Source organism: Sphingomonas japonica, assembly GCF_006346325.1.
GTDB classification, from domain to species: Bacteria; Pseudomonadota; Alphaproteobacteria; order Sphingomonadales; family Sphingomonadaceae; genus Sphingomonas; species Sphingomonas japonica.
Genome location: NZ_VDYR01000001.1, coordinates 1,947,501 through 2,173,935 on the forward strand (window position 1 = coordinate 1,947,501; position 226,435 = coordinate 2,173,935).

The window sequence follows — 226,435 nt, forward strand, 5'->3', positions numbered from 1 at the left end:
GATGTGGCCCAGCTTCGATTTTCGCGGCGCCGGCAATATCGCGAAGTTCGGCGGGTTGATGGCGGCGGGCCAGATTTTCTGGTTCCTGCAGAGCCAGGCCGACGTGCTGATCGCCGGGCGCAGCCTCGATCCGCACTGGCTCGGCATCTATACCACCAGCCTGTTCCTGACGCAGATCTTCGTCGCTAAGTTCGTGCCACCGCTCAACGACGTCGCCTTTTCCGCCTATTCGCGCATCCAGTCGGACGAAGGCGCAGTCGCCGGCGCCTTTGCCAAATCGGCGCGAATCATCCTGCTCGCGGCCATGCCCTTCTATTGCGGGCTTGCCGCCACCGCCGAGCCGGTGGTCGGAGTGGTGCTGGGTGAGAAGTGGCTCGAGGCGGTGCCGTTCGTGCGCCTGCTTGCGCTCGCCATGCCGTTCATGACGCTGCAGATCCTGTTCGCGCCCGCCGCCAACGCCCGCGGCTATCCAGGCGTCAGTCTGCGCACCAACGCGATCGGCGCGGCGATCCTGCCGATCTCCTTTGTCGTCGGCATCCAGTGGGGCATCACCGGGCTCGCGCTGGCGTGGGTCGCGGCATATCCGCTGTATTGCGCGATCACGGCGCAGCGCACGCTGCCGCTGATCGGGCTGGGCGGCGGCGACCTGCTCCGCGCGATCGCCCCGCCGATCCTCGCGGCCCTGGCGATGGCGCTGGTGGTCACGCTGGTCGATCGCGCGCTGCCCGCGATGGGGGATTTCGAGCGGCTGCTGATCCTCGTTCCCACCGGCGCCGCCGTGTATCTGGCGTGGCTCGCGCTGTTCGCGCGCCAACTGTTGGCGGAATGCATCGGCCTGGTACGAAAGCGCGCAGTTTGAAGGCAAGCGGTACCGGGTCGGTGCCGTCATCCGCGCGGGCGGATCGAATCACGCCTGCTGGATATAGTCCCTCAGCGAATTCGCCTCCGCCTCGATGCGGTCGATGCGATATTTGACGAGGTCGCCGATCGACACGAAGCCGACCAGCGTGCCGCCATCGACCACCGGCAGATGGCGGATGCGCCGCTTGGTCATCAGCCCCAATGCGCCGAGCACGCCTTCGCCAGGCGCGACCGTGATCGCCGGAGCGGTCATCAGCTCGGATACCGGCTTGTCGAGGGCGTCCGGCCCGACGCGCTCGAGGCAATAGACCAGGTCGCGTTCGGAAAAGATGCCGACCACCGCCGCGCCGTCCATCACCGGCACCGCCCCGATCCGCCGCTCCGCCAGTAGCTTGACCGCCTCGCGCGTCGACACGCCGGCGTCGATCGAGATCACCTCGTGCCCCTTGCCGCTCAAGATCGCGCCGATCGTCATCGATTGTCTCCTTCGTACGGGACAAGGACTCTTGGCTTGAGAGTTTCACGAAACAGCCCCACTTGCAACGCATGCCCGATGAGCGCTTCCCCCTCGACGACCCGGCCTATGCCAAATTCGCATGGGGACGCTTCAAGCGGCTGCTTGGCTGGATGGGGCTGGTATCGCTGATATGCGGCGCGATCGCGGTATGGCTGCTCCAGCGCTACACCGGCATCCTGCCGCTGCACATGGGCATCGCCTCGTTTCTCGGCGTGACCCTTACCGTGTTCCTCGCCGCCGCGCTGATGGGATTGATCTTCCTGAGTTCGGGCAGCGGCCATGACGAGCAGGTCGACCGCTTCAATCACGATCCGGACGTCGATACCGATCGCTGAGCCGATAGGTCAGCACCCGCGTGCCGTTGGCCGGCACCGCGGTGCGCCACAGCCAGCGCCCTTCCTCGCGCGCCAGCTTGGTCGACACGCCATCGACATCGATTCCGTCGCCTGCCGCGATCCGCGCTTCATAGGCGATCGGCCGGGGATTGGCGTTGGTCACCGTCACCCGGATCGTCTCGCGCCAGCCCGGCTCGCCGATCCGCTCCGCTCGCGCCGACACGCCGGGGGTCGGCTCCAGGACGATCTCGACCTCTTCGCCAATCGCCTTGTCGGCGAGCGAACCCTCCCCGATCAGGATCGGACGCGCGCCGCCGTCGAACACCTGCACCTGCCCCGACGGAATCGGCAGCCCCAGTCCGCTGCGCTCGCGATTGTCGCCGCGCAGCAGCAGGACCGGCGCGCTCGCCCGGTCGCCGGTCACATCGCTGCGATACACCGGCTCGAGCGCAACGCGCGTGCGATCGAGCAGCCCGACCTGTTTCTGCGCCCTGGCGGCGACCGTCACCGGCATCGGCACGCGATAGAGCTTCAAATCGCCTAGCTGCTCCTGCGCCACCATCCGCGCGCCGGTCACGACGATTTCGGCATCGGCGGCACGCGCCATCATCGGCGCGGGTGCATACATCGCCGGCGGAGGGGGAGGCGGCGGCGGTGGGGGCGGTGCGGTCAGATTCCAGCAGCGCGCATAGAGCGGCTGCGCCTGTGCGATCCGCCCTGCCTGCCGCGCCTCCGGATCGCGCTGTACCTTGCCCGCCACCAGCTGCGTCCCGGCATCGACATGGCTCGTCACATCCGCGCTGACCAATGTCACCCAGGCGAACCAGTCGGCGCCCCGCCCGTCGGGCCGCATCGTCACGACGTGGTTGGCTTGCCAGTCGAACCCGCCCGCCAGATACGACAAGGTCAGCTGCGCCGCGCCGCCAGCCTGGCTGTCCACCGTCACCGACAGCACCGGCTTGGCGCTCAGCCCGGCGGGTATCGCGTCGTAGATCAGGCTCTCGCCCAGCCCCGAACATTGCACCGCCTCGACGCCTTGCTCGGTTTCGAGCACCAGCCCGCCCTCGGCGCCCGAGCGGATCACCCCCTGCCCGCTCGACACCGCACCGCTGGCGGGATCGGTGCGCCGGATCAGCACACGCCGCCCGGTCGACCGGTCGAACAGCGCGCGTGGGCTCAGCAGGTCGGCATCGAGATTCTTCTCGGCGACGCCCGGCACCCCGGACAGGATCGCGCTTTCGGGTAGGATGCCGCCCGATACCCCCTCGAACCGGATCGTCGCGGGTCCGGCCGGAAGCGTCACGCGGCGGGTCTCCGTGATCAGTGCAAAGCCGGAGGGAAACCGCCGGCTGATCGCACGGTCTGCGGGCCGGTCGGGATCGCGGTACAGCGTCACCGACACCGCTTCGGGTGCCGCCGAGGTCACCAGCGCCTGCGCCATCACCGGCGCGCCGCAGCACCACAGCCACATCGCCGCGAGGAACCGCGCCGCGCGCACGTCCCTTAGTACCGCGTGTCGAAACTGGCCGTCAGGACGCTCTCGCCATTGGCGGGCACGGTCACTTGCCACACCCGTTCATCGGCATTGCGCTGCGTCCCGGGCTGGCTTTCCATCGGCACACGCGTGTCGCGCCAGTAATTGTCGAGCCCCGCCTGCACCACCTCGACCGTCACCGCGCGCGGCGACGCATTGGTCAGCACATAGCGCATGTCGGTGCGCCAATAGGTCAGCGATCGTTCCTCGGTCACGGTACGAGTCTCGCCCGACGAATCGCTGATGCGATAACGATAGGTGCGCAGCCATTCGTCGCTGGCGATGCGCGCGCGATTGGCGACGATCGGCTGCACCTTGATATCGAACGCCTCGCCGGTCTTGAGCGCGAGCTGCGATCCCATCGGCGTATGACCGATGCCGTTCTCGCCGATGAATTGCGGCTGCCCGGCGGCATCGCGCATATAGACGCGCACCGTTCCCGCGGGCAGCGCGTCGCCGAGCCCGCCGTCGCGCGACGAGGAGAAGCTCAGCACCGAATCGGCGCTCACCGCCTGATCCTCGCCGCGCATCCAGTCGTTGCGAAAGCGATAGCCGCGCTTTGCGGGCACGCCGCTGACGTCGAGGAAGCTCACCTGTTTCTGCTGGTTCGCCGCAATCGTCGTGCGATCGGCGAGTGGATAGAGATAATAGTCGCCCAGCCGCGCGCGATCGGCGGTCTCGGTACCCGCGACGCTGCCCGGTGCGATGCCCCGCCCGGGCGGGCGCGGTCGGCCGCCACCGCTTTCCTGCGAAGGCTGCCCCGCGACCAGCAGCGTGTCGGCATCGGCAAAGCGCGTCGCGCCCGAATTGTTGAGCGTGATCCACCCCTGCACGTCGATCGCGCCGCTGGCCTCGTCGAACAGCGCGACATAGTCGGCGCGCCAGCTCAGCCCGTTGGTCAGATAGGCCAACGTCACCGGCCGCGTGCCGCCGCGCTCCGCATCGAGCGTCACCGAGAGGGTCGGGCGCGCCCGCAAATTGGGCGGCACGCCCGGAAAGATCACCCGCACCGGCAGGCCATCGTCGCGCAGCACCTCGATCCGCCCGCCGATCTCGAGCACCACGCCCTGATTATACGCCAGCACCTTCGCCTGCTCGCGCGTCTCGGCACCGGTGCCGGGATTGGTGCGCACCAGCGTTACCGTCTGCCCGACCGCCTTTTCGAGCAGGGCATTGGGAGACAGCAGGTCGTAGTCGAAATTCTGCTCGACGATGGTGACACCGTCGGCGGTCAGCCGCACCGTTTCGGGCCGGATATTTTCCGACACGTCGGGAAATTCCTGGACGGCGACCCCCGCGGGAAGCGCTAGCCGCCGCGTATCCTGGATCAGCGCGGTCCCGCCCGAATAGATCGTCACCGCAACATCCCCCTGCGCCGACGGCGTCGGCGCGGTCTGGGCATGGGCAGCTACGGGCAGTGCCAATGCCAGCAGACCCGACAGATATCGCATTGCCCACCCCCTTCGAACGTGTCCCGCCTGTCACCAGCCTAGCATCTGCGCCACAAACGAAAAGGCCGACCTCGCGTGGTGGCGAGACCGGCCTTTCGATTTGCGACGAGCCGCCAGCGCCTATTCGGCGGCGGCGTCCTCGACAGCGACGCGGCGTCGGCGCTTGGGCTTCTCCTCGGCCGGGGCATCGCTCACCAGCGATGGCGGCAGGATGTTGGCATCGAAGCCCGACCCGCCATCCTCCGCCTGCACCGCGACCGGTTGCGCATCGCGCCGCGGCCGCCCGCGACGACGAACCGGCGCTTCGTCGGAAGCGTTGCCGGCAGTGTCCGGTTGCTCCGCCGCGACGGCATGGCCATTGCCGCGTCCGTTGGCGTGATCCTGACGCGGCTCGCGGTCCTGGCGCGGTTCGCGCTGGCGGTCCTGACGCGGCTCGCGGCCGGTCTGATCGCGATCGCCGTCCTCGCTACCTCGGCCGGCACGGCCAGTGTAGTCGCGGTTGCCGTTGTCACGATTCTGTCTGTCGCGATTCTGGCCATCACGATTCTGCCCGTCGCGGTTCTGCTCGTCGCGGTTCTGATTGTCGCGGCTGTTATATTCGCGATTGCCATTGTCGCGGTTGTCGCGGTTGTCGCGATTGCCCTGGTCGCGGTCGCCGCGCAATTGCTGCTGCGGCGCATTGTCCTGGTCGTCGTCATATTCGCCATCGTCGTCCATGTCCGAAGGCTGGCGCTTGTTCTGCTCCTCGAAGCGCGACCGGCTGTCGTTAAGCACGCGGAAATAATGGTCGGCGAACTGGTGATAATATTCGGCGTTGACGCGGTCACCCTGGCGCTGCGCATCGCTGGCGAGATTCTTGTACTTTTCGAGCAGCTGCGCGGCGTTGCCGCGGGCGCGATTGTCGATGCGGTTGCCATTGTCGCGACCGCCGGAATTGCCTTGCGAGCGCTGCTGCTGCCCGCCGCGGCCGCGACGGCGACCGACCTGACGATTGTTCATCAAGGGTTCTTCATCCTGTCCTGGTAAGCCTGTCGGTCGATCACTCGATCCCGGATTGCATGTTGCACCGCGCGCGCCCCGGTCGGACCCCAAATCGGGCTTCCCGGTAGCTGTCGCCTGCCACGGCCGCCGATCAGGCGGCACACATGACGTGGGTTCGGGCCGGCGCCCTCAAATCAACGACTTGGTTGAATGTGCCTGCCCCGCAACCGTTCTTAGCGGGTGCGATGCGGTTCTCCAAGCCTAAATATGTGTCGAGGCATCGATGCGTTCAAGGGCGACGATCGCCCGCGGATTGCCGCCAAGGTCACGGCGCAGCGTCGGCACCAGCCCGGCCTTCGCCACCAGTGCGGCGACCGCATCGCCCTGGCTGGATCCGATCTCGACAATGGCGGCGCCGCCCGGCGCGATCAGCCGCGGCAGGTCGGGCACGATCGCCCGATAGGCGTCGAGCCCGTCACTCCCCGCGAACAGCGCCTCGCCCGGTTCGTGGTCGCGCACCTCGGCCATCAGCGCCTCGGCGGTGCCGATATAGGGCGGGTTGGCGAGCACCAGATCGAATCGCGCGTCAATCCCCCGCGCCCAGTCTCCCAAGGCGAACCGCGCGCGCGCCGCCATTCCCAACCGCTCCGCATTGTCGCGCGCCATTGCCAGCGCGGCCGGCGAACGATCGATTCCCAGTCCCTGCGCATGCGGCCATTGGTCGAGCGCGGCGAGCAGCAAGGTTCCCGGCCCGGTGCCGAGATCGAGGATCGTCGTCGGGCCACGCTCCCCGAACTGCGCCACCGCCGCCTCGATCAGCGTCTCGCTGTCGGCCCGCGGGATCAGCACGCCGGGGCCGACGGCTAGGTCGATCGTCCAGAAGCTGCGCGTCTTGGTGATGTAGGCGACCGGCTCGCACTTCAGCCGCCGCGCGACCAGATCGGGAAACCCGCCGGGCTCGGGATCGCCCAGCTGTGCCAGGATCATCCGTTCGCGCGTGCAGCCCAGCGCATGCGCCATCAGCAATTCCGCGTCGAGGCGCGGCGTCGCGCTGACCGGATCGAACGCGCGCGCGGCCCGTGCCAGCGCGGCGCGCACATCAGCCATCCAGCGTCGCCAGCCGCTCGGCCTCGTCCTCGGCGATCAGCGCGCCAACCAGTTCGTCGAGTTCGCCCTGCAATATCTCGGGCAGGCGGTGCAGCGTCAGGTTGATGCGATGGTCGGTCACCCGCCCCTGCGGAAAGTTGTAGGTGCGGATGCGCTCCGAGCGGTCGCCCGATCCGACCATCGACTTGCGCGCGCCCGCGCGCTCGCTGTCGGCACGCTCGCGCTCCGCCTCGTAGAGCCGCGTGCGCAGCACTTTCAGCGCCTTGGCCTTGTTCTTGTGCTGCGACTTCTCGTCCTGCTGGATCACCACCAGCCCGGTCGGGACATGCGTGATCCGCACCGCCGAATCGGTGGTGTTGACGTGCTGCCCGCCTGCCCCCGACGCGCGATAGACGTCAATGCGCAGGTCCTGGTCGGCGATCTCGATATCGACTTCCTCCGCCTCGGGCAGCACCGCCACGGTCGCTGCCGAAGTATGAATGCGCCCGCCGCTTTCGGTGACCGGCACGCGCTGGACGCGGTGGACACCGCTTTCGAACTTCATCCGCGCGAACACGCCGGTGCCGGTGACGCTGGCGATCACTTCCTTGTATCCGCCGGCTTCCGACGCGCTGGCGGAAATCAGCTCGACCTTCCACCCGCGATTGTCGGCATAGCGCTGGTACATCCGCATCAGGTCGCCTGCGAACAATGCTGCCTCGTCCCCGCCGGTCCCGGCGCGGATCTCCAGCATCGCAGGCCGCGCATCGGCGGCATCGCGCGGCAGCAGCGCCAGCGCCAGCGCGCGCTCCGCCGCCTCGAGCGCAGCCTTGTTCTCCTGCAATTCCTCCGAAGCCATCTCGCGCAGTTCGTCGTCGCCGTCGCGCGTCATCGCGTCGAGCGACACCCCCTCCGCACGCAACCGCCGCACCCGCCCCGCCGCCTGCGCCACCGGTTCGAGCTCGGCATATTCCTTCGATACAGCAACGAAGCGCTCACCCGGCAAGTCGCCGGTCGCCATCATCGCCTGCAGTTCATCGCGCCGCGCCTCGATCTGCGCGATCCGGTCGGGGGGGATGCGGGTCATTCCAGACCGCGCAAGATCGAGCTAACCGGACTGGTATCGAGCAACGTCTCGATGTGGCCCTTCGCGAGCCTACCTGCCCGAAGCCAACGCAGACTGTGGCCGCCATCGACCCCCAACGAGAGTGTGAGCTGAGGAGACTGCTTGAGCGCACGGTCGTAACGCTTCCTCGGGCTACCCGACGCAAACAACTCGGCAGCAACACCAATCCTGCGAAACGCCGCCAACAACCGCGCGGCGACATATTCTCGGTCGGGGTGCTCGGCTATGATAGCCAAATCCGGCGCATCGGCAGCCACCTCCCCGCACAACATCGCCAACCGCTCGATCCCCGCCGCCCAGCCGACCCCGGGCGTCGCCGGCCCGCCCAGGCTCTCGACCAGCCCGTCATAGCGGCCGCCTGCCAGCACCGTGCCCTGCGCCCCCAGCCGGTCGGTGACGAATTCGAACGCGGTGTGGCGGTAGTAATCGAGCCCGCGCACCAGCCGCGCGTTGCGCTCCCACGCGACCCCCGCCGCATCGAGCCCGCTCGTCACCGCAGCGAAAAAATCGCGCGCCTCGCTCGTCAGGAATGCGTCGATATCCGGCGCGCTGTCCGCGATCGGGCGGTCGCGCGGGTCCTTGCTGTCGAGGATACGCAAGGGATTGGTCTCGAGCCGCTTGAGGCTGTCCTCCGACAGATCGCCGCGCGCACCCTGAAAATGCTCGATCAGCGCCGCACGCCACGCATCGCGCGTCGCCGCATCGCCCAGCGTGTTGAGCTGCAGCGTAACCCCGTCGGAAATGCCCAGCTCGCGGAGCAGCTGGTCGGCCAGCGTCAGCAATTCGACCTCGGCGGCAGGCTCCCCCGCGCCCAGCACTTCGGCGTCGATCTGGTGGAATTGGCGATACCGCCCCTTTTGCGGACGTTCATAGCGGAACGTCGGTCCATGCGTGACCAGCTTCAATGGCGCATATTGCCGCCACCCTTCCGTCAGGTACGCCCGCGCGATCCCGGCGGTGAATTCCGGCCGCAATGTCAGCGAATCGCCGCCGCGATCCTCGAACGAATACATCTCCTTCGACACCACGTCGGTGGTCTCGCCCAGCGAGCGCGCGAACACCGCCGTCGCCTCGAACACCGGCATCTCGACACGCTGGAACCCATACAGCCGCCGAACGCGATCGAACGTGTCGACGACGTGCTGGAACCGGCGCTGGTCGTCGCCGAAAATGTCCTGGGTGCCGCGTACGCGGCCGGGGGTTTCGATACGGGCCATAAGTCGCGGCTATCTAGGGAAGCGACGAACCGAACGCCAGTGCGGGCTTGCACCCGCCTCGCGCCGACAGTATCGGGGCAGCAGCGCGGGTATAGTACAATGGTAGTACAGCAGCCTTCCAAGCTGAATACGCGGGTTCGATTCCCGCTACCCGCTCCAGCCCGCCATCCGCCAATGTCCGTTCAGGGCGATGCAAACCGCCGAAAATCGTAGAATTTTCGCATGGCCAGGCTGGCCTCATCTTGATCGGCAGTCCATGTTAGCGATACCCTGCCACCCTGCCCGGGGGCAATGATCGTATAGTGACGAGGGGATGGCTATGGCGGGACCACCGATATTCACCGTAGCGGCGGTCATCCTTGCGCTGGGGCCGGGGCAGGATTCGAAAGACGCCGCGCGCGCGATCGCCGGGGAGCCGGCAGTCGCGGCGCAGCGGTTGGTGCTCGTCGATCTACCTGCGCCGACGGGCGAGGCAGTTCCGTTGTTTGACGGGCGCAGTCTGGCAGGCTGGAACGCCTGGCTGGGCTATGCCGACCCCTCGATCACCTATCACGCCGAGCCCGGGGCGACGCCGATCGGAACCGGACGCGATACCCGCGGAGACTTTGCGGTCAAGGATGTCGATGGTGGCCCGGCGATCTGGGTGAAGGGAGAGACCTGGGGCAGCCTGGTCCACCATGCCGACCTTCGCGACTATCATCTCCGGTTGCAGTTCAAATGGGGTTCCAGAACCTGGGCCCCTCGCCAAAAGCTGCCGCGGAACAACGGTCTGCTCTACCACAGCCATGGGACACCGGGCGAAGTGTTCGGCACGTGGCGGCCATCGTCCGAGTTCGAGATCATGACCGGATCGACGGGAATGATCGTCGCGGTCGGCGGCAAGGTGCGGGGCCGCACCAATGTGACGTTCGACCCGTCCCTGATCGCGCCGCATCTGCGCTTTCGCACCGCGGGTCGCGAAATCGACATCGTCAATGGCAGCCCGACGTGGAATGTGGAGGCCGCAACCGATGCCGAGCACGCGGTCGGCGCGTGGAACACGCTCGACCTGTATGTCGTCGGCGACCGCGCGGTACACGTCGTCAATGGGATACCGGTCGCAGAGGTGCGCGACCTGGCGACGATTGCTGCCGACGGGACCCGCCAGCCGCTGACGCACGGAAAGATCCAGCTTCAATCCGAAGGAGCCGAAACCTGGTTTCGCGCGATCACGGTCGAGCCGATCGAAACCTTGCCCAGAATTGTCGTCGCCAGGGATTAGACGCCTGTCGCCAAAGGGCGGGCATTGCCCGGGTCTGGCAGCTTCGTAGCTTTCGCAGGCTGCGGCGGCACGCGAACGCATCCTCCGCGCCTGCCTGCCGAACCTGGACAAATCGGTCGGGAGTGCTTGCCTTCTGCCGTTCGACCATGGATGTTAGCGCAAACATCACCGGGAGAGGTTTGTGGGATTGCGCCGGAACATCCGTAGATTTGCCCTTTGCGCCTGCGCGAGCGGCGCGATCGTGCAGCCGCTGTTCGCGCAGGATCGTGCAGCCCCCGCATTGCGGCTCGGCGATGGCGACATCTATCGTGCCCCCGGGGTCGACTGGCTGGTGTTCAGCAACTGGTATGACGGACTGTTCGCGGACGCCAAGATCAGCGGCGTCGAACTCATCCAGCAGGGCGAGCGTATCGCCACCAACGGGGATGTGCGGCTGTCGCCCACCCCCGGACAATGGGATGCGATCGGGCGGCTGGTCGAGCGCCGCGTCGATTCCGAAACCGGCCTGATCGAGGCGGAGCTGGAATATCCCGGCTACGGATTCCGCTATCTCGTCCGCTCCCGACCCACCCGAACCGGGTTGCAGGTGACGGTCAGCCTGCCGGAGGAACTGCCCGATGCGCTGGTCGGCCGTGCCGGATTCAACCTGGAATTCCTGCCCTCGGCCTATTTTCGCGAAGCGTTTCTGGTCGACGGCAAACCGGGCGGCTTTCCGCTATATCCCGCCAGCGACATGCGGCTCACGCCCGAACGCAATGCCGCAAGCGGGCGCAGCGAAGGCCCGGGCGCGGAGCCGCTTGCGATGGCGCAGGGAAGCCGGTTCGTGCTCGCGCCGTCCAACCCGGCGCGCCGGGTCAGCATCACGTCGGACGTGCCGCTCGCGCTGTTCGACGGCCGCAACCAGGCGCAGAATGGCTGGTTCGTGCTGCGATCGTTGCTCCCGGCCGGCAAGACCGGCGAGGTACTGACCTGGACCCTCGATGCCAACAGCGTGCCCGATTGGCTGCGCCCGCCGGTGATCGGCCATTCGCAGCTGGGCTATGCCCCGGCCGAGGCGAAGGTCGCGACCGTTGAGTTGGACCGCAACGATACCGACGATACCGCGATCCGGCTGATCAGGATCGGTGAAGACGGAAGCGAAACCGTCGCGCTCGAAGGAAACGGCAAGCGCTGGGGCAACTATCTGCGCTATCGCTATCGCCGGTTCGATTTCAGCCAGGTTCGCGAACCCGGCGTGTACATCCTCGAAACTGGAGAGACCCGCACCGCCCCGTTCCGCATCGCCGACGACCTGTATGCCAGCGCCTGGCATCCGACGCTCGACGTCTATTTCCCCGTGGCGATGGACCATATGTTCGTGAACGAGGCGTATCGGGTCTGGCATGGCGATCCGCACCGCGACGACGCGCTTCAGGCGCCGATCGATCACGAGCATATCGACCTGTACCGACAGGGTCCGACCACCGACACCCGCTTCGCGCCGGGCGAGCATATCCCGGGGCTGAATGTCGGCGGCTGGCTCGACGCCGGCGACTTCGACATCCGCACGCAGACGCAATATGCCGTGGTGCGCCAGATGGTGCAGGCCTGGGAGGATTTTTGTCTCACTCGCGACGCTACCGCAATCGACCAGACGCGGCGGCACGTCGAAATCCATGTTCCGGACGGCGAGCCGGACCTGCTGCAGCAGATCCGGCACGGGACCATCCAGTTGCTGGCGCAGTTCGACGCGGTCGGCCATGCCATCCATGGCATCGTCGAGCCCGACGTCGCGCAATATACCCATCTGGGCGACGCCGTGACCAAGACAGACGGCATGGTGCATGATCCGCGACTGCGCCCCGGCGAGGTAAAGGACGGGCGCAGCGGCACTCCGGATGATCGCTGGGCGTTCACCAGCAAATCATCGGCGCTGAACTATGGGTCGATCGCCGCGCTGGCAGCGGCCGCGCGCGCGCTGGACGGTTTCGACGACGCGCTCGCGGCACGCTGCCTGGAGACGGCCGAGCGGATCTGGGCACAGGAGCAGGGCCAGGCTCCCGATCTTTTCCGCCATGGCAACACTACCGGCGGCCCGCTCGAATCCGAGCGCTTCACCGCTGCGGTCGAGCTTCTGCAGACCACGCGCAAACCGGAATATATCGCGGCGGTGCAGCGCGAATGGCCTGCCATCGCCGCGAGTTTTGCGCGCGATGCCGATGTCGCCGCGCGAGCGTTGCCGCTGATGCCGCCCGACTATCGCGCGGGCATGGTGCAGGCCGTCCGGCGCTGGGTGAAGGAGACCGATGCCGCGGCGGCGGCCAATCCCTATGGCGTGCCGATCACCACCGGCGGGTGGGCAGGGAGCGGCACGGTCCTCGATTACGGCAACACCAGCTTCGTTCTCCACCGCGCTTTCCCCGACATCGTCAAACCCGACGCAGTATTTCGCGCCCTGGCGTTCCTCCACGGCAACCATCCCGGTTCCGATGTTTCGTTCGTGTCGGGCGTGGGGACGCGGTCCAAGGAAGTTGCCTATGGCAATAACCGGGCGGACTTCAGCTTCATCGCCGGGGGCGTCGTGCCGGGCGTCTTGATCGTGAAGCCCGATTTTCCCGAAAACAAGGAGGATTGGCCGTTCCTTTGGGGACAGAACGAATATGTCGTGAACACGGGCGCGGCGTATATCCATCTCGCCAACGCCGCCGATGCTTTGGTCCGCCAGGAGGTCGATCCCGCACGGTGAACCTGTGATCATCGTCGGCATGATCTGCACCGTGACGCGGCTCTCGCTGCTGGCGAAGAGGGCGGGCACGCGCAAGACGCGTCGCGCTTATGCTCGGCCGGCTTGGCGATAATAAGGCGTGCTATTTCACCGAATAGCTCTAGCAAGTCTGAGCACCTAACGTAGGTTATGGGCTAGAGGCGCCGGGACCCCGATAGGATCGGATCGCGACCGCTGTGATGCCCACCGCGTCGGACGGATCAGGGGTCCATGAATGCGGGTCGCGATTATCGCCCATCTCAAGCACGCGATCGCTGAGCCGTTCGCCGGCGGGCTCGAAATGCACACCCATCTGCTTGCCCAGTCGCTGAACAGCCGCGGCCACGACGTCACGCTGTTCGCCTCGACGCGGTCCGATCCGACGCTTGGCCTGGAAGCCATTTGTGACGAAACGACGCTGTCGCACGTCGGCACCGCAGAGGCGCAAGATGTGATGTTCTTCCGCGAACATCACGCCTATCTGACGCTGATGGGCGAGTTGCGGCGACGCGATTTCGACCTCATCCACAACAACTCGCTGCACTACCTGCCGGTGGCGATGGCCGACACGATCGATACGCCGATGGTGACGACGCTCCACACGCCGCCTTTCTGCTGGCTGGAAAGCGGCATCCGCCTGTGTCGATCTCAGGCAATGCGGTTCGTCGCGGTTTCAGAGACGATCCGCGGGCTGTGGTCGCCGATCACGCCGATCGATCGTGTCATCGCCAATGGCGTGGACCTATCGCAATTCCCGTTCAATGCCGAACCGGCGGCATCGCCCTATCTGGTCTGGTATGGCCGGATCGTTCCTGAAAAGGGCCTGCATCTGGCGATCGCCGCGGCGCAGGTGATGGAGATGCCGCTGCGCTTTGCGGGCCCGATCTCGGATCCCGTCTATTTCTCGGACCAAATTCTGCCGATGCTGGGAACGGATGTGGAGCATGTCGGCCATCTCGACCATGCCGCACTGGCGACGCTGATCGGCGGAGCGCGCGCGTTCCTGTGCACGCCGCGCTGGGAGGAGCCCTATGGCCTCGTAGTCGCGGAAGCGTTGGCATGCGGAACCCCGGTCGCGGCGTTCGCGCGCGGCGCCATCCCGTCCTTGCTCAATAGTCGTTCGGGAGTGTTGGCCACCCCCGACGATGCCGTAGCGCTGGCCCGGGCTGCACAATCGGCGATGGCGCTCGATCGGCGCGAGTGTCGTGCCCGCGCCGAGGCGATCTGCGATGCGCGGGTCATGGTCGACGGCTACGAGGCGCTGTATGCCGAGATGATCGCCGCCAACGACGGTGCGCGATCGCCGCTTGGCGAGGCGGCCCTGCCCGACGCGGCGGCGGCGTGACGGCCGATCGGTTCTGCATCTGTGTCCCGGCGCGCAACGAAGCCGAACGCCTGCCTCGCTTGCTGGACGCTCTGGCCGCTCAGAACGGGGTCGGTGTCGTTCCGGTGGCGTTGTGCATCAACAACAGCGACGACGGCAGCGTTGCCGCTGCCGAGACCGCGGCCCGGCGTCATGCGGGCCGGCTGGAGATTGCGATCGACGATTGCCGGTTGCCGCGTCGGTCGGCGCATGTCGGCACCGCGCGCGGTCGGGCGATGGACATAGGCGCGACCCTCGTCGGGAACCGCGGCGTGTTGATTTCGACCGACGCCGATTGCCGTCCCCCACCCGGCTGGATCGCCGCCAACCTGGCCGCGATCGACCGCGGCGCCGATCTGGTCGGCGGAAAAATGCTGATCGACGAAAGCGAGCCGCTCGATCCGACAGTCCGGGCATGGCGGGCCATGCTGGATCGCTATTGGGCGCAGGTGCGGGCGATCGAGGATCGCATCGATCTGCAATCGCATGATCCTTCCCCGCGCCACGGCGATCATGGCGGCGCCAGCCTGGCGATCCGAGTCGCGACCTACCGCGCGGCGGGCGGAGTGCCGCCGCTCGCATCTGGCGAGGATCGCGCGCTGGTCGCCACTGCGGTTGTCGCCGGGGGACGGCTGGTGCATCCGATCGACGTGTGGACGCGCGTCTCCCCGCGCGCGATCGGGCGCGCCACCGGCGGAATGGCCAGCGCGATGGCGGAATTCCAGGACCTGCTGCGGGTGGGGCGCGAGCCGTGTGTACCCGCTTTCGATCACTGGCAGCAGCGCGCCGAATGGCGCCTCGGCCAGCGCACCGGCGGCGCCGATCCCGGTGAGGTGGTGCGGCGTGAGGCGGCGCTCCCCCCCATGCCGTGCGACCTGCCGCTATCGGCGGTTTCGTGACCGCGGCGCGGCCGATCGGCTATTATGTCCATCATCACGGCGCCGGGCATCGCACCCGCGCCGCAGCGATTGCACGTGCCGCGGGCGGGCGGGTGACGCTGATCGGGACGGGCCTTGCGGGGAAGGTAAGCGACCTGGCGTATCTCGAACTTCCCGACGATCGGCTCGAGCCCGGCTTCACCGGCGCCGACGGAGCAGCGAACCGTCCCGAGTCACTGCATTACGCGCCGGTCGATCATGACGGCGTTCGGCGGCGCGTAGCGGGCACGGCGCAGTGGATCGTCGAGAATGCTCCGGCGCTGATGGTGATCGACGTGTCGGTGGAAATGGCGATGCTGGCGCGGCTGGCGTCGGTGCCAACGGTCGTGGTCCGGCTGGCGGGTCTGCGCACCGATCCGGCGCACCGCGACGCGTTTCGCGGTGCCACAGCGCTGCTGTGCCCGTTTGACGAGCAGCTGGAGGACCCGGCCACGCCGGCCGACATCGTCGCCAGGACGCGATATTTTTCGGGCCTGATCGATCGGCCGCATCCGGCGACGGCGCAGCCCGGCATGGTGACCGTCGTATTGGGGGCGGGCGGAAACGATGTGGAAGGCGCGGTTTGGGCCGCGGCAGCGCGGTCGGCACCAGACATGGAGTGGCACGTGCTGGGCGCAGCAGATGCGCTGCCCGGCGCACCGCCGAATCTGACCTGGCATGGCTGGGTCGCCAACGCGCCCGATCGCATGGCCAGATCGGAAGTGGTGATCGTTACCGCCGGCAACGGCGCGGTGGGAACCGTGCTTGCAACCGGACGCCCGTTGATCTGCATCCCCCAGGATCGCCCGTTCGGCGAGCAGCGATCGACCGCCGCCGCGCTGGTGCGCGCCGGCGGCGCCGTCCAGTGCGACAATCCTGCGACCGCAGATTGGCCCGCGCTGATCGAGCGCGCGCGCGCGCTGGATCCGGGGGCGGCACGCGCACTCGACGATCCGTCGGGGCCCGAACGCGCGGCGCGATGGTTGGTCAAGCTGGCCGATCGTGGAGGACGGAGTTGATGCTGCCGATCGCCGAGGACCCGTTGGTGCGCGCACTTGCCGAACACGGTGCCGGATACGACGCCGAACCCGCCTATCCCGCAGATTGCATGGCGTTGCTGGAGCGTGCCGGGTTGCATCGGCGCTACGCCCCTGTGACTGTCGGTGGGGAGTCCTTCGCCGACGAGCATTCGCGCTACGCGGCACTGCGCGACGATTTGCGCCGCGTGGGTCGCGGCGACCTGAGTACCGGGCGGTTGTACGAAGGGCATGTCAACGCGTTGCTGCTCTTCGAATGGTATGCCAGCGCTGTGCAGCTCGAATGGCTGGCCGGCGCGCTCGATCGCGGCGCGGTGTTTGGGGTGTGGGCCACCGAAGCTCCGCCCGGGGTCGGCATCGTACCAGACGCAGCGGGCTACCGCATGACGGGGGCAAAGCGCTTTGCGTCGGGCGCAGGCGGGATCGACTATGCCGTCGTAACCGCCAGGCCGCCTTCGGGAGAGCGCCGCGCGGTCGTGGTCGCCGCAGGCGATGCGACGCGAACCGACGCCAGCGGCTGGCGGGTGCGGGGAATGCGCGCGAGCATGAGCGGCGAATATGACCTGTCGGACATGGTGGTGGGGGAGGATGCGCTGCTCGGCGCACCCGGCGCCTATGACCTGGAACCGCGCTTCACTGCCGGGGCGTGGCGCTTCACCGCCGTACAGCTTGGCGGGATCGAGGCGCTGCTCGCCGAAGTACGTGCCGGCATGAGCGACGCCGCGCGCGCCGATCCGCTCTCACGGGCCGCGTTCGGGGCAGCGGTGGTGGCGACGCGCACTGCGTTTCTATGGGTGCGAGAGGCAGCAGAGCATGCCTCTCGCAACAGCGACGACGCGATCGCGATGGCGCGGATGGCGCGCGGTGTCGTCGAACGCGCCGGGCTCGACGTGATGGAACATGCCGCGCGGCTGATCGGAACGCGCAGCGCATTCGACGGTGGACGCATCGACCGGATCACCCGCGACCTCAGCCTGTATCTGCGCCAGGCCGGGCCGGATCACGCGCGCGATGCTGCCGTCGTCGATTGGCTGGTCCGCGATCGCTTCGGACCCGAGCAGGCACTGTGGTGACGCGGGCGATCCCGCTGGCGCGCAGCCGCCATGCCCGTGCCTTCTGGTGCGTGCTCGCACCGCATCCCGATGACGAGACGATCGGCACCGGAGCGTTGATCGCGCAGACTGCGAAGGCCGGGCGGCTGGGCGCAGTCGTGTATCTGACGGATGGCTCCGGGTCGCATCCCACCGAAAATACGGGTGCGCGTCGGGCGCTCGTCCAGTGCCGTGCGCGTGAAGCGTCGCTTGCGCTGCGGCGCCTTGCCGGGCCCCGCGCACTGCGGCCAGTGTTCCTGGGCTGGTGCGACGGGAATCCGTTTGCCGTCGGTTCGGGCGAGTTTCGCGCCACTGCCCGACAGCTGTCGAGCGTACTGCGCCGGTTGCAGATCGACGCGATCGCGATCCCGGCGATCGACGAAACGCATTGCGACCATGTCGCGGCGCACCGGCTGGCACGCGCGGCGCTGGCGATCGCGCGCCGCCGCATCGCACCATTTGCCTATCGCGTTTGGGGCGGCGCAATGCCGCGTACGATGCGACCGGCGCTCGTCACGCGGCCAATGCCGGTGGCGCGGCGGCGGCATGCCCTGCAGGCGCATCGCAGCCAGACCAGCGCCGCCATGGGGCCGGGGTTCAGGGTTCCGCCGCAGTTGATGCGACAGCGCGATCGCGATCGCCTCTATCCGGTCGGGAGGCGAAATGCACGCTGACGCCAGCCTCGGCGCGTCCTATTTCAACGGCATATTCGCAAGCAGCGACGATCCCTGGTCGCTCGCGACCAGCGCCTATGAAGACGCCAAGTTCGCCCGGACCATCGCTGCGCTTGGCGGCCGCCGCGCAGCCCGCGCGATCGAGATCGGCTGCGCGCATGGCGTGCTTACACAGCGGATTGCACCCCTGTGCGACGCGCTGCTGGCGATCGACATCAGCGCGCGCGCCGTCGAGCTGGCGCGCAAGCGCTGCGGTGCGTTACCCCAGGTTCGTTTCGCGGTTGCCGGCTTTCCGGCGGATGCACCCCCAGTCACGTCCTTCGATCTGGCGATCTTGTCCGAGGTCGTCTATTACTGGAGCGACGCCGATATCGACGCCGCCGGTGAATGGCTGGCCGAGCATGTCGTCCCCGGCGGGCGGATCCTTCTGGTCCATTATACGGGCGAGACGAACTATCCGCAGACCGGCGACGGCGCGGTCACGGCGCTTGCCGACACGCTCGGCGAAAAGGTCGCGGTCGTTCATTCGGAGCGAGCAGAGCGCTATCGGCTCGATCTGTGGCTACGACGATGATCGGCCCAAGCGTCCTCACGCTGGTCAAGAACCGGGCGGCGCACCTGGCGCAGCTGGTGGAAGGCCTGCGGCGGTCGTCCTGTGTCCCGGGCGAGCTGATCGTCGTCGATATGAGCGACGATCCTGTCACAATAGCGAGCGCCGACTTTCCGGTGCGCATCGTGCGACTGGATGCCGCAGGCCTGCCCCTGGCGCAGGCGCGCAATCTCGCTGCGCGCGAAGCGACTGGCGATCACCTGATATTCCTCGACGTCGATTGCATCCCGATGCGCGACTGTATCGGCCGCCTGCACGACGTGCTCGCCACCGACAATGCGCTTTTGTGCGCCGATGTCCGCTATCTCGGTCCGCACGAAGCGCGGGGCGACTGGGACGAGGCCGCCTTGCTCGCCGCCGGTCGCCCGCATCCGGTGCGCGACTTTCCCGCAACCGGCCTGCGGCACGAGCCGAATGCCGGCCTGTTCTGGTCGCTCGCCTTTGCGATCCGGCGCTCGACCTTCGCGTCGATCGGCGGTTTTGACGAAGGCTTTACCGGTTATGGCGGCGAGGACACCGATTTTGGATATCGCGCGGTCGCACGCGGCGTACCGCTGCTGTTCGTCGGCGGCGCCACAGCGTGTCACCAGTGGCACGAAAGCGAAGACCCCCCGCTGCGCCATCTCGACGATATCGTGCGCAATGCGCGGTACTTCCAAGCCATCCACGGCTGGTGGCCGATGGAAGGATGGCTGGCCGCGTTCGAGCGAATGGGACTGATCGAGCGCAGCGAACATTCGATCGAGCGCAGAAAAGCCTAGCCGGTGCCGTGCTCGTCCGCGACGGCCAACCCGCTCACGGCGGAATACAGGGTCGCCGGGGTTCGCGGTGGCGAACTATCAGGCATGAGATGACCAAAGCCCTTCCCATGACGCCTGCTCGAAGTAAGCTGTGCCGAGAACGGGCAACACCGGGGAGACACGCGATGAGGCACTTACGAAATTGCAGGAAGGTGGGCGCTCTCGTCGGCGTTCTCGGGATTATCGGTTCCAGCGCTGCCGCGGCACAGGAAGTGCCCATCGTTCAGCCGGGCGCCCCCGGGCAGAATGGTCGCGCACTCAGCGCCGGAGAGGCGAGCCGGATCGCCGATACCCGCTACTCCCCCGACGATATCGCGTTCATGCGTGGCATGATCCAGCATCACCAGCAGGCGGTCGACATGGTCGCGCTGGTGCAGAGCCGGACCAATACGCCCGACGTGGTCGCCGTGGCGGATCGCATCCGCGCATCGCAGGCCGACGAGATCGTTTTCATGCGCGAATGGCTTCAGGATCACGGCGACGCCGTGCCGACGCCGACCGGTGTTGACGATCATTCTGCGCATGCCGGCCACGCGATGAACAGTCCGGGATCCGCCTCCGCGCACGCAATGATGCCGGGAATGGCGACGCCGCAGCAGATGGCCGAACTGGCGGCCGCGCGCGGGACCGACTTCGACAGGCTGTTCCTCACGCGCATGATCGCGCATCACGAAGGCGCGATCGCCATGGTGCGCGATCTGCTGGCACAGCCCGGCTCCGCCTATGATCCGGCGCTGTTCGAGTTCACCAGCGACGTGCGCAACGAACAGCAGGCCGAGATTAACCGCATGGGCGCGATGCTGGCGGGGCTGTCCGGCGATCCGCGGACGCAGCTGGCGGCAGGGCTTGCCAAGCCGGGCGTGGCGGCCTGGAACATGCGCCTCGTCAAATCGCTGCCCAAGCCGCCGGGGTTCTTCGATCCTGCCAACCCCGGTGGCCTCGCTCCACCCATTCCCGCGCAGGCGAATGCGCAAGCCGCGGCGCAGCGCGGCGAGAATGATGGCGAGGACAACACCCAGTTTGGCGAGCGCTCGTCGCTGCTCAGCTTCTGGAACACCGATATGGCGTTTTCGGGCGATATGCTGGTGACGGGCAATTATCACGGCTTCAACGTCTATCGGCTGGGGACGGACGGAATTCCCTCGCTCGTCAGCTCGGTGGTCTGTCCCGGCGGACAGGGAGACGTCTCGATTGCCGGCGACCTGCTGCTGATGTCGGTCGAACAGACGCGCGGTCGTGTCGATTGCGGGCTGCAAGGCGTTCAGGGCGAGGCCAGCCCCGAACGCTTCCGCGGGCTGCGCATCTTCGACCTGTCCAATCCCGCCCGGCCGGTCCAGGTCGGGCAGGTCCAGACCTGTCGCGGCAGCCACACCCATTCGATCGTCTCTGCCGACGATCGCAGGATCATCGTCTATAATTCCGGCACAGCGGGCGTGCGCGATGGTGCGGAGCTAGCCGGGTGCGTCGGCGACGTGCCCGGCGACCAGCGCACCGCGCTGTTCAGCATCGACGTGATCGAAATCCCGGTTGCTGACCCGTCGCGTGCGCGGATCGTCAATCGACCGCGCGTCTTTGCCGATGAGGGCACCGGCCAGATCGCCGGGCTGTGGCGGGGCGGCGATCACGGCGCGGGTACGCAGGAAACCAATCGCACCGACCAGTGCCACGACATCACCGTGTTCCCGTCGAAGAAGATCGCGGCCGGCGCGTGTTCGGGCAACGGCATCCTGCTCGACATTTCCGATCCGCTACGGCCCAAGCGCATCGATGCGGTGAGCGATCCCGGCTTCGCCTATTGGCATTCGGCGACTTTCAACAATGATGGCACCAAGGTCATCTTCACCGACGAATGGGGCGGCGGCGCCCGCCCACGGTGCCGGACCTACGATCCCAAGGGCTATGGCGCGGACGCGATCTACGACATCGTCGATCGCAAGTTCGTCCGGCGCGGCACGTACAAGCTGCCCGCGCCGCAGGGCGAAATGGAGAACTGCGTCGCGCATAACGGGTCGATCCTACCGGTGCCCGGCCGCGACATCCTGGTACAGGCCTGGTATCAGGGCGGCATTTCGGTGGTCGATTTCACGGACAGCGAGAGCCCGCGCGAGATCGCCTATTTCGATCGCGGACCGATCGATGCCAAGCAACTGGTGCTCGGTGGTTTCTGGTCGGCATATTGGTATCGCGGGCATATCTACGGAACGGAGATCACGCGCGGGCTCGACGTGCTGGCGCTCGAGCCCAGCGAGGCGCTGACCGCTTCGCAGATCGCCGCAGCCGGTGCGGCGCGCTATCCCGGCGGCGTGTTCAATCCGCAGACGCAGCAACCTGTTACCTGGCCCAGCGACGTGCTCGCAGCCGCCCGGTCACCGCGCGAGTAAGGAGCACCAGCGCCCTGTCTGGACTCCGGCAGCTTACCAGCCGCGGCTGCCGGGGCCGCCCTTGAACGGCCCCGCCACGGCCGAGGTGATCCAGCCGCCATAGAAGCCGCCGGGTTGCGGGACCACGGTCTCGCCATCGACGGTGCAACGGTCGAAGGGTGCCGCATAGAAGGCGACATGATCGCGCAGGATCGCAAATCCCGCTGTGGGGCTGGCATAGCTCCACCCGGCCCGCTCCAACACGTCACTGCCGACAATCACGTCCCAGTACGTCGCCGCGCCTTTCCATTCGCAAAAGGAACTTCCCTCGGCGCGGCGCAGCACGCCCGGCGCGATATCGCTGCGCGGGATGTAGTAGCTGGGCGGATGGCTGGTTTCGAGCGTGCGGATGCTGGAAGTGGTATCGGCGACGGTAACGCCGCGATGGACGATGACGATCCGCGCGGCACTCGGCTCGGCGATGGCGGGACGCGGATAATCCCAGACGCTCTCCTGCCCGGGCCCAACGGGGTCAGGACGCGGCCTCATGCCACCGACCTGCCGGCGATCAACCGCTGCAATCCAGGCCGCAGCCGCAGGAACAGGCGATAGCCGCGCTCGAGCAGAAAGAGCACGGGCCGATGCCTTGCCAGCAGCCCCAGCGGGCGCAGGATCGGGATCGCACGCCACATCGCGGCAAAAGCGGCGGCGCCGGACAGAAGTACCCCGTCCTCGCTTGCATGGAAGCGCGACAGCAGTTCCGCGCGATCGGCGGGACAGGAAGTCGTCGCATCCGAGGCATCGACGAATTCGATCCGCCCCGCCTTGTCGAGCTGCCGCATCAGCGCGATCTCGCGTCGGCACAGCGGGCACGTGCCATCGTGCCAGACGGTGATCATGTCCATTCGGGCGATATGGGCATCGCTGCGCGAAATCGCACTATCCGAAGTACGCCCGGTCGAACTCAGCGCGCGGGCGAAGCCGCGCCGTACTGGTCGAGAAACGCCTGATGGCTCGGCATGGTGGCGACGGCGCTGGCGATATTGCGCTTCAGGTCGCCGAGCGCTTGGCGCCGCTGATCGCGCGACATCAGCCGCGCCATCGGATGATGCGTCTTGGGCTCAAGTCCCTGCCCCAGCATCACCTGCACCCAGCTGTCCACGCGAAACAGGTCGTGCGCATCCTGATATGCCTGTGCGCTCTCTTCGAACAGGGCGATACGCTGTGCCAGCGTGTCCGGGATCGCCATCTCTCGGCAGCGGCTCCAGAAAGGCGAATCGGATCGCCGGTTGAGATGATAATGCAGGATTATGAAATCGCGGATGCCTTCGAGCTCGCGCTGCGACTGCTCATTGTAGCGATCGACAAGCGCCTCGTTGATCCCGTCGAACGGGAATAGTTTGACCAGACGCATGATGCCGATCATGATCAAATGGATGCTGGTCGATTCCAGCGGCTCGACAAAACCACTCGAAAGGCCAAAGGCGACGCAGTTGCGGTTCCACGCCTTGCTCCGGCGTCCGGTGCGGAAGCGAATCACGCGCGGGTCGGTCAACATCGCACCGTCGACACGCTCGGCCAGCATCGCCGCCGCCTCGTCGTCCGACACGAACTCGCTGGCGAAGACCAGGCCGTTGCCGACGCGGTGCCGCAATGGAATCTGCCACTGCCAGCCGGCGCGGTGGGCGGCCGCGCGGGTATAGGGACGGGCGTCAGTGGTGGCTTGCGTCTGCACCGCGATCGCGCTGTCGGTCGACAGCCAATGCGTCCAGTCCTCATACCCCGTCTCGAGCGCGCCTTCGATCAGCAGTCCGCGAAAGCCGGTGCAGTCGATGAACAGGTCGCCCTCGATCACCTGCCCGGATTGCAGCGCCAGCCCGGTAATGAACCCGCTCTCTGCCGCCTGGCGGACGTCGGCGATGCGGCCTTCGATCCGCTTGACCCCCGCGGCCTCGGCCACGCCGCGAAGAAAGCCCGCATAGGCGCTGGCGTCGAGATGATAGGCGTAGTTGATCGTCGCCTTGTCCGACGTGGCGAACCGCCCCGCCTCCGCCGCTTGCAGTTCGAAGCAATAGTCGCCCAGCGCGCTGCCATCGCCTTCGTCGCGCGCGCGCAACCAGATGTGATGGAAATCCGCCATCCAGGTCGACCGGCCGAGCACGCCGAACGAATGAAAATAGCGTTCGCCGACCGCGCCCCAATCCTCAAAGGCGATGCCCAGCTTGAAGCTGGCGTTGGTCGCCTGCATGAACGCGCGCTCGTCGATGCCCAGCAGCCGGTGGAAGGTGCGCGCAGTCGGGATCGTCGATTCGCCGACGCCGATCGTTCCGATCTCGTCCGATTCGACCAGCGTCACGTCGATCAACTGGCCAAGCAGCCTGCCAAGCGCCGCCGCGACCAGCCATCCGGCCGTACCCCCGCCGGCGATGACGACGCGCTGTTTGGGACGATCGGCGTTCACCGGTTGATCTTCTGCAAGATGCGCGCGCGCAGGCGGCGTGCCTCTGCGCCGTCCAGCGGTGCTAGCGACCCGTGCGCCGCCGCGGGCAGATGCGCGGTCGCCTGTTCGGGATCGGCGAACAGATAATGGTCGAACAGCGCCCGCCATCCTGCCCTTTCATGGTCCGGCCGTCCGCGCAGCGACAGCAGTCCGTGCAGCAAGGTCGTCATCGGCGTGTCCACGAACGGAGGGGCGGCGTTCCACCAGTAGTTGATCATGGCGTTGAACGGATCGAGCGCTTCGACCTGATGCCACCACAAGGCGGGATAGATCAGCGCATCGCCCGGCTCCAGCTCTGCCACCTCGCCCACTTCGAGTGCCTGTGCGAAGCGCGGATGGCGCACCAAGTCCGGATCGTCGAAATCGACCATCGAGACCATCTGTCCGGCCGGGGTCAGATCGAACGGACCGGGATAGAGGTTCGCCACCTGATCCGGCGGAAACAGCGTGAACCGCCGGCGCCCGACCAGCGTGACGGCGATGTTGTTCGACATGTCAAAATGCGCCGACGCGATCGTGCGGTTGCCGATCCAGATGCTGACCAGCGGCGGATGATCGATCAGCTGCCGGTCTCCAAAGGGCAGCGCCGCTTCGGCGCGCAGTCCGGGAAGATACTGGTCGATATCTGTCGAGCCCAGATAGATCGAGGGGGCGTCGGCGCTGCCGATCCCGGCAAGCAGCCGGTCGAGATAGTCCGATAGCGATCCGCGCTCACGAACAAAGTTCAGCTCTGTGCAATCGCCGATGTAGCCAAAGCGCCCGCCGATGCCCGGCTCGCCGACGAACGCCGTCACGGGACGTCCGCCATCGAACCGCTTGAGCCAGGCAATCGCCAGTTCGGGACCGGCTTGCCCTACAGCGACCAGCGGCAGATGCCGTGCAATGCCGCGCAGGATCGCCGGTCGGCCGCTTTCGATCAGTTCTGCAACGGGCAGCGTCGTTGCATCGGTTCCGTCGATCACACGCGTGCGGCGGGTGACTGCGGCGGGCATCGTGGTCAAGCGCCCTCGTCCAGGCGCGATCGCTTCGCCTGGATCAGCTGCTGGATATTGCCGAGCGACGCCGCCGCGAGCGTGGCGAGCCGCAGCTCGCCCGACCGGTGCAGCTTTTCCAGTATCTCACCGCCGAGCGCGGCGAGCGCTTCGACATCGACGACCTCTACGTCGGGAATTGTGAAGCGGCGGTCTTCGGTCACGTCGACGGTCAACGTGACCGGGGTGAGCAGCCCGGCCCGGTCGAGCCCGGCATAGCTCGACCCCGCCTGCTGCATGCCGTGATACAACAGCCGCAACACGCCGGAGACATGGTCGAGATACGGCGCATTGCCGCCATGCTCCAGGAACAGCGGCAAGCCGTCTTCCGCACCCACGCGCGGATCGTCGAGATCGACATGGATCATCGGCTCGCCCGGCATTCCGTCATCGCCTTCGCGCGCCTGGCCGATGGCAAAGGGTCCTCGCCGGTGGCTGGCCGGGACGTAGCGGCTGATCCAGCGATCATCCGCGAGATACAGATTCTCCCGTGAATCGAGGCCGAGCAGGGCATAGGCCTGGATCCCCGCCTCGCGCCGGCGGAACACGATCGCGAATTCGCGCTGCACTTCCTCGAACTCGACGGGAAATATCGGCGCCTGGTTGGCGGCATCGCCGAATGCTGCGCCCGCCAGCGGCTTCACGCGCAGCTGCGCGTGATCGACATTGTTGATCTGAACCTGATTCATCCGTGTCCGGCCTTGTTCCGTCCCGGGTCTAGCAGCACGTGGTCCGCCGATGAAAGAAAAAGGCCGCTGCATCGCATGCGGCGGCCTTTCTCCCCCCTTTTCCTCAGGCGTCGGCGCGTCCACGCCGCGCCATGTCGTCAGAAGCGATAGCGCGCGCCGAGATAGAAGCGCGGTTTCAACTCCTGCACATAGACGAGGTTGGTCTCGGTGCGGGCATATTGACGGAACGGTTCGCTGGTCAGATTGACCGCCTCGATCGACACGGCGAAACTGTCGCTGATGTCATAGCTGATATTGGCATCGAGCGTTCCGAACGTGTCGGTGAACAGCGGGTTGCGGTTGCCGCCCTGGTTGGTGCCCGACAGATATTTGTCGCGCCAGTTATAAGAGATCCGCGCCGACAAGCCGTTCTTGTCATAGATGCCGGTCAGGTTTGCACTGTCGCCGAGCCCGGTCAGCGCAAACACGTTGACGTTGGGGTCGGCATAGGGATCCACGTTCACGTCGCCGCTCACCATCGTGTACGACGCCGCCAGCCCGAAGCCGCTTTGGCCGAAGAAGTGCGTCCACGCCATTTCGAAGCCGTGGATATTGCCTTCGCGATTGTTGACCGGGCCGGAAATGGCGAAGTCGAACAGCGGGTCGTTTTCGTCTGGAGTGATATCCACCGCGGTGGCGAGGTTGTTGTAGAATGCGGTCCCGAGCTCGCCGGTGGCAGGGTCGATCCCGGCCTGGAACGCCGCCGACGCCGCGCCCTGATCGCCGCCATTCTGCACCAACAGCGCCGTGTAGGCGAACAGGTTGATGTCGCTCAGCGGAAGCCCATTGGTCGTCAGATAGTCGAGCGCGATGCCCGAGCGCGAGCCTGGAGCCCCCGATCCCGGATCGCGCAGACCGAACAGGTTGCCGTTGGTGACCTGCGTTCCGATGAAGTTACGGACATTCTTGTTGAAGAAGCCGATCGAGACGAAGCTCGAAGGCTTGTAATACCACTCCACCGAGACGTCGAAATTGTCCGATACCAGCGGCAGCAGCCCTGGGTCGCGAACATTGGCACCGGCCGCGGCCGCACCGAGCGCGGTCGGTCGGTTGGGCGCGCCTGCCGTCGCGGATGCGAACAGGTTTCCATAGTCGGCGCGTGCCAGCGTCCGGCTGAACGACGTGCGCGCGACCACGTCGTCGAGCACCTCGATGTTGAAATCGAGCGACGGCAACAGATTGTCGTATTCCGCTTTCTGGGTGATCGCATCACCGGCAGGCCCGCCCGCAACATAGAAGTCGTTGTCCGACGCCCAGTTGATCGACACCGGCACCGATTGCAGCGACACCGAGTTCACCCGGGTCTGTTCGTAGCGGACGCCGATCAGCGCATTCGCGCGACGTCCGGCAATGTCGCCGCCCCAGGCCAGCTGGCCATATACCGCCCAGGTCTTTTCGCTGACGGTATCGTCGTTCGAACCTTGCAGCGCGGTGTTCCGGCCCGGCACGTTCTCGTAGAAGGGCGAGAAGATGTTGAGCAGGTCGTTCGCATTTGCACGGAACGCCACCAGCGCCGAATCAGTCGAACCCGGATCATAGCGGTCGAATTTGCAGGTCAGGCAATAGGTCGACACGAGGTCGCCGGCCATCTGCTCGACGATGCCGGTGTCGCCAATGCCCCAATCGCCCAGCAGCTGCTGCGTGTTGGAACCGGCCGTCCGCATCCTCGCATCGACATAGTCGCCGCCGAAGTTGAAGCTGCTGTCGCCGCCCAGATCCCATTCGAAATCGGCACCGAACTGGTTGATCCGGGCTTCCTGCTCCTGGTTGATGACGCGAGCAATCTGCGTTCCCAGATCGCCGAGGTCGAGAACGCCATTGCAGTTGCCGCCGCGCCCGCCATTGGTCGCACTGCAATCGTCGATCGTTTCCGACTGCTGCGGAAAGCCGCTCGAGAAGTCGACCCGGTGACTGTCGCGGACCGGCGCACCGATCGCGAAGGTGACCGCGGACGACCCATTGGGGTTGTCGCCGACCGTCGTCGATTTCGAATGGTTGGCGTCGAGCGTCAGCGACAGCGCGTCGGCGAACTGCCAGCGGACATTGCCGCCGATCGAATACAGCTCGGTATCGGTGGCGAAGCTCTGTTGTTCATACCCCTTATCGGCGACCACCGATTCCGCCAGGATGATCGCGGTCTGCATCTGGTCGTTGTCGTCGAAGGTGACGTCGGTGAAGGGGCGCTGGAACCAGTTGGTCTGCTCGCTGCGCTGGTCGCGCAGCTTGTTGCGCGCATAGAGACCGTCGATCGTGAACTCGAGGGTTTCGGTCGGCTTGAACTGGATCACCGCCTGGCTGTTCAGCCTCTCGCGGCGATTCTCCGAGAACTGATACCGGCTGTCGTTCGGGATCTGCACATAGGGCGTCGTCGGCGTGTTGGTGATGTTGGTCGTCGGCGTGATGTACGTGCCGCCGGTGTTCAGGAAATCGGCCAGCGGCACGATGTTCCAATAGTTCGGGTTGGACTGGACAGACGCCGATTCGCGCAGCTGATAGCTGCCGAATACCGATACGCCGAACGTCTCGCTGGCGTTCTTCCAGTTGAGCAGACCAGACAATTCGGGAGTGATCTTGCTGACATCGCTTTCGGCGTCCTCGATCGAGCTGTCGTAGAGCGCCTTGGCGCCGATCGAACCCGAGAAACCGTCCTCACCCGCATCGAGGGGCCGACGCGTCACGACGTTGATCGCCGCGCCGATACCGCCCGAGGGGATGTTGGCGCGTCCCGTCTTGTAGACTTCCAGCCGCGACACGCCTTCCGACGCCAGATTCTGAAAATCGAACGAACGGCCGGTGCCCGCGGCGAACGCATTGCCGGTGCTGAGATCGATGGTGGTCGATGGCAGCTGGCGTCCGTTCAGAGTCACCAGGTTGAAGCCGCCACTGAAGCCGCGGACGGCGACCTGCGAGCCCTCGCCATTGGATCGGGTGATCGACACGCCGGTTACGCGCTGCAACGATTCGGCGAGGTTGGTGTCGGGGAACTTGCCGATATCCTCGGCGGAAATGGCATCAACCACACCGGCCGAGCTGCGCTTGATCTCGATCGCCTCGTCCAGCGCGGCGCGGATGCCGGTTACGACGATGTCTTCGCCAAACCCTTCGTCCTGGGCAGGAGGCGTCTGCGCACCGGTCGGATCGGCCTGCGCCACCGCCGGGTCGGGTTCGGTCTGGGCGAATGCGGTGCTAGGAATTGCGAGGTACGCAGCGACCGCGATCACGGATGCGGAACGCACGAGCACCGAACGGTGCAGCAAGATTGCCATTGATATCCCCTCCTGGCCGACCTCTTTATCGAGGCTTCAGCAACCGTTACGCCCGTTGCGGGACGCCGACTGTCTGGTAACGCTATCACCACCATCATGCTTGTCAAGTGTGCTGGCGTCGATTTGCCAAGGCGATCCGCGCAGTCGGCGCGGTTACGCGACCGACTGCGAAACTGCGGATCGGCATCCCGCTGGTCGACGACCTCAGCCGCACAGTGGCACGTGCCAGACCCACCCTCCGCGGTTGACGAGCGATTTACTCAGACTAATGATGTCGCAAAAGGCGTGTGGTCGGGAGAGTGATGATGAAAAGCGCGCTGGTTGCATCGCTTGTGATGATAGCGGTAACTTCGGCGCCGCCGGTCCGAGCACAGTCGGTTCAAGCGCGCGCGCAGGGCGCTAACCCCCTGATCCGGGACAAATTCACCGCAGATCCCGCGCCGCTGGTCGTCGGCGACCGGCTCTACCTCTATGTCGGTCATGACGAGGCGCAGCGCGACGAGATGTTCACGATGCGCGAATGGCTGGTCTATTCGACCAGCGACATGCGGTCCTGGACCGACCATGGCCCGATCCTGAACGTGGCGGACTTCAAATGGGCCAAGAAGGACGCCTGGGCGTCGCAGGCGATTGAGAAGGACGGCAAGTTCTGGTTCTACGCGGCCGTCGAGCATGACGACACCCATCCCGGCAAGGCGATCGCAGTTGCCGTGGCTGATTCCCCGACCGGGCCGTTCGTCGATGCCAAGGGGTCGGCGCTGATCACCAATCAGATGACGCCGAAGGGCACGCATAGCTGGGAGGATATCGACCCCACCGTCTTCACCGACGATGACGGCGCCAGCTGGATCGCGTGGGGCAACCGCAAGTGTTACATCGCCAGGCTCAAGCCCAACATGATCGAGATCGACGGTCCGATCACCGAGATCACACCGCCGCATTTCGAGGAGGGACCCTGGCTGCACAAGCGCGGCGCCCTCTATTACCTGACCTATGCCTCGCTCGACCGATCGAAGCACCGCGACGAGAAGATTTCTTATGCGACCGCGTCGTCGATTCAGGGGCCGTGGACCTATCGCGGCGAACTTACTGGCTCCGGCAGATACAGCTTCACCATCCATCCCGGCATCGCGCAATTCAAGGGGGACTGGTATCTGTTCCTCCACAATGCCGCGCTGTCGATCGGCGACCTCAATGGTGCGATCGGGCGGCGCGCGGTCACCGTCGAGCATCTCGCATACAACCCCGACGGCACGATGAAGCCGGTGGTCCAGACGGATGCCGGCATATCGGTTCCCCCCGCTGAGCCGCAGCATGCCCCCACACCCCCTTCCGGAGATTGATCCGATGCGCACCCAGACGCCACCATTCGGGTTGAGTTGGCTAAAGCCGCTGGCGATATGGCTGGCGGGAATGGCGGCCCTCGTCGGCGCAACTGCCGGCCCCGCCCTGGCGCAGGACGATCGGATGACCCCGATCGCCATTCCGGCTCAGCAAGACGCGATCCCGCTCGCCACCGGGCCACTGCCGGGAGCGACCGCGCCGGAAGCATGGCACAGCCAATATGGCAGCGTCTTCGCACGCAATGTCACCACCGCCACGCTCACGCCGTTCCTTCCCGACGCGGCCAAGGCGACCGGGGCGGCGGTGATCGTCGCGCCCGGCGGGGGATTCCGCTCGCTGTCGATGGAGAATGAAGGATGGGACGTCGCGCGTGCGCTGGCAGCGCGGGGCGTGGCGGCCTTTGTTCTCAAATATCGCCTGAACCAGACTCCGCAGGACCTGACCGCGTTCGCGACGTCGATGCGCGAGATGGTGTCGCGCGGCCCGCCGCGACGGTCGGACCCGCGTGCCGCTTTTGGCGAACTTGCCCCGCAGATCGCCGATGCCCGCGCCGCGTTCGCGCTGGTTCGCTCGCGCGCAGGCGAATGGCGCGTCGATCGCGACCGGATCGGCATGGTTGGATTTTCGGCCGGAGCGATGCTGACCATGGCGACCGCACTTGCGGGAGAGGATGCCAAGCCCGCCTTTATCGGCAACGTCTATGGCCCACTGGCCCCCGTAACGGTGCCCGCCGATGCGCCGCCGCTGTTCGTGGCGCTCGCTGCCGACGATCCCTTGTTCGGCAATAGCGGCTACGGGCTGATAGAAAGCTGGACGAAGGCGAAACGTCCGGTCGAGTTCCACCTGTACGAGCAAGGCGGACACGGATTCGGGATGTATCCGAAGGAAACCACCAGCACCGGCTGGTTCGATGCCTTCGCCCGGTGGCTGGCCATGCATGGCTATATGAGCGCGAAATAGCCGGCTCGGGATTCGGAAATCTGGCTGGGGCGGCAGGATTCGAACCTACGAATGGCGGCATCAAAAGCCGCTGCCTTACCACTTGGCGACGCCCCAGCATGATCGGCGAAGGGCGCTTATAGCCGCCTTGCGCGGTGATGGAAGAGGCAGATCGCCGTCGTCAGTCGACGCGCTCGACCCAGCCGTGCGGATCGGGCGCCTCGCCGCGCTGGATCGCGACCAGGCGGTCGCGCAGCGCCGAGGTGACGTCGCCGGGCCCGCCATTGCCGATGCGGAAATCGAGGTCGCGGCCGCGCACTGCGCCAACCGGCGTCACCACCGCGGCGGTGCCGCATGCCAGCGTCTCGCGCAGGTGCCCGCTCGCGGCATCGGCCTGCCATTCGTCGATGGCATAGGCACGCTCCTCGACCTGCAATCCCATGTCGGCGGCCAGCGTCAGGATCGAATCGCGCGTGATACCGGGCAGGATGGTACCGGTCAGCGGCGGCGTGACGATCCGGTTGTCGTCGAACACAAAAAACAGGTTCATGCCGCCAAGTTCCTCGACATAGCGGCACTCGCGCGCGTCGAGGAACACGACCTGGTCGCAGCCTTCGGCGATGCTCTCGGCCTGCGCGATCAGGCTGGCGGCATAGTTGCCGCCACATTTGGCGGCGCCGGTGCCGCCCGGCGCGGCGCGGCTATAATCCTGCGAGACCCAGATGCTGATCGCCGGCGCGCCACCCTTGAAATAGGGTCCTGCCGGCGATGCGATGACCAGATAATGATATTCCGTCGCCGGCTTGACGCCCAGGAACACCTCGCTCGCATACATGAACGGGCGAAGGTACAGCGCGCTCCCGGCCGCGGGTGGAATCCAGTCTCGATCCGCACGCACCAGCGCGCGCACCGACTCGAGGAACAGCGCGTCGGGCAATTCGGCCATGGCCATACGCTTTGCCGATGCACGGAACCGTGCGGCATTGGCGGCGGGACGGAACAGCGCGGCGCTGCCATCGGGGGTTCGGTACGCCTTCATCCCCTCGAATATCTGCTGTGCGTAATGCAGGCCCGATGTCGCGGGATCGAGCAACACAGGACCGCGCGGCATCACCCGCGCGTCGTACCAGCCCTGTCCCGCGCGATAGCGGATCGACACCATGTGATCGGTGAACGACTTGCCGAAACCGGGGTCGGCAAGGATTGCCGCGCGCGCGGCGGGATCGACCGGGGACGGGTTCGCTTCGACGGCGAATGGCTCGATCGGATCGGTCATCTTGCTCCCCTCCACGGCACTCCACGCGCAGTATCGGCGGGTGGTGCGGTTGCGCAGGACTAGGTCCGGTGGCAGAATAGGTCAACATGGCTGGCCAACCCGGACCTGATCCGCATCGCACCGAACCGCCGCGCACGGCATCGCCGCTGTTCCTGCGGGAACCCGAAATCCGCCGCGGGGTCGAACTGCTCTATTTCGGCTACAGCCACTTGACGCGGTCGGTCGACGCCAGCCTAGCCGAAGCCGGGCTTGGCCGGGCGCACCACCGTTCGCTCTATTTCATCGCCCGCCAGCCCGGCCTCACGGTCAGCCAGTTGCTGGCGCTGCTCGCGATCACCAAGCAATCGCTGGGACGGGTGCTGAGCGACCTCACCGAACGGGGCCTCGTCGAAATGCGCCCGGGCGAGCGCGATCGACGCCAGCGCCTGTTGCGGCTCACCCCTGAAGGCGCCGCGCTGGAGACCCAATTGTTCGAGATGCTGCGAGAACGGATGTCGAGCGCCTACTCCACTGCGGGGCAAGGCGCGGTCGGCGGTTTCTGGGCAGTCCTCGACGGGCTGATCCCCCCCGACGAGCGCCCCCGGATCGAGGCGCTCGGTCAGTAGGCGCGATCAGGCGACCTTGAAGCCTTCCTTGTTGACCGCACTGGTCAATGCCTTGTTCTTGGCTTCCGACAATTGCGCGCGCAGCGCCGGGAACAGCACCGTCTCCTCCTCGGTCATATGTTCCTCGATATCGGCGCGGAACTTGCGCACCTTCGCCAGATAATCGGGCGAGTCATTTGGCATGTTCTCCAACTCGTAGAGATACTGCTTGACGTAGCCATGCTCCTTGTTGAGCTCGTCGGCCTGCTCGATCTTGCCCGCCTCGCGCAGCGCGGGATAGATCACATTCTCTTCCTCGATCGCGTGCTTGGCCAAGGCGTGCTTCAGTTGCGCGAGCAGGATCGCGCGTTTGGTGGTGTTGCGCGCCTCGGTCGCTTCGAGCGCGTCGAAGATCTTGAGCGTCGCCTTGTGCTCGGCGGCAAGCGCGTCCGCCCAGTCGCCTGCCAGCATGCTAGGCGCCTGCACCGCCGCCTTGCGGCCGAGCATCGCCAGCATGCCGAGCGCCACGCCGGCGGTTGCGGCGCCGGCGATCAGGCCGAGATTGCTGTGCTGGTCATCCTTCGACACGAACTTGCCTTCGTCGTCGCGGGGCGGGGTGGTCGTGCTGGTCGACATGACTGCTCTCCTGTTGATCCGATTGGCTTGCAACGAGCGATCGGAAGGAGCGTTCCGGTCAGCCCCGGGCGGTGGCTGCCATCTCGACGTTACGGTCGCGCGCCGCGACCAGCGTGGCCTCCAGCAACCGCTCGAGCGCATTGTCCGCGTCGAGCACGTTCAATCCGGCGCGCGTCGAGCCTCCCTTGCTGGCGACGCGGTCGGCCAGCTCCGCGGGCGACACCTGCGCATCCGCGGCCAGGCGCGCGGCACCGTCGGTCGTCGCGACCGCGAGCCGCAGCGCAAGCTCGGCAGGCAGTCCCAGGCTATGCGCCGCGCCGGCCAGCGCATCGATGAAGCGATAGACGAACCCCGGTCCGCTTCCGGCCAGGGCGGTGACGAGATCGAACAAGGCCACATCATCGATCCATTCGACCAGGCCGAGCGGTGCCATCAATTCCGTCACCCGTTCGCGCGCCGCCGCGTCGGCGCTGGGGCTGCTCAAGGCCACCACGCCGCTGCCCAGCCGCACGGGCAGGTTGGGCATCGCCCGCACGATCGCGGTGGCATCGAAGCGCTCGGCCAGCGCGGCCTCCTCGACGCCCGCCAGGATCGACACCAGCAGTGGCAGCCGTCCGCGTCCGTCGAGCATCGGCGCAACCGCGTCGATCTGGTACGGCTTCACCGCCAATAGGAGGATATCGGGAAGCGGACCTTGCGGGAGCGCTGTCTCCACGCGAACGCCCTTGGGAACTTCAGCCGAGCTGCGAACGATGACCGTCACGTCGCCGGGGTCGAGCGCGCCAGCCCCGATCCAGCGCGCGAGCATCGCGCCGCCCATATTGCCACAACCGATCTGCCAAAGGCGGATCACGCTTCTCCCTGCGTCTCGATCAAGGCGGCGGCGATCGCGTCCTTGGGCGACTTGCCCCCCCACAGCACGAACTGGAATACCGGATAGAAGCGCTCGCATTCGTCGATCGCCGATTCGATCAGCAATTCGGCTTGCGCGAGCGACATCGTCGCTTCCTCGTCGCTGTCGATCATCGCAGCGTGGCGGTATAGGAGGATGCCGCTCGACGACCAAAGTTCGAAATGGCCGATCCACAATTGCTCGTTGACCAGCCCGATCGTCTCGTAGATCGCCGCGCGCCGTTCGTCGGCGACGCGAACATCGGGAAAGGCGAGAAACTGGAGGACGCTGTCGTCATCGCGCCAGATCGCGCGCAGTTCATATTCCGCCCAGCTGCCCTTGACCTTGGCGACGATCTCATCGTCGTCGCGGCTGTGGGTCCAGCCATGCGCGGCGTAATATTCCTCGAGCATATCGATCGGCGCGGCATCGTCGCGCTCGTCTTCGGCTTCATCGAGCATGGCATCGTCCTTTGCGGGGCAGTGCTGCCAGGCCCTTGGGTGCCGATGCCGGGACGACGTCGCAAGGCCCCGGCCGCGCAGACGACGAGAAAGCTGTGGAAAACACGGTAACCAAGAAGTTTACTGGCCCGCATTTCCTTTGAGCGTAGCTATCTCGGCCTTGAGCGCCTCGACCTCGTCGCGCGCGGCGGCCGCCATTGCCTTGACCGCCTCGAACTCGTCGCGGCTGACGAATTCCAGTCCGCCGATCCACTCGCGCGCACGCTCGCGCGCGGCGCTCTCGCCCTCGCGCGCCATCCCGGCGATCGTGCCGGCGGCGCCGTTCACGAATTTGGCCAGGTCGTCAAAGAGGCGGTTCTCGGTCTGCATGAGCGTCCTTTCGTCAAAGCTCGATTTGGGTGGACGACGCCTTGGGCACAAGGGCCTGTGCATTCGGGTTCATGCGGTGGATCGACCAGTTGAGCACGCCGGCAAAGCTGATCCAGACCAGATACGGCACCATCAGCCAAGCCGCGAGCGGACGGATACGGCCGAACGCCAGCGTCGTGGCGATCGCCGCCACGTCCATCGCGACGATGATCAGAAACGCGGCGAATACCGCCTGTGCGCCGAAAAAGGTCGGCGACCAGATCAGGTTGAGCGCGAGCTGGACGACGAACAACGTGATCGCCAGCCCGCGCCCGCGCGATCCGCGGGCATTGAGGATCACCGCGATCGCCAGCCCCATCAACAGATATAGCAGCGTCCAGGCGACGGGAAACAGCCAGCCCGGCGGAGTGATCGCAGGCTTGGCAAGCGCGACATACCACGGATTGTCCGACCCGCTCGGCACCAGCCGGGCTGAAACCAGTCCAAGCATCAGCACCGCCGGCACCGTCACGGCCGCCCAGCGGAACAACGACATGCGCAACTGGCCTTGGGACGCGATCTCGTTCACGAAGCTTCCTCTTCCCGCAACGTCTCGTCTTACGCGACACACTTCGTCGCACGCTCCATGCCGCGCGGGCCGAATAACGCAAGTCAATCCGTATCGGCTCGCTTGCGCGCAGCCACCAGGAATTCGCGATTGCCTTCGGGGCCGGTGATCGGACTTTCGGTGATGCCATCGACATCCCATCCGCTTGACTGAAGCCATTCGGATGCCGTCGCACAGACCCGGCGATGCACCTCGGCATCGCGGACCACTCCGCCCTTGCCGACCTCGCCGCGCTCCGCCTCGAACTGCGGCTTGATCAGCGCGACCAGCCGTCCCCCGGCCCGGACGAAGCCGAGCGGCACCGCCAGCACCTTGGCAAGCGCGATGAAGCTGGTATCGCACACCACCCAGTCGACCGGCTCGGCAATATGCGCTGGGGTCAGGATGCGGGCGCTGGTCTGTTCATGGACGATGACGCGCGCGTCCTGCCGCAGCTTCCATGCCAGCTGATTGGTGCCCGAATCGACCGCGTACACACGCGCCGCGCCGCGCGACAGCAGCACGTCGGTAAATCCACCGGTCGACGATCCGACGTCGATCGCGACGGCTCCTGCAGGATCGAGCACGAAATGATCGAGCGCATGCGCCAGCTTGATGCCGCCGCGCGAAACCCAGGGATGATCGCGGCCGCGCACGTCGAGTTCGGTGTCGTCCGGGACCGTCTGTCCCGGCTTGTCGATCTTGCGCGTCCCGGCGAACACCAGCCCGGCCATGATCAGCGCCTGAGCGCGCGTCCGGCTTTCGACGAGCCCGCGATCGACGAGCAACTGATCGACGCGAACTTTGGCCATGCCACGCCCATGCCGCGTCGTTCACTCTGCCGCAAGCGAGCTTCGCTTGAACGCCAAAGCCATTGCCTACTAAATTAGTAGGAATATAGCGATGGATGGGTGACGGCGCGGTCGTCGGCGTCCCCTAGAGCGACCGGAGACCGCGCCGCGCCTAGCACCAAGGAGATGGGTCATGGGCAATTTCTCTGACATCGATCCCGGTAACCCGGTGGTCTTGACCGTGCCGGGGCTCGGCGGATCCGGTCCGGCGCACTGGCAAAGCCTGTGGGAAGAGACGCGGCCCGATACCGCGCGAGTCGAACTGGGAATGTGGAACGCGCCGCACCGCAATGCCTGGGTTACAAAGCTCGATCAGGCGATTCGCGCCGCCGGTCGGCCCGTGGTCCTCGCCGCGCATTCGCTGGGGTGCCTCGCGGTCGCGTGGTGGGCGGAACTGGCCAGCCAGCCTTTCGGCTTTCCGGTCGCCGGCGCATTGCTTGTCGCACCCGCCGATGTCGATCGCGCCGATGCCCATCCCGACCTTTGCGCCTTCGCCCCCGCGCCTCGCAAGCTGTTGCCATTTCCGTCGATCCTGGTCGCGAGCAGCGACGATCCGTGGATCGACCTCTCCCGCGCCGATCAGCTCGCCGCGCAGTGGGGCAGCCACTTTGTCGATGCGGGACCGCAGGGACATCTCAACGCTACCAGCGGCATTGGCTGGTGGAGCGAGGGTCAGGCCTTGCTCGACCGAGTGATCGACAGCGCCGCGGTCGGCAAGGCCACGCGCTGGCGCTCGCGCGGCGACCATGCGCTGCTTGCGGTCAGCGCCACCGACGCGGCGCAGGCGCATTATCTGGGTTCTGACCGCTTCAGCTAGCCGCCGCGGCGGAGCGGGTCAGCGATCGAACGCGTCGTCCTGCCCGCTCAGCGCCCCGGCAAGCCGGGCCTCGTGCGCGACGACGGCAGCCGACCAGCGCGCGATTGTGCGGCGCGCATGCCGCCATGGCGAGCGCGCGCCGCCTGCCCGATCGGACGCGATGCGCAGCGACGGCTGCCGCTCCGTCAGCACGCTGCCGCCCCAATCTTCGGCCAGCGCCGCAAGGCGGCGGTCCTGGTCCGGCCGCGCGGCGCCTCCGACAAGGATAGCGGGAAATGGCAAGCGCAGCCGCGGCGACGCGAAGCGCTCCTGCTCGGCGTCGCTCGCATCTTCGGGCGCGAACAGCACCGCACCGGCCACGCGCGCTACCGACTGGCTCGGCGAAAGCCGCGCCCACCACGCTGCCGCGAGGCAGCCGACGCCCGAAGCGACCAGCAGGACAGCGCGATCCGCCTGCGCCACAGCCTGGTCGAGATGCACGCCCAGCATGTTGCGCGCCGCGGTGCCCTCGCCCTGAAAATCGATATGACGATCGCCGCGTGCGGGCCAGCCGAACGCCGTCTGCCAGGCGGGCGCATCGCCGCGGCACCCGCCGATCGTCACGATCGCATGCTCCGATCCGCGAAACAGTGCGAGGTCCATGGCTATCCTCCAGCGGTCACGTGACCGGATCCGGAGCATATCCCCATTCAATCACTATGCAATAGCGATGCGCCACTGCGCCCGTCCACCGCGACCGCCGGCCCGCCCCTGTCGGACGGCATTCCAACGATGCGAAGAAAAAATGGTGCTGCCGGTGAGGATTGAACTCACGACCTCAGCCTTACCAAGGATGCGCTCTACCACTGAGCTACGGCAGCACTCGCCGCTACCGTTTCCGGGCGGGAGGGGCCTATGTGCAGGGGGAGCCCCGATTGTCAAGCAGATGCGCGGCGCAGTAAGGTGCGCGGATGGAGACCAGCGAACAACGTGCCGAGCGCTTGGCCAAGGCGCTGCGCGACAATCTTCGCCGCCGCAAGGCGCAGGCCCGCGCCGCGCAGGGCGAGCCCGTGCCAGCCCCCACGCGCGACGACTGACCCGATCATAGCGGCGCGCATTTCGCTTCTAACCAGGCCCGATCGTCGGCGCCCAGCTCTGGCGCGATGCGGCGCAGCGTTTCGGCATGATAGGCATTCAACCATTCGCGCTCGTCGGCGGTGAGCAAGTCCGGCTCGATCAGATCGCGCTCGATCGGCACGAAGGTGAGTGTCTCGAACCCCAGCATCGGCTGTTCGGCGCCGTCGATCCGGCGCTGCTCGACCAGGATCAGGTTCTCGATGCGAATGCCGTATTCGCCTGCCTTGTAATAGCCCGGCTCGTTCGACAGGAACATGCCGGCGCGCAGCGGTTCGGTCGGGCCCCCGCCGGGATAATTGGGTGCGGCGATGCGCTGCGGCCCCTCGTGCACCGACAGGAACGCGCCGACGCCATGGCCGGTGCCGTGCGGGTAATCGAGCCCGATCTCCCACAAGGGCTGCCGCGCCAGCACGTCGATCTGTCCGCCCACCGTGCCCTCGGGAAACACGACGCGGCTGATCGCAATCATGCCCTTGAGCACGCGGGTGAAGCGGTTGCGCATCTCGTCGGTCGGCGGCCCGACCGGGACGACGCGGGTGATGTCGGTGGTGCCGTCGACATATTGCCCGCCCGAATCGATCAGGAACAACCCCGGCTCGATCGGGGCATTCGATTCCTCGGTGACATGGTAATGCGGGATCGCGCCGTGCGCGCCGGCGCCGGAAATGCTGTCGAACGACAGATCCTTGAGCGCGCCGGTGGCCTTGCGGAATTCCTCCAGCTTCGCCGCCGCCGATAGCTCGGTCTGCCCCCCCTTGGGCGCTTCGCCCTCGATCCAGCGCAGGAACCGCACCATCGCCGCCCCGTCGCGCACCTGTGCGGCGCGGTGGCCGGCGATCTCGACATCGTTCTTGATCGCCTTGGCCAGCAGCGCCGGGTCGCGCACTCCGATCACCTTGGCCCCGCCCGCCTCGAGCGCGTCGAAGATCGCCGCAACCGCGCCGCCGGGGTCAGCCGCGACCCGCTTGCCCGCGAATTGCCCCAAGGCACCGGCGAAAGCGGTGCGGTCGTGGACGCGCACCGCGTTGCCGAGATGCTGGCGGACGGCATCGGTCAGCTTCTTGGGCGCGACGAACAGATCGGCGGTGGCATCGGCGTGAAGGATCGCGCAGGCGAGCGCGACCGGGGTTCGCGGCACGTCGGCACCGCGGACGTTGAACGCCCATGCGATCGAATCGAGCGCGGTCAGCACCACCGCGTCGGCGCGGCGCTCGCTCAGCCATTCGGCGATATCGCCGCGCTTTTCCGCCGCCGACTTGCCGGCCACCGCGTCCGGCTGGACGGCGAGCGTCGCGGCGGACGGCACAGGACGGTCGCGCCATATCGCATCGATCGGATTGACATCGACGGCGACGAGCTCGGCCCCGCGCTCGGCAAGCGCCTTGCGCGCTTCGTCGACCCAGGCGCGGCTGTGCAGCCAGGGATCATAGCCGATCCGACCACCATCGGGCGCATGCTGTCCAAGCCAATCGGTGAGGCTGGTCTGCGGCACCGCGACATAGCGCCAGTGCGCGGCATCGACCTGTTCGCGCACCTGCAGCGTATAGCGCCCGTCGGTAAAGATCGCCGCCTGCTCGGGCAGCACCACCGCGTTGCCGGCCGAGCCCTGGAAACCGGTCAGCCAGCCGAGCCGCTGGGCATAGTCGCCGACATATTCCGACAGATGCTCGTCGGTGAGCGGCACGACGAAGCCGTCGAGCTGCTGCGCCGCAAGCTGGGTGCGCAGGGCGGCAAGGCGGTCGGCATGGGTCGACATGAATACTCCTTCGATTCGGCCCCGACGCCGCCGCCGGTCCGGGGCGAAGTCGAGAATGTTGAGACATGCTGTCACCTTCGGCGGCACCTCAGGATCGGTGCGGGCGTGGCTGTCGTCTCGGTCGCGATCGACCTAATCATACCCGATCCCGTTACGCCAGTCGCCGACGCTGCTCGACTTGGCGCGAAGCAAGGCGCTAGGGATGCGGGCATGACGCTTCCCCCTCCCCCCGTTGCCGCCGCTCGTCCCCATTCTATCACCCACCACGGCGTCACCATCGACGACCCTTATGCCTGGCTGAAGGACGCGGGCTATCCCAAGGTCGAGCATGCCGAGATCCTCGACTATCTCAAGGCCGAGAACGCCTATTACGAAGCGGTGATGGCGCCGCATGCGGCGCTGACCGATACCTTGTTCAAGGAGATGCGCGGGCGCATCAAGGAGGACGAATCGACGGTCCCGCAGAAGGATGGCGACTGGCTGTACTGGACCGCATTCGAGACCGGCGGCGAATATCGCAAATGGTGGCGGCGGCCGGTCGGTGCGGAACCGGGCGAGGCCGACGAACTGATCCTCGACGAGCCGGCGCTGGCGGAGGGAAAAGAATATTTCTCGCTCGGCGCGCTCTCGGTGAGCCCGGACGGCCGGCTGCTTGCCTTTGCCTATGACGACACCGGATCGGAACGGTTCGAGGGACATGTCAAGGACCTGACCACCGGCGAACTGCTCTCGGACGTGGTGCCGGGCATACTGTCGGAAATGGTGTGGACGCAGGATTCGGGCGGCTTCCTCTATTGCCCCGCCAATGACCAGTGGCGCACCGACCGCGCCTGCTGGCACAAACTGGGTACCGCCACAGTCGACGATGCGGTGCTCTACCGCGAGGCCGACGAAGGCTTCCGCGTGACGGTCGGCGAGACGCAGTCGCGGCGGTTCCTGGTGATCGCGACGGGCGACCACGTCACCAGCGAAGTCTATCTGCTCCCCGCCGGCGACCCCGCCGCCGGCCCGTTGCTGGTCGCGCCGCGCCGGGTCGGGCGCGAATATGATGTCGACGAGCATGACGGCACCTTGTTCATCCACACCAACGACATGCATCCCAATTTCCGGCTGGTGACCGCGCCGGTCGAGGCGCCGGGCGACTGGACCGAACTGATCGGGCCCTCTCCAGACTTCTACATGACCGGGATCGTCACCTTTGCCGATTTCTTCGTGGTCGAGGGGCGCGACCGCGGGCTCGATCAGATCTGGCTGCACCGCTATGACGGCCGCGCGCCGACGCTGATCCCCTTTCCCGAAGCGAGCTATGTCGCGGGCGTCGGCGACAATCCCGAATATGCGATCGATACGCTCAGGCTCGGCTATGAATCGATGGTTACACCGGGAACCGTGTACGACTATGACGTGACGAGCGGCGCGCTCACCACGCTCAAGGTCCAGGAAATCCCCAGCGGCTACGACCCCGCCGGATACGCCACCGAGCGGCTCGAGATTACCGCGCGCGACGGGACGCAGGTGCCGTGCTCGATCGTGTATCCCGCCGGCTTCCCACGCGATGGCTCGGGCAAGCTCTATCTCTATGCCTATGGCGCTTATGGCTATGCGGTGCCGCCGGGCTTCTCGACCAGCCGCATGTCGTTCCTCGACCGCGGCGTCGCGTTCGCGATCGCGCATATCCGCGGCGGCGATGACTTGGGCCAGCAATGGTATCTCGACGGCAAGCTCGACAAGCGCGCCAACACGTTCAACGATTTTGTCGACGTCGCCAGGGGGCTGATCGAGCGCGGTTTCACCTCGGCGGGCAACATCGCCATCGCCGGGCGCTCGGCAGGCGGCGAGCTGATGGGGGCGGTGGTCAATTCGGATCCCGAGCTGTGGCGGGTCGCGGTGATCGACGTGCCCTTCGTCGACGTGCTCAATACCATGCTCGACGACAGCCTGCCGCTGACGCCGGGCGAGTGGCCCGAATGGGGCAATCCTATCACCGATCCGGCGGCGTTCGAGCTGATCCGATCCTATTCGCCGTATGACAATGTAAAGGCGCAGGATTATCCGGCCCTGTACATCTCGGGCGGGCTCAACGATCCGCGCGTGACCTATTGGGAGCCGGCGAAGTTCGCAGCGAAGCTGCGCGCGATGAAGACCGACGATCACGTGCTGGTGCTCAAGACCAACATGGGCGCCGGACATGGCGGCAAATCGGGCCGCTGGACGTCGCTTAAGGAATCCGCCGAGGAAATGGCATTCGTGCTGTGGCAACTGGGGATGGCGGAGTAGCGCTTGGCCCCTGGACCGGGATTGTGGGCATCGTACGAAAAAGGGCGGCGGGATCGCTCCCGCCGCCGTCTCGTTCAGCTCCGGATGCGCTTAGAAGTGCGCGATCAGGCCCGCCATCGGGCGGAAGCTGTTGAAATCGCCGAACGTGTTCGCCTCGAGACGCAGCCGTACGCCGCTGTTGCCGGTAACGCCGCCCAGGCCGATGTCCTTCGGGCCGACTTCCATGCCGATACCATAGGTGATGTCATGGAAATCCGGGCTGTCCTCGCCGAGGCGGTCGAAATTGACCCACTGATAGCCGACCTTGCCATAGAACATGCCGCTGTCACCGGTGCGGATGCCGAAACGGCCGGCCGCGCCATACTGCCAGTCGATGTCGCCTTCGACACCCTTGGCAGCATTACCCTCGGCACCGACGAACACGGGGCCGAGCGGCACGTTGATGCCGGCGACGCCCTGCACCAGCGTGCCCTTCAGGTTTTCGTTGGGGAAGCGGGGGATGCCGGCCTCGGTATTTTCGCTGTCGAAGAACTCGTACCCACCCATCACGCCGACGTAAGGCTCGATGCCGAACGCGGGGGTGCCATCGGGCGCAGTCGCGCCATCGACCGGTGCAGCCGTTTCATAGCTGTCCTGCGCAAAGGCGACGGAGGGTGCGGCCACGGCGATAGCCGCCGCGGCGAGAAGACCATAACGCATGGGATTACCTCGTTTGTTGAAACTGGTGGCGGCCGTGGCCGCCGGCTGGAGCGCTGGCGTTCAGCGATCCGGTGGGAGCATAAAGCTCGGACCGGCGGCTTGGTTGCGCCGCAGCGCAACAAATCTGTCATCAATTACCCCCTGTTGCCCCCGTGCAACGGTTTATGAACGCTGGATAAACAACTTCGCTGCATTGCGGCATAAACATGGCGGCGCTGCCCAATACCGGCCACTTTGTGGTACGACCTAGCGCGCGCCATACGCTAGCCGGATCGATCGAACGCACTTTCGCCGCCGGCCGCTCCCGACTATGTACGCCCGCTATGACCTTGCTCGCCCCGCCCCTGCCCCGTGTGTCGCGGCGCGTGACGTCCCATCGGCGGCAGGGGCTGATCGGCATGACGCTGGCGGCGGCAATCTGCGGCGGTTGGCTGGCGGTGCACCTCCTGGCGATGTTCTTGGTGACGGTTTCGTTGGCGACCCTTCCGCTGGTGGTCGCGCTGGCCGTGCTCCAGACCTGGCTGTCGGTCGGGATGTTCATCGTTGCGCACGATGCGATGCACGGATCGCTGGCGCCCGGCCATCCGCAGGTCAACGCGCGTGTCGGCGCATTGCTGCTGATGCTGTATGCCGGGTTTGGCTGGGCGCGGATGCGCGACGCCCATTTCGAGCATCACCGCCATTCGGGAAGCGCACGCGATCCCGATTTCGACGCCGCGCATCCGCGCAGCCCGGCGCGCTGGTACTGGACGTTCCTGATGCGCTATTTCGGGTGGCAATCGACGCTGTACGTGACGGTCGTGGTGCAATTCTATTGGTGGGTGGCGGGCGTGCCGCTCGCCAATCTGCTGCTGCTCTATGCGCTGCCCGCGATCCTGTCGTCGATCCAGCTCTTCTATTTCGGCACCTATCGGCCGCACGCCCATGACGACACGGGGTTCGCCGACCGGCACAATGCGCGCAGCGAAGCCTTCGGGCCGCTGGTGAGCCTCGCCACCTGTTTCCATTTCGGCTATCATCACGAACACCATGTGAGCCCCAACGTGCCGTGGTGGGCGCTTCCCGCGGTTCGCCGCGCGGCGCTTCGGGACGGAGCCCTGCAATGACTGCGTTCGAGAAGATCGCCACCGTCGTCGCCGCCATCGCCTTCATGGAATTCTTCGCCTGGAGCGTGCACAAATACGTCATGCACGGCTGGGGCTGGGGCTGGCATCGCGACCATCACGAACCGCACGACCACGCGCTCGAGCGCAACGACCTGTACGCGGTGGTGTTCGCCGGCATCGTCATGACGATGTTCGCAGCGAGCTATGCGTGGCCCGACGCGGGATGGTCCTATCCCCTGCACTGGATCGCGGTCGGCATCACGCTGTACGGGGCGATCTACGCCTTCATCCATGACGGCCTCGTCCACCAGCGCTTCTTTCGCTGGGTACCAAAGCGCGGCTATGCCAAGCGGCTGGTGCAGGCGCACAAGCTCCACCACGCGACGATCGGCAAGGAAGGCGGCGTGAGCTTCGGCTTCATCCTTGCGCCCGATCCGCAGCGGCTGAAGGCGGAGCTCAAACGCCAGAAGACCGCGGGCATCGCGGTGGTGCGACCGGCGGCGGTGGACTGACGCGCGAAGCGGCTATTTCACCGCCAGCGCCCGGTCGAGGAACGCGGCGCTGTCCTCCAGCACCGGTCCCTTGCCCCGGAACGGCTTCGACAGCGCCATGACGACTTCTTCATGGCTAAGGTCGGGATAGTCGCGCAGTTCGACCGGTGCGCCAAGCGACTTGAGCTTCGCCGCGAGGTTCACCGAATTGCGCTTGCGCACGACGGTATCGGCATCGCTCGTCACCAGCAGCAGCGGTGGCGAATCGGCGCGGGCGAAGCTGATCGGCTGCGTCGCGAGCGGGTCGGGCGCCTGTGCCATCGCGTCGATCGCGCGCGGCGAATCGAAGGGATAGAAATCATACGGCCCGCTCAGGCCGACCCCGGCCTTGATCGTGTCCGGTCCCAGCCCCTCGGAAGCCAGATAGCTGCGGTCGAGGGCGAGCATCGCCACCGTATATGCGCCCGCCGAATGCCCCATCAGTGCGATCCGGCCGGGGTCGCCGCCAAATTGCGCCACGCGGTCATGCGTCCATTTCACCGCCTGCGCGCCATCGACGACGAACGCGGGAAAGTGGACGTCGGGTACCTTGCGATAGTCGGGCACCACCACGACGAACCCGCGTTCCGCCAGCGCGCGTGCGGCAAAGCCATACTCGGCGCGCTTTCCCGAAACCCAGCCGCCGCCATAGAAGAATATCACCACCGGGCGCGGGCCTTCCGCGGTCGCCTCCGGCCGCCAGACGTCGAGCCGCTGGCCGTGGTCGCCGAACGCGACCGCTTCGGCAATACGCGTGACGCCGCTGCCGCTTCCCGACAGCTGATCATAGCGGTTGAGCAGTCCGGGCGGCGAACAGGCCGACGCCAGAAGGACGAGCAGCGCCGAGGCTGCCCTGCGGATCAAGCCACGTACCGCGCGGTGGTCTTGGCGGCGATCTCGTCGGCGGTGACGCCCGGTGCCATCTCGATCAGCCGGAACGGGTTGTCGTGATCGGCGCGCTGGAAAACCGCCAGGTCGGTGACGATCATGTCGACGACATTGCGCCCGGTCAGCGGCAGCGTGCATTCGGGAATGAACTTGGGCTCGCCGTGCTTGGACGTATGCTCCATCACAACGATGATCTTCTTGACCCCGGCGACGAGGTCCATCGCGCCGCCCATCCCCTTGATCATCTTGCCCGGGATCATCCAGTTGGCGATGTCGCCATTCTCGGCGACTTCCATCGCGCCGAGCACGGTCAGGTCGATATGCCCACCGCGGATCATCGCGAAACTGTCGGCGCTGGAGAAATACGCCGATTGCGGCAGCTCGCTGATCGTCTGCTTGCCGGCGTTGATCAGGTCGGGATCTTCCTCGCCTGCCAGCGGAAACGGACCGATGCCAAGCATCCCGTTTTCCGATTGCAGCGTCACCTCGACGCCATCGGGAATATGATTGGCCACCAGCGTCGGAATGCCGATGCCGAGATTGACGTAGAAGCCGTCGCGCAATTCACGCGCCGCGCGCGCCGCCATCTCGTCGCGGGTCCATGCCATCGTCACTGTCCTCCGGCCGGATCGGCCCATCGCTTGTCGGCGGGAAATACGTCGTCATACCCGCCCTGCAGGCCGGTTCCGTAAACGGGATTGGGCAGCATGAACCAGCCTTGCCCCCATAGAATTTCAAGCTCTCGCCCCTGGATCGCGGCGCGGCGGGCAGCAAGTCCGGTGCCCGGAGCATTGAACAGATCGCTGAAGTCGCCGAGCTGGTCGCCGACCATCGCAATGACGCAATATTTGTCGGCGATCCGCGCGCGGCGCGCGTCCTTGCCGCTGCCGGGGCCCGCATCCCCCTTGAGCCACAGCGTATCGAGGTGCACTGGCGTGCCCAGCCCGGCGCCTGCGATCGCCGCCGCGGTCTGGCTTGCGTTGGCGTTTGAGCGGTTCGAATTGAACACCACCGCGATGTCGGCTCGGCGCGCTACCGCGATTGCTTCCAGCGCGCCCGGAACCGGCGCGACCCCGCGCGTTCCGGTCTTTTCCCAGCGATCCCAGCGCAGCGGATCATAGCCGGTGCCGCGCCGCGCCTCGTCCTGTTCATAGCCCAGGTTGAGCAACGCGGTTTCATCGACGTCGAGCACCAGCGCCAGCGGCTTGTCGCCGCACGGCACGAAACGCGGGGCGGCGAGCGTCGAACCCGGCGCCAACACCACCGACGGCACATCATGGCCGATCTCGCGGTCGCTGCTCCGCGCGATCAGGAAATTGGCGAGCGCCATGTACGATTGCAGGCTGAGCGCGGCCGCCTCCCCCGATCCGTAGAGGTATTGCATGCCCGGCGGCACGGTCGGCTCGGGCGGAGGCCCGGCGGCGATCGCGGCATCGAGTGCAGCCTTTGGCACCAGCCGCGGCGCATTGGCCGGGGGTTCGCGGTCGCCATCGCCCAGAAAACGCTTGCCCGCGATCGCGCTGCCCGCAAGCGCGGGCACGGCCGCGGCGACGCATCCCTGCAGGGCAAACGCGGCGCAGGCCAGCGGGACGAGCCGGAGCAGCGTCACGCCGCGGCCGGTTCGCGCACGGTGCGGAACTCGATCTTCTTGTCGTACGGGCTGCCGACGATCATTCGCTTCACATAGATGCCGGGCAAATGGATTGTGTCCGGGTCGAGCGATCCGACCGGCACCACTTCCTCCACCTCGGCGACGCAGATGTCGGCGGCGGTCGCCATCGGCTGATTGAAATTGCGCGCGGTCTTGCGAAAGATCAGGTTCCCCGCCTCATCCGCCTTCCACCCCTTGATGATCGACAAGTCGGCGCGAATGCCGCGCTCGAGGATATACTCCTCCCCGTCGAAGACCTTCACTTCCTTTCCCTCGGCGACCTGGGTGCCAACGCCGGTCTTGGTGTAGAAGCCGGGAATGCCCGCGCCGCCTGCCCGGCAGCGCTCGGCGAGCGTCCCTTGCGGACAGAATTCGACCTCCAGCTCGCCCGCCAGATACTGCCGCTCGAACTCCTTGTTCTCGCCGACGTACGACGAGATCATCTTTCTGACCTGGCGCGACCGCAGCAACTTGCCGAGCCCTTCATTGTCGATCCCGGCATTGTTGCTGGCGATCGTCAGGTCACGGACGCCCGACGCCTGGATCGCGTCGATCAGCCGCTCGGGGATGCCGCACAGTCCGAAGCCGCCAGCACACAGCGTCATGCCGTCGCGCAGCAGGCCCTCGAGCGCGGCCTCGGCAGTGGGATAGAGCTTGTTCATCGCGGCGATTCTCCGTTCGTGCCGGCACTACCGGGCGGCGGGTTGGCGGGTCAAGTTGGGTGCCCATGCTCGACTCCGCGCACCGCGACGCTAAGGCGAGGGCAAGGAGACTCTCGCATGACCAAGCGCAATGGCGGCCGCATCCTCGTCGACAATCTGGTGGCGCAGGGGTGCGACCGCATCTTCCAGGTGCCTGGCGAGAGCTTCCTCGCGGTACTCGACGCACTGACCGACACGCCAGCGATCGACGTGGTGACGTGCCGGCAGGAGGGCGGCGTGACCTTCATGGCATCGGCGGACGGCAAGCTGACGCAGCGGCCGGGCGTCGCCTTCGTCACGCGCGGTCCGGGGGCGACCAATGCGTCGATCGGCGTTCATGTCGCGATGCAGGACTCGCTGCCGATGATCCTGTTCATCGGCGACATCGACCGCGGCACCCGCCACCGCGAGGCGTTTCAGGAAATCGATTTCGAGGCGATGTATGCCCCCATCGCCAAATGGGCGGCGCGGATCGACGACGCGGCGCGTATCCCCGAATATGTCGCGCGCGCCTATGCCACAGCGATGAACGGGCGGCCGGGGCCGGTGGTGCTGGCGCTGCCCGAGGACATGCTGCTCGACACGGTCGAGGCAGTCGACCGCCCGCGGATCGAGAAGGTTCGGCAGGCCCCCGACGCCGAAGCGATGGCGCGGCTGGTCGAGATGCTCGGCACGGCGATGAACCCGATCGCGATCGTCGGCGGCGCGGGCTGGTGCGGCGGCACCGCGACGGCGTTTGCGCAGGCGGCCGAGCGGATCGGGATGCCGGTCGCCGCCGCGTTCCGACAGCAGGATTCGGTGCCGAACACCATGCCGGTCTATGCGGGCAATCTCGGCTACGGCCCCTGCCCCACCTTGCCCAAGCGCGTGAAGGAGGCCGACCTGCTGCTGGTGATCGGCGCGCGGATGGGCGAGGCCACCACCGACGGCTACACGCTGGTGACGCCCGAGCATCCCGGACAAAAGCTGATCCACGTCCATCCCGACCCGGAGGAGCTGGAGCGCGTCTATCGCACCGACCTCGCGATCTGCGCCGACATGCGCAGTTTCGCCAGCGCGCTGGGTGCGCTGCCCGGCCTGCCGCGCTTCGAGACGGGCGCCGACGTCCATGCCGAATGGCTCGGCTGGTCCGATCCGCAGCCGCGCGAAGGCGTCGCCATGGACCTGGGACCCTGCGTCGCGGCGATGCGCGAGATGCTGCCGGCGGACACGATCATCTGCAACGGCGCGGGCAATTTCTCGGCGTGGTGGCACCGCTACTGGCGCTATGCCGGACCGTGTTCGCAGCTGGCGCCGACCGCCGGAGCGATGGGCTACGGCGTTCCGGCCGCTGTGGCCGCCGCCCTGCGCGAACCGGGGCGGATGGTGGCGGCGATGGCGGGCGACGGCGATTTCCTGATGAACGGACAGGAGCTAGCGACCGCCGTCCAGCATGGCGCGCAGCTGATCGTCGTCATCGTCGACAATTCGGGCTACGGCACGATCCGGATGCATCAGGAACGCGAGTTTCCGGGGCGGGTGAGTGCGACGCGACTGAGCAATCCAGACTTTGCGGCGCTGGCCAAGGCCTATGGCTGCTGGTCCGAAGCGGTGACGGCGACCGCCGAGTTCGCGCCTGCGCTCGAGCGGGCGATGGGCCAGCCGGGGGTGCGCGTGCTGCATGTGAAGACCGATATCGAGGTCATCAATCCCGGCACGACGATCAGCGCGATCCGGAGCCGGTAACGCCTACAACCCCACCAGATTGTTGAGGTTGATGATCGGCAGCAGGATCGCCAGGACCATCATCAGCACCAGCCCGCCCATCAGCAGCAGCACCATCGGTTCGACCAGCGCCACGAGGGTCGCGACCTGCGCATCGAGCTCGCGTTCGAGTTCGCCCGCCGCGCGGCCGAGCGCGGGCGCCAGCTTGCCCGATTGCTCGCCCGAGGCGACGATCGCGACCAGCATCGTCGGAAACACGCCCGATTCGGTCATCGCCGCGCGCAAGGAAACGCCTTCGCGCACGCGCACGCCGACCTGGAACGCCTTTTGCCGGACATGCAGGTTGGGCGTCACCGCCGCCGCCGCCTGCAGCGCCTCGACCAGCGGCACCGCGCTTTCGACCAAGGTCGCGAGGCTGCCGGCGAAGCGCGAGGCGTTGAACTGTTTGGAAAAGCGCCGGAACGGCAGCCGCTCGTTGAAATTGCGGTGGATGCGCAGGCGATTGGCGGGCTTCTGCGACCAGCGATTGAACACGATATAGCCGACCAGCATCGCCAGCAGCAGGTACAGCCCGTAATTCTGGAGAAACGCGCTGATCGCGATCAGCGCGCGGGTCAGGAACGGCAGTTCGGCGCCGCGCGACACGAACACGCGGACGATGTCGGGGACGACATAGACCATCAGCAGCACCATCATGCCGACCGACACCACCGCCAGCAGCGCAGGATACATCAGCGCCAGCTGCAGCTTCTGGCCATTGGCCTGCCGCGTCTCGACGAAATTGGCGAGGTGGTTGAGCACGTGGGTGAGCTTGCCCGACTGTTCCCCGGCCGCGACCGACGCGCGGTAGAACTCGGGGAATGCCTTGGGATGCAGCGCCAGTGCCGAAGCAAAGCTGCGCCCGTCGAGGATCGAACCGCGCACGTCGGTCATCAGCGCCGATACGGCGGGTGCTTCGGACTGCGCCGCGACCAGCCGCAACGCTTCCTCGACCGGAATGTCGGAGCCGACCAGCGTCGCGATCTGGCGCGTCACCGTCGACAATTGCCGGGCCGAGATGCGGTTGCGCCGAAAGCCGGGCAGCTTGATCGTGCCGATCGATGCGGTCTTGTCGGCAGCGACCTCGACCGACAGCGGCAGCAGCGCCTGTTCGCGCAGCGCCGCGCGCGCGGCGGCAGGCGACGATGCCTCGATCATCCCCTTCTTCTGCGCACCGCTGCGATCCGCAGCGCGATAGGCGAACGCAGTCATCTTGGATTCCTGCCGTTTGCGGGGGTGAAGTGGACAAAGTGGAGACTAACCATCGCAATTTCCCACGGCGGGCAAAGCGGGGCGTGCAAGCAGTCCGGGGTGAAGGATGCAGAGCAGATCATCGCCTGAGCCTAAGCACAAAAGCAGGGGTGTAGGACAGCGCCGAGTGCGGCGCGCTTGCCGATCGCGCCGGTTGCCGCGAAGCTGTCGGTGATGCCGCCCCCTTCCCCTCACCCCGCCGCGCCCAGGCGCGTGCTGGTGCTCGGCGCGACCGGCACGATCGGGCGTGCGGTGGTGCAAGCGCTGGTCGCGCGCGGGGATGCGGTCGTGGCGGTGGTGCGGCCCGGCGCTGTGTTCGATCCGCACCAGGCACAAGGAGCCATCATCCGCGTCGCCGACGTCACCGATCCCCAATCGCTGGCGCGCGACGGCATCGCCGGCGAGGCGTTCGACGCGGTGATCTCGTGTCTCGCCTCGCGCAGCGGTGCGCCCGGTGACGCCTGGGCGATCGACCATGACGCGCAGCAGGTCGTGCTGGCGGCAGCCAAGGCAGCGGGAATTCCCCATTTCGTCCTGTTGTCGGCGATCTGCGTCCAGAAGCCGCGGCTCGCCTTCCAGCACGCGAAGCTGGCGTTCGAGGCGTCGCTGATCGCTTCGGGGCTGCGCTGGTCAATCGTGCGCCCGACCGCCTATTTCAAATCGCTTTCGGGGCAGGTCGCCCGGGTAGCGGCGGGCAAGCCGTATCTGCTGTTCGGCGACGGGTCGCTTACTGCGTGCAAGCCGATCAGCGACCGCGACTGCGCGGATTTCCTTGCCGATTGCCTGATCGACCCGGCGCGCTGGAACCGGGTGCTGCCGATCGGCGGCCCCGGTCCGGCAACGACGCCGCGCGAGCAGGGCGAGGCGCTGTTCGCGCTGCTCGGCACGCCGCCGAGGTTCCGCCGGGTGCCGGTTGAGCTGCTCGATATGATCGGCGCCGCGCTGGAGACGCTGGGGCGCATCGTTCCCAGCCTCTCCGCCAAGGCCGAACTTGCGCGAATCGGACGCTATTACGCGACCGAGTCGATGCTGGTGCTCGATCCGGACACCGGTCGTTACGATGCCGGCGCGACGCCGGAGACGGGATCTGAAACGCTTGCCGACTATCATGCGGCGCTGCTGCGCGGCACGGAACATGCCGAACGCGGCGCGCATGCGGTATTCAAAGATAGTATCACCTGAGACCAGGTTGGCGGCAGCGCCTTATCGCGCTAGAACGCCCACAACGAAACAGAACGTCGCAAGGAGTTCCCATGTCCCCGTTGATCCGTACCGGCGCGCTGCTCGCGTCGGTCTCGCTGCTCGCCGCCTGTGCCACGACCGACCGGATGAGCGCCGCAGCGCCGGCCGGTGCCGCGGTCGCGCCGGTGGCGCCCGCCGCCGCGCAGGGACCGCAGATCGGCAGCTTCGGCTTCGACGTCGCCGGCATGGACCGGTCGATCGCCGCGGGCGACGATTTCTACGGCCACGCCAATGGCACCTGGGCACGCAACACCGCGATCCCGGCGGACAAGTCGAACTACGGCATGTTCACCGTGCTCGACGACCTGTCGACCAAGCGCACGCGCGACCTGCTCGACGCCGCGCAGGCCGGGGGCCAAACGAAGATCGGCACAGCCTATGCCAGCTATCTCGACACCGCCGCGATCGATACCAAGGGTCTGGCGCCGATCGAGCCGTGGCTGGGCAAGATCAAGGCGCTGACCGGCAAGGCCGGTTATCCCGCGCTGCTGGCCGAGGCCGACCGCATGGGCGTGTCGGTCCCGATCGGCAGCTATGTCGGACAGGACGACAAGGATCCCGAAACCTATATCCTGAGCATATCGCAATCCGGCCTGGGGATGCCCGATCGCGATTATTACCTGTCGGACGACGCCAAGCTGACCGAGGCGCGTACCGCATATCTTGCGCACCTGACGCAGATGCTGACGCTGGCCGGCGAGGACAACGCGGCGGCGCGCGCCAAGGCGGTGCTCGATTTCGAGACCGGCATCGCCCGCGCCCACTGGACCCGGATCGAAAGCCGCGACAGCGACAAGACCTATAACAAGATGACGGTGGCCGAGCTCGCAAAGGCTGCGCCCGGGTTCGACTTCGCCAGCTATTTCCAGGGCATCGGCACCCCGGTGGATACGCTGATCGTCGCGCAGCCCAGTGCCATCGCGGGTGAAGCAAAGCTGATCGCGAGCGCCCCGATCGGCGTACTGCGCGACCAGTTGATCGTGCGCAGCCTGGAGGATTTCTCCGACGTGCTGCCGACGCCGATCGACAAGGCGGTATTCGCGTTCGAGGGTACGGTGCTGTCGGGCACACCCGAGCAGGAGGAGCGCTGGAAGCGCGCGGTCGGCTTTACCAGCCGTGCGCTGGCCGACGAGGTCAGCCAGATCTACGTCGCCGAATATTTCCCGCCCGAGACGAAGGCCGCGGCCGACACGTTGGTCAAGAACGTGATCGCGGCGATGGACCGGCGCATCGACCAGCTCGACTGGATGGCGCCCGCGACCAAGGCGCTGGCGCATCAGAAGCTCGCAGCCTTCACGCCCAAGATCGGCTATCCCGATCGCTGGCGCGACTATTCGGACCTCGACATCGTCGCGGGCGACGCGTTCGGCAACAAGGTGCGCGCCAACCAATGGGCGCATCAGTGGAATATCGGCCATCTCGGCAAGCCGCTGCAGCGCTGGGAATGGGGCATGACGCCGATGACGGTCAACGCCTATGCCAATTTCGGCATGGTCGAGATCGTATTCCCGGCCGCGATCCTTCAGCCGCCCTTCTTCGACCCCGCCGCCGACCCGGCAGTCAATTACGGCGGCATCGGCGCGGTGATCGGGCATGAGCTCAGCCATCATTTCGACGACCAGGGCGCGAAGTATAATCGCGAAGGCCGCCTGACCGACTGGTGGACGCCCGCCGATGTCGCCGCGTTCAAGGCGCGCACCGATGCGCTGATCGCGCAGTACGATGCCTATGAGCCGCTGCCGGGAATGAAGGTAAAGGGCGCGCTGACGCTTGGCGAGAATGTCGCCGACCTGGCCGGGCTGACCGTGGCGCACGACGCCTATATGGCGTCGCTGGGCGGCAAGCCGGCGCCCGAGATCGACGGCTTTTCCGGCGACCAGCGCTTTTACCTGGGCTGGGCGCAGGTCTGGCGGCGCAACTATCGCGAGGCGAACCTGCGCCAGCGCCTGCTGACCGATCCGCATTCGCCGTCGGAGCAGCGCGCATGGGTCGTGCGCAACCTCGACCCCTGGTACCCCGCCTTCGATCCGGCGCCCACGGACAAGCTGTACCTTGCCCCCGAGCGCCGGGTCCGCATCTGGTGATGCGGACGCTTGGCCGCGCCTACAGCTCCCAGCCGGGGCGATAGGTGCGGTCGAGGAAGCGGTTGGCGTCGTCGACGTTGGTGACGCGGCCCGCCGCGCCGTCATAGTCGATCGGCTGCCCGGCGCGTAGCGCGACCATGCCGAGGATCATCGTCTCGTTGAGCGGCACCGCCACTTCGAACGGCGACGAGGCCGCTTCCTCGCCCTTGATCGCGCGGATCCAGTTGAGTTCGTGACCCGCAAGCCCGCCGGCGATGCGCGGCAGCGATTGCGGCACGGCGGCGGCGCGCTCGGCCGCGCCGTCGCCGATCAGCACCGGCTTCTCGCCATAGGTGTTGTGCATCAGCATGCCGCGATCGCCGATATAGAGCACGCCGCCCTCCGCGCTCATCGTCACCCCGGGCGGGAGGCCGCGCGGCGTCGGCGGCATCAGCCCGGCGTCGAACCACGTCATGCGCAGCGGCCCGCCCGGCGCATTGGCGAAGTCGTAATAGGTGGTGCTGGCGAGCGGATAGCTGGTCAGCTCGTCAGGGCCTTGATCGTCCCACGGATTGGTGTCGCCGCCCCACGCGCTGTGGCGCGTCTCGATCCGGGTCGGCAGGCCGGGCTGCAGCGCCCAGACCGGAAAATCGATGAGGTGCGCGCCCATGTCGCCGAGCGCGCCGACCCCGAACGGCAGCCAGCCGCGCCAGTTGAAATGCGCGTAATCGGGGTGATAGCCCCAATCGACCGCCGCCGGGCCGCGCCATACGTCCCATTCGAGGCTGGCGGGCTTGGCCTGCGCCGCCGGACGCGCGACGCCCTGCGGCCAGACCGGGCGGTTAGTCCACACCTGCACTTCGCGCACGCGGCCGATCGCGCCGCCGCGAATGATCTCGACCACGCGACGGCCGTCGTCGCCGGAATGGCCCTGATTGCCCATCTGGGTGACGAGCTTGGGATTGCGGCGGGCGAGGTCGAGCAGCACGCGCCCCTCGCGCACCGTGTAGGTTAGCGGCTTTTGCACATAGACGTGGATGCCGCGCTCCATCGCCATTTTCGCCGCGACCGCATGATGATGGTCGGGGGTGGCGATGACGACCGCGTCGATGTCCTTGCGCGCATCGAACATGCGGCGATAGTCGGCATGCTTGTCGGCGCGGTCATATGCGGCCTTGAGCGCGGCGCGATCGGCGATCGCCGCGCCCTCCCCGTCGACGAACGATTCGGCGACATGGGCAAGGTCGGGATCGGCGAGCGCGACGATGTTCTGGCCGACCAGCCGGTTCATGTTGCTGGCGCCCATCCCGCCCGCGCCGATCACCGCGACGTTGACCTTGTCGCTCGGCGCCAGCGCGCGGGCGAAGGCGTTGCCCGGCAGCGCCAGCCCCGCCGTCGTCGCCGCCGCCGCGCCCAGCCAGCCGCGCCGGGTGATCCCCGCATCGTGCGTATATCCAGTCACCCGCATCCCCTTTTTGTTTGGTTTCACTTGGCAATGTGCGCGATCGGGGGCGGCGATGGCAACCCGCGGGCTATGCTTCGTCGCGGACCACCCGCGCCACTTCCTCGACCGTGGTGACGCCGGCCCGCACCTTGGCGACGCCGTCGTCGAGCAGGCTGGGATTGTCGCCGCCGCGCGCCGCGCGCTCGAGTTCGGCTTCCGACGCGCCGTCGTGGATCATCGCCTGGAACCGGTCGTCGACGGCGATGACCTCGTACAGTCCGGCGCGGCCCTTGTAGCCTTCGTCATGACACGCCTCGCACCCGGCCGCGCGCCACACCGGCTCGCCCGCATCGATGGCGTTGCCGAGCAGCAGCGCGTCGGCGTCGCTGGCCGGAACCTGCTGCCGGCACAGCGGGCACAGGCGCCGCACCAGCCGCTGCGCGCACAGCCCGACCACCATCGGCGCGAGCAAATAGCGCTCGACTCCCATGTCGATCAGGCGCGTCACCGACCCCACGGCAGAATTGGTGTGGAGTGTCGACAGCACGAAATGCCCGGTCATCGCCGAGCGGACGGCAGTGGTCGCGGTTTCCTGATCGCGGATCTCGCCGACCATGATGACGTCGGGGTCCTGGCGCAGGATGGCGCGCAAGCCCCGCGCGAAGGTCATGTCGGTGCGCGGGTTGACCTGCGTCTGCGCGATGCCGGCGAGCTCATACTCGATCGGATCCTCAACCGTCATCACGTTGCGCTTGCGATCGTTCAGCCGGGTGAGCGCGGTGTAGAGCGTCGTCGTCTTGCCCGATCCGGTCGGCCCGGTGACGAGCAGGATGCCGTGCGGCCGTTCGAGCAGGCGGGTGAACACGCCGCGATCGCGGTCGCTCATGCCCAGCGCGCCGAGATCGAGCGTCATCGACCCGCGTTCGAGCAGGCGCATCACCACCCGCTCGCCATGCTGGGTCGGGATCGTCGAGACGCGCGCATCGACGTCGTGCCCGCCGATGCGCAGTGTGACGCGCCCGTCCTGCGGCACGCGCTTCTCGGCGATGTCGAGCTTGGCCATCACCTTGATACGACTGACCAGCAAGGGCGCGAGCGCGCGCTGCGGCTCGACGATGTCGCGCAGCACACCGTCGATGCGGAAGCGGATGACGAGGCGTTTTTCCTGCGTCTCGACATGGACGTCGGACGCGCCTTCCTTGATCGCTTCGAGCAGCAGCGCGTTGATCAGGCGGATGACCGGCGAATCGTCGCGATTGTCGAGCAGATCGTCGACCGCCGCTGCCGAATCGGCAAGCGCGGCAAGATCGGTCTCGGTCATCTCGAAATCGGCGGCCTGCGCGGCGCGGTCGCCATAGGATGCGGCGAGCGCGGCGTCGAACTCGGCGTCCTCGACCATGGCAAAGCCGATGCCCGGGGCGATGCGCTGGACCTCGAGCAGCGCATCGAGCGCGGCGTCACGGCGGTGGACGCACACGCCGTCGCGCAGCACCACGCCGCTCTTGCGCGCAAAGGCATAGGGCAGATTGCCCGGCGCGGCAGGCAGGTCGTCGACGAGCAGCAGCGTATCGGTCACGGTGCGAAATCCACTTGCGCGGCGACCCGGCCGGGTTCGGCGCGGCGCGTGATCTGGACCCGGACGGGGGCGAGGCTGCTCGATCCGGCGACGTCGGCGATCCAGTTGACCACCGAATCATAGCTGCCGTCGGCCACTACCGCGCGCACCCCGCCCGCATCGGGCGTCGTGGTGGCGGTCAGCCCGAAGCCGTTCGCCGCCTGCAGCACGATCGCCTCGGGCGCGCCGGTGCGCCGTGCGGCCTGCGGTGCGATCGTGCCGACCGCGCGCAGCCGGGCGTTGAGCCCTTCGAAGGTGCGGATGTCGGCGATCGCCTGCGCGCGCGCCGCCTGCAGCGGCTTGATGACGCCGAACACCAGCACGGCGATCGCCAGCAAGGTCGCCAGCACGCTCACCAGCACGCGCTCGCGGCCCGACAGCCCGCTCCACCAGCGGTCGAGGCGCAGCAAGGTGGCTTCGATACCGCTGCGTTCGATGACGCGCACGATCTTCATGGCGTGCCCCCCGCAGTCAGGCGGATCGATCCGTCGGGCGCCTCGACGACACGCGCGGCGATCCGCGCCGCCTGCATCGCGCCGGTGATGCGCCCCGCCGCGCCAGGCTGGAGCGGATCGATATCGACGACCAGCGCGCTGCCCTCGAACGCCATCGAGCGGATGGCGATGCTGCTCGCGAGCGGCGCGAGCGCGCCCGACACCTGCGTCAGCAGCGGCACGAACGGGCTGGCGCGCGTCGGTTCGGGCAGCAGATCGACGACGCGCTCGGCAAGCCCCTCGCGATCGGTCGACGCGCCGGGCGACGCGGTCGCCAGCAGCACGCGCGTCTCATAGGCGCGGCGCTCGGCGATGGTGTGCAGCATCCAGGTGTCGGCGGCGGCGATCGCCGAATGCGCCAGCGCGCCGATGCCGAGGATCCAGGCGAGCCGCCGGCCATGATGCGGAAGCGCGGCGCGGCGACGGGCATAGAGACCCTGGCGCAGGTCGATGGCCGGCGCGGCGACGCGCTCGGCAATCGGGGCCAGCGGGGTGTCGGCGATGCTCGCGTCGATGGCGGCGGGCAGCGGTACGCCGTGCGCGATGACCTGCGGCCTGCCTGCCGCTTCCCAGGCCGCTGGCAGGAGCTCGACCGGCGTCGCGAAGCCGGTGCCGTCGCCGCTGCGCACGAGCGCCCGGTCGCCATCGGATGCCACCGTCCACACCCCTTCGGCCGGGCGCGGCAGCGCCAACGCATCGGGGACAAACGCCGCCTGCCCGAGCCCGGCGGCGTCGGCGAGGGCGGTCCAGCGCGCCATCGCGTCGTGGCGGACGATCCCGACCAGGAACCGCTTGGGCGCGAGTTCGGCACCAAGCGCGAGATGGACGACGTCGAGCGGATCGGCGATGCGATCCTCGATCGCGAACGGCAGCGCCGCGATCCGCTTGGCCCGGCTGTTGAGCGGCAGGTCGACGGCGAGCGTACGCACCGCTTCCGACGGGACGAGGATGGTTGCGGGTCCCCCGGCTTCGTTTATGATGAGCGTGTTAGCGGCAAGCGTCCACACGCCCCCCGCACGGTCATCGCCGACGGCTGCCGACGCTGGTGCGGTTGCGGTCATGCTCATTCGGGACGTACTCGGGTTTGTAACATTGCTTTCACGGACGGCACGCATGGGGCGGGAATGCGCATAGTTTCACAACAGTTCAATGACACCGTGGCAGCACGGCTCCCCACTCGCAAGCGCGCCGACGTACCGGGCGGCGAACAAGGGCTGACGCTGGTCGAGATGATCGTCGTGCTGGCGATCATCGCGCTGGTCGCGGCGCTGATCGTGCCGAATGTCATCGGCCGCCCCGACGAGGCGCGCGTGACGGTGGCGAACACCGACATCCGCACGATCTCCGCCGCGCTCAAGATGTACCGGCTCGACAATGGCAGCTATCCGACGACGCAGCAGGGGCTGGCGGCCTTGTCGCAAAAGCCGTCGACCCCGCCGGTTCCGGCCAACTGGTCGAGCGAAGGCTATCTGGGCGACGTCCCGGTCGACCCGTGGGGCAACCCCTATGCCTATTCGTCGGACAGCAACAGTTTCGAGCTGAAATCGCTCGGCAAGGACGGGCAGCCGGGCGGCACCGAGCTCGACGCCGACCTGACCGGCAAACGCGAATAGGCCCGTGCGGGGGGCCGTGCCTTTGCGTCGCCAGGCCGGCTTCACGCTGGTCGAGATGCTGATCGTCCTCGCGATTATCGGCGTCGCGGCAGGCGCGGTGACGCTCGGCATCGGCTCGGCGACGCGTGCACCGTCTGCCGAAAGCGAGGCGCGGCGGCTGTCGCAGCGCTTGCAGGCCGCCGCTGACGACGCGATGCTCGGCGACCGCATGATCGCCTTCATGGCCGACGAGGGCGGATACGGCTTTGCCCAACGCGCCGGCGCCGGATGGCAGGTCATGGCGGGCGAGGCGATGGGCTATCACCGGCTGCCCGGCGGCATGGTGATGACGCTCGACCAGCGCCCGCCGGTGGTGATGGGCGTCGAAGGCGTCGCGCGGCCGATGCTGGCGGCGATCGAGGCGGGCGAACAGCGCTGGCTGGTGCGCTATGACGGGCTGACGGCGACGGTCCTGCCGGGGGCTGCGGACGCTGCGGAGCCTTCGGCGTGAGCACCCGCCCGTCCCCGTTCGAAGCGGATGCCCCCCGGGACCAATCCGGCTTTTCGCTGATCGAGGCGCTGGTCGCGCTGGCGATCCTGGCGATCGCCGCGGTCGGCCTGGTGCGCGCCACCGAATCGCACATCGATTCGACCCGCGCGATGGAAAGCCGTGCGATCGCGATGTGGGTGGCGGAAAATAGGCTTGCCGAACTCGAGGTCGAACCCGGCGCCGACGGCCCGCGCGAGGTGGCGATGCTGGGGCGGCAATGGCGCGTCGACGTCGATCGCCGCGGTACCGAAGACCCGGAAATCGAGCGCGTGCGGATCGAGGTATCCGAACCCGGCGGCGCATCGGCGCTTGCCGCGCTCGATGGATTCCTCGACGGACGGCGCGGATGATGCAGTTGTTCGACCTCACCCCGCGCCAGGCGAGTCGCGGCCTCGACATCCTGACCGGTGCGGTGGTCGTCAGCATCGCGTTCGCGCTGGCCGGGCTGACCTGGCGAATCGCCGGGCACGCCGGGTCGGGCGCGGTGCTGGTGCCGCCCGGCAGCCTGCGCCCCGTCGCAGCGCGCCCCGACCTCGCCCCCGCGCTGGCGCTGGCGCCGTTCGGCAAGGCCGCGCTCAGCGAAGCGGCGCAGCCGACCGGGCTGGCGCTGGTGCTACAGGGGATCATCCTCGCCAATCCCGCAACGCTGTCGGTCGCCTATATCGCGCAGGACGGCGAGGCGCCGGTCGCCTATGCCGTCGGCGCGCAGGTGGCGGGCGCGACGATCGAGACGATCCAGCGCGACCGCGTGCTGATCAACAATGGCGGGCGCATCGAATCGCTTGCCGCGCCCGATCCGTTCGCCGATCCCAACGCGCCTGCGCCCGCCGTCGCCGCCGCGCCGGTCGCTAGCCAGCCCGCGGTCGCGCCGCAGAACAATCCGCCGCCCTCTGCGCAATCGATCATCGCGCGACTCGACGCCAGCCCGACGCGCGGCGGCTATGCGATCGGCGAGAATGCACCTCCGGGGCTGCAGCCGGGCGACGTCATCCAGTCGGTCAACGGCGCCGCGCTGAACGACGCAGCCGGCGCGCAGGCCGCGTTCGAGGCGGCGTCGCGCAGCGGTTCGGCCCGCATCCAGATCCTGCGCAACGGCGAGTCGCAGTCGCTTACCCTTCCTACCCGCTAGGACGCCCCATCGTGATCCACCGCTTCCGTTCCACGATCCTCGCCGCCGCGCTCGCCGCGACCGCGCTCCAGCCGGTGCTCGGGCAAGCTGCACCGCAGGCGAGCGACATCGTCGTCAACATGCGCGGGGTAGAGATCGCCACCGTCGCCGAACAGATTTCGCGGCTGACCGGCCGCACGCTGATCCTCGACCCCAGCGTCAAGGGCGTCGTCACGGTCACTTCGGCGACGCCGCTCAGCGCCAACGGGGTTTGGGAACTGTTCCAGTCGGTGCTGCGCGCCAACGGCTTTGCCGCGGTCCAGTCGGGCCGCGCGTGGCGGATCGTGCCGCAGGCCAATGCCGTTCGCGACGGCGGCGTGCGCCGGTCGGGATCGGGGCAGGAACTGGTGACGCGGATGATCCGCCTTTCCAACGTGCCCGCCGCCGAGGCCGCGCGGATCGCCCGGCCGTTGGTCGCGACGTTCGGTTCGGTCGAGCCGCTCGAGGCGCCCAATGCGATCGTCGTCACCGATTATGCCGACAATGTCCGGCGTATCGAAAGCCTGATGCAGTCGATCGACGGCGGCGGCGGATCGGCGTTCGCGACGATCCCGCTGCGCAACGGCAATGCCGCCGAAGTCGCCGCGGCGATCGCGCAGGTGATGGGCGATGGCGAGGCGGGTGGATCGCGGGTCGCGCCCGACGTCCGCTCCAACACCGTCATCGTGCGCGGATCACCGGCGTCGGTCGCAGAAGCGCGCCGCATCGCCAGCGCGCTCGACCAGCCGGGCGGGCAGACGCCGATCACGCGGGTGTTCCGCCTCAACTATGCCGATGCCGAGGCGGTGACCGAAGTGCTGCGCGGCGTGCTCGGCACCGAGGCGGAGGCGACCAATCCCGTGGCGCGCAGCCTGTCGTCGGTCGGCGGCAGCCGGTCGGGACTCACCAACCGCAACACCAGCCCGACCCAGGCGCTGTCGGGGCTGATCTCATCCAACCAGGATCGTAACGCCAGCGGTGCGATGGGGGCGCTGGCCGGGGCAGCGGGCGGCGGCGGCGGGGTCGGCAGCTCGACCGCGTCGGTCGGAACCTCCGAACCGGCCGCGACGCCGCAGGGTTTCTCGACCCCCGACCTCACCGTCCAGCCAGCGCCCGACATCAACGCGATCGTCGTGCGCGGCACGCCGTCGGCCGTGAACGGGCTCGACACGCTCATCGCCGACCTCGACGTGCGGCGGCCGCAGGTGCTGATCGAAGCGGCGATCGCCGAGATCACCGGCGACGATGCCGAACAGCTCGCGGTCCAGCTCGGCACGGCGGCCGCGACGCTCAGCGACGTGCAGGGCGCGGGCACGTCGTTCGCCGGTCAGGGCCGCGCCAGCCTCAGCGAAATTCTTGGTCTGCTGAACGTCCCGGCCGCTGCACTGCTTGGTCAGGGTTTCACCGGCAACGTCGCGATCGGCGACGATTTCTCGATCCTGGTCCAGGCGCTGAGCCAGTCGACCAAGGCGAACCTGCTATCGACGCCGCAGATCACGACGCTCGACAACAAGATCGGCGAGATCGTCGTGGCGCAGGAAGTGCCGTTCATCACCGGATCGATCCTGACCGACAATGCCGACGTCACCCCCTATACCTCGGTCGAGCGCCGCGACGTCGGCATCACGCTGCGCGTGCTGCCGCGGATCAACGCGGGAGACACGATCCGGCTCGAGGTCGGGCAGGAAGCGTCGTCGATCGCCAATACCCAGCTCAACAGCGCGACCGACATCATCACCAACCGCCGCGCGGTCAACACCACGGTGCTCGCCGACAATGGCCGCACCATCGTACTGGGCGGGCTGACCTCGGACGATCAGCAGACGGTGCGCAGCCAGGTGCCGATCCTCGGCGACATCCCTATCGTCGGCGAGCTGTTCAAGTCGCGCCAGGAAAGCCGCACCAAGCGGACCTTGTTCATCTTCCTCAAGCCGACGATCATCCGCACCAGCGAGGATGCGGCCGAGGCGACGGCGGCGCGCTACAACCGGCTACGCGGCGCGGAGATCGAGAACGACCAGAAGGGCAGCCTGCTGCTTAATCCGCCACGGCCCCGGCTGACGCTGGAGATCGACGGCATCTACTGAGGCGCGCCGGCGTCGTCGCCAGCCGGCAGCGGAACACGCACGCGCGCGTTGCCGCGGGTGAAATAGGCGGCGTCGATCGCCAGGCTCTGCAGCGTCCAGCCATCGACCGCCTCGCCGGGCTTGAGCGTGCGCGTCTCGCCCAGGCTGGTGTGCACCAGCGCGACGGCATCGGCGTCGATGCGGCCGACGATCCCTGCCAGCGCCGGTGCATCGGCGGGCGCATCCTCGACCGCGAGCGCGGCGGGGGCGAACAGCGCGCGGCGAAACGCGGCGTCGCCGGGCGGCGGCGCGGGCGGCAGCGCGAGCGGCGCGACCTCGGCCTGCGGAGCGATGCGGGTCGCATGCGGCAGCGTCAGCCAGCCGCACACCAGCACCGACGCCAGCGCCGCCGCGATCAGCGCGAGGCGCTCGGCGCGGGTCAGCGCCACGCCGCCACCACCGATCCCGACAGCCGGACATTGGCCTGATCGATCGCCGCGATCTCCCAGTCGAAGAATGCCGCGACCGGGCGCGCGCGCGCCAGCGCATCGGCATAGGCGATCACTGCTTTCTCCGAACCCGACACCGCGATCTCGACCGCGACCGTGCCGGTACCCGGGGGCGGCAGCGTCGCCGCGCGTTCAACCAGCAGGCCGCCTTGCGTCGCCGCCATCCGCAAGCGCCGTTGCAGCATCGCCGCGGCGGTGGCGGGGTCGCGAGCCGGGATTGCACTGCCCTTGGCCAGCGTCGGCAGCGGCGGCGATGCTGTGGCTTCGAGCGCCAACGCCGTGGCCAGCGTCCCGCGGTCGGCGGCGGCGCGGGTTGCCGTGTCGAGCGCGGACGGCATGGCCCAGGCGGCGGCAGCGGCTCCGGCGATCGCCGCGATCCAGATCGGGCGCAGCGCCATCAGCGCGCTTGTGCCAATGCGACGACGATCACGCCATCGCCCTGCCGCTGACCGGTCTCTCGCAAGACCCCCAGCAGGACATCGCGGCGCAGCGCGGCGCGCAGACGATCGGGGTCGCTGGTCGCGATCTCCGCATAAAGCGCGCCCTGCCGCTGCCCGACCCGCGCGATCCGCGAGTCGACGGGAAGCACCGCCGCAAGCCGGCTCAGCACCACCACGGGGGCCGGCCGCTCGAAGGCGGCGGCGAGGACGGCCCGCCCCATGCGAATGCGCGCCGTGGCGATCTCGGCGGGGGTCCGGCGGGCCCGCGCCTCTGCGGCGCCGTCCTGCGCCCGGGCGATGGTGATGCGGTTGATGGCAATGCTGGCGAGCGGGCCGGCCACCAGCACTGCGAACAGCAAAGCCGCCTTGATCCAGTCGCCGCGCGCGGCGGGGGCGGATACCCTAGGCCGATCACGGCGCAGCTGGCCCAGCCGATCGAACAGGCTGGGAGGCGCCGGCGCGGGCAGCAGACCGGGGTCGGGTTTGGGATCGGATCGCGCGTCCATTGAGGCGCGCTGTACCGCCATCGGCATTGCCGCGACAAGGACGGCACGCAGCCGCCGCGCGCGAACCGCAATGCGGCAGCTGTCACGATATCGCCATCGCCGCGTCGCACAGCCGTAACGCGATTGGCATCAATCTGTAGCTGCACGTCGGCAAGACAACGGACGCAATTTATGGCGGACCGGCTTGCGGGGGATGACGAATGCACGACCTGATTGATAGCGCAATGGCATATACCGATGGCGATGTGGACACCAACCGCACGCTGAGCACGAGCCTGAACGCGCTCGTCCAGGCGCGGTACTCACGCCGCGACACGCTGCGCAGTGGCGCTTCGGCGGCAGCGCTGGCGGTATTCGGGGGGTCGATGCTGGCGGCGTGCGACGATTCCGAAAACGGCTCCGCCGACAGCGCGCCGCCGGTCGTCGAAGCCGGATCGAGCGGCGAGACCAGCTCGGGACGCCTGGTCACGTTGACCGGCACCGCCACCGACGACGGCGGGGTCGCGGCACAAAGCTTCACCCAGACCGGCGGTGAGCCGGTGGTGACGCTGTCCGGTGCCAATACCGGCACCGCGACGTTCATCGCGCCCGCGGTCGAGGAACCGACCGACTTCACCTTCCGCTACGTCGCGTCCGACGACGACCTGCAAACGAGCGAGGCGACCATCACCGTCACGGTGAACCCGCCCGCGCTGGGCTTCGCCGCGGTCGCCAAGAACCGCAACGACATCGTCACCGTTCCCGAAGGCTATGCCGCGACGGTCCTCTATCGCCTTGGCGATCCGCTGACCGCCGACACGCCCGACTATGCCAATGACGGCACCGACACCGATTTCGCGAACCGCGCCGGAGACCATAACGACGCGCTGCACTATTACGGGCTGACCGCCGACGGCAGCGGCCGCGACGACAGCAACAGCGGCCGCGGGCTGCTGGTGATGAACCACGAGAATCTCAACATCCAGTATCTCCACCCCAATGGCCCGACCACCCCGGGCGGCGTCCGTCCCGAAGGCGAGGCGATCAAGGAGATCGAGGCGCACGGCCTGAGCATCGTTGAGGTCGCCGCCGGCGACGACGGCTGGGCATATGACCAGGCGAGCGGGTGGAATCGCCGCATCACGCCGAACACCCCGATGGTGTTCAACGGACCGGCGCGCGGATCGGCGCTGCTGCGCACTGCCTATTCGGCGAACGGAGCCGGCGGTCGCGGCACGATCAACAATTGCGCCAACGGCATCACCGCCTGGGGCACCAACCTGACGTGCGAGGAGAATTGGGCCGGCTATTTCGCGCGTCCGTCGTCGGACAACGCCGCGCGCACCGCCAAGGAGGTGACCGCGCTCGGCCGCTATGGCGTCGGCAGCGCGACCGGCAATTACGGCTGGGCGAGCGTCACCGCGTCCGATCCGTCGAACACGCTGTTCCGTCGCTGGAACGCCACCGCCAGCGGTGCCAGCGCTGCCGAGGATTTCCGCAACGAGCCCAATAACTTTGGCTGGGTCGTCGAGATCGATCCGTTCGACCCCGAATCGACACCGCGCAAGCGCACCGCGCTGGGTCGCATGGGGCACGAGGGCGCCTGGCCGTCGCTATTCGTCGATGGCGTGCGACCAGCCTGGTATATGGGCGACGACAGCCGCCGCGAATATCTCTACAAGTTCGTGTCGGCGACACCGTGGGACATGACCGATGCACAGGCGACCAACCGTCTGGCGATCGGCGACAAGTATCTCGACGACGGAACGCTGTACGTCGCCAGGTTCGACGAGGACGGCAGCGGCGAATGGCTGCCGCTGGTGTTCGGGACCGCCCCGCTGACCGGGGCCAACGCCGCCTATCCCTTCGCCGATCAGGCCGATGTGCTGATCCACGCCCGCCTCGCCGCCGACGCGATCGGCGCGACGCCGATGGATCGTCCCGAATGGACCGCCACCAATCCCGCCACCGGCGAGATGTACCTCACCCTGACCAACAACAACGCCGCGGGCCGCCCGGTCGATGGAACCAACGCCGCCAATCCCCGGCATTACAACGACCCCAAGGCCGGTAGCGATCAATATGGCAATCCCAACGGCCATATCCTGCGCCTGCGTGAAGCCGGCGATTCGTCGGAGGCGACGCGTTTCGCATGGGACATCTATGCCTTCGGTGCGGGCCGGGACCTCAATCCGACCAACATCAACCTGTCGAGCCTCGACGCTACCAACGATTTCTCGTCGCCCGACGGATTGTGGTTCGGTCGGCCGCAGAACGCGTCGGGCCAGGTCACGCCGGTGCTGTGGATCCAGACCGACGACGGTGCCTATACCGACGTCACCAACTGCATGATGCTGGCGGCGATGCCGGGCACGGTCGGCGACGGCGGCGCACGCACCGTCACCAACATGAATGCGGCCGGCGAAACCGCACAGCAGCGCACGTTCATCGGGGCCGCACCGGGCGCCTCGATGCGGCGATTCCTGGTGGGACCGATCGAATGCGAGATCACCGGCGTCGATTCGACCCCGGACGGCCGCACGCTGTTCGTCAACATCCAGCACCCCGGCGAAGGCGGCGAGGCCAACGCGCCGACCAGCAACTGGCCGGCCAGTCAGGACGGCTCCCCGCCCTCGACCACCCGTCCGCGATCGGCGACGGTCGTCGTCACCAAGAACGATGGCGGCGTCGTCGCCTTGTGATCGACCGGCGGGATCGCGCGCAACCGAGCGCGATCCCGCCGCTTGCCGCTAGCGCCGCTGCGCGCAGGCGATCCCTGCCGCGTCGATCGCGGTGGCAGCGCCACTGAGCGCGTAGACGTCGGCAAAGGCGCGGCCGCTTTGCGCCAGCGTCTCTATGCTCATGCTGCGGCCCGATCGCATCGCCGCGACGATCGCGCGGTCGGTGGCGGCGTCAGGCGACCAGGCGTCGACGCTGCCCGCAATCAGCCGGAAGCGACGCTCGCCGATCGACAGAGTGACGCGGGCTCCGGCGTTGCGTTCACGGCTCAGCCTGACGTGCAGCTGGTTGCCAAGCCCCGCCCCCGGCCAGCTGCCGATGCTGGCGAAGGGCGCCTGCGTGGCGCCGCGCCCGGTGCGGACCGGCTGCGAGATCGCATAGCAGCGCCGCGGCGAGCGATCGCGAAACGCGCCCCAGCGATCGTAGACGCCGATCGCGTCCCGCGCGCCCGCCGCCTGCGGCACGGCGGCAGCCAGCGCGAGCAGCGCGGCGATCATGCCGGTGCGCGGCCGGCGCCGTGGTGGAGGACGCGCTCGCGGCCATCCTCGACCGCGACGATCGATCCCTGTGCCAGCCCCGGCGCGAACGGTGCGCCGAGCGACGGCTCGACCGGCAGCCCGGTCATCACCCCGCGCAGCACCCGGCTCGACATGCCGTGCATCACAACCAGCCGGTCGCGGGAATCCTCCTGCGTGTCCGTCAGCCAGCCCGTCACCCGCTCGGCGATTGCCGCATAGTCCTCGCCTTCGGGCGCGACCCGCATCGCCCCGGTCGCCGAATCGAATACCGCGCCGACCTCGGCGATCAGGTCGGCATGATAGCGTCCGCCCCAGCGCCCGGTGCCGATCTCTACAAGCCGGGCGTCGGTACGCGCGACGTGCCAGTCGAGCTCGAGATGCTCGGCGATCACCGCCAGCGTCTGCAGCGCGCGCCCGGTCGGCGAAGCCCATAGAGTGAGCGCGGGTCGCGGCCCGAGCTCGGCGCGCAGCGCCTGCCCGATCGCGTCCGCCTGGGCAAAGCCGGCGCGGGTCAGCGGGGTGTGGAGATGGTCGCCTTGGACCCGCCGCGCGGCGTTGAACACGGTCTCGCCATGCCGCGCGATGAAATCCCTGCCCTGCCGCGCGATTGTTTGCATGGCTCGCCTTTTCAAGCCCCTGTGGCGCAAAAGCAACGGATTTCCGCGTTTATCTGAGGTTCATGCAACTTGTCCCGCGCTGCACCATTTAGCGGGTCCACCCGAATGAACGGGTCCGTTCAGTTAAGGAGTTTCGTATGCGTTACACGCTTGCCGCCGCCCTGGTCGCTTCGACCGCGTTCGCCGCGCCCGCTTTCGCGCAGGACATCAACCCCACCTTCACCGGTCCGCGCATCGCCATCCTGGGCGGGTACGACACCATCACCCCGGGCAGCACCGAGGATGCCGACAATGACAATAATGACCAGTCGGTCGACGGCTTCCTCTATGGCGTAGAGGCCGGCTACGACATCGCGCTGGGCGGCGCCGTGGTCGGCGCCGAGGTCGAGTTGAACGATTCGACCGGCAAGGTCGAGAACGACAACGGCGATTCGGAAAATTTCGGGTTTGGCCGCGTCGCACCGGGCCGTGACCTGTATCTCGGTGTCCGCGCTGGCGTGCTCGCGACGCCATCGACGCTGGTCTATGCCAAGGGCGGCTACACCAACGCCCGCCTCGACGTGATCGGCGGGCTCGGCAACGACGAGCGCGATCAGAATTACGAGCTCGACGGCTGGCGCCTGGGCGCGGGCCTCGAACAGGCGATCGGCACCAACAGCTTTGCGAAGATCGAATATCGCTATTCGAACTACGAAAGCGCCAATTTCGAGTATCTCGACGGCGAAGTGACCAATGATTTCGACATCGATACTGATCGGCACTCGATCGTCGCAGGCGTCGGCATCCGATTCTGACGTCGGCGGACGGCGTTTCCGACGCTCGCGTCAGGACACCGTTAACCACTACCCCGTAATCGGGGTCGGCAAGGGTCGGGGCAGCTTGCCCCGGCCCTTTTTCGCGTTACAGATAAGCGCCACCGGTGTGCTTACTGGCGCGACGGGAATCAGGTTTTTGGGGCGGCCGCAGCGTGGTCACGGCCCGGGGGTAGGACGCAATGAAGGCTACGATCGAACGCGCGACGCTGCTGAAGGGGCTGAGCCACGTCCAGTCGGTGGTCGAGCGCCGCAACACCATTCCGATCCTGTCGAACGTGCTGATCGAGGCGCAGGCCAGCGGCGCGATTCGGCTGATGGCGACCGACCTCGATCTCCAGATCGACGAGACCATCGCCGCCGCGGTCGATCAGCCTGGCGCGACGACGGTGTCGGCGCACACGCTGTTCGACATCGCGCGCAAGCTACCCGAAGGCGCGCAGGTCGAGCTTTCCGCGGCGGAGAACCGGCTGACCATCGTCGCCGGACGTGCGCGCTTCTCGCTCGGCACGCTGCCGCGCGACGATTTCCCGGTGATCGCCGAGGGCGAGCTGCCGACGGTGTTCGAACTGCCGGCCGAGACGCTGAAGGCGATCGTCGACAAGACCCGCTTCGCGATCTCGACCGAAGAGACGCGCTATTATCTCAACGGCATCTTCCTTCACGTCGCCGAGGACGGCCCGGGCAATTCCCCGGTGCTCAAGGCGGCGGCGACCGACGGCCATCGGCTTGCGCGCATCACCATGCCGCGCCCGGCCGGCGCCGAAGCGATGCCCGACGTCATCGTGCCCCGCAAATGCGTCGCCGAACTGCGCAAGCTGCTCGACGAGATCGACGGATCGGTCGGCGTGTCGCTGTCGGGCAGCAAGATCCGCTTCGACCTGGGCCAGGCGATCCTGACGTCGAAGCTGATCGACGGCACCTTTCCCGATTATTCGCGCGTCATCCCGAGCGGCAACGACAAGCTGCTGAAGCTCGATCCCAAAAGCTTCATGGCCGGGGTCGATCGCGTCTCGACGATCGCCACCGAAAAGACCCGCGCGGTCAAGATGGCGCTCGACCGCGACAAGATCACCCTGTCGGTGACGTCGCCGGAGAACGGCACCGCGGCCGAGGAAGTCCCCGGCGACTATGCGGCGATGCCGTTCGAGATCGGCTTCAACAGCCGCTACCTGATGGACATTCTCGGCCAGATCGAAGGCGACAGCGTCGAGGTCCACCTCGCCGACGCCGCCGCGCCGACGCTGATCCGCGAAAATGACAGCTCGCCGGCGCTGTACGTGCTGATGCCGATGCGGGTGTGACGCCGGCGGCGTTCCGCGCCGAACAGCGCGGCGTCGCGCGGAAGATGGCCGCGGCGCTCGCCATCACCGTCACAATCCTGTCCGCCGCATTGGTGTGGCCCTGGTCTGCGGCCGAGCGGATCGATCGCGCCTCGGCCGCGGCGATCGCTGCGCTTTTCATTGTCGCATGGCTTGCCGCGGCTATTGGCGATGTCGCACGCCAGCGCTTCTTTTCGGCCACGGACATAGCCGGCAGCGGGTCGGGCGCAGCCGATGGCGCGATCCGCGGTGGCATCGCCATCCTACAGAACACCCTGGAGCAGGTCACTCTGGCGATCCCGGTATATCTGGCGATCGCCGTCCTGCTGCCACATCCGGGACCAGTGCTGGCCGCGCTCGTCGCACTTTTCTGCATGGGACGCCTGCTGTTCTGGCGCGGCTGTCCGCGCGGCGCCTCCGCGCGGGCCTTCGGCTTCGCTCTGACCTTCTATCCCACGGTGGCCGGTCTCGGCATCGCCCTGTTCGTCGGCATCGCCCACCTGGGATAGCGGCGTCCCAATCGCGTCACCCCGCGTGCTTGGCGATCCACGCTTCCAGCACCGGCGCGATCTTCGTGCGCCATTTGGAGCCGTTGAAGATGCCGTAATGGCCGACACCCTCGGCCATCAGGTACCGCTTGTCGGCATCCGCCAGCTTCGTCGCCAGCGTCAGCGCCGCGCGGGTCTGGCCGAGCCCCGAAATATCGTCGCGCTCGCCCTCGATCGCCAGCAGCGCGGTGTCGGTGATCGCCGCCGGATCGACCGGGCGTCCGCGATGCGTCATCGTGCCATTGGGCAGCGCATGCGTCTGGAACACCAGATCGACGGTCTGGAGGTAGAATTCGGCGGTCATGTCGCACACCGCGCGATACTCGTCGTAGAAATCCTTGGTCGCATCGGCGCTGTCGCCATCGCCGCCGACGAGGTGCTTGAACATCTCGTAATGCGAGATCATGTGGCTGCCCAAATTCATCGACATGAACCCGGCAAGCTGCAGGAAGCCCGGATAGACGCGGCGGCCGGCGCCGGCATAGGTCATCGGCACGGTCGCGACGACATTCTGTTCGAACCAGGCGTGCGGGCGTTCGGTTGCCAGCGTGTTGACCGCAGTCGGTGCTTCGCGCGTGTCGATCGGTCCGCCCATCATCGTCAGCGTGCGCGGGCGATTGGGGTGCTCGTCCGCGTTCATCAGCGCGACCGCGGCATAGCAGGGCACCGATGGCTGGCATACCGCGAGCATGTGACTGCGCGCGTCGCCCTCGGCTCCCATCGCCGCGAGAAAGGCGATGACATAGTCGATATAGTCGTCGAGGTCGAAACGTCCTTCGGACACCGGCACCAGCTTGGCGTCGCGCCAGTCGGTGATGTAGACATCGGCGAACGGCAGCATGCGCTCGACCGTGCCGCGCAGCAGCGTCGCATAATGGCCCGACATCGGCGCGACGATCAGCAGCTTGGGACCACCCTCGACTCCGTCGCGAACGAAATGCTTGAGCTGGCCGAACGGCTTGCGCAGCACGATCTCTTCCGAAACCGCGACGCTCCTGCCGTCCACTATCGTCGTATCGAGCCCGAAGGCGGGTTTGCCGCGCGGTGCAGCGGCATGCGCGAATACCTCGAGCGCCGATCCGAGCACCGGCCCGCCGCCGAAATACGCGAACGGATTGGCAGGATTGCTCAACAGCCCCGCCCCGACATTGGCGAGCGCACTGGCACCCGCCAGCATCGAGCGCTGCAATTCATAGGCATTGTAGAGCATGTAGATCTCCCCTGCCGCTCGATCATCAAACGACAGCATTTGTCCGATCTATAGCGTAGCGCTGCTGCGGTGCAACGCCGAGCCGTGCCGATGCGACGACCGGATGCACAGGCGGTTCCCAATCGGGGCGGTTGCGGCTAGTCCCGAACCATCATGGCCGATGCACCCAGCGCCCCCCTGCCCCCGCCAGCCCCGCCCGCCCCGCCCAAGCGCCGGTTGAGCAATCTCACCATCGTATGGGGCTATACGTCGCGTTATCCGTTGCAGCTGGCCGCGGCGATCCTGGCACTGCTGTGCGCGGCGGGAGCGACCTTGTGGATCCCGCGCACCTTCCAGCAGGTCGTCGACAACGGCTTTGGCGGCGACGGCGACGCCGCGGCGATCGCGCCCTATTTCCAGGGGCTGCTGATCGTCGTGGTGATCCTGTCGCTGGCGACGGCGGCGCGCTTCTATTTCGTGTCGTGGCTCGGCGAGCGCACGGTGGCGGACATGCGCGCGGCAGTGCACCGCAACCTGCTGCGCCTGTCGCCGCAATGGTTCGAGGAGAACCGCCCTTCCGAGATCGCCTCGCGCCTCACCGCCGACACCGCGGTGGTCGAACAGATCGTCGGGACGACGGTGTCGGTGGCGCTCAGGAACCTGCTGATCGGCGTCGGCGGGGTGATCTATCTGTTCACGCTCGCGCCCAAGCTGGCGGCGCTGCTGATCCTGGGCATCCCGCTGATCATCGCGCCGATCATCTGGCTGGGCGGCAAGGTGCGGCGATTCTCTCGCACCAGCCAGGACCGCATCGCCGATATCGGCACGATCGCCAGCGAGACACTGGGCGCGATGAAGATCGTCCAGGCGTTCGGGCAGGAACGGCGTGAGGCGGATCGCTTCGCCGGTGCGGTCGATCGAGGATTCGCTGCAGCCAAGCTGCGCTTCGGCACGCGCGCGGTGATGACGGCGCTGGTCATCTTCGTGCTGTTCGGCGCGGTCACGCTGATCATGTGGGACGCGGTGTCCGACGTCGCCGCCGGGCGCGTCACCGGCGGATCGATCACCGCGTTCGTCATCACCGCCGGGCTCGTCACCGGCGCATTCGGCGCGCTCACCGAAGTCTATGGCGATCTGTTGCGCGCATCGGGCGCGGCCGCGAGGCTCGCCGAACTGCTCGCGCAGGAGCCGCAGATCGCCGCGCCCGCCAATCCGGTCGCGCTGCCGCAGCCGCCGCGCGGGGAAGTGGCGTTCGACCATGTCACCTTCCGCTATCCTACCCGCACCGAACATGCCGCGCTCCACGACTTCTCGCTCGACGTCGCGGCGGGCGACACCGTCGCCGTGGTCGGGCCGTCGGGGGCGGGCAAATCGACGCTGTTCCAGCTCGTCCAGCGCTTCTACGATCCCGAGGCCGGCGAGATCCGCGTCGATGGCGTGCCGCTACCCGCCGCCGATCCGGCGGAAATCCGCAAGCGCATCGCGATCGTGCCGCAGGAAACCGTGATCTTCGCCGCGACGGCGCGCGACAATCTGCGCTATGGCCGCTGGGACGCGAGCGATGCCGAATTGTGGCACGCCGCCGACGCCGCCAACGCCAGCGAGTTTCTGCGCGCGCTGCCGCAGGGGCTCGACACCTTCCTTGGCGAGGACGGCGCGCGGCTGTCGGGCGGGCAGCGGCAACGCGTCGCCATCGCGCGCGCGCTGCTGCGCGACGCACCGATCCTGCTGCTCGACGAAGCGACCTCGGCGCTCGATGCCGAAAGCGAGCGGCTGGTTCAGGACGCGCTCGACCGGCTGATGGCGAACCGCACGACGCTGGTGATCGCGCACCGCCTGGCCACAGTGCGCGCCGCCGGGCGCATCGTCGTGATGGATGCAGGGCGCATCGTCGAGGTCGGCACGCATGGCGACCTGATCGCCCGCGGCGGGCTCTATGCGCGGCTCGCCAGCCTGCAGTTCAGCGAAGCGGCGTGACGGGCGCGCCAAACTAAAAATTGGTGGGTACAGGCGTCTCGATGCCCATATGGGCGGCACTGCGAACCACAAGAAAGGTTGATCGTGACGGTCGAGACATCCCAGTCACTCGAAGAAATCGCCGAGGCGAAGGGCATGTTCGCGCCGCGCGTAACCTGGGTCCATCACTGGACTCCCGGGCTGTTCAGCTTTCGTGTCGAACGTCCGCAAAGCTTCCGCTTCACCTCGGGCGAGTTCGTGATGATCGGCCTTGCCCAGCCCGACGGCAAGCCGCTGCTGCGTGCCTATTCGATCGTCAGCCCGGCATGGGAGGAACATCTCGAATTCTTCTCGGTCAAGGTGCCCGACGGCCCGCTGACCTCGCGCCTCCAGCATCTCAAGGTCGGTGACCGGGTGCTGATCGGGCGCAAGACTACCGGGACGCTGGTCACCGACGCATTGAAGCCTGCCAAGCATTTGATGATGATCGGCACCGGCACCGGGCTTGCCCCGTTCCTGTCGATCCTGCGCGACCCCGAGACGCATGAGCGCTTCGAGAACATCGTCATCGCGCATACCGTGCGCCAGCGCGAAGAGCTTGCCTACCACGATTTCCTGTACGAGGAGATCAAGACCGACGAGATTTTCGGCGAGCTGCTGCGCGATCGATTCACCTACTATCCGACGGTGACGCGCGGCGAATTCCACACCCGCGGGCGCATCACCGACCGGTTGCGCGACGGGCTGTTCCGCGCCGATCTGGGCCTCAGCATCGACGATCGCCCCGACACGCGCTGGATGATCTGCGGGTCGATGGCGTTCAACAAGGAGATGATCGAGATCCTCGAGGGCTGGGGCATGGACGAAGGCACGCGCAGCAACCCCGGCGAGTTCGCGGTCGAACGCGCGTTCGTCGGATGACGACGCTCGTTACCGGGGCGGCCGGGTTCATCGGCATGGCAACCGCCGATGCGCTGCTCGCGCGCGGCGACGCCGTGATCGGGATCGACAATCTCAACAGCTATTATGATCCGGCGCTCAAGCATGCGCGCGTGGCGCAGTTGAGCGAGCGTCACGGCGATCGGTTCCGGTTTGTCGAGCTGGACTTCGCCGACCGGGCGGCGTTGGAGGCCGAACTGGGCGGAGCGGAGTTTGACCGCATCGTCCATCTCGGCGCGCAGGCCGGAGTGCGCTATTCGATCGAGAACCCGCACGCCTATGTCCAGTCGAACCTGGTCGGGCACGTCAACATGCTCGAACTGGCGCGGTCGCGCAGCACCAGCCACTTCGTCTATGCGTCGTCGTCGTCGGTCTGTGGCGGCAACACCAGCCTGCCGTTCCGGGTCGAGGACCGCACCGACCGCCCGGTGTCGCTCTATGCCGCGACCAAGCGCTGCGACGAACTGCTCAGCGAGAGCTATGCACACCTCTACCGCTTTCCGCAGTCCGGGTTGCGGTTCTTCACCGTCTACGGTCCCTGGGGCCGCCCCGATATGGCGCTGTGGATTTTCACCAGGGCGATTTTGGCGGGTCAGCCGATCCCGGTGTTCAACAATGGCGAGATGGAGCGCGACTTCACCTATATCGACGACATCGTCGCCGGTGTCGTCGCCGCGCACGACACGCCTCCCGCCGACGACGGCGCTGAAAAGGCGGGCGGAAGCACTGGCCCCCACGCGCTCTACAATATCGGCAACAATCGGTCCGAGCCGCTGGGCCGCGTGATCGAGCTGCTTGAGCAGGCGATCGGCAAGCCCGCCATCCGCGACTATCAGCCGATGCAGCCCGGCGACGTTCCGCGCACCTTTGCCGATATCGACGCGATCCAGCGCGATTTGGGCTATGCCCCGACCACCGGCATCGATGTCGGCATCCCGCGTTTCGTCGACTGGTATCGACGCTATCACGGCGTCTGACCGCCGCAACCGAAAGCCTGTCATGCGCGAAGCCGTCATCGTCTCCACTGCCCGCACACCGGTCGCCCGCGCGTTCAAGGGGGCGTTCAACGATACCGATGCGCCCCAGCTTGCCGCGCACGCGATCAATGCCGCGATCGAGCGCGCCGGGATCGATCCGGTACGGATCGACGATCTTGCGCTGGGGGCCGGGTCGCAATGGGGCACGCAGGGCGCCAATGTCGCGCGCACTGCGGTGTTCGCCGCGGGGCTGCCGCTCGGCGTGGCCGCGACCAGCATCGACCGCAAATGCGCGTCGGGCCTGACCGCGATCGCCTATGCCGCGCGCGGCATCATCGCGGGCGACATGGATGTCGCGGTGGCGGGCGGGGTGGAATCGATCTCGCTGACCCGCAACGCCCACACGCCGACGTTCCGTGCGCAGCCACAGGTCGTCACCGACCAGGTGCCGCACGCCTATATGGCGATGATCGAGACTGCCGAGATCGTCGCCGACCGCTACGGCATCTCGCGCGGGGCGCAGGACGCGCTGGCGATGCAGAGCCACCAGCGCGCCGCCGCCGCGACCGCCGAGGGACGGTTCGCTGACGAGATGGTGCCGATCACGGTCCGCAAGAACCTGATCGCCAAGGATGGCAGCATCGCTGGCCAGGAGGAGGTCACGCTTGCGAGCGACGAAGGCATCCGCGCCGACACGACGCTGGAAGCGCTGGCTAACCTGAAGCCGGTGTGGAAAGACGGTCAGGTCGTGCGCGAAGGCCGTTTCGTGACCGCCGGCAATGCCAGCCAGCTATCCGACGGCGCTTCGGCGCAGGTGCTGATGGACCGCGCCACCGCGCAGGCGGAAGGCCGCCCGATCCTCGGCATCTTCCGCGGCTTCCAGTCGGCGGGCTGCGCACCCGAGGAAATGGGCATTGGCCCGGTGTTCGCGATCCCCAAGCTGCTTGAGCGCGCCGGGCTGGCGGTCGGCGACATCGGGCTGTGGGAAATCAACGAGGCGTTCGCCAGCCAGCTGCTCTATTGCCGCGACCGGCTCGGCATCCCCGACGATCGCCTCAACGTCGACGGCGGCGGCATCGCCATCGGCCATCCGTTCGGCATGACGGGCAGCCGCCTGGTCGGGCACGCGCTGATCGAGGCGAGGCGCCGCGGCGAGCGTTATGCGGTGGTGTCGATGTGCGTCGCGGGCGGCATGGGCGCGGCAGGGCTGTTCGAGGTGGTGGGATAGGTTCGGATCGTCAGATCATGGCGTCATGACGATCGGCGCGATGCTGCCGTCGTCGCGATACTCCACGCGATCGATCGCCACCTGCCGCTGGCCACGATACGGCCCCTCGCCCGCCACATCTTCCCAGCGGTGATAGGCGATCGACCAGCTGCCGTCGGCGTTCTCGAAGAATGCGTGGTGCCCCGGCCCCTTGTACCGCCCGGCACTTGCCAGGATTTCACCGCGATAGGTCCACGGTCCCGTCGCACCCGGCGCGGTCGAATAGGCGACCGAGTAATTGCCGCGGTTGTAGGACCCGTGGCTGTAGCTGAGATAGTAGAGGTCGCCGCGTCGATGCAGGAACGGCGCTTCGGTGAATCGCTCGGGCTGCTCGATCGCTACCTCGCGGGCCAGCGTCAGCAGGTCGGGCGCGAGCTCGAACATGCGCAGCCGCGCGCCCGCGCTGCCGCCCGCGAGCAGATAGGTCTTGCCCAAGGCCGGATCGGCGAACACCATCGGGTCGATCGCCTCGAACCCGTTACCCCCGGTCAGCAGCGGGCGTCCGCTGTCGATATAGGGGCCGTCGATCCGGTCCGATGTCGCAACGCCGATCCGGCTCGGCGTCGGGTTTTGCGGCCCGACCGAATAGAACAGATAATAGCGCCCGTTCGCCCTGAACGCATGCGGCGCCCACAGGAAATGCTCGGGCGCGCCGTCCGCGATCCATGCGATGTCCGACATCCGGATCAGTGGCGCGCTGCGTCGCCAGCCATCGGCGGTGCGCGCCCAGCCGTAGAGCCGGTCGCCGCCGCCGGTCGGGAACAGCCAGGTCTGCCCGTCTTCGATCAGTACCGAGGGATCGGCCCCGGCGAACAGCGGATTGGTGCGCTGCCCACGCCCCGCATCGACGCATCCGGCGAGCAGCGGCGCGGCCAGCACCGCCGCTGCCCAGCCCGGCCTCATCGGGCGGCGCGCTCCGCATTGGCTTCGCTGGTCATGCGCTTGATCATGTCGACTTCGGCCTGGCGATAGGCGGTGCCGTCGCTGCGCAGGACGTCGTGGAACCAGATCGTCGGCTCGTCATAGGTATAGGGCTTTTTCCAGCTGTCCCACGGGAAGCGGGTCTGCGACTTGCCGTCGACAAAGCCCCAGTTGAACATCGCGATGTTGTATTTGCGGCCCAGCGGCAGCGACCCGTCGAACGTCGATCCGTTGCCGCGCGCCATATATTCGGTGCACAGCACGGGGCGGCCATAGCTCAGCATCTGCTTGGCGCGGCGCTCGAACTGTTCGGGCCAGTTATAGTCGTGGAAGCTGTTGACGTCGCTGCGGCTGACCTGGATCTTCTCGACCGCGTCGAGGCTGTCGCGCTTGTCCCATGTCTCGCCGATCCAGAGGCCACTGGTCAGCGGCTGGGTCGGATCGACGCTCTGTGCCCAGTCGAACACCTGCCCGAGCAGCCCGGCGACCAGCGCGGTCTTGTTCGGCGTCGGCTTGTAATTACCGCCGCCGCCATTGTTGGGCTCGTTCCACACGTCCCAGGCAAGGATGCGGTCGTCGTCGGCGAAGCTGCCGACCACGTCCTTCACATAGGCTTCGAGCTTGTCATACTGGCTCTTGTCCGCCAGCCGTGCCGCGCCCGGCGCCTGCATCCAGCCCGAATTATGGACCCCCGGGATCGGCGGACGCTGCGGCCCCGCTACCGGATCGGGATCCCAGCAGCTGTCGAACAGCACGAACATCGGCTTGATATTGTGCCGCGCCGCGATCTCGAGGAAGGTGTTCATCCGCTGCTTGAGGCCCGCCGCGTCGTTCTCCCACAGCATGTTGTGGAGATAGACGCGCATCGTGTTCATGCCCATCTTCGCCGCCCAGCCGAGCTCCTGATCGATCTGCTCGGGATTGAAGGTATCGGCCTGCCACATCGCGAACTGGTTGATCGCGTCGCGATTATTGTAGTTGGCGCCGACCAGCCACGGCTGTTCGCCATACCAGGCCTTGGCCTGCGCCGGGGTCCAGATGTCACGCGCCTGCGCGGGCTGGGCGGCAAGCGCGGCGACGGCCGTACCGGCAATCAGGAAGATGCGGTTCATCGAAATCTCTCCGTGGGTCAGCGGGGGCGCTGCGACGCGATCTGGCCGGTCGACAGGCGATAGGTCATGGTATTGCGATAGGTCTGGCCCGGATCGAGCCGCGCCGATCCGAACGCCGGCTGGTTGACCGTGTCGGGAAAGCCCTGCGGTTCGAGCACGATCGCATCGCCGCCGCGGTACAGCCGTCCCGACTTGCCGGTGACGGTGCCGTCGAGGAAATTGCCCGAATAGAATTGCACCCCCGGCTGGTTCGACCATAATTCGAACCCGCGCCCCGAAACCGGATCGTGCACCGCCGCCATGCGGTGCTGGTCCTGCGTCACCGCCGTGCCCACCACCCAATTATGGTCGTAGCCGCGGCCATAGGCGATCTGGACGTCGCGCGCGTCGCGAACGCGTTCGTTGATGACGCGCGGACTGCGGAAGTCGAACACCGTGCCCGCGACCGGGCGCAATTCGCCGGTCGGGATCAGCGTCGCGTCGACGGGCGTATAGCGATCGGCATCGATGGTCAGGATATGCCCCATCGCGCCGGTGCTGCTGCCCTCGCCGCTCAGGTTCCAATAGGCGTGGTTCGACAGGTTGACGACGGTCGGGCGATCGGTGGTCGCGCGATAGTCGATGGTCAGCGCGTTGTTCTCGTCCAGCGAATAGGTGGCATCGACGGTCAGCGTGCCGGGATAGCCCTGATCGCCATCGCGGCTGACATAGCGCAGCGTCACCGACGCGGTATCGCCTGACTTTACCGACACGATTTCCCACAGCACCTTGTCGAAGCCGGCAATGCCGCCGTGCAGCGAATTGGGGCCGTCATTGACCGGGGTGCGGTACTCCCTGCCGTCGAGCGTGAAGCGCCCCTGCGCGATGCGGTTGGCAACGCGGCCGACCGTGGCGCCGAAATATTCGGGCTGTTTCAGATATCCGGCCATGTCGTTGTGGCCGAGCATGACGTCGGCGACACGCCCGTCGCGATCCGGCATCCGCAGCGCCTGCAGCGTCGCGCCCCATGCGATCACCGTCGCGCTGACCCCCGCCTTGTTGGTCAGCGTCACCGCGCCGACTGCCCTGCCGTCCGCGGTCGTGCCGAACTTTGACCGTTTGGCGTCGGTCGCCAGCGCCGGTGTCGCCGCCATCAGCGCCGCCGCCAGCAGTAGCGGCCATCGTGCATCGAGCATCTTTCCTTCTCCCTGTTCCGGCTCGAACGGCCGTGTTGAATCATCGCCCGACCGGGGATGGGACACCCTAGCCCAACCCGTGGCGCGATGAAAAGCTGATAAGTATTATAAATCGCTTGATCCCCCCCGGCGCCTTGCCGTAAAAGATGGCGCGCCCTCGCCAGAAGGGCAATCAGGATGATGGGGAGGAACAACATGCAAAGTCGGACACTGGCACTCGCGTCGAGCGCGATCGCGCTGGTATTCATCGGCGCCGCGCAGGCCGCCGCCCAGACTGCGCCGCCACAATCGACTGCGCAGGACCCCGCGACGCAAGAAACCGCAGCCGAGATCGGCTCCGAGGAGATCGTCGTCACCGGCCTTCGCCGCAGCCTTGAATCGGCGCAGGCGATCAAGCGCAATTCGGACGGCATCGTCGATGCGATCGTCGCCGAGGATATCGGCAAGCTGCCCGACATCACCGCGTCCGCCGCGCTCGCGCGCGTCACCGGCGTCCAGGTCAACCGCGGTGCCGGCGAAGCGGCGCAGGTCCAGATTCGCGGCCTGCCCGACATCTCGACCACCTATAACGGGCGTGAGATCTTCACTGCCGAGAACCGTTTCGTCGCGATCCAGGATTTCCCGGCCGGCGCGGTCGCCGCGCTCGAAGTCTACAAGTCGGGCACCGCCAACCTGATCGAAGGCGGCATCGGCGGCCAGGTCAATGTCCGTTCGCGCCGTCCGTTCGATTTCGACGGGTTCGAGCTGTCGGGCTCACTCAACGGCGTCCATTTCGAACAGAGCCAGGCGCTCGACTGGAACGGCAACCTGCTGATCTCGAACCGCTGGGAAACCGGGATCGGCGAGATCGGCATCCTCGTCAACGGCGCGATGACCAATATCGATTTTCTCGACGCCACGCGCGAGAATGATCGCTTCGTCAGCCCCGAACCCAATAACGACATCGCCACGGGCGATTTCCGCCGCCCCAACGGCCAGGGCATCTTCTACGGCAGCGGCAATCGCTGGCGGCCGTCGGTCAACGCGGCGATCCAGTGGAAGCCGGCCCCGAACTTCGAAATCTATGTCGACGGGCTGTTCCAGGGCTATCGCGCCGAGGATCGCAACCACTGGCTGTTCGTCCCCACCTTCGGCGCGACCGAATTCAGCAACGTCGTGCTGCGCGACGACGGCAGCAATTCGCTGCAAAGCGCCACGGTGACCAATGCCGCCGCCCCCGATGGCTACGACGCGTTCAGCAAGCAGCGCACCGACACCTATCAGATCGCCGGTGGCGCGATCTGGACCGCCGACCGGCTGAAGCTGTCCGCCGATATCGCCTATACCGATTCGACCTATACGCAGCGCAACGCCAATATCGATTACCTGTTCACCAGCTCGCCGGTGCGCAACGTCGTGTTCGAAAGCAGTCAGGGCGAAGGCGGCGGCACGTTCGACTTCCTCGACTTCAATGCTGCCGACCCGAACAATTATCAGTTGCGCGGGCTGTTCGACACCAATTTCCAGGCGACCGGGCAGGATATCCAGGCACGGTTCGACGCCGAATACGATACCGGCATCGACGTCCTGTCGCGCATCCAGATCGGCTTTCGCTACAATGATCGCGACGCCAGCCGCCGCAATGGCCAGCGCTATGCGGGCCTCGCCCAGCTCGGCATCCTGTATCGCGACTTGCCGGTGGACATCGCCCTCATCCCGCGCGGGTTCCGCTATGATCAACTGCAGCCCGACACGCTGTTCGCGGGGCCGACCTTCGACAGCGTGTTCGCCAATCTCGCAGCGCTGCGGACGATCGCGCAGCGCGGCGGTGACCAGGCGGCGATCGATTTTGCCAATACCGGCGATCCGGCGTTCAACCCCCTCGAGACCTTCACTGCCAACGAGCGCGCCTATGCGGGGTATGCGCAGGTCAAATACGCGTTCGATCTTGGCTTGCCGGTCGATGGCCTGATCGGCGTGCGCGTCGTCAAGACCGAGACGACGCTCAACGGCACCTCTCGCGACGATGCCACCGGCGTATTCTCGCCCGTGACGCAGCAATCGGAATATACCGATTATCTGCCCAATGCGAGCCTGCGCGCCGAGCTGACCGATGGATTGCAGCTTCGCCTGGCATACACCCAGACACGGACGCGGCCGAACTTCATCGACCTCAATCCATCGACCACCTTCGGCACCATTCCAAGTTCGTGCACCCCCGATCCGGCCAATCCCGAGGCTACGGGTCCGGATGCACCGGGCTGCAACATCTTCAATTCGAGCGGCAATCCCGACCTCCAGCCGCTCCAGTCGAACAATTACGACATCTCGCTCGAATGGTATTTCTCGCGCACCGGGTCGCTCACGGGCGGACTGTTCCGCCGCGACGTCAGCAACTTCATCTTCCGCAACTCGGTGACCGAGGAAATCCCCAACGCGCCCAATGTCATCACCAACCTGCCGACCAACGGCGGCGACGGGCGGCTGCAGGGCGCCGAAGTCGCGTTCACCTCATTCCTCGATTTCGACAGCCTGCCGCAATGGGCGCAGGGCTTCGGCGTCCAGGCGAATTACACCTATATCGACGCCACGACCGAGCTTGCTCCCGGCTTCCAGGATCGCCTGCCGGGACAGCAGCCTTTCCCCGGCGTATCAGAGCATAGCTACAATCTGGTCGGCCTATACGAACGCCCGCAATTCTCGGCGCGCCTGGCGTATAACTGGCGGTCGGAGTTCGTCATCGAGTATCAGGACCTGCAACAGGGCTTCCTGTCGCCGCTGACGCAGCAGGCGCTCGGCACGCTCGATTTCTCGGCGTCGGTGACGCCGATCGAGAATATCACGATCGCGTTCGACATGCTCAACATCCTCGCCGATCCGGTCAAGACCGACCGCGTCTACAACGCGGCTGGCGACGCCTATAACTTCCAGACCCGCTATATCGAGCGCGTCTATTCGCTGGGCGTACGCTTCCGCTTCTGATCCCCGGACGCCATTTCACAAAGGCGTCGGGCCGCACCGGGAATCCGGTGCGGCCCTTTTTTGGCGCTACTTTGACGCATGATCGTACCTCAACCCGTTCGTGTCGAGCGAAGTCGAGACACCCTACCGAGCGAAGCCGAGGCGCTTGCGGCGTTCTCGTTACGCTCGAACAAATCCCTCGACTTGGCTCGGGACGAACGGGGATGGGTAAAGCTGCTAAACCCCACTCAGCCCGCGACCAGCGCCTTGAGCGGCACACTGCTGTCCGCCAGCGCCGCCGGATCGGCACGCACCCGCCCCGTCACCAGCGCCCGCCCCTGTGCGAAGTCGCGGACCGCATTGACGCAATCAAGCGCGATCACCTGTCCGCCGCGCAGATACACGACGCTGAACGACCGCGTCTGCGGATCGCCGCGCACGATCGCCGCGTCGTGGCCGACCGACAGTCCTACCGTCTGCAGCTTGAGGTCATATTGGTTCGACCAGAACCACGGCACCGCGTCATAGGGCTCGGGTGTGCCGGTCAGCGCCTTGGCGACGGTTGCGGCCATGTCGGTGGCATTCTGCACCGATTCGAGCCGGATCGTCGCACCGTCCGCAAAGCCATTGGCATGCGCCGCGCAATCGCCGATCGCCCAGATGTCGGGCAGGTCGGTGCGGCACAGCGCGTCTACCAGCACGCCATTGGCTGTGCGTGCGCCGGCCGCGGCCAACGGCTCGATCTCCGGCACGATGCCGATGCCGACGATCACGCAGTCGGTGGCGACCGCTTCGCCATCGCTCAGCCGCACCGCCGCGACCTGGCCGCTTGTACCTTCGAGGCGATCGACCGTGCTTCCCAGGCGCAGATCGACGCCGCGCGCTCTATGCTCGACTTCGTAGAAGCGCGACAGTGCGGATCCCGCAACCCGCGCCAGCACGCGGTCCTCGGCTTCGAACAGCGTCACCTGCCTGCCCAGCCCGGTCAGCACCGCCGCCGCCTCGAGCCCGATATATCCGCCGCCGATCACCGCCACCCGCGCGACATCGGGAAGCTCGGCGAGCAGCGCATCGACATCGCCGCGCGACCGCACTGCGTGGACGCCGGCCAGGTCGTGCCCGGCACAGCTCAAACGCCGCGCCCGCCCGCCGCCGGCCCAGATCAGCGCTCCATAGCCGATGCTGTCTCCGTCGGCGGTCGTCACCCGGTGCGCCGCAGCATCGACCGCGACGACCCGCACCCCGCCGACGATCGCGATCCCGCGCTCTTGCCAGAACGCAGCCGGGCGGATCAGGATGCGCTCGAACGGCTTGTCACCCGCCAGATAGTCCTTGGACAGCGGCGGGCGCTCATAGGGCAGTTCGGGATCGTCGCCGACCAGCGCGATCGACCCCGCAAAGCCGCGTTGGCGTAGGCCGATCGCCGCCTGCGCGCCGCCATGTCCGGTGCCGATAATGACGACGTCGAAATGCGCTTCCGTCACGCGATCGCCGGCAGCTGGTCCAGATAGGTGTCGAGCGTTATCGGATAGTCGCGCACGCGCACGCCGGTGGCGTTGTAGATCGCATTGGCGACTGCCGCGCCGATCCCGCAGATACCGAGTTCGCCGACGCCCTTGGCCTTCATCGGCGACGACATCGGATCGGTCTCTGGCAGGAAAATGACTTCCTGGTGCGGGATGTCGGCATGGACCGGCACTTCGTACCCGGCCAGATCATGGTTGACGAAGAAACCGAAGCGCTTGTCGACGACCAGATGCTCCATCATCGCCGCGCCGGCGCCCATCACCATCCCGCCGATCACCTGGCTGCGCGCCGATTTCGGGTTGAGGATGCGCCCAGCCGCGCATACCGCCAGCATCCGGCGGATACGCGCCTCGCCGGTGAAGCGGTTGACCGCCGCCTCGACGAAATGCGCGCCGAACGTCGATTGCTGCGCCTTTTGCGCCAGGTCGCCGAACTCGATCTTGTCCTCGACCGCGATCTCGCCGCCCTGCGCCGCCTGCGCCAGCGGCACGCTGCGCCCGCCCGCCACGACATTGCCGCCGACGAAATCAGCGGTGGCGGGGTCGAGCCCGAGCCGCTGCGCCACCGTCTCGCGCAGCTTCACGCACGCCGCATAGACGCCGGCGGTCGAGCTGTTGGCGCCCCACTGCCCGCCCGATCCGGCCGATGCCGGAAACGACGAGTCGCCCAGCCTGACCACCACCTGTTCGAGCGGCACCCCCAGCATCTCCGCCGCGGTCTGCGCGACGATGGTATAGGTGCCGGTGCCGATATCGGTCATGTCGGTTTCGACCGTGACCACGCCCTGCGGGCTCAGCCGCACCCGCGCGCCCGAATCCATGACGATGTTGTTGCGGAACGCCGAGGCGACGCCCATGCCGACATACCAGTCGCCATCGCGGGTCGCGCGCGGTGCCTGGCGCTTGCTCCAGCCGAAGCGATCGGCGCCGACGCGGAGGCATTCGACCAATTGCCGCTGCGAGAACGGCCGCTCGGGCTTCATCGGATCGACCTGGGTGTCGTTCCTGATGCGCAATTCGATCGGGTCCATCTCGAGCTGTTCGGCGAGCTCGTCCATCGCGATTTCGAGCGCCATCAATCCGGGAGCCTCGCCCGGCGCGCGCATCGCATTGCCCTCGGGCAGGTCGAGTACCGCCAGCCTGAGCGCGGTCATGCGGTTGGCCCCGGCATAGAGCAAAGGCGTCTGCGCGGTCGCGACTTCGGGTCCGCCACCGGGCAGATCGCCCGACCAGCTTTCGTGCCCGATCGCGGTCAGCGTGCCGTCGCGGTCGGCACCCAGCCGGATGCGCTGGATCGTCGCCGGGCGATGCGTGGTGTTGTTGATCGACATCGGCCGGGTCAGCGCGACCTTGACCGGGCGCTTGGCGGCGCGTGCGCCCAGCGCCGCCAGTAACGCATCGGCGCGCACGAACAGCTTGCCGCCGAAACCGCCGCCGACATAGGGCGCGATCAGCCGCACCTTGTCCTTGGGGATGCCGAGCGTCTTGGCGACGTCGCCCTTGCCCCAGTCGATCATCTGGTTGGCGGTCCACAAGGTCAGCTCGTCGCCGTTCCACGCCGCGGTCGAGGCATGCGGCTCCATCATCGCATGCGCCTGGTCGGGCGTCGAATAGCGCTGATCGAGCTTGACCGGAGCGCGCTCGAACGCTGCGGCGAAATCGCCCAACCGGGTGTCGGCATTGCCGTCGCCCGACGGCATCTTGGCGCCGTCCATCGCCTCGGCGAGATCGAACCTGCCCTGCCCGCGCGCATAGTCGACGCGGACCAGCCCGGCCGCCGCCCGCGCCTGCTCGAAGGTTTCGGCGACGACGACCGCGACTGCCTGATGATAATGCTCGACGTCCGGTCCGGCGAGCAGCTTCGCGGTGTTGAAGCTGCCCTTGGTCAGCTTGCCTGCATTCTCGGCGGTAACGATGGCGAGCACGCCCGGGGCAGCTTCGGCCGCCCTGGTATCGATCGCGGTGATCCGCCCCTTGGCGATCGCCGCGCCGATGACATGGCCATAGGCGGGGTTGGTCACCGCATCGTGCCGCTCATAGGCATAAGGCGCGGTGCCGGTGGTCTTGGCCGGACCGTCTATGCGATTGGTGGCCTTGCCGACCACGGTCATGCGGTCGATCGGATTGGGGCCTGCGGGCGTGTCGAACTTCATGGCCTCAACTCCGCGCCTGCGCCAGCACCGCACCGAGCGTGCGCTCGGTAAGGGACAGCTTGAAACGATTATCCTGCGTCGGCTTCGCTCCCGCCAGCAGCCCTGCAGCGACCGGCTTGGCACCGCGCGGCAGTTCGGCCTCGGCCGCTTCGACCCGCCACGGCTTCGGACCGATCCCGCCGACCGCGACCCGCCCCGATCCGTCGCGCCGGATCACCGCAGCGACCGACACCAGCGCGAAGGCATAGGACGCGCGGTCGCGCACCTTGTGATAGAAATGCTCGCCGCCGATCGGCTTGGGCAAGGTGACCGCGGTGATCAGCTCGCCCGCTTCCAGATTGGTGTCGAGTTGCGGCGTGTTGCCCGGCAGACGGTGGAAATCGGCGATCGCGATCAACCGCGCGCTGCCGTCGGGCCGCACCGTCTCCACGTTCGCGTCGAGCAGCCGCAGCGCGACGTTCATGTCGCTGGGATTGGTCGCGATGCAGGCGTCGCTCATCCCGACCACGCCCAGCTGGCGGCTGAACCCGCCGATCGCGGCGCAGCCCGACCCCGGCTTGCGCTTGTTGCAAGCCTGGTTGGTGTCGTAGAAATACGGGCAGCGGGTGCGTTGCAGCAAGTTGCCCGCGGTCGTCGCCTTGTTGCGCAACTGTCCCGACGCCCCGGCGAGCAGCGCGCGCGACAATACGCCGTAATCGCGGCGCACGCGCTTGTCGGCGGCAAGATCGGTATTGCGGACCAGCGCCCCGATCCGCAGCCCGCCCTTGTCAGTCTTTTCGATCGCGTCGAGGCCCAGGCCATTGACGTCGATCAGCTGCGCCGGCGTCTCGATCTCCAGCTTCATCAGGTCGAGCAGGTTGGTGCCGCCCGCGATGAACTTGGCCCCTTGCGTCCGCGCCGCGGCGGCGGCCGCCTCGGCGGGGGTAGCGGCGCGGGTATAGCTGAACGGCCTCATGCCCCTGTCCCCTCGACTTCGCCCCTGGCCACGTTGGTCATCGCCTCGAGAATGTTCGAATAGGCGCCGCAGCGGCAGATATTGCCGCTCATCCGCTCGCGCATCTCGTCATTGGTGATCTGCGGCCGCTTGTCGAGGTCGCCGCTGACATGGCTGGGAATCCCCGCCTTGATCTCGTCGAGCACCGCCACCGCCGAACAGATCTGCCCCGGCGTGCAATAGCCGCACTGATAGCCGTCGGCCGCCACGAACGCCGCCTGCATCGGGTGAAGATTGTCCGGCGTGCCCAGCCCTTCGATCGTCGTCACCGCGTCGCCGTCGTGCATCACCGCCAGCGTCAGGCAGCTGTTGATGCGCCGTCCATCGACGATCACCGTGCACGCGCCGCACTGGCCGTGATCGCAACCCTTCTTGGTACCGGTGAGGTTCAGATGCTCGCGCAGCGCATCAAGCAGCGTCGTGCGCGTGTCGAGATCGAGCGCCTGTGCGCGGCCATTGACGTTCAGCGTCACCTTGGCCGACATCGGCTGCAACTGCGCCGCGACGGCGGCCGGCTGGCCCTGCGCGGCAGGAATTGCGGTGACGGCAACCGATGCCGTCCCGCCGACGAGCACAGCCCGCCGCGAAACTTCCAGCTCATCGATGGGCATCGCTACGGTCTCCTGCTGCTTGATCCGGTGCTGCGCATCCACGTCAGAACATCTGCGGGCACCGGTGTTGTGTACGCGAATGCGTCGCGCCGGTCGAGCGCGATCGACGCGGGCCGCGGCTTGCATCGCGGACCAACTTGCGCCGCCGGTTCGGTCGAACCATGGTGCCGGAATGGATTTCATGAAGTGGCTCAATTCGCTCGGCGACTTGCTCTACGAAGTGATGAGCTGGCTCGTTTTCTATCCGGTGACCTTGGCGCGCACGATCCTGCATCCCATCGCGACGATGAACTACGCTGACCGAGAACTTCGCGATGCCGAGGACGAACAGTTCAGCGACACGCTAAACCCTCCCTTGTTCCTGATCCTGTCGCTGCTGCTCACGCAAGCGATCGACTCGGTTCTGGGCGGCAACACCAATCCGATCATCGCCAGTTCGCGCGGCCTTGCCGCCCTGATCGACGACGACACGACGTTGCTGATGCTCCGGCTGATCCTGTTTTCGATGTTCCCGCTGATGATGGCCACGCGGCTGCTGCGCGCCAGAAGAGAACGGTTGACGCGAGAGCATCTCAAGGCTCCCTTCTATGCACAATGCTACGCCTGCGCCCCTTTCGCCCTGTTCCTGGGGATCGGCGTGTCGCTGGGCCATGCCGAGTTGCCGGCAGCGCGTACGGGGGGAGCGATGCTCGCGGGTATATGCATTGTGGCCTATCTGGGAGTTCAGGCGCGCTGGTTTGGGCATCATCTTCAGCAAGGGCTGGGCCGCGGACTGCTCAACGCGGTCGCCGGCTTCGTGCAGGCCACGGTGCTGTCGATCGCCATTGGCTTGATGTTCGTCAACGGCTGACCGCCCTTTTGCCCGTCAATCCCTGCCGGATGCCAAGTGAAGCGCGCGATAACTCGCGCTGTCCTACACCCCTCCGATTGTGCCACAGGATTTCGATGCCGACTCTCCTTTCCCGTCCCGGTTCCCGCCCTTGCCGTCGCCTGTCGAGCTTGGCGGCCTGCGCCGTGCACGAAGCGATGGCAGGCCTCAACTTTCTCCACTTCACTTTGGTTCTGGCATGAACGATCCGCACCAGACCGACGTGCTCGTCATCGGGTCGGGCGCAGCCGGGCTTACCGCCGCGCTCAACCTTGCCAGCCGGTTTCGCGTCACCGTGCTGGCCAAGGGCGGGCTGGGCGAAGGATCGACAGCGTGGGCGCAGGGCGGCATCGCGGCGGTGCTCGAACCCGGGGACACGTTCGACAACCATGTCGAGGATACGATGGTCGCCGGCGCCGGCCTCAACGACCGTGCCACCGTCGAGTTCGTGGTCGAGCGCGCACCGGCCGCGATCGCGCGGCTCGCCGAACTCGGCGTACCGTTCAACGTCGCCGAGAATGGCGCCGACGGCTGGCATCTGACGCGCGAGGGCGGACATTCGCATCGCCGCATCGTCCATGTCGACGACGCCACCGGCTGGGCGGTTCAAGAAGCGCTGATCAACGCCGCGCGCGCCAATCCCAACATCACCCTGGTCCCCGACATGGTCGCGATCGACCTTGCCACCAGCCGCCACGAGGCGCGCTATTCGGGTGCCGGCGATGTGTGGGGCGTCTATGCCGTCAACAAGGCGACCGGGCATGTCGAGCTGTTCACCGCGCGCGCGACGATCCTGGCGACCGGCGGTGCGGGGCGGACCTATCAATTCTCGACCGCGCCGCGCGGGGCGACCGGCGACGGCATCGCCATGGCGTGGCGCGCGGGGTGCCGCGTGTCGAACATGGAATTCATGCAGTTCCATCCGACCTGCCTGTTCAACCTCGAGGTCAAGAACTTCCTGATCACCGAGGCGGTGCGCGGCGAGGGCGGGCGGTTGATCAACCCGGTCACCGCCAAGCGCTTCATGACCTATTACGACCCCGAGCGGCTCGAACTCGCTCCGCGCGACGTGGTGGCGCGGGCGATCGATGCGGAGATCAAGCGGTTCGGGCTCGACTACGTCCACCTCGACATCAGCCACCAGCCGCCCGAATTCGTCGCGCAGCATTTCCCGACGATTCATGCCAAGCTGCTGGGGCTCGGCATCGACATGACCACCGACCCGATCCCGGTGGTGCCGGCGCAGCATTATACCTGCGGCGGCGTGGTGGTCGATCGCGACGGGCGCACCGACCTGCCCGGCCTGTACGCCGCAGGCGAAGTCAGCCAGTCGGGGCTGCACGGCGCCAACCGCCTGGCGTCGAATTCGCTGCTCGAATGCTTCGTCTATGGCGAGGCGGCGGCGCGGCACATCGCCGAGCATTGGGCCGAGCTGAGCGCTCCGCCGCCGATCCGGCCATGGGACGAAAGCCGCGTCGCCGACAGCGACGAGGAAGTCGTCATCAAGCAGAACTGGACCGAAATCCGCCGCTTCATGTGGAATTATGTCGGCATCGTCCGCTCGACCAAAAGACTGGAACGCGCGCAGCACCGCATCCGCATGCTGAACGAGGAGGTCAACGACTATTACGGCCATTTCCGCGTCACGCCCGACCTGATCGAATTGCGTAACCTGTTGCAATCGGCGGAGCTGATCGTGCGCAGCGCGCTGCATCGCAAGGAAAGCCGCGGGCTCCACTATACGATCGACTATCCCGAGACGCTGGCGGAGGCACACGACACGATACTGGTGCCGTGACGCGGGATTTTGCCGCGCAACTCCATCGAATTGCTGAGGTTTCAACCGTTCATCGCTGCTAAGCCAGCGTTCATCGCACCGTCCGGAATGGGTCATTGCGCGTTCACGGCTGCTCCCGTCATGGTCGCATCGGGTCATGGGGCAAGGATTTCTGCGAGTGGAGCGCTTTACGAGGCTGCAACGGGCAATGATGCTGGCCGGGCTGGCGCCGCTCGGCGTCGTCGGTTGCGTTCCGGCGGCGCAGCAGCCCGCGCCGCGGCTGAGCGCGGCGCTTCCGGCACCCACCTATCGCGTTGCCGTTCCCGTCCCGCCGCCGCCCCCACCGCCGCCCCGCGCGCTTGCGCCGACCGCGCTGGTCACGACGATCAACGGCTTGGCAGACGCGTTCGGCGGCCGGGTCGGCATCGCGGTCAAGAGCATCGACGACGACTGGATGGTCGCCAAGAACGGCGAACTGGCGCTGCCCCAGCAAAGCGTGAGCAAATTGTGGGTGGCGATGACCACGCTCGACGCGCTCGACAAGGGACGTATCAGCCTCGACCAGTCGGTCACGATAACGCGCAGCGATCTGACGCTGTTTCATCAGCCGATCGCCGCATTGGTCAAGGACGGCGGCTATACCACCACGGTGCGCGACCTGCTCCAGCGCGCGATGACGCGCAGCGACAACACCGCCAACGACCGGCTACTCAAGCTGGTCGGCGGTCCCGCTAGCGTCAATGCCTTCATCGCCGACCGCAACCTGGGCAATATCAAGTTCGGGCCGGGCGAGCGGCTGCTCCAGGCCGGGACCGCCGGGCTGCAGTGGAAGCAGGACATGGCGATGGGCCGTGCGTTCGAAGCGGCGCGTGCGCGCCTGCCGCGCGATGTGCGCCGCGCGGCGTTCGACGGCTATGTCGCCAACCCGCCCGACGGCGCCGGTGCCGCGGCGATCGCCAATGCGCTTGCCCGGTTGCAGCGCGGCGACCTGTTGTCCCCTGCCTCGACACGCTGGCTGATCTCGACGATGGAATCGTCGAAGACCGGTCGTGCCCGGTTGAAGGCGGGAACGCCCGCCGGCTGGTCGCTGGGGCATAAGACCGGCACCGGTCAGGATTTCTTCGGTCGCACCGCAGGCTTCAACGACATCGGCATCCTGACCGCGCCCAACGGCAAGAGCTACGCGATCGCGGTGCTGATCGGCGATACCAGCCGCCCGGTTCCGCAGCGCCAGGAACTGATTCAGAACGTCGCGGCGGCGGTGGCGGCGAACCACCGCTGACGTTTCCAGTCTCGCAAGGCCGGGCACGCGCTGCTATCCGCATGCCATGCCCCATCTCTACCTCGTCGACGGCTCCGGCTATATCTTTCGCGCCTATCACCGGCTGCCGCCGCTGACCAACGTCCATGGCGAGCCGGTCGGCGCGGTCTATGGCTACACTACCATGTTGTGGAAGCTGGCGGACGAGGTCCACAAGGCCGACGGCCCGACCCACATGGCGGTGATCCTCGACAAGTCGTCGAAAACCTTCCGCAATGACCTGTACGACCAGTACAAGGCGCATCGTCCCCCGCCGCCCGAGGACCTCGTCCCGCAATTCCCGATGATCCGCGACGCGACGCGGGCGTTCAGCCTGCCGTGTATTGAGGAGGAGGGCTGGGAAGCCGACGACCTGATCGCTAGCTATGCCAAAGCGGCGCTGGCGCAGGGCTGGTCGGTGACGATCGTGTCGTCGGACAAGGACCTGATGCAGCTGATCGAGCCGGGGCTCGACCTCTACGACACGATGAACAATCGGCGCTTGTCCGACGAGCATGTCGTCGAGAAGTTCGGAGTGCCGCCCAAGCTGCTCGGCGACGTGCTCGCGCTGATGGGCGACAGCGTCGATAACGTGCCCGGCGTTCCGGGTGTCGGTCCCAAGACCGCGGCGAAACTGATCCAGGAGCATGGCTCGCTGGAAGCCGTGCTGGCCGCAGCGCCCGAGATGAAGAAGGGCAAGCTCAGGGACAATCTGATCGAACATGCGCCGATGGCCAGGCTGTCGCGCGAACTGGTGACGCTGGCGTGCGACGTCGGATTGCCCGACCCGCTCGACGACCTCGAATTGAAGGGCATTCCGGACGCGCCGTTGCGGGCGTTCCTCGAACATCATGGCTTCCGTTCGCTGCTCGCCAAGCTGTCCGCGGTCGCCGATGCGCCGGCACCGCAATCCAGCGCCCCGGTGCCCCCGGACAACGATCCTGCGTGCGATCGCGACGCCTATGAGACGGTCGTCGACGAGGCCGCGCTCGAAGGCTGGATGATCGCAGCAAAGCACCAGGGCTGGGTGGCGATCGATACCGAGACCACCGGGCTCGACGCCACCCGCGCCGAACTGGTCGGCGTCAGCCTCGCGCTGCATCCCAACCTCGCCTGCTATATCCCGCTGGGGCATGGCGGCAGCGACATGTTCGCGGAACGGCCGGTGCAGCTCGATCGCGCGCTGGTGCTGGCGAAGCTGAAAGAACTGCTCGAGGACGAAAGCGTGCTCAAGATCGGGCACAACCTGAAATACGACCTGATCGTGCTGCAGCGCTGCGGGATCAGCCTTGCCCCCTATGACGATACCATCGTGATGAGCTTCGACCTCGATGCGGGCCTGCACGGGCACGGTATGGACGAGCTGGCGGCGACGCACCTGGCGCACAGCTGCATCGCGTACAAGGACGTCGTCGGCACCGGCAAGAAGCAGCTCGGCTTCCAGGAAATCGACCTCAAGACCGCGACCCGCTACGCCGCGGAGGATGCCGACGTCACGCTTCGGCTATGGCGGCGGTTCAAGCCGCGGCTGGCCTATGAGGGCGCGACGCGCGTGTACGAGATGGTCGATCGAGCGCTGGTCCGCGTCATCGCCGATATGGAAATCGCCGGGGTCAAGGTCGATTCCGCGCGGCTGGCGCAATTGTCCGAAGAGTTTTCGGGCCGGATCGCCGCGCTCGAGACCGAGATCCACGGCATCGTCGGCACGAAGTTCACTATCGGCAGCCCCAAGCAATTGGGCGACATCCTGTTCGAGCAGCTGAAGATCAAGGGCGGACGCAAAGGCAAGTCGGGGGTCTATTCGACCGACGTCAACGAACTCGAACGCATTGCCGCCGACAAGGATTCACCGGGTGCGGTAATCGCTGCAAAGGTGCTCGACTGGCGGCAACTGTCGAAGCTGAAATCGACCTATACCGACGCGCTGCAGGCGCAGATCAACCCGGCGACCGGCCGCGTCCACACCTCGTACAGCCTGACCGGCGCGCAGACCGGGCGGCTGTCGTCTACCGACCCCAATCTCCAGAACATCCCGATCCGCACCGAAGTCGGCCGCCAGATCCGCGATGCGTTCGTCGCCGAGCCGGGCAACGTCATCCTGGCCGCCGATTATTCGCAGATCGAACTGCGCCTCGCCGCGCACATCGCCGACGTGCCCCAGCTCCGCGAGGCGTTCGAGCGCGGTGACGACATCCATTCGATGACCGCCAACGAACTGTTCGGCGAGGTCAATCGCGACACTCGCGGCCGCGCCAAGACGATCAACTTCGCTATCCTATACGGCATCAGCCGCTGGGGCCTTGCCGGGCGGCTCGACGTGTCGGCGGACGAAGCGCAGGCGATGATCGACCGCTATTTCGAGCGCTTCCCGGGGATCAACCGCTACATCGCCGAAACGACGCAGAGCGTGCGCGAAAAGCAGTTCACCACCACCTTGTTCGGTCGCAAGACGCATTTCCCGCGGATCGCGTCGAAGGTGCAGCACGAACGCCAGGGCGCTGAACGCGCCGCGATCAACGCGCCGATCCAGGGCACCAGCGCCGACATCATCAAGCGCGCGATGGCGCGGATGGGACCGGCGCTGGCCGAGGCGGGGCTGCCGAATGTCCGCATGCTGATGCAGGTGCATGACGAGCTGGTGTTCGAATTGCCCGAGACCGATGTCGCGGCGGCACGGCCGGTGATCGAACGCGTGATGGCCACCGCGGCCGAACCCGCGGTCACGCTTAGCGTGCCGTTGGGCGTCGAAATCGGGGTGGGACCGAGTTGGGGCGCGGCGCATTGACGGTGCCCGCTGCCCCGCCGGGGCTGCTCGAAATCTACATCCCGATCCTGCTCGGCTTCGGGCTGCTGACGCTGATGGTCGCGTGGACGCCGATGTTCCTGCGACGAATGCCGCTGTCGCTGCCGATCCTGTGCGTCGGCATCGGCGCCGGGATCTTCTCGCTCGATCGGTTCGCGCCCTATGCGCTGCATCCGCTCGAGGGGCCGCAGCTGGTCGAGCGGGCCGCGGAGCTGATCGTGATCGTGTCGCTGATGGGCGCGGGGCTCAAGATCGATCGTGCGTTCAATTGGGCCAACTGGTCGATGACGGCGCGGCTGCTGGGCGTGGCGATGCCGATCAGCATCCTTGCCTTCTGGTGGACGGGGCAAGCGCTGCTCGGCTTGGGCGCCGCGACCGCACTGCTGCTTGCGGCGTCGCTGGCGCCGACCGACCCGGTGCTGGCGTCCGACGTGCAGATCGAGGACCCGCATTCGAGCGAGGACGACGAGGCGCGCTTTGCGCTGACGTCCGAAGCCGGTCTCAACGATTCGTTCGCCTTTCCCTTCGTCCACCTCGCAATCCTGGCGGCGGCGGGCGGATGGGGGATCGGCGTGTGGCAGGAATGGGCGCTCGATCCGGTGCTGATGCGGCTGTCGATCGGCGCGGCCGTGGGGATCGCCGGAGGATGGGCGGTCGGCCACCTGATCTATGCCCTGCCGACCGAGAACAAGCTGTCGCATACCGGTGACGGTTTCGTGGCGCTGGGCGTGACGCTGGCGATCTATGCCGGCACCGAATTGCTCCACGGCTATGGCTTCCTTGCCGTGTTCCTCGCCGGGCTGATGCTGCGCCGCGCGTCGCGCAACCACGATTTCAACGACCGCATGCACGATTTCGCCGACGAGACCGAACGGCTGCTGATGATGGTGCTGCTGTTCATGTTCGGCGGGATGCTGACCGCGGGCGGGCTGTTCGCGCTGGTCGGGTGGGAGGAAGCCGCGTTCGCCGCCATCGCGATCTTCGTGATCCGGCCGCTGGCAGGGTGGATCGCGCTCATGGGTGTTGCCCGTCCGCCACTCGAACGCTTCGTCGTCGCCTTCTTCGGCATTCGGGGGCTGGGGTCGATCTATTATCTGGCCTATGGCCTCAACCACGCGAGCTTCGAGCAACCGAACCGCGTGTGGGGGGCAGCAGGGCTGGTGATACTCGTTTCGATCCTGTTGCACGGGATTTCCGTGACGCCGATCATGCGGCGGCTCGACCGGCAACGCGACATCGCCCGGGAATGACGCAGCGCGTTGCCCCGACCGACGACATCGCGGCGCTTGCCAAGGGCGGTCGGACCAACATTCTGGGCTTTGCGCTGCGGCTTGCCGCACGGCTGCCGTTCCTGTTCATCGCCGGGCGCGTCTATGGCGCGGCGATCGTCGGCCGCTTCGCGCTGGCGGTGCTGGTCGTCGAACTCGCCGCGTTGCTCGCGACCCTGGGGCTCAAGCGCGGGCTGGCGCAGGCATTGTCGCAGACCGACCGCGACCATGCCCATGTCGTGTGGGACGCATTGCTGCTGGCGTTCGTGATGGCGCTGATCGCCAGCGGCGTGCTGTTCGCGTTTCCGCAGATCATGTACCCCAACAGCCAGGTGATCGGGCTGGAACGGCTGCTGCCGCTGGTGGTGGTGGCAGTGGCGTGGTCCGACGTGACGCTGGCGGCGCTGGCCTATCGCCTCAACGTCAAGGCTGCGGTGACCGCGCGGGCGGTGATCGAGCCGTGGACGATCTCGATCGCGGCCTGGGCCTTGTCGTACATCTCGGCGCGCGATGGCCTGATCATCGCCTATGTGCTGTCGATGATCGCCGCGCTGGTGGCGTCGATGATCCCGTTCCTCAAAAGCTATGGCCTGCCGCGCGGCTGGTCGCCGCGCCTGCCGGAAATGGCCGCGCTGGCGCGGCGCAACGCTCCGCTTGCCGGTGCAGACGCGATCGAATGGGGCACGCGCAATGTCGATCGCTTCATCCTAGGCCTGCTGTTCGCGCCGAGCGTGGTCGGTATCTATTACATGGCGCAGCAGGTCGCGTCGCTGCCGCAGCGATTGAAGACCAGCTTCGACCCGGTGCTCGGCCCGGTCATCACCCATAGTCTCGCGATCGGCGACAAGGCGGCGGTGGCACGACAGGTCCGCCAGGTGGGATTCTGGATCATGGCGGCGCAGGCGGCGCTGGCGCTGATCGGTGGTATTCCGGCCGAGGGCGTGATGGGCGTGGTCGGCCCCGCATTCGTGGCGGGCGCGGGCGCCTTGTGCTTCCTGCTGATCGCCGAAGTGCTGGCAGCCAACGGCGCGGTTGCAGAATCCGCGCTGGTCTATGTCGCGCGGCACCGCAACCTGATGATCTCGCTGACCATCCTGGGCATCCAGATCGCGCTGAGCTTCGCGCTGGTGTTCGGCATGCGGCAACTGGGCTGGCCGCCGACATGGCAGGCAGCGGGGCCGGCGATCGCTCTGGCGGCGTCGCTGGCGCTGGGCTCGATCGTCAAGTCACTGCTGCTCGCGCGCCTTTTGGGCGCGCCGGTTTCGAGCTGGCGCTGGCCGTTCGTGTGGGCGGTGCTGGCGACGGCGCTGGTCGGCTGGGGTTTCACCAGCCTGCCCGATCGCCTGGAATGGGCCGAACTGCTGATCGGCATTCCGGTGATGCTGGCGGTGTACAGCTTCATCCTGTGGCGCTGGGCGTTCAAGGACGAGGACCGCGCGCTGTTCCGCAAAAGCCCGCCCGGCGCGGCGACGGAACTTGGCTCCGGCGACGCCGACCGGTCCGGGTAGCGGCTCCCTGCCGAAGCGTACCGCCGAACGGCGGATCGGGTCAGGAAGGTGGCAGGTTCATCTGCTTCAGCACAGTCGAGAGATGCGCGAGCGCTTCCGGCGTGGGCCCGGGATATGGGCCGGGAGTCGGCTGATCGCCGATATATCCCATGTCGGCCTTGCCTTCGGGAAGACTGTAGAACCCCAGCACGAACAGCGTGCGCAACTTGTCCATGAACGCGACCGGCTGCACCATGGCGGCCGCCGGTTCGGCGACGGTCAGCGCGTCGAGCAGCGCGCCGCGCTGCGTGGGCCGGATGGCATCGAACGCGGCGGCGTGCAGCGCGGTGCTTTGCCGGTCGAGCCAGGTCAGCCCGCTGATCACGATGACCCTGTCCGCCTGCTGCGTCGGATAGGGCGCGCTGATCCATTCGTCGATGAACGCGCCGACGCCGAGCGCACCCGCACCCGGCGAGCGATCATCGGCCGGAAGGATCAGGTCGCCCAACAGGTCGATCGTCGCCCTTTGTGCCTTGCTGAGGGTCAGCGGCCACGGGACCGTCGGCATGGTCAGGTCGGGATCGCGGCCATAGCCCTTGGTCGGCGGCAGTGCGGGCGGCGCATCGGGCCAGTCCGCGACGTCGAACGGGGGCGCAACACCGGTCCCCGCCGCCATCGCCGGCGGCGCCAGCCTGGCAAGCGGCAGCGCCGCCGCGGCGATCATCCATTGCAGCGTCTCGCGGCGCGACAGGCTCATGCAAAGGCTCCTGACTTGAAGCGGGCGGCAAGCCGCTCCGACGCGCGCAGCGCGAGCGCGAGAATGGTAAGCGTCGGGTTCTTGTGTGCGCCGGAGGCGAAGATCGAGCCGTCGATCAGCATCAGATTGTCGACGTCCCAGCTCTGGCCATAGCTGTCCACCACCGACGACCGCGCGTCGGCGCCCATCCGCGCGGTGCCGAGTTCATGGATGATCTCCCCTCCCGCGGTCATGATCTCCTCGGGTGGCAGGTCGCGATCGAGGATCGTGCCGTTCATCCGCTTGAACACGGCATGCGCGGTGCGGCGTCCGTGTGCGACCTGGTTGATCTCGTGCTGAGAGAATTTGAACGCGAAGCGCAACACCGGAATGCCGAAACGATCCTTCACCGACGGGTCGATCTCGCAATAAGTGTCCTTGTTGGGGATCATCTCGCCGCGCAGCGTCAGCCCGATGGTCGCGCCGGATGCGCTGCGCACCGCCTGCTTGAGCCCGGCGCCCCATGTCCGCGGCAGCGCGGCGGCGGGCGGGATGCCGAACCGGCCGCCGATCTCGAAATGATAGCCGCGCGCGAAATCGAGTTCGCCGCGCTTCTGCTGCTCGTACAGCCAGAACGGGATGTAGATGTGCTGGCCACCGATGCCGTCCTCATTGTAGCGGGGCCGGTCGGCGAGCGCGGGGATATAGGCGCTGAACGAAGCACCCGTCGAATCGGTGAGATTGCGTCCAAGCTGGCCGGACGAATTGGCGAGACCGCGCGGCTGGCCCTCGCCGCCCGAATTGAGCAGCAACCGCGTCGTCTCGCCGGTCCCCGCCGCCAGCATCACCGCGCGCGCCCGTACCTGATGGCGCCTGCCGGTCTTGCGGTCGACATATTCGACCCCGGCGGCGCGGCCCCTGCCCGCCCCCGTGCCCGCCATCGTGACGCGCGCGACCATCGCGTCGGTCACTACCGTCAGCTTGCCGGTGGCCTTTGCCATCGGCAGGAACGAGGTGGTCGTCTGGAACATCGCGCCGATCGTGCAGCCGCGCGTGCACGGCGTCGCGTTGAAGCACGCGCTGCGCGGCGCGACATCGTCGGGCATGTCGCGCGTCAGCACGGCGGTATGCGCGGGCCGTACGGGAATGCCCAGGCTTTCGGCAGTCGCCTTGATCAGCATTTCCGTGATGCGGGGCTTGGGCGGCGGCATCAGGCACCCGGGGGGTGAATCGGGATGGTTCTCCAGCTCGATGCGCCCGCCGTTGACGCCGATCATCTTCTCGACCCGATCGTAGAATGGCGCGACGTCGTCATAGCCGATCGGCCAATCCACCCCCAGCCCGTCGCGCGAGAAGGGCTTGAAGTCGTACGCGCCCCAGCGCGGAACATGCCGTCCCCAGTGGTTGGTCCGCCCGCCGAGCATGCGCGGGCGATACCAATAGAATTGGGTCCCCTCCTGCATCGTATAGGGCTCGCCCTCGACTTCCCATCCGCCATCGACGGTCGCGTCGAAATAGCCGAACGGCTTGTCCGGCGTGCCCGACCCGCGCAGCGGCGCGTCGCTTTCGGGCGCGTACATGTTGACCTCCGCCTGCGGATCGTAATCGCGCCCCGCCTCCAGCATCAGGCAGCGCAAGCCAGCCTTGGTCAGGCTGTACGCCGCCATGCCCCCAGCCGCGCCCGAGCCGACGATGATGACGTCGGCGGTGACCTGTGCGGGATCGATCGCGGCCTGTGTCATTGCGCTCGTGCCCCGGCGGCGTCGCCCGCCGCGTCGAGACGGCGGATCTTGATGTTGCGGAATTCGACCGGATCGCCGTGATCCTGCAGCCCGATCACGCCGCTGGAAAAGGTTGCGAACAACGGCATATCGGCGAACTTGGACGCCGCCACCCGCTTGCGCCACTCGGCGTTGCCGAACGCGACATCGGCGGTCGGTGTCCCGTTCAGCCACTGCCGGATGCGGTCCGGCTCGACGCGAAGCCGCGCATGGTTCCAGGTGCCGGCCGGACGCGCCGCACCCGGCGGCGGGACCGTCATGTCATAGAGCGCACCGGCGCGATGCGACGGGATTTTGCCGTCGGGATGTCCGGCGTCGTCCAGCACCTGCATCTCGATGCCGGTCTCGTAAATGTTGGTGGTGCCCGGCGCCTTGCGGGCAAGATAGAACACACCGCTGTTGCCGCCGGCCTCGACCTTCCAGTCGAGCGTCAGTTCGAACGCGCCATAGCTGTCGGCGGTGACCAGATCGGTCCCGCTCATCTGGCCGTCATTCTTGGTCATCACCAGCGTGCCGTCGCGCACCAGCCACGATGCGGGCGCAGGTCCGCCGCCAAAGGCCTGCCAGCCGGAAAGGTCGCGGCCGTTGAACAGCAGCTGCCACCCTTGCGCGCGTTCCGCAGCGGTCAGCGTGTTCGGCGGAGTACCTTGAGGACCAGCCAGCGCCGGAAGTGTCGCCAGCGCCACCAGACCGAGGCCCGCACTCACCAATTTACGCATCGTGTCTCTCCCATCATTCATCCGCTGTGGCTGGGCGGTAATGTTGCAATAGCATTGCCGTGTCGTGCTTCAATGCTGCCCCCGGCCCTTGCTTGCGGTGAGCGGTCGCGGCGCCACCCCCTCGTTCGTCACCTTGACCGGACGGATGCTGCCGTCCGCGTCGAACACCATCCGCTCGAGCGCCAGCTGCCGATGCTCGCCCTTGTCGGTGTCAAGCGGCCGCCGATGATAGGCCATGTACCATTCGTCGGTGCCGGGCACGTTGACCACCGAATGATGCCCCGCCCCACGCGCGATCCCAAAGTCCTGGGCGAGAAGTTCTCCCATCGGCTTGAACGGCCCGACCGGGCCGGGCCCCATCGCATAGGCGACTCCGTAATCCGGTCCGGTCCAGCCGCCTTCCGACCACATCAGGTAATAGATGCCGTTCCGCTCGATCATGAACGAGCCTTCGACATAGCCCGGCGGCGTGATCTCCTTGAACAGCGTTCCGTCCTCGTGCGGCACGACCGACGTGAGATCTTCACTGAGCCGCACGACGTTGCAGTGCTTCCAGCCGCCATAATAGAGATAGACTTGCCCGTCCTTGTCCTGGAACGCGAACGGATCGATCGGCTGCGCACCGTTGTGGAACTTGTCGATCAGCGGCTTGCCGAGCGCGTCCTTGAACGGCCCGCCAGGCGTATCGCTGACCGCCAGGCCGATGCCGCCTGCCTCCGCGTCACTCTGGATGTCGTTGGCGCTGAAGAACATGTAGTATTTGCCGTTCGCCGCTATCACCGATGGCGCCCAGACCGCGAACCCCGCCCAGGAGACGTTCTCGACGTCGAGGACGTGCTCGTGCTTCGTCCAGGTGACCAGGTCGGGCGATGAAAACGCATTGAAGAAGGTCTGGATGCCGTAGGACGGCCGCAGCATGCGCTGCTTGCGAAGCACCTGCTGCTGGGGCGTGAAGCGTGCCGAGACATCCGGCGTTTCCGCATGATCGGAATAGGTCGGATAGATCCAGTAGCGTCCTTCAAAAACGTGAATTTCCGGATCGGCATACCAGCCGGGGACGATCGGGTTCGAAGCGATGGCCCAGCTCGAAGCAAGAAGCACCGGCGCCGCCAGCATCGCCATCCATGTCCGGCGCGTCATCGCAATCTCCTGATAGTTTCACCCCGGGGGATTTTTCGTCCTCAGGGCGCTTCGGCGCGCGTCGCCCGCGCGGAGGCGGTCAGTACCAGTTCGGCAGCGAGCAGCGCGCCTGCCTGATCCTGTGCAACCGACGTCCCCTCGACCAGATCGTTGACGAATTGAGGACCGAAGGGGAGCGGCACGTTCGAGCAGTCGATATAGCGCGTGCCCTTTCGATCCGCGACGAACAGGTGGTTTCCGCCCGGCCGCCCCTCAATATCGACATATTTGCGAAGCTCGATATAGCCGTCGGTGCCCAGGATGAAGAGGCGGCCGTCGCCCCAGGTCGGCAGTCCGTCCGGGGTGAACCAGTCGACCCGGACATAGCCGGTGCCGCCGTCGCCGGTCATCATCACATCGCCGAAATCCTCGAACTGCGGATGCTGCGGCGTCGCGAAGTTGCCGGTTTGCGACGCGATCACCTTGGCAGTCTTGCTGCCCGTCAGATAGACGAACTGATCGGCCTGATGGCTGCCGACATCGGTCAGGATGCCGCCGTTGCGCGCCGGGTCCCAGAACCAGTCGGGGCGCGACGCAGCCGCGACGCGATGCGGGGCTAGGTTGATGGTCTGGACGACCTTGCCGATCGCGCCATCATGGACCAGTTGGCCGGCCATCACCGCGGCGGGTACCTCCAGTCGTTCGGAATACATGATCCCGTATTTGCGACCCGTCTCCGCGATCGCGCGTCGCACGTCGGCAAGCTGCTGCAGCGTCACCACGGCGGCCTTGTCGCTGAGATAGTCCTTGCCCGCCCGCATGACGCGGATGCCGAGCGGCGCGCGCAGCACCGGGATGGCGGCACTGCACACCAGCTTGATCGCCTTGTTGGCAAGGATCTCCTCTTCGCCGCGCGCCAGCGGCACGCCGGGATAGCGCTTCTGGAAATTCGCGATCTGCCGGGGATCGGTGGCATGAAAGGCGGTGAGAACCCCGCCGCCACGGATCACCGCATCGGTGATGCCATAGATATGGTTGTGATCGAGCCCGATGACTGCGAACGGCACGCGATATTTGGCTTCGGGCGCGGGCCGGGCCTTTGCGCCCTCGGTCGGCGCGTCGCCGCGCGTGGTCGATTGCGCGAGCGCATCGGCGGCAAAGCCGGTCAGTCCGGCGGCAAGGCCAATGCCGAGCAACGTGCGGCGGTCGGTATCCGTCATGATGGTGCGCCTTCCTGGATGGCGACCAGCGAGGCCGGCCATGGCTTCGCTTCGCCGCTGATCATCGCCTCTTCGCCGAGCAGCGATGCGACGCTGGCATGATAGGCCTGGGCCAACAGCCCGGGTAGCGGCCTGCCCGAGCGGACCGCTTCTGCGAATCCCTCGAACTGCAGCATCGTCTCGCTATACTCGCCCCAGCCGAGCGGTTCGCCCGGCGTCGTCACCGGCAGTTCGGGAAACCAGGTCGCGCCACCGATCGGAATCGCACGTTTCTGCCCGCGCTTCACATCGGCCTGCATGCGCTGGAGCGCCAGCGTCTTTGGCGGCACTTCCATGAAGATACGGCCAAGCTCGGGCTCGATCGTGCCCTTGCTGCCCTGAATCTGCTCCTCGCAACCATAGCGGGCATTGTTGAGCAGCGACGTGTAAATGACTTTGCGGCCGCCGCTATATTCATAGATCAACGCGACATGGTCGTAGACTTCGCGGCCATCCTTCCAGAAGCAGATGCTGCCCGATCCCATCACGCGGGTCGGCACGGCGTCCAGGAACCAGTTGCCGACCTGAAGCTGGTGGGTGGCAAGCTCGGTCATCAGTCCGGCCGAGCTGTCGCGATACAGCCGCCAGTTGATCTGCCGGTCGCTGACCCCCTCCGGCACGGGACGCCGCCAGCTGTTGTTGCGATGCCAGCTCGCGCGAATCTGGGTGATCGTGCCTATCTCGCCCGCCTTCACCCGCTTGAGCGCGTTGAGATAGGTGGGATGGAACATCCGCTGGTGGCCGATCTGCAGCACCTTGCCGCTGTCCCGCGCCTGGCGCACCATCGTCCCGCAATCCGCGATCGTGCGCGCCATCGCCTTTTCGCACCAGACATGCAGCCCGGCGGCGAAGCCGTCCGCGGTGTGGCGCGCATGCACATGGAGCGGGGTGGCGATCACGAGCGCGTCGATCCCGCCGGCGTCGATCATCGCGCGATGATCGGCAAAGGCGCGCACCCCTGCGTCGACCAGGGCGCGGCCCTTGGCAAGGTTCGCCGCGTAATTGTCGCAGATCGACACGACCGCGCAGTTGCGCGTCTTGGCGATGTTCTGGATCAGCGCGCGCCCGCGATCGCCGGTGCCGATCACGCCCAGCCGTACCCGATCGCTCGTCTCTAGCTGCGCGGCGCCGGCAGCCGAAACCGCCCAGGGCGCGGCGCTGGCGACGCCGATCGCAGCTGTGGCCTTGAGCACCCGATCGATGAAGGATCGGCGCGTCAGGTCGAAATCATGGTCAGTCATCAACACGATATCCTGGAGAGATGGACGGGCATCGCCGCTTCGTCGGCGAAATCGAACAGGAAGCGGCGTGCCGAACCGTCGGCCAGCAACCGGCGTGCATCGTCCTTATCGGCAACCAGCAAGCCGGTGCTGATCATCTCGGCACGCGCGCCAAGCTGGTCTATCGCGATCGCGGTGCGCGGGATCGAGGCGATTGCCCCGTCGCCGGGGCGGATCATTGCCGAACGTTCGGGCGCGGCGGTGCCGGCGCCGACAGTCGACGAGATGGACAGTGCCTCATCGACGAGCTCGAGCTCTATCAGCACGGTGTCGGGATCGAGGGGGTGCGGGACCGCGAACGGCCATGCCCCGCCAAGGGGATGTTCGCCGATCACCGCGATCGAGCTTTCGCCTGCCGACAGCAATGCCGATACGACGCCCGCATCGCGCAGCACCGCGCATGCGCGATCCAGCGCAAAGCCCTTGCCGAAACCGCCGAAGTCCAGCGCGACCGGGTGTGAGGCGGACACATGCGTGCCATCGCGGTCCGACGCGATCGCGCTCCACCGCGCCGAAGTCTCTTGGGCATCGGCGACGGGGTCGAACCATCCATGCGTCAGCATATGGCCGTCCGCGATCTGGAGCAGCGCGTCGGAAAGTTCGCGATTGGTGACGACCGCCGATCCCCCCGCGCGCAGGCACTCGTTGAGCGCGGTCGTCGGGGACGGGCGGTGGATGGTCAGCGCATCGTCGACCGCCTCGATCGCCCGGCGCGCCGCACCCAGCAGCTTATCGTCCGCGGCGCCGAATACATGCAGTTCCACCCGCGTGCCCATCGCCGCGAAGCGTTCGATCCGTGTCGTGATCGGTGCGACGGTCAGGCGTTGAGCTCCCAGCCCGGTTCATAGTCGACCGACCACAGCTTCATCGCCTCGGCGCCTGCCGGCCTGCCGGTGGCCGGATCGACGGTCAGCGAAGCATCGGTGCGGTACGCGATGTTGCCAAGGTGGCACAGCGCCGTGCTGATATGCCCCTCGCGGATCGGCGACGCGAGCGTGTTGGCCTTGCCGCGAATGACATCGACGAAGTTGGCGGCGTGATAGACATCGAGCGCACCTTCGCCGACCGTCCCGGTGGTTTCCGATTCCGCAGCCGCCTTCACCTCGCGCAGCATCTTGCCCGCAAGGTCGTACTGTTCGAAGCCGTTGCGATCGACGATCGCCGATCCCTTCGTTCCGAGCAGCAACACGCCGCGGCCGCGGCCGTAGCGCAGCATGCCGTTGCAGCTGTTGCCGTCCCAGCGGATCGTGCGGTCGCCATCATAGAGGAGATCGAGGGCAAGCGTGTCGTACATTTCCCAATCGTCGTCCCGGTAGAATTGCCGCGAGCCGCGCGCCGCCACCGTTTTCGGGAATTCGAGGCCCATCAGCCACCGCGCGACGTCGAGCTCGTGCATCGCATTGTTGCACAGTTCGCCGGTGCCGTATTTCCAGAACCAGTGCCAGTTATAGTGCACCAGGTTCGAACGATAGGGCCCGCGCGGGCGGGGTCCCTGCCACAGATCCCAATCGAGGGTTGCGGGGGGCGCAACCTCCTTCCCGTTGCCGATCGACTTACGATTATTGGCATACCAAGTCTGCGCTTCGTAGATATCGCCGAGTTCGCCGGCCTTGATCAGCTGGCCGAGCTGCTGCGTTTCCGGGCTCGAGCGTTGCTGGTTGCCGACCTGCAACTGCCGCCCGGTGCGCCGCTGCGCCGCGATCAGCGCCTCTCCTTCGGAAGGCGCCATGCCGATAGGCTTTTCCAGATAGACATGCCGGCCGGCATTCATCGCATCGATGCCCAGCTTGGCATGCGAATGATCGGGAGTGGCGACGGTGACGATATCGACATCGCGGCTGTCGAGCAGTCGGCGATAGTCGGCCGGCGTCTTGGGGGTCGGATTTCCCTTGGCCGCGAACTCGCCTGCGCGTTTGGCCAACACCGCCGAATCGACATCCACCAGATGCGTGACCGCGACGTTGGGCAATTTGGTGAAGGCGCTCATATGCGCTTGGCCGCGCCCGTTGACGCCGACCACCGCGACCCGCAGGCGATCGTTCGCACCCTTGATCTGCGCATAGCTTCGCGCGCTCATCGCCACACCGAGCGTCGCGCCGGCTCCCTTGATCATCGTTCGGCGGTCCATCGGTCCTGTCCCTTTCACAGTTCGCGCAGCTTGATCGAGCGGAAATCGACCCGGTTGCCGTGATCCTGAAGCAGGATCGGACCCTGCTCCCACTCGCCGAACTTCGGCCATTTCGCATATTTGCTTTGCGCGACCAGCGCACGGAACTCCGGCGATCCGCGTTCATATTCCACCACCTTGAAGCCGTTGAGCCAGTGCTCGACATGCCTGCCGCGCACGATGATGACGGCGCGATTCCATTCGCCCGGTGGATTGACGCGCTTGCCCGGGCTGTCCGGGTCGGACAGGTTGCGCGCCGTAATCAGGTCGTAGAGCGAGCCGACGGTGCGGTTGCCGTCGCGGCCCATCTTGGCATCGGGATGCCGCTCGTCGTCGAGCAGCTGATATTCGAGCCCGATCGCCGAGCCGTCCCCTTTCAGCAGGTCGGGATCGACGAAATATTTGATGCCGCTATTGGCGCCGGGGGTCAGCCGGAAATCGACCGACAATTCGAAATCGCGATAGTCGCGCGTGGTGACGATGTCGCCGCCATTGGTCGCTTCGCCGCCGTCCGAAGGCTCTACCGTCAACAGGCCGCCCGTGACCGACCAGCCCTTGGTAGGAAAGCCGGCTGACTTGGCGCTTTTCCAGCCATTGGTGGTGGCGCCGTCCCACAGCAGTTTCCAGCCTGCGCGCTGTTCGCCGGGCGAGAGGCGGTTGGTGAGCCAGCCCCGCTGCTCCAGCGCCGTCTCAGGCATGGCATGGCGCGCCGGCGAATCGGTGATCACCCGCACGCGGCGGAACCGCACTTCGGGACCGCGCGCCGCTTCGGCGTCCGGAATGGCATGGACCTGAAACGCGACGAAGCCGCGGGCATCGACATCGTCGACGACATCGGTCGCGGGTACGCCGTTGATCCACGTGCGCAGCCGATTGCCGATCGCCTCGATCCGATAGTGGTTCCAGTCGCCCGAGCGGAAGGCGCGGCGCGCAGCTTCGTTACGGCCGAGCGTATAGAGCCATTGTCGCCGCTGCTCGTCATACAGCCCGCCGCTCCAGCCGCGCTTCGACGGGTCGATCTCTGCCTGATAGCCGTGGACCACGCCATCGCGATAGTCCGGTCGGCTCTGTCCGCGTACCATCACGCCGGAATTGAGCGCGGGATCGGTCCTGGCGTCGAACTCCATGATATAGTCGCCATATTGCGCGTCGGACACCAGCCAGCTGTTGGTCTTGCCCGGTGCCGCGCGGCCGACCAGTTCGCCATTCTCGATCGCATAGGTCGCCTTGCCGCCGGTCGCGTGCCACCCTGCCAACCCTGCGCGCGGAGTGATGTCGCGCCACGGTGCTTGCGATGGGGTGTGCATGGCGGGACCCGCAAATGACAGGGCCGAAGAGGTAGACGCGACCGCCACCGCAGCCAGAAGTGCAATCCTGCGGACCATGTCGGTTCCCCTCAACCCGTTCCCGCGAGAGGAGAATCGACGCGGTCGATGCGATGGACACATCTTGGCGTTCCCGCTATTTTTTCGCCAACGGCATGGTTCTGCCGAACGCTCTCCTATGCCGACCCTAGGTTCTGGTCGGACCACTTGCAATAGCATTGTCAGACATTTGTTCTTCTTTGAACATGACAAAGCATGGCCGGGGGCTTGACGGCATGGGCGGCGATGCGAAGTAGACAGGGCGCCGCATCGGTGGTGGCACGGGCGACCTGGCCCGACAATCGGACGAGGAATGCAATGCGGGCAGCGGAGCGCGGCGGAAAACTCTATCGCAGGATCGTGCAGGAGATCGTCGCCGATATCGCCAGCGGCGTGTTCCCCGTAGGATCGCGCCTGCCCGCCGAGCGCGACCTGACGGAGCGGTTCAAGGTCAGCCGGCCGACGATCCGCGAGGCCATGATCGCGCTCGAGATGCAGGGCATGGTCGAGGCGCGCAAGGGATCGGGAGTATTCGTCCTGGCGTCGTCGAGCGGCGACATGGACCGCGAACTCGATATCGGCGCATTCGAGATCACCGAGGCGCGGCGGTTGCTGGAAGGCGAAGTCGCAGCGGTCGCGGCGACCGAGATCGACGAGCCGCAACTGGCGGAATTGCGCAGTTTGCTGGCGCAGATGGACCAGGACGACGACGTCGCGGCCGAAGAGGCTGATCGACGCTTCCACATCGCCATCGCCGAGGCGACGGGCAATGCCGTGATCATCTCCGCGGTCACCGATTTCTGGGACATGCGCTTTCGCTCTCCGCTCGCGCGCGCGGTACTGCTGAAGGCGGGCAGCCTCGGCACCGAAAGCCGCATGATCGAGCATGGCCGCATCCTCAGCGCGCTGGAGGCGCGGTCGCCGATCGATGCCCGCAACGCCATGCGCGATCATCTCGCCCGGCTGATCGATCACCTGCTCGACGTGACCGAAACCGAAGCGGTCGAGCGCGCCCGCGCCGAAACCAACCAGCGCCGGCGCGCGCTTGCCCGGCGATCCGTCTGACACGCGCGCGCCGGGTCGCCTGAGCCTCACGGCGGAGTGACCGCCACTTCCTGGACCGGCAGCGCCCGAACAGCGGAGACGGCTGAGCGCGCTTCTGGTCATGCCAATAGACAAAGTTGTCAGGCACTATTGTCAGACGTTACCAGATGGTGGTAGCGGAAGGACAAGGCGGGGCATCAAGCCACCGCCAATGCGCCGGGTGCCGTCAACGAGCGAGCCCGGCCATAGGAGGGGAGACGACATCATGGCTCAGGCCAGCCCGAACACGCGTCGATTGCTTTTCACGACCAGCCTTGCGGCACTGATGGTCGCATCTCCCGCTTTCGGTCAGACCGGAACGCAGACCGATCCCGCCGACCAGCAGCCTGTCCCGCCCCCTGCCGACGACAGCGAGTCGCAGGGCGCGGATATCATCGTCACCGGCTTTCGCGCATCGCTGAACAGCGCGCTCAACCAGAAGCGCAACGAAACCGCCGCGATCGACAGCATCGTCGCCGAGGACATCGGCAAATTCCCCGATTCGAACCTTGCCGAATCGATGCAGCGCATCCCGGGCGTAGCGCTGTCGCGCGGCGACGGCGGCGAAGGTCGCAACATCTCGGTTCGCGGCCTCGGCGCACAATTCACCCGCGTGCGCATCAACGGGATGGAAGGCGTGTCACAGGTCAGCGGTACCGACATCCGCGGCGGCGTCGCGGGGGGACGATCGTTCGATTTCGTGACCTTCCCGACCGAAATCTTCTCGTCGCTGTCGGTGCGCAAGACGACCTCGGCCGATGTGGAGGAAGGCTCGCTCGGCGCGACGGTGGACCTGCGCGCGCCAAAGCCGTTCGATACGACCAAGGACTTCAGCATCTCGGCCACCGCACGCGGCATCTACAACGACATCAGCAAGCAGGCCGATCCGCGGCTGTCCGCGCTGATATCGAAGAAGTTCGGCGACACCTTCGGCGTGCTCGGCAGCATCGCCTATTCGCGAAGGCACATCGAGGAATATGCCTATTCCGCGGTCGACATCCTGCCGACCTATGTCGCGGGCCAGGCTCAGTCGGTGACGTTGCCGGGGCAGACCACCCCGACCAGCATCATCTTCCCGTTCTGCACCCCCGTCGGATACACCTACCAGGGCGTGCCGGTGACCAGCCCTGCGCCCGGTTTCGCCAACAGCGGCAATCCGGTCGGTGCCGATGCCAATAACTGCAGCACCGGAAACCCGCGCACCAGCACCCAGGAGGCCTATGACTATATCATGAGCCGCACCGGCGTATCGGGACGGCCGGGGGGCGGAGTTTTCCTCCCGCGACTGCCGCGACCGGCCAAGTCGAGCCAGGACCAGGAGCGCCTGGCCGGAACGCTGACGCTGCAATGGAAGCCCAGCGACCGCACCGACATCTCGCTCGACGGCCTGTACGCCCGGTTCAAGGTCGACCGGCTCGACACCTATCTCGACGCGCGCTCGATGGGTCGTACCGCTTCGAACAACGGCCAGCCGATGATGTCGATCAAGGATATCGAGGTCGACGACAACGGATCGCTGATCTACGGACTTTGGGACGGCGTCGACCTGCGATCGGAAATGCAGGACGAGCAGTTCACCTCGACCTTCCGCCAGGTGAACCTCAATATCGACCATCGCTTCAGCGATACGTTCCGCGTGTACGGCATGGCCGGGCTGTCGGACTCGATCCTTCAGGTCAACCGGCTGCAGGTGGCGATGGATTCCAACGACACCGACGATTTCTCGATCGATTTCCGCGACAATCCCGATATCCCGACGCTGGGCTACGGCGTCGACCTGACCGACCCGTCGATCTTCTCCTATGGACCACCGCTTCCCGACGGGAACCAGCGCGGTCAGATCTCCAGCTTCGACCGTCGCAATTCGATCCTCAGCCAGACGTTCGAACTGAATACCGAATGGGAAGCGGCACCGGGCTTCATCGTGGTCGCCGGAGGGCAGTATCGTACCGGCGAATATACCCAGCGCACGCGCGACCTGATCCCCAGCCAGCGGTTGCCGCTGACATTGCCGGCCGGCGTTTCGCTGAGCGACCTGACGTTCGTCACCACCGGCGTCTCCGACAATTTCGGCGGGGCCATGCAGGACTTTGCCGCGATCGATCCCGACAAGTTCCGCGAAGCGGTCGGCTTCGACGCCAATTATCAATATTGCGGCATCGAATGCGGCAGCGGCTATGGCCGCGTCGACGAGACCTACAAGTCGGGCTATCTGATGGTGAAGTTCGACACCGAACAGACCCTTCCGCTCGCAATCCGCGGCGATGCCGGCGTCCGCTACGTCCATACCGACCTGCAGACCGAAGGCACGATCCCCAACGCCGCGCCGGCCGGATCGGAATTTCCCACGGTCGGCATCATCTCGACCGTGGATCGTACCTACGAAGACTGGCTTCCCTCGGCGAATGTCGCGATCGATCTGACGCCGAACCTGATCGCACGCCTTGCCGCAGCTCGGGTCATGTCGCGTCCGGCCTATAGCCAGCTCATTCCCAGCGGCAGCGCCAACATCGCGATCCGCACCGGATCGTTCAGCAACCCGTTTCTCGACCCGATCCGGGCCAACACCTTCGATGCGGCGCTTGAATGGTATTTCGCACCCGGCTCGCTGATCTCGATCGCGTATTTCCACAAGGACATCGAAACCTATATCCAGAACACCACCCAGCTGGTGCCGTTCCGCGATCTCGGGCTGCCCGACACCTTGCTGCTCGACAGCAACGCGACCCCGGACGAGCTGTTCAACGTGTCGCGCAGCAACAACACGCCGGGTGGTCCGCTGCGCGGTTTCGAGGTCAACGTGCAGTTGCCGTTTACCTTCCTGCCTGGCTTCCTCAGCAACTTTGGCGCGCTTGGGAACTTCACGCGGGTGCGGTCGGACATCGACTATATCCTGCAAACCGATCCGGTCAGCGGCGCGCCGACCCTGACGCGCACCGCACCGCTGGTGGGCCTGTCGCCGGAAACGGCCAGCGGAACGCTTTATTACGAAGACGAGCGCTTCAGCATCCGCTCGACCGTCAATTACCGCGCGGGCTTCCTCACCGGCATTCCCGGCCCGACCGACAGCGATGCCAACGGCAATGCCAGCTCGGTGTTCATCGATGCGTCGGCTTCGTACAATCTGACCGAGAACATCAAGCTGATCGCCGAAGTGTCGAACATCACCAACGAGACCAATCGGCTGTACACCGACACGGTGCGGCAGGACCCGCTTTACACCGCATATTTCGGACGTACCTACGCTCTGGCAGTCAATTTCCAGTTCTGAATGTTGCCCCCCGCCGTGGGTGTCGATGCCCCCTTCCCCGATCGACACCCACGGCCCCCACGAACGATCGATCGAGGTGCGCTTCCCCGTGTTGATGACTCAGACGATGCGCTGGTTCGGTCCCGACGATCCGGTATCCCTGCGCGGCATCCGGCAGGCGGGCGCGAGCGAGGTCGTAACGGCACTGCACGAAGTCGCGAACGGCAAGGCGTGGGCGCGCGAGGCGATCGCGGCACGCAAGGCGGAGATCGAAAGCGCGGGGCTCGGCTGGAACGTGGTCGAGAGCCTGCCCGTCCACGAAGCGATCAAGACCCGCGGTCCTGACTGGCACCAGTTGATCGATCGGTACCTGGAAAGTGTCGCCAATCTGGCGGCATGCGGCATCCGCACCATCACCTACAATTTCATGCCCGTGCTCGACTGGACGCGCACCGATCTCGAATGGGCGATGCCCGACGGAGCATTAGCGCTGCGCTTCGAGCTCGAGGCCGTGGCGGCGTACGATCTGCACATTCTGCGTCGCCCCGGTGCCGAGCGCGATTATGCGCCGGCCCTGCTCGACCGCGCCGAGCGCCGCTTCCACGCGATGTCGCAGCAACAGCGCCATCAGCTCGAACGCACGATCATCGCCGGACTGCCGGGCAGCGAGGAGACGTTCACCACCGAACGCTTTCGCGACGCGCTGGCACAATATGACGATGTCGATGCCGCCACGCTGCGCGCCAACCACATCGCCTTCCTCGACGCGGTGTGCCCGGTGGCGGACGAGCTTGGCGTGCAATTGGTAGTCCACCCCGACGATCCGCCGTTTCCGCTGTTCGGCCTACCGCGCGTCGTGAGTACCGAGCAGGACATGACCGATCTGTTCGAGCGCGTGCCCAACCAATCGAACGGGCTGTGCTTTTGCGCAGGATCGTTCGGCGTCCGTGCCGACAACGACCTGGCCGGAATGATCGACCGGCTCGGCGACCGGATCGGCTTCCTCCACCTGCGCTCCGTACAGCAAGAGGCCGATGGCGACTTTCACGAAGCCGCCCATCTTGAAGGCAGCGCGAACATGGTACGGCTGGTCGCCGCGATCCATCGCCTGCAGCAGCGCGAAGGCCGTTCGATCCCGATGCGTCCCGATCATGGCCATCAGATGATGGACGACCTGTCGAAGCGGTCGCTGCCCGGCTATTCGCTGATCGGCCGGATGCGCGGCCTTGCCGAATTGCGCGGACTGGAACGCGGGATCGCGCACGCCGCCGGTGGCCCGGCTTGACCGAGATCGGCGTCACCGACGGGGCCACGGGCAGGCGTCTGGCCGGTACCAATGCAGTTTGGGGAGCGTGAGCGTGGATGAGACCGACAAGGCGGCGCCGCGCGCCGGCGGCAATGTGCGCTGGATCATCTGCGCGCTGCTATTCTTCGCCACGACGATCAACTATATCGACCGGCAGATCATCGGCATCCTGAAACCCACGTTGCAGGACGAACTCGGCTGGTCCGAGATCGATTACGGCATGATCGTATTCTGGTTCCAGGCGGCCTATGCGATCGGGCTGCTGGCCTGCGGGCCGGTCATCGACCGCATCGGATCCAAGCTCGGCTACGCCGCCGCGGTGACGCTGTGGAGCTTCGCGGCGATGGCGCATGCGCTGGTCCGCGCCCCGGGCGGGTTCGCGATGGCGCGCTTTGCCTTGGGGCTGGGCGAGGCCGCGAACTTCCCGACCGCGATCAAGTCGGTCGCCGAATGGTTTCCCAAGAAGGAACGCGCGCTTGCCGCCGGCATCCTCAACGCCGGCGCCAATGTCGGTGCGATCGCGACGCCGATCCTGGTGCCCATCATCACCATCCACTATGGCTGGCGGGCGGCGTTCATCGTCACCGGCGGACTGGGATTCCTGTGGCTTGCCGCGTGGCTTCTCTTTTACCGCTCGCCGGCGAAGCACCCTCGCGTATCGCCGCAGGAACTGGCCTATATCAATTCGGACGTCGCCGCCGAGGACACCGCGCCGACAATCCCGTGGCGCAAGCTGTTTCGATACCGCGGAACCTGGGCATTCGTCGTCGCCAAGTTCCTGACCGATCCGGTGTGGTATCTGTTCCTGTTCTGGCTGCCGGATTTCTTCGCCAAACGGCACGGCCTCGACCTGATGAGCTTCGGTCCGCCGCTGATCGCGGTGTATCTGATGGCGGATGTCGGCAGCATCGGCGGCGGCTGGCTGTCATCGGCGCTGATCAAGCGCGGGTATGGCGTCAATGCCGGGCGCAAGCTGGCGCTGCTGGCATGCGCGGTTGCAGTCATGCCGATCTTCTTTGCCAGCGCGGTGTCGAGCCTGATCGCCGCGGTCGCGATCATCGGCGTCGCCGCCGCTGCGCACCAGGGCTGGTCGTCGAACCTCTACACGATGGTCTCGGATACGTTTCCGCGCAGTTCGGTGGCGTCGGTGATGGGCATCGGCGGCGCGGCCGGCGCGGTCGGCGGGATGATCATGGCCGCCTATGTCGGGCAGGTGCTCGAAACCGTGGGCAGCTATTGGCCGGTATTCCTGTGGGCGGGAAGCGCCTACATCGTCGCGCTGGGGCTGGTGCACCTGCTCGTGCCCTATCTGGACACGGCGGTCGCCGCCGATGGCCGGGACGTGTGACCTCCCAACCGGAGTTACCAGCTTGCCGTCGGAGAGGATTTCTGGCGGACCGATGCTATTGCGACGGCCTGTGCCGCCCTGCATAAGAGGCGGCAGTTCCGATTGCGACGGATCTGCCGGTGCACCAGCGATGGGATCGACGATCCCTAATCAATGGCCTCCGCGGATCGTCGAATTCTTCTTATATAGGGATCCGCCAATGCGTTTGCTCGCCTGCTGCCTCTGGATGTCGATGATCGCAGCCACGGCGGTCGCGCAACAGCGGCCCGCAGTGACGGCAGCCGACTATACCCGCGCGACGCGTCAACTGAGTCCGTGGACAGCACCGCTGGTCGACCATGCGGTGCGAAACGCACATTGGATAGATGCCCGGCGCTTCTGGTACGTGGATATCAGCCACGGGGTGCCGACCATCATCATGGGCGACGCGGCCAAGGGAACGAAGGCGCCCGCTTTCGAAACGGCAGCGTTGCTCACGTCGCTGAACGCCGCCGGGCTCAAGGAGCGGGACGCGACGAAGCTGCGCTTCGAGAAGCTGGAGCCGGATCCCGCCAACAGCAGCGCGAGCGTGTCTGTAGGCGGGGAGCGGTTTCAATGCGCGCTCGCCCAGCCCTATGGGTGCCGGAAACTGGCTGCGCCGCACGCCGGGCAGCCATCCTCCCCGGCGCAAGGCCCGCAAGCGGCCGCGATTCCCTCCCCGGACGGCAAGCGCGCTGTGTTCCTGCGCGATTGGAATTTGTGGGTGCGGGACGTGAGCACCGGGATGGAGCGGCAGCTGACGACCGATGGCGTAAAGGATTTCGGCTACGCGACGGATAATGCGGGTTGGAAGCATTCGGATCAGGCGATCGTGATCTGGTCACCCGACTCAAGGAAAGTCGCGACGTTCCAGCAGGATCAGCGCGCGGTGGCCGACTTCACGACCACGACGACGCAGGTCGGCCATTCGGTGACGGATACGTGGAAATATCCGTTCGTCGGTGACAAGGAGATCATCCAGATCCAGCGCGTCATCGTCGATGTGGACGACGGCCAGGTCGTCCGCTTGAAGATGCCACCGGAACCGCATCGCTCTTCGCTGTGCGACGATGTAGTGTGCGGCGAAGGTCCACAGGACATGCAATGGGCGAAGGACAGCGGGACGCTTGCGTTCGTGTCCACCTCGCGCGACCACAAGGTGGAAACGGTGCGTATCGCCGATGCGACCACCGGGGCGGTGCGCGACGTTTTCGCAGAGACCGTGCCGACATGGTTCGACAGCGGATATAATGACGAGGGCATCAACTGGCGCTATCTGTCGGAGCGCGGCGAGATCCTGTGGTGGTCGCAGCGCGACGACTGGGGCCATTATTACCTGTACAGCGCCGATACCGGCAAGCTCTTGCGCCAGGTGACCCGCGGCAAGTGGAACGTCGACCACCCGGTCCACATTGACGAGCGCAGCGGGAACATGCTGGTTGCCGGGGTCGGGCGAGAGCCCGGCGTGGACCCATATTATCGCAGCATCTACGCAATCAACCTGAACGGCGGCACTCCCAGGCTGCTGACGCCCGAGCCGCAGGATCATATCGCGGTGCCGTCGAGCGACGGAAGCTATTTCGTCGACATCTACTCGACGCCGCAAGAGCCCCAGACCGCGGTGCTGCGGCGTTCGGACGGCACGGTGGTCCAAGCGCTGGCAAAGGGCGATCTGACGCGATTGCGGGCGACAGGCTGGCAGGCACCGGAGAACATCGCCGTCGCGTGCAGCGACGGCAAGACGCTGTGCCACGGTTTGCTCTTCAAGCCGGCGAGGCTGGATCCGCGGCAACGATATCCGGTGATCGACTATATCTATCCCGGGCCATTCATCGGTACGATTTCCTCCCGGCAGTTCTCCGCATCACGGGGTGACGCGGGTGCGCTGGCCGAGCTGGGCTTCGCAGTCGTTCATATCGACGGCATGGGAACGCCGCGACGGTCCAAGGCCTTTCAGGACCATTATTTTCGCGACATGGGCAGGCAGGCGGTGCCCGATCAGGTCACCGGGATAAAGGATCTGGCCACGCGATATGCCTGGATGGACACCGATCGTGTCGGCATCTGGGGGCATTCGGGCGGCGGCAATGCGACTGCGGCAGCGATGTTCCGCTATCCCGATTTCTTCAAGGTGGGGATCGCCGAGAGCGGAAATCACGATAACCGCAACTATGAGGACGATTATTACGAGAAATATCTCGGCCTGCTGGAAACCGACGGCAAGACGACGAACTACGATCTCCAGGCCAATCAGGATTTCGCAAAGAATCTGAAAGGCAAGCTACTGCTGGCTCACGGGATCCTGGATGACAATGTCCCGGTTTCATCGACCTTGCTGGTCGTCGATGCGCTGCAAAAGGCGAACAAGGATTTCGATCTTGTCCTGTTTCCGCGAGCACGCCACGGCTATGGCGACATGGGCAGCTACATGATGCGGCGTCGTTGGGACTATTTCGTCGAGAACCTGATGGGAGCGACGCCGCCGAAGGAGTTCGAAATCGCGGGGCCGGCGGCCACGATGTGATTGTCGGTGGGGTTCTGGCCGACGGCTCCTATCTCTCCAGCACGCCGAAACGCCACACCGTCATGCTCTCGAAGCGTTCGTCGGGGCGAAGCACGGTCGACGGGAACGCCGGGTGGTTCGGGCTGTCCGCGAAATGCTGCGTTTCGAGTGCGACGCCCGCACGCTTGATTAGTGGCCCGGCGCTCCCCGCCTCGCTGCCGTCCATATGCTCGGCGGTATAGACCTGAATGCTCGGTTCGGTGGTTTCGATCGTCAACATCCTGCCGCTGACGGGGTCGGTCAGCACCGCAACACCGCGGGGTGCTTCGGTCACCCCGCCGCGCAACACCCATCCGTGGTCATAGCCGGAAAGCGGTTTGATCGCTCGGTCGGTGACGTCGATGCGCGCGCCGATCGCCTGTGGGTCGCGAAAATCGAATGGAGTTCCCGAAACCCCAGCCAGCGCGCCGGTCGGAATGCCGCCGTCACGCGTCACCACCATCTGGTCCGCGGCGATGCGGAGCACATGATCCTCGATGGTCCCCGACCCCGCCCCGGCCAGGTTGAAATAGGCATGGTTCGTCAGGTTCACGACCGTCGGCGCGTCGGTGGTCGCGCTGATTTCGGTGGTGAGTGCATCGTCGTCGGACAGCCGATAGACGACCGTGATCGTCAGCCGTCCCGGAAAGCCTTGAGCGCCCGCCGGCGAAACGTGGCGCAGCACCGCGCCCACTCCGCGCTGGTCGGAAAATTCGCGCACGCTCCAGATTGCACGGTCGGGCCCCTGCCCGCCCCCGCCATGGAGCGCGTTCGGACCATTGTTGGGCTCGAGCGCGACGGTCCGCCCGCCGAGCGGAAAGCGAGCGTCGGCGATCCGTCCGGCATAGCGTCCGACGATCGAGCCGAACCAATTGCCCTGGCTGCCGCGGCGATAGTCGCTTTCGCGCGGGTAGCTCAGCACCACGTTCGCGTTGCTGCCCTCGCGGTCGGGGACTTCGACCGCGGTCACCGTGGCACCATAGTTCAGGAAGCGCACCCGCGTGCCGTTCGCGTTCTGCAGCACATATTCGCGAATGGCGGGATCGTCATCGACGATGCCGCCCGCGACCTGCGCATGGGCGGCGGAGGCTACCATCGGGGCGACGACCGCCCACGGAATGACACGGAGCGTCCTCACCGCTTCGCGCCCGCATATTTGCGATCGGCCGCGAGCGCGAGGAACATGAAGTTCGTTGCTCCGCCGCCCATGACATACTCGCCCTGTTGCCAGAAATATGGCCAGGTCTTGAGCTCCGGCAAATCCGGTCGCACCAGGTTCGTACCCGAAATCACCCCGCCGGGAATATAGGACCAGTCGGCGCGGTTGACCCCATAGGCGACCAATGCCGACTCCGCGCCTACCCCGCTGACGAAACTCGCGCGGTTCTCTCCCGGATGCGCGCCGAGCACGAAGTTCAGCGCGCTGAGCCAACTGCCTTCGTCGGTCGCATCGGGCCAGCCCTTGTCGAAGAACCATTGCTGCACTCCGCGCTCCTGGATGTCCCAGCCGGCGCCCCAGATCTTGGGCACATAGGGGATGCCATAGGGGCTGTCGGTCTTCGCGCTCGCCTGCACCGAACGCTGATAGGCCGCCACCGCGGCATCGACCCTGTCGCGCATCGCCGCAGAGAGATCGCCGCGGATCGACGCCAGCATCCACGCGGTTTCGCCCGGCTTGGCAACGATGGCGTCGGTCAGATCGGCCAAGGCGGCAAAATATTCCCGGTCGCCCGTCGCCTGTGCCAGTTCGGCCAGCGCGAACACCTTGTTCGGCACAGTCTTAGCCCGCGCGAGCGCGTTGCCGGCGATTGCCCTTGCCGCCGCCAGCGCCTCTGCCGACAAGGCGGGATTGTCGCGCTTCAGCACGCGAGCAGCGGCGGCGAGCCCGGCGGCGGTGTAGAGTTCGCGATCGGGGTTATCCTCGGTGAAGACCCAGCGATCGTCGAACTCGACAGGTGTGCCGTTGGCGTCGACGCCCAGCCCGGCAACCGGCTTGCGGAACGCGTTATCGCTATGGTTCGCCGCGTCCCCCAGCATCGCGTAGGACCGCAGATCGGGAGTGATGATCCCGCGATATAGTCGTCCCAGCGCGCGGTAGCCGCCGAGCACGCTGGCGAGACCGTGCTCGATCTGCTGGATCGCATCGTTCCTGCCATCGGGATCGCGTATCTCGACCGATTTCGCGGCGGCGTCGATGCGCGTCGCATCATAATCGAGGCCGAATTCCTCGACCATCTTGGCCAGCACCCAGACCGTGCCGATCTGTGACTCGACGCGAAGATCATAGTCGCCCGCATCATGCCAGCCCCCGGTGTCGAGCCCCGGCACGATGTCCCCCGGCGCGAACCGGCTCATCGTCTGCGCCCCTTGCGCATAGCCATCGAAATGGTTGAGGTCGGTGCGGGCCATCAGGGCGTCGTCCTGATGATCGAGGCCGTGCCATACGCGATATTTTTCGCGCACCAGCATATGGCACATCTGCACCGGCAAGAATGTCTCGAGCGTCGGCTGCCACACGCCGCGCGAATAGACGTCGTCGCCGATCCGGAACGCATTGGTCTCGGTCCCGCCATAGGCCAGAACGTACATTCCGGGGGTGGTAACGTCGGAAAAGTCGAAGGTGCGATAGCGATAGCGCAGGAAATTTCCCCACTGCGCCGCCGGCCCCGTCTTGATTGCTTCGCGGCCTGCCGAGGTGAGCCGATAGAGCGTCGCTATCGCTTCATCCTCGTCGGCGCGGCCGTCGAGTTCGATGACCGCCCTCTTTGGCTGCGCGGACGCGTAACCGACCTGGCTGACCTGGACGACGGGCGCATAGGTCCAGCCGGGGATCGTGTTGGGCCGCACGACCCACGACACCGCATTGGTGGTGGCCCCCGCCGCCACCGTCTCGCGCGCGATGTACCAGCCATTGTTATGCGCCGACCGCCCGTCGAGCAGCGTGATCGTTCCGGTCTCGCTGAGGATCGTCATGCGCTGGCGATCGCTTTCGGGTGCCACCACCAGGCTGCGTCCGGTGCCAAGCGGCACGCCCAGGATCTGGCCGTTGGGATTCTGCACCGGTCCGTTGGGCTGCGAGTTGCGCGGGACCGGCACCTGCGGCCCGGTCGATGCCTCAACCGGGCCATTGGGCTGACGCGGGAACGTGCCGCCCTGGTCGCCCATCACCCAGGAGCGTCCGAACAGATGCTGCGGGAACAGCTCGAGATTGAATCCCACGCGGCCGACCCACTCGGCCGGTACCGGCCGATCCATGTCGACACGGACGCGGAAGCCGCCCCCCGGCTCTGGAGCGACGCGAACTTTGTACGACAGATCCAGATCGGGGTAGAAGATCGGATTGAAGCCTTTTCCGTTCTTGTCGGGATCAGGAAAGGAAAGCGCCTGCGTGATCGTGCCGGTCGCCGGATCGGTCCTGCGCTCGTCCCCCTTGGGCATCGGCGACCATTGACCGGGCTCTGCCTCCAAGCGGATATCGCCATTGGCCGCGACGCGCAGGCCATGCTGGATCACCGTGACGCCGGTCTGGTGGCCATCGGGATAGATATCGTCGAACACGATCACGTCGAGGCCGGGCCGGGTGAGGTAGCCGCGGTCCGACAGCGAGAGCTGCACATCCGCAGCATCGCGTCGGGCCGGCGTCGCCGGATCGCGGCCCGTCTGCTGCGCACTCGCCGGCACCGCCAGTGCAACCGCGGCCGCCATCGCTGTGAACCTGTATCCCCGCATCCCGTCTTCCTAGCTCCCCGGGCTTGCGCTTTGCTCCGGTGGTCGCCTCCACGGGTCGCAGTCAATCGGCAATCTTGTCAATGCGGTTGGCACCCGAACCGACATATGCAGCGCGAGAATATGTGTCCCTGCCCTTCGCATGGTGGGCGCACAGCACGTATCCGCTCCGATGATCGACGACCATCGAGCGCTGCCCGATCCGGTCGAGGTCGCGCGGGTCGAACAGGCGCAGCCAGTGCCGGCCCCTGGCGGGATGCAGCGGCCCGTGCCGCGCACTTATCCTTGTCGGAAGGCAGCGACACTGGCCGGCAGGGCAATCAACCGCTATCGGTGCGTCTCTAGCTGCGCCATCGCAGCGCTAGAAGCGGCGAAGATCGGAATGACCAAGGTTCTCATAGCGGAAGATGACCCTCTCACGCTCTCGGGTATCGAGATGCTGCTCGAGAATTCGAATTTCCAGGTGGTCGCGTCGGTGCGGACGGGAACTGCGGCGCTCGAGAAGCTGGCCACCGCGCGGCCGGAAATGCTCATTCTCGACAACGGTATGCCGGAGCGTTCGGGCCTCGACGTCCTGCGCACGATCCGCAGCCGCGGCGACGATCGGCCGGTCGTGCTCCTGACCGGCAGCATCAACGATCAGACATCGAAGGAAGCCTTGCAGCTCGCAGTCAATGGGCTGGTCATCAAGACTACCGCTCCGCGCGACCTGTTGGTCTGCCTGGAAACCGTCGTCCAGGGCAGGCGGTGGATCGATCAGGAAGTGATGCAGCGTGCCATGGACATGGCAATGGCGCCCGACGCGGTTCGCGATCCGATGGACGGCCTGAGCAGCCGTGAGCGCGCGGTAGCTGCACTCGTCCAGCGGGGGCTCCGCAACAAGGAGATCGCCTCCGAACTCGGCCTCACCGAGGGCACGGTGAAGGTCCACCTGCACAAGATTTTCGACAAGCTGGACGTGCGGAGCCGGACCGAGCTGATCCTGTTCGTCCAGGAGCGCGAATCCTGAACGCCTATATCCAACGACATAGCGGCTCCAGCCGGAGGTAAGCGTCGTTCTCGCCGACCGATGAATAGGTAAGCCGCCGCCATTCCTGCACTTAGCGTGCAGGTCGGCGGACAGGGGTTCGCCGCAGGGTGTGGCGAACGATGAACGGTTTTCGGTGGCTGGCGGTGATCGTGGCGATGGCGCTTTGCGCCGTCGCCTCGAACGCGTTTGCCCAGGTCACCGCCTATGCGCCCGGCCAGGGTCCGGTGAACAGCATTGCAGTCGGCATCGATGTGCGCGCATCGGTGCGCAGCCGCTGCGGGTTCGCCGCCGGCGGGGCACCGGTCGGCACGCTCCAGCAGGCAGATTTCGATCGCACCGGGTTCAGCAAGGACTTCGCCGTGGTGCTGAACTGCACCGGCGCGTCGCGCATCGCGGTCAGCTCGGTCAATGGGGCGCTTGCCACCGACACCAACAGCCCCGGGCTGGCCTCGCGCGCGCCCTATACCGTCGAACTGCGGATGGTGGCGGACAACGGAACCACCGCAACCGCCAGCTGCGCCGCGACGGGTCTCGCCGCAGGCGGCGGATGTTCGTTCGGGGGGACCGCCAGCACCACCAACGGCCTGCAGCTGGGGGCGGCATCGACCAAGGCGAACGGATCCTATCTGCGAGTGAGCGCACCCGCCTATGCCGGCGCGACCCCGTTGGCAGCGGGCCAATATGCCGATACCCTCACCATTACGGTCAGTGTCGTGCCATGAGCATATATTATTTACTTTTGGATCGATATGCCATGATCCACCATGATCGCTCGCAGCTTCATCCGAACCGGCTCAGCCCCTGGCGGGGCGCTGTTGCTCGCCATCCTTCTGGGTCTGCCGGTGAGCGCGGCGCATGCCGGGCCGACTGCGCGAGTGTCGGTTTCCGGCCATGTCGCGGCGCGGTGCTGGAGCGTTCGGCAGCCGAACCGCGTCCAAGCGGCAATCGCGATCGATCCGGCGGTGATGCGGGCGCGCTGTACCCTCGGACGGCCCCAGCTGGCGATGCGGACATTCGACATTGGCGCGCCGAATGTCGGGGCGGTTGCGCTCGACGGCAAGTCGCCAGCATCGCGCTCACCGCACATGGCGCTGGAGATCGTCGTATCGCCTCACCTCTGAGGAAGTACGTGCGTCAGCGCAGCATCTCCGGCGCTATACTTCTGGGAGCCACGGCATGGGCCTCACCCGCGGCGGCGCAGGTCCAGTTGTTTCCGACGTGCAGCGTGACCGGCGACGCGACGGCCCCAGTATCGATCACCTATGATCCGTTTTCGTCGACCGGCCTTTCGCAAGCGACGATCCCTCTGGTTCTGCGGCGAACACGCGGACTGCTGACCGCGCGAACCACGGAAGTCAGTCTGGTGCTGACGGTGCCGTCCGGATCGCCCGTCCTCGATGTCACCTATCAGGGCTATCGCGTGCTCTATGCCGAAGGTGCCACGGCCGGACGCCCGCGCGCCTTGAATTCAAGCGACGGAGGCGCCGGGGCGGCGGGAGAGATCCGCTACAATTTCGGGGGGCTGTCCGCTTCGGACGTATCGGCGCCGCTCAACCTGCGCGTGACCGTGCCGCCCGGCACCGATCTGTCGGCCGGACAGCCGATCGTGTTCGACATCCTCTATATCTGCTCGGGCGACGGCGGCATGCTCGATGTTCCCACACCGACACGCAACAACGGCGCGGTGCGGATCAACGTCAACACGGTAAGCGCGCTGCAGGCCTATTATGCCGGATCGGCGCTCGACTTCGGCGAACTGAGCGACGTGACGACGGCGACGGTGCTGGGCGCGCCGACGCGCTATACGACCGCCACGTCGAACAGCCTGCGCGTCAAGAGCTCGGGGCCATATGAAGTGCGGGTGCGGTCGCAGAACGACTTCCGGCTTACCTTTCCCGGTGGCAGCCTGACAGACGCGGCGCAGACGATCCGCTACAGCGCGCAGTTCCTGGGACAGGAAATCACGTCCAATACCTCGTTCGGCACGCGCAGCTGCGTCAGGGCAGGCGTCGGCGGCGCGTCGGGAACGCTTCCGATCCGCGCGACATTGAAGGAAGGCGGGTCGAACAAGACGCCCTCGTCCAACTATGGCGACATCGTCACCGTCACCTTTTCGCCGGTGGTGGCCAGTTCCGCGGCGCAGGCGTGCGCAGGTCTGTAGCAGCCGGCGATGCTATATCCTTGGATATAGGCGATCCGCCTGCAAGTTAGCTGCGTTTTTGCTATTCGCTAAATCGAGCGGGACGGCGCTTGCGGGCATATCCAAATCATCAGGCGGCCAACGGGGTCGTCGAAGGAGATTTGAGATGAAGAAGATCGTTTTGTCCGCTCTGTTCGCCGCCACCACCTTCGTCGCCGCTCCGGCGTTCGCACAGGTCAGCGGCACGGTCGACGTCACCGGAACCGTCGCCGCGCGCTGCAGCGCCATCACCCCGATCAGCGGCAGCATCACGCTGGGCGAGCTCGCCGCCGCCAGCGGCAAGGTCGATCCCGCGTTCGCCGGCAACACCGGTGGCCTCAGCCGCAACTTCACCATCCTGTGCAACGGCGCGAACCCGAAACTGTCGGTCAATGCCCGTCCGCTGGTGAACGCTGCCGCAACCGACTCTCCCAGCGGTTACACCAACACCGTCCACTACACCGCCACGCTCACGGCGATGGGCGCAAAGGGCGGCAGCACCAGCGTTGCCGACCAGTCGCTGAGCAGCGGCGCGACCACCGCGCAGGTCGGCGATCGCCTCGCCACGGTTGCGAACAACATCTCGCTGACCGTCGGCAGCGGCGCGACGGCGGAACCGACCGCAGTGCTCGACGCGGGCACCTATGCCGGCAACGTGGAAATCATCATCGCGCCAACCGCTTAACCGGGGGAAGCGACCGGCAGGGCTTCGGGGGGAGCTCTGCCGGTCGCTTTATCGTGTCATGGAGCAGCAAATGCTGACGGACATCGCCGCCGAACTGCGCACCCGGGCCCTGACCTCGCCGGACCAGGACACCGGCGATCTCATGTTCCTCGCCAGCGAATATGAGCGTTTGGCGCTCGAATTAGCAGAGCAAAAACAATCCGATACCGTTGCGATAACGCTTCCTAAATGAACCCATGCGATCCCGGTACACAAGGTCCGGCTGGCCGTATCCCCGCCCGATCCGTATCGCCAAGCCAGCAGGAGTAAGGCGCTTGAAGCTCAATCGCAGATCGCTGGTCGCAGCAATGGGGGCGTTGTTTGCAACCTTCGGCCTGTCCGCCGCGCTCTATGCGATGACCGTGCAGCCCGTCGTCCTCGACCTCACCACGTCCGGCCGCGGCATGAGCCAGGCGATCATTGTGGAGAACACGTTCGACCGCCCGCTGCCCGTCGAATTGCGCATCGAGACGCTGGACCTTACCGCCGACGGTGTGACCCCGACCGGAAAGGACAGCGGCGAGCTGGCGATCTTTCCGCCGCAGGCGTTGATCCAGCCGGGCCAGCGCCAGAGCTTTCGCGTCCAATATGTCGGCGATCCGGCGATCGCACGCAGCAAGCATTTCTTCGTGACCGTCGCCCAGCTTCCCGTCCAGCTCGCCGACGGCACGTCGAACATCCAGCTGCTGTATAATTTTCAGGTTCTCGTCAGCGTCTCGCCCGAAGGCGTCAAGCCATCCTTGTCGATCACCGGCACCGAGATCGCGCGCAACGATACGGGGGCTCCGGTGCCGGCAATCACCGTGGCGAATGCGACGGCGGCACATGGCTATCTCTCGCGCGGGCGTCTGCGCATCGTCCAGTATGACGCCGCCGGCAAGGAACTGTTCCGCAAGCAGCTGGCGGGGCCAGAGCTCCAGCAGACGATCGGCTATGGCCTGATCGGCGGCGGACAGACCCGCCGCGTTCTGCTCCCCCTCGTCCTTCCTCAGTCCGACGGCCGCGTCGAGGCACAGTTCACACCTGACGCCTGAGGACCAGGCGCGGTGCCATGATCCATCTCGCCCTTGCGAGCGCACTGGCGCTGTCGGTCATCACCGTCCTCCCAGTGGCGGCATCGCCGATGCAGGACGAAAGCGCCCAGCAACGCGTCGTCCTCGATGCCTCCGATCCGGCCGCCAACATCAATCCGACCGGCAAAGCGGTGACGCTGACCGCGTCGGTGATGGATGGCGCCGCCTATGTCGGCGACGCGACGATCGTCATCGATCCGCAAGGAAGCGTCAGCTTTTCGGCGGCGCGGTTGCTGGCCTTGCTCCAGACACGGCTGGCGCCGCCGATGCTGATACGGGTGCAGACCATGCTGACGCAGCGCGGCACGCTGAGGCGGGAGGATCTGCGATCGGCCGGCGTCGCACTGCGCTACAATCCGCAGGAGCTGCAGCTGGAACTCGACATCGCCGCCGCCAGCCGTCCCGCACAGGCCGTAGACCTGGACGACGGCGAGGCAGCGACGCCGGGCAATTACGCTGCGCCCGCCGCATTCAGCGCCTATCTCAACGTGCGCGGATCGTTCGACTGGGTCCAGCAGGGCGTCGATGCCGGGCTGGCGGCACCAGTCACCTTTCTCGACGGCGCGGCGCGTGTCGGCGGGGTAGTGTTCGAAAGCGAAGCCAATTGGCAGCCCGGCGGGATCGGCGCCAGTTTCCAGCGCCGCGGATCGCGCTTCGTTTATGACGACCAGGATCGCGTCCTGCGCTGGACCGCGGGCGATCTGCAGACGCTGGCCCGCGGCTTTCAGGCAGCGCCGGAAATCTCCGGCCTTTCGATCTCGCGCTTCTATTCGATCCTGCAGCCGCAGAGCATCATCCGTCCACGCGGCAATCGCAGCTTTCAGCTCGAGCGCCGGTCGACGGTGGAAGTGCGGGTCAACAATCAACTCGTCCGGCGTCTTGAGCTGGACCCGGGACCCTATGACCTGCGCGATTTCCCCTTCACTCAGGGCGCAAACGACGTCCGGCTGACCATCACCGACGACGCCGGCCGCGTGGAAACGGTCAACTTCAACATCTTCCTCGACCAATCCCAACTCGCCGCCGGGTTGAGCGAGTTCGGCCTCTATGCCGGCGTGCTGGCGCCACAGGGCGCGCAGGGCCCGGTGTACAGCGATTCGCCTGCGATCAGCGGCTTCTACCGGCGGGGCATCAATGATCGGCTGACGCTGGGCGCCAATGTCCAGGCGGACAGCATGGGCTGGATGGCGGGCGCGGAAACCGTCGTTGCCAGCGGCATCGGGTCGTTCGGCGGTTTTGCTTCGGCATCGCAGCTTAACGGGGTCGGGTCCGGCTGGGCGTCGATCGTGACGTTCCAGCGCACGATTTCGCGGTCCGGCTCGGGGGCCGACGCGCTTTCCTTCTCGCTGGAAGCGCGAAGCCGGAACTTCGCGGCGCTGGGTACGCGGACGGCGCTCAACCCCTACAGCTATATCGTCGGCGGGAGCTACAACGCGACGATCAGCGATGCGGTCTATGCCGGGTTCGACGCGCGCTATTCGCGAGGCCGCGATGACGAGCCCGACGTCAGCAGCGTGCGCGGGACAGTGGGTTGGCGGATCCGATCGGGCCTCAGCTTTACCGGGGACGTCGGCTATGAACGGGATCGTCGTGGCGGTCGCCTGGCGGCCTTTCTTTCGCTCACCTACAATCTCGACCGCCAATCCACTGTCCGCGCCGACTATGACAGCCGGTTCAACCGCACCCGCCTTGCATATCAGACCTATCGCGGCACCGGGACGGGGGCGTACAACCTGAATGCCGATGTCGAACGGAGCGACGTCGGCGCCGCCCTCACCGCCAATGGCACCTATTTCACCAACCGCGCGGAACTTGGCTTCAGCCATTTCGGCAGCTTCGATCGCGATCTGGGATCGTCGACCGACCAGCGAACCTCGCTGCGCTTCGGCACTGCCCTGGCGGTCGCGGACGGCGCCTTCTCGGTGGGGCGACCGATCCAGGACAGTTTCGCGATCGTGCGGGCGCATCCTTCGCTGCGCGGCAGCGATGTCGTGATCGATCCGGCAGGCGCGTCGTCGCAGGCCAATACCGGAACGCTCGGCAGTGCGCTGCAGCCCAACCTTGGCAGCTACAGCGAGCGAACCATGCTGATCACCGCCCCCGACGCACCGCTCAGCGTCGATCTCGGCGAAGGGTCGTTCCGCTTCTTCCCCCCCTATCGCAGCGGCTACAAGGTCGTCGCGGGGTCGGACTACATGGTCAGTGCCGTCGGACGCCTGCTCGGCGCGGACGGCACGCCGCTGACGCTGATCTCGGGAACGGCCGTCGAAGCGGCGCATCCCGAACGCGAGCCGATCGCGCTGTTCACCAACGCTTCCGGACGCTTCGGCCTCACCGGCCTTGCGCCCGGCCGCTGGACAATCACGATGCTGGATGCCGATCGCAGCACGTACGACCTTGTCATCCAGAGCGCCGAGGGCAGCGTCGCGATGGGCGACCTTCGCCCGCGTTAACCCTGAATCGATGTCGCATCGGGGCTGAGCGCTTCCTATCCCGGGTGCTTGTGATTAAGCTGATGCAATGACGAGAATTCGGCCCGTGGGCCGCCCTTGGCTATTCCGGGCGTTCGTGATCGCAACGATCATTGCCATCCCGGCGTTGCTGCTGGGCGTCAATTACCTGCTTTCCCGCGAATTTGCCGAGACGCGCGCGCTGCGTGCGCGAGTGGACCAGTCCTATTCCACGCGCACGCAGCTGGTTCGGTTGCTGTCGCTGCACCAGGATCTCGAAACCGGTCAGCGTGGGTATGTCCTCACCGGCCAGGACATGTTCCTCGCTCCCTATAACCGCGCTCGCCAGGCGATCCCTGCCGCGTTCGCGGCTCTGGAAGCGGGCCTTGCACCGGCATCGCCGGTACGCCAGCGGCTCGCCGATCTGCGTGCTGCGTCTGCCGACAAGGTCGGTTTCGTCAACCGCGATATCCTGTTGAGCCGGGAAGGACGCACGGACGCGGCGCGAACGCTGATCGCCGCCGGTCAGGGATTGCGGTCGATGGATCGCATCCGCGCGATCATCGCCGACATGGACGAACTGGAGCGGGCCGAACTCACACGCCGTGAGAGCATTTCCGATGCCGGCCGGATTCGCGCCCAGCGCACCGCCTTCGTCCTCCAGGCGGTGCTGGTGCTGCTGCTGGCGCTGGCGGCGCTGGCTGTCGGACGCAGCATGGTCGCGCGGCGCAAGGCGCTCTTGCTGGCGCAGGACCAGCATTCGCGTCAGGCGGCCATTTTCCACAACGCCAAGGATGGCATGCTGACGATCAACCCCAGCGGCGGGATCGAAAGCATCAACCCGTCGGCCGCGAGGCTATATGGGTACGAACCCGAGGAATTGCTGCGCCGCGATGTCGGCGTGCTGTTCGAGGTCGCGCCCGATCGCGGTCAGGTCGAAGGTTTTCTGACGCGGTTGCAGGCCCGGCGCAGCAGCGACCGCGGGCGCGTCCAGGAATTCTGGTCGCGCCGCAAGGACGGCAGCGTGTTCCTGGCGGACGTCGCCGTCAGCCCGGTGCCGCTCGCCGACGGTCTGAAATATATTGCGGTGGTTCGCGACGTGACCGAACGCAAGCAGGTCGAGCAGATGAAGTCCGAATTCGTTTCGACCGTCAGCCACGAACTGCGCACGCCACTCACCTCGATAGCAGGCTCGCTTGGCCTTCTCGCTGGCGGGGCGGCTGGCGATCTGTCCGATCGGGCGCGGCGTCTGGTGACGATCGCGTACGACAACTGCCAGCGCCTGGTACGGCTGATCAACGACATCCTCGATATCGAAAAGATCGAATCGGGCAAGATGGCGTTTGCCGTCCAGCCGGTGCCCTTGCAGCCGTTGATCGAAAGCACCGTTCAGTCCAACGCCAGCTTTGCCGAAAGCCATCAAGTCCGCGTAGAGATCGAACCGCTAGCCGCCGACGCGACGGTGCGCGCCGACCCCGACCGGCTGGTTCAGGTCCTGACCAACCTCCTGTCGAACGCCATCAAATATTCGCCGCAGGGCGAAGCGGTCACGATCAGCGTCGCGCATCTCGATCGTCGCCATCGCCTCTGCGTCGCCGATCGCGGCCCCGGTATCCCGGAAGAGTTTCGCGAGCGGATGTTCGGCAAGTTCGCGCAGGCCGATTCGTCCGATACGCGCCAGAAAGGCGGCACCGGGCTCGGCCTCAGCATCGTGCGGGAAATCGTCGTCCGGCTCGGCGGCGAAGTCGGCTTTGCCGACCGCGACGGCGGCGGCACGGTATTCCATGTCGACCTGCCGTCGGTGGAGCCGATCCGGCATGTCCGCGACACGGCGCAAGAAGTTCCCGCCCGCATGGCTTCGAACGGAGTGTTGCCCGTTATCCTCCATGTCGACGATGATCCGGACATGCTGCGCGTCGTTGCAAGCGCATTCGATGGCGTGGCGGAAGTCCATTCGACGCCCAGCGTCGAGGAGGCCCGCGCTGCGATGCGCCGGTTCCCGTACGATGCCGCGGTCCTGGATATCGGCATGGCCGATGGATCGGGCCTCGACCTGCTGCCGCTGTTGAAGGGGCCGGCCAAGCGCACGCCGGTGATCGTGTTCACGGCGCAAGACGCCCCGCACGACTTGGCGCAGCAGGTCGACGCAGTGTTGATCAAGTCGCGTGCGAGCTTGGAAAATCTGGTCGCGATCACCATCAGGCTTGCCCGCGACGATGGCTCGGAAAGGCTGACATGACCCAAGCCCGGATCCTGTATGTCGATGACGAGGACGACATCCGCGAAGTCGCCGCACTGGCGCTGGAACTCGATCCGGGCCTTGCGGTTCGCACCTGTGAATCCGGGACGGACGCACTGGCTGCGGCCGCCGACTGGCAGCCCGACCTCATCCTGCTCGACGTCATGATGCCGCACATGGACGGGCCAACGACGCTCGCCAGGCTGCGCGACACCCCGGCTACCGCCGGCATCCCGGTGGTGTTCATCACCGCACGCACGCAAGCGAGCGAGGTCGAGCAGTTCAAGGCGCTGGGCGCGCTCGGCGTGTTGGCGAAACCGTTCGATCCGATGACACTGAGCGCGACGATACGCTCCTATCTGCCATGAGCGAATTCGAAGCACGGATGGAAGCTCTGCGATCACGGTTCCGCGACAGAGCAGTCTCGGAGTCGGAACGGCTGACAGCGGCGCTGATCGCCGGCGATCGATCGGAATTGCGGCGCGCCTGCCATAGCCTGACCGGCAATGCCGGGATGTTCGGCTTTCCCGAACTGAGCCGACAGGCAGCGCTGACCGAAAGCGCGATTGAGGACGGCGAGTGCGCGGAACGGATAGAGGAGCTTACCCGGGCGGTGGTGACCGCGCTGGACGCCATGCAGACACGGTAGACGCAACGGCGCTCGATGCGCTCCCACCGATTCAATCGTCGCAGCGATTGGCCGCGCTTGTAGGGGGGCCGGAAGCGGCCGTTAGGCGCGGTCCACTGCCGAAACCCGGTCGCCAGGCCCAAACCAGCGACCTTATCCAGCAATCTTGGCACTTTCTGGCGGAGACGGAGGGATTCGAACCCTCGGTACGGAATTCTCCATACGGCGGTTTAGCAAACCGCTGGTTTCAGCCACTCACCCACGTCTCCGGACACGCGCTCGGCAGCCGCGGGCTATAGCGGGGGTCGGACAGCCGATCAACCAAGGAATCACACGGCATCCGGCGCGAATTGGACTCGCGTCGTCGCGGCGTTCATTGCGCAGAAATGCGCGGCCCGGCATAGTTAGCCGGGGTTTGCGTATTCGGGGGTTCACGATGACGGGTTTGATGATGGCAAAGCGGCTGCGCGCGGCGGTGACGGCGGCGGGCATGCTGCTGTGCCTGGGCGCGCTGCCCGCGACCGCGCAGGTCCGCACGATCGATCCCAATCAGGCGATCGACGGCGACCTTTCGCAACCCGCACCACCACCTGCCGCATCGCAGCCGATCCCCGCCGATCCGCAGGCGCTGGACGAGCCGCCGCCGAGCGCATCGTGGCAGGACGTCGATCCCAACCTGCAGACGCAGAGCGAGGCACTGCCGCCTGCGCCGGCCCCGGCCACCCCCTATGCATCGCCCGCCCCGTCGACCGCCACCGCCGCTGCCGACACCTATCAGCGCGAGGACCTGTTCGCCGCTGCCGAGGGCGTGTTCGGAAAGGGTGCCGAAGGGTTGGCTGGCATTCTCGAAAACATCCTCGGCGACCAGGGTGAGCCCAATGCCTATATCGCCGGGCGAGAGGCGTCGGGCGCGTTCTTCGTGGGGCTGCGCTATGGCTCGGGGATCCTGTCGCATCGCATCGAGGGCCAACGACCGGTCTATTGGACCGGGCCGTCGGTCGGCTTCGACGTTGGCGGCGACGCCAACAAGGTGTTCGTGCTGGTCTACAACCTCTATGATTCGCAGGAACTCTACAAACGCTTCCCCGCGGGTGAGGGGCGCGCCTATTTCGTGGGCGGATTTGCCGCGAGCTATCTGCGCCGCGGCGACACCGTGCTGATCCCGATACGGCTGGGCGTCGGATACCGGCTCGGCGCCAATATCGGCTATATGAACTTCACCGAAAAGAGCCGTTGGCTGCCGTTTTGACCTAAGTCCAGGGCTCGATCGAACGGCCTCATATCCCGTCCGCCAGGCTTAGCAGGCTGGCATTGCCGCCCGCGCTGGTGGTGTCGATCGACACCGCGCGCTCGGCGCAGAAGCGGGGCAGGTAATGCGGTCCGCCCGCTTTCGGCCCGGTGCCTGATAGCCCCTCGCCGCCGAACGGCTGCGACCCCACCACCGCGCCGATCATCGAGCGATTGACGTAGAGATTGCCCACCCTTGCGCGGGTTTCGGCGATCTCCGCCGATCGTGCGATCCGGCTGTGCAGCCCCATCGTCAGCCCGAACCGCTTGGCGTTGACCCGCTCGATCGTCGCCTCGAGCGTTCCCGCCTGCCACCGGGCGACGTGCAGGATCGGCCCGAACCACTCGCGATTGAGATCATCGACCGAATCGATGCCGACCAGCGTCGGCGGGACGAACAGCCCCTCGTCCGGCACCGGCACCGTCTTGAGCCAGCTGCCCTGCACGCTCGCGCGGTACGCCATCAGCCGTTCGTACGCGTCGCGGTCGATCACCGGGGGCACGTCGGTCGCGGGGTCGCCCGGATCGCCGACGACCAGCAATTCCATCGCCCCGCGCAGCATCTCGAGGATGGTGTCGGCGACTTCCTCCTGCAGCAGCAGCAGCCGGAGCGCCGAACAGCGCTGGCCTGCCGAGCGGAATGCCGAGGTCAGCACGTCGAACACCACCTGTTCGGGCAGCGCCGTCGAATCGACGATCATCGCATTGACCCCGCCGGTCTCGGCGATGAGCGGAATGATCGCGCGATCCTCGTCGACCAGCAGCGAGTGCGCGATGCGCTTGGCGGTCGCGGTCGATCCGGTGAAGGCGACCCCGGCGATACGCACGTCGGCGATCAGCTCGGCGCCGACATCCGCGCCGCCGGTGACGAGGATGAACGCATCGCGGGGGACGCCCGCCTCGTGCGCCAGTTCGACCGCGCGCCGCGCGATCATCGGCGTCTGCGGCGCCGGCTTGGCAACCACCGTGTTGCCGGTGACGAGCGCGGCGATGTTCTGGCCGGTGAAGATCGCCAGTGGGAAGTTCCATGGAGCGACCGTCGCCCAGGTGCCGCGCCCTTCCAGCCGCAATTCATTGCGTTCGCCGGTTGGCCCCGGCAGCGTCATGGGCGCGAGCAAACCGCGCGCCTGATGCGCGTAGTAGCGGCAGAAATCGGCCGCCTCGCGAATTTCGCCGATCGCATCGGGAATGGTCTTGAACGCCTCCTTGACGCACAGCGCCATCAACTCGGTGCGATGCTCCTCGAGCAGGTCGGCATAGCGCTCGACAATCGCGGCGCGTTCCTCGACCGGGCGGCGGTCCCATGCGGCATAGGCCGCCTGCGCGCGCGTAACCGCTTCGTGGACCGCAAGGTCGGGAGTGGTGGTCGCAGCGAGTTTGCGCTTCGCCTTGCCCGAGGCGCGACGGGGGTCGGCATGAACCGCGTCGGTGCCGTCATTGGCGATCGGGGTCGCGGCGATCGCGGCCGCGGTCTCGGCGAGGATCGCGCGGTCATTGAGGTCGATGCCGGCCGAGTTGCGCCACTGGCCGAACAGATCGACCGGCAGCGGGATCGACGGATGCCGCGTCCCGCCGACGCTGGCGATCTTGTCGACCGGGTCGGCGAGGAGGTCGGCGTCGGAAAGATGCTCGTCGGCAAGCTGGTGGACGAAACTCGAATTCGCACCATTTTCGAGCAGGCGGCGGACGAGATATGCCAGCAGGTCGCGGTGTCCGCCGACCGGGGCGTAGATGCGGCAATGATATCCGTTCTCGCGCACCAGCCGCTCGTACAGCCCCTCGCCCATGCCGTGCAGCCGCTGGAATTCGAGATCACGGGCATTGCCTGCCCATTCGATGATCGTCGCGACGGTCAGCGCGTTATGGCTGGCGAATGCCGGGCGGATGCGGGTCGCATCGAGCATGTCGCGTGCGCAGGCCAGATAGGACACGTCGGTCGCGGCCTTGCGCGTGAACAGCGGGTAATCGGACAATCCCTCGACCTGGGTACGCTTGATCTCGCTGTCCCAATAGGCGCCCTTGACCAGTCGCACGTTCATGACGCGGCCAAGATCGTCGGCCCAGGCCACGACCGCACGCGCGCGCTTGCCATAGGCCTGGACCGCCATGCCATAGCCATCCCAGCCCTTGAGCTCGGGCCGCCGCGCGACGGCGCCGATGATGTCGAGGCTCATGTCGAGCCGCTCGCTCTCTTCGGCATCGACGGTCAGCGCGATGCCCTGCCCCGCCGCCTCGGACGCCAGTTGCGCGAGCATGTCGGTCAGTTCGGGAACGCATCTGTCCCAGTGCGCGACCTCGTAGCGCGGATGCAGCGCCGACAGCTTGACGCTGATCGAATGCCCAGCGCCCGGATCGCGCCCGACCGCACGGATCGCATTCCAGTACGCCTCGAAATAGCGCTCGGCATCGGCCTTGGTCCGTGCCGCTTCGCCGAGCATGTCGAAGCTGGCCGTGAAGCCGCGATTCTCGGGCTTCTTCATCCGCTCCTGCGCCTCGGCGATGGTGCGCCCCATCACGAACACTTCGCCCATCATCTTCATCGCCGCGCCGACCGCCTGGCGCACGAACGGCTCGCCCGCCCGGCTGACCAGACGCTTGAGCGCGCCGCCCGGCCCTTCGCCAACGAGCGCGCGGCCGACCACCAGTCCCCAGGTTGCCGAATTGACCAGCGCCGAGTTCGATTTGCCGGCATGCGAGCGCCAGTTGGCGTCGCCCAGCTTGTCGGCGATCAGCAGATCGGCGGTCTCGGGATCGGGCACCCGCAGGAATGCCTCGGCAAGGCTGAGCAGCGCGACGCCTTCCGACGAATTGAGGCGATATTCCTGCAGGAACTGATTGACCCACCCCTTGGTCTGCGCCGCGCGCAGGTCGGCGATCAGCCCGGCGGCGTGATCGAGCACGCGCTCGCGCGAATCGCCTGTCAGCGCAGCGCGCTCCAATAGCGGTTTTAGAACATCGGGTTCGCTCATCCGATGCAGCTTGGTCATGGAAGCGCGAGCGGCGGACGGTACGGCATGCTGCATTTTCGTGGTTCCGGTCGGGTGAGGCTTGCGGGAGACGCCTCCCATTGCCTATTGGATGCCCGCGCCTATGCGACGAAGCTGCGCGCGCGTCGAGTGGTGCGAAAGGAGAGCAGCGTGGAGCCGATCGCGATCGAGACACTGGCCGACCGGATCGGGCAGGAGCGCGTGTCGGGGTGGATGACGGTCAGCCAGGCGATGATCGACCAGTTCGCAAGCGCCACGCACGATCACCAGTTCATCCATGTCGATCCCGAACGCGCCGCCGCCAGCCCGTTCGGCGGCACGATCGCGCACGGCTTCCTGACGCTTTCGCTGGCGTCCGCGCTTGCCGCGGATACCGATCAGCCGCCGATCACCGGGCTGAAGATGGGCGTCAACTATGGTGCCAACCGCCTGCGGTTCCTTGCTCCGGTGCGATCGGGCAAGCGCGTGCGCGGCCGGTTCAAGCTGCTGTCGATCGAAGAGAAGCGCCCCGGCCAGTGGCAGCAGGTCAACGAGGTCACGATCGAGATCGAGGGCGAAGAAACGCCTGCCTTGATCGCCGAATGGATCACCCAGCTTTTCGTCTGAACCCATATCCAAAGGAACCCCCATGCGCTCTGCCGTCATCGTCTCCACCGCCCGCACCCCGATCGGCCGCGCCTATCGCGGGGCGTTCAACGCGCTGCCCGCGCAGACGCTCGCCAGCCATTCGATCAAGGCGGCGGTCAAGCGCGCCGGGATTGACGGCGCGGAAGTCGATGACGTGGTGTTCGGCGCTGCGCTCCAGCAGGGGCATCAGGCTGGCAATATCGCTCGCCAGGCATTGCTGCGCGCGGGCCTTCCGACCAGCGTGTCGGGCATGTCGGTCGATCGCCAGTGCGCATCCGGCCTGATGGCAATCGCCACCGCCGCCAAGCAGATCATCACCGACAATATGGACGTCGTCATCGGCGGCGGCGTCGAATCGATCAGCATGGTGCAGACGCCGCAGATGCGCGTCGCGCCCGATCCCGAATTGCTGGCGATGCACGGCGACGTCTATATGCCGATGCTGCAGACCGCGGAAACCGTCGCCAAGCGCTACAATATCGGCCGTGACCGGATGGACGAATATGCCCTGCAATCGCAGCAGCGCACCGCCGCCGCGCAGGCCGCGGGCAAGTTCGACGACGAGATCGTCCCCGTCACCGCGACGATGAACGTCACCGACAAGGCGACCAAGGAAGTCAGCCACAAGGAAGTGACGTTGTCCAAGGACGAGGGCAATCGCGCCGATACCACGCTCGAAGGCTTGCAAGCCCTGCAGCCGGTGATGGGTCCCGGTATGACGATCACCGCGGGCAATGCCAGCCAATTGTCCGACGGCAGTTCGTCGAGCGTGCTGATGGAGGAAAGCGTCGCGTCGAAGCGCGGGCTGCAACCGCTCGGCCGCTATATCGGCATGGCCGTCGCGGGGACCAAGCCCGACGAGATGGGCATCGGCCCGGTGTTCGCGATCCCCAAGCTGCTCAAGCGGTTCAACCTGACAATGGACGATATCGGGCTGTGGGAGCTCAACGAGGCATTCGCGGTGCAGGTGCTGTATTGCGCCGACACCCTCGGCATCCCGATGGAGAAGCTCAACGTCAATGGCGGTGCGATCTCGATCGGGCATCCCTATGGCATGTCGGGCGCCCGCATGACCGGCCACGCGCTGATCGAGGGCAAGCGCCGCGGCGTGAAATACGTCGTCGTGACGATGTGCGTCGGCGGCGGCATGGGCGCGGCCGGGCTGTTCGAGGTACTATAGACGATACCGGCGGGACACACCGCCCCCGCCGTCCTCCCGGTTTCCGGGATTGTTAACGATACCATCGTAAACCCGTCCTCCCGACGGCGGCCGATCAGGCGGCTGCGGTGAGGGGGTGGCATGACTGGCATCGCGCTTGGGCTCGTGGCTGATATCGGACGCGTTTCGGTACGCTTCGGGCTGACCGGAGGGACGTCCGGCATCGCCCCGAGCGACGTGCAGAGCTTCAATGCCAGTGACCACCCGTCGTTCACCAGCGCGCTGATCGCCTATCTGACTGCCGTCGGCCTTCGCGATGCCACGCTTCCGAGCGTACTCGCCGTCGCGGGTGCGGCGCGGGGGGACGTCATCAACCTGACCGGTAGCCGCTGGTATATCTCGCTGGCGGGGGTCGAGGCGGTGCTGCGCGCCAAACCCGTCGCGCTGAACGAATGCGCGGCGTCCGCGCTGGCGCTGACCTTACTGGGACCGTCGGATTTCCTGCCCTTGCCGGGACCGCCACCGCGGCCGATCGCCGCCGGCGGCAATTATCTGGTCGTCGCGCCCGGCACCGGTCTCGGGATCGCCGCGCTGCTCACGCAGGGCGGAAGGCTGGTCCCCATTCAGAGCGAAGCCGGGCACATGATGCTGGCTGCTCGAGGCGCCGAAGAGAACCGGCTGGTCGAGGCACTGACACGGCGGGGAACGGTGGCGAGCGTCGAGGCGCTGCTCAGCGCGAGCGGTCTGGTCAGTGCCTATGCCGCGCTGGCGGAGACCCCGGCGCCGGGATTGGCGCCCGAAGACGTAACGCGAAACGCATCGCGCGATCCGGCGGCAGCGGCGGCGCTGGGCATGTTCATCGATCAGCTGGGATCGGTGATCGGCGATCTGGTGCTTGCCTTCGGTGCGTGGGACGGCGTCTTCCTCACCGGTTCGATCGCCCGTGCGATTCGTCCACGCATCGCCGGAACCGGCTTTCGCGAGCGCCTGGAGGCCAAGGCCGCTTTCCGGCGCCAGCTTTGCGATGTTCCGGTATCGGTTGTCGGCCGGTCGCAGCTCGAACTACTCGGTGCGGCAGTTGCGCTGAGCGGGGCTTGAGCCAAGCGGCGAACGATTTGGCAGGTTCGACGTTATAGTGCCCCCGTCCGGGGAACCGTCATCCTTCCTTCAGGGGCCAGCCACGGTCGTGCAGATCGATCTTGCAACGCATTCCGCGCGTATATCCGAACCGGCCGACGGCCTGCCGCTGCCGCGCCGGATCTGGGCGATCGCGGCGATCTCGTTCGGTACCTCGCTGTTCGTCATCGACGGGTCGATCGCCAATGTCGCGCTGCCGACCATCGCCGCCGAGCTGGGGATCGAATCGGGAGCAGTCGTCGCGGTAGTGACGCTGTATCAGCTGGTCCTGGTGATGGCGCTGTTCCCGTTCGCAAGCCTGGGCGACCGTATCGGCCACCGCACGGCCTATCAGATCGGACAGGCGATCTTCCTCGTCGCATCGGCGGCGGCGCTGCTCGTCGACAGCTTCGGCGAGTTGCTGCTGGTGCGCGGCGCACAGGCGATCGGTGCGGGGATGGCGCTCAGCGTCTCGGCAGCGATGCTGCGCCAGGTCTATCCGGCGCGGCAGCTCGGCAGCGGGCTCGGCATCAACAGCGTAATCGTCGCGTCTTCGAACGCATTGGCGCCGACGCTGGGCGGACTCATCGTCGGCAATGGCGACTGGCGCTGGGTGTTCTGCGCCGCCGTGCCGTTCGCGGTGATCTCACTCTTGCTCGGGCGCGCGCTGCCCGATCCCAAGCCGCGCGGCGAAGCGATCGACTGGATCGGTGGCGTCTGGAGCGCCGTCAGCGTCGGGCTGGTCATCGGCGGGCTCGAGCTGGCGATCCACGGCGGGCTGATGCCGGTAGGGGTCGCATCAATGACGATCGGCGTCCTTTCGACCGTGCTGCTGGTGCGCCGCGAACGCAAGCGGACGCGGCCGGTGGTACCGGTCGACCTGATCGGACAGCGGGTGATCGGGCTGTCGGTGCTGGGCGCGATCGCCGCCTTCGTCGCCAGCGCCGCGCTGGTGGTGGCGCTTCCGTTCCGGTTCGAGACCGGCATGGGCTATTCCCCGACTGAGGTCGGCCTGCTGATTCTACCGTTTCCGCTCACCTTGCTGATCGTCGCGCCGCTGGCGGGCTGGCTGTCCGACCGGGTGCTGCCATCGCTGCTCGGTATCGGCGGCATGGCGCTGGCGATCGCCGGATTGCTGGCGATGGCGTTTCTTCCCGCGACTGCCGGATGGACGGATATCGCATGGCGGCTGGTGCTGTGCGCTGCGGGATTCGGGTTTTTCCTCGCCCCCAATTCGCGGCTTATCATCGGCGAGGCGCCGGTCGATCGCGCTGCGGCGGCAGGTGGATTGCTATCGACGTCGCGGCTGCTTGGCCAGACGCTCGGCGCTTCGATGGTAGGGCTGGTGCTGGCGCTCGGCCTGGGGCTAGGACCGACACCGTTGCTGATCGCGGCGGCGCTGGCGTTGGTTGCCGGACTCTGCAGCGTTGTGCGGCTGCGTACGACCTGACGGATACGCTTGCCGATCCAGTCGTTGTCCCGACCGAACCCATCAGGAGACGATCGATGCAGGCCAAGCAGGAAGAAGACGCCGCCGTCCGCGAGCGGATGTGGAAGGAAATGGGCAAGAGCCCGTTCGTGATGATCGGACTGGTCGGAAGCCACCAACACAGCGAGCCGATGACCGCACAGCTCGACAAGGACGCAAACAGCGAATTCTGGTTCTATTGCAACAAGGACAATCGCATCGCCAAGGGCGGCGAGGCGATGGCGCAATTCGTGTCGAAGGGCCACGACATCTTCGCGTGCATCCACGGCACGCTGACCCAGGAGACGCGCCCCGAGATTTTCGACAAATACTGGTCGAACGCGACCGAGGCGTGGTTCGAGGGCGGCAAGCAGGACCCCAATGTGATGATGCTGCGCTTCGAGCTGACGGACGCCGAAATCTGGGAAGGCGATCAGTCGGTCGGCGGGCTGTTCAAGATGCTGACCGGCCAGACGATCAAGCCCGACGAAGCGGGCAAGCACGCCGAAGTCGCGCTCTGATGCGATACGGGGCGGGCACGTTGCCCTTGGCACGCGCCCGCCCCTCCCCATATCGCGGCGCATGAATGAAAAGCCTTTGGTGTGGCACGGCACCACCATTCTTTCCGTGCGCAAGGGCGGCCGCGTCGTCGTGATCGGCGACGGCCAGGTTTCCCAAGGCCAGACCGTGATGAAGCCTAATGCCCGCAAGGTTCGTCCCTTGGGCGACGGGTCGGTGATCGCAGGCTTTGCCGGGGCCACTGCCGACGCATTCACGCTGTTCGAACGGCTCGAGGCCAAGCTGGAGCGCCACCAGGGGCAATTGCTGCGCGCTGCGGTGGAGCTGGCCAAGGACTGGCGCACCGACAAGTTCCTGCGCAATCTTGAGGCGATGATGATCGTTGCCGACAAGGATGTAACGCTGGTCATCACCGGCAATGGCGATGTGCTCGAACCGGAAGGCGGGATTGCCGCGATCGGATCGGGTGGCAATTTCGCGTTGGCCGCGGCGCGCGCGCTGGTGGAGTATGAGGACGATGCCGAGCTATTGTGCCGCAAGGCGATGAAGATCGCTGCCGAGCTGTGCGTCTATACCAACGACCGATTGACGGTGGAGTCTCTGGAAAGCGTCACCTGACGTCGATCGAAACGAACGGCTTCTGTTCGTCGTGGGTCGCGGTATAGCGGCCCGACATGCTCGACCGCCGCACCGTTCTTGCCAGTACCCTGGCGCTGCCCGCCTGCGCGGCGACACCGCGGCTGGTTCGCCGCTCGCCGCCTTGCCTTACCCCTGTCAACGTCGACCCGTCACGCATCATCCGCAGCGTAGCCGGGCTTCGTCCCTATCGCGCGTCCGGCTTTGTCGTCGGCGCCGAGAATGTCGGTGCGACGCGCATCGTCCATAATTACGGACATGGCGGGTCGGGGATCACGCTGAGCTGGGGTACCTCGCGACTGGCCACTCAGATCGGGCTGCCCGGGCATTCCGGAGCGGTCGCGGTGATCGGGGCGGGGGTGATGGGCCTCACCACTGCGCGGCTGTGCCAGGAAGCGGGGTTCGCAGTCACGCTCTATGCCAAGGCGCTGCCGCCCGACACGACATCGAACATCGCCGGCGGGCAATGGGCGCCGTCGACGCTGTATGAGGACGATGCCGTCACCCCCGCCTGGCGGGAGCAGTTCCGCGCGGCGATGGACTATAGCTGGCGGCGGTTCCAGATCATGGTCGGCGACGATTACGGCATCCGCTGGCTGCCGACCTATCAGTCGACCCGGCAGACCAGCCTCGATCCCGATCCGTACATGCCCGGTGCCGCGCTGCTGGCCGACGGCAGCCATCCGTTCGCAGGCGAGCGGATCTTGCGATACACCACGATGTACGTCGAGACCGGCCGCTTCCTGCGCCAGCTGACGGGCGACTTCGAGAATGCCGGCGGGCGGATCGTCGTTCGCGAGTTCCACACCCCGTCCGAGATCGCGGCACTGCCCGAACGGCTGGCGTTCAACTGCACCGGGCTGGGCGCGAAGGCGCTGTTCGGCGACACGCAGCTGCTTCCGATCCGCGGCCAGCTGGCGATCCTGCTGCCACAGCCCGAGGTTCAATATGCCTATGCCGGGCGGGCCGGATATATGTTCCCGCGCGCCGACGGCATCCTGCTCGGCGGCACGTTCGAGCGCGGCGAGAGCGATCCGACGCCGCAGCCGGGCGACATCGCACGGATCCTCGCCAATCACGGGAGGGTGTTCGGCAGCCGGTGGCGCTGCCCGGCTTGAACCAAAACGCCGCGGGGCCATCTAGAAAGCAACCAATCTTTGCCACGGACCCCCTTCCCACATGAACGACACGTTGACGCCTAAGGCGATCGTCGCCGCTTTGGACGAGCACATCATCGGCCAGAAGGACGCCAAGCGCGCGGTCGCGGTGGCGATGCGCAACCGCTGGCGCCGCCAGCAGCTCGGCGCCGACCTTCGCGACGAGGTCACGCCGAAGAACATCCTGATGATCGGCCCGACCGGGTGCGGCAAGACCGAGATTTCGCGCCGCCTCGCCAAGCTCGCCGACGCTCCGTTCGTCAAGGTCGAGGCGACCAAGTTCACCGAAGTCGGCTATGTCGGCCGCGATGTCGAGCAGATCGCGCGCGACCTGGTCGAGGAAGCGATCCGGCTGGAAAAGGAGCGCCGCCGCGTCGCCGTCAAGGACAAGGCCGAGGAGGCGGCGATGACGCGGCTGCTCGATGCGCTGACCGGCAAGGAGTCGAGCCAGGCCACGCGCGAGGCATTCCGCCAGCGGCTCAACGAAGGTCATCTCGACGACAAGGAGATCGAGATCGAGCTGGAAGCGGCGCCGTCTATGCCGTTCGAACTGCCCGGAGGCGGTGCGCAGATGATCAATCTGGGCGAAATGATGAAAGGGTTGGGCGGCCCGCAGCTCAAGCGCCGCAAGCTCAACGTACACGCCGCCTGGGCCAAGCTGGTCGAGGAGGAAGCGGACAAAAGGCTCGACCAGGACGAGGTCAGTCGCCAGGCGCTGGCAGATGCCGAAGCCAATGGCATCGTCTTCCTCGACGAGATCGACAAGATCGCGGTCAGCGACGTGCGCGGGGGATCGGTCAGCCGCGAGGGCGTCCAGCGCGACCTGCTGCCGCTGATCGAGGGCACCACCGTGGCCACCAAATATGGACCGATGAAGACCGACCATATCCTGTTCATCGCATCGGGCGCATTCCATGTGGCCAAGCCGAGCGACCTGCTTCCCGAACTGCAAGGGCGCCTGCCGATCCGCGTCGAGCTGAAGGGCCTGACCGAGGACGATTTCGTCGCGATCCTGTCCGACACCAAGGCGTCGTTGCCCCAGCAATATACCGCGCTGATCGGCACCGAGGGCGTCACCGTCAGCTTCACCGACGACGGCATCCGCGCGGTCGCGCGGGTCGCGGCGGAAGTGAATGGCGAAGTCGAGAATATCGGCGCGCGGCGCCTGCAGACGGTGATGGAGAAGCTGCTGGAGGACGTCAGCTTCGATGCCGAGGATCGCCAGGGCGAGACGCTGGTGGTCGATGCCGCCTATGTCGAGAAACAGCTGAGCGAGATCGCGCGCAACACGGATCTGAGCCGGTACGTGTTGTAGCATCGAGCGCCGCCCGATCGCGCACCGCGCACCGGCAAACGCCGGGGTACGGCGGCAGGTGCGGCAACCGGGTGTTTCCCTCGCGAGCAAAATCCCCCAAGGTCGCACGCAACGACAAGCCGTCCTCGGGGAGCCTCCATGATCCGTACCGCCGCCAGCGCGCTCGCGCTCGCCACCGCGTTCGCGCCTGCTTATGCGCAAGTCGTGCAGCCGCCGGTCGAGGCGACCGAAGCGCCCGAGAACGAAGCGGTCGATCCGCTTGCGACGCCGCGGGAATTGCCGACTGCCCCCCCGGCCCCGACACCGCAAGCGACCATCGCGGCGACCCCTACGCCCGAACCCGCCAAATGGGATGTCAACGCCCCCGTCGGCGCCACCATCCGCCAGGTGTCGATCGATACCGACGAGGGCAGCTGGATGGATGTCGATGTCAGCCCCGACGGGCAGCGCATCGCCTTCACCCTGCTCGGCGACATCTATACCATGCCGATCACGGGCGGCACGCCGACGCGGATCGCCGAGGGGCTGGCATGGGAAGTCCATCCGCGCTGGTCGCCCGATGGCCGCCGCATCGCGTTCACGTCGGACCGCGCAGGCGGCGACAATATCTGGCTGATGAACGCCGATGGCAGCGACAAGCGCCAGCTGACCAAGGAGGATTTCCGCCTCCTCAATCAGCCGACCTGGTCGCCCGACGGCCGCTTCATCGCCGCCAAGAAGCATTTCACCACCGGCCGGTCGCTCGGCACCGGCGAGATCTGGCTGTACCACGTCGCGGGCGGCGGCGGCGTCCAGCTGGTCAAGCGCGTCAGCGAAGAGCATCAGAAGGAGCTGGGCGAGCCGGTCTACGCGCCCGATGGCCGCTCGATCTACTTCACACGCAACGTCACGCCGGGTCCGATCTTCGAATATGCGCAGGATTCGAACAGCGACCTGTTCGACATCGAACGCTATGACCTCGACACCGGCGAGACGACCACCGCCGTGTCCGGCCTGGGCGGATCGGTGCGGCCGACGCCGTCGCCCGACGGCACCAGGATCGCGTTCGTGCGGCGCGAGGCAACGCGATCGAAGCTATACGTCAAGGATCTGGTGTCGGGCGAGGAGCGCAAGATCTACGACGCGCTCGACCAGGACGTCCAGGAAACCTGGGCGGTCACCGGCGTCTATCCCAACATGGACTGGACCCCCGACAGCGCGTCGCTGGTGTTCTGGGCAGGCGGCAAGATCATGCGCGTCGATGCCGACGGATCGAACGCGCGCGCGATCCCGTTCCGCGTGAACGATACGCGCGGCGTCGCCGATGCCCCACACCCGCAGATCACCGTTTCGCCCGATCGCTTCACGACCAAGATGGCGCGCTTTGCCAGCGTATCGCCCGACGGCGGCCGCGTCGTTTTTGAAAGCTTGGGGAAATTGTGGGTCAAACCGATGCGCGGCGGCGCGGCGCAGCGGCTGACGCGCGGCGATGACGGCCTGGAACTGTTCCCGAACTGGTCGCGTGACGGCCGCACGATCGTGTTCGTCGGCTGGGACGACACCAATCTTGGCAGCATCCGGACCGTTGCCGCTTCGGGTGGAACGCCGCGCGCCGTCACCACCCAGCCGGGCCATTATGCCCGCCCGGCATTTTCGCCCGATGGCCGCTCGATCGTATTCGAAAAGGGCGAAGGCGGATCGCTGACCGCGCCGAAATGGTCGGAGAACCCCGGCGTCTATCGCATTCCCGCGAGTGGCGGTGATCCGGTGCTGGTGGCCAAGGGGATGGCGCGCCCGCAATTTGGCGCGTCGAACGACCGCCTGTTCATGGTCGCGCGCGGCGATGACGGGATCGAACTGGTCAGCACCGATCTGTCCGGGCAGGCGAAGCGGACCCATGCCAAGGGGGAACTGGCAAGCGATTTCATCGTCGCGCCCGACGGGGAGTTCGTGGCGTTCCGCCAGAATTACGAGGCATTCGTGATGCCGCTGATGCCCGGCACCCAGGCGGTCGCGGTCGGGCCGAAGGCCGAAGCGCTGCCGGTGACCAAGGTATCGGCAGGCGGCGCCGATTACATCCACTGGTCCGCCGACGGATCGCGGCTGCACTGGAGCATGGGGCCGACCATGTTCACGGCATCGCGCACCGCCTTGTTCACCGACGCGCCCCAGCCCGAGAACGCGCCGAAATTCGTTCCTCCCACTGCCGGTACCGATCTGTCGATGCCGGTCCAGGCCGCTCGCCATAGCGGAACCGTGGCGCTGACCGGTGCCCGGGTCGTAACGATGGCGGGCGCCGACGGCGGGATCATCGACGACGGCGTCGTCGTGATCGAAGGCGATCGCATCGCCGCGGTCGGTCGCACGGGCGACGTCGCCGTTCCGCCGGGCGCTACTATGATCGACGCAGCGGGCAAGACGATCATCCCGGGCCTGGTCGATGCGCACGCGCATGGCCCCTATGGCAGCGACGAGCTGGTGCCGCAGCAGAACTGGTCGCTGCTCCAGAACCTCGCGCTCGGCACGACGACGATCCACGATCCGTCGAGTTCGGCAAGCACCGTGTTCGCCGCGCAGGAGATGCAGCGCGCGGGGCTGATCGTCGGCCCGCGCATCTTTTCGACCGGAGAGATCGTCTATGGCGCCAAGGCCGCCGACGTCTATGCCCAGATCGACAGCTATGCCGACGCGCTCGCGCATGTCCGCCGCCTGAAGGCGCAAGGCGCGCATTCGGTCAAGAACTACAACCAGCCGCGCCGTGAACAGCGCCAGCAGGTCGTCGCCGCCGCGCGCGCCGAAGGGATGCAGGTCGTCGCCGAGGGCGGGTCCTTGTTCGGGATGGACATGAACCTGATCGCCGACGGCAACTCGACGCTCGAGCACAATGTCCCGCTGACCGTCTTCTACAAGGACGTCGTCGATTTCATGGCGCAGTCGTCGAGCGCGTACACGCCGACCCTGGTCGTGACCTATGGCGGGCTGGCCGGCGATCCCTATTGGCGGCAGGCGACCAATGTCTACGAGAACCCGCTGCTCATCGCACACACGCCGCCCGCACAGCTGCGCGCCGCGACCGCGCGGGTGACCAAGGCGCCCGAGGATAATTTCGTCGACGACGACAATGCGCGCGAGGCCAAGAAGCTCGCCGATCGCGGCGTGCTGGTATCGATCGGCGCGCATGGGCAGCAGGCCGGGATCGGATCGCACTGGGAGCTGTGGTCCTTCGTGCGCGGCGGGATGACCCCGGTCGAGGCACTGCGCGCAGGCACGATCGTCGCTGCGCACTCGCTCGGCATGGAGAAGGACATTGGTTCGATCGAAGCCGGCAAGCTCGCCGACCTCGTCGTCCTTGATGCGGATCCGACCGCCGACATCCGCAATTCGGACAAGGTGCGCCAAGTGATGCTCGGCGGACATCTCTACGACGCGACGACGATGAACGAAGTTGCGACCGGCGACTATCGCCGCAAGCCCTATTGGTGGGAATGACCCCGCCGCCTACCGATGGAGTATTGCGTATGAAACCGACCGTCCTCGCCGCGTTCGTCGCGGGTCTGACGCTCGTCCCGGATCAGGCGGCCGCGCAGAGCCTGCCGGTCATCAGCGGATCGATCGAGGCGACCACCGATCATCGCCGCCGCGGCCTCAGCTGGTCCGACGGCGACCCCGCGCTCGATGCCTATGTTGAGGCTCCGCTGATCGCGGGGCTCGAGGTCAATGGGCGCGCCACCACGCTGCGGTCGAGCCAGCGGCATGACGGTGCGGATGCGGTATTCGATCTGGGCGGCAAGTTCAGCACGGGGTTCGGCGGCATCACCGCGAGCGCGGGCGCGACCGGACATTGGTTCGCCGGCGGCGCGAGCGACCTCGACTATCTCGAGTTAAATGCCGGAGTGGGCGCGCTGCTGGGGCCCGCACAGCTCGACGTCACCGCCGACTATGCTCCCGACCAGGACGCGATCGGCGGCGACAACCTGTATCTGCGCGCGCGCGGCAGCGTCGCCGTCATCGGTACGCCGTTCACGGTGGCGGCGCATGTCGGGCATTCGACCGGCGGCAGCGACGATGCGTTACGCTCGGCGCGCCTGCGCCCGACCGGAGACTATACCGACTGGGGCGCGGTCGTGGAATATGTCGTCGGTCCGGTGATCGTCGGCGCGCGTTATTCCGGCACGTCGATCGACACCGATCGACCGGCCCCGGTGCTGGCCGAGATCGATAACAGTGGCGACCGGCTCACCGCGCACGTGGCGCTGGTCTTCTGACTTCGTCCCAGTTCCGTTGAAGCCTAGGCTCCCGCCGTTTCGGCCTTTGACCGCGCCGCGAAGCTCTTGCGCAACTTCTGCAGCTTGGGCGGGATCACCGCCATGCAATAGGGGTTCCGCTGCCCTTCGCCCGACCAATATTCCTGATGATAGTCCTCGGCCGGATACCATGTCGCGAGCGGCTCGATCGTGGTGACGATCGGCTGGGGCCAGTTGGCAGCGTTGCGCTCGATCGCGGCCCTGGCTTCCTCTTCCTGGCCGGCATCGTGCGGAAAGATCGCCGAGCGATACTGCGTCCCGACATCGTTCCCCTGGCGGTTGAGCGTCGTGGGGTCGTGGGTCGCAAAGAAGATATCCAGCAGCTCCGCATAGCTGATTTGGTCGGCATCGAACGTCACGCGGATCGCCTCGGCATGGCCGGTAGTGCCCGAACATACCTGCTTGTAGGTCGGATTTTCGGTCGTGCCGCCGATATAGCCGCTCTCGACCTTTTCGACGCCGATCACGTCGTTATACACCGCCTCGGTGCACCAGAAGCAGCCGCCGGCCAATGTTGCGGTTTGGGTCGTCATCGTCGATCTCCTCGTTCGGGGACGAGATAGGGTGGGAAGCGCGAATGTCCAAAGGCAGCATCCTCATCACCGGCGGGGCCGGCTATATCGGCAGCCACGCGGTGCTCGCCGCGCTCGATGCCGGATGGGACGTGGTTGTCGTCGATAATCTCGTCACCGGCTTCGACTGGGCGGTCGATCCGCGCGCGACCCTGGTCCGGGCGAATATCGAGGACGATGCGGCGGTGCGCGGAGCGATGCGGGAGCATGGCGTCATCGCCGTCATGCACTTCGCCGGATCGGTGGTCGTGCCTGAATCGGTGAGCGATCCGCTCAAATACTACCGCAACAACACCACTGCCTCGCGCAGCCTGATCGAGAGCGCGGTGGCCTGCGAAGTGCGGCATTTCATCTTCTCGTCGACCGCCGCCACCTATGGCATTCCCGACAGCGTGCCAGTACGCGAGGATGCGCCCAAGCATCCGATCAATCCCTATGGGATGTCGAAGCTGATGACCGAGGCGATGCTGGCCGACGTCGCCGCCGCACACCCGATCAACTACGCGGCGCTACGCTATTTCAACGTCGCGGGTGCCGATCCCGAGGGGCGCTCGGGCCAGTCGACCGCAGGCGCCACCCACCTGATCAAGGTCGCGGTCGAGGCGGCGACCGGAAAGCGCGGGCATGTCGATGTGTTCGGCAGCGATTTCGCCACCCCCGACGGTACCGGGGTGCGCGACTATATCCATGTCAGCGACCTTGCCGATGCGCATGTCCACGCGCTCGATCTGCTGGTGGCAGAGCCGGCGAAGAGCCACACGCTGAACGCGGGCTATGGCCGCGGCTATTCGGTGCTCGAGGTGCTCGATGCGGTGGATCGCGCGACCAATGTCACCATCGAGCGGCGCTTGCAGGGGCGGCGCGCGGGCGATCCCGATGCGCTGATCGCGGACAACGCCGCGATTCTCGCCGCGCTGCCGTGGCGGCCGCAGCGCGACGATCTCGACGCCATCGTTGCCGACGCACTGGCGTGGGAACGCACGCTGGCCGAACGAGGATAGTCGAGCCGCCGCCCTGGGGAAGCGGGCGGCGGCTCGTCCCCCGTTACAGCTGGAATCGCGCCGTAACGCGGATATCGCGTCCGGCGAGCGGCGCGAAATCCTTGAGGAAGCTGGCATGGCGGCGCGCTTCGACATCGAACAGGTTGTTCGCCGACAGCACCAGGCTGGTGGCGTTGTCGCGCCCGAACGGACGAAAGGCGAGCGAGGCGTTGACCATCGTGTAGCCGTCGGTCGGCAGTTCGAAATCGGAGACGCGATCCTGTTCGAACACATGCTCGACTTCGGCGCGCGCGGTGAACTGCGTCAGCGTGCCTTCCAGCCCGCCGAGCACGCGCAGCGGCGGGATGCGCGGTGCCGGGCCGGCGCTGTCGATATCGGCATGGACATAATCGCCCAGCGCATCGGCGCGCAGCGTGAAGGCATCGCCGCGGATCAGGTTCGCTGCGGCCTCGACCTCGAACCCATAGATTTTCGCATCCGACTGCGCATAGACGAACACCGGAAGTTCGTCCGCCTCTTCACCGGTCGCCGACTGATAGATGTAATTGTCGAACCAGTTGTAATAGGCGGCGGCGGCAAAGCTGAACGCGTCCGATCCGCCCTTGAGCGTCGCTTCCAGTCCCCAGCTCGATTCCTTGGCGAAATCGGGATCGCCGATCTCGAACGCTTGCGTTCCCGCATGCGGGCCGTTGGCGAACAATTCCTCGGCCGATGGCGCGCGCTCGCTGCGCGATCCGTTCAGGCCGATGCGGATACCGTCGGCGATCGCGTAGCTCGCGCCGATCGAACCCGAAAACGCATCGAAGCTGCGATCGAGGTCCGGATTGCCCAGATCGGCATCGGCGGACGCCGAGACGTTGGTTTTCTCGTAGCGTGCGCCTGCTTCCGCCTTGAACGGACCAAGGTCGAACGCCTGCAGCGTGAACAGCCCGAACTGTTCGGTGTTGTTCAGCGGGACGAACTTCTCCTCGCCGACCGCTTCGAAGCGGCGCAGGAAAAACTGACCTCCGATGGCGCCCTGCCAGTTGCCGCGCTGTGCCTGGACCAGTTCGAGCCGTCCTTCATAGCCCTGGTTGGTGAAGGTCGTCCCGATCTCTCCGGTCGGCTCGATCTCGTCGTGTCGGTAATCGGCAGCGCCGAGCCGCAGGCGGATGCGATCGAGAAAGCCGCCGCCGGTCTCGATCTCCCCGCGAATGTCGAGGCGGGTCTGGCGCAGGTCGAGGCGGACCTCCTCGTGCGCGTGGCCCTCCTCCTCATGGTCGTTCTCTTCGCCATCGCCATGATCGTGATCCTCGCCTTCCTCGTGCTGGAATTCGAGGCGCGGAGGAATGCCATAGAGGCTTTCATAGTGGCTGACCGAGAAGCCCAGATGCCCGCGATCGGTGACGACCGAAAGGCCGCCGGCGACTTCCCAGGTCTCGGCCGCACTGTTGTCGAGCGTACCGCGACGCTCGGCATTCTCGCGCACCTCCGCCTCGTCGCTTCCCGCCGCGATTGCGCGCAGTTCGGGTGCGAGCAGATAGCCGCCGGTGCGCAGATTGCCGGTCTTGGTATAGCTGCCATCGGCGTGCGCGACGATCTTGCCGCCGATCGGCACGTCGAGCGACGCCGAGCCGGAGCGCTCTTCGGCTGCCGAACCATAAGTGGCGATGCCGTCGAGATGCAGCGGCGACTCGGGCATACGGCGCGCGATTCGGCTGTCGATGACGTTGACGACGCCGCCGATCGCCGACGATCCGAACAGCAAGGCCGCGGGGCCGCGCAGCACCTCGATGCGCTCGGCGGTCAGCGGATTGATGACCGGCGCGTGATCGGCCGACGCGGTCGAGGCATCGATGCTGCCGATGCCGTCGGTCAGGATGCGGACGCGGTCGCCCTGGAACCCGCGCAGGACCGGACGCGAGACGCTGGGCCCGAACGAACTGGCAGACACGCCGGGCTGACGCGCAAGCGTATCGCCGATCGACGGCCGGATGTCGCGGGTGAGCTCGAGGCCGGAAACCACCGACGTTCCCGACAGCACATCGACCTGATTGCGCCGAAACGGGGCGGTGATGATGATTTCCTCATCTGCCTCGGCATGGACGGCGTCATCCTGCAAGGGCGGGTCGGCCTGTTGGGCGAGCGCGGGTAGCGGAGCGAGGGCAGTGGCGGCAAGCAAGATGGTACGGAGCATAAGCGGTTCCCTGAAGCGTCCGCAGCGCCCTAAACGGGATGATATAAAGTAACAAGGGTGTTTGCCGCGTCGCAGCACCATTTTGCCGACCGGCGGCGTGTCGACTGCGCACCGCTGTTCAGGAAAGCGGTTCGTCGACCTCGCCCGGCGCTTCGATCGCGTGCCGCCGCTGGAGCGCGCGCGCGACCAGCGAGCACAGCGCCGCCCAGGTCGCGCCGACGCACCAGCCGGCCAGCACGTCGCTTGGCCAGTGCACGCCCAGATAGACGCGCGACCCGCCGATCAGCAGCGTCAGCCCGATCGCCACCAGGATCAGATAGGCGCGCACCCTTCGCCCCTGCTCGGCGCGCGCCAGCAGCGTACCCAGCGTAAGGTATGTCACCGCGGCATTCATGGCATGGCCGCTGGGAAAGCTGGTCGAGCTGACCTCGACGAGATGGACGACGAGGTCGGGACGCGCGCGTTCGAACACGTCCTTGAGCAGCACGCTCAGCAGCGCCCCGCCCGCGATCGCCGCGGTCAGCAGCGCCGCGGTCGACCATTTGCGCGCCGCGATCAGATAGCCCGCGGCGATCGCGGTGACGATCGTGAGCACGCTGACGCCGCCGAGCGCAGTCACGTCGATCATCGCGCCGCGCAGCCAGGCGGGGCCGACCGGTATCGATGGGTCGGCGGCGCTGCGCAGTCCCTGCAATATCCAGCGGTCGACGGCGATGGTGTCCCCTTCGCCAACCTCGGACGCGAGTTCCAGAAATGCGAAGCTGCCCAGCGCCAGCGCAAGGAACGCGATCAGGATGCGGCTGTCGACGCGGTGGTGGTTTATGATGCGATCCAGCAAGGGGGGCATGGCGTGGTCTCGCATCCGGGACAGGACGATGCACTACGCGCGGCGCTGGCGCCGGTTCATTTCCGGCTTCGTCCGGGCGCGAGCGGCGGCAAGATGGTGAGCCCTGCTGGGTTCGAACCAGCGACCTACTGATTAAAAGTCAGTTGCTCTACCGACTGAGCTAAGGGCCCGACCGAGGAGCGACCTAGGCGCGGGGTCGCGCGCGGTCAACCGGGCGCGCGCGGGCGAGGCGCGCGGCCAGCTGGCGGACGGTCAGGCGGCTGACCGGATCGCGCCAGTCCGGCGCGGCCTGCATCAGCGGGACCAGCACGAACCCCCGCTCGCGAAACGCCGGGTGCGGCACGATCAGGCCAGGGCTGGCCCAGCACCCCTCGCTCCACAGCACGATGTCGAGGTCGAGCACGCGCGCGCCCCAGCGTCGGCCGGCGCGCCGCCCGAACCGCCGCTCGATCGCCTTGAGCCGCCGCAGCAAGGCGTCCGGTGCCTCGTCGCTCGCCACGATCGCCACGGCATTGGCATAGCGCCGCATCGACGGGCCAAGCGGCGCGGTATCGGCGATCGGCGACGCGGCGGTGACCTTTCCGAGCGCAGCGAACGCAGCGCGGACTATCGCGTGCGGCCGCCCTGCCCGGCCCGGCCGGTTCGATCCGATCGCGATCGCATAGCTTGCCTTGGTCACGCCGCAGCGCCTATCGCGCGGCGATGTTCGCGCCAAGCCCGATCCCCGAAACCGAACCGCCGCGCGATTGCCCGCGCTGTCCGCGTCTCGTCGCCTTTCGCCACGAACTGCGCGCCGAATATCCCGATTGGTGGAACGCGCCGGTCAACGCATTCGGCGATCCCCAGGCCTGGCTCGGCATCATCGGGCTCGCGCCGGGCAAGCACGGCGCCAACCGCACGGGCCGCCCGTTCACCGGCGACCATGCCGGGCAATTGCTGTTCGACACGCTCGGAAAATTCGGGCTGGCGAGCGGGACGTACGAAGCGCGGCCCGACGACAGCCTGGCGCTGACCGGCGCGATCATCATCAATGCGGTCAAGTGCCTGCCGCCGCAGAACAAGCCGACCCCGGAGGAAATCCGCACCTGCCGCCCGTTCCTCGAGGGCCAGATCGGCGTTCTGCCCCGGGCGCGCATCTTCGTCGCGCTCGGCCAGATCGCGCACCAGTCGGCGGTCAAGGTGCTCGGCGGCAAGCTGCCCAAGGCCAAGTTCGGACATCTCGCCGAACACCGCATGCCCGACGGCCGCATCCTGATCGATAGCTATCACTGCTCGCGCTACAACCAGAATACCGGACGGCTGACGCCGGAAATGTTCGAGGCGGTGTTCGCCCGGGCGATCGCAGTGCGCGAGGCGATGTCCAGATAACCGCGGCGTTCGCGCTACTTCGCCACCGCATCCATCGAGTAGGGACGCGCTTCCGGGCCGGTCGCCCACTGCTTGTCGGGCGTCGCCTGCATCGTGAAGCGCAGTTCGCCGCCCGCCATTATTTCGCTATGGCGGATGAACGCGCGGTCGAGCGGTTTCCCGTTGAGGGTCACTCCGCCGATATAGGCGTTCGCCTCGCTCAGCCCCTCCGCCACGATCGCGAAGCGTTTGCCGTCCGGCAACGCCAGCTCGGCACTCTCCACGAACGGCCGCCCGATGACATATTCGAGGCTGCCCGGCGCGACCGGATAGAAGCCCAATCCCGTGAAGAACAGCCATGCCGACATCTGGCCGAGATCGTCGTTGCCCGACAGCCCGTCGGGGGTCGGCTGGTACTGGCTGGCGACGATCTGGGTCAGTCGTTCCTGCGTCCGCCACGGTGCGCCGGCGTAGTTATAGAGATAGGCGACGTGGTGGCTGGGCTCGTTGCCGTGGATATACTGGCCGATCAGTCCGGCAATATCCTCGGCATGGCTGTAGTCGATGCCAGACATGTCGTAATCGAACATCGCATCGAGCTTGGCGACCGCGGCCGCGTCGCCGCCCATCAGGGCGAACAGGCTGGCCTGATCGTGCGGCACGAACCAGCTATATTGCCAGGCATTGCCCTCGGTATAGTCCGAGCCATAGTTGATCGCGGTCGGGTCGAACGGGGTACGGAACGCGCCGTCGCTCTTGCGCGCGCGGACGAAGCCGGTTTCGGGATCGAAACTGTTGCGCCAGTTGCTCGCGCGCTTGGCAAAGGTCGCGGCAACGTCCGTGCGTCCCATCGCCTGCGCCATCCGCGCGATCGTCCAGTCGTCATAGGCATATTCGACGGTCTTCGACGCTGCCTCCGGCTCGCGGTCGATCGCGACATAGCCCAACTTCATATAGTCGCCGAGCCCGCCATAGGGCGCGTAGGTCGCGCTGGCGACCATGGCATCGAGCGCAGCGTCGGCATCGAAGCCCCGCACGCCCTTCAGATAGGCGTCGGCGATCACCGGAACCGCGTGATAGCCGATCATCGTCCATGTCTCGCGGCCTTGGAACGCCCATATAGGCAGGATGCCGTCGGGGCTGACCTGCTGGCTGGCGATCAGCGAACGGACGATATCGGTGCTGACCGCCTCGGGCTGGACCAGCGTCAGCAGCGGATGCTGCGCGCGGAACGTATCCCACAGCGAAAAGGTCGAGCGGTAGGCGAAGTCCTTCGACACATGCACCGCATTGTCTGGACCGCGCCACCGCCCGTCGGCATCGCCCGCGACCGACGGCGCGATCAGGCTGTGATAGAGCGCGGTGTAGAGGTTCTTGCGCATCGGCGCTGGCGCTGTGATCTCGACGCGGCCGAGCGCCTCCTCCCAAGCCTTGCGCGTCGCGGCGTGGACCGTATCGAAATCGCCCGGCTCGCTGTCGAGATTGGCGATCGCCCCTGCCTCGTCGACCGAAGAGATCGCGACGCGCACCTCCAGCGGGCGATCGAGCCGGCCGAAATCGAAGCGCGCGACCAGTGCCTGCCCCGACCGCTCGGCCAGCGCATCGCTGCCGCGGCCCGGCCCCTGGAAACCCTTATACGCGACATCCTGCTCGGTACTGACGAACGCATGGCCGGCAAGCGGCTGCGAGAAGCGCATGGCGAAATGGAGCTTGCGGCCCGCCGCCCAGCCGCGCGTCTCGCGCGATCCGGTGATCGTCCCGTTGGGCCAGCGCCGGACCGACGACCACAGGATCTTGCCGGCATAGTTGTAAAGCGACGAGCGCAGGTCCAGGACCAGATGCGCGGCCTTGCCCTTGGGAAAGCGGTAGCGGTGAACGCCGACCCGCGTCCCCGCCGTCATCTCAGCGCGGACTCCGGCATCGTCCAGCGTCACCGCATAATAGCCCGGCCTCGCTTCCTCGCGCTCATGGCTGAAGCGCGAGCGATAACCCGATCCAGGAATCTTGGCATCGCCGGGTTCGATCGGAACCATGTCGCCCGCGACCGGCATGACCAGAAAATCGCCCAGGTCGGAATGGCCCGATCCGGAAAAATGCGTATGGGAAAATCCCTGGATCGTCGGGTCGTCATGGCGATAGCCCGCGGCGTGGTCATAGCAGTCGCGGATCGTGCAGCCGGTATCGGTGTCGGGGCTGAGCTGAACCATTCCGAACGGCGCGACGGCGCCGGGAAAGGTATGCCCCTCGCCGCCCGTACCGATGAACGGGTCGACCTCCTCATAGCCCTGCGCGGCGAGCGGCGCGGCGGCGATCAGGAGCAACAGCGCGGCGAACGTGCGGAAGTACTGCATGGCTGGGTTGGTGCCAGCAACTACCCGAAATGGAAAGCGTCAGCGTGCGTCGAATGCCGCGAACTCGTACGCGATCGACCCCTCGACCAGCGTTTCCCAGAGATCGGCGACGATGGCTTCGGGAATGTCGTGCCGCCGCGCTTCGGCTCGGACATTGGCGATCACCGCCGCCTTGCGGGCTTCGTCGCGCACCGCCGCGCGGTCCGGCTTGATGCGCGCGGCGGCGTCCATATAGGCGAAGCGACGGGCGAGCAGCGCGACCAGCTCGCGGTCGGTGGCATCGACGCCCGCGCGCACCTCGGCCATCGTCGTGCAATCAGGTCCGGATAGGATCGTCGTCATGGCAAGCCCCCTAGGGTGCCGTCCCCTTGCCTGTCCAGCTTGACTCGGCACCCCCCTGGCGCTACCCGCGCGCCTTCGTGATCGGCCCCGCATTCCCGGTGAAGCGGCGGCCCTGCCCTGATCCTCCGATCAATCCGCAGGCGATGACCGGGAAAGCGATCGAGCCCTTTGAGGGTTTGGTCAACGTTATTGGCAATTGCAAAGGAACTATCATGTCGAAGCGCTCCAGCGCCAAGTACAAGCTCGACCGCCGCATGGGCGAGAATATCTGGGGTCGGCCCAAGTCGCCCGTCAACAAGCGCGAATACGGCCCCGGCCAGCACGGCCAGCGCCGCAAGGGCAAGGTGTCGGACTTCGGCATCCAGCTGCGCGCCAAGCAGAAGCTCAAGGGCTATTACGGCGACGTCACCGAAAAGCAGTTCAAGCGCGCCTATACCGAAGCCGCGTCGATGAAGGGTGATACCTCGCAGAACCTAATCGGCCTGCTCGAGCAGCGGCTCGACATGGTCGTCTATCGCGCCAAGTTCGCGCCGACCGTGTTCGCCGCGCGCCAGATCGTCAGCCACGGCCACATCCGCGTCAACGGCGTCAAGTGCAACATCGCGTCGCGCAAGGTGAAGCCGGGCGACGAGATCACGTTGGGCAGCAAGGCGCAGCAGATGGCGCTGATCATGGAAGCGCAGAGCCTGGCCGAGCGCGACATCCCCGATTACGTCGCGCCGGACGGAAACGCCAAGATCACCTTCACCCGCGTCCCGACGCTCGACGAAGTGCCGTATCCGGTGAAGATGGAACCGAACCTGGTCGTCGAGTTCTATTCGCGCTGACACGACCTCGAACCAAGTCAAAGGGGGCGGCTTCGCAGGAAGCTGCCCCCTTTTTCGTATCCGGGGTTCGACATCGAAGTCGCAGGCGATAGGGTGGCTGCGCGAACTGGCGGGAGGCGGGTATGCGTGACTTAAGATCGATCGGACTGTTGGTGCTGGTCCTTGGCGGATGCGCCATGTCCACCGCCCCCGACCCGTCGACCGGCGCCGCAACCGCGATCCCGATCGAACAGTTCAAGGACGGCGTGCGGGAACTCTCATCCGACGCCTTCGAAGGGCGCGCGCCGGGGACGCCGGGCGAAGAGAAGACGCTCGCCTGGCTTACCAAGAATTTCGCCGCGGCCGGACTTCAGCCTGGCAATGACGGAAGCTGGTTCCAGGACGTGCCGCTGGTCGAGATCACCGCGAGCGGCATCACCCCGCTGACCTTTAGCGGCGGGAGCGAAGCGCTCTCGCTCAAACCCGGCAGCGACATGGTCGTCACCACCAACCGGGTGACGCCGCGCATCGACGTGACGAACAGCCCCGTCGTGTTCGTCGGTTACGGCATCACCGCGCCCGAACGCGGCTGGGACGATTATGCCGGCGTCGATGTGAAGGGGAAGAGCGTCGTCATCCTGGTCAACGATCCCGACTGGGAGACACAGGGGACGACCGGCATCTTCAACGGCCGGGCGATGACCTATTACGGCCGCTGGACGTACAAGTTCGAGGAAGCCGCGCGCCACGGCGCCGCCGCCGCGCTGATCGTCCACCAGACCGAGCCGGCGGGCTATGGCTGGAATGTCGTCGAATCGAGCTGGAGCGGACCGCAGCAGGTCGCCGACGCCGCCGATGGGCATATGGACGCGACCAAGGCCAATGGCTGGATCCAGCTCGACCAGGCCAAGCGGCTATTCGCGAGCGCCGGGCAGGATTTCGACAAGCTGGCGGCAGCGGCCAAGGTCAAGGGGTTCAAGCCGGTGCCGCTGGCCGGCGTGCAGGCGTCGGTCGCCTTCGACAACGCCATCCGCAAGCACGCGTCGAAGAACGTGATCGGCATCCTGCCCGGCACGCAGCGCCCCGACGAGGTCGTGCTCTACACCGCGCATTGGGATCATCTCGGCCGCTGCGGGGCCGCACCCGACGGCGACGATATCTGCAACGGTGCGATCGACAACGCGACCGGAACCGCAGCGCTGGTCGCGCTCGCCAAGGCCAACGCCGATGCCGGGGCGACGCCGCGCAGCCAGGTGTTCCTCGCGGTCACCGCGGAGGAGTCGGGGCTGCTGGGATCGGCCTATTATGGCGACAATCCCGTCTATCCGCACGGACGGACGGTTGCGGGCGTCAACATGGACGCGCTGTCGATGGCGGGGCCGGCCAGAAACGTGATCGTCGTCGGCAAGGGCAAGTCGCAGGTCGACGGCTATCTCGACCGCGCGCTGGCGGAGCAGGGCCGCGTCGCGACTGCCGAGCCGACTCCGGAAAAGGGCTTTTATTACCGGTCCGACCATTTCAGCTTCGCCAAGCATGGCGTGCCAATGCTGTACTTCGAAGGCGGCGACGATCTCGTCCGCGGCGGCAAGACTGCGGGAGCGGCCGCGGCCAAGGCATATGAGGAAGGCGCCTATCACGGCCCCAAAGACGAATATGATCCGAACTGGGACTGGACCGGCGTCGAGCGCGACCTGATGCTCTATTACCGGGTTGGACGCGCCCTCGCCGAGACCGATGCCTGGCCGAACTGGGTGGAGGGCGACGAGTTCCGCGCGATCCGCGACCAGAGCCGCGCCGGGCGATAACGCCCGCTTTTCGCGTGCCCGGCACTGCGCTACATCGCGCCTTATGACGCTTCCGCCTCCCGCCGAATGGGCGCCGCATGCCGCCGTGTGGATCGGCTTTCCCAGCCACGCCGATGTCTGGGGTCCGCCGCTCGACGGGGCGCGTGCCGAGACGGCGGCGTTCGCCAACGCCGTCGCCGATGGCGGGCGCGGGGAAAAGGTGCTGCTGGTGGCAGCCGATGACGAAGCGGCGGCGGCGGCGGCGCTGCTCGTCGACGGCCATGTCAAGGTGATCGTCGAGCCGTTCGGCGACGTCTGGCTGCGCGATACCGCGGTGATCGTCACCGGCGACGGCAGCGCGCGCGACTTCGCCTTCAACGGCTGGGGCGGGAAATACGATTTTCCGGGCGACGACGATATCGGCGCGCGGCTGGCGCGGCGGCAGGGCATCGCCTTCACCTCGTCGGACTGGTTCCTCGAGGGCGGGTCGATCGACGGCGACGGTACCGGGCTGGCGGTGACCACCGAGCAATGCGTGCTCAATCACAATCGCAATCCCGGCATGTCGCAGGGCGCGGCTTCGGAAAAGCTGCATGCCGATCTGGGGTTCGACCGCATCCTGTGGCTCGGCAACGGTCTGGTCAACGACCATACCGACGGGCATGTCGACAATCTGGCGCGCTTCGTCGGGGTCAATCGGCTGGCGATCCCGAGCCCTGAGGACAACGACCCCAACTGGCTAATCTATCTCGACGCGGTCCGCCGCGCCGAGGCGTTCGGGATCGAGGTCGTGCGCATCCCCTCGCCCGGCCGCGTGCTGGTCGACGAGGAAGTGGTGCCGGCGAGCTACATGAATTTCTATATCGGCAACCGTGTCGTCGCCGTGCCGACCTATGGCATGCCCAACGACGATGCGGCGGTGGCAGCGGTGCAGGCGCTGTTCCCGGATCGCAAGGCGGTGGGCTTGCGCGCCGACGACATTCTGACCGGCGGCGGCAGCTTTCATTGCATCAGCCAGCAGATTCCGCGGATCTAACTCCATGAACCAAGTCACCGTTGCCGCGATGCAGCTTGCCTTCACCGCCGATATCGATGCCAACATCGCCGCGGTCAGCGACCTGGTGCGCGAGGCCAGGGGCAAGGGCGCGCAGGTCGTACTTCCGCCCGAACTGTTCGAGGGCGAGTATTTCTGCCGCACCGAGGAGGAGGAATGGTTCGCGACGGCGCGCGCCGTCACCGAGCATCCCGTGGTACTGGCGATGCAGCGACTGGCCGACGAGCTCGATCTTTACATCCCGACCAGCTTCTTCGAGGCGGACGGGCCGCACCACTATAACTCGCTGGCGATGATCGGCCCCGACGGGGCGGTGCAAGGGGTCTATCGCAAGAGCCACATTCCCGACGGACCGGGCTATGAGGAGAAATTCTATTTCCGCCCCGGCAATACCGGTTTCAAGGTTTGGGACGGCCCGCAGGCAAAGCTCGGCGTCGGCGTGTGCTGGGACCAATGGTATCCAGAGGTGGCGCGTGCGATGACGTTGATGGGCGCCGAAATCCTGTTCTATCCAACCGCGATCGGCGCCGAACCGCACGATGCGACGCTCGACACGCGGCACATGTGGCGGCGCGCGATGATCGGTCATGCGGTGTCGAACGTGATCCCGATCGTCGCATCGAACCGCATCGGCACCGAGCATGGCCAGACATTTTACGGCCACAGCTTCATCTGCGACGAGTTCGGCGAGATGCTCGCCGAATTCGGGGCGGAGGAGACCGGCGTGCTGACGGCGACCCTCGACTTGGCGCGCGTCAGGAAGAACCGCGCGGGCATGGGCTTCTTCCGCGATCGGCGGCCGGAATTGTACCGGCGGCTGGTCGAGGACGTCTGAAGCGTTCCGTTTTCGTTCGATCGGCGCTAGACCCGTGCGGATGCCCGCGGTCCGCAAGATCCTGCATGTCGACATGGACGCCTTCTTCGCGTCGGTCGAGCAGCGCGACGATCCGGCCTTGCGCGGCCGCCCGGTCGCGGTCGGGTCGGCGGCGGCGCGCGGGGTGGTCGCGGCGGCCAGCTATGAAGCGCGCGCGTTCGGCGTGAAGTCGGCATTGCCGTCGGTCACCGCGCTCAGGCGCTGTCCCGACCTGATCTTCGTGCCGCCGCGCTTCGACGTCTATCGCGCGGTATCGCGCCAGATCCACGCGATCTTTGCGGAATATACCGACCTGATCCAGCCGCTGTCGCTCGACGAGGCGTATCTCGATGTCACGACCAATCTGCGCGCGCTGCCGACGGCGTGGGCAACCGCCAAGGAAATCCGCGCGCGCATCCGCGATACGCTCGGGCTGACGGCGTCGGCGGGGATTTCATACAACAAGTTCCTTGCTAAGCTGGCGTCGGATCATCGCAAACCGGACGGGCAGTTCGCGGTGACGCCCGACATGGGCGCAATATGGGTCGAGACGCTCCCGGTCGCGCGCTTCCACGGCGTGGGGCCGGTGACAGCGGCGAAGATGGCGCGGCTGGGGATCGTCACCGGGGCGGACCTGCGCGCGCAGTCCCTCGATTTCCTGCGCGCGCACTTCGGCAGCGCTGCCGAATGGTATCATGCGATCGCACGCGGCATCGACGATCGCCCGGTCAATCCCGACCGCGTCCGCAAGTCGTCGGGATCGGAGACGACCTTCGACCGCGACCTGATCGCCGACGCGGACATCCTCGAAGGCGTACAGCGCATGGCCGACGAGGTGTGGGCTTGGTGCGCTGCCCGGCAAGTCTTCGGGCGCACGGTGACGATCAAGGTCAAATATGCCGACTTCCGCCAGATCACGCGCAGCCGCAGCTATCTGGCGCCGATCGACAGCGCGGCGAAACTGGCAGACGCCAGCGCGGCGCTGACCGCGTCCGTCCTGCCGACGCCGCAGGGCATCCGGCTGGTCGGCGTGACCGTGTCGAACCTGACCAGCGAGCGCGAACCGTCCGGCACGCTCCCGCTGTTCGGCGCGGACTAGCTCAGAACGGCACGTCGTCGTCGAGATCGTCGGGAAAGTCGTTCATCGGCCGCTGGCCACCGCGCGCCGCACCGCCGCCCCGGCTCGATCCCTGACCCGCGAACGAATCGCCGCCAGCTCCCCAGTCGTCGCCACCCCGCGAACCGCCGCCCTGGCCGCCGCCACCGCCAGCGCCCGGCGCGCCATCGAGCATGGTCAGCACGCTGTTGAAGCCCTGCAGCACGATCTCGGTCGAATATTTGTCCTGGCCTTGCGCATCCTGCCATTTGCGGGTTTGCAGCGCGCCCTCGATATAGACCTTGCTGCCCTTGCGCAGATAGCGCTCGGCGACGTTGGCGAGGCCTTCGTTGAAGATCGCCACCGAATGCCATTCGGTCTTTTCCTTGCGCTCGCCGGACATCTTGTCCTTCCACGATTCGGACGTGGCGATGCGCAGGTTGACGACCTTGCCGCCGTTCTGGAAGGTCTTGCTTTCGGGATCGCGGCCGAGATTGCCGACCAGGATCACCTTGTTGACGCTGCCCGCCATCGACTTTTCCTCCTACAATCCCAACGCGACCGCGGCCCAATAGGTCGCGCCTGCGGCGATGTAGGCCAAGGCGAACAGATAGCCAACCATCAGTGCGGGCCAGCGCCACGAATTCGTCTCGCGCCGCGCCACCGCGATCGTCGAGATGCATTGCGGCGCGAACACGAACCACATCAGGAAAGCGAGCGCGGTCGGCAGGCTCCAGCGCGCCTGCAGCCGCTCGCGGATCGACGCCTGCCCGGCCTCGCCTTCGGGATCGTCGATCGCATAGACGGTGCCGATCGCCGCGACCGCCACCTCGCGCGCCGCCATCGCCGGGATCAGCGCAAGCGCGATGTCGCGGTTGAAGCCGATCGGCGCGACGACCACCTCCAGACCGTTGGCAATGCGCCCGGCGACCGAATAATCGACCGGCGACACGGCGCTTCCCTCGGGCGGCCTGGGGAAGCTGAGCAGCGCCCACAGGATGATGGTGGTGACGAGGATGATCCCGCCTGCGCGCTTGAGGAAAATCTCTGCGCGCTGCCACAGCCCGAGCAGAAAATCGCGCGGCCGCGGCAATTGATAGCGCGGCATCTCCATCATGAAGCCCGAAGACGCACCCTTGGTCACCGTGCGGCGCAGCACCAGCGCGGCGACGAACGCGCCGACGATGCCGAACAGATACAGCGCGAACAGCACCAGCCCCTGCAGCCCCACGCCCGGCAGCACGCTGCGGTCGGGAATGAACGCGGCGATGATGATGGTATAGACCGGCAGCCGCGCCGAGCAGGTCATCAGCGGGGCGATCAGGATCGTGGTCAGCCGGTCCTTCTCGTCGTCCATCGTCCGCGTCGCCATGATGCCCGGAATCGCGCACGCAAAGCTCGACAGCAGCGGGATGAACGCGCGCCCCGACAGCCCGACTCCGGCCATTACCCGGTCCATCATGAACGCCGCGCGCACCATGTAGCCCGAAGCCTCGAGCGCGAGGATGAACGCGAACAGGATCAGGATCTGCGGCAGGAACACCACCACCGCGCCGACGCCGGCAATGACGCCGTCGACGATCAGCGACTGGAAGAACCCGTCGGGCAGGACCGCTGCCGCCCCCTCGCCCAGCGCGCCCATGCCCCCCTCGATCCAGCCGATCGGCGCTTCCGACCACGCGAATACCGCCTGGAACATCACGAACAGGATGCCGAGCAGCAACGCCATGCCGAAGATGGGGTGCAGCGCGATGCGATCGATGCGATGCGTCCAGCGCCGCGTCGCGGTCTCGCTGACGGTGGCCGTCACGGCCAGTTCGCGCGCGCGGCGCTGCAGGACGATGATGTCTTCGGGCACGCCGGCGCTGCTGCGCAGGCGTGTCGCCTGGCCAAGCGTGCGGAGTTGCTCGCCGAGCCGCGCGCACAGATCGTCGAGGCCGCGCCTGCGCACCGCGACGGTCGGCACCACCGGCACGCCCAGCGCATGTTCCAGCGCGGCAGCGTCGAGCACCAGCCCGTCGCGTTCGGCGAGATCGATCATGTTGAGCGCGATCACGATCGGCGTGCCGAGTGCGATCAGCTGCAGGGCGAAGCGCAAATGATTGTCGAGATTGCCGGCGTCGACGACGACGATGATCGCATCGGGCAGCCGCTCGCCCGCCTGTGCGCCGGTAACGACGTCGCGCGTCACCTGTTCGTCGGGGCTCGACGGATCGAGGCTGTACGCGCCGGGCAGGTCGACCAGCTCGACCGGACGCCCGTCGGCCAGCGCCATCCGCCCGGAATGGCGCTCCACCGTGACTCCGGGATAATTGCCGACCTTTTGCCGAGCACCGGTCAGCGCGTTGAACAGCGCGCTCTTGCCGGCATTGGGATTGCCGACCAGCGCTACCAGGGGAGCCGGGGTCACGGGCTGGCGGTCAGCGGATCAACCGGCGAGCGGTGCGACGCGAATCGCCCCGGCGACGTGGCGGCGCAGCGCCACCGTCATCCGCCCGATCCGGCACGCCACCGGGCCAGCGCCCAGCGATGCCTTATGCAGCAGTTCGACTGTGACCCCCTCGTCGAGCCCGAGTTCGCGCAGGCGGCGCGCCTCGGCGACGGTCAGGCCGGGCCAATCGATGCCGGTGACGGTCGCGCGTTCGTCGCGGCGAAGTTGCGCGAGATTGCGCATCGAGAGGGGATCGTGCAGCGCCATTTGCGACTGACTATCAATAACTGCGACAAGATACTAGCCCTGTCGTCACGATCGTCACACCACGGGATAGCGCAGCCGTCCGATGAAGCGCGACAGGCTCGGGCGATACTGCGCCTGGCCGATCAGCTTGGCCTTGGTCTTCTCGAAGCGCATGATCCCTTCGATGCGCCGCGCCAGGAACGCGCGGGTATCGGCGAACCCTTCACTCTCGTCGTCGAGGAATATGGTGACCGTTGCCCCGTACACGCCGCCCAGGATCGCGCGCTTGGAGTAGTGATTGTAATCGGTGGCGGTATCGCCGGCGAGCCGCCACATCAGGTCGGCGCTGCGCCAGCCCAGCTTGAGCGCGCGCGCGACATTCTGCGGCATCGCCAAGATCGCCAGCGCGCGGCGCAGCGCTTCGCGGTCGGGCGCGAGCGCATCGAGCCGTGCCTCGACCAGGGCGGCGATCTTGTCGCGGATTTTCATCGCGGCCAGTTGCTCGGCGGGGAGCGCGGCGAGCATTGCGCGGTCGATGCTGGCGAACCAGGCGTCGATCATGTCCACCGCGCCGCCCGACACGGCCAGGCGGGCGACGTCGCTATCGACCCCGGCCTGCGCCGCCGCGGCATCGACCGCCTTGACGCTCCACCCGTCGAATGCGGCGTTCCGCGCGATCAGCGGCGCCAGCGCGGCGCGGATCTCGTCGAGCGTGGCATCGGACAGGTCGGTCATCGGGTTATCTCCTGGGCGAAGATTTAGTCTGCGAACCGACCGGCGCAAGCTGGACCGGGGTGCGCCCGCCGAGCCGCACCAGCACCAACGCCACCGCGACGAGCAGCGCTCCCGCCGCATCGGCCGCCGCCAGCCGCTCGCCATAGGCGATCCACCCGATCGTCGCCGCCACCACCGGCTGCAGCAGCAGCGCCAGCCCGACCACGATCGGCGAGAGATGCCCGAGCGCATAGATCATCAGCCCCTGACCCAGCAGCTGGCTGACCACCGCCAGCAGGATCAGCGGCGTCCAGTCGGTCGGCACGATCGCCTCGCCGAGCAGCAGCGCGACCGCGAGCAGCGGCAGCACCGTCATCAGCGACGACAGCGCCAGCGCGGGCAGCGGCGCCATCACCGCCCGCGCGCGCGCCATGAAGATGAAATAGACCGCATAGAGGATGCCCGCGAGCAGCGAGAACAGATCGCCGACCAGATTCTGCGGCGACAGCTCCGCCGATCGCCCCATCAACAGCCCCGCCCCGATCGCGGCGAGCAGCAGCGCCACGCCCTGGCTGCGGCTGGGCCACGCGCGCGCGATCAGGAACCCGTAGATCGGGTAGATGAAGGTCGCCGAATTGCCGAACAGCGTGGCGTTGGCGAGCGTGGTGCGCACGATCCCGAAATGCCAGCTCCCCAGATCGGCGGCAAAGGCGATGCCGGCGATGACGAGCACGCCCCACAGCCCGCGTACGCCGGCAAATGCCGGCTTGCCGCGCGCCATCACCGCCGCCACGACCAGCAGCACCGGCACCGCCAGCGCGATCCGCCAGAATGCCGCGGCGACCGGGCCGGTATCGGCCATGCGCACGAACCACGGCCCGAACGCCAGCGCGATATTGGCCACGACCACCGCGATCAGCGGCCCGAGGGGCGTGCCGCTTTGGCCGGGCGTAGTTTTTGTTGAGCCGTCGCCGTGATGCATGTCGCCCTCTAGCGCCCTATCTCGCGGCCTGCGATCCGAAATCACGAGGAAATTTCATGCCCAGCTTGTTCGACCCGATTCAGCTCGGCGCGATTTCCGCGCCGAATCGCGTATTGATGGCGCCCCTAACCCGCGGCCGCGCGACCCAGGAGCATGTGCCTACGGCGATCATGGCCGACTATTACGCGCAGCGCGCGTCTGCCGGCCTGATCATTTCCGAGGCGACCGGCATCAGCCGCGAAGGGCTTGGCTGGCCATACGCTCCGGGTCTGTGGACGCCCGAACAGGTCGAAGGCTGGAAGCCGGTGGTCGAGGCGGTCCACCAGGCCGGCGGTCGTATTGTCGCCCAGCTGTGGCATATGGGGCGGATCGTCCATCCCGACTTTCTGGACGGCGCCGCACCGCTCTCGTCCTCGGCCACGACCGCTCCGGGATCGGTGCGCACCTATCTGAGCGGCGGCGAAAAGCGGCCCTATGGCCAGGCGCGTGCCGCGACTCTCGACGACATCGCCCGGGTGCTCGACGATTACAGCAAGGCGACGCGCAACGCCCGCGAAGTCGGGTTCGACGGCGTCCAGCTCCACGCCGCCAATGGCTATCTGATCGACCAGTTCCTGCGCGATGGCGCCAACCAGCGCGACGACGACTATGGCGGCTCGGTCGACAACCGCACGCGGCTGCTGCGCGAGGCAGTCGATCGCCTGATCGCCGAGATCGGTGCCGACCGCGTCGGCGTGCGCTTTTCGCCCAATGGCGACACGCAGGGCGTGATCGACAGCAATCCGGAAAGCGTGTTCGTGCCTGCCGCGCAGTGGCTCGGCGAGCGAGGCATCGCCTTCCTCGAACTGCGCGAACCCGGCCCCGACGGTACCTTTGGCAGCACTACCCAGCCGCGCGTGTCGCCCGCTGTGCGCAAGGTGTTTGATGGCCCGCTGGTGCTCAACCAGGATTATCGCGGCGCCGAAGCGCAGGCGGAGCTCGACGCTGGCAATGCCGACGCGATCGCGTTCGGACGGACCTTCCTTGCCAATCCGGATCTGCCGGAGCGGCTGCGGACCGGCGCGGTGCTGAACGAGGACGATGTGAAGACCTGGTATTCGCGCGGCGTCGAAGGATACACCGACTATCCCGCGCTGCAGACTATCGCGGCGTAAGCGCGGGCGTCCCTCCGGCCGACGCGCCGGGGGGACGCTCCTTCACGCGTCCGGGCGCGACCAGATCCAGGTGCCGCTGATCACCGCAATCGCCGCCGGGATCGCACCCCACGGCATCGGCACGAAAATCAGCCCCAGCACGCCGCTTCCGGCCAGCATCACGCTCGAAATCAGCTTGCCCCGCCGCGGGATCGCGCCGTTGCGGCGCCACGCATGGATATGCGGGCCGAAATGTGGATGATCGAGCAGCCACGCCTCGAACTTCGGGTTCGACCGCGCGAAGCAGAAGGCGGCGAGGATCACGAACGGCACCGTCGGCATTACCGGCAGGAACGCGCCGATGAAGCCGAGGATCAGCGCGACGATGCCGCCGATCAGATAGAGAATGCGCGCCACGCGATCGGTCCTGCCACCGCTCCACGCGATTGGCGAGGGTATTTGCGACTCAATCGCGGGTTCGGTTTCGCCACTGCTCGGCAGTCTGGCCCCAGGCATCGACGGTTTCGTGCTCATAGGGCGCAGGCAGGCTGACCCGGCCGCCATTGGTCGATCCCAGTCGCCGTGCCAGCGCGATCGAGCGCGCATTCGCCGGATCGATGGTGTGGATGATATGCCTCCAGCCGAGGATATCGACGGCATAGTCCATGCATGCCACCGCCGCCTCGTGGGCATATCCACGTCCGGCGCTGTCGCGCGCCAGGCCCCAGCCGACTTCGGTCCCCGGCCAGCCTTCGGGCTGCCACGGCCCGATCCGGCCGATCCAGCGCCCGGTCGCGCGCTCGATCACCGAGAACATCGCGAAACCCTTGATATCCCACGCCCCGCGCATCGCGCACAGGTCGCGCCACGCCTGGCTGCGCGGCTTGGTCCCGCCGATGAAGCGCATCGTCTCCTCGTCGGCCGACATCTCCGCCCAGCCATCAAGGTCGCTCGTCTCGGGCAGGCGAAGCACCAGGCGCTCAGTGAACAGCACCGGCCCGTTCATGCAAGACGCGTCCGCAGCTCCAGCATCGCGATCGCCGCCTTGGCTGCTTCGCCGCCCTTGTCCTTTTGCGCCGGATCGGCGCGCACCAGCGCCTGCGCCTCGTCCTCGACGGTCAGGATGCCGTTGCCGATCGCGATGCCGTCCATCGACAGTGCCATCAGGCCGCGCGCGCTTTCGCCCGCGACGATCTCGAAATGATAGGTCTCGCCGCGAATGACGACGCCAAGCGCGACATAGCCGTCATACATCCCGCTCTGGTCGGCGAGCGCGACCGCGGCCGGGATTTCGAGCGCGCCGGGGACCGTGATCGTTTCCGACTCATGCCCTGCCGCTTTCAGCGCCGCCCGCGCGCCGCTCAGCAGCATGTCGTTGAGGCCGCCGTAGAACCGTGCCTCGACGATCAGGAATTTCGCCATCAGTCCGCTCCCGTGATCGGCCGTTCGCCGACGATGCTGAGGCCATAGCCGTCTAGGCCGACCAAGGTGTGATGGGTGTTGGTGAGCAGCACCATGTCGCGCACGCCAAGTTCGGTGAGGATGGTCGCGCCGACGCCATAGTCGCGCAGCTCGTCCATGTCCTTGGCCGCCAGCCTGCCCTCGCGCGCCTGAAGCGCCATCGTATAGGCATCGATGCGGGTCGGCGTGATCACCACGACGACGCCGGCGCCGGCCTCGCCGATCTGCTCCATCGAACGCTGCAACAGCTTGCCGCGCGGGCCCTGCTCACCGAAAATGTCGCCGAACGGGGTAAGCGCATGCATCCGCACCAGCGTCGGTTTCGCCGGGTCGATGCGCCCCTTGACCAGCGCGACCTGCTCGGTCCCCGTGGCCTTGTTCCAGAAGGTCATCGCCGTCCAGTCGCCGCCCCATTGGCTGGTGAAGCGCGCCTCGGCTCGTTTCTCGACGAGATGGTCATGGCGGCGGCGATAGGCGATGAGATCGCGGATCGTGCCGATCTTGAGCTTGTGGAACTGCGCGAAGGCGACGAGGTCGTCCATCCGCGCCATTTCGCCGTCGTCCTTCATGATCTCGCAGATCACGCCCGACGGGTTGAGCCCGGCGAGCCGGGCGACATCGACCGCAGCTTCGGTATGACCGGCGCGGACCAGCACGCCGCCGTCGCGTGCGACCAGCGGAAAGACGTGACCGGGGGTGACGATCTCGTCCTTGCCCTTCGACGCATCGATCGCGACGGCGATGGTACGCGCGCGGTCGGCGGCGGAAATTCCGGTGGTAACGCCATCGCGTGCCTCGATCGACACGGTGAACGCGGTTTCGTGGCGGGTGCCGTTGTGCCGCGCCATCAGATCGAGGCCAAGCGCCTGGGTCCTCTCCTTGGTCATCGCCAGACAGATCAGCCCGCGGCCATAGCGCGCCATGAAGTTGATCGCATCGGGCGTCGCCATCTGCGCAGGGATGACAAGGTCGCCTTCATTCTCACGATCCTCGTCGTCGACCAGCACGAACATGCGGCCGTTGCGTGCCTCGTCGATGATCTCTTCGGGCGACGACAGGAAGCCGTGGGCGAGGCGGGCGATTTCAGGCTGTGGCACGAAGCTGCTCCATGCGTTGCAGATAGCGGGCGAGCACGTCGATCTCGAGATTGACCGACTGGCCAGGTGCCAGATCGGCAAAGGTCGTGACCTGCGCAGTATGCGGGATGATGTTGAGGCCGAAACGGACACCGCCAGGAACATCCTCGACGGCGTTGACGGTCAGCGACACGCCGTCGACGGTCACCGATCCCTTGGCGGCGACATAGGGAGCGATTTCGGGTCCGGCGGCGACGACGACGCGGTGCGATCCGCCTTCGGCATCGACCGATTCGATCCGGCCGACGCCATCGACATGCCCGGTGACGATATGCCCGCCCAGTTCGTCGCCGACGCGCAGCGCGCGTTCGAGGTTGAGGCGGCGGCCCACGCTCCACATGTCGGCGGCAGTGCGCGACACGGTTTCGGCCGACACGTCGAACGCCACTTGCCCCGGCGCCTTGCCGACGACGGTGAGACAGACGCCCGAACATGCGATCGACGCGCCAAGGTCGATCGCGGCGGTGTCGTATCCGGTCGCGACATGAACGCGCCGGTCGCCGCGATCCTCGATGCGGTCGATGGTGCCGATGTCGGTGACGATGCCGGTGAACATGGATGCTTCCTATAGCCTGACGCGCTCGTAGGCTTCGAGCCGGTCGCTGCCAAGCTGCCGCGCGTCGGCCAGTCTCCAGCGGCCGTGCGCCTGCGCGAGGTCGGCGAGACCGATCTCGCCCAGCATGCGCCCGCCGCCGATCAAAACCGGCGCGCGGTAGAGCAGCAGGCGATCGACGAGATCGGCGGCGAGGAACGATGCCGCCGCGCCCATCCCGCCCTCGACCAGCAACCAGTCGACGCCCTCAAGGGTGGCGATGGCGGATGGGGATGCGATGGTGATCCATTCTTCGTCATTCCCGCCTCCGCGGGGATGACGGGAGGCGAGCAGGATGCGTTGCGGGCTGCGGTCTTCCAGCCCCGGCAAGCGCACGTCGAGCACAGGCGCATCCGCCTCGGCCGTCCTGCGCCCGACCAGGATCGCGTCGCTCTTTGCCCGCTCGACATGCGCATGCGCCCGCGCTTCGGCACCGGTAATCCAGCGGCTGCTGCCGTCCGCCATCGCGATCGCCCCGTCGAGTGACAGGCCGAGCTTGAGCGTGACATGCGGGCGCCCCAGCGCCTGCCGCGTCAGGAACCCCGCAAGCGAACGCTGCGCGGCATCCGCCCCGATGCCGGTGACGACCGCGATCCCGGCCGCCTCCAGCATTGCATGGCCCCGCCCGTCGGTCCGCGGGTCGGGATCGCGCAGCGCCGCGACGACGCGCGCCACCCCCGCCGCGACCAGCGACGACGCACAGGCCGGGCCGCGCTCAGAGACATGCGCGCACGGCTCGAGGCTGGTGTACACGGTAGCGCCGCGCGCCGCTTCGCCCGCCTCGGCCAGCGCGATCGCTTCGGCATGCGGCCTTCCGCCCGGTTGCGTCCAGCCGCGGCCGACGACAACGCCATCGCGGACGATCACGCAGCCAACATTGGGGTTGGGCGCGCACCGGCCGCGGCCGCGCTCGCCCAGTGCGATCGCCGCCGCCATCCAGCGTGCGTCGGTCAGAGGCCCCACGATTCGAGGCTGTCGTCGATCCGCTTGAACGCCGCGCGGTTTTCGGCACGGCGCTTCTCGAGCGCGGCCTCGCGCTTGGCCCGATTGGCGGCGTCGATCTTCTGCGCCGCGACGATTTCCGCATCGGTGCGATCAAGCGGCCAGCTTTCGGCATAGATGATGGTGCGCTTGTAGGGCGTCTTGAACTTGGAATCGATCGTGAAGCCGACCAGGATCATCGAGAAAAGAAACACGGAAAGCGCCAGGAACGCCAACTTGTGCTTCTGCTGCTGGCCAAGGAACGAGCGCAGGTCATGGAACGCACGGCGCGGCGAGATATCGCGAAAGAAGCTCACGCCAAAGATATAGGGAAGCGGGGGCGCGGCGACCACCCCCGCGCTTCCTGTCGGCCGCGACGCTTAGCGTTCAAGCACGAACCGCACCGTCAGCGTCTGCCAGCTCTCGACCGGCACGCCGCCCCGCGTCGCCGGCCTGAACCGCCACGACGACAATGCCCGCCGCCGGGTCGCCTCGAAAAAGGCATCGGACGTCGCGGCGACGCGCTCCACCTGCTTGACGCGGCCGTCGATGCCGATGCGGACCCGCACCGTCGCCTGGCCCTCGCGCTCGGCGCGGCGTTCGGCGGCGGGATAGTCGGGTTGGAAATCGCGGGCGTAGCGGGTGTCGCGCGTCGCCGGCGACAACGGCAATTCGCTCGGCAGCGATGTGATCGGCCCCGCAGGCGCCGGATCGCCGCGCGGCGCTGGCAGCGGCGGCGGTGGAAACGGCGGGATGATCGTCGTCGTGTCGATCCCGTTGGGCGTCGGTGGCAAGGGCAGCGGCGGCGTCGGTACGACCGGATTGGTGGGCTGCGGATCGGTAACGCGTTCGGCCGGAGGTGGTGGTTCCGGCGGCGGCGGAGGCTTGGGAAGCGCGATGTCGATCATCTGGATATCGGGATCGTCGGGCTCGACGAACACTTCGGGCGCGGCGAGGAACAACGCGGCGAGAACGCCGCCGTTGATCGCGAGCGCGGCGCCCATGCTCGCGGGATGGAAGCTCGAACGGCGCGAAGCATAGCCTGCGGTCATGTCCCTCTCCTTCTGATCGAAGGTAAAGGTATGATACAACATTGCATGATTGGCAAGGGATGGCTTCAAACGATCATTGCGTCAGCATTACCGCCTTCAGGTTCATGAATTCGTGCAGCCCCCACGGGCCGAGCTCTCGGCCATGGCCGGAACGCTTGACCCCACCGAACGGCGCCTGCGGAGTCGATGCCAGCATCTGGTTGACCGCGATCATCCCGGCTTCGATGTCGCGTTCGAACCGCGCGCGTTCGTCCGCAGCGTTCGTCCACACGCTCGCACCCAGCCCGAACGGCACGTCGTTGGCGAGCGTGATCGCCGCATCGAGATCGGACACCTTGAACAGCAGCGCGACCGGCCCGAAGATTTCTTCGCGCGCAACGTCCGAATCGGGCGGAACGTCGGTCAGGATGCCCGGCGTCATCCACGCCCCCGGCCGGTCGATCGGCTCGGCGCGCAGCAGTGGCGTCGCGCCTGCCGCAAGCGCCTTTTCGACCTGCTCGACCACCGTGTCGCGCTGCTCGATGCTCGACAGCGGCCCGAGAATGGTCGCGTCGTCCATCGGATCGCCGACATGGGCGGCGCGCATCCCGGCGGCAAACGCGTCCGCAAACGCGTCATAGACGTCGGCATGGACGATGAACCGCTTGGCGCAGATGCACGACTGTCCGGCATTTTGCAGCCGCGCGGTCACTGCCGTCTCCGCCGCCTTGGCGATATCCGCCGACGGCATGACGATGAACGGGTCCGACCCGCCGAGTTCGAGCACCACTTTCTTGAGCGCGCGACCTGCCGCCTCCGCCACCTTGACGCCCGCCCCCTCGCTTCCGGTCAGCGTCACCGCGGCTATGCGCGGATCGGCGATCAACGCGCCGACCGCGCTCGAGGGGATAGCGAGATTCTGGAACACGCCCTCGGGCGCGCCGGCCTCGCGCGCCATTCGCTCGATCAGCGCCGCACATCCTTGCGTGATCGAGGCGTGCTTGAGCAGCCCGACATTCCCCGCCAGGATCGCCGGCGCCATGAAGCGGACCACCTGCCAATAGGGAAAATTCCACGGCATGATCGCCAGCACCGGGCCGATCGGATGCCACTGCGCGATCGCCTTGCCGCCCGGCGTGGCGACTTCGGACGATTCCAGAAACGCAGGCCCGTGCTCGGCATAATAGCGAAATCCCGCGACGCACTTGGCGACTTCGGCGAGCGCCGACTTGTTCGTCTTGCCCATCTCCTCGACCGCGGTCCGCGCGAGTTCCGCCCGATTGGCCTCGAACGCGTCGGCGATGCGGCTCAGCAGTGCGGTGCGCTCGCCGATCGCGGTAGTGCGCCAGCGACGAAACCCCTTGGCAGCGGCGGCGATCTTCGCCTCCACGGCGGCTGCGTCGTCAGCGGGGTGGCGCGCGGTTTCCTGGCCGGTGGCGGGGTTGATGCTGGTGAACATGTCGGCAGGCTCCTGGGGTCGGCGTCTATGCGGGTAACGCCTGCCTGCGCGCGGGAGTTGCAACCCGGCCCCCACCTGCCGCATAGCACCGCGCATGGCAGAGGAACCCGATCCCGCGACGATGTCGTTCGAAGATGCGCTGAGGGCGCTCGAACAGGTGGTCGGCCGCCTCGAAAGCGGTGACGCGCCACTCGACGAGGCGATCCGGCTGTACGAGCGCGGCGACCAGTTGCGCGCGGTCTGCGCTGCGCGGCTCGACGCGGCACAGGCCCGGATCGAAGCGATCCGGACCGACGGCGACGGACGCGCCGTTGGCACCGCCCCGTTTGCCGCGGGCTGACGCGCGCATGGCCGGTGCTTCGCTAGCGCTGCAAGCCGCCTTGCGCGACGTCGCCGAGGAGATCGACCGGCAGTTTGACCTGCTGCTGACGGTGCCGGGCGATTCGCGTGCGCCGCTCTATGCAGCGATGCGCCACGCCACGATCGGCAGCGGCAAGCGGTTGCGCCCCCTGCTGGTGTTCGCGGCGTCGCGGCTGTTCGGTGTCGACCGCCAGTGCGCCGCGCGCGCCGCGACCGCGATCGAGGCGATCCATGTCTATTCGCTGATCCACGACGATCTGCCGGCGATGGACGACGACGATGTTCGCCGCGGCAAGCCCACCGTGCACAAGGCCTTTGACGAGGCGACTGCGATCCTGGCGGGCGATTGCCTGCACGCGCTGGCATTCGAGCTGCTCGCCGATCCGGCGACGCATGCCGATCCGTTCGTGCGCGCCGAACTGGTCGGTTGCGTTGCGCATGCCGCGGGGCCGGCCGGCATGGGCGGCGGCCAGATGATGGACCTGGAGGCGGAAAAATCGCGCTTCGACCTGGCCACCGTGACGCGGCTGCAGGCGATGAAGACCGGCGCGCTGATCGCCTGTTCGGTCGAGGCAGGTCTGATTTTGGGGCGCGTTCCGCCAGAGGGGCGGATCGGCCTGCGCGGCTATGCGCGCGACCTTGGCCTCGCCTTCCAGATCGCCGACGACCTGCTCGACGTCGAGGGCGACGAGGCGGCGGTCGGCAAGAAGCTGCGCAAGGACGCCGCGCAGGGCAAGGAGACCTTCGTGTCGCTGCTCGGCCGCGATCGCGCCCGCGAACAGGCCGGACTTCTGGTCGATCAGGCGATCGAGCATCTGCAGAACTATGGCGACGAGGCTGACCTGCTGCGCGATCTCGCGCGATACACGCTCGAGCGCGATCGATGACCGCGGCACCGCAGCACCGCACCGGCGTCTATCCCGGCACGTTCGATCCGGTGACGCTCGGCCATATGGACATCATCCGCCGCGGCGCGAAGCTGGTCGACCGGCTGGTGATCGGCGTCACCACCAATCCGTCGAAATCGCCGATGTTCAGCGTAGAGGAGCGGATGGCGATGGTCCGCCGTGAAGTCGAGGGCATCGAGGGCGAGATCCGCGTCGTCAGCTTCGATTCGCTGCTGATGGACTTTGCCGAACGCGAGGACGCCTCGATCATCGTCCGCGGCCTGCGTGCCGTCGCCGATTTCGAATATGAGTATCAGATGGCCGGCATGAACCAGGCGATCAATCCGCGCATCGAGACCGTGTTTCTGATGGCCGATGTCTGCCTGCAACCGATCGCCTCGCGGCTGGTCAAGGAGATCGCGATGTACGGCGGGGAAATTCGCAAGTTCGTGACGCCTGCGGTCAAGGCCGACGTCACCGCCCGCGTGACGGCGATCGGGCGCAAGGGCAGTTGATCGCGCGTCCACGTTGGCCTGACCGGGATTCTGCGCTAGGGAGCCGCCAAACCGTAGTTGTGAGATGTCCATGCGTTTGATCGTCGCCCTGTTCGCGTTGCTTGGAATGACGCTCGCCTTGCCTGCCCAGGCGCAGGTGATCGATGTCAAGGTCAAGGGCCGCGCGACGCCCCCCTCGACCACCGACAAGGAGAATCTTTGGCTGCTCGACCTGTCGACCGGAGGGCGCGTCACGATCTGGCTGCGCCCCGATGTCGCGCCCAAGATGGTCGAGCGGATCAAGACGCTGACCCGCCGGAAATTCTACGACGGGGTGCTGTTCCACCGCGTCATCGACGGGTTCATGGCACAGTCGGGCGATCCCAAGGGCGACGGCACCGGCGGATCGGACCTTCCCGACCTGGAAAAGGAATTCAACTATCTGCCGCACGTTCGCGGCGCGGTGTCGGCAGCACGCCCGGGAGCGCCGCAGGACGCCACGCCGGAGCAGAAGGCTGAGGCGGAGAATGGCGCGAACAGCCAGTTCTTCATCATGTTCCAGCCGCTGCTGCGGCTCGACAAGCAATATACCGTGTTCGGCCGCGTGCTCGACGGCATGCAATATGTCGATTCGATCCCGCGCGGCGAGCCGCCCGCGCAGCCGGCGCGCATCCTTCATGCCTATATCGCCGCCGACAATCCGCCGCCGTACCAGCCTGGTCCAGCGACGCTGCCGGCTGGGGAGGCGCCAGTGACGCTTCCAGGGACCGAGCCCGCAGCGGCGACCGCTCCGGCGCCAGCCGAATAGGACTGAACCTGCCCCGTTCGGAACGAACGGAGTGGGACGGATGTCCCAGACCGATGACGTTTTCAACGGGCCTGCAACCATGAACGTCGACCTGTTCGATTTCGAACTGCCGCCCGAAGCGATCGCGCTGCGCCCGGCCGCGCCGCGCGACGCCGCGCGCATGCTGGTGCTGGATGGCGGCACGACCCGCGACACGGTTGTGTCCGACCTGCCGACGCTGCTGCGCGCCGGCGATTGCCTGGTGTTCAACGACACCCGCGTGATCCCGGCGCAGCTCGAAGGAACGCGGGGCAACGCCCGCATCGGCGCGACGCTGCACAAGCGCGAGGGGCCGCACCGCTGGCGGGCGTTCATCCGCAACGCCAAGCGGCTGCGCGACGGCGATCGCATCGATTTCGGCAATGCGGTCACTGCGATGGCCTGCGATCGTGCACAGGACGGCAGCTTTGCGCTCGACTTCGCCAGCGACGAGCCGGTCGAACTGCTGCTCGAACGCGCCGGCCGGATGCCGCTGCCGCCCTATATCGCTGCCAAGCGCCCCACCGACGCGCGCGACGCCGAGGATTACCAGACGATGTTCGCGCGCGAGGCCGGCGCGGTCGCGGCGCCGACGGCAGCCCTGCATTTCACCCCAGAACTGCTCGCGGCGCTCGGCCATGCGGGGATCGAACATACCACGCTGACGCTGCATGTCGGTGCGGGCACCTTCCTTCCGGTCAAGGCCGACGACACCGACGACCACGCGATGCACGCCGAATGGGGCCGGATCGATGCCGCCACCGCCGATCGGCTGAACGCGGTGCGCCGCGGCGGCGGCCGGATCGTCGCGGTCGGCACCACCAGCCTGCGGCTGATCGAGAGCGCCGCGCAGGCGGACGGGACCATCGCGCCGTTCGAAGGCGATACTGCAATCTTCATCACCCCGGGCTATCGGTTCAAGGGCATCGACGGGCTGATGACCAATTTCCACCTGCCGCGATCGACGCTGTTCATGCTGGTATCGGCGCTGATGGGGCTCGATCGGATGCAGGCGGCATACGCCCATGCCATCGAAAATGGCTACCGTTTCTACTCCTACGGCGATGCCAGCCTGTTGCTGCCGTCAGCTCCCGGCGGAAGATGACGGCTCCGGTTCCTCGTCGAGACGCCATCCCGTAAAGTCGCGCACCATTGCTCGGTCGCATCCGACGCAGTGCGAGTGATACCGCTCGCCATCATGACGCACCCGACGACGGTCGCGCAGATGATGTCCGAAATGGCAGCGAATGCGTTGCAGGATATACATCGTCCTGTCTCCGACCCCTACTCCACATAGAGTAGATTTGTACCACGCGCACCTCGCCATTTTGCGATCGCGAACGCGGGCGGTGCCGTGTCGCTAGGCAGGCATCGCTGAACCGCCGATGACCTTTCCCGCTTCGCATCGACAAACCGGTACGCCGCCGCCATGGAGCGCGGGATGACCTCGCGTTTCGCTTTCACAATCGCCGCCACCGACGGCGCAGCCCGCACCGGAACGATCGCGATGCAGCGCGGCACGCTGCGCACGCCCGCGTTCATGCCGGTCGGCACCGCCGCCACGGTCAAGGCGATGAAGCCCGCCGACGTCCGCGCGGGCGGCGCCGATATCCTGCTCGGCAACACCTATCACCTGATGCTGCGGCCTGGAGCAGAGCGGGTTGCGCGGCTTGGTGGTCTGCACGCGTTCATGGGCTGGGACCGGCCGATCCTGACCGACAGCGGCGGGTATCAGGTGATGAGCCTGGCCGACCTCACCAAACGCTCCGAGGACGGAGTCGCGTTCAAGAGCCATCTCGACGGATCACGGCATCTGCTGAGCCCAGAACGCTCGATCGAGATCCAGCGGCTGCTCGGTTCGGACATCGTCATGGCGTTCGACGAACTGGTGCCTACCACCGCGACGCGCGACGTGCAGGCGGCGGCGATGGAGCGGTCGATGCGCTGGGCGAAGCGGTCGCGCGCCGCCTTCGACGCCGGCGGCGACCACGCCGCACGTTCCGCCGTGTTCGGCATCCAGCAGGGTGCGCTCGACCGGGAATTGCGCCAGGCGTCGGCCGATGCGCTGCTCGACATCGGTTTCGACGGCTATGCGGTCGGCGGGCTCGCGGTCGGAGAGGGGCAGGCGGCGATGTTCGATGTGCTGGACTTCGCGCCCGCCCAGCTCGACCCGGCCAGGCCGCGCTACCTGATGGGCGTCGGCAAGCCCGACGACATCGTCGGCGCGGTCGAACGCGGCATCGACATGTTCGATTGCGTGATGCCGACACGCAGCGGACGCACCGGCCAGGCGTTCACGCGCGACGGCCCGATCAACATCCGCAACGCCCGCTTCGCCGAGGACCAAGGTCCGCTCGATCCCGAGTGCGGCTGTCCGGTCTGTGCGACCTGGACGCGCGCCTATTGCCATCATCTGGTCCGATCTGGAGAGATCCTCGGCGCGATGCTGATGACCGAGCACAATCTCGCCTTTTATCAGGCGCTGATGGCCGATTTGCGCGCGGCGATCGCCGAGGCGCGATTGAAGGACTTCGCAAGCGGGTTCCGCGCGCGCTATCAATGAGTTCCCGTATCGCGCCGCGACAAGCGCGAACCTTTGGAGACGTGCCGTGGCTGACGAACCGGAAGCAAGAGAAAACGAGATCATGGCCGCGGCCAAGGCGGCGAAGAAGCGTAGCGACGCCGTCGCCAAGCTGCGCGAGCCCGGGGATCAGTCGCACTGGCCGCTGCAGGCGATCGGCATCGGCGTCGGCTCAGCGGCGCTGGCGGCGGCGCTGCTGTGGGTAAAGAGCACGCGCGACCGCAAATGAACTGACGCGGTCGCCGGCCCGGACGTTACCGGCCGCCCCGACCGTCCCACGGCGGAACACCGTCAAATCGGCCCGCGATGTCGCCGCCGATTTGGGCTATGCGCGGCACCATGCGCGCTTTGGGCTCACGAATTCCCGGCAAACGGATGCGAGTCGCGGGGATCGCCGCGCTTGTCGGGCTGATCGGAATCGGCTTTTCCGCGCATGCCGGACGCGCCTCGTCGGACCAGCTCGCCAAACCCGATCCCGCGCCTGTGACGCTCGGGATCGAGGCGGACGAGCATTTCCCCGGCGCCGCCGCCATCCTCGCCATCGCCGAGTCGGCCGCCCCCGCCCCCGGGGTTACCGGGACGACGCAATTGCCAGAATTGCCGACCGGCATTGCGGTTCAGGCACTGGCAGGCGACGCTTCGATCACCCCGGCACGGCCATTCCGGCTGCGCGGTTCGGCGACCGATGCCATGCGCGCGATCGAGTGCCTGACCACCGCCATCTATTACGAAGCGGCATCGGAGCCCGACAACGGTCAGCGCGCGGTCGCACAGGTGATTCTCAACCGCGTGCGCCATCCGGCATTCCCGGCCACGGTATGCGGCGTGATCTATCAGGGATCGGACAAACGCTACTGCCAGTTCAGCTATGCCTGCGATGGTGCGATGGCGCGGCGTCCGCAGCCCGCCGCCTGGGCGCGCGCGCGCCGCGTCGCGGTCGATGCGCTGTACGGCAGCGTGTTCGCGCCGGTCGGGCTGGCGACGCATTACCATACCTACGCGGTCACGCCGTCGTGGAACCGCAGCCTGGTGATGACCGCAGTCGAAGGCGCGCATTTCTTTCATCGCTGGAAGGGATGGTGGGGCACCGCCGCCGCCTTTCGCGATCGCTATGCCGGGGGCGAGCCGGTGCCGGGGCCGCTGCGTGCTGTTGCCGCGCCGGATGCGGTCATCGCCGCGGTCACCGCGCCTACCCCGCAGACTGCTGCACCGGTGATCGATCTGTCCCCGGCCCAGCCGGGCTACGCCGACAGCGGCGCTGCGCAGCCTGCTGCGCCGACCGACACGTTGCCGCCGGCATCGCAGATACTCGACAAGTGGAAGGACAGCGGCAAGCCGCTGCTCTAATACGAAACGGGCCCCGCCTTGCGGCGAGGCCCGCTTCTGAGGTTCCCGCTGGCGTCAGCGGCGACCCTGGCGGTCGTGCTTCTGCGTCCGCACGCGCTGCGACAGCGTATCGAAGCGGCGGTCGAGATCGCGGCGTTCGGCCAGGCTCAGCCCGCCGCCCGTCCGGCGATAGCGATTCTCGAGCATGCTGAGATCGCGAAACTGGGTGCGCAGCCGCGATGCCTCGGCGCGGTTCAGCGCGCCCGAACGGATGCCCTGATCGATGCGCTGGTCCAGCTTGGCTTGGCGCTGGTTGATGTTCTGCCAGTTCTGCGCATTGGCGGCGGCAGGGAATGCGGCCGTGGCGATGGCAAGGCCGGCGATCATCATTGAAAACGTCTTCATGGTCGGTCTCCTTCGACATTCGTGGCGGCGTTGCATCGCCGTCCACTTCTATCTGGACGCACCGTGTCGCTGAGATTTCGCAGGCAGCGCACTTTTGTGTCGCAACTTGTCGCCGGCGCGGCGATGGTCGGGTGATGCACTTTGCCCCGATCCCTGACGCCCCGTGCAAGACGCTCCGCCCCCGCGACGTCCTCGCGCTGACCGTCGGCATCGTCATCGGTGCCGGCATCTTTCGCACGCCGTCGCTGGTCGCGGGCGCGGCCGGCAGCGCGGGCGAGATGATCGCGATCTGGATCGCGGGCGGCCTGCTCTCGATCGTCGGCGCCCTATGCTATGCCGAGCTTGCCGCAGCGTTTCCCAATGTCGGCGGCGATTACCACTTTCTCGGCCGCGCCTACGGCCAGCGGCTGGCGTTTCTCTACGCCTGGGCGCGGCTGGCGGTGATCCAGACCGGATCGCTCGCGCTGCTGGCTTATGTGGTCGGCGACTATCTCGCGGCCATTGCGCCGCTTGGGCCCTATGGCTCGACGGCATATGCCGCCGCGGCGGTAGCGCTGGTCACGCTGCTCAACTGGATCGGCGTGCGGCAGGGCGCGGCGGCGCAATTCTGGCTGACCATCGCCGAGGTCGCCGGGCTGGTCGCGGTGATCGTCGCCGGACTGACGCTCAGCCCGGCGCAGGCCGCCCCTGCACCGGTCGCCGACGGCAGCGCGATCGGGCTGATGCTCGTGTTCGTGCTGCTCACCTATGGCGGCTGGAACGAGGCCGTCTATGTCTCTGCCGAACTCGACGACGCGCCGCGCCGGATGGCGCCGATCATGGTCGGCGGGCTGCTGATCGTCACCGCGCTCTACGTGCTCGCCAACCTGGCCTTCCTCAATGCGCTGGGACTGGGCGGGATGGCGGCGACCGATGCGGTGGCAAGCGAGGTCATGCGCCGCGCGGGAGGCGACATCGGCGCAGCGGCGATCAGCCTGATCATCGCGATCGCCGCGCTGACCTCGGCCAACGCCACCGCGATCACCGGCGCGCGCACCACCTGCGCGCTTGGTCGCCGCTTCACGATCCTGGCCTGGCTCGGGCGCTGGAACATGGCGCGCGACACGCCGGGCAACGCGCTGATCGCGCAGGGCCTGATCGCGCTGCTGCTGGTCGGCGCGGGCGCGTTCGCGCGCGACGGGTTCCAGCTTGCGGTCGATTACACCGCGCCGGTCTTCTGGCTGTTCCTGCTGCTGGTCGGACTATCGCTGTTCGTGTTGCGACTGCGCGAGCCGGACCTGTCCCGCCCGTTCAAGGTGCCGTTCTATCCCGTCACGCCGATGATCTTCTGCGCGACCACGGCATATCTGCTATGGTCCAGCCTTGCCTATACCGGCATCGGCGCGCTGGTCGGGGTGGCGGTGCTGGGGATCGGCGGCGTCGCTTTGGCGTTCATCACCCCGGTGCCCGACGCAGAGGAGCCCCTGGCATGAAGATCGCACTGCTTGCATCCGCGCTGCTGCTGGGAAGTGGCGGCATCGTTGCAGCGACGCTGTACGATGCCCCGACGGCGCAGTCCGCCCAGAAGACGCAGCCCGACGTCATCTACGTGCCGACACCGCCGCAAGTGGTCGAGGCGATGCTCGACGTCGCCGGGCTCAAGGACGGCGACATCCTCTACGACCTCGGATCGGGCGACGGGCGTATCCCAATCGCCGCGGCCAGGCGCGCCAAGGTCCGCGCGACCGGCATCGACATCGATCCCGAGCGTATCGCCGAAGCCAATGCCAATGCGCAGGCCGCCGGCGTCACCGACGAAGTGACGTTCAAGCAGGCCGATCTGTTCGCCACCGATTTCTCCGACGCCACCGTCGTCACGCTCTATTTGCTGCCCAGCCTCAACGAGAAGCTCAGGCCGAGGCTGCTCGCCGAGCTCAAGCCCGGCACCCGCATCGTCAGCCACGCCTTCACCATGGGCGATTGGAAACCGGAGCAGGAACTCGAGATCGACGGGCGGCGCATCTATTTCTGGACGGTGCCTGCAAAAGCTACCGCCAAACCCGCTCCCTAGGTTCAAGCGTCGCTCAGCAACCGACCCGCCTGCGCCCGCGCCTCGTCGGTAACTTCGGCGCCCGACAGCATGCGGGCGATTTCCTCCCGGCGATCTGCGGGCCCCAGTGGGCGCACGCCGGTCCGCGTCACCACGCCGTCATGCGCCTTGGCGATCAGCAAGTGGCTGCGCCCGCGCGCGGCGACCTGCGGGCTGTGCGTCACCACCAGCACCTGAGTACGCTCGGCGAGCCGGGCCAGCCGATCGCCGATCGCGCTTGCCACCGCGCCGCCGACGCCGCGGTCGATTTCGTCGAACACCATCGTCGCCGCCGATCCCTGCTCGGCCAGCGCGACCTTGAGCGCGAGGATGAAGCGTGACAGCTCGCCGCCGCTGGCGATCTTGATCAGCGGCCCGAACGGCGCGCCTGGATTGGTCGCGATCGCGAACTCGACGCGGTCGGCGCCATGCTGTGCCCATTGCTCGGGCGGCAGGCGATCGAGCTGGGTGCGGAACCGCGCGGCGTCGAGCTTGAGCGGGGCCAGCTCGGCGGCCACTGCGGCATCGAGCCGCGTTGCCGCCGCCGATCGCGCTGCAGACAGCGCTTCGGCCTGCGCCGCATAGTCCGCGCGCGTCGCGGCCACGCGCGCCTCCAGCGCGGCGATGCCCGCCCCTCCATTTGTCAGCCGGTCGAGCTTGTCCGACAGTTCCGCCGCCAGTGCTGCGAGCTCGTCGGGGGCGACGCGGTGCTTGCGCGCGATTCCGCGCAACTCGAACAACCGCGTCTCGTCGGCATCGAGCGATGCCGGGTCAAACGCCAGCGCAGCCGCCGCTTCATCGACCTTTTCCTGGGTCACCGCGGCTTCGATGATCGCGCGATCGATCGCCGCCAGCGCCTCGGCGAGCGCCGGATGGTCCTCGCCCACCCGCTCGAGCACGCGCGCCGCTTGCCGCAGCCGGGTCAGCGCACCATCGGCGCCGTCGGTAAGCTCGGCAACAGTCTGAAGGTCTCCGGCGATCTTCTCGCCGCGCTGCATCGTCGCACGCCGCTCGGCGAGGATCGCTTCCTCGCCCGGCTCGGCGGCGAGCGCGGTCAGTTCGGCTACCGCATGTTCGAGCCACTCACGATCGCGCCCGGCGACGTCCTGTTCCGCCACGGCCTGTTCGAGCGCTTCCTCGGCCGCGCGCCACGCCCGATAGGCCGCGGCAACCGCACTGGCGTCGATGCGCCCGAAATCGTCGAGCAACGCGCGGTGGCCGCGCGGGTTGAGCAGGCCGCGATCATCGTGCTGCCCGTGGATTTCGACCAGATGTCCGGCCAGCTCGCGCAGCAGCGCCGCCGACACCGGCTGATCGTTGACGAAGGCGCGGCTGCCGCCATCGGCCTTGACGATGCGGCGGATGATCAGCGGTTCGCCGGGTTCGAGGTCCAGTCCGTTGTCGCCGATCAGCTCGGCGACCGCGCCCGGCATCGTGAAGCTCGCCGTCACCACCGCGCGCTCGGCACCCTGCCGCACCAGCCCGGTTTCGCCGCGCGCACCCAGCGCCAGTCCCAGCGCATCGAGCAGGATCGACTTGCCCGCCCCGGTTTCCCCGGTCAGCACCCCAAGTCCGGGCGCGAAATCGAGGTCGAGCGCCTCGATCAGCACGACATCGCGGATCGACAGCGCGGTCAGCATCGCCGTGTCTTCGAACGGAACGCCGCACCGGCCCGCTCCCCCGCCCGGCCGTCCATACAGACCGTCCTAGATGGCTGGCGGAGTTGGGGAGCGGGCTGGCGCCGAAAAATCAAGCAATCACTCAGCTCTCGGCTGCCGCGGCGGTCTCGGTCGCGGCGGGCGCAAGCGGCACTGGGGGATGGTCGCCGACCAGCGCATAGGCACGCTCATACCATTCGGTGCCGGGATAGTTGGCACCCAATACCGCGGCCGACTTGCGTGCCTCGTCCCGCAGGCCAAGCGCGAGATAGCTCTCGGTCAGCCGCATCAGCGCCTCGGCGGTATGCGTGGTGGTCTGGAAATTCTCGACTACGTTGCGAAAGCGCAGCGTCGAGGACAGCCACTGGCCGCGCTTCTGATAGAAGCGTCCGATCTCCATTTCCTTGCCGGCGAGGTGGTCGTTGACGAGGTCGAGCTTCAATCGCGCATCCGCGGCATAGCGCGTATCCGGATAGCGCCGGGTAAGTTCGCCCAGCGAGGCGAGCGCCTGCTGCGTGATCTTCTGGTCACGCGTCACGTCGCTCATCTGCTCGTAATAGCTCATCGCGACGAGATAATAGGCGTAGGGCGCATCGCGATTGCCGGGGTGCACCGCCAAAAAGCGCTGCGCCGACTGGATCGATTCGGCATAGTCCTGGTTCACATAATAGCTGAACGCGCTCATCAGCTGCGCGCGGCGCGCCCATACCGAATAGGGATGCTGGCGCTCCACCTCGTCGAACAGCTTCGCCGCCATCTCGTACTGGCCGCGGTCGAGCCGATCCTTGGCGGCGGTATAGAGCGTGCCCACGTCGCGTGCGACATAGGGGGTGTCGGCCTTGTTACGGCCGCCGGCGCAACCGGCGACGGCAAGACTGGCGGCGACGAGCGTGCCGAACACGAGCGAGCGGGACAAGGGAATACGCATCGCCGCGTCTTACCCGAGCATCGGGCGCGCGAACAATGTTTTTCGTTGCGCGTTGCAGCGGCTGCCGCGCTATTGCGGCATCCCAGCCGATCGGCGATCCGTCCAAGACGATTGCCGAACCGGGATTCATTGGAGAGTGCGCCGTGCCCGCGACCTTGCTGACCACCCACCGTGTCGAGAAACCCTGGGGCCGCACAACGCTGTGGCCCGGCTTTCCCGATCCCTCCCCGGGCAGCGATCCGGTCGGCGAAGTGTGGTTCCAGGAACATGGCGACACCGCGCCCGACCTGTTAATCAAATATCTGTTCACCAGCGAGAAACTGTCGGTGCAGGTCCATCCCAACGACGAGCAGGCGCATGCCGCGGGGCTTCCGCGCGGCAAGGACGAATGCTGGCTGATCCTGGCCGCCGAACCCGATTCGACGATCGCGATCGGCACGCTCGAGCCGACCGACCGGGCCACGCTCAAGGCAGCGGCGCTCGACGGTTCGATCGAGGCGATGCTCGACTGGAAACCGGTCAAGGCGGGCGACTTCTTCTATTCGGCGTCGAACACGATCCACGCCATCGGCGCCGGGATCACGCTGATCGAAGTCCAGCAGAATTCGGATACGACCTATCGGCTCTATGACTATGGCCGCCCGCGCGAGCTGCATCTCGACGAGGGCATCGCCGTTTCCGATCCGGTGCCGTTCGTCGCCCCGGACGCGCCCGGCCGGGTAGCAGATGATCGCGAAATCCTGGTCGAGGGTCCCAAATTCGTGCTGGAACGCTGGTCGGCGGGGCGCCGCGATGTAGCGCTCCCGGATGGTACCACCGCCTGGCTGGTCCCGATCACCGGATCGGGCGAGGCCGACACCGTCGAATGGACGGCAGGCCAGTGCGTCGCCGTAACCGGATCGGCGAGCATCATCGCCGGAGAAGGCGCCGACCTGCTGTTCGCCTATCCGGGGACGCAGCGGCTGTCGCTTCGCTGAACGCAAGGTAGTTTCGGGTTCACGCAACCCACCGGCCGCATCACGGGTTCTTGCCGCATCCGCAACGGATGGAGGAACAGTATCATGCGTATCCCGATGCTTGCCATGACCCTTGCCGCAGTGGCGCTTCCCAGCGTCCCTGCACTTGCCCAGGACAACCCGCGCCAGGCGAACCGCGAATATAATCGCGAGGTTCGCCAAGCTAACCGTGAATATAAGCGCGATGTGCGCCGCGCGGCCTCGCCCCGCGACATTCGTCAGGCGCAGCGCGAACGAAACCGCGAGGTGCGCGACGCCCGCCAGGATCGCCGCGAGGACATTCGCGACTGGCGCCAGTATCGCAACTACAGCTATAATCGGTTCGAGCCCGGTCAGAACCGCTATTATGCCGATCGCTATTACCGGCAGGGCAATTATCGCCCCCTTCGCGTCACGCGGTCGAGCCGAGTGTATCGCGGCAGCAACGGCAGCTATTATTGCCGTCGTTCGGACGGCACGACCGGCCTGATCGTCGGGGCCGCGGCAGGAGGCATCCTCGGCAATCTGTTGTCGAACGGCCAGTCGAACATTCTCGGCACGTTGCTGGGCGCGGGCGCCGGCGGCGCGCTTGGATCGGTGGTCGACAGCGGTCGTCTGATCTGTCGCTAACCGCGAAATCCCGCGTGAAAGGGGCTCGGCGAGCGATCGCCGGGCCCTTTTTTCGTCAGATGATCCCGCCGCCGATGAACAGGCGCAGGGCCGTCGCAACGATCAGGATCAGGTTGAAATTACGCCCTGAATTGCTCGACGACAAAGCGCCCACCGCAGCGCCGACGATCGGGATGAAGATCACGAACCACAGCGTCAGCGCCAGGAACGGGATCGACCCGATCACGATGAACGGCAGCGCGAAAATCCCGATCAGGATCGAAACGATGTTGAGCATGTCCCGGGATATGCAGCGTCGCCCTGCCGGATACAATGACATTCCGCGCGGTACCGCCCATGCTTTGTTCACCATTGTCGGGCATGGCTGGCGCATGGGACGGCCAGGGAAATTGGCGGCAGTTTTGCTCGCGCTCGCGATCGCGGCGTGCAGCGGGGCCGTCGACGGGGAAGCGGACGGCACCGCGCTCGCCGCCGAACTCGCGCAGGGACAGGGTGAGGATGCCGCCGATCCGGCGCTGATGGCGGCGCTGAGCGATCCGATCATGGTGGATCCATTACTGTCGACCAAGGCCAATGCCGACGCCATCCGCCCGCCTACCCAGCCCATGTCGGGCCTCGTTCCGCGCGACGATGTCGCCGTCGGCACCAGCTATTCCGGCGGGTCGCTCGCCAAAGCGCCCGCCGCGCTTCCTGCCGATCGCGACTGCCCGCAATGCACCGCGTCCGCGGCAGCAATGACGCTGGTCGCGCTCGTTGCGGGTCAGCCGGGAGCCGAACTCCCGCGATGCGCGCCATCGATGCGGTATTCCGCAGCCTGGGCGCAGGCATTGCCGCCCGCCGCCCCCCTGTTTCCCGATGCGCGGGTGATCGAAGCGGCGGGGAGCGACGCAGGCGGCTGCGCATCGCGCGCGGTCAGCTTCGCATCCGCGACACCGATCGCAACCCTGCTCGACTGGTATTACACCCAGGCGAGCCGTGCGGGCTACGTCGCCGTACATCATCGCGACGGCGATCAGCACATCCTGGCGGCGCGGCGCTCCGGCGATGGCGCGACGGCGGTGGTATATCTCAATCCCCGCGATGCCGGCAGTTCGGTCGACGTCGTCACCGCACGCGGCCTCTGAGGTTCCCAATCGCTCGCATCCGCGCTAGGGCGCGGCGATGCCTTCCCTGCTCCTCGTCATGGCCGGCGGTGCGATCGGCGCCGGCGCGCGCCATCTTGTCGGCCGCATCGCCTTGTCGTGGCTGGGTCCCAACTATCCCTGGGGCACGCTGACGGTAAACCTGATCGGAGGCTTTGCGATGGGGATCCTGATCGGCACGCTGGCGCGGACTTCGCTCGCCGGCGAGCAGCTGCGGCTGTTGCTCGGGGTCGGCGTGCTCGGCGGGTTCACGACCTTTTCCGCGTTCAGCCTCGATGTCGTCAACATGCTCGAACGCGGCACCGTCGGCACCGCGCTGTTCTACGTCCTGATCTCGGTGATCGGCTCGATCGTCGCCCTGATCGCGGGACTCGCGATGATGCGGGCCATGGCATGACCACCGAGCAAGGCGTCCGCCAGTTCACCGTCGATGCCGAGGATGACGGCATCCGCCTCGACCGCTGGTTCAAGCGGCACTTGCCCGACACCAGCTTCAACATCGTCTCGCGCTGGGCGCGCACCGGCCAGCTGCGCGTCGACGGCGCGCGCGCGACACCCGGCGACCGCATCGCAACCGGGCAGTCGATCCGCGTTCCGCCCGACGAGCCCGAGCGCGCGCCCCGCGCCAAGCCGCAGCGCGAGCCACTGACGCCCGAGCAGATCGAATTCGCCAGGAGCATGGTGATCCACCGCGATGTCCAGGCGATCGTGCTCAACAAGCCTCCCGGGCTGGCGACGCAGGGCGGCACCAAGACCCACGAGCATGTCGATGGCCTGCTCGATGCGCTCGCTTTCGATCGCGACGACCGTCCCAAGCTGGTGCATCGTCTCGACAAGGACACGAGCGGGGCCTTGCTGCTCGCGCGCAGCCCCCGCGCCGCCGCGCACTTCGCCCGCAATTTCTCGAGCCGCAGCGCCAAGAAGATCTATTGGGCGCTGGTTGTGGGCGTGCCGGAAATCCGCGACGGCGTCATCGAACTTCCGCTCGCCAAGCAGCCCGGCTCGGGCGGCGAAAAGATGCATGTCGACGAGGCCGGGGGACTGCCCGCCAAGACCCGCTACCGCGTCGTCGAGCGCGCGGGCAACCGCGCCGCCTGGGTCGAGCTGCAGCCCTATACCGGCCGAACCCACCAGTTGCGCGTGCATCTGGCGGCGATCGGCCATCCCATCGTCGGCGACGGCAAATATGGCGGCGCCGAATCGTTCCTGACCGGCGGCATCAGCCGCAAGATGCATTTGCATGCCCGCCGCATCCGCATCGACCATCCCGATACCGGCAAGCTCGACGTCACAGCAGCGCTGCCGCCGCACTTCGCCGAATCGATGGACATGCTCGGCTTCGATCCCGCACTCGCCGAGGTCGCTCTGATCGACGACATCGCTCCGCCGCCCACTCGCGAAGAGAAAAAGGCCAAGGCGCGCGCCCACGCCAAGACGTTTCGCAAGGAGCGCCGCGGCGAGCGGCGGTCGCGCGGCGAGGCATGAACGCTCCCGCCCGGCTGGCGCTGTTTGACTGCGACGGCACGCTGGTCGACAGCCAGGCCAATATCTGCCGCGCGATGGAGGATGCGTTCGATCATCACCGGCTCGATCCCCCCGGCCGCGACGCGATCCGCCGCATCGTCGGATTGAGCCTGGTCGAGGCGATGGCGGCGCTTGTCCCGCACGCCGACGACGCTCTGCACCGCGCGCTCGCCGATCGCTACAAGTCGGGCTTCCAGGCGCTGCGCAGTAACGGCGGGCTGCTGGCGGAGCCGCTCTACGACGGCATCGCCGATGCGCTCGAAGCGATCGAGGATGCCGGCTGGGTGCTCGGCGTCGCCACCGGCAAGTCCGACCGCGGGCTGGCGCTGATCCTCGCGCATCACGGGCTCGACGCGCGTTTCGTCACGCTCCAGACCGCCGACCGCCACCCGTCCAAGCCGCACCCAGCGATGGCCGCGGCAGCGATGGCGGAGGCGGGCGCGGTGCCGGCCACGACGGTGATGATCGGCGACACCAGCTATGACATGGCGATGGCGGTCGCGGCCGGTGCGCATCCGCTTGGCGTGGCGTGGGGCTATCATGCGCCGGGCGAACTGCGCGCCGCTGGCGCTGCGGTCGTGATCGACCATGCGCGCGATCTGGCGCCGCACCTCGCCAACGTGTATTAAGCCTCCATGACACCTGATCCTGACGTGCTTGCGCGCAACCGCTGGTTCCTGATCGTGCTCGCGCGGATGGTGCCGGTCGCAGGGGCGCTGTTCGGGATCGTCCTGCTCGGGCGCGCGATCACCTTGCCCGATCGCATTCTCGGGGTGGCCATCGTGCTCTCGGCGCTGGTGGTGATGGCGGTCCTGCCCCGCCACCTCGCGCATCGCTGGCGCACGCCGCCCGCCGAATGAAGCGCTTCTGGAACGAGGTCGCCGTCGTCCTGGAGACGGGCGGCTATGGCATCGCGCTCGATGCGCGCCCGGTACGCACGCCCGGCCGCCTGCCGTTGCTCGTGCCCGGCATCGCGCTGGCGCAGGCGATCGCCGAGGAATGGCGCGCGGTCGATGGCGAGATCGACCCGCGCGCGATGCGGCTGACCGGGCTCGCCAATGCGGCGGTCGAGCGTATCGAGCCCGATCCTGCGCCCTTTCTTGCCGGGCTCGCCGGATATGCCGAAACCGACCTGCTCGCCTATCGCGCCGACGGTCCCGAACCGCTGGTCGAGCGGCAGGCGACGGCGTGGGACCCGCACCTCGCCTGGGCGCGCGCGCGCTATGATGTGCATATCGAGACCTTTGCAGGGGTGATGCATCACCCGCAGCCGCCTGCCACCGTCGCGAGGTTGCAGGATGCGCTCGCCGCGCGCTCGCCCTTCGAGTTGGCCGCCCTGTCGCCGATCGTCACGCTGACCGGATCGCTGATCCTGGGACTGGCGCTTGCGGAACGTGCGACCGATGCCGAAACCGTCTGGGCCGCGGCGAATCTCGACGCCGACTGGCAGGCGGAGTTATGGGGCGAGGACGATCTGGCCACCGCGACCCGCGCTGCCCACCGCGCCGAATATGACGGCGCAGTCAGGTTTCTCGCGCTACTTGAGCAACCCGCGGATGAAGCCGATCAGCCCGGTCTGGCGTGACCGCTTGAGTCGCTCCGACGCAAGGATCGAGCGTACCTTGTGGAAGCAGTCCTCGACATCGTCGTTGACCAGCACATAGTCATAGCCGTCCCAGTGGCTGACTTCGTTGGCCGCGCGCGCCATGCGGGCGTCGATCACCTCGACCGGATCGGTCGCCCGCGACAACAGCCGCTGGTGAAGTTCCTCCATCGACGGCGGCAGGATGAAAATGCGCACGACGTCGCCGCCGGCGATCTGGAACAATTGCTGCGCGCCCTGCCAGTCAATGTCGAACAGCACGTCGCGACCCGACGACAACATGTCATAGACCGGCTTTTTCGGCGTGCCGTAGCGGTGCCCGAACACATGCGCCCATTCGAGGAACTCGTGCGCCGAAACCATCCGGCGGAACTCCTCGAGATCGACGAAATGATAGTCCTTGCCATCGACTTCGCCGGGCCGGATCGGCCGCGTCGTCGCTGAGACGGACATGCTCAGCGACGGGTCGTCGGCAAGCAACTTGCGTGCGATCGTCGATTTGCCTGCACCCGAGGGTGAGGAAAGCACGAACAACACGCCGCGGCGTTGAAAGCCGTGCGGATCGGTCTCGGTATGGGCGGCCATGGCCGCTAGTGGCGCGCGCAGGGCCTGCGCGTCAAGCGGCGAGCGCCTAGAGGTCGGCGCCCGGGGCGACGCGCCCGCGGCGGCGCTGCTTGTGGCGATCGTACATCTTCTTGCCGACATACGCGCCGCCCAGCGCCATGCCGAGCGGACCCATCCGCGTCAGCATGCTCGTCGCCGCCCAGCCGATGGCAGCGCCCTTGACGCCGCCGCTGCCGTCGCGGCGATCGATTTCGCGACCGACCAACGCTCCGATGACACGGCGGATCATGCTTCGTCTCCATTTCCGAACGCCATCTCGGCCGCTTCGCCAAGCCCCTTGAGCACGAACCAGCCGACGGCGTAGGTCACCGCGACCGGAATCGCGACCTTGAGGACATTGGCCGCGATCGCGCCGATGATCGCGCCATCTGCGGACGAATCGTCGCCGCTCATGCTGTCGATCGCGCCGCCGACCAGCGCGCCGATGGTAGTTGCTCCCACAAGTTCCTCCTTGGTTTCGGCTGCACAACGGTGTGCCGCCCCGCAAGGTTCCGCCGCGCTCAGCGCCCGACCATGTCGCCCGGCCGGACCAGCCTGTCGAACGTCGCTTCGTCGACCAGCCCCAGCGCCAATCCCGACTGCTTGAGCGTCAACCCCTCGGCATGGGCGTGCTTGGCGATCTTCGCGGCGTTGTCATAGCCGATCTTGGGCGCAAGCGCGGTGACCAGCATCAGCGAGCGATCGACCAGTTCCGCGATCCGCGCCTCGTTGGCGACGAGCCCGTCGACGCACCGCTCGGCAAAGCTCTCCATGGCGGTGCTCAGCAGGTCGATCGAGCGCAGCACTGCGGCGCCGATCAACGGCTTGAACACGTTGAGCTCGAGATGCCCCTGCAGCCCCCCGATCGTAATCGCGGCATGGTTGCCCATCACTTGCGCGGCGACCATCGTCAGCATCTCGCACTGGGTCGGATTGACCTTGCCCGGCATGATCGAGCTGCCGGGTTCATTGGCGGGCAGGTCCAGTTCGCCAAGACCCGACCGCGGCCCGCTGCCCAGCAGCCGGATGTCGTTGGCGATCTTGGTCAGCGCCACCGCCAGCGTATTCAGCGTGCCGGACAAATGCACCAGCGGATCGTTCGACGCGAGCGCCTCGAACGCGTTCTCGGCGGGGATGAAGCCGATCCCGGTCAGCCCGCGCAGTTCGGCACAGAAATGCTCGGCGAACTTGGGCGGCGCGTTCAGCCCGGTGCCGACCGCGGTCCCGCCCTGCGCGACGCGATTGGTGCCATGTTCGACCGCCGGCTCGATCCGGCGACCGGCGCGATAGAGCTGATTGGCATAGCCGGAAAATTCCTGTCCCAGCGTCAGCGGCGTCGCGTCCTGCAGATGCGTGCGCCCGATCTTGACGATGCCGTCCCACGCCTTCGCCTTTGCATCGAGTGCGGCGTGCAGCCGGTCGAGCGCCGGGAACAGCCGTTGCGTAGCGGCCAGCGACGCGGCGATATGGATCGCGGTCGGGAAGCTGTCGTTCGACGACTGCCCGCGATTGACGTCGTCATTAGGATGCACCGGGCTCTTGCCGCCGCGTGTCCCGGTCAAAAGCTCGTTGGCGCGCCCGGCGATCACTTCGTTGACGTTCATGTTGGATTGCGTGCCGGACCCGGTCTGCCAGATCACCAGCGGGAATTGATCGTCGAGCTTGCCCTCTACGATCTCGCCCGCCGCCGCCTCGATCGCATCGGCCTTTTCGGCGTCCAGCCCGTGCCGCCGGTTCACCCGCGCCGCCGCCTGCTTCACATACGCCAAGCCGCGGACGATCTCGATCGGCATCGCCTCGCGCGCGCCGAACGGGAAATTCTCGATCGATCGCTGGGTCTGCGCTCCCCAATAGGCTTCGCCGGGCACCTCGATCGCGCCGATCGAGTCGGTTTCGGTGCGGGTCTGGGTCATGCGCTATCCTCCGTCGTACCAAGGAAAGCTGGGATCTCAGGCCGCGAGCGCAACCATTGACGGGACGTCACGGGAGTAAATCCCGTGACGTCGGAAACGGCGTAGCCGCACCGGCCGGCAGTTCGCGTCTCTTCGCGACCGCCGATTAGCGAGCGCTAATCGCCTCGCTCCCTATTTCTTCCGCTTGAAGTCCACCGCGACCACGTTCGACCCGTCGTCGGCGCCCTTGATCTCGGTATCGCCGTCATTCTCCGCGGGTTCGTGCGGTTCGGGACCGTCGGGTTCCTCCTGCGCCTGGAACCGCAGTTCGAAATTGACCGCAGGATCATGAAAGCCCGTTATCGCCGCGAACGGGATCACCAGCATCGACGGAATCTGGTTGAAGCTCAGCCCGACCGAGAACCGCCCCTCCTCGACCGACAAGTCCCAGTAGCGATGCTGGATGACGATCGTCATCTCGTCGGGAAAGCGATCGATCAGCCGCTGCGGGATATCGACGCCCGGCGCAGTGGTCTTGAAGGTGATGTAGAAATGATGCTGCCCCGGCAGCCCGCCGGTGCTTTCGATCTGGCCGAGCACGCGCCCCACCACGGCGCGCAGCGCCTCTTGCACGATCTCGTCGTACGGAATCAGGCTATCGGGGACACTGGCGTTCATCGTCCCACTTGCTAGTCGCAATTGAGGCAGGGTCAAGATTGCATGGTCCGCCGCCCACGCTATGTGGGGCCGATGCGCACCGCCACCATCAACCGCCGCACCAGCGAAACCGCGATCGACGTCACCGTCAATCTCGACGGGACCGGCGTTTATGCGATTGCGACCGGGATCGGCTTTCTCGATCACATGCTCGAGCAATTGTCGCGGCATTCGCTGATCGATCTGGACGTGAAGGTCGACGGCGACCTGCATATCGACCAGCATCACACCACCGAGGATTCGGCGCTGGCGATCGGCGAGGCGGTGGCCAAGGCGCTGGGCGACAAGAAGGGCATCCGCCGCTATGGCGATGCGCTGTCGCCGATGGACGAGACGCTGTGCCGTGTCGCGCTCGACATTTCGGGGCGGCCGTGGTGCGTGTTCGACCTCGAATTCTCGCAGGAGAAGCTCGGCGAGATGGATACCGAGCTGTTCGAGCACTGGTTCCAGAGCTTTGCGCAGGCCGCCGGCATCACGCTGCATGTCGAGCTGCTGCACGGGCGCAACAACCACCATTTCATCGAAAGCGCGTTCAAGGGGCTGGCGCGATCGCTGCGCACCGCGGTCGAGATCGACCCGCGCAAGGCCGATGCGATCCCGTCGACCAAGGGCATGTTGTGAGCAGCTTCGCCCGACCCGACGCACCGATGTGCCTGGCGCTGCTGACCTATGTCCAGCCGATCGACTCGGTCGATGCGCAATTGTCGGCGCATGTCGATTGGCTCGGCAAATGTTTCGACGAGGAATTGCTGATCCTCGCCGGGCGGCAGGTACCGCGCACCGGCGGCGTCCTGCTGTTCCGCGGCAGGCGCGCCGAGGTCGAGGCGCTCGTGGCAACCGATCCGTTCGTAACCTCGGGCGTCGCGACGGTCGCGGTGACCGAATTCAACGCAAGCATGGCGGCAGGTCCGCTCGCCGACCTGCTGACATGAGCAATCCGAAATGAGCGGCGCGGTCGCGCTGATCGATTACGGCGCGGGCAACCTCCATTCGGTCCACAATGCGCTGAAAGCGGCGGGTGCGGCCGACATCGCGATCACCGCCGATCCCGATGTCGTGCGCCGCGCCGACCGCATCGTCCTGCCCGGCGTCGGCGCATTCGGTGCCTGCGCGTCGGGGCTGCGCGGCTTGCCGGGCATGGTCGGTGCAATGGAGGAGCGCGCGCTGAACGGCGGCGTCCCGTTCCTTGGCATCTGCGTTGGCATGCAATTGCTGGCGACACGCGGGCTTGAGTTGGGCGAGCATGCCGGGCTGGACTGGATTTCCGGGACGGTCGGCAGCCTCGTGGCGAGCGACGGCGTGCGCGTGCCGCATATGGGCTGGAACGACGTCGCCCCCACCCGTCCCCACCCGCTGATCGAGCCGGGCGAGGCCTATTTCCTCCACAGCTTCGCGTTTGCCGGCGGCGACGTCCTCGCCACTACCGATCATGGCGGGCCCGTCACCGCCGCGATCGGCCGCGACAATCTGATCGGTATCCAGTTCCACCCGGAAAAGAGCCAGCGCTACGGCATCGCCCTGCTCGAAAGGTTCCTGGCATGGCGCCCCTGACGATCTTTCCCGCGATCGACCTCAAGCGCGGTCAGGTCGTGCGCCTTGCCGAGGGGGATATGGATCGCGCGACGATCTACGGCGACGATCCCGCGCATCAGGCGGCGCTGTTCGCCCAAGCGGGCGCGGACCACCTCCACGTCGTCGATCTGGACGGTGCGTTCGCAGGCGGGTCGGTCAACGGCGATGCGGTCGCGAACATCCTTGCGGCATTCCCCGGTCGCGTCCAGCTGGGCGGTGGCATCCGGGATCGCGCCGGCGTCGAACGCTGGATCGAGCTTGGTGTCGCGCGGGTGGTGATCGGCACTGCCGCACTCAAGCACCCGGAATTCGTCAAAGCCGCCGCTCGCGACTTTCCGGGCCGGATCGTGGTTGCGGTCGACGCGCGCGGCGGCATGGTCGCGACGCAGGGTTGGGCCGACGTGTCCGACGTCACCGCCGCCGACCTCGCCCGCCGCTTCGAGGACGCCGGCGTCTCGGCGCTGCTGTTCACCGATGTCGGCCGCGACGGGCTGCTCAAGGGCTGCAATGTCGAGGCGACGGTCGCCCTCGCCCGGACCGTCGCGATCCCGGTGATCGCCAGCGGCGGGGTGGCGGATCTCGGCGATATCGAGGTATTGCGCCCGCATGTCGCCGACGGCATCGAGGGCGTGATCACCGGGCGCGCACTGTATGACGGGCGGCTGGATCTGACGCAGGCGATCGCGGCGGGGCAGGTGTGATGCAGACTGCTCCCACCCGTTCGGTTCGAGCGCGGTCGAGAAATGCTGACCGGGCGCACCTTAGCGGTTACTCGACTTCGCTCGAAACGAACGGAATTGAGGGAATTTTCAACTCATGACCGTCCGCGCCCGCGTCATTCCCTGCCTCGACGTCGCGGGTGGCCGGGTGGTCAAGGGCGTCAACTTCGTCGATCTGATCGACGCGGGCGACCCGGTCGAGCAGGCGCGCGCCTATGATGCGGCGGGGGCCGACGAGCTGTGCTTCCTCGATATCACCGCCAGCCACGAGGCGCGCGGCACGATGGTCGACGTCGTGCGGCGCACGGCCGAAGTCTGCTTCATGCCGCTGACGGTCGGCGGCGGCGTGCGCGAAGTCGCCGATGCGCGCGCGCTATTGCTGGCGGGCGCCGACAAGGTCGCGGTCAACTCCGCCGCGGTGGCGCGGCCCGAACTCGTCGCCGACCTCGCCGACCGCTTCGGCAGCCAATGTGTCGTCGCCTCGGTCGATGCCCGCCGCGTCGGCGAGGACCGCTGGGAAGTCTTCACCCATGGCGGCCGCCGCGCCACCGGGATCGACGCGGTCGAACATGCGCTCAATCTGGCACGGCTCGGTGCGGGCGAGCTGCTGGTGACGTCGATGGATCGCGACGGCACGCGCGACGGCTATGACCTCGCGCTGGTCCGCACCATTGCCGACCGGGTGACGGTGCCGGTGGTGGCCAGCGGCGGCGTCGGCGGCTTGGGCGACCTGGTCGCCGGCATCCGCGACGGCCATGCCAGTGCGGTCCTGGCAGCATCGATCTTTCATTTCGGGCACGCAACCATCGCCGATGCGCACGCTGCATTGGCCGCTGCAGGGATCGCGGTACGCCGCCCGATGATTGACAGCCGCTCGGCGGGCCTTCACCCCGGCGCCGATGGCTGACCCGCTCGACACCCTGGAAGCGACGATCGCCGCGCGCCGCGCCAGCGATCCCGAGGCGTCCTATGTCGCTCGGCTGTCCGCCGCCGGCACCGCCAAGATCGCGCAGAAGGTTGGCGAGGAAGCGATCGAGACCGTCATCGCCGCGCTGTCGGGCGATCGCGCCGCGCTGACCTCGGAAGCCGCCGACCTGCTCTTCCACCTGCTTGTGCTGCTCGCCGATCGCGGCGTCACGCTCGGCGACGTCCGTGCCGAACTCGTCCGGCGCGAAGGCGTCTCCGGGCTGGACGAAAAGGCGTCGCGATCCGAATAGAGACGGCAAAGGAGCTTTCAATGCCGATCGACGCCACCCAGCCATATGACGACGCCAACATCTTCGCGAAGATCCTGCGCGGCGAGATACCCGCAAAGACGGTGTACGAGGATGATCACGCGCTCGCATTCCACGATATCAACCCTCAGGCGCCCCAGCATATCCTGGTGATCCCGCGCGGTCGCTATGTGTCGTGGGACGATTTCAGCGCGCACGCGTCCGACGCCGAAATAGCCGGCTTCGTCCGCGCCGTCGGTCATGTCGCGCGCGCCGCGGGGCTGGTCGAGCCGGGCTATCGCCTGCTCGCCAATACCGGCGGGGATGCGCATCAGGAGGTGCCGCACCTCCACGTCCACATCTTCGCGGGACAGCCGCTGGGTCCGATGCTGGCGCATTAGGGGATTGCACCGTCCCATTTACCGGCTAGGCTCGCGCCTTTCTTGGATCCAGGCGATACGGCAACGGCCGATCGCACCTTGGGGGAAGTGACTTCATGAAATTTGGGCGCGTAAAGCCACTCGACGCCATTTTGGCGACCGCGAAGGCCAAATCGCTGGAACCGACGCTGGGCTGGTTCCAGCTGACCCTGTTCGGCATCGGCTGCGTGATCGGTACCGGCATCTTCGTGTTGACCTCGGCCGGTGCGCAAAAGGCCGGTCCCGGTCTGATGCTCGCCTTTGCCATCGCCGGCGTGATCTGCATCTTCGCCGCCCTGTGCTACGCCGAGATCGCAGCGATGATCCCGGTGGCGGGCTCGGCCTACACCTATACCTACACGACCATGGGCGAATTGCTCGCCTGGACCGTGGGGTGGGCGCTGATACTCGAATATGCCGTCGCGGCATCGGCGGTATCGGTCGGCTGGTCGGGGTTTTTCGCGGGGACAATCCTCAGTGAATTCCTGGGCGTGCAGTTACCGACCTGGCTGTCGGGCGCGCCGCTGGCGCTGGGCGGAGTCGAGGGCGGCCTCATCAACCTTCCCGCGGTCCTGATCGCGCTGCTCATCACCTGGCTGCTGATGATCGGCACCACCGAAAGCGCGCGCGTCAACGCCGTACTCGTCGCGATCAAGGTGACCGCGCTGACCGCGTTCATCGGCATCACGCTCACCTCGGACGCTTTTGATTCGGGCAAGTTCAATCCGTTCCTTCCCGCCGGCGTGTTCGGCGGCTTCGGCTCCGGCCTGGGTGCGGTCGGCGCCGCGGCGACCATCTTCTTTGCCTATGTCGGCTTCGACGCGGTCTCGACTGCGGCGGAGGAGACCAAGAACCCGCAGCGCAACGTCCCGATCGGGCTGATCGGCTCGCTGCTGTTCTGCACCATATTCTACATCCTAGTGGCCGCAGGAGCGATCGGCACGATTGGCGGACAGCCGCTGATGGGGCCGAACGGTGTGCCGTTCCCAGCCGGGTCGGAGGAACTCGCGCGGCAATGCGCCACCTTTGCAGCCAATCAGCTGCCGCTGGTGTGTTCGGATGAGGCGCTGGCGCACGTCCTGCGCCAGATCGGCTGGTCTGGCGTGGGCAATGCGCTTGGCCTCGCCGCATCGCTGGCGCTGCCGTCGGTCATCCTGATCCTGCTGTTCGGCCAGACCCGCGTCGCGTTCGTGATGAGCCGCGACGGGCTGCTCCCGGAATCGTGGAGCAAGGTGCATCCCAAGTGGAAGACGCCGCACGTGATTACCGCGATCACCGGCATCGCGGTGGCATTTGCAGCGGCCTTCCTGCCGGTCGGCAAGCTCGCCGACATCGCCAATGCAGGAACGCTGTATGCGTTCATGATGGTGGCGATCGCCGTGATGATGCTGCGCAAGAGCAGCGCCGACTATCCCCGCAAGTTCCGCACGCCGATGTTGTGGCTGGTCGGACCGCTGACGGTTGCGGGGTGCATCTTCCTGTTCTTTAATCTGCCGATCGACGCCATGCTGGTCCTGCCGATCTGGGGCGCGCTCGGGTTGATCGTCTATTTTGGGTATAGCCGCAGCCGCAGCCATCTCGGCCGAGGCGTGGTCGAAGTCGTCGATCTCGACCATGATCCCGAGCATACTCCGAACGTCTGATCGTTCGAATGCGCTGACAGCGAAAAGGCCGGGGAGCGATCCCCGGCCTTTTCCTCGCCACGGCCTTGTTCGACCGCGACTAGCCCAGCTTGGCGGCAACCATCGCCTTCAGATCGACTTCCGGCCGCGCGCCGTAATGCGAGATGATCTCGGCCGCGCACAGCGCGCCCATCCGCAGCGACGTCGCGACGTCGCGGCCCTGCGCCTGGCCATGCAGGAACCCTGCCGCGAACAAGTCGCCCGCACCCGTAGTATCGACCACCCGCGCGATCGGCTCGGCCGCGACCGCCACCCGCTCGCCGTCCTTGACCGCGATCGCGCCATGCTCGCTGCGCGTCACCACCAGCACCGGCACCTGCGCCGCCGCCTGCGCGACCGCCGCCTCGAAATCCTCGGTCTGGCACAATGCCAGCAGCTCGTTCTCGTTGGCGAACAGGATGTCGATCAGGCCATCGGCCATCAACTGGCGGAAATCGTCGCCGTGGCGCGAGATGCAGAACACGTCGCTCAGCGTGAACGCCACCCGCCGGCCCGCCGCGCGCGCGACGTCGATCGCCGCGCGCATCGCGGCGCGTGGTTCTTCGGGGTCCCACAGATAACCTTCGAGATACAGGATCGCGCCGCCCGCGATCATCTCGCGGTCGATTGCATGCTCGGGCAGGAACTGCGACGCGCCCAGGAACGTGTTCATGGTGCGCTGGCCGTCGGGGGTGACGAAGATCAGGCAGCGCGCGGTGGTCGGCTCGCCTGCGCGCGGAGGCGTGTCGAACCGGATACCGGCGGCGTTGATGTCGTGCTTGAACACCTGGCCCAACTGATCGTCGGCGACCTGGCCGATAAACCCGCATTTTCCGCCCAGCGCCGCGATTCCGGCGATGGTGTTGGCCGCCGATCCGCCCGACACCTCGCGCCCCGGGCCCATCTTGGCATAGAGCGCATCGGCCTCGGCGGGCGAGAACATCAACTGCATCGACCCCTTGGTCATGCCCTGCTCGGCAATGAAGGCGTCGTCGGCCTGGGCGAGGATGTCGACGATCGCGTTGCCGATCGCAACGACGTCATAGGTGGCGGGGGTCAAGAACACTCTCCGGCGATGATTGGGATGCGCGGCGCGGTAGCCGGGGGCAGCGGCGCGCGCAACCGCGTTGACGCGCGCGCCGGGCTCCCGCATCGATGCGCGATGGTGCGTGCCCTGGCCTTGTCGATCGCACAACTGGGCGACCGCCCGGTCCTGGCGGTGCTTCTCAAATCCTTGCTCGTCACGGTGCTGCTGTTCGGGGTTGTCGGGTTCGCTGGCTGGGTGGGTGCGCGCGCGGTCATCGATGCGTTCGGCTGGGACGCGCGCTGGCGCGACCTTGCGGGGATAGCCGCGGTCGCGCTGGTGGCGGGCGGAGCATGGCTGGTGTTCCGCGCGGTCGCGATCGCGGTGGTCGGGATCTTCGCCGACGACGTCGTCGAGGCGGTCGAGCGGCGCCACTATCCCGATCGTCTCGCCACCGCGCGCCCCGTGTCGCTGATGCGCGGGATCGGCATGGGGCTGGGCTCGGCAGCGCGGACGATCCTCGTCAACGTGGCAATGCTGCCGGTCTACATCCTTCTGCTAGTCACCGGCATCGGCACCGCGATCGCGTTCTTCGCGGTCAATGGCTGGCTGTTAGGGCGCGATCTCGGCGACATGGTCGCGGCCAGGCATGTCGCACGCGATCATTTGCCCGCTTGGCGCGGCTCGACCCGCGGCAGCCGCCTGCTGCTCGGGCTCGGCGTCACCGCCCTGTTCGTCATCCCGGTCGTCAACCTGTTCGCACCGGTGCTCGGCGCGGCGATGGCAACGCATCTCTTCCACCGAAGGCCTGTCGCATGAAATCTATCATCGCACTCCTCGCGCTTGCCGCCGTGTCGGCATGCGCCGCCATCCCGCAGCCGACCGCCGGCACGCCGCCGCCGCCGTCGCGCCCCAGCTACACCACCGTCGGGCTCGAGCGGGTGCTTGGCCACAATGCGCAGGCGCTGGTGCAGCTGTTCGGTCAGCCCGACGCCGATCTCGAAGAGGGGCCGGGACGCAAGCTCCAGTTCGCCAGCGATATCTGCGTGCTCGACGCCTATCTCTATGCCGACCAGCGCGGCGGCGTGCCGACCGTGCGCCATATCGACGCCCGCCAGCGCGACGGGGCGGCAATCGACCGTGCCAGCTGCGTCGCCGCGCTCACCCGCCGCGAGGGCGGACGCTAGACGGGTTTTCGGGTAGACGGCATCGGCCCGCTCCCCACCCGGCCACCCACAGGATCATGCTGAATGGGTGGCCGGGTGAGGGCGCGGGCCGGTGCCGTCTATTGAAACGACCATAGCACCGGTCCTTAAGCGGTTGTTGACCGCTTTGCGCCAATGTCTTGGGTCGGGAGGGCCAGATGGCGTCACGCGCAACGCAATATCGACCGGTGGCACCGGCACAGGCCGATGCCCGGCGTGCGCCGCGGCACCGCGTCGTGGTCACCCGCGCGTCGGTCCGACGCCACGGTGCCGCTGCGGTCGAGGCGGTGCTCGACGATCTCTCGATCTATGGCTGCCGCGTCAGCGTCGCTGAACTCGATCCGGTGGGCGAGCGCCTGTGGCTGCGCTTCGAAGGCGGCATGCCGGTTGCCGCGACGGTGATCTGGGCGACCGACGGCCGCATGGGATGCCGCTTCGATCAACCGATCGCACGACAGCTCGCCAGAGCGCTGACGCTGGCGTTCGACTAAGCCTCACAGGGCTGCCAACCGTCCCCACGCCCACTCCGCCGCTTCGCGCACGACCGGGTCCGGGTCCGTTAGAAGCGGCGCAACCGCGCCGCGCAGCGCGGGCGCACCGCTGTTCCCGGCAGCGATCAGGCAGTTGCGCATCATCCGGTCGCGCCCGATGCGCTTGATCGGCGATCCGGCAAAACGTGCGCGAAACCCGGCATCGTCGAGCGCGAGCAGTTCGGCAAGGCCGGGGCCGTCATTGCCTTCGCGCGCGACGAACGCCTTGTTGGCCGCGGCGGCATCGGCGAACTTGTTCCACGGGCACACCGCCAGGCAGTCGTCGCAGCCATAGATACGGTTGCCGATCGCGGCGCGGAATTCGTCGGGAATCGCACCCTTGTGCTCGATCGTCAGGTACGAGATGCAGCGCCGCGCATCGAGCATATAGGGGCTGGGAAACGCGTCGGTCGGGCACGCGCGCTGGCACGCGTCGCACGATCCGCAGCGGTCGCGCCCGGCTTCGTCGGCGACGAGATCGAGCGTGGTATAGATCGCACCGAGGAACAGCCAGCTGCCATGCTCGCGGCTGACGAGGTTGGTATGCTTGCCCTGCCAGCCCAGCCCGGCGGCCTCGGCCAGCGGCTTTTCCATCACCGGCGCCGTATCGACGAATACCTTGAGCTCGCACCCCGCCTCGGTGGCGAGCCAGCGGCCGAGCGCCTTGAGCGCCTTCTTGACGACATCGTGATAATCCTTGCCCTGCGCATAGGCAGAGATGCGGCCGCGCGTCCCGGCGTCGGCCAGCGCCAGCGGATCGCCGGCCGGTGCGTAGCTCATCCCCAGCGCGATCACCGAGCGCACGTCGCGCCATAATCCACGCGGACTGCCGCGCTGGCCGGCGCGTTCCTCCATCCAGATCATCGTGCCGTGGCGGCCCGCCTCCAGCCATTGCCGCAGCCGCTCGGCGCTGCGCGGCGCGGCGTCGGCCGAAGCGATGCCGCATGCGGCGAAGCCCAGCACCTGCGCCTGCGCCTTGATCCGCTGCTCGAGGACGCGCGCGTCGGTCACGGCGCCGTGCCGCGCCGGGGAGCTGGAGGCTCGAGCCGGAACTTGAGCAGCAGGCTGCGCTGCAGGATTGATTCATTGTCGTCGGACACGATCCACAAGATGGTGTCGCCGCGCTCGCGCGTCACCGCCACGCCTTCGTAATTGTCCTGTGGCAGCGGCGGCGCGATCCGCCCGACCAGCGTTCCGGCGACGATCGCGCCGGGGCGGATGTCGCTGCGGCGCACAATCGCGACATTGCCGCGAAACCAGCGCTTGAGCGACGCCGAGCGGTTGAGGACGACAAGGTTGCCGTCGGGCAGCTGCGCCGCATCGGTGGGAAAGGATCGCGGCACCGGCGGACGATAGAAGAAGCCGAACGCGCGCGCATCGGGTCGCACGGGATCGCGGTCGAACAGGATCGCGCGCAACGGCTTCTTGCGGCGCTCTGTCGCCCGCTCGCTCAGCGACACAAACTGTCCCGACCGCAGCCGCACCAGCGTCTCGGCGCCGGCATTGACCGGCCAGCCCCGCATCGCCTCCGGCTCTACGTGTCCCAATGCCCGGTCAAAGCCATCGGCATAGCGCCAGATCGACCCCGGCAATCCTTCGGAAGGCTCGAACCCTGCCCACGCAGTCCCCGTCGCAGGATCGATCGCCAGCGATTCGCTATCCCGATGCTCCTTGCGCCAGCCCGATCCCGGCCCGTTCGGCAGCGCGCCGAACCGCACGCCGCGCGCGATGCCGTCGCCGCCTAGCGTGAAGCGGACCAGCGCTCCGCCGTCGCTCAGCAGCGTGAAGCGATCGCCGGCCACCGCGATTGCGCCGAAGCCCCCGAACGCCGGGTCGTTGCTGTGGAGTTCCCATCCGTTCAGATAGGTCAGGCGTCCGCTGCGCAGGCCAGGCGCGATGCCCAGTGGCCGCAGCGTCATCTGCGCCTTTGGACCAAAGCGGGGAATGCGCGGCTCGCCGGTCCAGCTCGGCACGAAGACGAGGATCAGCAGGATCGACAACAGGATGCGCATCGGCCGCATCCATAGCGGCGCGGCGCGGCTTGGCCACCCGCGCCTTTCCCTGAACCGGCGATAACAGCCGCATTCAGGCAAGGCTCAATGCGAATCACCCATAACCGGGTCATCGAAGGGCAGCGGCCTCGCCGCGACGCTTCGTCACGAAATTGAGATCACGACGGTTAGAGGAGATCGATCATGTTCAAGAAGCTCAGCATCGCAAGCGCAGCCATCGCCATGAGCGCATTCGCTCTCCCGGCAGCAGCATCGGCGGACACCGGCACGCTTGCCGCGACGCCGTTCACCAGCGCCGCCGCGCAGTTCGCGCCCGGCATCGCTTCGTTCGATACCGCCAGCGACTATCAGCGCTATCGTGACCGCCGCTATTATGGTCGCGATCGGCGCTACGCCAATCGCAACAACCGTCGCACGCCGCAGCGTTGCAGCAGCACCGAAGGCACCGTGATCGGCGCCGTTGCGGGCGGATTGCTCGGCAACACGGTCGCCGGGAACAACAATCGACTGCTCGGCACGATCATCGGTGGTGGTGCAGGCGCGCTCGCCGGCCGCGAAATCGACCGCTCGGGTCAGCCGCGCCGGTGCGCCCGGTATCGCTAAGCGACCGGCTCAACAGTTCAGTATCTCGCGTAGCGTATCGAGTTCCCTCGGGTAGCGTATCGAGGGCGGGGGCCGGGTTCGAAAGAGCCCGGCCCTTTGTTCTGCCTGGTGCAGGCGGCGCTACGTCGCCGACGATGCGCAAGGCGCAGCCGACGCGCAGCGCCAGGCACGGACGGCGGGTCGGCTTGCCGAACCCGACCGACGGCAGCGGCTTCGCCGCTGCCGCGTTCATGCCGACATCCTGCGAACCTACCCCAAACCTCTGGTGTCGAACGAAGTCGAGACACACCGGCCGCAGGGCCAGGCCCCGCACTTCCCGACTTCGCTCGAAACGAACGGAGCTGGGCGGACGGACGCCATTCCAAAATTCCGCCGCGGCGAAGCCGCGCCGTCAGTCGGCGCTGCAGCGCCGCTGGCCGTGCCGAGCGCTGCGCGTCGGCTTCGCCTTGCGCAGCGGCGCGGACGTTGCCGCGCCTGCGCCCGTCAGTACATATGCTGCCCGCCATTGATGCTCAGCGTCGATCCAGTGACGAATCCGCCCTCTTCCGAGCAGAGGAACGCCACGCCGCGCGCGATCTCGCTCGCCTGGCCCAGCCGCCCGACCGGAATCTTGGCGACGATCTTTTCCAGCACGTCGGCGGGCACTGCCGCGACCATATCGGTGTCGATATAGCCCGGCGCGATCGCGTTGACGGTCACCCCGGCGCGCGCGCCTTCCTGCGCCAGCGCCTTGGTGAAGCCGTGGATACCCGACTTGGCGGCGGCATAGTTGACCTGGCCGTACTGGCCTGCCTGGCCGTTGATCGAACCGATATTGACGATCCGGCCCCATTTGCGCTCGCGCATGCCCGGGAACACCGCCTTGGCCATGTTGAAGCAGCCGCCCAGGTTGATGCGGATCACGTCTTCCCACATTTCGCGCGTCATCTTCAGGATCGTGCCGTCGCGCGTCACCCCGGCATTGTTGACGACGACATCGACCGGGCCGAGTTCGCCGGCAACCTTGGCGCAGCCTTCCTGGCACGCGTCGTAATCGCCGACATCCCATTTGTACGACGCGATGCCGGTGCGTTCGGTGAAGGCCTTGGCCTTCTCCTCATTGCCGGCATAATTCGCCGCCACAGCGAATCCCATGTCCTTGAGCGCGAGGCTGATCGCCTCGCCGATCCCGCGGGTGCCGCCGGTTACGATCGCTACGCGTGCCATCCAGTCCTCTCCTTCTTATCGTTGTCGCCTACGCTAGGCAGGGCAGGCCCACCCGGCAAGTTCGCGTTGCAGCAACGCCTTGAGCATCGAAATGCCCTCCTCGCCGGCGTTGAGACAAGGGATGTACGCGAAATCGGTTCCGCCGGCGGCTTCGAACTCCTCGCGCCCGCGGATCGACAACTCCTCGAGCGTCTCGACGCAATCGGCGGAAAAGCCCGGCGCGATGATCGCCACCCGGGTGACGCCCTTGCCCGGCAACGCGCTCAGCGTATCGTCGGTGGCGGGGCCGAGCCATTCGGCCGGCCCGAAGCGCGACTGGAACGACGTGATCAGCGGCCGTCCGGCAAGCACCGGCGCCAGCGCTTCCTCCAGCAGCCGAGCCGTCTTCTGGCAATGGCAATGATACGGATCGCCAAGGCTCAGCGTGCGCCGCGGCATGCCGTGGAAGCTGGCGACCAGCGCCTGCGGCTCGAATTCCAGCGCTTGCAGCGCCGCCTCGACGCTTGCCCGCAGCGCGTCGATATAGGCGCGATCGTCGTGATAGGGCGGCAGCGTGCGGATCGCGGGCTGCCAGCGCATCGCCGCCAGCTTGGCGAACGCCTTGTCGTTGGCGGTAGCGGTCGTCGCCGCGCAATATTGCGGATAGAGCGGCGCGAGCAGGATGCGGTCGCACCCGGCATCCTTCATCGCCTGCAGGCGGTCGCCGATCGCGGGCTTGCCATAGCGCATCGCCCAATCGACCAGCACCTCCGGCCCGAACGCGTTCTTCAGCGCGAGCGCCTGCGCCTTGGTGATCGCGGCGAGCGGCGATCCGTCGTCGCTCCACACCTGGCTGTACGCCTCGGACGATTTCTTGGGCCGGGTGTTGAGGATGATGCCGCGCAGGATCGGCTGCCAGGCGATGGGCGGGATTTCGACGACGCGGCGGTCGGAGAGGAACTCGGCAAGGTAGCGCTTGACCGATTTGGGGTCGGGGCCGTCGGGGGTGCCGAGATTGATGAGCAGCACGCCGACCCGCGGGCGCACGATCGGCGGGTGATCGGCGGGAAGCTCCATCAGACCGCGCCCAGCGGCAGGCTGCGCCGCCGCACCCCGGTCGCCGCCATCAGCGCATTGCCGATCGCGGGCGCGACGGCAGGCACGGCCAGTTCGCCCACGCCGCCGGGATCGGCATCGCTGCGGATCACCTCGACGACGATCTCGGGCATGGTCGCCAGCGTCGGCAGCCCAAGCTGCGACAGCGCGCGCGTATCGGCCAGTCCCGCGCTCATCGTCGTCGATCCGCCGGTCGCGGCCGCCACTGCAAACATCAATCCCCCTTCGATCTGCTGGAGCACCAGGTCGGGATTGACCTGTCGTCCACAATCGACCGCCGCGACCAGCCGGTCGACGCGCACCCGCGCGCCTTCCATCCGGGCCTCGGCCAGAACTGCGATATAGGAGCCGCGGAACGAATGGCACGCGATTCCCTGCCCGCTGCCGGGAATGCCGCCCTGCCACCCGCCCAGCGTCCCGACGGTCGACAGGCAGCGTACCAGCCGCGCCTGCTGGCCGAGCATCGCGATGCGGAACGACAACGCCTCGATATTGGCCACATGCGCCAGTTCGTCGATGAAACTCTCGGTGAAAAAGGCGGTGTAGCTGTGCGCCCCCGATCGCCACTCGCCCGTCGGCACGCCGATCGCCGCGGGGTGGTGGTCGATCGCCAAGTCGGGGATCGCATAGGGCGGCAATCCGCCTGCCACCGCCGACGGATCGGCGGCTCCCGGCAGCGCCAGCGCCATCGCGACCGTGGCATCGTCGCCGAGCAGACGACGCGTCACCTCGCGCCCGGTGGCAGGCGCGGCGATCCTGGCCTGCCAGCCGCGGATCGCGCCGTTGCTGCCCAGCCGCGCGGCCATCCGCCCGACCGCAGGCGGCCGATACCGGTCGTGCAGGCAATCCTCCGATCGCGACCACATGAGCTGCACCGGCTTGCCGACCGCCTTGGCCAGCACCGCCGCCTGCTCGATCGCCAGCGTCTCCAGCTTCGCCCCGAATGAACCGCCCGCCATCATCGGGAACAGCACCACCGCGGATTCGGCGATCCCGGCGGCGCGGGCGGCGGCGGCGCGGGCGATGCTGGGCGCTTGCGTCGGCGCCCACACCCGCAACCGGCCCCCGGCGAATTCAGCCGTCGCCGTCATCGGTTCGAGCGGCGCGTGCAGCGCGAGGCCGACGCGATATTCCGCCGTCACCACCCGCGCTCCCCCGAACACTGCTGCCAGATCGCCTGCGCTGTGGACCCGCTTGCCCGGCGCGTCGAACGCGGCGTCGAGCGCGGCGTCGATACCTGCGCTCGACACCAGTCCGCCGCGCGTCTCGAAGCGCGGTGCCAGCGCGTCCAGCGCGCGGTTCGCCGCCCACCAGTCGCTCGCGACTGCCGACACCCAGCGCGGAGTCTCGACGACGTGCAGCACGCCCGGGATACGATCGGCGGCCGCGCGGTCGACCCGCACCAGCCGCGTGTCGCCCGGCGGGCCCTGCCGGATCGACGCGAACACCATGCCGGGCAGGCGCACGTCGCCGGCAAAAGTGGCGCTGCCGTCGACCTTGGCGGGGACGTCGAGGCGCGGCAGCGGCTGATTGACCAGCCGGTCCGCCTCGTCGTTGCGCAGCGGCAGGATCTCGGGAAGCGATTCGCCCGCCGCCTCGTCGACCAGCTCGCCAAAGCGCAGGCGGTCCTGCCCGCGCACAACGAATCCCCCGGCGGTGCCGCACGATTGCCAGTCGGTGCCCCAGCGCCGCGCCGCCGCCTTGCACAGCAGCACCCGCGCCGCCGCACCGGCATCGCGCAAGGGGCCTTCGAACATCCGCACCGACGTCGATCCCGCCGTCAGCACCAGCGCGCTGCGCGTGACATAGCGGTCGCGCAGCTCTTCGGGCAGCGCGCCCAGACTGTCCTCGAACAGGATCTCGGCCGCCATCGGATTGGCGTAGAGCGGATTGAGCGGCGCCGGTTCCACGGCCACCGTACGCCAGTCGGCGCCGAGTTCGTCGGCCAGGATCTGCGGCAGCGCGGTATAGACGCCCTGCCCCAGCTCGGCCTGCGGCACCGCGACGGTCACCTGCCCGTCGCGCCCGATCTTGAGCCATGCGCCGAACAGCTGCTCGCCTTCGCCGGCGGTCAGGTTCGGCGCATAGTCGCGCGGCCAAAGCCCCCAGGCGATCGCGAGGCCAAGCCCGGCCCCGCCGCCGACCAGCAGCGTGCGGCGGCTGATCCCACCGCGTCGAGCCTCACCCAATGCCATCGCTTCCCGCTCTATCGCCAAGCGCGCCGCGCGCAACACTTGGGTTTGTCGCAATAGCCGACTAATGCGGGGCCTCAACCGTCCGGAGCGCCTTCGTTGATCCTCACCACGCTTGCCGCCGCCACGCCCTATCTGCGCTACGACGCGCTCGGGCTCGATCCGGTGGCGCTCGACCTCGGCTTCTTCCAGCTCAAATGGTATTCGCTCGCCTATATCGGCGGCATCCTGCTCGGCTGGTGGTATCTGCTCAAGCTGCTTGGCCAGCCGGGTGCGCCGATGGCGCGGCGCCATGCCGACGACCTGGTATTCTACGCGACGCTCGGCATCATCCTGGGCGGGCGGATCGGCTATGTGATCTTCTACGCGCCGGAAATGTTCGGCGATCCGCTGCGCATCCTGCGATTGTGGGACGGGGGCATGTCGTTCCACGGCGGCGTCGTCGGCACGTCGCTCGGCATCCTCTATCTTGCGCGCAAGAACGGGCTGCAATGGCTGCGCATCCATGACTATGTCGCGTGCGTGGTGCCGATCGGGCTGTTCTTCGGGCGCATCGCCAATTTCGTGAACGGCGAATTGTGGGGCAAGCCGACCGACGTTCCGTGGGCGATCGTGTTCCCCGACACCGTCGCCGGGGTCGAGCCCGCGCGTCATCCCAGCCAGCTCTACGAAGCCGGGCTCGAGGGGCTAGCGCTGTTCGCGGTGTTGTCGCTGCTGTTCTGGCGGACCCAGGCAAGGTACCAGCCGGGCAAGCTCGTGGGCGTGTTCCTGCTCGGCTACGGCCTGGCGCGCTTCTTCGTCGAATTCTTCCGCGAACCCGATTCGCAACTGGTCGAATTCGCGCAGGCGACCGGCCTGCACATGGGCCAGTGGCTGACGCTGCCGATGATCGCGGGCGGCATCTACCTGATCCTCAGCGCCAAGGGCCGCCGTCAGCGCGTCGAGCCGATCGCGGCTAGCGAGAGCGTTGCCTGACGCGATGGACGGAGATGTCGAACCGTTGCTTGCCGATCGGCTGGCGCGCGCGATCACGCTGGCGGGACCGATCCCGCTGTCGCAATTCATGGGCGCGGCAAACGCGCATTATTATGCGACGCGCGATCCGCTCGGGCAGCGCGGCGATTTCACCACCGCGCCCGAGATCAGCCAGATGTTCGGCGAACTGATTGGCCTTGCGCTTACCGACCTGTGGGATCGCGCCGGACGGCCACCTGCGCGCTACGTCGAATACGGCCCCGGCCGCGGCTCGCTCGCCGCCGATGCGCTGCGCGCGATGGCGACGGTCGAATTCGCCCCGCCGGTCCACCTGATCGAGACCAGTCCGGCGCTGCGCGCGATCCAGGCCGAGCGGGTGCCGGGCGCGGAATGGGCGATCGATCTGGTCGGCATCCCCGACGACGGCGCGCTGCTGGTGGTCGCCAACGAATTCTTCGACGCGCTGCCAATTCGCCAGCTGATCCGCACCGCCGAAGGCTGGCGCGAGCGGCTGGTCGCGTGCCAGGATACGCTGTTCCTGCCGATCGCGGGCAATCAGGGCTTCGATGCGATCATCCCGCCGCAGTTCAAGGACGCGCCGGTGGGCTCGATTCTCGAGACCTCGCCGCAAAGCGTCGCGGTACTGCGTGCGCTCGCGGCGCGCCTGCTCGTTCAGGGTGGTGCTGCGCTCATCGTCGATTACGGCTATGTCGGCCCGGCGATCGGCGACACCTTTCAAGCAGTGCGCGGCCATGCCTTCGCCAACCCGTTCGACGATCCCGGCGAAGCGGACCTCACCGCGCACGTCGATTTCGGAACGCTGGCCGAGGCGGCGCGGATCGAGGGGCTCGACGTCCACGGCCCGATCGGTCAGGGCGCGTTCCTCGATGCGCTCGGCATCGGCCCGCGCGCCGACGCGCTGATCCGCGCGGTGCCGCAGGAAGCCGAGGCGGTGGCGGCGGCGCGGCGCCGCCTGACCGATGCCGACGCGATGGGCCAGCTGTTCCAGGTGCTCGCGGTCACCGCACCGGGCTGGCCGGTCCCTGCCGGCTTCGCATGATCGCCTATCGCGACGCGCTGCCCGCCGACGCTCCCGCGCTGGTCGATCTGGCGCGGACCAGCTTCACCGAGACCTTCGGACACCTCTACCGACCCGAGGACCTCGCCGCGTTTCTCGCAGGGCATACGCGCGAGCGCTGGACCGCGGAACTGACCGACCCGGCCTATGCCATTCGCATCGGCGAAGCGGGCGGACAGGCGGTCGCCTATGCCAAGCTCGCGCCGCCGTCGCTTCCGGTGGAGCCGCAAGGCCCGGCGATCGAGCTGCGCCAATTCTACCTGCTCAAGCCGTTTCACGGGGCGGGCCATGCCGACGCGCTGATGCGCTGGGTGCTCGATACCGCCCGCGCGCGCGGCGCGCACGAGCTGTTCCTGTCGGTGTTCGTCGACAACCACCGCGCGCGCCGTTTCTACGAACGCTATGGCTTCGAGGAAATCGGCGTCTACGCGTTCATGGTTGGCAGCCATGCCGACGAGGATCACTTGATGCGGCTGGCATTGTGAGCGGCGTCGAAGTCATCCGCGCCGCGGCGCTGTACGGCGTGCCGCATGGATTTCTCGGCCGCCGGGGCGGGGTCTCGACCGGTGTCCATGCCGGCCTCAACGTCGGCGTCGGATCGAGCGACGATGCCGATGCGGTGGCCGAAAACCGGCGCCGCGCGACCGACGCGGTGCTGCCCGGCGCGGCACTGGCGACCTGTTACCAGATCCACTCGTCCGACGTCGTCACCGTCACCGAACCGCTCGCCGAGCGCCCGCGCGGCGACGCACTCGTTACCGACCGGCCGGGCCTGGCACTCGGCATCCTCACCGCCGATTGCGCGCCGGTATTGCTCGCGGACGCGCAGGCAGCCGTCATCGGCGCGGCGCATGCCGGATGGAAAGGTGCGCTTGGCGGCGTCACCGATGCAACGATCGCTGCGATGGAAGCGCTCGGCGCCGACCGCGGCCGCATCGCTGCCGCGATCGGCCCATGCATCGCGCGCGCCAGCTACGAGGTCGGTGACGGCTTCCGCCAGCGGTTCGGCGCCGACGATCCCGACAACGACCGCTTCTTCGCCGATGCGTGCGCGGGCCATGCCCGGTTCGACCTCGAAGCCTATGTCGCCCACCGCCTCGCCGCCGCCGGGATCGCCCGCATCGAAATGCTGGGCCTCGACACCTATGCCGATCGGGACCGGTTCTTCAGCTATCGCCGCGCCACGCATCGCGGCGAACCCGACTATGGCCGACAGATTTCGATCATCGCGCTCGCTTGACCCTCCCCGCGGCGCTCGCAATGCGCTAGGGATTGGTATCAAACGATACCAGGAGAGCCGTTCGTGACCGACGAGACCGAAGCCGACATCACAGGCACCACCCCGCGCCGCCGCCCCAAGCCGGGGATCGAGACGATCGGCGGCCGCAAGCTCAAGCCGTCGACGCTGATGATGGGGCATGGTTTCGACCCGGTATTGTCCGAGGGCGCATTGAAGCCGCCGATCTTCGCCACCTCGACCTTCGTCTTCCCCGACGCCGCGTCAGGCAAGCGCCATTTCGAGGGCGTCACCGGCAAGCGCCCGGGCGGCAGCGAGGGGCTGGTCTATTCGCGCTTCAACGGCCCCAACCAGGAGATACTCGAGGATCGGCTCGGCGTCTGGGAAGAGGCGGAGGACGCGCTTGCCTTTTCGTCGGGCATGTCGGCGATCGCCACGCTGTTCCTCGCGCTGGTCAAGCCCGGCGACACCATCGTCCATAGCGGCCCGCTCTACGCCGCGACGGAGACGATGATCGCGCGGATCCTCGGCAAGTTCGACGTGCAGTGGCTCGACTTCCCCGCCGGGGCCAGCCGGCCTGAGATCGAGGCAGTGCTCGAACGCGCCAAGGCGACCGGCAACGTGCCGCTGATCTATCTCGAAAGCCCGGCCAACCCGACCAACGTGCTGGTCGATATCGAGGCCGTGGCCGCCGCGCGCGACGCGGTGTTCGCCGATGCCGAGGAAAAGCCGCCGATCGCGATCGACAACACCTTTCTGGGGCCCTTGTGGCAGCAACCGCTGCGCCACGGTGCCGACATCGTCGTCTACAGCCTGACCAAATATGTCGGCGGGCATTCGGATCTGGTCGCCGGCGGCGTGCTCGGGACGAAGGCGCTCATCAATACCATCCGGGCGATGCGCAACACGATCGGCACCATCTGCGATCCCAACACCGCATGGATGCTGCTGCGCAGCCTCGAGACGCTAGAACTGCGCATGAGCCGCGCGGGCGAGAATGCCGCCAGGGTGTGCGAGTTCCTCAAGGACCATGCCAAGGTCGAGCGCGTCGGCTATCTCGGCTTCCTGAAGGACGATGCCCAGGCCGACATCTATCGCCGCCATTGCTCGGGCGCGGGATCGACCTTTTCGCTGTACCTCAAGGGCGGCGAGCGCGAGGCGTTCGCGTTCCTCGACGCGCTGACCATCGCCAAGCTCGCGGTCAGCCTGGGCGGCACCGAAACGCTGGCGTCGGCGCCCGCGGCGATGACGCATCTGTCGGTGCCCGACGCGCGCAAGGCGGCGCTGGGCATCACCGACAATCTGGTGCGCATCTCGATCGGGGTCGAGGATGCCGACGACCTCATTGCCGATTTCGATCAGGCGCTGGGGGCGATCTGAGCATTGGAGCGTTCGACGGCGCCGCGCATTGAAGGGGCATGATCGCACCCTTTCTTGCCGGCCTTGCCACCGGCCTTCGCACGATGACCCCTGTTGCCGGGATCGCCGCCACACGGCATCGACCGGCGCTGTCCGGTATTCTCGGCATCGCAGCGCTGGGCGAGCTTGGCGTCGACAAGACGGCCGCTGCTCCACGTCGCGACGAAGCGCCAGGAGCGATCGGGCGCGCGATCAGCGGAACGCTCGCCGGGGCTGTGATCGGGCGCGGACGTGGGCGCTCGCTGGCGGGCGCCGCGCTTGGACTTGCCGGCGCGGTCGTGGCGACGCAGGCGGGTGTCCGCCTGCGGATCGCGCTCGCACAGCGGATCGGGCACGACTGGCCGGTGGCATTGGTCGAGGACGCGGTAGCGGTCGCACTAGCCGCCTATGCGACGCGGCGACCGTAGGGACGATCAACCGTCGCTCGCCCGCTCGATATCCGCCCCGACCGCCTGCAATTTCTCCTCGAGACGCTCATAGCCGCGGTCGAGGTGATAGACGCGCGATACCTGCGTCTCGCCCTCCGCCGCCAGCCCGGCGATGATCAGGCTCATCGACGCGCGCAGGTCGGTCGCCATCACCTGCGCCCCGACCAGCCGGTCGACGCCGCGCACCACCGCCGATCGCCCCTTGACGGTGATGTCGGCGCCCATGCGGGCCAGTTCGGGAACGTGCATGTAGCGGTTCTCGAAGATCGTCTCGGTCAGCACGCTGGCACCGTCGGCACGGGTCAGCATCGCCATGAACTGCGCCTGCATGTCGGTGGCGAACCCCGGGAACGGCGCGGTCGACAGCGTCAGCGGCTGCAATCCGTTCGCCGCCGAGACGTGCAGCGCATCCTTGCGCTCCTCGACCGTCACGCCCGCCTCGACCAAAGCCGCGATCGTCGCGCGCATGTCGGCGGCATTCGCCCCGACCAGATCAAGCGCACCGCCGGTGATTGCGGCTGCACAGGCATAGCTGCCCGCCTCGATCCGATCCGGCATCACGCGATAGGTTGCGCCGTGCAGCCGGTCGCGGCCCTCGATCTCGATCGTCTCGGTGCCGATGCCGGATATCGACGCGCCCATCGCCACCAGGCAGTTGCACAGATCGACGATCTCGGGCTCGCGCGCGGCATTCTCGATCACGCTCGGGCCCTTGGCGAGCACGGCCGCCATCAGCGCATTCTCGGTGGCGCCGACCGACACCACCGGAAAGCTGACGCGGCCACCGGGCAGGCGGCCACCGGGAGCGACGGCTTTCACATAGCCCGCGGTCAGCTCGATTTCCGCGCCCAGCGCTTCCATCGCCTTCAGGTGCAGGTCGATTGGGCGATTGCCGATCGCACAGCCGCCGGGAAGCGACACCGTCGCCTCGCCGCCGCGCCCGACCAGCGGACCCAGCACCAGGATCGACGCGCGCATCTTGCGCACGATATCGTACGGTGCCTCGGTCGAGGTCAGCCGACCGGTACGGATCGTCATCACCCGCCCGAAGTCCTCGGGCCGCGTTCCCTCGATCGACGTCGATGCGCCGAGCTGGTTGAGCAGATGCCCGAACCCGTCGACATCCGCCAACCGCGGCAGGTTGCGCAGCGTCAGCGGCTCGTCGGTCAGCAGTGCGCACGGCATCAGCGTCAGCGCGGCGTTCTTGGCCCCGGAAATGGCGATGCGGCCGGAAAGGCGGTTTCCGCCGCGGATAAGGATGCGGTCCATCGCGCCGCTTCTATCGCCTGGCGAAACCCATGCAAGCGCCTCCGCCAGCAATCTTGACCTACTTTAATGCGAGCAATCCCGGCGGCTGCTCTGCAGGCTCTCGCAAGGGGGAAGTTCAAGCGTGTCAGGGAGTTGTTTCGCCGACGTATTGAGCGGCCTCATAACGCTGACTACCGACGAGCATGCTGCGCTCGACCGGATCGAGGAGCGCCGGCGTCAGGTGCGCAAGGGCACCGTCATCCAGCATAGCGAGGAGCGCGTCACCGAGCTGTTCGTGCTGCGCGAGGGCATGATGATGAGCTATGTGCTGCTGCCCGACGGCAGTCGCCAGATCCTGCGCTTCTATTTCCCCGGCGAGATCATGGGCATGGCCGGCATGGGCTATCGCAATGCGCCCGAAACGCTGTGTGCGCTCGCCGATTGCGTGGTGTGCCCGTTCGAAAAGGCGGCGGTCAGCCGATTGATGGTCGATCATCCCCGGCTCGGCGCGATGCTGATGGCGTTCAGCCAGATCGAGCGCGCGGTACTCACCGATCGGCTGGCGTCGCTCGGACGCACCTCGGCCAGGGCGCGCGTCGGCGCGCTGCTCCTCGAACTGCACAATCGCCTGCGCGCCCGCGACGGCCGCGGCAATGGGACCTTTCCTCTGGGGCTGACCCAGGAGGAGATCGGCGACGCCACCGGGCTGACCTCGGTGCACGTCAATCGCATGCTGCGCCAACTCGAGGAGGACGGCCTGATCACGCGCGAAGCCGGGCATGTGACGATCGGCGACGTCGCGGCGCTCGCCCGCGCCACGCATCATGTCGATCGCTACGCCGCGCTCGACCTCAGCTGGTTGCCGCCGGCGCGCTAAACCCGGTCGCCGCCGTCACGCCTTTTCGAGCGTGCATTGCAGCGGATGGCTGTTCTGCCGCGCAAAGTCGATCACCTGCGCGACCTTGGTCTCGGCGACTTCGTAGCTGAACACGCCGCACACCCCCACGCCCTTCTGGTGGACATGGAGCATCACCCGCGTCGCCTCCTCCATGTTCATGCGAAAGAAGCGCTGCAGGCACAGCACCACGAACTCCATCGGCGTGTAATCGTCGTTGAGCATCAGCACGCGATACGGGGTCGGCTGTTTGGTGCGCGTGCGAGTCCGCGTCGCGACACCGAGCTGGTTGTCGCCGTCCTCGCGGTCGTCGTCGCCCGCCATGCGGGGCTGGAATTGGTTTGGCCGGATCATGATCGCTGAAAATAGGAGACGCCGGGGGGTAAGGGCAAGGGCCGGCCGCGCGCCGGGGTGAGATTTGTGGCGATGGCGCTCCGATCGCTCCGCGGAAACGAAAAAGGGCGACCGCATCGGCGGCCGCCCCTTCCCTGATCTTCGCTAAGGCGAAGGCGCGCCGATTCAGGCGGCGACCTTCACCTTGTCGGCTGCGACCGCCATGCGGTTCGACAGCGGCTGGGCTGCGTCGCCGGCGAGCTTCATCATGTGCTCGGTCGTCTTCGACGCCTCGGCGACATACATGTCGAACGCGCTGCGCATGAAATCGCTCTGCAGCTTGAACAGCTCGGTCGGCGACTTCACCGACGCCATGCTCTTCATCGTGGCGGTGGCCTGCTCGAACGACTTGCGGCTGAACTCGGCGGCTTCCTGGCCGATCGACTCCATGCCCTTGGCAGCGATGCGGCTCGATTCGACCATCGCTTCGAGGTTGCCCTTGGCGAAGTCGTTCATCTCTTCGACCATCTTGGCGCTCTTCTCCATCGCACCCTTGGTACGATCGCTCATGTCGCCGAACATGGCCTTGGCCTGTGCCTGGGTGTTCTTCGCGGTGTTTTCTACGGTGGTCTGCATGATTTCGAGTTCCTTTTCGACGGGTTCTGAAACGGCGACCGTCGCCTTGCTGACGGCCTCCACGGACGTTGCGGTGGCAGCGACAGGCTGCGGCGCTGCGGCAGGCCGCGGCGCCGGCTGAGCAGGCTTGGCGGCGGGCGGGGTCGGCTTGGCAGCAACCGGCGCCGGAGCTGCCTTGGCCTTGGCCACGACGGGAGCGGTCTTGGCCGCATCCGTCTTCGCGTCAGCCGCCTTTTCAGGAGCGGCCACCGCCGTGGGCGCCTTGGACGCAGAGACCGGCTTGGCTGCTGCCGCTTGCCCCGCTTTGCTCCGATTGGTCCTGTTCGCCATGATCGCTCCGACAGTTATTGCTGCGCCGCAGCATTTACTTCAGCACCGTCGGGATTGCAAGTGCCTATTGTGCGATGCAGCATGCTCGTATCGAACTGATAAATCGTACTTTTATCATCGCGTGCGGACATAGCTCCCTGGCGCATCCTCGATCGCCGCAAGCGCGCCCTTGCCGGGAATGCGCGCACCGGTCGCGGCGACCTTGCCAGGCGCCGTCTGCGCGATCCATTCGATCCAGTCGGGCCACCAGCTGCCCTTGGTCTCAGTCGCTCCCGCGACGAATTCCTCGAGCGAGCCGACCTCGCTGTCGTTGGTCCAATATTGATATTTGCCCGCCGCCGGCGGATTGACGACGCCGGCGATGTGCCCCGACCCCGCCAGCACGAATTTCAGCGGGCCGGCGAAATGGTGGGTCATCTTCCATACGCTCTCGGCCGGCGCGATATGATCCTCGCGGCCCGCCTGGATATAAGACGGCGTCTTGACCGTGGTCAGGTCGATCGGCGTCCCCGCAACCGTCACCGCTCCCGGTGTCACCAGCAGATTGTCGCGGTACAGGTCGGTCAGATAGCTGCGGTGCCATTTCGCCGGCAGGTTGGTGACGTCGGCATTCCAGTGCAGCAGGTCGAACGGCACATAATCCTGCCCGAGCAGATAGTTGTTGGTGACATAGTTCCAGATCAGGTCGCGCCCGCGCAGCAGGTTGAACGTCGCCGCCATGTAGCGCCCGTCGAGATACCCCTCGCCCGACAGCGACTGGATCAGGTTCATCTGGTCGTCGCTGACGAACAGGTTGAGGTCGCCCGCCTGCGAGAAGTCGACCTGCGCGGTAAAGAAGGTCGCGCTCGTCACCCGCTCTGCCTGTCCCCGCGCGGTCAGCAGCGCGAGCGTCGCCGCCAGCGTCGTGCCCGCGACGCAATAGCCGATCGCGTGGACGCCTTCGACGCCGAGCAGCTCGCGTACCGTGTCGATTGCATCGATCTGCCCGAGCTCGACATAATCGTCCCAGATCACGTCCTTCATCGTCGCGTCCGCTGATTTCCACGAAACCACGAACACGCTCAGCCCCTGCTCGACCGCCCAGGCGATGAAGCTCTTCTCCGCCGTCAGGTCGAGGATGTAGAAGCGGTTGATCCACGGCGGAAAGATGATCAGCGGCGTCTCGAACACCTGTTTGGTGATCGGCGCATAGTGGATCAGCTCGTAGAGCGGCGTGCGCCTGACGACCTTGCCCGGCGTCGTTGCGATGTTGCGCCCGACCTCGAATGCGGTGGTGTCGGTGTGCGTCATCTGCCCCTTGGACAGATCGGCCATCATGTTCTGCAGCCCCTTGAGCAGATTCTCGCCGCGCGTCTCGGCGATCTTCTTGAGCACTTCGGGATTGGTCGCGGGGAAGTTGGTCGGGCTCATCGCATCGATGAAGCCGCGTGTGGCGAAGCGGATCTGCTCCTTCTGGCGCGGCTCGACGCCGTCGAGCGCATCGACGCCCTTCACCAGATGGTCGGCGATCAGGAAATAGCTCTGCCGCAGGAAATCGAACACCGGATCCTCGCGCCATTCGGGTGCCCTGAAGCGCCGGTCCTTCGCGCGCTCGGGCGTTTCTGTGACCGGCTCGGCGCTGGCGGGATCGAGGAAGCGCTGCCACAGCGTCATCGTGTCGGCCCAGAAATCGGCCGACGCGCGCAGCATCGGCGTCGGATCCATCAGCCCTGCGGCGGAGGATCCTGCGGTCGCCTGGCTCCACTGGTCGAAGCCATGCTCGAGCATCATCTGCTGCGCCCGCCCGAGCACCCAGGTCCAGTGCTGCAGCTCTTCCAGGCTGGGCGGACTGGTCGATGCTTGGGCTTGCGTCATGGAGGTTCCTCTCGACTCTTCATTCCCGCGAACGCGGGAATCCGGCTTTGGGTTGCCACCCTAGAGCGTTCGGCTCGCAACGAGAACAAGCTGGATTCCCGCGTTCGTGGGAATGACGTATGGACGGGGCGAAAGGAGCGTCCATGTCCGAACAATTCTACCGCATCAAACGCCTGCCGCCCTATGTCATTGCCGAGGTCAACGGCATGCGGGCGGCGGCGCGCGCGAGCGGCGAGGACATTATCGACCTCGGCATGGGCAATCCCGATCTGCCGCCACCGCCGCACGTTATCGAAAAGCTGATCGAAGTCGCGCGCAAGCCCGACGCGCACGGCTATTCGCAGTCCAGGGGCATTCCCGGCCTGCGGCGTGCCCAGGCCAATTACTATGCCCGCCGCTTCGGGGTCGAGGTCGATCCCGAAAGCGAAGTCGTGGTGACGATGGGGTCGAAGGAAGGGCTCGCCAGCCTCGCCACCGCGATCACCGCGCCGGGCGACGTCGTGCTCGCGCCGAATCCCAGCTATCCGATCCACACCTTCGGGTTCATCATCGCCGGCGCCGCGATCCGTTCGGTACCGACCACGCCCGACGAGGAATATTTCCGCTCGCTCGAACGGGCGATGGCGTTCACCGTCCCGCGTCCCAGCATCCTGGTCGTCAACTATCCGTCGAATCCGACGGCCGAGACGGTCGACCTCGCCTTCTACGAACGGCTCGTCGCCTGGGCGAAGGACAACCAGGTGTGGATATTGTCCGACCTCGCCTATTCGGAACTCTATTTCGACGGCAAGCCGACCCGATCGATCCTCGAGGTCGAGGGCGCCAAGGACATCGCCGTCGAATTCACCTCGCTGTCGAAAACCTATTCGATGGCGGGCTGGCGGATGGGCTTCGCGGTCGGCAACAAGGTGCTGATCGCGGCAATGTCGCGCGTCAAATCCTACCTCGATTACGGCGCGTTCACGCCGATCCAGGCCGCCGCCTGCGCCGCGCTGAACGGCCCTCAGGATATCGTCGAAAGCAATCGCCTGCTCTATCACAAGCGCCGCGACGTATTGGTCGAGGCGTTCGGGCGGGCCGGGTGGGACATCCCGCCGCCGCCCGCATCGATGTTCGCCTGGGCACCGCTCCCGCCCGCGCTGCGCCATCTCGGCAGCCTCGAATTTTCCAAGCAGCTGCTGACCCAGGCCAAGGTCGCGGTCGCGCCGGGCGTCGGGTACGGCGAGGATGGCGAGGGTTATGTCCGCATCGCCATGGTCGAGAACGAACAGCGCCTGCGCCAGGCGGCACGCAACGTCCGCAAATATCTCCAGTCGATGGGGGTCAACACCGCCAATCCGGGATGAATCCGCGCGCAGCGTACGGACTCCGCCGCCCGGTGCAAACGCGGCATTAACCAGCGCCGCCTATCCCGTCAGGATGCTTCCGCTGCGGCTGCCATCCCCCAAGTTGCGCACCGCGATCCTGGTCGGGATCGCCTATACGATCCTCGCTGCCGCGGCGATCGCCTTCACCCGGCTCAGCGACAACGTCGCATTGATCTGGTTCGCCACTGCTCCGTTGCTCGCCGCATTGACGGTATGGCCGCGTCGCAGCTGGTGGATGTTCATCCTCGCCGGGCTGATCGGCAGCATGACCGCGACGCTGGTGACGTCGCCCTACACCGCGCTGGCAGGGCTGTTCGCCATCGCCAATGTCGGCGAAGCGGTGATCGCCGCTTTGTTGCTGCGGCGCTGGGCGCTGAATCGCGAGCTGTTCCTGTCGACTCGCTCGATCCCCTGGTTCGTGCTGTGGGCCGGCTTCGTCGCGCCGGCGCTTTCGGGAGCGGTCGTCGCGGCGGCGCTGTTCGCCGCGCACGGCACCGATCCGCTGACGACCTGGGGCAACTGGCTGATCGGCCACGGCCTGGGGTCGGTGATCGCGATGCCGCTGGCGGTGCTGGTCCTGCGCGGCGGTGCCGAATGGAAGCTGTTCGCGGCGCGCGCCGATGCCGCACGCGCCATCGGGGTTGCGACGCTGGTGATCGCGGTCAGCGCGGCGGTGTTCAGCCAGGACCGTTTTCCGCTGCTGTTCCTCGTGATCATGCCCGTCCTCGTTGCCACCTTCACGCTGCGCAGTATCGGTGCCGCGGCCAGTATCGTCATCGTCGCCGTAATCGGCGCGGCGTTCACGCTGGGCGGCCACGGACCGATCGGGCTGGTGCGCGGCGACGAAGCGCTGCAGCTCCAGTTCTTCCAGTTCTACGTCGGCACGCTGTTCGTGATCGCGCTTCCGGTCGCGACCACGCTGATCGAGCGCGATACGCTGCTGCGCGCGCTCAGCACCAGCGAGGCGCGCTATCGGCTCGTCGCCGAACATGCCAGCGACATCATGATCACGGTCGATCCGCTCGGCCGCGTCGAATACGTCTCGCCGTCGATCCGCGAGCTCGGTTTCGCCGACCCGCTGGCGCTGTACGGCACCGAGGCCCTGCTGCTGGTCGCCGAGCCCGACCGTGAACGGGTACGCGCCACCTATCGTCAGGCGATCGCCGCTCCCGACCGCACCTTTCGCGTCGAGTATCGCGCGCTGCGCGCATCGGGCGAGACCAGCTGGTTCGAGATCAGCACCCGTGCCGTGCTCGACGATCTCGGCCAGGCCACGGCGATGGTCAGCGTTGCGCGCGATCTGTCGCAGCGCAAGGCGCGCGAGGAGGAACTGGAACGCGCCGCCTCGCTCGATCCGATGACCGGGCTGCTCAATCGCGAAGTATTCCGCCGCTCGGTCGGACTCGCGCTCCACCGCGCACGCCGCCAACCCGATCGCCGTGCCGCCCTCGCGCTGATCGATATCGACCATTTCAAGGGCGTCAACGATACCCACGGCCATGCCGCGGGCGACACCGCGATCCTCGTGCTCGCCGATCTGATGCGGTCGAATCTGCGTGCCGCCGATCAGATCGGGCGGATCGGCGGTGAGGAATTTGCGATCCTGTTCGACGGGGTTGACGCCGACGTTGCCCAGGCGAGCTGCGAGCGACTGCGCGTCGCATTGTCGCGCCAGCCGGTGCCGTGCGCCGCGGGGACGTTCCGGATGACCGCCAGCATCGGCGTCGTGGCGGTGACCCCGGGAACCCAGATAGACCGCCTGTTCGCGCTGGCCGATCAGGCGCTCTATGCCGCCAAGCGCGGCGGGCGCGACCGGGTCGAGCGCGCGACTGCCTGATCCGTTACTCGGCCGCCTGCGCGTTGCTGTCGGGATAGACGTCCTCGGCCAGCGCCCACACCAGATCGCCCTTGGTCAGCACGCGCCCGTCATGTGCGCGCACCGCGACATCGGAAATCGGCTTGCGGTCCCGCGCATCAACCAGCACCGGCGACGCCGGCATTCCGGTTTCCCAGCGCTCCCCCCATTGCCGCAGCGCGACCATCGTCGGCAGCAGCGCGAACCCCTTGTCGGTCAGGCGATATTCGATCTTGCGGCGATCCTCGGGCAGCGGACGGCGTTCGAGGATGCCGTGATCGACCAGTCGCC

At 66.9% G+C, this 226,435-nt stretch carries 214 protein-coding genes and 5 tRNA genes (2 of these 219 only partly in view); 118 read left to right on the top strand and 101 right to left on the bottom strand.

All coding sequences use genetic code 11. The features are described 5' to 3' along the window. A protein-coding gene (locus tag FHY50_RS09600; protein WP_140048233.1) for a lipopolysaccharide biosynthesis protein crosses the window boundary here: on the top strand, positions 1-859 show its 3' portion. It extends 617 nt beyond the left edge of the window; the window shows 859 of its 1,476 coding nt (coding positions 618-1,476); the start codon falls outside the window, past its left edge; the stop codon is at positions 857-859. Between the two features lie 48 nt (positions 860-907). Here the strand turns inward: FHY50_RS09600 and FHY50_RS09605 are convergent, their stop codons facing one another. Further along, positions 908-1,336 carry a CBS domain-containing protein gene (locus FHY50_RS09605; RefSeq protein WP_140048234.1) on the bottom strand — a complete coding sequence of 143 codons (429 nt, stop codon included), beginning with the start codon at positions 1,334-1,336 and terminating at the stop codon, positions 908-910. A 71-nt stretch (positions 1,337-1,407) separates the two neighbouring features. On the opposite strand from FHY50_RS09605, the gene FHY50_RS09610 reads away from it, so the two are divergent. Beyond that, on the top strand, positions 1,408-1,713 hold the full coding sequence (locus tag FHY50_RS09610) for a hypothetical protein (protein WP_140231123.1): 306 nt from the start codon (positions 1,408-1,410) through the stop codon (positions 1,711-1,713). On the opposite strand, the gene FHY50_RS09615 is transcribed toward FHY50_RS09610, so the two are convergent. The 6 genes from FHY50_RS09615 to hisS form a co-directional block, all read right to left on the bottom strand. Next, positions 1,679-3,211: a DUF4139 domain-containing protein gene (locus FHY50_RS09615; RefSeq protein WP_140048235.1), complete on the bottom strand. Its 1,533-nt coding sequence runs from the start codon at positions 3,209-3,211 to the stop codon at positions 1,679-1,681. The two genes, FHY50_RS09610 and FHY50_RS09615, sit on opposite strands and share 35 nt — an antisense overlap. 5 nt (positions 3,212-3,216) lie before the next feature. Next, positions 3,217-4,698, bottom strand: a complete 1,482-nt coding sequence (locus FHY50_RS09620) for a DUF4139 domain-containing protein (RefSeq protein ID WP_140048236.1) — start codon at positions 4,696-4,698, stop codon at positions 3,217-3,219. A gap of 120 nt (positions 4,699-4,818) precedes the next feature. Further along, positions 4,819-5,697 (bottom strand): DUF4167 domain-containing protein, encoded by an 879-nt coding sequence (locus FHY50_RS09625; protein WP_180345105.1) that lies wholly within the window; start codon positions 5,695-5,697, stop codon positions 4,819-4,821. A 243-nt stretch (positions 5,698-5,940) separates the two neighbouring features. Beyond that, positions 5,941-6,786: a peptide chain release factor N(5)-glutamine methyltransferase gene (gene prmC / locus FHY50_RS09630; RefSeq protein WP_140048238.1), complete on the bottom strand. Its 846-nt coding sequence runs from the start codon at positions 6,784-6,786 to the stop codon at positions 5,941-5,943. After that, complete coding sequence (prfA, locus tag FHY50_RS09635) at positions 6,779-7,852, bottom strand: peptide chain release factor 1 (protein ID WP_140048239.1); 1,074 nt, start codon at positions 7,850-7,852, stop codon at positions 6,779-6,781. Before prfA ends, prmC begins: the two co-directional genes overlap by 8 nt. After that, complete coding sequence (gene hisS / locus FHY50_RS09640; RefSeq protein ID WP_140048240.1) at positions 7,849-9,108, bottom strand: histidine--tRNA ligase; 1,260 nt, start codon at positions 9,106-9,108, stop codon at positions 7,849-7,851. Before hisS ends, prfA begins: the two co-directional genes overlap by 4 nt. Before the next feature lie 85 nt (positions 9,109-9,193). On the opposite strand from hisS, the gene FHY50_RS09645 reads away from it, so the two are divergent. From FHY50_RS09645 to FHY50_RS09695, 11 genes are all read left to right on the top strand, one after another. Continuing rightward, positions 9,194-9,267 (top strand) — tRNA-Gly (locus tag FHY50_RS09645). A 160-nt stretch (positions 9,268-9,427) separates the two neighbouring features. Further along, complete coding sequence (locus tag FHY50_RS09650) at positions 9,428-10,369, top strand: 3-keto-disaccharide hydrolase (protein WP_140048241.1); 942 nt, start codon at positions 9,428-9,430, stop codon at positions 10,367-10,369. A gap of 241 nt (positions 10,370-10,610) precedes the next feature. After that, positions 10,611-13,094 (top strand): glycoside hydrolase family 9 protein, encoded by a 2,484-nt coding sequence (locus tag FHY50_RS09655; protein WP_244935321.1) that lies wholly within the window; start codon positions 10,611-10,613, stop codon positions 13,092-13,094. Between the two features lie 253 nt (positions 13,095-13,347). After that, positions 13,348-14,457, top strand: coding sequence for a glycosyltransferase family 4 protein (locus FHY50_RS09660; RefSeq protein ID WP_140048242.1), 1,110 nt, complete (start codon positions 13,348-13,350; stop codon positions 14,455-14,457). Next, on the top strand, positions 14,454-15,374 hold the full coding sequence (locus FHY50_RS09665) for a glycosyltransferase (protein ID WP_140048243.1): 921 nt from the start codon (positions 14,454-14,456) through the stop codon (positions 15,372-15,374). The genes FHY50_RS09660 and FHY50_RS09665 overlap by 4 nt, the downstream gene beginning before the upstream one ends. Then, positions 15,371-16,411, top strand: coding sequence for a UDP-N-acetylglucosamine--N-acetylmuramyl-(pentapeptide) pyrophosphoryl-undecaprenol N-acetylglucosamine transferase (locus FHY50_RS09670; protein WP_140048244.1), 1,041 nt, complete (start codon positions 15,371-15,373; stop codon positions 16,409-16,411). The genes FHY50_RS09665 and FHY50_RS09670 overlap by 4 nt, the downstream gene beginning before the upstream one ends. After that, positions 16,411-17,502, top strand: coding sequence for an acyl-CoA dehydrogenase family protein (locus tag FHY50_RS09675; RefSeq protein ID WP_140048245.1), 1,092 nt, complete (start codon positions 16,411-16,413; stop codon positions 17,500-17,502). The genes FHY50_RS09670 and FHY50_RS09675 overlap by 1 nt, the downstream gene beginning before the upstream one ends. After that, entirely contained in the window at positions 17,499-18,194 is a 696-nt protein-coding gene (locus FHY50_RS09680; RefSeq protein ID WP_244935322.1) for a PIG-L deacetylase family protein, read from the top strand. The genes FHY50_RS09675 and FHY50_RS09680 overlap by 4 nt, the downstream gene beginning before the upstream one ends. Continuing rightward, positions 18,184-18,768, top strand: coding sequence for an SAM-dependent methyltransferase (locus FHY50_RS09685; RefSeq protein ID WP_140048246.1), 585 nt, complete (start codon positions 18,184-18,186; stop codon positions 18,766-18,768). The genes FHY50_RS09680 and FHY50_RS09685 overlap by 11 nt, the downstream gene beginning before the upstream one ends. Next, positions 18,765-19,565: a glycosyltransferase family 2 protein gene (locus FHY50_RS09690; protein WP_140048247.1), complete on the top strand. Its 801-nt coding sequence runs from the start codon at positions 18,765-18,767 to the stop codon at positions 19,563-19,565. The genes FHY50_RS09685 and FHY50_RS09690 overlap by 4 nt, the downstream gene beginning before the upstream one ends. Before the next feature lie 191 nt (positions 19,566-19,756). Further along, positions 19,757-21,985: a DUF305 domain-containing protein gene (locus FHY50_RS09695; protein ID WP_337250271.1), complete on the top strand. Its 2,229-nt coding sequence runs from the start codon at positions 19,757-19,759 to the stop codon at positions 21,983-21,985. A 33-nt stretch (positions 21,986-22,018) separates the two neighbouring features. On the opposite strand, the gene FHY50_RS09700 is transcribed toward FHY50_RS09695, so the two are convergent. The 6 genes from FHY50_RS09700 to FHY50_RS09725 form a co-directional block, all read right to left on the bottom strand. Continuing rightward, positions 22,019-22,513, bottom strand: coding sequence for a DUF427 domain-containing protein (locus FHY50_RS09700; RefSeq protein ID WP_140048249.1), 495 nt, complete (start codon positions 22,511-22,513; stop codon positions 22,019-22,021). Continuing rightward, the gene (locus FHY50_RS09705; protein ID WP_140048250.1) at positions 22,510-22,869 is read right to left on the bottom strand and encodes a thiol-disulfide oxidoreductase DCC family protein; all 360 of its coding nucleotides are present in this window, start codon (positions 22,867-22,869) and stop codon (positions 22,510-22,512) included. Before FHY50_RS09705 ends, FHY50_RS09700 begins: the two co-directional genes overlap by 4 nt. A gap of 59 nt (positions 22,870-22,928) precedes the next feature. Then, on the bottom strand, positions 22,929-24,425 hold the full coding sequence (locus tag FHY50_RS09710) for a tryptophan halogenase family protein (protein WP_140048251.1): 1,497 nt from the start codon (positions 24,423-24,425) through the stop codon (positions 22,929-22,931). Then, on the bottom strand, positions 24,422-25,456 hold the full coding sequence (locus FHY50_RS09715) for a cupin-like domain-containing protein (RefSeq protein WP_140231126.1): 1,035 nt from the start codon (positions 25,454-25,456) through the stop codon (positions 24,422-24,424). The genes FHY50_RS09710 and FHY50_RS09715 overlap by 4 nt, the downstream gene beginning before the upstream one ends. A 5-nt stretch (positions 25,457-25,461) precedes the next feature. After that, the gene (locus FHY50_RS09720; protein ID WP_140048252.1) at positions 25,462-26,184 is read right to left on the bottom strand and encodes a SapC family protein; all 723 of its coding nucleotides are present in this window, start codon (positions 26,182-26,184) and stop codon (positions 25,462-25,464) included. 137 nt (positions 26,185-26,321) lie between these two features. Continuing rightward, a complete protein-coding gene (locus FHY50_RS09725) occupies positions 26,322-29,489 on the bottom strand; it encodes a TonB-dependent receptor (RefSeq protein WP_140048253.1) in 3,168 nt (1,055 codons plus the stop codon). A 305-nt stretch (positions 29,490-29,794) separates the two neighbouring features. Here FHY50_RS09725 and FHY50_RS09730 point away from each other — a divergent pair, with 305 nt between their 5' ends. Further along, positions 29,795-30,832: a glycoside hydrolase family 43 protein gene (locus FHY50_RS09730; RefSeq protein ID WP_244935323.1), complete on the top strand. Its 1,038-nt coding sequence runs from the start codon at positions 29,795-29,797 to the stop codon at positions 30,830-30,832. 70 nt (positions 30,833-30,902) lie between these two features. Beyond that, positions 30,903-31,793: an alpha/beta hydrolase gene (locus tag FHY50_RS09735; protein ID WP_243846818.1), complete on the top strand. Its 891-nt coding sequence runs from the start codon at positions 30,903-30,905 to the stop codon at positions 31,791-31,793. Between the two features lie 21 nt (positions 31,794-31,814). Here the strand turns inward: FHY50_RS09735 and FHY50_RS09740 are convergent. Beyond that, positions 31,815-31,889: transfer RNA gene (locus FHY50_RS09740), tRNA-Gln, on the bottom strand. A 64-nt stretch (positions 31,890-31,953) separates the two neighbouring features. Continuing rightward, a complete protein-coding gene (locus FHY50_RS09745) occupies positions 31,954-33,048 on the bottom strand; it encodes a branched-chain amino acid aminotransferase (protein ID WP_140048256.1) in 1,095 nt (364 codons plus the stop codon). Positions 33,049-33,134: 86 nt separating this feature from the next. Here FHY50_RS09745 and FHY50_RS09750 point away from each other — a divergent pair, with 86 nt between their 5' ends. Continuing rightward, positions 33,135-33,653, top strand: a complete 519-nt coding sequence (locus tag FHY50_RS09750) for a MarR family winged helix-turn-helix transcriptional regulator (protein ID WP_140048257.1) — start codon at positions 33,135-33,137, stop codon at positions 33,651-33,653. A 6-nt stretch (positions 33,654-33,659) separates the two neighbouring features. Here FHY50_RS09750 and FHY50_RS09755 read toward each other — a convergent pair whose 3' ends face one another. The 6 genes from FHY50_RS09755 to FHY50_RS09780 all read right to left on the bottom strand — a co-directional run bounded on the left by FHY50_RS09755 (position 33,660) and on the right by FHY50_RS09780 (position 37,388). Further along, on the bottom strand, positions 33,660-34,268 hold the full coding sequence (locus tag FHY50_RS09755; protein WP_140048258.1) for a hemerythrin domain-containing protein: 609 nt from the start codon (positions 34,266-34,268) through the stop codon (positions 33,660-33,662). 58 nt (positions 34,269-34,326) lie between these two features. Then, positions 34,327-35,118, bottom strand: coding sequence for a pyrroline-5-carboxylate reductase family protein (locus FHY50_RS09760; protein WP_280524730.1), 792 nt, complete (start codon positions 35,116-35,118; stop codon positions 34,327-34,329). Continuing rightward, the gene (locus FHY50_RS09765) at positions 35,118-35,621 is read right to left on the bottom strand and encodes a type III secretion system chaperone family protein (RefSeq protein ID WP_140048259.1); all 504 of its coding nucleotides are present in this window, start codon (positions 35,619-35,621) and stop codon (positions 35,118-35,120) included. The genes FHY50_RS09760 and FHY50_RS09765 overlap by 1 nt, the downstream gene beginning before the upstream one ends. Positions 35,622-35,741: 120 nt before the next feature. Then, positions 35,742-35,990, bottom strand: coding sequence for an accessory factor UbiK family protein (locus FHY50_RS09770; protein WP_140048260.1), 249 nt, complete (start codon positions 35,988-35,990; stop codon positions 35,742-35,744). Positions 35,991-36,003: 13 nt separating this feature from the next. After that, a complete protein-coding gene (locus FHY50_RS09775) occupies positions 36,004-36,558 on the bottom strand; it encodes a TspO/MBR family protein (RefSeq protein ID WP_180345106.1) in 555 nt (184 codons plus the stop codon). A gap of 83 nt (positions 36,559-36,641) precedes the next feature. Beyond that, positions 36,642-37,388: a TlyA family RNA methyltransferase gene (locus tag FHY50_RS09780; protein ID WP_140048261.1), complete on the bottom strand. Its 747-nt coding sequence runs from the start codon at positions 37,386-37,388 to the stop codon at positions 36,642-36,644. Positions 37,389-37,560: 172 nt separating this feature from the next. Between FHY50_RS09780 and FHY50_RS09785 the strand changes: the two genes are divergently transcribed. After that, the gene (locus FHY50_RS09785; RefSeq protein ID WP_140048262.1) at positions 37,561-38,244 is read left to right on the top strand and encodes an RBBP9/YdeN family alpha/beta hydrolase; all 684 of its coding nucleotides are present in this window, start codon (positions 37,561-37,563) and stop codon (positions 38,242-38,244) included. 18 nt (positions 38,245-38,262) lie between these two features. Here FHY50_RS09785 and FHY50_RS09790 read toward each other — a convergent pair whose 3' ends face one another. Both FHY50_RS09790 and FHY50_RS09795 read right to left on the bottom strand, forming a co-directional pair. Further along, positions 38,263-38,886, bottom strand: coding sequence for an alpha/beta hydrolase (locus FHY50_RS09790; protein WP_166745416.1), 624 nt, complete (start codon positions 38,884-38,886; stop codon positions 38,263-38,265). A gap of 143 nt (positions 38,887-39,029) precedes the next feature. After that, positions 39,030-39,104 (bottom strand) — tRNA-Thr (locus FHY50_RS09795). 90 nt (positions 39,105-39,194) lie between these two features. Here FHY50_RS09795 and FHY50_RS14475 point away from each other — a divergent pair. Next, a complete protein-coding gene (locus FHY50_RS14475; RefSeq protein ID WP_279588114.1) occupies positions 39,195-39,320 on the top strand; it encodes a hypothetical protein in 126 nt (41 codons plus the stop codon). 5 nt (positions 39,321-39,325) lie between these two features. On the opposite strand, the gene FHY50_RS09800 is transcribed toward FHY50_RS14475, so the two are convergent. Next, a complete protein-coding gene (locus tag FHY50_RS09800) occupies positions 39,326-41,116 on the bottom strand; it encodes an aminopeptidase P family protein (RefSeq protein WP_140048264.1) in 1,791 nt (596 codons plus the stop codon). Between the two features lie 210 nt (positions 41,117-41,326). Here FHY50_RS09800 and FHY50_RS09805 point away from each other — a divergent pair, with 210 nt between their 5' ends. After that, positions 41,327-43,393: a S9 family peptidase gene (locus tag FHY50_RS09805; RefSeq protein ID WP_140048265.1), complete on the top strand. Its 2,067-nt coding sequence runs from the start codon at positions 41,327-41,329 to the stop codon at positions 43,391-43,393. Between the two features lie 90 nt (positions 43,394-43,483). Here the strand turns inward: FHY50_RS09805 and FHY50_RS09810 are convergent, their stop codons facing one another. Further along, a complete protein-coding gene (locus tag FHY50_RS09810) occupies positions 43,484-44,092 on the bottom strand; it encodes an opacity protein (RefSeq protein WP_140048266.1) in 609 nt (202 codons plus the stop codon). A gap of 365 nt (positions 44,093-44,457) precedes the next feature. On the opposite strand from FHY50_RS09810, the gene FHY50_RS09815 reads away from it, so the two are divergent. Further along, positions 44,458-45,198 carry a fatty acid desaturase gene (locus FHY50_RS09815; RefSeq protein WP_244935324.1) on the top strand — a complete coding sequence of 247 codons (741 nt, stop codon included), beginning with the start codon at positions 44,458-44,460 and terminating at the stop codon, positions 45,196-45,198. Then, entirely contained in the window at positions 45,195-45,710 is a 516-nt protein-coding gene (locus FHY50_RS09820) for a sterol desaturase family protein (protein WP_140048268.1), read from the top strand. Before FHY50_RS09815 ends, FHY50_RS09820 begins: the two co-directional genes overlap by 4 nt. Positions 45,711-45,722: 12 nt before the next feature. Here FHY50_RS09820 and FHY50_RS09825 read toward each other — a convergent pair whose 3' ends face one another. The 4 genes from FHY50_RS09825 to FHY50_RS09840 are packed head-to-tail and all read right to left on the bottom strand — an operon-like array spanning position 45,723 to position 48,929. Further along, entirely contained in the window at positions 45,723-46,592 is an 870-nt protein-coding gene (locus FHY50_RS09825; protein ID WP_140048269.1) for an alpha/beta hydrolase, read from the bottom strand. After that, positions 46,589-47,224: a CoA transferase subunit B gene (locus tag FHY50_RS09830; RefSeq protein ID WP_140048270.1), complete on the bottom strand. Its 636-nt coding sequence runs from the start codon at positions 47,222-47,224 to the stop codon at positions 46,589-46,591. The genes FHY50_RS09825 and FHY50_RS09830 overlap by 4 nt, the downstream gene beginning before the upstream one ends. Before the next feature lie 2 nt (positions 47,225-47,226). Beyond that, positions 47,227-48,225: an HAD family acid phosphatase gene (locus FHY50_RS09835; protein ID WP_244935325.1), complete on the bottom strand. Its 999-nt coding sequence runs from the start codon at positions 48,223-48,225 to the stop codon at positions 47,227-47,229. Further along, positions 48,222-48,929 (bottom strand): CoA transferase subunit A, encoded by a 708-nt coding sequence (locus tag FHY50_RS09840; RefSeq protein ID WP_140048271.1) that lies wholly within the window; start codon positions 48,927-48,929, stop codon positions 48,222-48,224. Before FHY50_RS09840 ends, FHY50_RS09835 begins: the two co-directional genes overlap by 4 nt. A 117-nt stretch (positions 48,930-49,046) precedes the next feature. On the opposite strand from FHY50_RS09840, the gene FHY50_RS09845 reads away from it, so the two are divergent. Next, entirely contained in the window at positions 49,047-50,693 is a 1,647-nt protein-coding gene (locus FHY50_RS09845; RefSeq protein WP_140048272.1) for a thiamine pyrophosphate-binding protein, read from the top strand. A 3-nt stretch (positions 50,694-50,696) separates the two neighbouring features. Here the strand turns inward: FHY50_RS09845 and FHY50_RS09850 are convergent, their stop codons facing one another. Next, positions 50,697-51,923 (bottom strand): type II secretion system F family protein, encoded by a 1,227-nt coding sequence (locus FHY50_RS09850; protein ID WP_140048273.1) that lies wholly within the window; start codon positions 51,921-51,923, stop codon positions 50,697-50,699. Positions 51,924-52,100: 177 nt separating this feature from the next. Here FHY50_RS09850 and FHY50_RS09855 point away from each other — a divergent pair, with 177 nt between their 5' ends. Both FHY50_RS09855 and FHY50_RS09860 read left to right on the top strand, forming a co-directional pair. Beyond that, positions 52,101-53,144, top strand: coding sequence for an NAD(P)H-binding protein (locus tag FHY50_RS09855; RefSeq protein WP_243846616.1), 1,044 nt, complete (start codon positions 52,101-52,103; stop codon positions 53,142-53,144). Between the two features lie 146 nt (positions 53,145-53,290). Further along, the gene (locus FHY50_RS09860; RefSeq protein WP_140231131.1) at positions 53,291-55,288 is read left to right on the top strand and encodes a M13 family metallopeptidase; all 1,998 of its coding nucleotides are present in this window, start codon (positions 53,291-53,293) and stop codon (positions 55,286-55,288) included. 19 nt (positions 55,289-55,307) lie between these two features. Here FHY50_RS09860 and FHY50_RS09865 read toward each other — a convergent pair whose 3' ends face one another. From FHY50_RS09865 to gspL, 4 genes are all read right to left on the bottom strand, one after another. Then, positions 55,308-56,729 carry a Gfo/Idh/MocA family protein gene (locus tag FHY50_RS09865; RefSeq protein ID WP_166745417.1) on the bottom strand — a complete coding sequence of 474 codons (1,422 nt, stop codon included), beginning with the start codon at positions 56,727-56,729 and terminating at the stop codon, positions 55,308-55,310. 70 nt (positions 56,730-56,799) lie between these two features. Then, the gene (locus tag FHY50_RS09870; RefSeq protein WP_244935326.1) at positions 56,800-58,287 is read right to left on the bottom strand and encodes a GspE/PulE family protein; all 1,488 of its coding nucleotides are present in this window, start codon (positions 58,285-58,287) and stop codon (positions 56,800-56,802) included. Continuing rightward, on the bottom strand, positions 58,284-58,781 hold the full coding sequence (gene gspM, locus FHY50_RS09875; RefSeq protein ID WP_140048275.1) for a type II secretion system protein GspM: 498 nt from the start codon (positions 58,779-58,781) through the stop codon (positions 58,284-58,286). The genes FHY50_RS09870 and gspM overlap by 4 nt, the downstream gene beginning before the upstream one ends. Further along, positions 58,778-59,881, bottom strand: a complete 1,104-nt coding sequence (gene gspL, locus FHY50_RS09880; protein ID WP_140231133.1) for a type II secretion system protein GspL — start codon at positions 59,879-59,881, stop codon at positions 58,778-58,780. Before gspL ends, gspM begins: the two co-directional genes overlap by 4 nt. 63 nt (positions 59,882-59,944) lie before the next feature. Here gspL and gspG point away from each other — a divergent pair, with 63 nt between their 5' ends. Genes gspG through gspD form a run of 5 tightly spaced genes read left to right on the top strand, consistent with a single transcriptional unit; the run spans position 59,945 to position 64,196 of the window. Then, entirely contained in the window at positions 59,945-60,433 is a 489-nt protein-coding gene (gspG, locus tag FHY50_RS09885) for a type II secretion system major pseudopilin GspG (protein WP_140048276.1), read from the top strand. Between the two features lie 16 nt (positions 60,434-60,449). Beyond that, positions 60,450-60,923 carry a prepilin-type N-terminal cleavage/methylation domain-containing protein gene (locus FHY50_RS09890; protein WP_244935327.1) on the top strand — a complete coding sequence of 158 codons (474 nt, stop codon included), beginning with the start codon at positions 60,450-60,452 and terminating at the stop codon, positions 60,921-60,923. Continuing rightward, a complete protein-coding gene (gene gspI, locus FHY50_RS09895) occupies positions 60,920-61,312 on the top strand; it encodes a type II secretion system minor pseudopilin GspI (RefSeq protein ID WP_140048277.1) in 393 nt (130 codons plus the stop codon). The genes FHY50_RS09890 and gspI overlap by 4 nt, the downstream gene beginning before the upstream one ends. Then, on the top strand, positions 61,309-62,091 hold the full coding sequence (locus FHY50_RS09900) for a type II secretion system protein N (protein ID WP_243846618.1): 783 nt from the start codon (positions 61,309-61,311) through the stop codon (positions 62,089-62,091). The genes gspI and FHY50_RS09900 overlap by 4 nt, the downstream gene beginning before the upstream one ends. A gap of 11 nt (positions 62,092-62,102) precedes the next feature. Beyond that, positions 62,103-64,196, top strand: coding sequence for a type II secretion system secretin GspD (gene gspD / locus FHY50_RS09905; protein ID WP_244935329.1), 2,094 nt, complete (start codon positions 62,103-62,105; stop codon positions 64,194-64,196). Here the strand turns inward: gspD and FHY50_RS14225 are convergent. From FHY50_RS14225 to FHY50_RS09920, 3 genes are read right to left on the bottom strand one after another with little or no spacing between them, the layout of a single operon-like run. After that, positions 64,190-64,624: a hypothetical protein gene (locus FHY50_RS14225; RefSeq protein WP_166745418.1), complete on the bottom strand. Its 435-nt coding sequence runs from the start codon at positions 64,622-64,624 to the stop codon at positions 64,190-64,192. The two genes, gspD and FHY50_RS14225, sit on opposite strands and share 7 nt — an antisense overlap. Beyond that, positions 64,615-65,082: a GspMb/PilO family protein gene (locus FHY50_RS09915; RefSeq protein WP_140048278.1), complete on the bottom strand. Its 468-nt coding sequence runs from the start codon at positions 65,080-65,082 to the stop codon at positions 64,615-64,617. The genes FHY50_RS14225 and FHY50_RS09915 overlap by 10 nt, the downstream gene beginning before the upstream one ends. Continuing rightward, positions 65,082-65,630 (bottom strand): hypothetical protein, encoded by a 549-nt coding sequence (locus FHY50_RS09920; RefSeq protein WP_140048279.1) that lies wholly within the window; start codon positions 65,628-65,630, stop codon positions 65,082-65,084. Before FHY50_RS09920 ends, FHY50_RS09915 begins: the two co-directional genes overlap by 1 nt. Before the next feature lie 200 nt (positions 65,631-65,830). Between FHY50_RS09920 and FHY50_RS09925 the strand changes: the two genes are divergently transcribed. After that, a complete protein-coding gene (locus FHY50_RS09925) occupies positions 65,831-68,311 on the top strand; it encodes a PhoX family protein (protein WP_180345107.1) in 2,481 nt (826 codons plus the stop codon). A gap of 48 nt (positions 68,312-68,359) precedes the next feature. On the opposite strand, the gene FHY50_RS09930 is transcribed toward FHY50_RS09925, so the two are convergent. Beyond that, positions 68,360-68,845: a hypothetical protein gene (locus FHY50_RS09930; RefSeq protein ID WP_140048280.1), complete on the bottom strand. Its 486-nt coding sequence runs from the start codon at positions 68,843-68,845 to the stop codon at positions 68,360-68,362. After that, positions 68,842-69,483, bottom strand: coding sequence for a histidine phosphatase family protein (locus tag FHY50_RS09935; RefSeq protein ID WP_140048281.1), 642 nt, complete (start codon positions 69,481-69,483; stop codon positions 68,842-68,844). Before FHY50_RS09935 ends, FHY50_RS09930 begins: the two co-directional genes overlap by 4 nt. 137 nt (positions 69,484-69,620) lie before the next feature. Here FHY50_RS09935 and FHY50_RS09940 point away from each other — a divergent pair, with 137 nt between their 5' ends. From FHY50_RS09940 to FHY50_RS09950, 3 genes are all read left to right on the top strand, one after another. Continuing rightward, positions 69,621-70,277: an outer membrane protein gene (locus tag FHY50_RS09940; RefSeq protein ID WP_140048282.1), complete on the top strand. Its 657-nt coding sequence runs from the start codon at positions 69,621-69,623 to the stop codon at positions 70,275-70,277. Between the two features lie 200 nt (positions 70,278-70,477). Beyond that, the gene (dnaN, locus tag FHY50_RS09945) at positions 70,478-71,599 is read left to right on the top strand and encodes a DNA polymerase III subunit beta (RefSeq protein WP_140048283.1); all 1,122 of its coding nucleotides are present in this window, start codon (positions 70,478-70,480) and stop codon (positions 71,597-71,599) included. Further along, the gene (locus tag FHY50_RS09950; protein ID WP_244935330.1) at positions 71,596-72,126 is read left to right on the top strand and encodes an MAPEG family protein; all 531 of its coding nucleotides are present in this window, start codon (positions 71,596-71,598) and stop codon (positions 72,124-72,126) included. Before dnaN ends, FHY50_RS09950 begins: the two co-directional genes overlap by 4 nt. Before the next feature lie 16 nt (positions 72,127-72,142). Here the strand turns inward: FHY50_RS09950 and FHY50_RS09955 are convergent, their stop codons facing one another. Then, on the bottom strand, positions 72,143-73,375 hold the full coding sequence (locus tag FHY50_RS09955; protein WP_140231139.1) for a polyhydroxyalkanoate depolymerase: 1,233 nt from the start codon (positions 73,373-73,375) through the stop codon (positions 72,143-72,145). A 153-nt stretch (positions 73,376-73,528) separates the two neighbouring features. Between FHY50_RS09955 and FHY50_RS09960 the strand changes: the two genes are divergently transcribed. The 4 genes from FHY50_RS09960 to FHY50_RS09975 all read left to right on the top strand — a co-directional run bounded on the left by FHY50_RS09960 (position 73,529) and on the right by FHY50_RS09975 (position 78,454). Then, complete coding sequence (locus FHY50_RS09960) at positions 73,529-75,331, top strand: ABC transporter transmembrane domain-containing protein (protein WP_140048284.1); 1,803 nt, start codon at positions 73,529-73,531, stop codon at positions 75,329-75,331. 84 nt (positions 75,332-75,415) lie between these two features. Continuing rightward, positions 75,416-76,231 (top strand): ferredoxin--NADP reductase, encoded by an 816-nt coding sequence (locus FHY50_RS09965; protein ID WP_244935331.1) that lies wholly within the window; start codon positions 75,416-75,418, stop codon positions 76,229-76,231. Beyond that, a complete protein-coding gene (locus tag FHY50_RS09970) occupies positions 76,228-77,226 on the top strand; it encodes an SDR family NAD(P)-dependent oxidoreductase (protein ID WP_140048285.1) in 999 nt (332 codons plus the stop codon). Before FHY50_RS09965 ends, FHY50_RS09970 begins: the two co-directional genes overlap by 4 nt. Before the next feature lie 22 nt (positions 77,227-77,248). After that, on the top strand, positions 77,249-78,454 hold the full coding sequence (locus tag FHY50_RS09975) for a thiolase family protein (RefSeq protein ID WP_140048286.1): 1,206 nt from the start codon (positions 77,249-77,251) through the stop codon (positions 78,452-78,454). A gap of 15 nt (positions 78,455-78,469) precedes the next feature. Here FHY50_RS09975 and FHY50_RS09980 read toward each other — a convergent pair whose 3' ends face one another. From FHY50_RS09980 to FHY50_RS09990, 3 genes are read right to left on the bottom strand one after another with little or no spacing between them, the layout of a single operon-like run. After that, positions 78,470-79,396, bottom strand: a complete 927-nt coding sequence (locus tag FHY50_RS09980; protein WP_140048287.1) for a family 43 glycosylhydrolase — start codon at positions 79,394-79,396, stop codon at positions 78,470-78,472. Next, positions 79,393-80,526, bottom strand: a complete 1,134-nt coding sequence (locus tag FHY50_RS09985; RefSeq protein ID WP_140048288.1) for an endo-1,4-beta-xylanase — start codon at positions 80,524-80,526, stop codon at positions 79,393-79,395. The genes FHY50_RS09980 and FHY50_RS09985 overlap by 4 nt, the downstream gene beginning before the upstream one ends. A 17-nt stretch (positions 80,527-80,543) precedes the next feature. Beyond that, the gene (locus FHY50_RS09990) at positions 80,544-81,701 is read right to left on the bottom strand and encodes an aldose epimerase family protein (protein WP_140048289.1); all 1,158 of its coding nucleotides are present in this window, start codon (positions 81,699-81,701) and stop codon (positions 80,544-80,546) included. Positions 81,702-81,896: 195 nt separating this feature from the next. On the opposite strand from FHY50_RS09990, the gene FHY50_RS09995 reads away from it, so the two are divergent. Next, positions 81,897-84,662 (top strand): TonB-dependent receptor, encoded by a 2,766-nt coding sequence (locus FHY50_RS09995; RefSeq protein ID WP_166745420.1) that lies wholly within the window; start codon positions 81,897-81,899, stop codon positions 84,660-84,662. A gap of 227 nt (positions 84,663-84,889) precedes the next feature. Here FHY50_RS09995 and FHY50_RS10000 read toward each other — a convergent pair whose 3' ends face one another. The 4 genes from FHY50_RS10000 to paoA are packed head-to-tail and all read right to left on the bottom strand — an operon-like array spanning position 84,890 to position 89,925. Then, positions 84,890-86,125, bottom strand: a complete 1,236-nt coding sequence (locus FHY50_RS10000) for an NAD(P)/FAD-dependent oxidoreductase (RefSeq protein ID WP_140048291.1) — start codon at positions 86,123-86,125, stop codon at positions 84,890-84,892. Next, positions 86,122-88,320, bottom strand: a complete 2,199-nt coding sequence (gene paoC / locus FHY50_RS10005) for an aldehyde oxidoreductase molybdenum-binding subunit PaoC (protein ID WP_140048292.1) — start codon at positions 88,318-88,320, stop codon at positions 86,122-86,124. The genes FHY50_RS10000 and paoC overlap by 4 nt, the downstream gene beginning before the upstream one ends. Before the next feature lie 4 nt (positions 88,321-88,324). Continuing rightward, complete coding sequence (locus tag FHY50_RS10010) at positions 88,325-89,275, bottom strand: FAD binding domain-containing protein (protein ID WP_140048293.1); 951 nt, start codon at positions 89,273-89,275, stop codon at positions 88,325-88,327. Beyond that, positions 89,272-89,925, bottom strand: a complete 654-nt coding sequence (paoA, locus tag FHY50_RS10015; protein ID WP_140048294.1) for an aldehyde dehydrogenase iron-sulfur subunit PaoA — start codon at positions 89,923-89,925, stop codon at positions 89,272-89,274. The genes FHY50_RS10010 and paoA overlap by 4 nt, the downstream gene beginning before the upstream one ends. Here paoA and FHY50_RS10020 point away from each other — a divergent pair. The 6 genes from FHY50_RS10020 (at position 89,918) to FHY50_RS10045 (ending at position 99,449) form a co-directional block, all read left to right on the top strand. Continuing rightward, complete coding sequence (locus FHY50_RS10020) at positions 89,918-90,775, top strand: hypothetical protein (protein ID WP_244935332.1); 858 nt, start codon at positions 89,918-89,920, stop codon at positions 90,773-90,775. The two genes, paoA and FHY50_RS10020, sit on opposite strands and share 8 nt — an antisense overlap. Positions 90,776-90,992: 217 nt before the next feature. After that, entirely contained in the window at positions 90,993-92,591 is a 1,599-nt protein-coding gene (gene nadB / locus FHY50_RS10025; RefSeq protein WP_140048295.1) for an L-aspartate oxidase, read from the top strand. Between the two features lie 157 nt (positions 92,592-92,748). After that, a complete protein-coding gene (gene bla / locus FHY50_RS10030; RefSeq protein WP_244935334.1) occupies positions 92,749-93,852 on the top strand; it encodes a class A beta-lactamase in 1,104 nt (367 codons plus the stop codon). A gap of 46 nt (positions 93,853-93,898) precedes the next feature. Then, the gene (gene polA, locus FHY50_RS10035) at positions 93,899-96,655 is read left to right on the top strand and encodes a DNA polymerase I (RefSeq protein WP_140048297.1); all 2,757 of its coding nucleotides are present in this window, start codon (positions 93,899-93,901) and stop codon (positions 96,653-96,655) included. 2 nt (positions 96,656-96,657) lie between these two features. Beyond that, positions 96,658-97,923: a cation:proton antiporter gene (locus FHY50_RS10040; protein WP_244935363.1), complete on the top strand. Its 1,266-nt coding sequence runs from the start codon at positions 96,658-96,660 to the stop codon at positions 97,921-97,923. Then, the gene (locus tag FHY50_RS10045) at positions 97,920-99,449 is read left to right on the top strand and encodes a lipopolysaccharide biosynthesis protein (RefSeq protein ID WP_140048298.1); all 1,530 of its coding nucleotides are present in this window, start codon (positions 97,920-97,922) and stop codon (positions 99,447-99,449) included. Before FHY50_RS10040 ends, FHY50_RS10045 begins: the two co-directional genes overlap by 4 nt. A gap of 40 nt (positions 99,450-99,489) precedes the next feature. On the opposite strand, the gene FHY50_RS10050 is transcribed toward FHY50_RS10045, so the two are convergent. From FHY50_RS10050 to FHY50_RS10090, 9 genes are all read right to left on the bottom strand, one after another. Next, a complete protein-coding gene (locus FHY50_RS10050; protein WP_140048299.1) occupies positions 99,490-100,185 on the bottom strand; it encodes a gluconate 2-dehydrogenase subunit 3 family protein in 696 nt (231 codons plus the stop codon). Beyond that, positions 100,182-101,906, bottom strand: coding sequence for a GMC family oxidoreductase (locus FHY50_RS10055; RefSeq protein ID WP_140048300.1), 1,725 nt, complete (start codon positions 101,904-101,906; stop codon positions 100,182-100,184). The genes FHY50_RS10050 and FHY50_RS10055 overlap by 4 nt, the downstream gene beginning before the upstream one ends. Beyond that, a complete protein-coding gene (locus FHY50_RS10060; RefSeq protein WP_140048301.1) occupies positions 101,903-102,664 on the bottom strand; it encodes a 3-keto-disaccharide hydrolase in 762 nt (253 codons plus the stop codon). The genes FHY50_RS10055 and FHY50_RS10060 overlap by 4 nt, the downstream gene beginning before the upstream one ends. A gap of 69 nt (positions 102,665-102,733) precedes the next feature. Beyond that, complete coding sequence (locus tag FHY50_RS10065) at positions 102,734-103,804, bottom strand: glycoside hydrolase family 43 protein (RefSeq protein ID WP_243846619.1); 1,071 nt, start codon at positions 103,802-103,804, stop codon at positions 102,734-102,736. A gap of 41 nt (positions 103,805-103,845) precedes the next feature. After that, the gene (locus FHY50_RS10070) at positions 103,846-105,003 is read right to left on the bottom strand and encodes a Gfo/Idh/MocA family protein (protein WP_140048302.1); all 1,158 of its coding nucleotides are present in this window, start codon (positions 105,001-105,003) and stop codon (positions 103,846-103,848) included. Next, positions 105,000-106,283, bottom strand: coding sequence for a Gfo/Idh/MocA family protein (locus FHY50_RS10075; RefSeq protein ID WP_140048303.1), 1,284 nt, complete (start codon positions 106,281-106,283; stop codon positions 105,000-105,002). The genes FHY50_RS10070 and FHY50_RS10075 overlap by 4 nt, the downstream gene beginning before the upstream one ends. Beyond that, positions 106,283-107,086: an FAD:protein FMN transferase gene (locus FHY50_RS10080; RefSeq protein WP_244935336.1), complete on the bottom strand. Its 804-nt coding sequence runs from the start codon at positions 107,084-107,086 to the stop codon at positions 106,283-106,285. Before FHY50_RS10080 ends, FHY50_RS10075 begins: the two co-directional genes overlap by 1 nt. 53 nt (positions 107,087-107,139) lie before the next feature. Beyond that, positions 107,140-108,450, bottom strand: coding sequence for a Gfo/Idh/MocA family protein (locus FHY50_RS10085; protein ID WP_140048305.1), 1,311 nt, complete (start codon positions 108,448-108,450; stop codon positions 107,140-107,142). A gap of 14 nt (positions 108,451-108,464) precedes the next feature. Beyond that, entirely contained in the window at positions 108,465-109,796 is a 1,332-nt protein-coding gene (locus tag FHY50_RS10090; protein WP_140048306.1) for a 3-keto-disaccharide hydrolase, read from the bottom strand. 375 nt (positions 109,797-110,171) lie between these two features. Between FHY50_RS10090 and FHY50_RS10095 the strand changes: the two genes are divergently transcribed. The 5 genes from FHY50_RS10095 to FHY50_RS10115 all read left to right on the top strand — a co-directional run bounded on the left by FHY50_RS10095 (position 110,172) and on the right by FHY50_RS10115 (position 119,382). After that, a complete protein-coding gene (locus FHY50_RS10095; RefSeq protein ID WP_140048307.1) occupies positions 110,172-110,918 on the top strand; it encodes a FadR/GntR family transcriptional regulator in 747 nt (248 codons plus the stop codon). A 244-nt stretch (positions 110,919-111,162) separates the two neighbouring features. Then, a complete protein-coding gene (locus tag FHY50_RS10100) occupies positions 111,163-114,207 on the top strand; it encodes a TonB-dependent receptor (RefSeq protein ID WP_140048308.1) in 3,045 nt (1,014 codons plus the stop codon). Positions 114,208-114,232: 25 nt separating this feature from the next. Then, positions 114,233-115,471 (top strand): mannonate dehydratase, encoded by a 1,239-nt coding sequence (gene uxuA, locus FHY50_RS10105; RefSeq protein ID WP_208402828.1) that lies wholly within the window; start codon positions 114,233-114,235, stop codon positions 115,469-115,471. Positions 115,472-115,544: 73 nt separating this feature from the next. Then, complete coding sequence (locus FHY50_RS10110; protein ID WP_140048309.1) at positions 115,545-116,840, top strand: MFS transporter; 1,296 nt, start codon at positions 115,545-115,547, stop codon at positions 116,838-116,840. 232 nt (positions 116,841-117,072) lie between these two features. Next, positions 117,073-119,382 (top strand): S9 family peptidase, encoded by a 2,310-nt coding sequence (locus FHY50_RS10115; RefSeq protein WP_244935337.1) that lies wholly within the window; start codon positions 117,073-117,075, stop codon positions 119,380-119,382. Between the two features lie 28 nt (positions 119,383-119,410). Here FHY50_RS10115 and FHY50_RS10120 read toward each other — a convergent pair whose 3' ends face one another. Further along, on the bottom strand, positions 119,411-120,538 hold the full coding sequence (locus FHY50_RS10120; RefSeq protein ID WP_208402830.1) for an aldose epimerase family protein: 1,128 nt from the start codon (positions 120,536-120,538) through the stop codon (positions 119,411-119,413). Continuing rightward, positions 120,535-123,129, bottom strand: a complete 2,595-nt coding sequence (locus FHY50_RS10125) for a cellulase N-terminal Ig-like domain-containing protein (RefSeq protein ID WP_218975208.1) — start codon at positions 123,127-123,129, stop codon at positions 120,535-120,537. Before FHY50_RS10125 ends, FHY50_RS10120 begins: the two co-directional genes overlap by 4 nt. Positions 123,130-123,298: 169 nt before the next feature. Here FHY50_RS10125 and FHY50_RS10130 point away from each other — a divergent pair, with 169 nt between their 5' ends. From FHY50_RS10130 to FHY50_RS10175, 11 genes are all read left to right on the top strand, one after another. Continuing rightward, complete coding sequence (locus tag FHY50_RS10130; RefSeq protein ID WP_166745422.1) at positions 123,299-124,135, top strand: response regulator; 837 nt, start codon at positions 123,299-123,301, stop codon at positions 124,133-124,135. A 140-nt stretch (positions 124,136-124,275) separates the two neighbouring features. After that, positions 124,276-124,878 (top strand): hypothetical protein, encoded by a 603-nt coding sequence (locus FHY50_RS10135; RefSeq protein WP_140048313.1) that lies wholly within the window; start codon positions 124,276-124,278, stop codon positions 124,876-124,878. Positions 124,879-124,920: 42 nt separating this feature from the next. Then, complete coding sequence (locus FHY50_RS10140) at positions 124,921-125,277, top strand: hypothetical protein (RefSeq protein WP_140048314.1); 357 nt, start codon at positions 124,921-124,923, stop codon at positions 125,275-125,277. A gap of 8 nt (positions 125,278-125,285) precedes the next feature. Further along, on the top strand, positions 125,286-126,317 hold the full coding sequence (locus FHY50_RS10145; RefSeq protein WP_140048315.1) for a hypothetical protein: 1,032 nt from the start codon (positions 125,286-125,288) through the stop codon (positions 126,315-126,317). 145 nt (positions 126,318-126,462) lie between these two features. Then, positions 126,463-127,020, top strand: a complete 558-nt coding sequence (locus tag FHY50_RS10150) for a hypothetical protein (RefSeq protein ID WP_140048316.1) — start codon at positions 126,463-126,465, stop codon at positions 127,018-127,020. Positions 127,021-127,090: 70 nt separating this feature from the next. Then, a complete protein-coding gene (locus tag FHY50_RS14230) occupies positions 127,091-127,252 on the top strand; it encodes a hypothetical protein (RefSeq protein WP_166745423.1) in 162 nt (53 codons plus the stop codon). An 82-nt stretch (positions 127,253-127,334) separates the two neighbouring features. After that, positions 127,335-128,093 carry a fimbria/pilus periplasmic chaperone gene (locus FHY50_RS10155; protein WP_243846621.1) on the top strand — a complete coding sequence of 253 codons (759 nt, stop codon included), beginning with the start codon at positions 127,335-127,337 and terminating at the stop codon, positions 128,091-128,093. 17 nt (positions 128,094-128,110) lie between these two features. Beyond that, positions 128,111-130,585 carry a fimbria/pilus outer membrane usher protein gene (locus FHY50_RS10160; RefSeq protein WP_140048317.1) on the top strand — a complete coding sequence of 825 codons (2,475 nt, stop codon included), beginning with the start codon at positions 128,111-128,113 and terminating at the stop codon, positions 130,583-130,585. Positions 130,586-130,700: 115 nt separating this feature from the next. Beyond that, the gene (locus FHY50_RS10165) at positions 130,701-132,821 is read left to right on the top strand and encodes an ATP-binding protein (RefSeq protein WP_166745424.1); all 2,121 of its coding nucleotides are present in this window, start codon (positions 130,701-130,703) and stop codon (positions 132,819-132,821) included. Next, positions 132,818-133,189 (top strand): response regulator, encoded by a 372-nt coding sequence (locus FHY50_RS10170; protein WP_140048319.1) that lies wholly within the window; start codon positions 132,818-132,820, stop codon positions 133,187-133,189. Before FHY50_RS10165 ends, FHY50_RS10170 begins: the two co-directional genes overlap by 4 nt. Further along, on the top strand, positions 133,186-133,470 hold the full coding sequence (locus FHY50_RS10175) for an Hpt domain-containing protein (RefSeq protein ID WP_140048320.1): 285 nt from the start codon (positions 133,186-133,188) through the stop codon (positions 133,468-133,470). Before FHY50_RS10170 ends, FHY50_RS10175 begins: the two co-directional genes overlap by 4 nt. 156 nt (positions 133,471-133,626) lie before the next feature. On the opposite strand, the gene FHY50_RS10180 is transcribed toward FHY50_RS10175, so the two are convergent. Further along, a tRNA-Ser gene (locus FHY50_RS10180) sits at positions 133,627-133,718 on the bottom strand. 167 nt (positions 133,719-133,885) lie between these two features. On the opposite strand from FHY50_RS10180, the gene FHY50_RS10185 reads away from it, so the two are divergent. Continuing rightward, entirely contained in the window at positions 133,886-134,698 is an 813-nt protein-coding gene (locus FHY50_RS10185) for a DUF1134 domain-containing protein (RefSeq protein WP_140048321.1), read from the top strand. A 28-nt stretch (positions 134,699-134,726) separates the two neighbouring features. Here FHY50_RS10185 and putA read toward each other — a convergent pair whose 3' ends face one another. Next, positions 134,727-137,723, bottom strand: coding sequence for a bifunctional proline dehydrogenase/L-glutamate gamma-semialdehyde dehydrogenase PutA (putA, locus tag FHY50_RS10190; protein ID WP_243846622.1), 2,997 nt, complete (start codon positions 137,721-137,723; stop codon positions 134,727-134,729). A 150-nt stretch (positions 137,724-137,873) separates the two neighbouring features. On the opposite strand from putA, the gene FHY50_RS10195 reads away from it, so the two are divergent. From FHY50_RS10195 to FHY50_RS10240, 10 genes are all read left to right on the top strand, one after another. Further along, positions 137,874-138,329, top strand: coding sequence for a MaoC family dehydratase (locus tag FHY50_RS10195; RefSeq protein WP_180345108.1), 456 nt, complete (start codon positions 137,874-137,876; stop codon positions 138,327-138,329). Between the two features lie 22 nt (positions 138,330-138,351). Then, entirely contained in the window at positions 138,352-139,530 is a 1,179-nt protein-coding gene (locus tag FHY50_RS10200; RefSeq protein WP_140048324.1) for an acetyl-CoA C-acyltransferase, read from the top strand. 120 nt (positions 139,531-139,650) lie between these two features. After that, complete coding sequence (locus FHY50_RS10205) at positions 139,651-140,607, top strand: glucokinase (RefSeq protein ID WP_140048325.1); 957 nt, start codon at positions 139,651-139,653, stop codon at positions 140,605-140,607. An 88-nt stretch (positions 140,608-140,695) separates the two neighbouring features. Next, the gene (locus FHY50_RS10210) at positions 140,696-142,075 is read left to right on the top strand and encodes an MFS transporter (RefSeq protein WP_244935338.1); all 1,380 of its coding nucleotides are present in this window, start codon (positions 140,696-140,698) and stop codon (positions 142,073-142,075) included. A gap of 56 nt (positions 142,076-142,131) precedes the next feature. Then, complete coding sequence (locus FHY50_RS10215; RefSeq protein ID WP_140048326.1) at positions 142,132-142,614, top strand: pyridoxamine 5'-phosphate oxidase family protein; 483 nt, start codon at positions 142,132-142,134, stop codon at positions 142,612-142,614. Between the two features lie 61 nt (positions 142,615-142,675). Further along, a complete protein-coding gene (gene hslV, locus FHY50_RS10220; RefSeq protein ID WP_140048327.1) occupies positions 142,676-143,230 on the top strand; it encodes an ATP-dependent protease subunit HslV in 555 nt (184 codons plus the stop codon). A gap of 56 nt (positions 143,231-143,286) precedes the next feature. Next, positions 143,287-144,366, top strand: coding sequence for an FAD-dependent oxidoreductase (locus FHY50_RS10225; protein ID WP_140048328.1), 1,080 nt, complete (start codon positions 143,287-143,289; stop codon positions 144,364-144,366). A gap of 61 nt (positions 144,367-144,427) precedes the next feature. Then, a complete protein-coding gene (gene hslU / locus FHY50_RS10230) occupies positions 144,428-145,720 on the top strand; it encodes an ATP-dependent protease ATPase subunit HslU (RefSeq protein WP_140048329.1) in 1,293 nt (430 codons plus the stop codon). Positions 145,721-145,858: 138 nt separating this feature from the next. Further along, positions 145,859-149,188: an amidohydrolase family protein gene (locus tag FHY50_RS10235; RefSeq protein ID WP_140048330.1), complete on the top strand. Its 3,330-nt coding sequence runs from the start codon at positions 145,859-145,861 to the stop codon at positions 149,186-149,188. Positions 149,189-149,217: 29 nt separating this feature from the next. Then, positions 149,218-149,964 carry a TorF family putative porin gene (locus FHY50_RS10240; RefSeq protein WP_166745425.1) on the top strand — a complete coding sequence of 249 codons (747 nt, stop codon included), beginning with the start codon at positions 149,218-149,220 and terminating at the stop codon, positions 149,962-149,964. A gap of 23 nt (positions 149,965-149,987) precedes the next feature. Here the strand turns inward: FHY50_RS10240 and msrA are convergent, their stop codons facing one another. Next, positions 149,988-150,536: a peptide-methionine (S)-S-oxide reductase MsrA gene (gene msrA, locus FHY50_RS10245; RefSeq protein ID WP_140048332.1), complete on the bottom strand. Its 549-nt coding sequence runs from the start codon at positions 150,534-150,536 to the stop codon at positions 149,988-149,990. Positions 150,537-150,580: 44 nt separating this feature from the next. Between msrA and galE the strand changes: the two genes are divergently transcribed. Further along, positions 150,581-151,576 carry a UDP-glucose 4-epimerase GalE gene (galE, locus tag FHY50_RS10250; protein ID WP_140048333.1) on the top strand — a complete coding sequence of 332 codons (996 nt, stop codon included), beginning with the start codon at positions 150,581-150,583 and terminating at the stop codon, positions 151,574-151,576. 43 nt (positions 151,577-151,619) lie between these two features. On the opposite strand, the gene FHY50_RS10255 is transcribed toward galE, so the two are convergent. The 4 genes from FHY50_RS10255 to folK all read right to left on the bottom strand — a co-directional run bounded on the left by FHY50_RS10255 (position 151,620) and on the right by folK (position 155,278). Next, positions 151,620-153,752 (bottom strand): TonB-dependent receptor, encoded by a 2,133-nt coding sequence (locus FHY50_RS10255; protein ID WP_140048334.1) that lies wholly within the window; start codon positions 153,750-153,752, stop codon positions 151,620-151,622. 118 nt (positions 153,753-153,870) lie between these two features. Continuing rightward, positions 153,871-154,599: a phosphatase PAP2 family protein gene (locus tag FHY50_RS10260; RefSeq protein WP_140048335.1), complete on the bottom strand. Its 729-nt coding sequence runs from the start codon at positions 154,597-154,599 to the stop codon at positions 153,871-153,873. 94 nt (positions 154,600-154,693) lie between these two features. Then, positions 154,694-154,769 (bottom strand) — tRNA-Lys (locus FHY50_RS10265). Between the two features lie 14 nt (positions 154,770-154,783). Beyond that, on the bottom strand, positions 154,784-155,278 hold the full coding sequence (gene folK / locus FHY50_RS10270; protein ID WP_140048336.1) for a 2-amino-4-hydroxy-6-hydroxymethyldihydropteridine diphosphokinase: 495 nt from the start codon (positions 155,276-155,278) through the stop codon (positions 154,784-154,786). A gap of 23 nt (positions 155,279-155,301) precedes the next feature. Between folK and FHY50_RS10275 the strand changes: the two genes are divergently transcribed. Then, a complete protein-coding gene (locus tag FHY50_RS10275; RefSeq protein WP_140048337.1) occupies positions 155,302-155,967 on the top strand; it encodes a uracil-DNA glycosylase in 666 nt (221 codons plus the stop codon). A gap of 14 nt (positions 155,968-155,981) precedes the next feature. Here the strand turns inward: FHY50_RS10275 and FHY50_RS10280 are convergent, their stop codons facing one another. Beyond that, on the bottom strand, positions 155,982-158,297 hold the full coding sequence (locus tag FHY50_RS10280) for a GH92 family glycosyl hydrolase (RefSeq protein ID WP_140048338.1): 2,316 nt from the start codon (positions 158,295-158,297) through the stop codon (positions 155,982-155,984). Between the two features lie 39 nt (positions 158,298-158,336). Continuing rightward, positions 158,337-158,639, bottom strand: coding sequence for a chorismate mutase (locus FHY50_RS10285; RefSeq protein WP_140048339.1), 303 nt, complete (start codon positions 158,637-158,639; stop codon positions 158,337-158,339). Between the two features lie 212 nt (positions 158,640-158,851). Here FHY50_RS10285 and rpsD point away from each other — a divergent pair, with 212 nt between their 5' ends. The 5 genes from rpsD (at position 158,852) to dinB (ending at position 164,235) form a co-directional block, all read left to right on the top strand. Beyond that, complete coding sequence (gene rpsD, locus FHY50_RS10290) at positions 158,852-159,466, top strand: 30S ribosomal protein S4 (protein WP_140048340.1); 615 nt, start codon at positions 158,852-158,854, stop codon at positions 159,464-159,466. A gap of 122 nt (positions 159,467-159,588) precedes the next feature. Continuing rightward, positions 159,589-161,250, top strand: coding sequence for a M28 family metallopeptidase (locus FHY50_RS10295; protein ID WP_140048341.1), 1,662 nt, complete (start codon positions 159,589-159,591; stop codon positions 161,248-161,250). Positions 161,251-161,293: 43 nt separating this feature from the next. After that, positions 161,294-162,265 carry an agmatine deiminase family protein gene (locus FHY50_RS10300; protein ID WP_140048342.1) on the top strand — a complete coding sequence of 324 codons (972 nt, stop codon included), beginning with the start codon at positions 161,294-161,296 and terminating at the stop codon, positions 162,263-162,265. Between the two features lie 4 nt (positions 162,266-162,269). Next, on the top strand, positions 162,270-163,118 hold the full coding sequence (aguB, locus tag FHY50_RS10305) for an N-carbamoylputrescine amidase (RefSeq protein ID WP_140048343.1): 849 nt from the start codon (positions 162,270-162,272) through the stop codon (positions 163,116-163,118). Positions 163,119-163,158: 40 nt separating this feature from the next. Then, positions 163,159-164,235, top strand: a complete 1,077-nt coding sequence (gene dinB, locus FHY50_RS10310; RefSeq protein WP_140231148.1) for a DNA polymerase IV — start codon at positions 163,159-163,161, stop codon at positions 164,233-164,235. Between the two features lies 1 nt (position 164,236). Here the strand turns inward: dinB and ssb are convergent, their stop codons facing one another. The 5 genes from ssb to FHY50_RS10335 all read right to left on the bottom strand — a co-directional run bounded on the left by ssb (position 164,237) and on the right by FHY50_RS10335 (position 168,605). After that, positions 164,237-164,764 carry a single-stranded DNA-binding protein gene (gene ssb, locus FHY50_RS10315; RefSeq protein WP_140048344.1) on the bottom strand — a complete coding sequence of 176 codons (528 nt, stop codon included), beginning with the start codon at positions 164,762-164,764 and terminating at the stop codon, positions 164,237-164,239. Positions 164,765-164,776: 12 nt separating this feature from the next. Continuing rightward, the gene (gene feoB, locus FHY50_RS10320) at positions 164,777-166,642 is read right to left on the bottom strand and encodes a ferrous iron transporter B (protein WP_140048345.1); all 1,866 of its coding nucleotides are present in this window, start codon (positions 166,640-166,642) and stop codon (positions 164,777-164,779) included. 18 nt (positions 166,643-166,660) lie between these two features. After that, on the bottom strand, positions 166,661-166,906 hold the full coding sequence (locus tag FHY50_RS10325; RefSeq protein WP_244935339.1) for a FeoA family protein: 246 nt from the start codon (positions 166,904-166,906) through the stop codon (positions 166,661-166,663). Positions 166,907-166,984: 78 nt separating this feature from the next. Then, complete coding sequence (locus FHY50_RS10330; RefSeq protein ID WP_420030885.1) at positions 166,985-167,764, bottom strand: COQ9 family protein; 780 nt, start codon at positions 167,762-167,764, stop codon at positions 166,985-166,987. Next, entirely contained in the window at positions 167,649-168,605 is a 957-nt protein-coding gene (locus tag FHY50_RS10335; RefSeq protein ID WP_140048348.1) for a DMT family transporter, read from the bottom strand. The genes FHY50_RS10330 and FHY50_RS10335 overlap by 116 nt, the downstream gene beginning before the upstream one ends. A gap of 56 nt (positions 168,606-168,661) precedes the next feature. On the opposite strand from FHY50_RS10335, the gene FHY50_RS10340 reads away from it, so the two are divergent. Further along, a complete protein-coding gene (locus FHY50_RS10340; protein WP_140048349.1) occupies positions 168,662-169,759 on the top strand; it encodes an alkene reductase in 1,098 nt (365 codons plus the stop codon). Positions 169,760-169,801: 42 nt separating this feature from the next. On the opposite strand, the gene FHY50_RS10345 is transcribed toward FHY50_RS10340, so the two are convergent. The 9 genes from FHY50_RS10345 to FHY50_RS10385 all read right to left on the bottom strand — a co-directional run bounded on the left by FHY50_RS10345 (position 169,802) and on the right by FHY50_RS10385 (position 176,398). Further along, positions 169,802-170,155 (bottom strand): YbaN family protein, encoded by a 354-nt coding sequence (locus tag FHY50_RS10345; protein ID WP_140048350.1) that lies wholly within the window; start codon positions 170,153-170,155, stop codon positions 169,802-169,804. A 49-nt stretch (positions 170,156-170,204) separates the two neighbouring features. Next, the gene (locus FHY50_RS10350) at positions 170,205-170,744 is read right to left on the bottom strand and encodes a GNAT family N-acetyltransferase (RefSeq protein ID WP_140048351.1); all 540 of its coding nucleotides are present in this window, start codon (positions 170,742-170,744) and stop codon (positions 170,205-170,207) included. Continuing rightward, complete coding sequence (ribH, locus tag FHY50_RS10355; RefSeq protein WP_140048352.1) at positions 170,741-171,160, bottom strand: 6,7-dimethyl-8-ribityllumazine synthase; 420 nt, start codon at positions 171,158-171,160, stop codon at positions 170,741-170,743. Before ribH ends, FHY50_RS10350 begins: the two co-directional genes overlap by 4 nt. Next, entirely contained in the window at positions 171,160-172,296 is a 1,137-nt protein-coding gene (gene ribB, locus FHY50_RS10360; protein WP_140048353.1) for a 3,4-dihydroxy-2-butanone-4-phosphate synthase, read from the bottom strand. The genes ribH and ribB overlap by 1 nt, the downstream gene beginning before the upstream one ends. Beyond that, on the bottom strand, positions 172,283-172,891 hold the full coding sequence (locus FHY50_RS10365; protein WP_140048354.1) for a riboflavin synthase: 609 nt from the start codon (positions 172,889-172,891) through the stop codon (positions 172,283-172,285). The genes ribB and FHY50_RS10365 overlap by 14 nt, the downstream gene beginning before the upstream one ends. Positions 172,892-172,900: 9 nt before the next feature. After that, positions 172,901-173,863 (bottom strand): bifunctional diaminohydroxyphosphoribosylaminopyrimidine deaminase/5-amino-6-(5-phosphoribosylamino)uracil reductase RibD, encoded by a 963-nt coding sequence (gene ribD / locus FHY50_RS10370; RefSeq protein WP_140231149.1) that lies wholly within the window; start codon positions 173,861-173,863, stop codon positions 172,901-172,903. A gap of 14 nt (positions 173,864-173,877) precedes the next feature. After that, a complete protein-coding gene (locus FHY50_RS10375) occupies positions 173,878-174,261 on the bottom strand; it encodes a hypothetical protein (protein ID WP_140048355.1) in 384 nt (127 codons plus the stop codon). 27 nt (positions 174,262-174,288) lie between these two features. Next, on the bottom strand, positions 174,289-174,960 hold the full coding sequence (locus FHY50_RS14480) for an energy transducer TonB (RefSeq protein WP_279588115.1): 672 nt from the start codon (positions 174,958-174,960) through the stop codon (positions 174,289-174,291). Positions 174,961-175,033: 73 nt separating this feature from the next. Next, on the bottom strand, positions 175,034-176,398 hold the full coding sequence (locus tag FHY50_RS10385; protein WP_140048356.1) for an NAD-dependent succinate-semialdehyde dehydrogenase: 1,365 nt from the start codon (positions 176,396-176,398) through the stop codon (positions 175,034-175,036). 94 nt (positions 176,399-176,492) lie between these two features. Between FHY50_RS10385 and FHY50_RS10390 the strand changes: the two genes are divergently transcribed. From FHY50_RS10390 to FHY50_RS10425, 8 genes are all read left to right on the top strand, one after another. Then, a complete protein-coding gene (locus FHY50_RS10390; protein ID WP_140048357.1) occupies positions 176,493-176,738 on the top strand; it encodes an exodeoxyribonuclease VII small subunit in 246 nt (81 codons plus the stop codon). Between the two features lie 7 nt (positions 176,739-176,745). Then, entirely contained in the window at positions 176,746-177,645 is a 900-nt protein-coding gene (locus FHY50_RS10395; RefSeq protein ID WP_140048358.1) for a polyprenyl synthetase family protein, read from the top strand. Further along, on the top strand, positions 177,642-178,160 hold the full coding sequence (coaD, locus tag FHY50_RS10400; RefSeq protein ID WP_140048359.1) for a pantetheine-phosphate adenylyltransferase: 519 nt from the start codon (positions 177,642-177,644) through the stop codon (positions 178,158-178,160). Before FHY50_RS10395 ends, coaD begins: the two co-directional genes overlap by 4 nt. Before the next feature lie 70 nt (positions 178,161-178,230). Further along, positions 178,231-178,947, top strand: a complete 717-nt coding sequence (locus FHY50_RS10405) for a peptidylprolyl isomerase (RefSeq protein ID WP_140048360.1) — start codon at positions 178,231-178,233, stop codon at positions 178,945-178,947. 79 nt (positions 178,948-179,026) lie between these two features. Continuing rightward, positions 179,027-180,070 carry a tRNA preQ1(34) S-adenosylmethionine ribosyltransferase-isomerase QueA gene (gene queA, locus FHY50_RS10410; RefSeq protein WP_140231151.1) on the top strand — a complete coding sequence of 348 codons (1,044 nt, stop codon included), beginning with the start codon at positions 179,027-179,029 and terminating at the stop codon, positions 180,068-180,070. A gap of 336 nt (positions 180,071-180,406) precedes the next feature. Further along, the gene (gene tgt, locus FHY50_RS10415; protein ID WP_140048361.1) at positions 180,407-181,528 is read left to right on the top strand and encodes a tRNA guanosine(34) transglycosylase Tgt; all 1,122 of its coding nucleotides are present in this window, start codon (positions 180,407-180,409) and stop codon (positions 181,526-181,528) included. Between the two features lie 46 nt (positions 181,529-181,574). Then, complete coding sequence (locus FHY50_RS10420; protein WP_140048362.1) at positions 181,575-181,775, top strand: hypothetical protein; 201 nt, start codon at positions 181,575-181,577, stop codon at positions 181,773-181,775. A gap of 146 nt (positions 181,776-181,921) precedes the next feature. Further along, a complete protein-coding gene (locus tag FHY50_RS10425; RefSeq protein ID WP_140048363.1) occupies positions 181,922-182,893 on the top strand; it encodes a cell wall hydrolase in 972 nt (323 codons plus the stop codon). A 54-nt stretch (positions 182,894-182,947) separates the two neighbouring features. Here FHY50_RS10425 and FHY50_RS10430 read toward each other — a convergent pair whose 3' ends face one another. Next, entirely contained in the window at positions 182,948-183,277 is a 330-nt protein-coding gene (locus tag FHY50_RS10430; protein ID WP_140048364.1) for a hypothetical protein, read from the bottom strand. Positions 183,278-183,411: 134 nt separating this feature from the next. Between FHY50_RS10430 and FHY50_RS10435 the strand changes: the two genes are divergently transcribed. Together FHY50_RS10435 and FHY50_RS10440 are read left to right on the top strand one after the other, a co-directional pair. Continuing rightward, positions 183,412-184,749 carry an APC family permease gene (locus tag FHY50_RS10435; protein ID WP_140048365.1) on the top strand — a complete coding sequence of 446 codons (1,338 nt, stop codon included), beginning with the start codon at positions 183,412-183,414 and terminating at the stop codon, positions 184,747-184,749. Continuing rightward, on the top strand, positions 184,746-185,327 hold the full coding sequence (locus tag FHY50_RS10440; protein ID WP_140048366.1) for a class I SAM-dependent methyltransferase: 582 nt from the start codon (positions 184,746-184,748) through the stop codon (positions 185,325-185,327). Before FHY50_RS10435 ends, FHY50_RS10440 begins: the two co-directional genes overlap by 4 nt. Positions 185,328-185,329: 2 nt before the next feature. Here the strand turns inward: FHY50_RS10440 and recN are convergent, their stop codons facing one another. After that, complete coding sequence (gene recN / locus FHY50_RS10445) at positions 185,330-186,985, bottom strand: DNA repair protein RecN (RefSeq protein WP_140048367.1); 1,656 nt, start codon at positions 186,983-186,985, stop codon at positions 185,330-185,332. A 121-nt stretch (positions 186,986-187,106) separates the two neighbouring features. Further along, positions 187,107-187,931 (bottom strand): outer membrane protein assembly factor BamD, encoded by an 825-nt coding sequence (locus FHY50_RS10450; protein WP_140048368.1) that lies wholly within the window; start codon positions 187,929-187,931, stop codon positions 187,107-187,109. 143 nt (positions 187,932-188,074) lie between these two features. On the opposite strand from FHY50_RS10450, the gene FHY50_RS10455 reads away from it, so the two are divergent. After that, a complete protein-coding gene (locus FHY50_RS10455) occupies positions 188,075-188,908 on the top strand; it encodes a class I mannose-6-phosphate isomerase (protein WP_140048369.1) in 834 nt (277 codons plus the stop codon). 84 nt (positions 188,909-188,992) lie between these two features. Next, positions 188,993-189,556 carry a glycine zipper 2TM domain-containing protein gene (locus FHY50_RS10460; protein WP_140048370.1) on the top strand — a complete coding sequence of 188 codons (564 nt, stop codon included), beginning with the start codon at positions 188,993-188,995 and terminating at the stop codon, positions 189,554-189,556. Positions 189,557-189,611: 55 nt separating this feature from the next. Here the strand turns inward: FHY50_RS10460 and FHY50_RS10465 are convergent, their stop codons facing one another. Next, a complete protein-coding gene (locus FHY50_RS10465; protein ID WP_140048371.1) occupies positions 189,612-189,833 on the bottom strand; it encodes a hypothetical protein in 222 nt (73 codons plus the stop codon). On the opposite strand from FHY50_RS10465, the gene FHY50_RS10470 reads away from it, so the two are divergent. The 6 genes from FHY50_RS10470 to FHY50_RS10495 are packed head-to-tail and all read left to right on the top strand — an operon-like array spanning position 189,832 to position 193,807. After that, positions 189,832-190,680, top strand: a complete 849-nt coding sequence (locus tag FHY50_RS10470; protein ID WP_140048372.1) for a hypothetical protein — start codon at positions 189,832-189,834, stop codon at positions 190,678-190,680. The genes FHY50_RS10465 and FHY50_RS10470 overlap by 2 nt on opposite strands. Before the next feature lie 37 nt (positions 190,681-190,717). After that, the gene (crcB, locus tag FHY50_RS10475; protein WP_140048373.1) at positions 190,718-191,095 is read left to right on the top strand and encodes a fluoride efflux transporter CrcB; all 378 of its coding nucleotides are present in this window, start codon (positions 190,718-190,720) and stop codon (positions 191,093-191,095) included. Then, entirely contained in the window at positions 191,092-192,183 is a 1,092-nt protein-coding gene (locus FHY50_RS10480) for an RluA family pseudouridine synthase (RefSeq protein WP_140048374.1), read from the top strand. The genes crcB and FHY50_RS10480 overlap by 4 nt, the downstream gene beginning before the upstream one ends. Then, positions 192,180-192,851, top strand: a complete 672-nt coding sequence (locus FHY50_RS10485) for an HAD-IA family hydrolase (protein WP_140048375.1) — start codon at positions 192,180-192,182, stop codon at positions 192,849-192,851. Before FHY50_RS10480 ends, FHY50_RS10485 begins: the two co-directional genes overlap by 4 nt. A 6-nt stretch (positions 192,852-192,857) precedes the next feature. Next, positions 192,858-193,082, top strand: a complete 225-nt coding sequence (locus FHY50_RS10490; protein ID WP_140048376.1) for a hypothetical protein — start codon at positions 192,858-192,860, stop codon at positions 193,080-193,082. Continuing rightward, complete coding sequence (locus FHY50_RS10495; RefSeq protein ID WP_140048377.1) at positions 193,079-193,807, top strand: ATP12 family chaperone protein; 729 nt, start codon at positions 193,079-193,081, stop codon at positions 193,805-193,807. Before FHY50_RS10490 ends, FHY50_RS10495 begins: the two co-directional genes overlap by 4 nt. Here FHY50_RS10495 and gmk read toward each other — a convergent pair. From gmk to FHY50_RS10520, 5 genes are all read right to left on the bottom strand, one after another. After that, positions 193,760-194,410 (bottom strand): guanylate kinase, encoded by a 651-nt coding sequence (gene gmk, locus FHY50_RS10500; protein WP_140048378.1) that lies wholly within the window; start codon positions 194,408-194,410, stop codon positions 193,760-193,762. The genes FHY50_RS10495 and gmk overlap by 48 nt on opposite strands. 46 nt (positions 194,411-194,456) lie before the next feature. After that, positions 194,457-194,678, bottom strand: a complete 222-nt coding sequence (locus tag FHY50_RS10505; RefSeq protein ID WP_140048379.1) for a hypothetical protein — start codon at positions 194,676-194,678, stop codon at positions 194,457-194,459. After that, positions 194,675-194,890 carry a hypothetical protein gene (locus FHY50_RS10510; RefSeq protein ID WP_140048380.1) on the bottom strand — a complete coding sequence of 72 codons (216 nt, stop codon included), beginning with the start codon at positions 194,888-194,890 and terminating at the stop codon, positions 194,675-194,677. Before FHY50_RS10510 ends, FHY50_RS10505 begins: the two co-directional genes overlap by 4 nt. A gap of 59 nt (positions 194,891-194,949) precedes the next feature. Then, positions 194,950-196,341: a class II fumarate hydratase gene (gene fumC, locus FHY50_RS10515; RefSeq protein WP_140048381.1), complete on the bottom strand. Its 1,392-nt coding sequence runs from the start codon at positions 196,339-196,341 to the stop codon at positions 194,950-194,952. A gap of 171 nt (positions 196,342-196,512) precedes the next feature. Continuing rightward, positions 196,513-196,998, bottom strand: coding sequence for an SspB family protein (locus FHY50_RS10520; protein ID WP_140048382.1), 486 nt, complete (start codon positions 196,996-196,998; stop codon positions 196,513-196,515). 72 nt (positions 196,999-197,070) lie between these two features. Between FHY50_RS10520 and hisB the strand changes: the two genes are divergently transcribed. From hisB to FHY50_RS10560, 8 genes are all read left to right on the top strand, one after another. After that, positions 197,071-197,658 carry an imidazoleglycerol-phosphate dehydratase HisB gene (gene hisB, locus FHY50_RS10525; protein WP_140231152.1) on the top strand — a complete coding sequence of 196 codons (588 nt, stop codon included), beginning with the start codon at positions 197,071-197,073 and terminating at the stop codon, positions 197,656-197,658. Continuing rightward, complete coding sequence (locus FHY50_RS10530) at positions 197,655-197,969, top strand: YciI family protein (RefSeq protein WP_140048383.1); 315 nt, start codon at positions 197,655-197,657, stop codon at positions 197,967-197,969. Before hisB ends, FHY50_RS10530 begins: the two co-directional genes overlap by 4 nt. Before the next feature lie 10 nt (positions 197,970-197,979). After that, entirely contained in the window at positions 197,980-198,588 is a 609-nt protein-coding gene (gene hisH, locus FHY50_RS10535; protein ID WP_140048384.1) for an imidazole glycerol phosphate synthase subunit HisH, read from the top strand. Then, complete coding sequence (gene hisA, locus FHY50_RS10540; RefSeq protein WP_140048385.1) at positions 198,576-199,310, top strand: 1-(5-phosphoribosyl)-5-[(5-phosphoribosylamino)methylideneamino]imidazole-4-carboxamide isomerase; 735 nt, start codon at positions 198,576-198,578, stop codon at positions 199,308-199,310. The genes hisH and hisA overlap by 13 nt, the downstream gene beginning before the upstream one ends. Before the next feature lie 115 nt (positions 199,311-199,425). Then, positions 199,426-200,235, top strand: a complete 810-nt coding sequence (gene hisF, locus FHY50_RS10545; protein ID WP_140048386.1) for an imidazole glycerol phosphate synthase subunit HisF — start codon at positions 199,426-199,428, stop codon at positions 200,233-200,235. Beyond that, positions 200,228-200,545 carry a phosphoribosyl-ATP diphosphatase gene (locus FHY50_RS10550; RefSeq protein ID WP_140048387.1) on the top strand — a complete coding sequence of 106 codons (318 nt, stop codon included), beginning with the start codon at positions 200,228-200,230 and terminating at the stop codon, positions 200,543-200,545. The genes hisF and FHY50_RS10550 overlap by 8 nt, the downstream gene beginning before the upstream one ends. A gap of 20 nt (positions 200,546-200,565) precedes the next feature. Continuing rightward, positions 200,566-200,943 (top strand): histidine triad nucleotide-binding protein, encoded by a 378-nt coding sequence (locus tag FHY50_RS10555; protein WP_140048388.1) that lies wholly within the window; start codon positions 200,566-200,568, stop codon positions 200,941-200,943. A gap of 95 nt (positions 200,944-201,038) precedes the next feature. Further along, a complete protein-coding gene (locus FHY50_RS10560; protein WP_140048389.1) occupies positions 201,039-202,604 on the top strand; it encodes an amino acid permease in 1,566 nt (521 codons plus the stop codon). 79 nt (positions 202,605-202,683) lie between these two features. Here FHY50_RS10560 and FHY50_RS10565 read toward each other — a convergent pair whose 3' ends face one another. Continuing rightward, entirely contained in the window at positions 202,684-203,682 is a 999-nt protein-coding gene (locus FHY50_RS10565; protein ID WP_140231153.1) for an adenosine kinase, read from the bottom strand. A gap of 102 nt (positions 203,683-203,784) precedes the next feature. On the opposite strand from FHY50_RS10565, the gene FHY50_RS10570 reads away from it, so the two are divergent. From FHY50_RS10570 to FHY50_RS10580, 3 genes are all read left to right on the top strand, one after another. Then, entirely contained in the window at positions 203,785-204,465 is a 681-nt protein-coding gene (locus tag FHY50_RS10570) for an EI24 domain-containing protein (protein ID WP_140048390.1), read from the top strand. After that, a complete protein-coding gene (locus tag FHY50_RS10575) occupies positions 204,462-204,833 on the top strand; it encodes a hypothetical protein (protein WP_140048391.1) in 372 nt (123 codons plus the stop codon). Before FHY50_RS10570 ends, FHY50_RS10575 begins: the two co-directional genes overlap by 4 nt. Positions 204,834-205,009: 176 nt before the next feature. Beyond that, positions 205,010-205,342 (top strand): PilZ domain-containing protein, encoded by a 333-nt coding sequence (locus FHY50_RS10580; protein ID WP_140048392.1) that lies wholly within the window; start codon positions 205,010-205,012, stop codon positions 205,340-205,342. 3 nt (positions 205,343-205,345) lie between these two features. Here the strand turns inward: FHY50_RS10580 and queG are convergent, their stop codons facing one another. Both queG and FHY50_RS10590 read right to left on the bottom strand, forming a co-directional pair. Then, positions 205,346-206,392, bottom strand: a complete 1,047-nt coding sequence (gene queG / locus FHY50_RS10585) for a tRNA epoxyqueuosine(34) reductase QueG (RefSeq protein WP_140048393.1) — start codon at positions 206,390-206,392, stop codon at positions 205,346-205,348. Next, positions 206,389-207,393 (bottom strand): esterase-like activity of phytase family protein, encoded by a 1,005-nt coding sequence (locus FHY50_RS10590; RefSeq protein ID WP_140048394.1) that lies wholly within the window; start codon positions 207,391-207,393, stop codon positions 206,389-206,391. The genes queG and FHY50_RS10590 overlap by 4 nt, the downstream gene beginning before the upstream one ends. 183 nt (positions 207,394-207,576) lie before the next feature. Between FHY50_RS10590 and FHY50_RS10595 the strand changes: the two genes are divergently transcribed. Further along, positions 207,577-207,996, top strand: coding sequence for a glycine zipper 2TM domain-containing protein (locus tag FHY50_RS10595; RefSeq protein WP_140048395.1), 420 nt, complete (start codon positions 207,577-207,579; stop codon positions 207,994-207,996). A 483-nt stretch (positions 207,997-208,479) separates the two neighbouring features. Here FHY50_RS10595 and phbB read toward each other — a convergent pair whose 3' ends face one another. From phbB to FHY50_RS10610, 3 genes are read right to left on the bottom strand one after another with little or no spacing between them, the layout of a single operon-like run. Then, on the bottom strand, positions 208,480-209,202 hold the full coding sequence (gene phbB, locus FHY50_RS10600) for an acetoacetyl-CoA reductase (protein WP_140048396.1): 723 nt from the start codon (positions 209,200-209,202) through the stop codon (positions 208,480-208,482). Between the two features lie 33 nt (positions 209,203-209,235). Continuing rightward, positions 209,236-210,258: a ferrochelatase gene (gene hemH / locus FHY50_RS10605; protein ID WP_140048397.1), complete on the bottom strand. Its 1,023-nt coding sequence runs from the start codon at positions 210,256-210,258 to the stop codon at positions 209,236-209,238. Next, a complete protein-coding gene (locus FHY50_RS10610) occupies positions 210,258-212,492 on the bottom strand; it encodes a xanthine dehydrogenase family protein molybdopterin-binding subunit (protein WP_140048398.1) in 2,235 nt (744 codons plus the stop codon). Before FHY50_RS10610 ends, hemH begins: the two co-directional genes overlap by 1 nt. Before the next feature lie 96 nt (positions 212,493-212,588). Here FHY50_RS10610 and lgt point away from each other — a divergent pair, with 96 nt between their 5' ends. The 6 genes from lgt to FHY50_RS10640 all read left to right on the top strand — a co-directional run bounded on the left by lgt (position 212,589) and on the right by FHY50_RS10640 (position 217,605). Continuing rightward, positions 212,589-213,464 (top strand): prolipoprotein diacylglyceryl transferase, encoded by an 876-nt coding sequence (gene lgt, locus FHY50_RS10615; protein ID WP_140048399.1) that lies wholly within the window; start codon positions 212,589-212,591, stop codon positions 213,462-213,464. 4 nt (positions 213,465-213,468) lie between these two features. Then, positions 213,469-214,524, top strand: a complete 1,056-nt coding sequence (locus FHY50_RS10620; RefSeq protein ID WP_243846623.1) for a class I SAM-dependent methyltransferase — start codon at positions 213,469-213,471, stop codon at positions 214,522-214,524. Continuing rightward, on the top strand, positions 214,521-215,027 hold the full coding sequence (locus tag FHY50_RS10625; RefSeq protein ID WP_140048400.1) for a GNAT family N-acetyltransferase: 507 nt from the start codon (positions 214,521-214,523) through the stop codon (positions 215,025-215,027). The genes FHY50_RS10620 and FHY50_RS10625 overlap by 4 nt, the downstream gene beginning before the upstream one ends. Beyond that, entirely contained in the window at positions 215,024-215,782 is a 759-nt protein-coding gene (gene pgeF / locus FHY50_RS10630; protein ID WP_140048401.1) for a peptidoglycan editing factor PgeF, read from the top strand. Before FHY50_RS10625 ends, pgeF begins: the two co-directional genes overlap by 4 nt. Positions 215,783-215,845: 63 nt before the next feature. After that, on the top strand, positions 215,846-217,159 hold the full coding sequence (locus FHY50_RS10635; protein WP_140048402.1) for a cystathionine gamma-synthase family protein: 1,314 nt from the start codon (positions 215,846-215,848) through the stop codon (positions 217,157-217,159). 38 nt (positions 217,160-217,197) lie between these two features. Further along, complete coding sequence (locus FHY50_RS10640) at positions 217,198-217,605, top strand: DUF4126 domain-containing protein (protein ID WP_140048403.1); 408 nt, start codon at positions 217,198-217,200, stop codon at positions 217,603-217,605. A gap of 6 nt (positions 217,606-217,611) precedes the next feature. On the opposite strand, the gene murA is transcribed toward FHY50_RS10640, so the two are convergent. Further along, positions 217,612-218,895, bottom strand: a complete 1,284-nt coding sequence (gene murA, locus FHY50_RS10645) for a UDP-N-acetylglucosamine 1-carboxyvinyltransferase (RefSeq protein ID WP_140048404.1) — start codon at positions 218,893-218,895, stop codon at positions 217,612-217,614. 148 nt (positions 218,896-219,043) lie between these two features. Between murA and FHY50_RS10650 the strand changes: the two genes are divergently transcribed. Beyond that, the gene (locus FHY50_RS10650; RefSeq protein ID WP_140048405.1) at positions 219,044-219,751 is read left to right on the top strand and encodes a Crp/Fnr family transcriptional regulator; all 708 of its coding nucleotides are present in this window, start codon (positions 219,044-219,046) and stop codon (positions 219,749-219,751) included. A 15-nt stretch (positions 219,752-219,766) separates the two neighbouring features. On the opposite strand, the gene clpS is transcribed toward FHY50_RS10650, so the two are convergent. The 3 genes from clpS to FHY50_RS10665 all read right to left on the bottom strand — a co-directional run bounded on the left by clpS (position 219,767) and on the right by FHY50_RS10665 (position 222,922). Then, positions 219,767-220,123: an ATP-dependent Clp protease adapter ClpS gene (gene clpS, locus FHY50_RS10655; RefSeq protein WP_420030886.1), complete on the bottom strand. Its 357-nt coding sequence runs from the start codon at positions 220,121-220,123 to the stop codon at positions 219,767-219,769. A 165-nt stretch (positions 220,124-220,288) separates the two neighbouring features. Beyond that, a complete protein-coding gene (locus FHY50_RS10660) occupies positions 220,289-220,987 on the bottom strand; it encodes a phasin family protein (protein WP_244935340.1) in 699 nt (232 codons plus the stop codon). Positions 220,988-221,182: 195 nt separating this feature from the next. Then, positions 221,183-222,922 (bottom strand): PHA/PHB synthase family protein, encoded by a 1,740-nt coding sequence (locus FHY50_RS10665; protein ID WP_140048407.1) that lies wholly within the window; start codon positions 222,920-222,922, stop codon positions 221,183-221,185. A 143-nt stretch (positions 222,923-223,065) separates the two neighbouring features. Between FHY50_RS10665 and FHY50_RS10670 the strand changes: the two genes are divergently transcribed. Together FHY50_RS10670 and FHY50_RS10675 are read left to right on the top strand one after the other, a co-directional pair. Then, complete coding sequence (locus FHY50_RS10670; protein WP_140048408.1) at positions 223,066-224,268, top strand: LL-diaminopimelate aminotransferase; 1,203 nt, start codon at positions 223,066-223,068, stop codon at positions 224,266-224,268. Between the two features lie 73 nt (positions 224,269-224,341). Beyond that, positions 224,342-226,126, top strand: a complete 1,785-nt coding sequence (locus FHY50_RS10675; RefSeq protein ID WP_166745427.1) for a sensor domain-containing diguanylate cyclase — start codon at positions 224,342-224,344, stop codon at positions 226,124-226,126. Between the two features lie 4 nt (positions 226,127-226,130). On the opposite strand, the gene FHY50_RS10680 is transcribed toward FHY50_RS10675, so the two are convergent. Beyond that, positions 226,131-226,435: the 3' portion of a winged helix-turn-helix transcriptional regulator gene (locus FHY50_RS10680; RefSeq protein ID WP_140048410.1), read on the bottom strand. Its footprint extends 187 nt past the window's final position; the window shows 305 of its 492 coding nt (coding positions 188-492); its start codon lies off the right edge, out of view; it ends in the stop codon at positions 226,131-226,133.

Excerpts from the sequence above, each read along its gene's own strand:
- FHY50_RS10090 (WP_140048306.1), bottom strand. The coding sequence starts at position 109,796 with ATGCACACCCCATCGCAAGCACCGTGGCGCGACATCACTCCGCGCGCA.
- FHY50_RS09920 (WP_140048279.1), bottom strand. The coding sequence starts at position 65,630 with ATGGACGCGCGATCCGATCCCAAACCCGACCCCGGTCTGCTGCCCGCG.
- clpS (WP_420030886.1), bottom strand. The coding sequence starts at position 220,123 with ATGATCCGGCCAAACCAATTCCAGCCCCGCATGGCGGGCGACGACGAC.
- FHY50_RS09675 (WP_140048245.1), top strand. The coding sequence starts at position 16,411 with ATGCTGCCGATCGCCGAGGACCCGTTGGTGCGCGCACTTGCCGAACAC.
- FHY50_RS09765 (WP_140048259.1), bottom strand. The coding sequence starts at position 35,621 with ATGCTCGATGAAGCCGAAGACGAGCGCGACGATGCCGCGCCGATCGAT.
- FHY50_RS09845 (WP_140048272.1), top strand. The coding sequence starts at position 49,047 with ATGACCAAGCGCAATGGCGGCCGCATCCTCGTCGACAATCTGGTGGCG.
- FHY50_RS10020 (WP_244935332.1), top strand. The coding sequence starts at position 89,918 with ATGGGCATCGCTACGGTCTCCTGCTGCTTGATCCGGTGCTGCGCATCC.
- FHY50_RS09840 (WP_140048271.1), bottom strand. The coding sequence starts at position 48,929 with ATGAACAAGCTCTATCCCACTGCCGAGGCCGCGCTCGAGGGCCTGCTG.
- FHY50_RS10575 (WP_140048391.1), top strand. The coding sequence starts at position 204,462 with ATGAAATCTATCATCGCACTCCTCGCGCTTGCCGCCGTGTCGGCATGC.
- FHY50_RS10330 (WP_420030885.1), bottom strand. The coding sequence starts at position 167,764 with ATGCGGCGGGAGCGCTGCTCGTCGCGGTGGCGTTGGTGCTGGTGCGGC.
- FHY50_RS10175 (WP_140048320.1), top strand. The coding sequence starts at position 133,186 with ATGAGCGAATTCGAAGCACGGATGGAAGCTCTGCGATCACGGTTCCGC.
- FHY50_RS09715 (WP_140231126.1), bottom strand. The coding sequence starts at position 25,456 with ATGCCCGCCGCAGTCACCCGCCGCACGCGTGTGATCGACGGAACCGAT.
- FHY50_RS10285 (WP_140048339.1), bottom strand. The coding sequence starts at position 158,639 with ATGACGACGATCCTATCCGGACCTGATTGCACGACGATGGCCGAGGTG.
- FHY50_RS10010 (WP_140048293.1), bottom strand. The coding sequence starts at position 89,275 with ATGAGGCCGTTCAGCTATACCCGCGCCGCTACCCCCGCCGAGGCGGCC.
- FHY50_RS09970 (WP_140048285.1), top strand. The coding sequence starts at position 76,228 with ATGACGACGCTCGTTACCGGGGCGGCCGGGTTCATCGGCATGGCAACC.
- FHY50_RS10485 (WP_140048375.1), top strand. The coding sequence starts at position 192,180 with ATGAACGCTCCCGCCCGGCTGGCGCTGTTTGACTGCGACGGCACGCTG.
- FHY50_RS09805 (WP_140048265.1), top strand. The coding sequence starts at position 41,327 with ATGACGCTTCCCCCTCCCCCCGTTGCCGCCGCTCGTCCCCATTCTATC.
- FHY50_RS10045 (WP_140048298.1), top strand. The coding sequence starts at position 97,920 with ATGACGCAGCGCGTTGCCCCGACCGACGACATCGCGGCGCTTGCCAAG.
- FHY50_RS10225 (WP_140048328.1), top strand. The coding sequence starts at position 143,287 with ATGCTCGACCGCCGCACCGTTCTTGCCAGTACCCTGGCGCTGCCCGCC.
- FHY50_RS10435 (WP_140048365.1), top strand. The coding sequence starts at position 183,412 with ATGCACTTTGCCCCGATCCCTGACGCCCCGTGCAAGACGCTCCGCCCC.
- FHY50_RS09900 (WP_243846618.1), top strand. The coding sequence starts at position 61,309 with ATGATGCAGTTGTTCGACCTCACCCCGCGCCAGGCGAGTCGCGGCCTC.
- FHY50_RS09780 (WP_140048261.1), bottom strand. The coding sequence starts at position 37,388 with ATGGCCAAAGTTCGCGTCGATCAGTTGCTCGTCGATCGCGGGCTCGTC.
- FHY50_RS10465 (WP_140048371.1), bottom strand. The coding sequence starts at position 189,833 with ATGCTCAACATCGTTTCGATCCTGATCGGGATTTTCGCGCTGCCGTTC.
- FHY50_RS10050 (WP_140048299.1), bottom strand. The coding sequence starts at position 100,185 with ATGAGCCTGTCGCGCCGCGAGACGCTGCAATGGATGATCGCCGCGGCG.
- FHY50_RS09770 (WP_140048260.1), bottom strand. The coding sequence starts at position 35,990 with ATGCAGACCGAGAACCGCCTCTTTGACGACCTGGCCAAATTCGTGAAC.
- FHY50_RS10065 (WP_243846619.1), bottom strand. The coding sequence starts at position 103,804 with ATGACGCGCCGGACATGGATGGCGATGCTGGCGGCGCCGGTGCTTCTT.
- FHY50_RS09625 (WP_180345105.1), bottom strand. The coding sequence starts at position 5,697 with ATGAACAATCGTCAGGTCGGTCGCCGTCGCGGCCGCGGCGGGCAGCAG.
- FHY50_RS10640 (WP_140048403.1), top strand. The coding sequence starts at position 217,198 with ATGATCGCACCCTTTCTTGCCGGCCTTGCCACCGGCCTTCGCACGATG.
- FHY50_RS10560 (WP_140048389.1), top strand. The coding sequence starts at position 201,039 with ATGAAATTTGGGCGCGTAAAGCCACTCGACGCCATTTTGGCGACCGCG.
- FHY50_RS10665 (WP_140048407.1), bottom strand. The coding sequence starts at position 222,922 with ATGACGCAAGCCCAAGCATCGACCAGTCCGCCCAGCCTGGAAGAGCTG.
- FHY50_RS10280 (WP_140048338.1), bottom strand. The coding sequence starts at position 158,297 with ATGCAGTACTTCCGCACGTTCGCCGCGCTGTTGCTCCTGATCGCCGCC.
- FHY50_RS09955 (WP_140231139.1), bottom strand. The coding sequence starts at position 73,375 with ATGCTCTACAATGCCTATGAATTGCAGCGCTCGATGCTGGCGGGTGCC.
- FHY50_RS10395 (WP_140048358.1), top strand. The coding sequence starts at position 176,746 with ATGGCCGGTGCTTCGCTAGCGCTGCAAGCCGCCTTGCGCGACGTCGCC.
- hisS (WP_140048240.1), bottom strand. The coding sequence starts at position 9,108 with ATGGCCCGTATCGAAACCCCCGGCCGCGTACGCGGCACCCAGGACATT.
- FHY50_RS14475 (WP_279588114.1), top strand. The coding sequence starts at position 39,195 with ATGGAGACCAGCGAACAACGTGCCGAGCGCTTGGCCAAGGCGCTGCGC.
- FHY50_RS10135 (WP_140048313.1), top strand. The coding sequence starts at position 124,276 with ATGAACGGTTTTCGGTGGCTGGCGGTGATCGTGGCGATGGCGCTTTGC.
- FHY50_RS09745 (WP_140048256.1), bottom strand. The coding sequence starts at position 33,048 with ATGACCGATCCGATCGAGCCATTCGCCGTCGAAGCGAACCCGTCCCCG.
- FHY50_RS09915 (WP_140048278.1), bottom strand. The coding sequence starts at position 65,082 with ATGGCGCTGCGCCCGATCTGGATCGCGGCGATCGCCGGAGCCGCTGCC.
- FHY50_RS10405 (WP_140048360.1), top strand. The coding sequence starts at position 178,231 with ATGCGTTTGATCGTCGCCCTGTTCGCGTTGCTTGGAATGACGCTCGCC.
- FHY50_RS09995 (WP_166745420.1), top strand. The coding sequence starts at position 81,897 with ATGCAAAGTCGGACACTGGCACTCGCGTCGAGCGCGATCGCGCTGGTA.
- FHY50_RS09610 (WP_140231123.1), top strand. The coding sequence starts at position 1,408 with ATGCCCGATGAGCGCTTCCCCCTCGACGACCCGGCCTATGCCAAATTC.
- FHY50_RS09785 (WP_140048262.1), top strand. The coding sequence starts at position 37,561 with ATGGGCAATTTCTCTGACATCGATCCCGGTAACCCGGTGGTCTTGACC.
- FHY50_RS09790 (WP_166745416.1), bottom strand. The coding sequence starts at position 38,886 with ATGGACCTCGCACTGTTTCGCGGATCGGAGCATGCGATCGTGACGATC.
- dinB (WP_140231148.1), top strand. The coding sequence starts at position 163,159 with ATGCCCGCGGTCCGCAAGATCCTGCATGTCGACATGGACGCCTTCTTC.
- FHY50_RS10295 (WP_140048341.1), top strand. The coding sequence starts at position 159,589 with ATGCGTGACTTAAGATCGATCGGACTGTTGGTGCTGGTCCTTGGCGGA.
- FHY50_RS09980 (WP_140048287.1), bottom strand. The coding sequence starts at position 79,396 with ATGAGGCCGGGCTGGGCAGCGGCGGTGCTGGCCGCGCCGCTGCTCGCC.
- galE (WP_140048333.1), top strand. The coding sequence starts at position 150,581 with ATGTCCAAAGGCAGCATCCTCATCACCGGCGGGGCCGGCTATATCGGC.
- FHY50_RS10335 (WP_140048348.1), bottom strand. The coding sequence starts at position 168,605 with ATGCATCACGGCGACGGCTCAACAAAAACTACGCCCGGCCAAAGCGGC.
- FHY50_RS14480 (WP_279588115.1), bottom strand. The coding sequence starts at position 174,960 with ATGACCGCAGGCTATGCTTCGCGCCGTTCGAGCTTCCATCCCGCGAGC.
- putA (WP_243846622.1), bottom strand. The coding sequence starts at position 137,723 with ATGACCAAGCTGCATCGGATGAGCGAACCCGATGTTCTAAAACCGCTA.
- FHY50_RS10590 (WP_140048394.1), bottom strand. The coding sequence starts at position 207,393 with ATGCGCATCCTGTTGTCGATCCTGCTGATCCTCGTCTTCGTGCCGAGC.
- nadB (WP_140048295.1), top strand. The coding sequence starts at position 90,993 with ATGAACGATCCGCACCAGACCGACGTGCTCGTCATCGGGTCGGGCGCA.
- aguB (WP_140048343.1), top strand. The coding sequence starts at position 162,270 with ATGAACCAAGTCACCGTTGCCGCGATGCAGCTTGCCTTCACCGCCGAT.
- ssb (WP_140048344.1), bottom strand. The coding sequence starts at position 164,764 with ATGGCGGGCAGCGTCAACAAGGTGATCCTGGTCGGCAATCTCGGCCGC.
- uxuA (WP_208402828.1), top strand. The coding sequence starts at position 114,233 with ATGCCCCCTTCCCCGATCGACACCCACGGCCCCCACGAACGATCGATC.
- FHY50_RS09985 (WP_140048288.1), bottom strand. The coding sequence starts at position 80,526 with ATGAACCGCATCTTCCTGATTGCCGGTACGGCCGTCGCCGCGCTTGCC.
- gspM (WP_140048275.1), bottom strand. The coding sequence starts at position 58,781 with ATGAAGATCGTGCGCGTCATCGAACGCAGCGGTATCGAAGCCACCTTG.
- dnaN (WP_140048283.1), top strand. The coding sequence starts at position 70,478 with ATGAAGGCTACGATCGAACGCGCGACGCTGCTGAAGGGGCTGAGCCAC.
- FHY50_RS10170 (WP_140048319.1), top strand. The coding sequence starts at position 132,818 with ATGACCCAAGCCCGGATCCTGTATGTCGATGACGAGGACGACATCCGC.
- fumC (WP_140048381.1), bottom strand. The coding sequence starts at position 196,341 with ATGACCCAGACCCGCACCGAAACCGACTCGATCGGCGCGATCGAGGTG.
- FHY50_RS10580 (WP_140048392.1), top strand. The coding sequence starts at position 205,010 with ATGGCGTCACGCGCAACGCAATATCGACCGGTGGCACCGGCACAGGCC.
- FHY50_RS10070 (WP_140048302.1), bottom strand. The coding sequence starts at position 105,003 with ATGACGGATACCGACCGCCGCACGTTGCTCGGCATTGGCCTTGCCGCC.
- queA (WP_140231151.1), top strand. The coding sequence starts at position 179,027 with ATGAACGTCGACCTGTTCGATTTCGAACTGCCGCCCGAAGCGATCGCG.
- FHY50_RS10610 (WP_140048398.1), bottom strand. The coding sequence starts at position 212,492 with ATGGCATTGGGTGAGGCTCGACGCGGTGGGATCAGCCGCCGCACGCTG.
- FHY50_RS09930 (WP_140048280.1), bottom strand. The coding sequence starts at position 68,845 with ATGATCGCCGCGCTGCTCGCGCTGGCTGCCGCCGTGCCGCAGGCGGCG.
- FHY50_RS10255 (WP_140048334.1), bottom strand. The coding sequence starts at position 153,752 with ATGCTCCGTACCATCTTGCTTGCCGCCACTGCCCTCGCTCCGCTACCC.
- FHY50_RS10260 (WP_140048335.1), bottom strand. The coding sequence starts at position 154,599 with ATGCCCCCCTTGCTGGATCGCATCATAAACCACCACCGCGTCGACAGC.
- FHY50_RS10235 (WP_140048330.1), top strand. The coding sequence starts at position 145,859 with ATGATCCGTACCGCCGCCAGCGCGCTCGCGCTCGCCACCGCGTTCGCG.
- FHY50_RS09820 (WP_140048268.1), top strand. The coding sequence starts at position 45,195 with ATGACTGCGTTCGAGAAGATCGCCACCGTCGTCGCCGCCATCGCCTTC.
- tgt (WP_140048361.1), top strand. The coding sequence starts at position 180,407 with ATGACCTCGCGTTTCGCTTTCACAATCGCCGCCACCGACGGCGCAGCC.
- FHY50_RS10620 (WP_243846623.1), top strand. The coding sequence starts at position 213,469 with ATGGACGGAGATGTCGAACCGTTGCTTGCCGATCGGCTGGCGCGCGCG.
- FHY50_RS10060 (WP_140048301.1), bottom strand. The coding sequence starts at position 102,664 with ATGCGTAAATTGGTGAGTGCGGGCCTCGGTCTGGTGGCGCTGGCGACA.
- coaD (WP_140048359.1), top strand. The coding sequence starts at position 177,642 with ATGACCGCGGCACCGCAGCACCGCACCGGCGTCTATCCCGGCACGTTC.
- FHY50_RS10555 (WP_140048388.1), top strand. The coding sequence starts at position 200,566 with ATGCCGATCGACGCCACCCAGCCATATGACGACGCCAACATCTTCGCG.
- FHY50_RS10670 (WP_140048408.1), top strand. The coding sequence starts at position 223,066 with ATGTCCGAACAATTCTACCGCATCAAACGCCTGCCGCCCTATGTCATT.
- FHY50_RS09925 (WP_180345107.1), top strand. The coding sequence starts at position 65,831 with ATGCACGACCTGATTGATAGCGCAATGGCATATACCGATGGCGATGTG.
- FHY50_RS10205 (WP_140048325.1), top strand. The coding sequence starts at position 139,651 with ATGACTGGCATCGCGCTTGGGCTCGTGGCTGATATCGGACGCGTTTCG.
- FHY50_RS09830 (WP_140048270.1), bottom strand. The coding sequence starts at position 47,224 with ATGGCATGGACCCGCGACGAGATGGCGGCGCGCGCGGCGCGTGAATTG.
- paoC (WP_140048292.1), bottom strand. The coding sequence starts at position 88,320 with ATGAAGTTCGACACGCCCGCAGGCCCCAATCCGATCGACCGCATGACC.
- FHY50_RS09730 (WP_244935323.1), top strand. The coding sequence starts at position 29,795 with ATGAAAAGCGCGCTGGTTGCATCGCTTGTGATGATAGCGGTAACTTCG.
- FHY50_RS09990 (WP_140048289.1), bottom strand. The coding sequence starts at position 81,701 with ATGCTCGATGCACGATGGCCGCTACTGCTGGCGGCGGCGCTGATGGCG.
- FHY50_RS10450 (WP_140048368.1), bottom strand. The coding sequence starts at position 187,931 with ATGCGTATTCCCTTGTCCCGCTCGCTCGTGTTCGGCACGCTCGTCGCC.
- FHY50_RS09705 (WP_140048250.1), bottom strand. The coding sequence starts at position 22,869 with ATGGACATGATCACCGTCTGGCACGATGGCACGTGCCCGCTGTGCCGA.
- FHY50_RS09810 (WP_140048266.1), bottom strand. The coding sequence starts at position 44,092 with ATGCGTTATGGTCTTCTCGCCGCGGCGGCTATCGCCGTGGCCGCACCC.
- FHY50_RS10185 (WP_140048321.1), top strand. The coding sequence starts at position 133,886 with ATGACGGGTTTGATGATGGCAAAGCGGCTGCGCGCGGCGGTGACGGCG.
- FHY50_RS09700 (WP_140048249.1), bottom strand. The coding sequence starts at position 22,513 with ATGAGGCCGCGTCCTGACCCCGTTGGGCCCGGGCAGGAGAGCGTCTGG.
- FHY50_RS10055 (WP_140048300.1), bottom strand. The coding sequence starts at position 101,906 with ATGACACAGGCCGCGATCGATCCCGCACAGGTCACCGCCGACGTCATC.
- FHY50_RS10240 (WP_166745425.1), top strand. The coding sequence starts at position 149,218 with ATGAAACCGACCGTCCTCGCCGCGTTCGTCGCGGGTCTGACGCTCGTC.
- FHY50_RS09975 (WP_140048286.1), top strand. The coding sequence starts at position 77,249 with ATGCGCGAAGCCGTCATCGTCTCCACTGCCCGCACACCGGTCGCCCGC.
- FHY50_RS10115 (WP_244935337.1), top strand. The coding sequence starts at position 117,073 with ATGATCGCAGCCACGGCGGTCGCGCAACAGCGGCCCGCAGTGACGGCA.
- FHY50_RS09690 (WP_140048247.1), top strand. The coding sequence starts at position 18,765 with ATGATCGGCCCAAGCGTCCTCACGCTGGTCAAGAACCGGGCGGCGCAC.
- FHY50_RS10470 (WP_140048372.1), top strand. The coding sequence starts at position 189,832 with ATGTCCCGGGATATGCAGCGTCGCCCTGCCGGATACAATGACATTCCG.
- FHY50_RS10340 (WP_140048349.1), top strand. The coding sequence starts at position 168,662 with ATGCCCAGCTTGTTCGACCCGATTCAGCTCGGCGCGATTTCCGCGCCG.
- hslV (WP_140048327.1), top strand. The coding sequence starts at position 142,676 with ATGAATGAAAAGCCTTTGGTGTGGCACGGCACCACCATTCTTTCCGTG.
- FHY50_RS10385 (WP_140048356.1), bottom strand. The coding sequence starts at position 176,398 with ATGTTCACCAGCATCAACCCCGCCACCGGCCAGGAAACCGCGCGCCAC.
- FHY50_RS09800 (WP_140048264.1), bottom strand. The coding sequence starts at position 41,116 with ATGTCGACCCATGCCGACCGCCTTGCCGCCCTGCGCACCCAGCTTGCG.
- FHY50_RS10490 (WP_140048376.1), top strand. The coding sequence starts at position 192,858 with ATGACACCTGATCCTGACGTGCTTGCGCGCAACCGCTGGTTCCTGATC.
- prmC (WP_140048238.1), bottom strand. The coding sequence starts at position 6,786 with ATGGCTGATGTGCGCGCCGCGCTGGCACGGGCCGCGCGCGCGTTCGAT.
- FHY50_RS10325 (WP_244935339.1), bottom strand. The coding sequence starts at position 166,906 with ATGCGCAATCTCGCGCAACTTCGCCGCGACGAACGCGCGACCGTCACC.
- FHY50_RS10095 (WP_140048307.1), top strand. The coding sequence starts at position 110,172 with ATGCGGGCAGCGGAGCGCGGCGGAAAACTCTATCGCAGGATCGTGCAG.
- FHY50_RS10570 (WP_140048390.1), top strand. The coding sequence starts at position 203,785 with ATGGTGCGTGCCCTGGCCTTGTCGATCGCACAACTGGGCGACCGCCCG.
- FHY50_RS09850 (WP_140048273.1), bottom strand. The coding sequence starts at position 51,923 with ATGACTGCGTTCGCCTATCGCGCTGCGGATCGCAGCGGTGCGCAGAAG.
- FHY50_RS09720 (WP_140048252.1), bottom strand. The coding sequence starts at position 26,184 with ATGAATCAGGTTCAGATCAACAATGTCGATCACGCGCAGCTGCGCGTG.
- FHY50_RS10495 (WP_140048377.1), top strand. The coding sequence starts at position 193,079 with ATGAAGCGCTTCTGGAACGAGGTCGCCGTCGTCCTGGAGACGGGCGGC.
- FHY50_RS10200 (WP_140048324.1), top strand. The coding sequence starts at position 138,352 with ATGCGCTCTGCCGTCATCGTCTCCACCGCCCGCACCCCGATCGGCCGC.
- FHY50_RS10150 (WP_140048316.1), top strand. The coding sequence starts at position 126,463 with ATGAAGAAGATCGTTTTGTCCGCTCTGTTCGCCGCCACCACCTTCGTC.
- hisB (WP_140231152.1), top strand. The coding sequence starts at position 197,071 with ATGCGCACCGCCACCATCAACCGCCGCACCAGCGAAACCGCGATCGAC.
- FHY50_RS10100 (WP_140048308.1), top strand. The coding sequence starts at position 111,163 with ATGGCTCAGGCCAGCCCGAACACGCGTCGATTGCTTTTCACGACCAGC.
- hisH (WP_140048384.1), top strand. The coding sequence starts at position 197,980 with ATGAGCGGCGCGGTCGCGCTGATCGATTACGGCGCGGGCAACCTCCAT.
- FHY50_RS09750 (WP_140048257.1), top strand. The coding sequence starts at position 33,135 with ATGGCTGGCCAACCCGGACCTGATCCGCATCGCACCGAACCGCCGCGC.
- FHY50_RS10595 (WP_140048395.1), top strand. The coding sequence starts at position 207,577 with ATGTTCAAGAAGCTCAGCATCGCAAGCGCAGCCATCGCCATGAGCGCA.
- FHY50_RS10365 (WP_140048354.1), bottom strand. The coding sequence starts at position 172,891 with ATGTTCACCGGCATCGTCACCGACATCGGCACCATCGACCGCATCGAG.
- FHY50_RS09650 (WP_140048241.1), top strand. The coding sequence starts at position 9,428 with ATGGCGGGACCACCGATATTCACCGTAGCGGCGGTCATCCTTGCGCTG.
- ribH (WP_140048352.1), bottom strand. The coding sequence starts at position 171,160 with ATGGCGAAATTCCTGATCGTCGAGGCACGGTTCTACGGCGGCCTCAAC.
- FHY50_RS09940 (WP_140048282.1), top strand. The coding sequence starts at position 69,621 with ATGCGTTACACGCTTGCCGCCGCCCTGGTCGCTTCGACCGCGTTCGCC.
- gspL (WP_140231133.1), bottom strand. The coding sequence starts at position 59,881 with ATGACCGCAACCGCACCAGCGTCGGCAGCCGTCGGCGATGACCGTGCG.
- gspG (WP_140048276.1), top strand. The coding sequence starts at position 59,945 with ATGCGCATAGTTTCACAACAGTTCAATGACACCGTGGCAGCACGGCTC.
- msrA (WP_140048332.1), bottom strand. The coding sequence starts at position 150,536 with ATGACGACCCAAACCGCAACATTGGCCGGCGGCTGCTTCTGGTGCACC.
- FHY50_RS10300 (WP_140048342.1), top strand. The coding sequence starts at position 161,294 with ATGACGCTTCCGCCTCCCGCCGAATGGGCGCCGCATGCCGCCGTGTGG.
- FHY50_RS09660 (WP_140048242.1), top strand. The coding sequence starts at position 13,348 with ATGCGGGTCGCGATTATCGCCCATCTCAAGCACGCGATCGCTGAGCCG.
- FHY50_RS10675 (WP_166745427.1), top strand. The coding sequence starts at position 224,342 with ATGCTTCCGCTGCGGCTGCCATCCCCCAAGTTGCGCACCGCGATCCTG.
- FHY50_RS10075 (WP_140048303.1), bottom strand. The coding sequence starts at position 106,283 with ATGACTGACCATGATTTCGACCTGACGCGCCGATCCTTCATCGATCGG.
- recN (WP_140048367.1), bottom strand. The coding sequence starts at position 186,985 with ATGCTGACCGCGCTGTCGATCCGCGATGTCGTGCTGATCGAGGCGCTC.
- FHY50_RS09735 (WP_243846818.1), top strand. The coding sequence starts at position 30,903 with ATGGCGGCCCTCGTCGGCGCAACTGCCGGCCCCGCCCTGGCGCAGGAC.
- FHY50_RS09960 (WP_140048284.1), top strand. The coding sequence starts at position 73,529 with ATGGCCGATGCACCCAGCGCCCCCCTGCCCCCGCCAGCCCCGCCCGCC.
- prfA (WP_140048239.1), bottom strand. The coding sequence starts at position 7,852 with ATGACCCGCATCCCCCCCGACCGGATCGCGCAGATCGAGGCGCGGCGC.
- FHY50_RS10460 (WP_140048370.1), top strand. The coding sequence starts at position 188,993 with ATGCGTATCCCGATGCTTGCCATGACCCTTGCCGCAGTGGCGCTTCCC.
- FHY50_RS10505 (WP_140048379.1), bottom strand. The coding sequence starts at position 194,678 with ATGATCCGCCGTGTCATCGGAGCGTTGGTCGGTCGCGAAATCGATCGC.
- FHY50_RS10130 (WP_166745422.1), top strand. The coding sequence starts at position 123,299 with ATGATCGACGACCATCGAGCGCTGCCCGATCCGGTCGAGGTCGCGCGG.
- FHY50_RS10625 (WP_140048400.1), top strand. The coding sequence starts at position 214,521 with ATGATCGCCTATCGCGACGCGCTGCCCGCCGACGCTCCCGCGCTGGTC.
- FHY50_RS10125 (WP_218975208.1), bottom strand. The coding sequence starts at position 123,129 with ATGCGGGGATACAGGTTCACAGCGATGGCGGCCGCGGTTGCACTGGCG.
- hisF (WP_140048386.1), top strand. The coding sequence starts at position 199,426 with ATGACCGTCCGCGCCCGCGTCATTCCCTGCCTCGACGTCGCGGGTGGC.
- FHY50_RS10085 (WP_140048305.1), bottom strand. The coding sequence starts at position 108,450 with ATGGACCGCCGAACGATGATCAAGGGAGCCGGCGCGACGCTCGGTGTG.
- FHY50_RS09605 (WP_140048234.1), bottom strand. The coding sequence starts at position 1,336 with ATGACGATCGGCGCGATCTTGAGCGGCAAGGGGCACGAGGTGATCTCG.
- FHY50_RS10550 (WP_140048387.1), top strand. The coding sequence starts at position 200,228 with ATGGCTGACCCGCTCGACACCCTGGAAGCGACGATCGCCGCGCGCCGC.
- FHY50_RS10275 (WP_140048337.1), top strand. The coding sequence starts at position 155,302 with ATGTTCGCGCCAAGCCCGATCCCCGAAACCGAACCGCCGCGCGATTGC.
- FHY50_RS09725 (WP_140048253.1), bottom strand. The coding sequence starts at position 29,489 with ATGGCAATCTTGCTGCACCGTTCGGTGCTCGTGCGTTCCGCATCCGTG.
- polA (WP_140048297.1), top strand. The coding sequence starts at position 93,899 with ATGCCCCATCTCTACCTCGTCGACGGCTCCGGCTATATCTTTCGCGCC.
- hisA (WP_140048385.1), top strand. The coding sequence starts at position 198,576 with ATGGCGCCCCTGACGATCTTTCCCGCGATCGACCTCAAGCGCGGTCAG.
- rpsD (WP_140048340.1), top strand. The coding sequence starts at position 158,852 with ATGTCGAAGCGCTCCAGCGCCAAGTACAAGCTCGACCGCCGCATGGGC.
- FHY50_RS10160 (WP_140048317.1), top strand. The coding sequence starts at position 128,111 with ATGATCCATCTCGCCCTTGCGAGCGCACTGGCGCTGTCGGTCATCACC.
- FHY50_RS09935 (WP_140048281.1), bottom strand. The coding sequence starts at position 69,483 with ATGCAAACAATCGCGCGGCAGGGCAGGGATTTCATCGCGCGGCATGGC.
- hslU (WP_140048329.1), top strand. The coding sequence starts at position 144,428 with ATGAACGACACGTTGACGCCTAAGGCGATCGTCGCCGCTTTGGACGAG.
- FHY50_RS14230 (WP_166745423.1), top strand. The coding sequence starts at position 127,091 with ATGCTGACGGACATCGCCGCCGAACTGCGCACCCGGGCCCTGACCTCG.
- paoA (WP_140048294.1), bottom strand. The coding sequence starts at position 89,925 with ATGCCCATCGATGAGCTGGAAGTTTCGCGGCGGGCTGTGCTCGTCGGC.
- FHY50_RS09755 (WP_140048258.1), bottom strand. The coding sequence starts at position 34,268 with ATGTCGACCAGCACGACCACCCCGCCCCGCGACGACGAAGGCAAGTTC.
- FHY50_RS09860 (WP_140231131.1), top strand. The coding sequence starts at position 53,291 with ATGAGCGCCGCAGCGCCGGCCGGTGCCGCGGTCGCGCCGGTGGCGCCC.
- FHY50_RS10140 (WP_140048314.1), top strand. The coding sequence starts at position 124,921 with ATGATCGCTCGCAGCTTCATCCGAACCGGCTCAGCCCCTGGCGGGGCG.
- FHY50_RS10390 (WP_140048357.1), top strand. The coding sequence starts at position 176,493 with ATGGCAGAGGAACCCGATCCCGCGACGATGTCGTTCGAAGATGCGCTG.
- FHY50_RS10350 (WP_140048351.1), bottom strand. The coding sequence starts at position 170,744 with ATGAACGGGCCGGTGCTGTTCACTGAGCGCCTGGTGCTTCGCCTGCCC.
- FHY50_RS10215 (WP_140048326.1), top strand. The coding sequence starts at position 142,132 with ATGCAGGCCAAGCAGGAAGAAGACGCCGCCGTCCGCGAGCGGATGTGG.
- FHY50_RS09620 (WP_140048236.1), bottom strand. The coding sequence starts at position 4,698 with ATGCGATATCTGTCGGGTCTGCTGGCATTGGCACTGCCCGTAGCTGCC.
- FHY50_RS09685 (WP_140048246.1), top strand. The coding sequence starts at position 18,184 with ATGCACGCTGACGCCAGCCTCGGCGCGTCCTATTTCAACGGCATATTC.
- FHY50_RS10480 (WP_140048374.1), top strand. The coding sequence starts at position 191,092 with ATGACCACCGAGCAAGGCGTCCGCCAGTTCACCGTCGATGCCGAGGAT.
- ribD (WP_140231149.1), bottom strand. The coding sequence starts at position 173,863 with ATGGCGGCGGCGATCGCACTGGGCGAGCGCGGCCGCGGCCGGTGCGCG.
- gmk (WP_140048378.1), bottom strand. The coding sequence starts at position 194,410 with ATGGCCGCCCATACCGAGACCGATCCGCACGGCTTTCAACGCCGCGGC.
- FHY50_RS10440 (WP_140048366.1), top strand. The coding sequence starts at position 184,746 with ATGAAGATCGCACTGCTTGCATCCGCGCTGCTGCTGGGAAGTGGCGGC.
- FHY50_RS10425 (WP_140048363.1), top strand. The coding sequence starts at position 181,922 with ATGCGAGTCGCGGGGATCGCCGCGCTTGTCGGGCTGATCGGAATCGGC.
- murA (WP_140048404.1), bottom strand. The coding sequence starts at position 218,895 with ATGGACCGCATCCTTATCCGCGGCGGAAACCGCCTTTCCGGCCGCATC.
- FHY50_RS10520 (WP_140048382.1), bottom strand. The coding sequence starts at position 196,998 with ATGAACGCCAGTGTCCCCGATAGCCTGATTCCGTACGACGAGATCGTG.
- phbB (WP_140048396.1), bottom strand. The coding sequence starts at position 209,202 with ATGGCACGCGTAGCGATCGTAACCGGCGGCACCCGCGGGATCGGCGAG.
- FHY50_RS10430 (WP_140048364.1), bottom strand. The coding sequence starts at position 183,277 with ATGAAGACGTTTTCAATGATGATCGCCGGCCTTGCCATCGCCACGGCC.
- crcB (WP_140048373.1), top strand. The coding sequence starts at position 190,718 with ATGCCTTCCCTGCTCCTCGTCATGGCCGGCGGTGCGATCGGCGCCGGC.
- hemH (WP_140048397.1), bottom strand. The coding sequence starts at position 210,258 with ATGGAGCTTCCCGCCGATCACCCGCCGATCGTGCGCCCGCGGGTCGGC.